Genomic DNA, 227,562 nt, shown 5'->3' on the forward strand with positions numbered 1-227,562 from the left:
TGCCGCCTGGGCGACCCACTCGTCGCGGCTGACACGGCCACGGAAGCCGGTGAGGTTCTGATCGACCCAGGCCACCTGCCCGGCATCCCAGGCGGCGATCTGGTCGAAGTGGAAATAGCCCATGCCGTTCAGCATGGCGGCAAGCTTGGGGCCGACGCCGCGGATGCGGGTCAGGTCGTCGCCCTTGCCGTCGCGGGGGGCCGCAAGCCCCTCGGGGCGGCGCTCGGCGGCGGCGGTGCCGGGGGCCTCGGCGTCGCGGGCGGCGGCGACACGGGCGCCGGGGACCGGATCCTGTGCCGCCGGGGCGGGCTCCACCGGCGTTGCGGCGGAGGTGTCGGCAAGGCCGGCATCGGCCGTGTCGACCGGGGCCACGGGGGAATGGGGCGGCATCTTGTCGACCAGCTCGTCGCGCGCCGGGGCGGGTGCCGGGGCGGGTTGCGGAGCAGGTGCCACTGGCGGCCTGTGGGCGGCGGTCTGGCCGGCCTCGAGCGTGGCCGAGGGATCGGCGGGGATGTCGGCGCCCGCCCGTGCCGCATCGGCTACAGGATCGGTCGTGGCCCCTGTTGTCGTCCCCAAGGTGCCTTTGCCAGTGCCGCGACACAGGCCCCAGGCCAGAAGGACCCCCAGAAGCACCGTCAGCACGACCCCCAGCGCCAGCGCGCCCAGAAGCGAGAAACCGGCCAGGAGCCACAGGATCACAAAGGACAGCACCCCGGCGGCGGCCGAGATCTGCCAGCACAGGGCCGTACAGTTCTTGTCGTTCGTTTTCATGGACATGGCGGTTTTCCCTCAGGTTCGGTTGGCGATATGGCTCAGCTCGTTCCCTCGTCCTCGTTCTTGTTGGCGCCAAGGCTGCTGTTCAGTTCCCGGGCCTGGGTGATCCAGTCGTCGCGGCTGACGCGGCCGCGGAAACCTTTCAGGTTGGCATCCATCCAGGCGATCTCTTCGTCGCTCCAGCCGGCGATCTGATCGTAATGGTAACAGCCCATGCCGTGAAGCATCGCCTCGAGCTTGGGGCCGATGCCGCTGATCCGGCGCAGGTCGTCGGGGCCGGTGCCCCGCGGCGCCTCAAGCCCGGCGGGCCGGCGGCCGAGCGCCGGGTCGGCCGCGCCCTCGGCCTCGGCTGCCCGGGCGGGGCCACCCTCGGCAGGGCGGGCGATCGACTGTTCGCGGGCCTGTTCCCTAGAGGGTCCAGCATCGCGCGCCTTGGCGGCGGAAGTGCCGGCGGGGGTCCCGGTGCCCGGCAGCCCGCCCTTCTGAAGCAGGTCATCGCGCACGGCGGGCGGGGCCTGGTCGGCCTGGGCCGCGTCGCGCCAAGGCGTGGTCAGCGGCACCTCGGTCCCGTCGATCCGCTTGAGCGTGTCGCCGATGTCGACCGCAAGCTGCACCGAGGCGTTGTATTTCGTGTGCCCGCTTTCGAAATCCGGCAGGCTGGTCAGGCCCGACAGCGGCTCGGCCGCGAAGCGCCCGTTCTGGGGCCCCGGCACCGGCACGGAGCCCGCATCCATCTCGTCGATCATCTCGAGCAGGCGGGCGGGCGTCAGGTCCTCGTAATAGTCCTTGCCGATCTGGGCCATGGGCGCGTTGGAACAGGCGCCCAGGCACTCGACCTCCTCCCAGGAGAACTTGCCGTCGGGGCTGAGATCATGGGGGCGCTCGGCGATGCGCTCCTTGCAGATGGCCATCAGGTCCTCGGAGCCGCAGAGCATGCAGGAGGTGGTGCCGCAGATCTGGAAATGGGCGACCGAGCCGACGGGCTGCAACTGGAACATGAAGTAGAAGGTCGCGACCTCGAGGGCGCGGATATAGGCCATGTCGAGCAAGGCCGCGACATGTTCGATCGCCGGGCGGCTCAGCCAGCCCTCCTGCTCCTGGGCGCGCCACAGCAGCGGGATGATGGCGCTGGCCTGGCGACCCTCGGGGTATTTGGTGATCTGCGCCTCGGCCCAGGCCTGATTGGCCGGGGTGAAGGCGAAGCTTTCGGGTTGGACAGGGTGCAGGCGGCGGAGCATGTCAGCGGATCTCCTGACGTGTGGAACGGCATGCCGGGGCGCGGCGCGGGCCCGGCGCGGGGGAGCCTCCGGCGGGGATATTTGCGGCGACAATGAAGGGGGGGCGCGGCATCATCGGTCGATCTCTCCGAAGACGACATCCATGGTGCCGATGATGGCGGCGACGTCGGCCAGCTGGTGCCCCTTGGAGATGTAGTCCATCGCCTGCAGGTGCAAAAAGCCCGGCGCGCGCAGCTTGGCGCGGTAGGGCTTGTTCGTGCCGTCGGCCACCAGATAGACGCCGAATTCGCCCTTGGGGGCTTCGACGGCGGCATAAACCTCGCCGGCGGGGACGTGGAAACCTTCGGTGTAAAGCTTGAAGTGATGGATCAGGCTTTCCATCGAGGTCTTCATCTCGGCGCGCGGCGGCGGGGTCAGCTTGCCGCGGGCCAGAACGTCACCGGGGGTGACGCGCAGTTTCTCGATGGCCTGTTTGATGATCTTCAGGCTTTCGCGCATCTCCTGCATCCGCACGAGGTAGCGGTCGTAGCAGTCGCCGGCGGTGCCGACGGGGATCTGGAAATCGAACTCGTCATAGCATTCGTAGGGCTGGGCGCGGCGCAGGTCCCAGGCCAGGCCCGAGCCGCGCACCATAACGCCCGAGAACCCCCAGTCGAGGATGTCCTGTTCGTTGACGACGCCGATGTCGACGTTGCGCTGCTTGAAGATGCGGTTGTCGGTCAGCAGACCGTCGATGTCGGCCAGCACCGCGGGAAACTCGTCAGCCCATGTATCAATATCGTCGATCAGCTCGGGCGGCAGGTCCTGATGCACGCCGCCGGGGCGGAAATAGGCCGCGTGGAGGCGTGCGCCCGAGGCCCTTTCGTAGAAGACCATCAGCTTCTCGCGTTCCTCGAAGCCCCAGAGCGGCGGCGTCAGCGCGCCCACGTCCATTGCCTGTGTGGTGACGTTCAGCAGGTGGTTCAGGATGCGCCCGATTTCCGAATAGAGCACCCGGATCAGCGAGGCGCGGCGGGGCACCTCGATGCCGCAAAGCGCCTCGATCGCCAGACACCAGGCGTGTTCCTGGTTCATCGGCGCCACGTAGTCCAGGCGATCGAAATAGGGCAGGTTCTGCAGGTAGGTGCGGCTTTCCATCAGCTTTTCGGTGCCACGGTGCAGCAGACCGATATGGGGATCGCACCGCTCGACAATCTCGCCGTCAAGCTCCAGCACCAGACGCAGCACCCCGTGGGCCGCCGGATGCTGGGGGCCGAAGTTGATATTGAAGTTGCGGATCTTCTGCTCGCCCGTCAGGGCGTCGTCGAACTGGCCGTCCATCTCAGACCTCCACATGGCCCGTCTTCCAGCCTGCGGGCAGGTGCCCCAGGACGGAACGGACATATTCATATTGCGGCGCCAGATGCGCCTGAAGCGCCTGTCGCAGGGATGCGGGCAGCGTGACGGGCGGGCTGGCCCAGACGCGCTGTGAGAACTTGCCGGGATGGGGATCGAGCCCAAGGAAACGGCAGATGCGGTCGACGGTCGCCTGGGTGAAAAGCTCTTCGTAAAAACCTACGAACAGGGCCTTTTCCGGGATAGCGGCCCGCGCGCGACCAAGGATGCCGGCGTAATCCGACCGCTCGTCGAGCTCGGGCCTGTCGCCTTCCAGCCAGTCGCGGGCAAGCCGGGTCGCGGCGGCATCGCGGGCGGCCTCGTCGCCGCCCTGCCAGCCGGCCATCATGCGGATGTTGGACCAGGCCCGTTCCACCGGGTCGCGCAGCAGCAACACGAAGCGCGCAAGCGGGCCCATCGCGGCCATCATGCGCAGACGGGCCTCGGACAGAAGACCATAGGCCGGGGTCATGTCGCCGATCAGCCGGGTGCCGGGTGCGGCCCCCTGGGACAGGAAGGCGCGGTAGGCGTCGAGGTCGAGGGCGGGCTCTTCCATCACCTGGCGCCAGGCGGTCAGGTCGGCGATGCGGCGGCGCAGGTAATCGGGGTTGCCGCTCCCCTCTTCAAGCCGGTCGCGGGCGGCAGCGATCTGCTTGCTCAGCTCGCGCAGCTGGAACGCACGGGTGCCCATGTCCTCGGCATCGAAGAAATGCAGCTCCTTGGGGCTGCGCAGGTGGCATTGGGGATGCCCCTCGAGATAGCGGAACAACCAGCTGGTGCCGGCCTTGTTGGCCCCCAGGCCGAAGAGAAGCGCAGGGCCCTCCACGATCAGCCCTTGGCCGCGGGTTTCGCCGGGGCGGCACCCGAGACATGGCCGTCGGCGGCGACCTTGTCGTCGCCGGGCAGGATGTAGTCGGCGCCTTCCCAAGGCGACATGAAGTCGAACTGGCGGTATTCCTGAACCAGGTTCACCGGCTCGTAGACCACGCGCTTCAGCGCCTCGTCGTAACGCACTTCGCTGTAGCCGGTGGTCGGGAAATCCTTGCGCAGCGGATGGCCGCGGAAGCCGTAATCGGTGAGGATCCGGCGCAGATCGGGATGGCCCGAGAAAAGGATGCCGAACATGTCGAACACCTCGCGCTCGAACCAGTTGGCCGAGGGGTGCACGGGAATGATCGAGGACAGCACCTCGTCCTCGCGGATGCTGACGCGGACGCGCAGGCGCTGGTTCCGGTACATCGACAGGAAATGGTAGACCACGTCGAAACGCTTCTCGCGGTCGGGATAGTCGACGGCGGTGATGTCCACGAGGGTCGAGAAGCGGCTGGTCGCGTCGCTCAGCAGAAACTCGGTGAAGGTCAGGATCGAGGCGGGCGCCACCTCGATCGTCAGCTCACCGCGCAGAAGCTCGGTGCGCAGCACCGCGTCCTCCTCGCGGCCCGAGATGTGGGCGGCCAGATCCGACAGCTGCTCGGTCCGCTCGCGCAGGCGCTCGGCCATGCGGGCGCGGTTGCGGGCGGCGTCGGCTTCGGCCGGGCTGGCCGCTTGGGTCGAGGCGGGTGTGTCGGACATGGCGGGGCCCCTCAGCGAACGATTGTGCCGGTGCGGCGGATCTTCCGCTGCAACTGGAGAATGCCGTAGAGCAGCGCCTCGGCGGTGGGCGGGCATCCGGGAACGTAAAGGTCGACGGGCACGATCCGGTCGCAACCGCGCACCACCGAATAGCTGTAGTGGTAATAGCCCCCGCCATTGGCGCAGGAGCCCATCGAGATCACGTAGCGCGGCTCGGGCATCTGGTCGTAGACCTTGCGCAGGGCGGGCGCCATCTTGTTGGTCAGCGTGCCGGCGACGATCATCAGGTCGGACTGGCGCGGGCTGGCGCGCGGGGCGGTGCCGAACCGCTCCATATCATAGCGGGGCATGGCGGTGTGCATCATCTCGACGGCGCAGCAGGCCAGACCGAAGGTCATCCAGTGCAGGCTGCCGGTGCGGGCCCAGTTGATGACATCCTCGGTCGAGGTGACCAGGAAGCCCTTGTCCTGAAGGTCGCGGTTGAGGGCGGCGGTCGTGACCTCGCGGTCGGGACCGGCGGTGTTCAGCGCGGTGCTCACTCCCATTCCAGGGCCCCCTTCTTCCATTCGTAGGCGAAACCGATGGTCAGCACGGCCAGGAACACCATCATCGACCAGAACCCGAGCAGGCCCACGTCCTTGAACGCAACCGCCCAGGGAAAGAGGAACGCCACCTCGAGGTCGAAGATGATGAAGAGGATCGAGACCAGGTAGAACCTGACATCGAACTTCATGCGCGCATCATCGAAGGCATTGAAGCCGCATTCGTAGGCCGAGACCTTTTCGGGGTCGGGGTTGCGGACAGCGACGATCGTGGCGGCAAGAATCAGGACGACGCCCAATCCGATCGCCACACCGAGAAAGACGACAATCGGCAGGTACTCTCGCAGGAGTTCATCCATACCAGGCTCCTTGAATTGGGCGGGCCGTAGTCCAGCTTCTTGGCCGGCAGATGTATCCCGTGGAACACAAAGGGTCAACCAAGCCAAGCATGATTAACTCCCCTCCCTAAAAATCGTTGCGAACTCTCCCTGTTCGCCACGCATTTACAGCAGCCGTTTCTCTTGCTGGCAAGAAATTCAACAGCTTGCGCGACCTCAGGTCGCGGTGCCGAAACATGTGACTGGTATGCCAGTAGTCCAGAATCAGCTGGATTTCCAGCCCGGAGAACGCTTCTCGAAGAAGGCGGCGATGCCCTCGGGGGCCTCGGCGCCGCGCCACTGCTCGATCAGGGCCTCGACGCTGGCCGCGATGACGGCGTCGTCGATGGTCGGTCCCATGCTGCGGGCCAGCCGCTTGGCGGCCGCCACGGCCCCGGGCGCGGTGGCCAGATAGGGCGTGACCTCGGCCTCGACGGCGGCGTCCAGGGCCTCGGCCGGCATGCTTGCGGCCAGAAGGTCAAGGCGCACCGCCTCGGCGGCGTCGAAGCGGCGGGCGGACATGAAGACCCGGCGCGCGCGCCCCTCGCCCATGCGGGCCAGGACATAGGGGCCGATGGTTGCGGGAATCAGTCCCAGGCGAGTCTCGGTAAAGGCGAACCTGGCGTGATCGGCGCCCAGCGCCACGTCGCAGACCGCCATCAGCCCCAGCCCGCCGCCGAAGGCTTGCCCGTGGATGCGCCCGATCAGGGGCTTGCGCATCTCGTTCAGTGCGCGCAGCATTTCGGCCAGGCGCCGGGCCTCGGTCGCGCGGGTCTCGGGCGCTGCGGTCAATTGTGCGCGCATCCAGCCCAGATCGGCCCCGGCGCAGAAGCTGCCCCCTGCCCCGGTCAGAACGACGACCCGGGTCGCGGGATCGCGGCCAAGCCGGGCGGCCGCCTCGGTCAGCTCGGCGATCATCTCGGCTGAAAGGGCGTTGTGGGTCTCGGGCCGGTCGAGGGTCAGCGTCGACACGCCCCGCGCGTCGGTCTCAAGCGAGAGGGTCGAGAACATGGGCGATTTCCTTTGTCTTGTCGGGCGCGGGTGGATGAGGTGTTCAGCGGGCAGCGGGCGCGCGCATGGCCTGGGCCATCTGGGCCGCGCGGGCCAGCACCCCCTCGTCCAGCCCGGTCTCGTAGCCGCGCCGGCGCAGGTGGGCGTTGGCATCCTCGGTCGCGACGTTGCCGGCGGCTCCGGGGGCGAAGGGGCATCCCCCCAACCCGCCGCAGGCCGCATCGAAGACCCGGAGGCCTGCGTCGAGGGCCGCATCGATATTCTCGAGCGCGAGGCCCGATGTGGCGTGGAAATGACCTGCCAGCCGGTCGGCCGGCGCCTCCTCCAGCACCAGCTTCAGCATCTGCGCCACGCGCTCGGGCGTGCCCTGCCCCAGTGTGTCGCCCAGCGAAATCTCGTAGCAGCCCATGCGCATCAGGCGCGCCACGACCCGGGCCACGTCGCCCGGGTCGGTCTCGCCATCATAGGGACAGTCGGTCACGCAGGAGACATAGCCCCGCACCGGCAGGTCGGCCTCCTGGGCGGCGCGGGCGACGGGGGCCAGACGGGCCAGGCTTTCATCGACCGAGCAGTTGATGTTGGCGCGGCTGAACCCCTCTGCCGCCGAGGCGAAGACCGCGATCTCGTCGGCGCGGGCAGCCAGCGCCCGTTCAAGCCCCTGCATGTTGGGCACCAGCGCGGCATAGCTGACGCCCGGCGCGCGTTGGATCCCGGCCAGCACCTCGGCGCCATCGGCCATCTGCGGCACCCACTTGGGGCTGACGAAGCTGGCCACCTCGATCCGCGAAAAGCCCGCGCCGCTCAGCAGGTCGATCAGCGCCAGCTTCTCGGCGGTGGGGATGGGACGGGGTTCGTTCTGCAACCCGTCGCGGGGGCCGACCTCGAAGATCTCGGCGCGGGGGGCGGTGGCCTGGTCGTCGCTCATCCGGCGCGCCCCGTGGCGGCACCCGCCGATTCCGCGTCATCGGGGCGGTTCTCGGGCCAGGGCTCGTAGAACTCCTGCTCGTAAAGCCGGGCGTCATCGGGCGGCAGCGAGGCCTGGAAGCTGGGCCGGTCGGTGATCCGCTCGTACCACTTGCAAAGCTCGGGGTAGGGTTCGATGCGGGCGAAGTGACGGCCCATGTAGACCGCCTGCCCGACGCTGATGTCGGCGGCCGAAAAGCCGCTGGTCAGCAGGTAGTCGCGGTTCTCGACCGGGGTCGACAGCCGCCCCTCGATCGCGTCGAAGCATTTCTCAAGCCGCCGCGCCTCGATCTTCATGATCGTCGGAGAGCGCATCCAATCCTCGTAAAGCACCACGTGCTGCTGGGTCAGGGCGGCCGTGTGCTGGCTGATGGTTTCGGCGAAGTGTAGCCAGGTCAGCCAATCGGCGCGGTCGGGATCGTCGGGGCGCCGCCACAGGCGGTCGGGGGAATGGTTCTCGGCCAGGAATTCGGTGATGGCACCGGATTCCCAGATCACCTCGCCGTTGATCTCCAGCGTCGGCACCCGCCCCGAGGGGTTCAGCGACAGGTATTGGGGCGCGCGCAGGGTGCGGTCGAAGGGATAGGTCTTGAGTTCGTATTCAAGGCCCAGTTCGTTCAGCATCCAGAGGGTGCGCATCGAACGGGTCTCGTGACAATGGTGCAATCGGATCATCTCAGCCTCTGCCGACAAGCTGCGGGGTCATGCGCGACCGCCAGCCGGAAGCGGTTGCGCGATGTTTGTGCAAGACATAGCGGAGCCGGGCCGCCATGCAACCGCGGCGTGCGCCGGGCCCCGTGCTCAGGCGGCATCATCGGCCTCGTCGTCATCGGCCAGCACGATCAGCGATGCACCGGCCTCGACCTGGTCGCCCTCGGCGGCCAGGATCTCGGCGATGCGGCAGTCGCGGGGCGCTGTCAGCGTATGCTCCATCTTCATCGCCTCCAGCACGGCCAGCGGCGCGCCCTCGGCGACCCGGTCGCCGGTGGCAACGCGGATCGCGCGGATCAGCCCGGGCATCGGCGCCTCGATCATGTTGCCGGCAGCGGCCCCTGCCCCGGCACGGTCCAGCGGATCAACCACATCGAGGATCCAGCTGCCGCGCCCGGTCACCGTCAGCCGCTGACCGTGGCGCATCACCTGTCGGTCAAGGCGGCGCCCGTCCAGCCACCACTGGCCGCCACGCGTTTCCAGCAGGAGGTCCTTCGCCTCCCCGGCCTCGGCAGGATCGACCCACGCCAGGCGCACCCGCGCGCGGGTGCCTGTCCCGGCCTGCCCCCCTGCGCCCTGCGGGCCCGGAAGGGCGACGCGGGCCTCGACCTCCCGCCCACCGGCGGGGCCGCCGCCACCGACCACCATCCGAACGGTCCATTCCAGCGGCTGCCAAAGGGCAAAGCCCGCGTCTTCCGCCGCCCCGTCCAGGCCCAGCGCGGCCAGCGCGGCCAGGGCCAGCTCCTCCGGCCCCGGCGCCTCGGGTCCTTTCAGCTTGGCCAGGTTACGCTCGATCAGGCCTGTGTCGACGTCGCCGGCAGCGAAATCGGGTTGGCGCACCAACGCAGCCAGGAAATCCAGGTTCGTCGTCAGCCCCGCGATCCGGGTCACGTCCAGCGCCCGGCCCATCCGCTGCAACGCCTGCGATCGGGTGGGGGCATGCACGATCAGCTTGGCGATCATGGGGTCGTAATAGGGGCTGATGCGGTCGCCGGTCACCACACCGCTGTCGGCGCGGACATCCCCAGGGAATTCCAGCAGGTCCAGCCGCCCCACCGCCGGCAGGAAGCCCGCGGGCACGTCCTCGGCGTAAAGTCGCGCCTCGACCGCGTGGCCCTTGAGGCCCAGGTCCTGTTGCGTGGCGGGCAGCGCCTCGCCCCGCGCCACGCGGATCTGCCATTCGACCAGATCGACGCCGGTGACGGCCTCGGTCACCGGATGCTCGACCTGTAGCCGGGTGTTCATCTCCATGAACCAGAAGCGGTCGGGGCGCAGCCCGTCCGAGCCGTCGACGATGAACTCGACCGTGCCGGCCCCGCTGTAGCCGATGGCCTCGGCGGCGCGGACGGCGGCCTGGCCCATCGCCTCGCGCATCTGGGGGGTCATGCCGGGGGCCGGAGCCTCTTCGATGACCTTCTGGTGGCGGCGCTGAAGCGAGCAGTCGCGTTCGAAAAGTTGCACCGCGTCCTTGCCGTCGCCAAAGACCTGAATTTCGATGTGGCGCGGGGCGGTCACGAATTTCTCGACTAGGACATCGGCATTGCCGAAGGCGCCCTTCGCCTCGTTGCGGGCCGAGGCGAGGGCGGCGGCGAAATCGCCCGCGTGTTCCACCAGCCGCATGCCCTTGCCGCCGCCGCCCGCGACGGCCTTGATCAGCACCGGGTAGCCTATTTCCTCGGCGGCGCGGGACAGGCGCGCGTCGTCCTGATCGGCGCCGTGGTAGCCCGGCACCACCGGCACGCCCGCCTTCTCCATCAGCGCCTTTGCGGCATCCTTCAGTCCCATCGCGCGGATCGCCCTGGCCGAGGGGCCGATGAAGGTCAGGCCGGCTTCCTCCACAGCCTCGACGAAATCCGGGTTCTCGGACAGGAAGCCATAGCCGGGATGGATAGCCCCCGCGCCCGCATCCCGCGCGGCCTGAATGATGGCGTCGCCCCGCAGGTAGCTTTCGGCGGGGGTGGCCCCGCCCAGAGACACCGCTTGGTCGGCCTGAAGCACGTGTTGCGCGCCTGCGTCCACGTCGGAATGCACGGCGACCGTGCCCAGCCCCATGCGCCGCGCGGTGCGGATCACCCGGCAGGCGATCTCGCCCCGGTTCGCGATCAGTATCTTGTCAAACATCCTCGTCCCTTCTCCAGCCGCCGGACAGAAGCCCGGCCGCCTGCTGCGCCATGTCCGCGATGATCTGTGCCGCGGGCCTTATGTCGTGGATCAGCCCCGTCGCCTCGCCGACGACGGCGGGCGCGATCGTGGCGTCGCCCGTGGAGGCGGCGCTGGTGTAGCGGTCGGCCTCGGCCGGACCGGCGGCACGCTGGCCTTGCGGGTCCCGCGCCCAGCGCTCGGTATAGGCGTTGCGCAGGGTGCGGATGTCGTAGCGATCTGGCCAGTCCAACCCCCGCGCGATATCGGGCACCGAGGAGCGCAGCGTGTCATCCCCGCCTGCCGCCAGCGCCGCGCGGTGCAGACCCTCGGGCACCAGCGCCTCGGCACTGGCCCAAAGGCGCGAGCCCACAAGCACCCCGTCCGCCCCCAGCATCAGCGCCGCCGCAAGACCGCGCCCGTCGGCGATGCCCCCCGCCGCCAGCAACAGGGTCTGGGGGTGCTCGCGGGCCAGCATGTCGGCAACCTCGGGGACAAGGGTCATGGTGGCGCGGGTCTCGCCGTGGCCACCGGCCTCGGCCCCCTGCGCCACGATGATATCCGCGCCGCTGTCCGCCGCATGACGCGCATCGCGCAGGGTCTGGACCTGCGCGATCAGCGGCACGCCCGCCGCCAGCACCAAGGGGGCGTAAGGTGCGGGATCCCCAAAGGACAGCATCAGCGCGGCGGGCTTGTGGGCCAAGGCCTGTTCCAGCAGCTCGGCGCGTCCCTCCAACCGCCAGGTGATGAAGCCGATGCCGGTGGTCTCGTTCCCGGCCGCCGCGCGCTCGGCCTCGATCCAGCCTGCGTCCCCATAGCCGCCACCGATCAGGCCCAGCCCCCCGGCCCGGGTCACCGCCGCCGCAAGCGCACCGCCCGCCGCAACCGCCATCGGCGCCGACAGGATCGGGTGGGTCAGCCCCAGACGCCGGGTCAGGCGGGTGGTGATGCCGGTGTCAGCCATGTTCTGCGCACTCTCCCTTATCTCTGATCAACTGCCCTCGGGCACGATCGCTTTCCTTGCCCGTCGGCGGCCCCTGCCCCGCAATCCTACATCCGGAAGACGCCGAAACGCGTCTCGGGGATGGGGGCGTTCAGGGCCGCCCGCAGGCTAAGCGCCAGCACACGGCGAGAGTGGCGCGGGTCGATGATGCCATCGTCCCACAGCCGGGCCGAGGCATAAAGCGGGTGGGACTGACGCTCGAACATCTCGATGGTGGGCTGTTTGAAGGCGGTCTCTTCCTCGGGGGTCCAGCTGCCGCCCCCACGTTCGATGGCGTCGCGGCGCACCGTGGCCAGCACCCCCGCCGCCTGTTCGCCGCCCATCACGCCGATGCGGCTGTTGGGCCAGCTCCACAGGAAGCGCGGCTGGTAGGCCCGGCCGGACATGCCGTAATTGCCCGCCCCGAACGAGCCGCCGACGATCATCGTCACCTTCGGCACCTCGGTCGAGGCGACGGCGGTCACCATCTTGGCCCCGTGGCGGGCGATGCCCTCGTTCTCGTACTTCCGACCCACCATGAAGCCGGTGATGTTTTGCAGGAAAACCAGCGGGATGCGCCGTTGCGAGCAGAGTTCGATGAAATGGGCGCCCTTCTGGGCGGCCTCGGAGAATAGCACGCCGTTGTTGGCGATCAGGCCCACCGGCATCCCCTCGACATGGGCAAAGCCGGTCACGAGGGTTTCGCCGAAGCGGGCCTTGAACTCGTCAAAGCGCGAGCCGTCGACCAGCCGGGCGATCACCTCGCGAATGTCATATGGCGTGCGCAGGTCGGCGGGGACCACGCCCAGAATCTCGTCGGGGTCATAGGCGGGCGGCTCGGGCGGCTGCACGGGCATGCCGGGCTGCGGACCAAGGTTGAGGTTGGCGACGGCCTGACGGGCCAGCGCAAGGGCGTGGGCGTCATCCTCGGCCAGATAATCGGCAACGCCCGACAGGCGCGTATGCACATCGCCGCCACCCAGATCCTCGGCCGAGACGACCTCGCCTGTGGCCGCCCGAACCAGAGGCGGGCCGGCCAGGAAGATCGTGCCCTGATCGCGCACGATGATCGAGACATCGGACATCGCCGGCACATAAGCCCCGCCGGCGGTGCAGGACCCCATCACCACGGCGATCTGGGGAATGCCCGCGCCGCTCATCCGTGCCTGATTGTAGAAGATGCGCCCGAAATGGTCGCGGTCGGGAAAGACCTCGTCCTGGTTGGGCAGGTTGGCGCCGCCCGAATCCACCAGATAGACGCAGGGCAGTCGGCATTCGGCGGCGATCTCCTGTGCGCGCAGGTGTTTCTTGACGCTCATCGGATAATAGGTGCCGCCCTTCACGGTGGCGTCGTTGCACACCACCATCACGTCGCGCCCGTGGACCCGGCCCACGCCCGCGATGATGCCCGCGCCGGGGGCCGCGCCGTCATACATGCCGTGGGCGGCGGTGGCGCCCACCTCAAGGAAGGGGCTGCCGGGGTCCAGAAGCCCCGCCACCCGGTCCCTTGGCAGCATCTTGCCGCGCGACAGGTGCCGCTCGCGGGCCTTGTCCCCGCCGCCCGCTGCGGCGGCGCGGGCGGCTTCGGCCGCGGTCTCGAGCAGCGTCAGATGCGCCTTGCGATTGGCGACGAAGCTGTCGTCGCCGGGGCGGATGCGGGACTTGAGGACGCTCATGCGCGGCGACCCTTGGGGGGCGTGGTCGGGGCAGCGGTCATGGGGTGGCGTCTCCTTCGGCAAGGGGCGGTTCGGTGGGCGCATCGGTGGGCGCATCGGTCGAAACGCCCTCGTGATTGGGCAGCATCCGCCGGGCCATCAGCCAGCGCTGGCGATAGGCATAGCGGGCGGCGCGGCTGACATCGGTCTGAAAGCTCGCGTTGACGGTGGCGGCGACGATGCCGCCCAGCACGGGCACCACCTGTGCAGCCTTGCGCTGAAGCAGGCTGACGCCAAGCTGACGGGCGACACGTTCAACCACCGTCTCGACCAGCCAGTCGCTGCCCCGCCCCACCGCCGCGCGGACAAGCGGGTTAGAGAGCTGCCGGGCGAGCCGGTTCACCCGGTCCAGCGAGTCGGCCCGCGCCTCGAGGCCCCGCACGGCGGCCAGCTCAAGGATCATCAGGCGGAAGGCACGCTCGTCGTCGGTATCCTCGCCAAAGCCGTAAGCCGCACCGGTGGCCCGCACGTTTCGCGCGGCCAGCGACAGGGTGGCGGGAATGTCCAGCGTCAGGCCCAAGCCCCCCATGAGGCCCGCCGCCCCGCCCGTGGCCGCGTTGCCCCCCGCCGACCATGCCTGCACCCGAAGGGCGGCGGCCTCGCAGGCGTCGATGTCGTCGGTGTCGTGGTCCGGCGGGCCCGAGGGCATGGTCAGCCCCGCCGCCGTGTCGGTGCCCTGCAAGGCGCTGCGCAGGACCGAGACGGGGATGCGCCCGCGCAGCGCCTCGGCAACCGGGGCGGTCAGTCGGTCCAGCCCGCGCCCCACCTTGGTGGGACGGCGGCCGACGAAATCGCGTTGTGCGGCGATGGCGCGGCTGACGGCGCGGGCAAGTGCGGCGTCGCGGGCGTCGGGCTGCGGGCCGGTGGCGGGATCGCCCTGTGCCACCTCCGGGCCTGTGGCTGGCCCGTGGTCGCTGCCCGATCCGAAGGATGCGTCCGCCGGCCCCGTGGTGCCATGGGTGCCGCCGGGCTTTGTGGTGTCAGGGTCGGTCATGCGCGATACTCGGGGTTTTCGAAATCGAACCGCGCGCCCGCGTCCCAGGCGTTGCGGTCGTTGCCCTCGTTGGGAATGCCGCTCTGCGCCTTCAGCATCCGGGCAAGGTGGATCATGTTCCACGTCATGATGGTGGTGTTGCGCTGGGTGAACTCGTTGTCGAAACCGACCCGGTCGCTGTCGTCCTTGGCGCCCTCTTTCTTGTCGCCATACGAGGGGCCCGGCCCCGCCTCGCCGATCCAGCCGCAATCGGCCTGGGGCGCGATGGTCAGCCCAAGGTGGTTGAGGGCAAATCCCGTGGACATGGCCACATGCTTGATGCCGTCCTCGTTGCCGGTGACGACCGTGCCGCCAACCTTGCCGTAATAGATCGATTGACCCTGATCGTTCAGCTCGCCCGACATCGCGTAAAGCCGTTCGATCAGCTTGCGGCAGATCGAGCTTTCCTCGCCCAGCCAGATGGGGGTGCCAATCACCAGAATGTCGGCGGCCAGCACGCGTTTCCAAAGCTGCGGCCATTCATCCGTGTCGTAGCCGTGTTCGGTCATGTCGGGCTGGATACCGGGGGGCACGTCGTGGGAGGCAAGATGCAGGTGATCCACGCTGACGTTGTTCTGCTCCATGATATGGGCCACGGCGTTCAGCAGCAGCTTGGTGTGGCTTTCTTCGGGCTCGCGCTTGAGGGTGCAGTTGACCAGAAGGGCCTTGAGGGCGGGGGCGTCGGATGTCGGCATGTCTATCTCCATCTGCGGGCGTGCCCCTTGGGGGCTGCCGTTTCGGGCGGGATCGTGGCCGGTGATCGGGATGCGGGGGCATGGCGCGGATGCGCGCGAGCCCCCGTCGCCCCGCGTCAGTCAGCGGCCATCAACTCTCGCCCAATCAACATCCGCCGTATCTCGGATGTTCCCGCGCCGATCTCCATCAGCTTGGCGTCGCGGAAAAGCCGCGCGACCGGGCTGTCGGCCAGAAAGCCCGCCCCGCCCAGCGCCTGCACCGCCTGATGCGCCTGTTTCATCGCCTCTTCCGAGGAGTAGAGCACGCAGGCCGCCGCGTCCTGCCGCGTGACTTCGCCCCGGTCGCAGGCGCGCGCCACCTCGTAGACATAGGCCCGCGCGGTATTCATCGCCGTATACATGTCGGCGATCTTGCCCTGCATCAGCTGGAACTCTCCGATCGGGCGACCGAACTGCTGGCGTTCGCGCAGGTAGGGCATCACCTCGTCCAGACAGGCGGCCATGATGCCGGTGCCGATGCCCGCCAGCACGACACGTTCGTAATCCAGCCCCGACATCAGGACCCGCACGCCCTTGCCCTCGTCGCCCAGAACATTCTCGAACGGGACCTCGACGTCGTCGAAGATCAGCTCGGCCGTGTTCGAGCCGCGCATCCCCAGCTTGTCGAAATGCGGGCTGGTGGTGAAACCCTTCATGGATTTCTCGATCAGGAAGGCGGTGATGCCACGGCTGCCGGCCTGAGGATCCGTCTTGGCATAGACCACCAGCGTGTCGGCGTCGGGGCCGTTGGTGATCCAGTATTTGTTGCCGGTCAGGCGGTAGTGATCGTTGCGCTTTTCGGCCCGCAGGCGCATCGAGACCACGTCCGAACCGGCGCTGGCCTCGGACATGGCCAGCGCGCCGACATGCTGCCCCGAGACCAGACCCGGCAGGTATTTTTCCTTCTGCGCCTGAGTGCCGTTCAGCCGGATCTGATTGACGCACAGGTTGGAATGGGCGCCGTAGGACAGGCTGACCGAGGCCGAGGCGCGGGCGATTTCCTCCACCGCGACGGTGTGGGCCAGATAGGACATGCCGGCGCCGCCGAACTCTTCGGGGACGGTGATGCCCAGAAGGCCAAGCTCACCCATCTCGGACCACAGCTCGGACGGGAATTCGTTGCTTGCGTCGATCTGGCCGGCCATCGGCTTGATCCGTTCCTGCGCCCAGCGGTGCACCATCTCGCGCAGCGCGTTGACGTCTTCGCCAAGATCGAACCTCATCGATGCGGTGAACATGGGCGGGATCCTTCGGGCTGGAGTGGGTCGCGGGTGGTCGGGAACAGTTATTGAACGTGCGTTCAATTAATAGCGGCGGGGGCGAGCCGGGTCAAGCGGCGTGACGCGCCACCTCGCTGGCGATGATGCGGGCGATCAGCGTGCAGTCGTCGGAACTGAAGGTAAGCGGCAGGCGGAAATCCAGCAGGGCCGAGAGCACCTTGTCGGTGCGCGGAAGCTCCTGTGCCGGGGCATAGCGCCAGCTGTCGTGGCGCGAGGTATAGCCCTGTGGCTCGGCCGCACCGAACCATTTCAGCACCACGCCCCGCACCGCGCAGGCCGCAACCAGTCGCGCGATCCGTTCTCCGTCCCAGCCCGGCAGCAGAAACTGGAAGGATGAGCCGACAAAGCCCTCGCGCCCGTCCCGGAGGATCAGCGACAGGCCCTCGACCCCGGCAAGCCCCTCCTCGACCGCGCGGTAGAGGGTGGCCCATTCGGCCCGGCGACGGGGCAGGTCGGCGATCTGCGGGCGCAGGATCGCGGCGCGCAGGTTGTCCATCCGGCCCGACATGTTGGGGGTCTCGAACCGGATCCGCTGATAGGCGGCGGCAGCAGGACCGGCCGGGTGCCGATCATGGAACATGTAACTGCCCGAGAGCATCACCGCCCGCGCCATGACCTCGGGATCGTCGCCCACCAGGAAGCCGCCCTCGCCCGAGTTGATGTGCTTGTAGGTCTGGGCCGAGTAGCACCCCAATGCCCCGAACCGCCCCGAGGGCGCGCCGTTCCAGTCGGCGCCCATCGTGTGGGCGCAATCCTCCACCACGGTGACGCGGGCCTTGTCGCAGATGTCCATCAGCCGCTCCATCTCGCAGATGTGGCCGCGCATGTGCGACAGCAGCAGGACGCGGGCGCCGCTGGCGGCGATCCGGTCGCGCAGGTGGTCCATGTCTATGGTCAGCCCCGCCGTCGTCTCGACAAAGACCGGCACGGCCCCCACCGCCGCCACCGCCCCGGGCACGGGCGCCAGGGTGAAGCCGTTGGTCAGGACAGGCTGGCCAGGCGCCACGCCCAGCGCCCGAAGCGCGCAAGCCAGCGCGTAGCCGCCCGAGGCCACGGCCAGGCAGAAGCGCGCGCCGGTGGCGGCGGCGAACTCCTGCTCCAGCAAGGCGGTCTCGCCGGCCTCGTCCTCCAAGGTGTTGTAGCGGTGCAGCCGGCCGTGGCGCATGACCCGCACGGCGGCCTCGATCCCGGCCTCGGGGATCGGCTCCTGCTGGGTGAAGCTGCCCGTGAAGACCGAGCTGTCGTCGCTGATCCTATCGTCCATGGGCGCCCCCCGCGATTTGCGGTGAGCCTAGCGAAGGGCGCGGGACCTGCATAGCGTCAAGGCAGCAATTGCCCCCGCGCCGGGCAAGGGCGCGGCCTGGTCAGCCCCGGGCGTCCAGCAGCCTGTCCACCACCTCGTGCAGCGTGTCGTAATGATCGAACAGCCCGTCGGGCCCATGCTCCTCGACCCCGCGGCCGGTGGGGCCGAAGGTGGTCAGGATCACCGGCACCCCGGCGGCGCGGCCGGTCAGCGCATCGGTGATCGTGTCGCCCACCAGCACCGCGCACCCCGGGTCGCCCCCCAGCCGCGCGATCGTCTCGATCAGCGGGGCGGGATCGGGCTTGCGCACCTTTAGGGTGTCGGCCCCCACCATGGCCCCGAAATGGCCCCGCAGACCAAGGCGTGCCAGGAGCGTTTCGGCCAGGGCGGCGGGCTTGTTGGTGCAGACGCCCAGCAGGTGGCCCGTCTCGGCCAGCCGCTCCAGCGCCGGCACGACGCCGGGATAGATCACCGTGTGGGTGTCGATATTGGCACCATAGAATTCCAGCAGGGCGGGATAACCTTCCTCGATACCGGCCTCAAGGTCCGCCCCTTCCAGGCCCAGACGTTCAAGCCCCAGCCGCAGCATCGCCTTGCCGCCGCGAAAGGCGGTCGCTTGGTCGCCATCGGCACAAAGCTGCACGTCGTGCCCCCCGACGCGGAAGCAGTGATTTGCGGCTGCGATCAGATCGCCACTGGTATCGGCGAGAGTTCCGTCTAGATCGAAGATGACCGTCCGCATAAGCGCGCTCCTGCAAGGTTTGGGCCATGAGCAAGGCCGGGTTTGATCCGTCTCCGCCGCCGGGAGTCGCCGCCGGAGGCGGCCGGGGCGACAGGCCGGCGGGATGTAACCTGAGTCTTATTTCGTGAGTGCCGCTCCCCTTGCGGCCCACGCGCAAGCGGATAAAACGAGAGGCGAAAAATTGAAAGACAGCAATTGATGAATGACGCACTGATCATCCTGGCCGCCGGCCAGGGGAGCCGCATGAATTCCGAACTGCCAAAGGTTCTGCACCAGGTGGCCGGGGCGCCCCTGCTTGTCCACGCGATGGAAAGCGGTGCCGTGTTGGAACCGTCGCGCACCGTGATCGTCGCGGGCCACGGCGCCGAGGCGGTCGAGGCCGCCGCCCGCGACCACGACCCCGATGTGACGGTCGTCCGCCAGGAAGAGCAGCTGGGCACCGCCCACGCCGTCGATCAGGCCCGCGCGGCCCTGTCGGATTTCGACGGCGACGCCTATGTGCTTTACGGCGACACCCCCTTCATCCGCCCCGAGACCCTGTCGCGCATGGCCGAAGCCCGCGCCGCTGGCAGCGCGGTCGTCGTGCTGGGCTTTCGCGCGGGCGATCCGGGCCGCTACGGCCGGCTGGTGATGAATGGCGACAAGCTGGAGCGCATCGTCGAGTTCAAGGACGCCACCGACGAAGAGCGCCGCATCGACCTGTGCAACAGCGGCGTGGTCTGCGCCGATGCCGCCACCCTGTTCGAGCTGATCTCGGAGGTGGGCAACGACAACGGTTCGGGCGAATACTACCTGACCGACATCGTCGCCGTCGCCCGCAAGCGGGGCCTCGGCACCACGGTCGTCACCTGCGACGAGACCGAGACCATGGGCGTCAACACCCGCGCCGACCTGGCCGCCGCCGAACGCGCCTTCCAGGACCGCGCCCGCGCCGCCCTGCAGGAGGATGGCGTGACCCTGACCGCCCCCGAAACCGTGCACCTGTCGCGCGACACCCATGTCGGCCGCGACGCGGTGATCGAACCCAACGTGGTCTTCGGCCCTGGGGTGACGGTTGAGTCCGGCGCCACGATCCGCGCCTTCTCGCATCTTGAAGGGTGCCACGTGGGCGCTGGCGCCATCGTCGGCCCCTATGCCCGCCTGCGCCCCGGCGCCGAGCTGGGCAATGACGTGCGCATCGGCAATTTCGTCGAGGTCAAGAACGCCACCTTCGGCGAGGGAGCCAAGGCCAACCACCTGGCCTATGTCGGCGACAGCACCGTCGGCGACGGCGCCAACATCGGCGCCGGCACGATCACCTGCAACTACGACGGCGTGATGAAGCACCATACTCATATCGGCGCGGGGGCCTTCATCGGCTCGAACACGGCGCTGGTGGCGCCGGTGCGCGTGGGCGACGGGGCGATGACGGGCTCGGGCTCCGTCGTGACCACGGATGTGCCGGACGGGGCACTGGCGCTCGGACGCGCCAAGCAGGTCAACAAGCCCGGCCTCGCCCTGCGGATCATGCAGAACCTTCGTGCCATCAAGGCGCGCAAATCCTCCAGCGGAGAATAATCAAGATGTGCGGTATCGTCGGAGTCCTGGGCAGCCATGAGGTCGCCCCGATCATAGTCGAGGCGCTGAAACGGCTGGAATACCGGGGCTATGACAGCGCCGGCATCGCAACGGTGGATCGCGGCACCCTTGATCGCCGCCGCGCGGTCGGCAAGCTGGTCAACCTGTCGGACCTGCTGGTCCACGAACCCCTGGCCGGCAAGTCGGGCATCGGCCACACCCGCTGGGCCACCCATGGCGCGGCCACCATCGGCAACGCCCACCCCCACCGGGCTGGGCGGGTGGCGGTGGTTCACAACGGCATCATCGAGAATTTCCGCGAATTGCGCGCCGAACTGGCCGAGGCCGGTATCGGCTACGAGACCGACACCGACACCGAGACCGTCGCCCTGCTGACCGAGCTTCACCTGGACCAGGGCCTGACGGCGGAGGAGGCCGCGGCCCGCACCATCGCCAAGCTGGAAGGGGCCTATGCACTGTGCTTCCTCTTTGACGGCGAAGAGGACCTGATGGTCGCCGCGCGCAAGGGCTCGCCCCTGGCGATCGGCCACGGCGACGGCGAGATGTACGTGGGCTCGGACGCGATCGCGCTGGCGCCGCTCACCGATCGCATCACCTATCTTGAAGAAGGCGACTGGGCCGTCGTCACCCGCGACGGGGTCACCGTGCGGGACGCGCGCGGCGCCCTGGCCAACCGGCCCGAGAAGCGCATCCGCCTCGACAACGTCCAGGTCGACAAGAGTGGTCACCGCCACTTCATGTCCAAGGAAATCGCCGAGCAGCCGACCGTGCTGGGCGATCTGATCAGCCGCTACCTGGACGGGGCCGAGGCCGAGGCGCTGGCCGCCACGCCCGACTTCGCCAAGGTCGACCGGCTGGTGCTGGTGGCCTGCGGCACCGCCTTCTACGCCTGTCACGTGGCGAAATACTGGATCGAGAAGCTGGCCCGCATTCCCGTCGAGATCGACGTCGCAAGCGAGTTCCGCTACCGCGAGCCGCCGATTACCGCCGGCACCGTCGCGCTTTTCGTCAGCCAATCGGGCGAGACCGCCGATACCCTCGCCGCCCTGCGCTATTGCCAGGGCAAGGCCGATCACATCCTGGCGGTGGTCAACGTCGCCGAAAGCTCGATCGCACGCGAGGCCGACAGCGCCCTGCAAATCCACGCCGGGGTGGAGGTGGGGGTTGCCTCCACCAAGGCCTTCACCAACCAGCTGGGCGTGCTGGCCCTGCTGGCGCTGAAGGCCGCCGCCGACCGGGGCGCCACCCCCCCCGAGGAGCTGGAGCGCCTGCGCGGGACGCTGCGCCAGATGCCTGGTATCCTGAGCCAGGCCCTGGTCCGGGACGAGGCCATCGCTGCCATCGCCAGCCAGCTCGCCGAGGCCACCGACGTCTTGTTCCTGGGGCGCGGGCCGATGTATCCCCTGGCCCTGGAAGGCGCGCTGAAACTCAAGGAAATCAGCTACATCCACGCCGAAGGCTACGCATCTGGCGAGTTGAAGCACGGGCCCATCGCCTTGGTCGACGACAAGACCCCGGTGGTCGTGCTGGCGCCGCGCGACGCGCTTTTCGACAAGACCGTCTCGAACATGCAGGAGGTGATGGCGCGCCACGGCAAGGTGGTCCTGATCACCGACCGCAAAGGGGCCGAGACCGCCTCGGACGGGACCTGGCACACGCTGGTGATGCCCGAGGTGGACCCGCTGTTCGCACCGATCAGCTACGCGGTGGCGGCCCAGCTGCTGGCCTATCACACGGCGGTGGCCAAGGGCACCGACGTGGACCAGCCGCGCAACCTGGCCAAGTCGGTCACCGTCGAATAGGCGCGGTCCTGCGCCCCACCCCGCTGGTGGGCCCGGCGGGGGCGGTGCGACGTGGATATTTGCACGACAATGAAGGCGGGGGCCGGGCCTAGGGGATGTCGCGGTCGCGCAGGGCGCGGCGCATGACCTTGCCGGTGGCGGTGGTGGGCAGGCTGTCGATCCATTCCACCGCCCGCGGCGCCACATGGGGCGAGACCCGGCTGCGCACCATCTCGACCAGGGCCTCTTCCAGACCCTCCCGGCTGGCGCCGGGGCGCAGAACGGCGAAGAGCTTGACGATCTCGGTCCGCCGGGCATCGGGCACCCCCACGGCCGCGGCCGCGATGACATCGGGGTGGGTGAGGACGCAATTCTCGATCTCGGTCGGGCCGATGCGGTAGCCCGCCGAAGTGATGACATCGTCGTCGCGCCCCTCGAAGGTAAAAAGCCCCGTCTCGTCGCAGCGGCCCAGATCGCCCGTGCGCATCCACTCGCCGTCGAATTTTGCCGCCGTCTCGTCGGGTTTGCCCCAGTATTGCAGGAACATCACCGGGTCGGGGGCACGCACCGCGATCTCGCCCAGTTCTCCGGGTGGCAGGGGCTGGCCCGCGGCGTCGATGATCGCGACATCGTGGCCGGGGACGGCGCGGCCCATCGTCCCCTCGGGCACCGGCTCCAGCTGACGGCAGGTGCCGATCACAAGGTTGCACTCGGTCTGGCCGTAGATCTCGTTGATCTCGACCCCCAGCCGCGAGCTTCCCCAGTCCAGAAGATCGGCGCCCAGGCTTTCGCCGCCCGAGGCGATCGAACGCAGGCGCAGCCCCCCGGGCACAGGCTCGTGCCGCATCAGGCGCAGGGCGGTGGGGGGCAGGAAGCTGTTGCGCACCCCGTGGCGGGCCATGAGGCCCAGGGCCGCGCCGGGATCGAACTTGCGCATCCGGCAGGAAACCAGCGGCACCCCGTGCAGCAGGCAGGGCATGGCAAGATCCATCAGCCCGCCGATCCAGGCCCAGTCGGCCGGGGTCCAGCCCCGGTCGCCCGGCTGCGGGAAAAACCCGTGCGACAGCTCGTTCAGGGGCATGTGACCCAGCAGGAAGCGGTGGGCGTGCAACACCCCCTTGGGCGAGCCGGTGGTGCCGGAGGTGTAGATCAGCACCGCCGGATCGTCCGCGGCAGTGTCGAGCATCGCGAAGCGGTCCGAGGCGGCGCCGAGATCGGCCCAGAAGTCGCGCACGCCCGCAGGTTGCGGTCCGGGATCGGTGCAGAAGACCACGCCCGCCCCGTTGGGCGCCCCCTGCCCCGGCAGTTTGTCCAGATTGTCCCGGTCGGTCACCACGACGCGGGCGCCGCTGTCCTTCAGCCGGTAGGCCAGCGCATCGGGGCCGAACAGCGTGAAGAGCGGCAGCGATACCGCCCCCAGTTTGAAGATCGCCATATGGGCGATCAGCACCTCGGGCCCCTGGCTCAGCATCAGGCCGACCCGGTCGCCACGGGCCACCCCGGCCGCGCGGAGGGCGTTGGCGAAGCGGTTCGAGGCGCGGGAGATCTCTTGCCGGCTCCATTCGCGCGAAGTGCCGTCGGGAGCGACATGGATCAGCATCGTCGCGCCCGGCTCGGCGCGCGCGTGCCGCTCGAGGCAAAGCTCGGCGATGTTCATCCGCGCCGGGATGTGCCAGCGGAAATCGCGCCGCATCGCCGCCCAACCGCCCGTCTCGGGGCGGCGGAGAGTGGTCCCGGCAGGCGCGCCCGTCATTCTAGCGGGCCAATCTAGCGGGTGTAGACGACAAGCTCGGGAAGCCCGGTCAGGGGCACCCCGAGAAGGCGCATCGCGGCCAGCGACAGCTGGCTGCCGCTGCCGCGCGCGCCGCCACTGGGGCGCAGCTCGACCTCGGCCGTCTTACCGGTGTCGGCATCCTCGACCCGGCCCTTGCGGGTGGAGGTGACCAGCGGCGTCTTCAACCAGAACCCGGTTTCGGCCGGATCGCCCAGCGAGGCGATGGTCCGCCCCAGCTTGTCGGAGACCGGCGCGCTGGGGGTGGCCGCGGCGGCCCGCTCCTTGCCGGTGGTGGTGTCGAGGGCCTCGGCGCTCTTGCCGGGGCCGGTGCCGATCGAAACGCCCGACCCGGCGGGCGTGGTGGTTGCCGCCACCTTGGCATCCGACACGGGGGCGGCGGGGACCGGTTCAACAGGTGTCTCGGTGCGCGTGAAGGGGTTGCCCGAGCAGGCAGCCAGGGCAAGGATCAGAACGGGCGGGGCGATACGGCGCAAGATGACTGACATGACCCGAACGTAGCTTCGCACCCGCCCGGCTTCAACGGCGCAATGCGCCCAGAATGCAGCTTGCAGACAAACCCCGCCGACCTTAGGTTGAGCGCATGTCAGCACCTCTCATCGATCCCTTCCAGCGGGCCATCACCTACCTGCGCGTCTCGGTCACCGACCGATGCGATTTCCGCTGTGTCTACTGCATGTCCGAGAACATGACCTTTCTGCCCAAGAAAGAGCTTCTGACCCTCGAAGAGCTGGATCGCATGTGTTCGACCTTCGTGCGGATGGGCGTGCGCAAGCTGCGGATCACCGGCGGGGAGCCGCTTGTCCGCAAGGGCATCATGACCTTTTTCCAGTCGATGACCCGGCATCTCGACTCGGGCGCGCTGGACGAGCTGACGCTGACCACCAACGGCTCCCAGCTCGAGAAATATGCAACCGACCTCTACGCGGCCGGCGTGCGCCGGGTGAACATCTCGCTCGACACGCTCGACGAGGCCCGCTTCGCCGAGGTCACGCGCTGGGGCCGCCTGCCCCAGGTGCTGCGCGGCATCGACGCGGCGCAGGCCGCCGGCCTTCGAGTGAAAATCAACACCGTCGCCCTCAAGGGCTTCAACGAGGATGAGCTCTTCACCCTCACCGAATGGTGCGCCAGCCGCGACATGGACCTGACCTTCATCGAGGTCATGCCCATGGGCGACATCGGCAACGAAAGCCGCATCGGCCAGTACTGGTCGCTCCAGGACCTGCGCGACCAGCTGCGGCAGCGCTACACCCTCACCGACCTGCCCGAGCGCAGCGGCGGCCCCGCCCGCTACGTCCGGCTCGAGGAAAGCGGCCAGAAGCTGGGTTTCATCACGCCGCTGACCCACAATTTCTGCGAAAGCTGCAACCGCGTGCGCCTGACCTGCACCGGCGAGCTTTACATGTGCCTCGGCCAGGAAGACATGCGCGACCTGCGCTCGCCCCTGCGCATGAGCGAAAGCGACCAGCCCCTCGAAGAGGCCATTCGCCGCGCCATCGCCGGCAAGCCCAAGGGCCACGATTTCGACTATTCGCGCCAGCAGGAAGGCGGAAAGATGTCCCGCCACATGAGCCACACCGGCGGCTGACCCGGCTCCACGCCGCCCCTCCCGGGTCCCGGCGCGCGCCTTCCATCATTGTCGTGAAAATATCCCCGCCGGAGGCTGCCCCGCCTATTCCGCCAGCGCCCCGATCAGCCTGTCGATGAACCGCTCGCCGGCCTCGAACTGCTCCACGCTCAGATATTCGTTGGGCTGATGCGCCTGGGCGATGTCGCCCGGCCCGCAGACCACCGCCGAATAGCCGCGCTCCTGGAACTGGCCGGCCTCCGTACCATAGCTGACCACATGGGTCGCGTTGTCGCCCGACAGGCGCCGGGCCAGGGTCTCGGCGGCCCCACCTTCCTCCGGGCGAAGGGGCGGGATGGAGAAGCTGGGCGTCACATCGATCCCCGCCTCCGGACGGCGGGCGCGCATCTGCTGCTCCAGCCGCGCGACCTCGGCGCGGAACCGCGCCTCCCAGCTGTCGGGGCTCTCGCCCGGAACACAGCGGAAATCCACCGGGAAGACGCAATCCTTGGCGGTGATGTTATGGGCGGTGCCGCCGCTGATCGTGCCCACGTGCACGGTGGTGTAGGGCGGTTCGAAAATCGCGGCCAGGGGGCCGGGCGTCGCGGCCCTGTTGGCGGCGTTCACCCCGTTGCACCACTCGATCAGCCGGGCGCCCTCCATGATGGCGTTGACGCCCTGGTCCAGGATCGAGCTGTGGACTTCGAAGCCGCGCAGGTGGGTGCGAAAGCCGCAGGATCCCTTGTGACCGGTCACCACCTTCATCATCGACGGCTCGCCGATGATGGAGGCGGCGGCGGGCGGCAGCTCGGCGCGCATCCGGTCGATCATGGCAGGCGCCCCGACACAGCCCACCTCCTCGTCATGGCTCAGCGCGATCTGCAGCGGCCGCTTCAGCCCTGCGGCCAGCGCCTTGGGCACGGCGGCCAGCGCCAGCGCGTCGAACCCCTTCATGTCGCAGGTGCCCCGCCCGTAAAGCCGCCCGTCCCGCTCGGTCACCACGAAGGGATCGCTGTCCCAGGCCTGGCCCTCGACCGGGACCACGTCCGTGTGCCCCGACAGGATGACCCCGCCCGCCACGTCCGGGCCGACCTGGGCAAAAAGGCTGGCCTTGGTGCCGTCCTCGTTCATCACGCGGGTAGAGGCGACGCCGAAGCCGGCCAGATATTCCTCCACCCAGGCGATCAGCTCGAGGTTGCTGTCGCGGCTGACGGTCGGAAAGGAGACAAGCCGGTCCAGGATCCGGCGTGCGCTGAGTGGCTGGGACATGGGAACCCGTTGTCGGAATGGGGGCGCGGCCCGGCAGGGGCCGGGAGGCCTTCGCGCAGATCGTGGGCGGATGCGCGGCCAGCGTCAAGCCGATAGGCGGGGCGCGCCCGCAAGGCGCGCCGGCGCCGGGTGATTCCCCCGTTCGGGCGCCTGTCTGCGGGGGCCCAGGGCCCGCATCCGGCCAAAAGTCGGGCAGCGGGCGAAAAAGAATGCCCGTTCCGCCGAAGGCCCGCGGGGCGAAACGATCCTTTCGCCCGGACCCCGCCCGTGGGCCGTGCTTTTGGCGCGCGCGAGCAGGCGGACCGATGTTCCGCGCCCCACCCGGCCCCGATCGGGGCCGAGGCTTGCCGCCCCGCCCCCCGCGCCCCTAGATCCGCATCAACCACCCGCTTCGCCACCCCAGCCCAGCCCCCCTGCCCAGCCGCGCCCGGCCCCTTGACCCGAAGGGCGCCGCCGCAGGCCCCGGACCCGGGCGGCACAGGAAAGGACATGCCATGTTCGAACAGCTCGGATTCGAGACCCTCACCCCCCAGCAGGCAACCGTCTGGCTGGGCCTTCTGCTTGGCCTCGTCTTCGGGGTCGCGGCCCAGCGGACATGCTTCTGCTTCCGGCGCGGCGTCGCCGGCGATCCGGGCGAACGGCGCCCCGCGCTCGGCGTCTGGCTGACCGCGCTCGGGGTGGCGATCCTGGGCACGCAGGCCGCCGTCGCCGCCGGGATCCTCAGCTTTGACGAGCACCGGTTCCTCGCGACCGACGTGCCTGTTCTGGCCATCGCCATCGGCGGGCTTCTTTTCGGGGCGGGCATGGTGCTGACCCGGGGCTGCGTCAGCCGGCTGACGGTGCTTGGCGGCTCGGGCAACCTGCGGGCGCTGACGGTGCTGCTGATCTTTGCCGTCGTGGCCCACGCCACCATCAAGGGCGTGCTGACGCCCCTGCGCACCACCCTGGGCGCCCAGACGGTCGACCTGGGCGACGCGGTCTCGCTGGCCGCCCTGCCGGGTGGCGCGATGGTCTGGGCCGTGCTGCTGGCCGCCGGTCTGATCGGCTTTGGCCTTTTCTCGGGCAACCGCCCGGGCACGCTGGCTCTGGCGGCGCTGATCGGTCTGCTGGTGCCCGCAGGCTGGGTCGGCACGGGCTTTGTCCTGCTGGATGATTTCGACCCGGTCGCGCTGGAAAGCCTCAGCTTCACCGCGCCCGCCGCCGACACGATCTTCTTCCTGCTCGCCTCGACCGCGATTCCGGCGGGCTTTGGCGCGGGCCTATTTGCCGGGGTTCTCCTGGGCTCGTTGGGGGCGGCGCTGGTCAGCCGCGAATTCGCCTGGGCGTCCTTCGAAAGCCCGCGCCAGACCGGCCGCTACGCCGCCGGTGCCGCGCTGATGGGCGTGGGCGGGGTGCTGGCCGGGGGCTGCACAGTCGGTGCGGGTCTTTCCGGGGTCCCCACCCTGTCGCTGGCCGCGATCCTGGCCCTGGGCACCATCGCCATCGGCGCCGTGGTGACCCGCCGGCTGCTGGCCACGGGCGCAACCGGGATCATTCCGCACGGCGTCCCCGCCGAGTGAGGATGAGGACAGGCGGCAAGTTCCCCATGCAAGGGCTCGCCCCCAAGCGCGGCCGCCTGTCCATGTGACGCCAACGCCCCGCCGGATGACCGGCGGGGCGTTGCGTTTCGGACCGAGGGCCGAGGGCCGAGGACTGAGGATCGGGACAGCAGCCCGGGCCGTGCCTATTCCATATGCTTGCGGATCCGGTGGACCATGGCCCAGACCGCCAGGATGATCAGGGGCGTGATCAGAGCAGTCAGCGTCAGCTTGTCCAGCCCCACGCCCTTGGCCAACGGCGCCAGCATATAGGAAGCCAGGCTGACCGCGTAGTAGCTGATGGCCACCACCGACAGACCTTCGACCGTCTTCTGCAGGCGCAGTTGCAGCGCCGCGCGCTGATCCATGCTTTTCATCAATTCCTGGTTCTGGGCCGAGCGGGCGACATCGACCCGCGTCCGCAGAAGCTCGCCCGCGCGCATCGCCCTGTCGGCCATGGCCTGAAGCCGCCGCTCGGTCGAGGAGACGGTGCGCATGGCCGGCTCGAACCGGCGGGTCATGAACTCGCGGAAGGTCTGGCGGCCCTTGTACCGCTCTTCGCGCATGACCTCGATCCGCTGATGCACCAGCGCCTGGTAGGCCCCCGTCGCCCCGAAACGGAAGGAGCTGCGGGCGGTCAGGTTCTCAAGCTCGGCCGAGATGTCGAGAAGCTGACGCAGGATCGCCTCGGCCGGATCTTCATCGGCGCTCATGGCCCCCATCAGCGCGGTGAGCCGGCTGTCCAGCTCTCCCAGCACGGGCGAAAGCTCCTGCGCGCGGGCGAAGCCCAGCATCGACATGGTCTTGTAGGTCTCGATTTCGGACAGGCGCTGGACGATGCGGCCGATCCGGCGCGAGCCTGTGCCCGGCCGCACGAAGACGGCAAAGCGCATGTGCCCGGCGGCATCGATGCGGAAGTCCGCCGCGATGATGGCGGTGTTGTCGACCACCGATGAAATTGCCAGGCTCTCGGGCACGAACCACGCGGCGACGTCATTGCCGATCTCGTCGGCATCGCGCAGCTCCTCCACCCGGATCATGGCGGAGGTAATGCGCGCGCCCGGCGCCTCGGCCAGCCAGTCGTCGGGGAAGACCTCGAAGCTGGCCGGATCGAACGGCCGATCCCAGATGCCGTCGGTGAAGACCGTGTAGGTCACGAATTCCGTGTGGCTTTCCCATTTCAGCCGGTGGCGCCCCAACTCGCCGAAGTAATGGGTGGCACCCGGCTGCGGGTGCGAGGCGCCATAGCGGTCCAGCAGCGCCAGCAGATGCGCCCGGTCGGCGTCGCGGTCGCGGCGGGCGGCCTCCTCGGGGCGCTTGATGGCAAGCACGACGGCATGACACGGGGCTTCCAACGCCGGGAAAGGCCGGGCGTGAAGTTCGTTCGCAAGGGCGTAACGCCTTGGATGATCCTGAAATTCGCTCATGCCCCAATGCTTAGCGGGCCGTTCGGGCCTGTCCATGGGAAAAGGGCCGTGAAGGGCACAGACGGAATGCCGCAGCCCGCCTGCCCAGGAAAGCGGCGCCCTGGCCACAAGACCGGCGCCCGGCGTATCGCGGCAGGTTAAGGGGCAGTCCGGGTGGGCGGGCGGCAGGGCGCAGACTTGGCCGGCACCCCGCCGCCCCGAAACGCGAACGCCCCGCCGGTTGGGCGGGGCGTTGCAGAAGTCGGTCGGATCGGAAGATCAGTCGATCTTGCTCAGCAGGCTGTCGACGCTGGCCTTGGCATCGCCGTAGAACATGCGCGTGTTCTCTTTGTAGAACAGCGGGTTCTCGATGCCCGAATAGCCGGTGCCCTGCCCGCGCTTGGAAACGAAGACCTGCTTGGCCTTCCACACTTCGAGAACCGGCATGCCGGCGATCGGCGAATTGGGATCCTCTTGCGCGGCGGGGTTCACGATGTCGTTCGAGCCGATGACGATGGCGACGTCCGTATCGGGGAAGTCGTCGTTGATCTCGTCCATCTCCAGCACGATGTCGTAGGGAACCTTGGCTTCGGCCAGCAGCACGTTCATGTGGCCCGGCAGACGACCCGCGACCGGGTGGATCGCGAAGCGCACGGTCTTGCCGGCTGCGCGCAGCTTGCGGGTCAGTTCACTGACCGCCTGCTGTGCCTGTGCCACCGCCATGCCGTAGCCGGGGATGATGACGACGCTGTCGGCATCGTTCAGGGCCGTGGCGACGCCGTCGGCGTCGATCGCGACCTGCTCGCCCTCGACCTCCATCGCGGGGCCCGAGGTGCCGCCGAAGCCGCCCAGGATCACGCTGATGAACGAACGGTTCATCGCCTTGCACATGATGTAGGACAGGATGGCACCCGACGAGCCGACCAGAGCGCCGACCACGATCAGCAGGTCGTTGCCAAGGCTGAAGCCGATGGCAGCCGCGGCCCAGCCCGAGTAGCTGTTCAGCATCGAGACCACGACGGGCATGTCGGCGCCGCCGATGCCCATGATCAGGTGGTAGCCGATGAAGAGCGCGGCCAGGGTCATCAGCGCCAGCGGCAGCAGACCGCCGGTGTTGAAGTACCAGACCAGGCAGAGCAGCGAGATCAGCGCCGCGGTGGCGTTCAGGAGGTGCCCCCCAGGCAGCTTGGTCGCGGCCGAGCCGACCTTGCCCGCCAGCTTGCCATAGGCAATGACCGAGCCGGTGAAGGTCACAGCGCCGATGAAGATGCCAAGGAACAGCTCGACCCGCAGGATCGAGATCTCGATCCCGTCCTTATGGGCCAGCAGCCCGGCAAACCCTTCAAGCTCGGCGCGCGCACCGGGGTCCATGCCCAGAACGCGGGCCAGTTCGATATGGGCGATGTAGCCGACGAAGACCGCCGCCAGACCGACCAGCGAGTGCATCGCCGCGACCAGCTGGGGCATTTCCGTCATCTGCACCCGCTTGGCGACGACAAAGCCGATGGCCCCGCCCGCAATGATCAGCAGCACGGACAGCACCCAAAGGCCCTGGCCCGGTCCGATCAGCGTGGCGAAGACCGCCAGCGCCATGCCGGCGATGCCGTACCACACGGCCCGCTTCGCGCTTTCCTGCCCGGACAGGCCGCCCAGCGAAAGGATGAAGAGAACCGCCGCGACCACATAGGCCGCCGTCGTAAATCCGAATTCCATGTGTCCCGTCTCCTTACGATTTCTGGAACATGGCGAGCATGCGCCGTGTCACGAGGAAGCCGCCGAAGATGTTGATCCCGGCCATGAAGACCGACAGGGCGGCCAGCACGATCACCAGGAACGAGCCGGATCCGATCTGCATCAGAGCGCCAAGGATGATGATCGACGAAATGGCGTTGGTGACAGCCATCAGCGGAGTGTGCAGCGAATGGCTGACGTTCCAGATGACCTGGAAGCCGACAAACACCGCAAGGACGAAGACGACGAAATGCTGCATGAAGCTGGCCGGGGCAACGAGGCCCACGCCCAGCAGCAGCGCCGCGCCGACCACCAGCAGGGTGACCTGCTGCTTGGTCTGCGCCTTGAACTCGGCGGTCTCCTTGGCGCGCTTCTCCTCGGGGGTAAGCTCTTTGGGCTGCTCCTTGCGGGGAGCGGCGGCAATGGCTTTGACCTTCGGGGGCGGCGGCGGGAACGTGATCTCTCCGGCATGGGTGACGGTGGCGCCACGGATGACGTCGTCTTCCATGTTGTGGTTGACCTTGCCGTCCTTGTCGGGCGTCAGGTCGGACAGCATGTGCCGGATGTTGGTCGAATAAAGCGTCGAGGACTGGGCGGCCATGCGGCTGGGGAAGTCGGTGTAGCCGACGATGGTGACGCCGTTGTCGGTGACGATCTTCTCGTCGGGGACGGTCAGCTCGCAGTTGCCGCCACGCTCGGCGGCAAGGTCCACGATGACCGAGCCGGGCTTCATCATCTCGACCATGTCCTTGGTCCACAGCACCGGCGCGGGCCGGCCCGGGATCAAGGCGGTGGAGATGACGATGTCCACGTCGGGCGCAAGCTCGCGGAACTTCTCAAGCTGCTTTTCGCGGAACTCGGGGCTGGACGGGGCGGCATAGCCGCCGGTCGCGGCGCCGTCCTGGGCGTTGCTGTCCTCGAAGTCCAGATAGACGAACTCGGCGCCCATCGACTCGATCTGTTCGGCAACCTCGGGGCGCACGTCGAATGCATAGGTGATGGCACCCAGCGAGGTGGCGGTGCCGATGGCGGCAAGGCCGGCGACGCCGGCGCCGATGATCAGCACCTTGGCCGGGGGCACCTTGCCCGCGGCGGTCACCTGACCGGTGAAGAAACGGCCGAAGTTGTTGCCGGCCTCGATCACGGCGCGGTAGCCGGCGATGTTGGCCATCGAGCTCAGCGCGTCCATCTTCTGGGCGCGGCTGATGCGCGGGACCATGTCCATGGCGATCGCGTTGGCGTTTTTCGAGCGCACCAGCTCGAGCAGTTCCTCGTTCTGGCCGGGCCAGAAGAAGCTGATGAGGGTCTGACCGTCGGTCAGGCGCTTGGCTTCCGTATCGTTGGGCGGGCGCACCTTGACGATGATGTCCGCAGCCTTCCAGAGCGCCGCGGCGGTCTTGATAACCTCTACCCCGGCGGCCTCGTAGGCCGCATCCGTAAAGCCGGCCTTCTCGCCCGCTCCGCTTTCGACCGCGCAGTCATAGCCCAGCTTCTGAAGCTGCCTTGCGCTGTCGGGAGTCATCGCAACCCGCGCTTCCCCCTCCGTAACTTCTTTTGGTGCACCGATTTTCACGCTGTGCCTCCCCGTTTCCGACCGATCGCCTCAAATCCGTGTGATTCAGGCTCGGAGTGTCATATCACCGGCCAATTGGATCGTGCAATGCGGGGAGATTGCCGCACCCCGCAGTTTCGCGACATATTCTGTCGCGGGCGTTTGCGAATGGCCCGATCATCGCCGCTTATCGTGGGCATCATCCCGGCCGAGCAATCGGCCATGAAAAGGGGCCGCCGCGTCCACCGCGACGGCCCCTGCCCTTATCCCCGACAGGTGCCGGGAATGTCCCCTCGCCCAGGCCCCAGGGGGCGGCGCGGGTGGATGGATCACTCCCACTCCATCTGTTCGAAGACGCGGCCGGCGTTCTTGGTTGCCAGCTCCTCGAAGGTATCGAGGCTCTTGTAGGCTTCCTGGTCGATGTAATAGGCGCCCGACAGATCGCCGCCGTTGTCGATGTGCTCGCCCACCTTCTCGCGCAGGTAAACAAGATAGTCGCGGGTGTAGCGGCGCACCTGGTCCATGTTGGTCGGATGACCGTGGCCGGGAATGACGTAAAGCGCGCCCAGCTCCTCGAACTCGGTCTCCCAGGTCTCGATCCAGTCCTTCACGATCGTATCGGGAAAGATCGGCAGCATGCGCTCGTGGAAGGCCATGTCGCCTGCGATGACCAGCTTCTGCTCGGGCAGCCAGACCTGGGTGTCACCGGGGCTGTGGGCGTGGCCGAGGTAGAGCACCTCGATGGTCATGTCGCCCATCTCGATGACCTTCTTGTCCTCGAAGGTCTCGTCGGGGCCGACGACCCGGGTGTTCTCGGCCCGCTCCTTGGCATAGCGCTGAAGCGCCTGGAGGGAGAAGTCGCCGCGCTCCTCGATCTCGTGGGCGGTATCGACATGGGCCAGGATCGGCACGCCCTGATCGGCCCAGTAGCTGTTGCCCAGGAAGGCGTGGCCCTGGCCGTTCTCGTCGATCACCAGCTTGACTGGCTGGTCGGTGATCTTGACGATCTCGTCGTGCAGCGCCTCGGCCAGCTTCCACGAGGCGCCGCCGTTGACGACCACCACGCCGTCGCCGGTCACGATGAAACTGAGGTTGTTGTTGTGCCCGGCGTTCTCGTAGTTGCCCGGCGCGGTCTGGCCGATGGAGGTCCAGACATTGGGGATGACCTCGACCGGGGCGGAATAAAGCAGGCTGTCGGGATACTGGTCCGGGATCGACTGGTTGGCCATGACGCCGGTCGCGGCGCCGCCAAGCATCAGTGTGCCGCTGAATACTGCGGCCTTCAAATTGCGGAAATTCATGCTGTCCTCCTCCTGAACGTGGCAATATTCGCATGTTTGAATGTTTTGTCCAGCAGCTGGGTTTCCCCACAGGAAAGTCGCGGCACCGGTCCCCGCCCCTGCGCCCCCCGCGCCCCAATCTGGCTTGGGGCGGGCACCTCTCCGCCGCGCCGCGCGGAGGAGCGCCCAAAGCCGCCCGCGAGGGGGCGGAAGAACGCGCAACCCGGTTGCGCCCGCGCCCTGCCCGGGCCAGTCTGGCGCGGCATACGGCGCGCGACCGCGGGGGGCGCGGCCACAATCCGATGGGGGCAGGAACATGGCTGACGCATTGCAGGGGCGCCACGCGCTGGTGACCGGGGGCGGCACGGGGATCGGGTTGGCCATCGCGCGGGCGCTGGCCGATCACGGCGCGCAGGTCACGATCACCGGCCGCCGGGCCGAGCCGCTGGAACAGGCCGCCGCCCAGCACCCGGGCCTGCACCCGGCAGCGATGGACGTCACCGACGAGGACGGCCTGCGCGCGGGGATCGAGGCCGCGGTCGAGGCGCGTGGCCCGGTGCAGGTCTGCGTCGCCAACGCCGGCATCGCCGAGGGCCGCAGCTTTACCCGAAATGACCTGGAGTTCTGGAACCGGATCATGGAGACCAATGTGACCGGCGCCTTCCTGACGGTGCGCGAATGCCTGCGCTCGATGGACGGGACGGACTGGGGCCGGGTCATCGCGGTGTCGTCCATCGCGGGCCTGCGCGGGCTGAAGGGCGGCTCGGCCTACACGGCTTCGAAACACGCGGTCATCGGCATGATCCGCGCGCTCAGCGAAGAGCGGATGGGCGGCCCGATCACCTTCAACGCCCTCTGCCCCGGCTATGTGGACACGCCCATCGTCACCCGCAACACCAGCTCCATCGCCGAGCGCGCCGGCATCTCGCAGGAAGCCGCTTTGAAGGTGATGACCGACGCCAACCGCCACGGCCGACTGCTGGAGCCCGAGGAGGTCGCCGCCGCCGCCCTGTGGCTGTGCCTGCCCGGTTCGCAATCCGTCAACGGGCAGACGATCGAGATCGCGGGCGGCCAGGTCTGATCGGCATGCGGGTGCAGGAAACCGACGACGGGGTCGACATCATGGACGGCCCGGCAGAGCACACGGCACGCGGGCACCGGCGCGCCCTTACCAAGGGGCCGGCGCTGGCGATCCGGACGTTCCTGGGGGTGCGACCGCCGGCGGGGCCTTCCCTGTCTGGCGAAGATGCGATGACGCGCGCTCCCCGCGCCGTCCGATTGCGCGGCTTTCGCGCGGGCGACGCCCCTGCCCTGCATGCCATCTTTCACCGCGCCGTGCGCGACGGCACCCGCAGCCTCTATTCCCCGGCCGAGCGCCGGGCCTGGTCGCCCGCGCCCGCGCCGCCCCCCTGGTGGGCCGGGCGGTTTCGCGGACAGATCACCGTCGTCGCCCTTCACGACGGCGCGCCTTGCGGGTTCATGACCCTTGGTCGCGACGGGCATCTGGACTTTGCCTATGTGCTGCCGGCCTTTCATGGCACCGGCATCGCCGCCCGCTTGCATGACGAGATCCTGCGCCGCGCCCGCCGCCTTGGCCTGCGCCGGCTGGAGACAGAGGCCAGCCTGATCGGCCGGCGCTTCTTTCTCAAGCATGGCTGGAGCGAGGGGGCGCGGATCGTCCACCGCTTCGGCGACGAGACCTTGTCGGCCATGCGGATGTCGCGCGAGGTCTGAGCGGCCCCGCCCCTGACGGGGGCGGCCCGGACTCAGGCGCTTTTCAGGACAGGATGCGGACGGCGCGCCCCGGCCCAGTCGCGGGCGGCGGCGCCAAAGGCGGTGAAAAGCGGCCGCGACACCGGATCGGCGGCGGCGTTATGCTCGGGGTGCCACTGGACCGACAGGGTGAAGCCGGGGGCGTCGCGGACATACAGTGCTTCGGGCGTGCCGTCGTCGGCGGTGCCGTCGATGACGATGCGCGGCCCGGCCGTCTGAATGCCCTGCCCGTGCAGCGTGTTGGTCTGGACCTCCTCGGCGCACATTAGGCGGGCGAAGGGACCGCCGGCGGTGAATGTGACCGGGTGGCGCCGGCTGAACCGTTCGTCCAGCGACCCCTCGGTCGGCATCCGGTGGTTCTTGCGTCCCGGAAGCTCGCGGATCTCGGGGTGGAGAGAGCCGCCCATCGCCACGTTCACCTCCTGGAACCCGCGGCAGATGCCGAGAAAGGGCTGCCCCCGCTCGACGCAGGCGCGGATCAGGGGCAAGGTGATGCCATCGCGGGCCCGGTCGAACGTGCCATGGGCCTCGGTCGCCTCCTCGCCGTATTCCTCGGGATGCACATTGGGCCGCCCGCCGGTGAAGAGAAAGCCGTCGCAGGCCTCCATGAGCTCGTCCACGGTCATGTAAAGCGGGTCGGCGGGAATGATCAGCGGCATGCATTCGGCCACCCGCGCGATCGCTTCCGAGTTCATCGTGCTGGTGCCGTGACCGGGATAGGTATCCGCGATCATGTAGGTATTTCCGATGATGCCGACGACGGGCCTGCGCATGGGGACATTTCCTCGCTGTGATGCGGCGAAGATACCGGGTTTGGCGGGGCGGGTCGAGAGGGGGGCGGGCCGAGAGGAGGCCGGCAGGTGCCGCCCCGCCCATGCGATGGGGGGCGCCCCCGTTGGCCGGGCGCGCCCCCCTTTCGCGGATCAGATCTCGGCCGTCAGGCCCGCCGCCTCGATGCCGGCGGTCGCGGCCTTGGCATCGTTGCCCGAGGTGTCGCCGGTGACGCCCACGGCGCCGACGATGGCCCCCTTGCGGTCGCGCACCAGCACGCCGCCGGGCACCGGCACCAACTGGCCGCCGTAAAGTCCGTTCATGGCGTTCATGAAATAGCCCTGCTCCTCGGCCCGCTTCATCTGGGCGGTGCCGGCCATGCCCAGCATGATCGCGCCATGGGCCTTGCCGTGGGCGATGGCAAAGCGGCCGGGTGCGGCACCGTCCTCGCGTTCGAACGCCTTCACGTGGCCGCCGGAATCCAGCACCACGATGGACAGCGGCTTCAGCTCGTCGGCGCGGCCGGCCTCAAGCGCCTTGCGGATGATGGTGCGCGCCTTGCGCAGGGTGATCTCGGTCATGGAAAACTCGTGTCCTTTTGGGGTGCAACCCGGGGGGGCTGCGGAATGGGGGCGCGTGCCGACGGTCGGGGCCGGCACGCGATTAAGGTCAGGCGGCGCTGGACTGCGGGGTCAGCTGTGCCTTGAGCTGCAGGCGGCGCGCATGCAGCACCGGCTCGGTATAACCCGAGGGTTGCTCGCGGCCACGGAAAACCAGATCACAGGCGGCCTGGAAGGCGATGCCGTCGAAGCCGGGCGCCATGGGCCGGTAGTAGGGATCATCGGCGTTCTGACGATCCACCACGGCCGCCATCTTCTTCATGGCTTCCATCACTTGGGCCTCGCTGACGACGCCGTGGTGCAGCCAGTTGGCCAGCGCCTGGCTGGAGATGCGGCAGGTGGCGCGGTCTTCCATCAGGCCGACATCGCTGATGTCCGGCACCTTGGAGCATCCGACGCCCTGATCGATCCAGCGCACCACATAGCCAAGGATGCCCTGGGCGTTGTTCTCGATCTCGGCGGTGATCTCCTCGTCGCTCCAGTCGCGGCTCTCGGCCAGCGGGATTTCCAGCAGGTCCTCGAGCGTGCCGCGCCGGCCCTCGGCCGCGATCTCGTCCTGGCGGGCGAAAACATCGACCCGGTGGTAATGGGTCGCGTGCAGGATGGCGGCGGTGGGCGACGGCACCCATGCGGTGTTGGCGCCGGCCTGCGGGTGGCCGATCTTGGCTTCCAGCATCTCGGCCATGCGGTCGGGCATGGCCCACATGCCCTTGCCGATCTGCGCCTTGCCCTGAAGGCCGCACTCAAGCCCGATGTCGACGTTGCGGTCTTCGTACGAGGCGATCCAGTCGGTCGCCTTCATCTCGCCCTTGCGGATCATCGGGCCCGCTTCCATCGAGGTGTGGATCTCGTCGCCGGTGCGGTCCAGAAAGCCGGTGTTGATGAAGGCGACCCGCGCGCGGGCGGCGGCGATGCAGGATTTCAGCGTGGCGGATGTGCGCCGCTCCTCATCCATGATGCCCAGCTTGACGGTGTTGCGGGGCAAGCCCAGCGCCTCTTCGACCCGGGTGAAGATCTCGTCGGTAAAGGCGGTTTCCTCGGGGCCGTGCAGCTTGGGCTTGACCACATAGACCGAGCCTTCGGTCGAATTGCCGCCCGAGGATTTCAGATCGTGCATCGCGATCAGCGTGGTGCACAGCGCGTCCAGCAGCCCCTCGAAGATCTCGTTGCCCTGGGCGTCCAGCACGGCGGGGGTGGTCATCAGGTGCCCCACGTTGCGGATCAGCATCAGCGAACGCCCCTTGAGGGTCAGGGTGCCGCCGTCGGGGGCGGTGAACTCCAGGTCCTTGGCCAGAACACGCTCGAATTTCTTGCCGTTCTTCTCGACCGTCTCGGACAGGTCGCCCTGCATCAGGCCCAGCCAATTGCCATAAGCCTGCGCCTTGTCGGCACCATCGACAGCGGCGACCGAATCCTCGCAATCCATGATCGTGGTGATTGCCGATTCCAGGCGCATGTCGCAGACACCGGCCGGATCGTCCTGGCCCACGGGATTGTCGGGGTTGATGTCCAGGATCACGTGCAGGTGGTTGTTGCGCAGCACGATCGAGGTGGGGTTGTCGCGCCCGCCCTTGTAGCCGACGAAGGCCGAGGGCACGGCCAGCGGCACCGCGCGCCCGTCCAGCGTCGCCTGCAGGCCTGCGTCGGTGATCGTGTAGGCGCTGGCATCGGCGTGGCTGCCGGCCTCGAGCGGCAGCACATCGTCAAGGAAGGCCTTGGCCCATTCGATGACCTTGGCACCGCGGGCCCGGTCATAGCCGGGCGCCGAAGGCGCCTCGCCCAGCGCGTCGGTGCCGTAAAGCGCGTCATAAAGCGAGCCGAAGCGCGCGTTGGCGGCATTCAGCGCGTAGCGGGCATTGGTGATCGGCACCACAAGCTGCGGGCCGGGGATGGTGGCAATCTCGGGATCGGTGCCCTCGGTGGTGATGGTGCAATCGGCAGGCTCGGGCACGAGGTATCCGATCTCGGTCAGGAACGCGCGGTAGGCCTCGGCGTCGTGAGGCTGGCCCTGGCGCTCCAGGTGCCAGGCGTCGATCCGGCGCTGCAACTCCTCGCGGGTCTCCAGCAGAGCGCGGTTCCGCGGGCCGAGGTCTGCCACCATGCCGGCGAGCGCCGCCCAGAACGCATCGGAATCCACCCCTGTTCCGGGCAGGGCCCGATCCTCGATCAACCCGGCGAGTTCCGAGTTCACTTGCAATCCGGCGCGCTCAACACGATCGGGCATGGCATTCCTCCAAGAGTATCATTATTACCGAACTAAGCCGGCGTTAGCATCATTGTTGCCGGCTCGTCCAGCATGCGGTCGCATACGCCATTATAAAATGAATCCCGGATGATCAATCGCTTTGGTCAAACTTTTTGACCGCATCCGACATTTCGTTTCGGCAACCCCGCGCCCGATCTCAATAAAATCAGGGACCTCTCGGTCTCCCCCGCCCGCCACCCAACGGGCCGCCGCTGTATGCCAGGCGAAAATCGGCGCGGATGCGGCACTGCGGCGCCGCACGTGCGGAAACGATGCCGCAGACGCAAAAGCCCCGCCGCGAAAGATTCGCGACGGGGCGGGATTCGGTCGTGGCCCCATGGCGGGCCGGCCGATTACTCGGTGGTGGTGGCGGGCGGCTGGGTCGCCGGGGTGCCGGCGGCGGGGGCCTCGTCGGTCGTGGCGGGGGCCGCGCGCTTGTTCATCGCGGGGTCGGTGTCCGAGGGGACCGATTGCTCGGTCGGGGCCGGGCTGCCATCGACGGCGACGCCGTCACCGGGCTCGTTGCCGGCATAGACGACCCAGACCACCAGGCCGATCAGCAGCACCGTGCTCCACAGCAGGGCGAAACCCATGCCGAAAAGCGGGCCGCGATGTTCCTTTTCCTGGCGTTTGATGTTGGTATCGGGGGCAGACATGATGGACCTCGTTACATGGTGATCGCTGGGGGCGCCGGGCCGCTGTTGCACCGGCGTGCTCAGCCTCATAACGTCCGCCCAACCACGAATGTTCCCCCCGGACAGGAGAGCCGCAGATGACCGCCGAGACCACCGACACCGCCCCCCAGACCGTGTACCTGGCGGATTACACGCCCTTCGGCTTCATCCCCGAGAAGGTCGAGCTTCGGTTCATCCTGGATCCCCACGCGACACGGGTGCTGTCGCGGATCGAGTTTCGTCCCAACCCCCAGGCAAGCGACCGGCGCTTCTTTCTGCATGGCGAGGGGCTGAAGCTGATCGCGGCCAGCATCGACGGCGCGCCGGTAACGCCCGAGCTGACCGATCACGGCCTATGCTGCGAGGTGCCCGAAGGTCCCTTCGTCTGGGCCGCCGAGGTCGAGATCGACCCCGCCGCCAACACCGCGCTCGAGGGTCTTTACATGTCCAACGGCATGTATTGCACCCAGTGCGAGGCCGAGGGCTTTCGCAAGATCACCTACTATCCCGACCGGCCCGACGTGATGTCGGTCTTCACCGTCCACGTCGAGGGGCCCTACCCCGTGCTGCTGTCGAACGGCAACCCGGTGGACAGCGCCGAGGGCCACGCCACCTGGCACGACCCGTGGCCCAAGCCTTCCTACCTTTTCGCGCTGGTGGCGGGGGATCTGGTCGCGCGCTCGGCCAGCTTCACCACCATGTCGGGGCGCCACGTCGCGCTGAACGTCTGGGTCCGCCCGGGCGACGAGGGAAAGTGCGACTTTGCCCTCGAAGCGCTGCAAGCCTCGATGAAATGGGACGAGGAGGTCTATGGCCGGGAATACGACCTCGAAGTCTTCAACATCGTTGCGGTCGATGATTTCAACATGGGCGCGATGGAAAACAAGGGGCTGAACATCTTCAACGCCTCAGCGGTCCTGGCCAGCCCCGAAACCAGCACCGACGCCAATTACGAACGGATCGAGGCGATCATCGCCCACGAGTATTTCCACAACTGGACCGGCAACCGCATCACCTGCCGCGACTGGTTCCAGCTGTGCCTGAAAGAGGGTCTGACCGTTTTCCGCGACCAGCAGTTCACCGGCGACATGCGCTCGGCCCCGGTTGCCCGGATCGAGAACGTGATCGCCCTGCGCGGCCGGCAGTTCCGCGAGGACAACGGCCCCCTCGCCCACCCGCCCCGCCCCGAGAGCTTTGTCGAGATCAACAATTTCTACACCGCCACCGTCTATGAAAAGGGCGCCGAGATCATCGGCATGCTGCGCCGGCTGGTGGGCGAGAATGGTTACCGCAAGGCGCTCGACCTCTACTTCGCGCGCCACGACGGCGACGCGGCCACGATCGAGGATTGGCTGAAGGTGTTCGAGGATGCGACCGGGCGGGAACTGGCGCAGTTCAAGCGTTGGTACACCGACGCCGGCACCCCGCGCCTGAAGGTCACAGAGGAGTGGGATGGCGACGCGGGCCGGCTGACCCTGCATCTCGAACAGACCACCCCGCCCACGCCGGGCCAGGACCAGAAGCCGCCCCGCGTCATCCCGGTCGATGTGGGCCTGCTGAACCCCAACGGCGACGAGGTGGTGCCGACCACCACGCTTGAGATGACGGAGGCGCGGCAAAGTTTCAGCTTCGACGGGCTGGCCAGCCGGCCGGTCGCCTCGGTGCTGCGCGACTTTTCGGCGCCCGTGATCCTGGAACGACAGAGCGACAGCGCCGAACGCGCCTTCCTGCTGGCCCATGACACCGACCCGTTCAACCGTTGGGAGGCCGGGCGCACCCTGGCCCGCGACGTGTTGCTGGGCCTCGTGCTGCGCGACGAGGCGCCGTCGGGCGACTTCATTGACGCGCTGGCGCGGGTCGCGGGCGATGACGGGCTGGACCCGGCCTTCCGGGCGCTGGCCCTGCGCCTGCCCGGCCAGGACGAGATGGCACAGGCCCTTTCGGACGCCGGCGTCACCCCCGACCCCACCCGCATCTGGGAGGCGACCGAGCAGCTTTCGGACACCATCGCCCAGCGCATGCGCCCCCTGTGGGAACGCCTGCACACCGAAATGGAGGTGACCGGCCCCTACGTGCCCGACGCCGAGGGGGCGGGCCGCCGCGCGCTGCGCAACACCGCGCTGATGGCGCTAAGCCGGTGCGACGGCGGGGCGGCCGCGCGGGCCCAGTTCGCCGCTGCCGGCAACATGACCGAACAACTGGGCGCCCTGTCGTCGCTGCTGGCAACCCAGACGGCCAAGGGTGAGGTCGACGCCTTCTTCGAACAGTGGAAGCACGACCGCCTGGTCATGGACAAGTGGTTCGGCCTCCAGGTCATGCAGGCGCGCCCCGAAAAGGCGGCCGAGGTGGCAGAGGCCCTGACCGCGCACCCGCTCTTCGATCTGCGCAACCCCAACCGCTTCCGTTCCGTCTTCGGGGCGCTGGCGGGGAACGCCGCAGGGTTCCACCACCCGTCGGGCAAGGGCTATGGGCTGATGGCCGATTGGCTGATCCGGCTGGACAAGCTGAACCCGCAGACGACGGCGCGCATGTGCTCGGCCTTCGAGACGTGGCGCCGCTACGACGCCGACCGCCAGCAGATGATGACCGACGCCCTGCGCCGCATCAACGCCCAGCCCGGCCTCAGCCCCGACACCACCGAGATGACGGCGCGCCTGCTGCCCTGAGCCGGTCCGGCCTCGCACCAGCCGGCCGGAGGCCCCTTTCCGGGGGCTCTCGGCCAAAAGACGCCTTTCGGTTGAACGTGACCGGCGTGTTTACGCCTTGATGAACCCGCGGATCAATCGGAGGGAACGGTGTTGCCTGCCCACCGGTTTCCTTTCTGTCTGAAAAAGAAAGGAGTGTGTGATGACAGACATAGCCAAATCCACGATCCTCGTCATGGCGACCCATGGTTTCGAGCAATCCGAACTGGAAAGCGCGCGCGATCAGTTGCTCCGGGCCGGCGCCTCCGTTTACGTCGCCTCGCCCGACGGGCAGCCAATACGTGGCTGGCACAACGGAAACTGGGGGGAGGATGTTTCTGCCGACCTCAGGATCTCGGACGCGCAGGCCGCGCGTTTCGACGCCCTCGTGCTGCCCGGCGGGCAGTTGAATTCCGACAGCCTGCGGCTGGACGATGAGGCCATCGCCCTGATCCGCGACTTCGTCTCGATGGGCCGGACGGTGGCCGCGATCTGCCACGCGCCCTGGCTGCTGATCGACGCTGCTGCGGTCGAGGGGCGCACCATCACCTCCTGGCCGTCCCTGCGCCGGGATCTGGAGAACGCGGGCGCCAAGGTGGTCGAGGCACAGGTCGCCACCGACAACGGTATCGTCACCAGCCGCAAGCCCGAAGACATAGATGCCTTCGTCGCCAAGATCATCGAAGAGATCGAAACAGGCCCCCACCACCGCGACGCGGCCTGACCATCTGCCGGCCCGGCTGCTCGGGATCGGACCCAAAACCCCAAGCCCCCCGATGCTGCCATACGGAGGGGGGCCCACGCCGGGGGCCAGGACAGTTTCCTCAGATCATCCCTGACAATAAGGCTGCTGGCGCGTCCAGGCGGCCATCTCTGCGCGCATGCGTGCCTTGCGGAATGGTGTCCAGTCGGCGGCGATGCCACGGTTGTTGGCCGCGATCGCGTTGTCGCGCAGGACCGTGCGCGCCATGATCCGCACGCCGCAGCTGAGGTTGGCCGCGCCATCAAGCAAGGCGCTGCCCGATTTTGCCCGGCAGCCATAGCCACGCGCCGTCGCCGGCGAGATCTGCAAAAGCCCGAACCACTTGTTGCCCCCGCCCACGGCCTCGGGGCGCCAGGTGCTTTCGTGCTTGGCCAGCGCCGACAGCAGCCCGGCCCAGAAAAGCTCGCGCTCCTGCTCGCTGGCGTTGTGGTAGTTGGGGCAGTATTGCGCCACGTCGCGGGGGGCCGAGCTGACAAGCGGCTGGCCGTGGGCGCGCAGCGAATTGATGGCGGTGCGGGTCCAGACCGGACCTTCGGGGCGGAAGTCCCAGCGCATCACCGCCTCGGGGGCGGGCCGGGCGGCGGGGCGCTCGGACGTGATGGAGGCATCCCCCCGGGCCCCCAGCGTGACGCCCGTCTGGGCACAGGCGCCCAGCAACGTGGCGGCGGCAAGCATGGCGAAGGCGGTGGTTCTGGCAGCGATCTTCATGGGTCGTACCCGCTGGTTGTGAATTTGCGGCGCATCTTGCGCCTCGATCATGCGGGCTGGCAACACGGGGCCATCGGCATCGGCGGGAATCCGTCACCTCTTGCCCCGTCCCGCCCCCTGGCCTAGAAGGCAGGCCGGATGGCAGTTGGAGACGAAGATGCTGGATCTTTCCTATGAATCGCCCGCCCCGAAGGTAATCGCCGGGGCCAAGCACGACTGGGAACTGGTGATCGGGCTTGAGGTGCACGCGCAGATCGCCTCGAAGGCCAAGCTGTTTTCCGGCGCCTCGACCCAATTCGGCGCCGAGCCGAATTCGAACGTGGCCTTCGTCGACGCGGCCATGCCCGGCATGCTGCCCGTCATCAACGAATTCTGCGTCGAGCAGGCGGTGCGCACCGGGCTGGGCCTGAAGGCCCAGATCAACCTGCGCTCGGCCTTCGACCGCAAGAACTACTTTTACCCCGACCTGCCGCAGGGCTACCAGATCAGCCAGCTTTACCACCCCATCGTCGGCGAGGGCGAGGTGCTGGTGAACATGGCCCCCGGCATCGCCCGCCGGGTCCGGATCGAGCGGATCCACATGGAGCAGGACGCCGGCAAGTCGATCCACGACATGGATCCCACCATGTCCTTTGTCGACCTCAACCGCACCGGCGTCGCCCTGATGGAGATCGTCAGCCGCCCCGACATCCGCGGCCCCGAAGAGGCCGCCGCTTATGTCGTCAAGCTGCGCCAGATCCTGCGCTATCTGGGCACCTGCGACGGCAACATGCAGAACGGCAACCTGCGCGCCGACGTCAACGTCAGCGTCTGCCGCCCCGGTGATTACGAGAAATACCAGGAAACCCAGGATTTCAGCCATCTGGGCACCCGCTGCGAGATCAAGAACATGAACTCCATGCGGTTCATCCAGCAGGCCATCGACTATGAGGCCCGGCGCCAGATCGCCATTCTGGAGGATGGCGGCAGCGTGGTGCAGGAAACCCGCCTTTACGATCCCGACAAGGGCGAGACGCGGTCGATGCGTTCCAAGGAAGAGGCGCATGATTACCGCTACTTCCCCTGCCCCGACCTTCTGCCGCTGGAGATCGAACAGGGTTGGGTCGACGACATTCAGGCCAACTTGCCTGAGCTGCCGGATGAAAAGCGCGCGCGTTTCGTCACCGAATACGGCGTCACCGAATATGACGCCGACGTGCTGACCGCCGACGTGGAAAGCGGGCATTATTTCGACGAGGTCGCCAAGGGCCGCGACGGCAAGCTGGCCGCCAACTGGGTCATCAACGAGCTTTTCGGCCGGCTGAAGAAGGAAGACCACGGCATCGCCGACAGCCCCGTTTCGGCGGCACAGCTGGGTGGCATTCTGGACCTGATCGCCAAGGGCGACATCTCGGGCAAGATCGCCAAGGACCTGTTCGAGATCGTCTACACCGAGGGCGGCGATCCGGCGCAGATCGTCGAGGATCGCGGCATGCGTCAGGTCACCGACACCGGCGCCATCGAAGCGGCTGTCGACAAGATTATCGCCGAGAACCCCGCCCAGGTCGAAAAGGCCAAGCAGAACCCCAAGCTGGCGGGCTGGTTTGTGGGTCAGGTGATGAAAGCCACGGGTGGCAAGGCCAACCCCAAGGCCGTCAACGAGATTGTGGCCGCCAAGCTGGCGGGCTGATCCTCAACGGACAGGCGAGTGCAGGCGTTGTCGCGCCCGCCCCGCCTGAGCTATCCCTTCCGGTTGCACGACCGATACCGCGCCGCCCCCAGAGGCTGGTTCGCGAATTTTCACGTGTGCGTGTTGACTCCTTCCCGAATCCTCCCAGTTAGAACCCTCAGGTGAGAAGAACGGAGAGACCGGATGCCCCGATACGAGTTCACGGCCATCGCCGCGCCCCGCAAGGGCAAGAGCGGCAAGGGGGTCAAGGGCCGCGAGGCCAAGTTCGCCCATGCTCTGGGCGAGGTCCTCAACGAGATGGGCGCCGACGGCTGGGATTATGTCCGTACCGACATGCTCCCCTGCGACGAGCGCTCGGGTCTGCTTGGTTCGACCACGACCGACATGCACATGATGATCTTCCGCCGCGAACTGCCCGAGCAGGGCCGCCGCGGCGCGGGCCAGGTCCGCGCCGACAGTCGGATGCCGGCGCCCGGACGCGATCAGGCGGCGCGTGGCGCCACCGGCTCCGACGACGGCGACGAAGACGAGGCACCGATGGACGACGCCGCCGCAGCCGGCAGCGCCCCCCGCGCCCAGGCGCCGCGCACCTCCTCGGTCGAGGCGCGTCCCGAAAGCCGCGACAAGGCCGAGCCCGGTCGCGCCCCCCGGGTTCAGGGCGAGGATCGCGGCAGCGGCGGGCGTGGCTGAGGCCGCGCGCGAGGCGACCGAACCGGGCCCGCCCGCGCGGGCCCCTATTCCTCCAGCGTCAGGGACAGGGCATGGATGCGCCCCATCAGGTCCTTGCCCAGCGCCTCGTGCACGGCGCGATGGCGGGCGATGCGCGACATTCCCCCAAATTGCGCGGCGTGGATCTCGACGTGGAAATGGCTTTCGCCCCCCTCGCGAAAGCCTGCGTGGCCCCGGTGGGCCTCGCTCTGATCCTCGATCTCGAGGTGCCGCGGGGACAGCCCCGCCTCAAGCCTGTTTCGGATTTCTTCGGTCACGGTCATTTTTAACTCCGGCCCCTTCATCTTGCTGTCAAAAGCCTTAAACTCGCGGACCCGAGTCGGAAAGGTGAGCTTCATGACTAAAAACGATCCATTCGGATTCGACCTGTCCGTTTCTTCCGACAAGAAGAAACGAACGCGGGGACGGCGCGGCATGTCCGGCGCCTTCGAGACATCGCGGAGACAGTGCGAACACGCCGGATGCGAGGAGGCCGGGCAGTACAGGGCTCCGAAATCCCCCGATACGCTGGACGACTACTTCTGGTTCTGCAAGGACCACGTCCGCGAGTACAACCTGAAATGGAACTTCTTCAACGGCGCCACCGAAGAGGAATACATGGACCAGGTCGACAAGGACCGGGTCTGGGAGCGCGAGACCAAGCCTTTCGGCAAGACCTCGGACGAACAGCGGGCCTGGGCCCGGCTGGGGGTCGACGACCCCCACCAGGTGCTGGGCGAGAATGCGACCCGCAACCCCGGCAAATCGGTCACCGGCACCCGCCGCCTGCCCGCCACCGAGCGTCGCGCGATCGAGATCCTCGAGGCGCGCGACCACTGGACCAAGGCCGAGGTGCGCAAGCAGTACAAGTCACTGATCAAGGTTCTGCACCCCGACATGAACGGCGGCGACCGTTCCGACGAAGAGCGTCTCCAGGAAGTCGTCTGGGCCTGGGACCAGATCAAGGTCAGCCGCAACTTCCGCGAGTGACCCCGCGCCCTGCCCGATTTTCGGGCAAAGTGCCCCGGCAACGCCCAGGTTGCCCCTGCGTAAGGCCAAGCGCCCTTTACCTGAAGCGGTCCAGCCACTAGGATCGCTTCCGGTTATCCACCATCCGATCGATCATTCGGAACGCCACCCCGGGCGCCATGCGCAGATGCTGCCAAGCCCCGGGGCAACTTCGAGTTTGCAAAGGACGGTTCGATGCTTGCTGACAAACACCCGCAGGAGGCGGAGCGTCTCGCGAAATTGCGTGCCCTGGGCATCCTCGACACCGAGGAAGAGGCCGATTTCGACGATATCGTGGCCCTGGCCGCAGAGATTTGCCAGGTTCCCATCGCCCTCATCAGCTTTGTCGATCGCGACCGCCAGTGGTTCAAGGCCAAGGTCGGGCTGGAGGCCCGGGAAACCGGGCTGGAGAAATCGGTCTGCTCCCACGCCCTGCTGCACCAGGGTGTTTTCGAGATCAACGACACGACCCTGGATGCCCGCACCGCCGACAACCCGCTGGTCGACGATCCCGACGTGCGGATGCGCTTTTACGCCGGCGCCCCCCTGCTGGGCGAAGGCGACCTGCCGCTGGGCACCCTGTGCGTGCTGGACAAGGAACCCCGCACCCTGACCGAGACCCAGCGCAACGCGCTGTCGATCCTGTCGCGCCGTGTCATCAAGGAACTGGACCTGCGCGCCGCCCTGATCGAGACCCGCCGCCTGTCCAGCGCCTACGAGGAAAAGGCCAAGCGCCTCGAACATGCGCTGGAAATGAGCGAGACGCTGAAGCTCGAGATCGACCACCGGGTCAAGAACTCGCTCCAGCAGGTCAGCGCCTTCCTGTCGCTCCAGGCCAGCCGGACAGAGGACGAGAACGTGCGCGACGCCCTCAACGAGGCGCGTGGTCGGGTCAACGCCATCGCATCGGTGCACTCCGAGCTGGGCCGCGCCCGGGCCACCAACACCGTTGACCTTGCCCATTACGTGCCCAGCCTGGTGCGCGAGCTTGAGATTGCCGCCCCCTCGAACATCAATATCGCCGTCGACGCCCCCTCCTACGTGGTGAACACGCAATTCGCCTCGTCGCTGGGGATCATCATCAACGAGTTCATCGCCAACTCGCTCAAGCACGCCTTTGTCGGCGACCGCCTGGGCCGGGTCGACGTGACCTTGTCCATCGAAGAACCCGACACCCTGCGCGTATGCCTCGCCGACAACGGCGTCGGACGCGCCCAGGCGTCGCCCGACAGCAGCGGCGCCGGGCTGGGAAGCCGGATCATCGACGCGATCTCGCGGCAGATCGGCGCATCGGTGGAAACCGGGGACGAGGCGCCGGGCACCTCGCTGACGCTGGTCATTCCGCGCGGCAGGCCCAGCGCGGTCCAGGCCGAACCCCTCGCGGCCCGCTCCGCCGTCGGCTGACCCGACCGGGGGGCCTACCCCATTGGCCGGGACCGGGCCGCGTCGAAGCACATGGCCACCCTCGCCCCTCGACGGGCGGTCCTATGCGGATCAATCCGGGACCCCGCGCAAAGCTTGCTGCGATCCTCCACCTCCGCCCTCGAAAGTGGGCCGCGAGGGTGCAATTGGGCCTTTCCCTTGCCCTTGGGCAAGATATGTTGCATCCCAACGCTGCTGGCGCGCCTGCAGGCGGGCGCCGGCCGGGATAGAGGAAACGCATTATGGCAGATGGCGCTATGGAATTGTCGGCGAAACCCACCGAGGAACTGTCGGTTCGCGAGGTTTTTGGCATCGATACGGACATGAAGGTGAAGGGGTTCGCGGATCGCACCGATCGCGTCCCGGAACTGGATTCGACCTACAAGTTCGATCCCGACACGACCCTGGCGATCCTGGCCGGCTTCAGCCACAACCGTCGCGTGATGATCCAGGGCTACCACGGCACGGGCAAGTCCACCCATATCGAACAGGTCGCCTCGCGGCTGAACTGGCCCTGCGTGCGCGTCAACCTCGACAGCCACATCAGCCGGATCGACCTGATCGGCAAGGATGCGATCAAACTCAAGGACGGCAAGCAGGTCACCGAGTTCCAGGAAGGCATCCTTCCGTGGGCGCTGCGCACCCCCACTGCCATCGTTTTCGATGAATACGACGCCGGCCGCGCCGACGTGATGTTCGTCATCCAGCGGGTTCTGGAAGTGGACGGCAAGCTGACGTTGCTGGACCAGAACAAGGTGATCACGCCCCACCCCTATTTCCGCATCTTCGCGACCGCGAACACCGTGGGCCTGGGCGACACCACCGGCCTTTACCACGGCACCCAGCAGATCAACCAGGGTCAGATGGACCGCTGGTCGCTGGTCGCCACCCTGAACTACCTGAGCCATGACGCGGAAACCGCGATCGTGCTGGCCAAGAACCCCCATTACAACACCGCCGCCGGGCGCCGCACCATCGGTCAGATGGTGACCGTGGCCGACCTGACGCGCACCGCCTTCATGAACGGCGACCTGTCGACCGTCATGTCGCCGCGCACGGTGCTGGCATGGGCCCAGAACGCCGAGATCTTCCGCGACGTGGGCTATGCCTTCCGGGTCTCGTTCCTGAACAAGTGCGACGAGCTGGAGCGCCAGACCGTGGCCGAGTTCTATCAGCGCTGCTTTGACGAGGAACTGCCCGAAAGCGCCGCCTCGATGAGCCTGGGCTGAAACCGGGCTGATCGCCGGGCGCGGCCAGCGTCGCGCCCTCTTTCCCCGCCACCCCGCCGCCCCCGGGCGCAGGAGGCCCGACCATGAAGCAGTCTGACAACCCGGCCGATCCGTTCAAGAAGGCCCTTGCCGAGGCCACCAAGGTCATGGCGGACGACCCCGACCTCACGGTCTCCTACTCGGTCGACCCGCCCAGCCTGGTTAACGACACGGTCCGCCTGCCCCAGGTCAGCCGCCGCATGAGCCGCGACGAGGTCATGCTGGCGCGCGGCACCGCCGACGCCTACGCCCTGCGCCACAAGTTCCACGACGAGGCCACCCACAACCGCTACGTGCCCCGGGGCACGATGGCGCGCGACATCTACGAGGCGATGGAGACCGCCCGCTGCGAGGCGATGGGTGCCCGCGTCATGCCCGGCACCGCCGGCAACATCGACGCCAAGGTCGCCGACGAGGCCGCGCGCAAGGGTTATGCCCAGATCACCCAAGCCTCCGACGCGCCGCTGGCGGTTGCGGCGGGCTATCTGGTGCGCCACCTGGCCACCGGCCGCCCCCTGCCCCCCGGCGCCCAGAACGTGATGGAGTTGTGGCGCGGCTTCATCGAGGAACAGGCCGCCCCCACCCTCGAGAACCTAGACGAGGCGCTGAGCGATCAGCGCGCCTTCGCCCGCTTTGCCCGCCAGGTCATCGATGACCTTGGCTACGGCGACCAGCTGGGCGAGGATCCCGACGCCGCCGACGACGACCAGGAAGACGAGGGCCAGTCCGAGGAGGACGAGGACGACGCCGAGAGCAGCGGCCAGGAGAACCAGGAAGACGACGAACAGGACGCCGACGCCGCCCCCGAGCAAAGCCAGGATCAGCAGCAGGACGCCGCCCAAGCACAGCTGTCGATGGACGACAGTGACCCCAGCGACGACGCCGAGGCCGCCGAACTTCCCGACGGCGAGGCCCCGATGGAGCCGCCCGCCCCCGCCCCGCCCAGCGAGGCGGATCCCCATTACCAGGTGTTCCACGCCGAGTTCGACGAGGAGATCCGCGCCGAGGATCTGGCCGAGCCCGCCGAGCTGGAGCGCCTGCGCGCCTATCTCGACCAGCAGCTCGAGCCGCTGAAAGGTTCGGTCTCGCGGCTGGCCAACAAGCTTCAGCGCCGGCTTCAGGCCCAGCAGAACCGCAGCTGGGAGTTCGATCTTGAGGAAGGCACGCTGGATGCGGGCCGTCTGGCGCGCGTGGTGGCCAACCCGACCACGCCCCTGTCGTTCAAGACCGAGCGCGACACCGAGTTCCGCGACACGGTGGTGACGCTGCTGCTGGACAACTCAGGCTCGATGCGGGGACGGCCGATCTCGATCGCGGCGATCTGCGCCGACGTGCTGGCCCGGACGCTGGAACGCTGTCAGGTCAAGGTCGAGATCCTGGGCTTTACCACCCGCGCCTGGAAAGGCGGCCAGAGCCGCGAGAAATGGCTGGCCGAGGGCCGCCCGCAGCAGCCCGGCCGCCTGAACGACCTGCGCCACATCATCTACAAACGCGCCGACGCCCCCTGGCGCCGCGCCCGCCCCAACCTGGGCTTGATGATGAAGGAAGGTCTGCTGAAGGAAAACGTCGACGGCGAGGCGCTGGAATGGGCGCACCGCCGCATGGTCGGTCGCCCCGAGGCGCGCAAGATCCTGATGGTGATCTCGGACGGGGCGCCGGTGGATGACAGCACCCTCTCGGTCAACCCCGCAAACTATCTGGAAAAGCACCTGCGCGACGTGATCGCGATGGTCGAAAAGCGCAAGGCGGTCGAACTGATCGCCATCGGTATCGGTCACGACGTGACCCGCTATTACGGCAAGGCGGTCACGATCACCGATGTCGAACAGCTTGCCGGCGCGATGACCGAGCAGCTGGCCTCGCTTTTTGATCGCGACCCGCGCGGCAAGGCCCGGCTTAAGGGCATCCGCAACGCCTGACCGGTCGCGCCGCGCCCCCGGCGGGCGCGGCGCCGTCCCACTTTCCCCACCCGCTCCAATTCCAGACAGGAGAGTCCGCGTGTTCCAGCAGTTCGAGGTCACTTCGACACCCGCCAACGGTCCGGCCCGGCTGGCCCGGCTTCAGGCGACGCTGGCCGACCAGGGGCTGGACGGCTTCCTTGTGCCCAAGGCCGACGCCCACCAGGGCGAATACGTCGCCCCCCGGGACGAGCGGCTGGCGTGGTTGACGGGCTTCACCGGCTCCGCGGGGTTCGCCATCGTGCTGCGCGACCGCGCGGGCGTCTTTGTAGACGGGCGCTACCGGCTTCAGGTCCGCGCTCAGGTGGCCCTGTCGCATTTCACCCCAGTCGACTGGCCCGAGGTGCAGCCCGCCGCCTGGCTGCGCGAAGCACTGCCCGAGGGCGGCACCATCGGTTTCGATCCCTGGCTCCACACGATGGGCGAGATCGCGCGGCTGAGGCAGGGGCTGGAAGGATCGGGCATCCTGCTGCGGGCGCTGGACGCCAACCCGATTGACGGTATGTGGGAGGATCAGCCCGCGCCCCCCGCCGCCGCCGCCCGCGCCCACCCCATCGAACTGGCGGGCCTGTCGCACGAGGAAAAGCGCGCCGATTGCGCCCGCGCCCTTTCGGACGGAGGCGCCCGCGCCGCCGTTCTGACCCAGCCCGACAGCATCGCCTGGCTGCTGAACATTCGCGGCGGTGACATCCCCCGCGTGCCGGTGATGCATGGCTTTGCCATCCTGCACCAGGATGGCGCGGTCGACCTCTTCGCGGCGCCGGCCAAGCTGGTGGGGCTGGAAGAGCATCTTGGCAAGCAGGTCCGCATTGCCCCGCCCGAGGATTTCGCGCCCGCCCTCAAGGCGCTTGAGGGGCCGGTCCGCCTTGATCCGGCCACCGCCCCCGTTGCCGTCGGAACCCTGCTTGAGGCCGCCGGCATCACCGTGGTCGAGGGGGCAGACCCCTGCGCCCTGCCCAAGGCGCGCAAGAACGCGGTCGAGCTTGAGGGCGCCCGCGCCGCCCACCAGCGCGACGGCGTCGCCATGGTCCGTTTCCTGGCCTGGCTGGACCGCAACACCCGCGAGGAGGCCGCCGCCCCGCTGACAGAGATCGACGTGATCCAACGGCTGGAGGGGTTTCGCGCCGAAAGCGGAGAACTGCGCGACATCTCGTTCGAGACCATCGCCGGCACCGGCCCCAACGGCGCCATCGTGCATTACCGGGTGACGACCGACAGCAACCGCCCCCTGGAACGCGACAACCTGCTTCTGGTCGACTCGGGCGGGCAATATGCCGACGGCACCACCGACATCACCCGCACCGTCGCCATCGGCCAGCCCTCGGGCGAACATCGGCGCCTTTTCACGCTGGTCCTCAAGGGGATGATAAACCTGTCGCGCGCGCGCTGGCCCGAGGGGCTGGCGGGGCGCGACCTCGATGCGCTGGCCCGCATCGCGCTGTGGCGCGCGGGCATGGATTACGGGCATGGCACCGGCCATGGCGTCGGCTCCTACCTGTCGGTGCACGAGGGGCCGCAGCGCCTGGCGCGCACCGGCGAGGTGGCCCTGGTCCCGGGCATGATCCTGTCGAACGAGCCGGGCTATTACCGCGAGGGGGCCTTCGGCATCCGTATCGAGAACCTGGTCGTGGTGCGTGCGGCGGGCCCTGTGCCCGGCGGCGACGCCCGGGCAATGCTGGAATTCGAGACGCTGACCCTGGCGCCGATCGACCGTGCCCTGGTCGATCCCGACCTGCTGGACACCGAGGAACGCGCCTGGCTTGACGCCTATCACGCCGAGGTGGCGCGCGTTCTGCTGCCCCGGCTGGACGAAAGCGACGCCGCCTGGCTGCGTGCCGCCACCGCGCCGATCTGACGCGGAAATGATCCTTTGACGCGGCCCGCTTAGTCGCTAGTCTGCGCCCTCTGGCTGAGAATTGAGGGAGCATCTGGCGCATGGAAAACGTGAGCGTTCACAAGGCATCCGGCAAATGGGTGGTTCGCGCCGGCGGCGCCGTGATCGGGGAAAGCAAGAATGCGCTGGAACTGGTCGAGGGCGACTATCCCCCCGTCATTTACTTCCCGCGCGAGGATATCGCGATGGCCTTCCTCGACCCGTCGGATACGCGCACGACCTGCCCCCGCAAGGGCGAGGCGAAGTATTTCTCGATCCAGACCAAAAGCGCGCTGATCAAGGACGCGGCCTGGTCCTACGAGGAGCCGCTGGACCAAGTGTCCCCGATCAAGGGGCATCTGGCCTTCTACAAGAGTGACAAGATCGCGGTCGAACAACTGTGACCGCGCGCGGCTGAAGCCTAGCCGTGCTCCTCGGCGGCGGTGGCCGCGAGGGCGCGGTTGTAGGCCTTCAGCGCATCGACCTGGAAAAGCGCGCCCCAAAGCTCGGGCGGGCTGTCCTCGCCCCCCAGGGTCACGACGGGGATGAACGTCAGGTTTGCCCTTTCGAACATCGGCATCGCTGCTTCCAGGGTCGAGTTGGCGTCGACATAGACCCCCTCCTCGACCAGGTCCCAGCAATCCTCCTCGGCGGCCGAACCGGCACCGCCCACGGGCCGCATCACCTTCGCGACGCTGAACATGGAGAGCAGATAGGCCTGGGGTCCGGCGGCCAGGTGAACATTGCGCCGCTCAAGCTGGGTCAGGAAGAAGGACCGGTCCACCGCCCGGCTTGCCAGCGCCGTCGAGGTCGAGACCGCCACCATCACCGCCAGACCCGTCTGCCAGTCGCCCGTCAGCTCGAACACGATCAGCGTGGTCGAGATGGGCGCGCCCAGAACCGCCGCCGCGACCGCCCCCATCCCCGCCAGCGCATAAAGCGTCTCGGATCCTGAAACGGCCGGGAAGATCCCCGTTGCCACCTGCCCGAAGGCCAACCCCGTCAGCGCCCCCAGCATCAGCGAGGGCGAGAAGATGCCGCCGCCCATCCGTCCGCCCATGGTGATCGCGACCGCAGCCACCTTGAGGACGGCGAAAACCACGGCCTCCTGAAACAGGAACCGGCCCGTCAGCGCCGCCGAGGTCGTTTCGTATCCGACGCCGATGATCCGGGGAAAGCCGATCGCCATCAGGCCCAGCAAGGCGCCCGCCACCGCCGGGCGGATCCAGTTGGGAAGGCCCGTCACCTCCTGGATCCGGTCGCCCGTCGCATCGGCCCAGAAGATCGAGCGCATGAGCACGACCGCCAGCAAGCCGCAGACCAGCCCGAGGATCAGGAAGGCCGGAAGCTCGACGTAGAATTCCAGCGCCGTGGCGGTCGACAGGGTGAATTCAGTCACGTCGCCGAAGGCCAGGCGGTTGACCACCGTGCCCGCGACCGAGGCGATGACAATGGGGGCGAAGGCATGCACGGCAAAGTGGCGCAGCACCACTTCCAGCGCGAAAAGCGCCCCCGCGATCGGCGCGTTGAACGAGGCCGAGACCGCGGCCGCCACCGCGCACCCCATCAGGTCGCGCCCGGTGATCCCGTCGGCGCGGATGCGGTCCGACACCCAGGACGAGATGACGCCGGCGATATGCACCACCGGCCCCTCGCGCCCCGTGGAGCCGCCCGAGGAGAGGGTCAGCAGCGACGCCAGCGCCGAGGCGATCCCCGCCTTGCCCCGCAGCCGGCCGTCGTACATGGCCGCCCCTTCGATCACGTCGGCCACGCCCTGCACCCGCCCGGTGTTCGAGAAAAAGCGCATCATCAGCCCGACGGTCAGCCCGCCCAGGATCGGCACGATCAGCACCAGCCACCAGGGCAAGGTGCCGGCGGCGGCGGCCCGTTCGACATCCTGGACCCGGTAGAACAAGCTTTGCAGGAACGAGATGCCGTGCCGGAACCCCACGGCGACGGCCCCGCCGACGATGCCGATCAGCAGCGCGATGAACCAGAACTGCATGCGGCCCGGCCCGTGACACCGCATCAGCGTCCAGCCGTCGCGCAGGTTCTGCGCCACATCCTCGATTGCGGTAAGAAGGGCATTGCGACCGAAATCTGCCAAGCGCCGGCCCTCCGTCCTGCCGGAGGAAAATTCCCGAACCCGGGCGCCCCGGTCCGCCCTGGCCGACTGTGACCCGCCCGGGCGCGTGGCCGCGCCCCGGGTCGCAGTCGAAGCTTTAGAACATGGGCGCCCGGGCCGAAAGAGGCACGGCGCACAAGGAGTTCAGATCGCAGGATAAATGTCACGCAAACCGGGGCCGCGCGCCAAGGGCCTGCCAGCGATGGTCCGGTGAGGGTTAATGGCGCCGGTTCAGGCCCGCAAGAGGGCGCGCGCCGCGTCGCGGGCCGCCTCGGTCACGGTGTCGCCGGCCAGCATCCGCGCGATCTCGTCGACCCGCGTTTCGGGGGCCAGCGGCACGACGGTCGAGGTCGTGACCTCGTCCGCGACGGTCTTTTCGACCCGCCAATGATGCGCCCCCAGCGCCGCCACCTGGGGCGAATGGGTGACAACCAGCACCTGCGCGTCCTGCGACAGCGCCGCCAGGCGGCGGCCCACCGCGTCGGCGGTGGCCCCGCCGACCCCGCGGTCGATCTCGTCGAAGATCATCGTCAGGCCAGAGACACCCGTGGTCAGGCAGACCTTCAGCGCCAAGAGAAAACGGCTGAGTTCCCCGCCCGAGGCGATGCGGTTCAGCGGCCCGGCGGGGGCGCCCGGGTTTGTCGCGACCGAGAATGTCACCAGATCGCGCCCCTCGGGACCGGGCTCATCCTCGGTAATCTCGGTGGCGAAAAGCGCGCGCTCCATCTTCAGCGGCGCCAACTCGGCGGCCATGGCGGCGTCCAGCGTCGCGGCAGCGCTGCGCCGGGCCTTTCCCAGGGTCGCGGCGGCGGCGTCGTAGGCCTGGCGCGCCTCGTCCAGCGCGGCGCGCAGTCGCTCCAGGTCCGCGCCGCCCGCATCGAGGGCGGCCAGGCGCTGGCGCAGGGTTTCGGCGAAATCGCCAAGCTGATCGGGGGTCACGTCATGCTTGCGGGCCAGGCCGCGCAGGGCGAAAAGGCGTTCCTCCACCCGCTCAAGCTCCTGATCGTCGAACGAAAGATCACGCAGGGCGTCCTTGACCCCCTGCTGCGCCTCGCCCAGCTCTGCCAGAAGTCGGCCAAGCGCCTCGATCGGTGCGTCGAGGGTCATGGCGGGATCCCCCGCCCCCTCTGCCCCATCATCAGCCGAGGCGTCGGGGCCGCCATCGGCGCCCTTGTCGGCGCTGGCCGCCGCGCGGGATTGGGCCCCCTCCAGCCAGCGCAGCGCGTCCAGAACCACCGTCTCGACCCCGTCCGAACCCAGCGCATGGTGGGCACGCACGACATCCTCGCGGATGCGGCCGGCGGCCTGCATCCGGCGGCGGGCGGTGTCGAGCTCGGCATCCTCGCCCGGCTGCGGGTCCAGCTTGTCCAGCTCCTCGACCGCGTGGCGCAGGTAATCCTCTTCCTGGCGCAGGGCGGCGATGGCCTTCTCGGCAGCCTCCAGCGCCTCGCGCGCGCTGGCCAGGCCGCGCCACGCCTTGCGGGTGGCGCCGACCATCTCTTCAAGATCGCCGAACTGGTCCAGCAGGCGGCGGTGCCCGCGCGGGTTCAGCAGGCCACGGTCGTCATGCTGACCATGAAGCTCGACCAGCGTTTCCGACAGGCGGCGCAGGACCTCGCCGCTGGTGCGGCGGTCGTTGACCCAGGCGGTCTTGCGCCCGTCGCGCCCGTTGACCCGGCGCAGGATCAACTCGGGCTCCTCGTCGGGCAGGCCCGCCTCAGCCAGGATTTCCCGGGCGGCATGGCCCGGCGGCAGGTCAAAGACTGCCACCACCTCGCCCTGCTGGGCACCCTGACGGACCAGCTCGGCCCTGCCCCGCCAGCCCAGCACGAAGCCCAGGCAATCCAGCAGGATCGACTTGCCGGCGCCGGTCTCGCCGGTCAGCACGTTCAGCCCTGGCTGAAACGCAAGTTCCAGCCGGTCGATGATAAGCATGTCGTGGATGTCGAGGCTGCGCAGCATCGATCGGGTTTCCGTCCCTTTGCCTAAGGCAGGATCAGAGCCATTCGCCCCGGACCACCTGCCGGTAGATCGCGGACAGCCAGTTGTCACCGATGGACTGGGGCTTCAGTCCCCGCCCGGTCAGCAGGCGATAGCTATCCTCGTACCATTCGGTGGACTTGAAGTTGTGGCCCAGGATGGCGCCGGCGGTCTGCGCCTCGGCATCCAGCCCCAGCGACAGGTAGGCCTCGACCAGGCGGTGCAGCGCCTCGGCGGTCTGGGTCGTTGTCTGGAACTCCTCGACCACCACGCGGAAGCGGTTGATGGCGGCGGCGTAGTGGCCACGCTTGAGGTAGTAGCGACCGATCTCCATCTCCTTGGCGGCGAGATGGTCGAAGGCCAGGTCGAATTTCAGGATGGCCGAGCGGGCATATTCGCTGTCGGGATAACGCTCGATCACCGTGCGCAGGGCCTGGAGGGCCTGGAAGGTCAGCCCCTGGTCGCGCCCGACCTCGTCGATCTGGTCATAATAGCTGAGCGCCAGGAGGTACTGGGCATAGGCCGCGTCCTCGTCGGCGGGATAGAACTCGATATAGCGCTGCGCCGAGGCGCGGCTGTTCTCGTAGTCCTTGTCCTGATGATAGGCGAAGGCCTGCATGATGATCGCGCGCTTGGCCAGCTCGGAATAGGGATACAGCCGCTCGACCTCGGCGAAGGTGGTGGCCGCGCGGTCGGGCTCGGACGAGGAAAGCTGGAACTCTGCCTTCTCGAACAGGGCTTCGGGCGTCAGCGCCTCATCGCTCGCCTCGGGGGCCGTGGCAAAGAGATCGCCCAGACCCAGGCCGCCGCTGTCGCCACAGCCGGCAAGCGCCAGGACCGAGACAAGAGTGACAGCCGAAGAAACCCGCCTGACCAGAGCCATATGCTGCAAACCTCACCCACGATTGCGCCGAACCCATTGGCCCGCTTTGCTGAGAATTTCCTAACACAGAAAAACGGGGGGCAAAACGCCTTTGGGGCGGTTTATGCCGTGGCCCGATCGGTTAGGCAACAGCCGCCAGATCGGCCGGGCGGATGTTGCAGCCCGGCAGGCGGTCGGCCGCCTCGGCATCGCATTCAACCAGCTCCCACGCACCGCGATCGGCCATGAGCGCCCGCAGCAGCGCGTTGGTCAGCGAATGACCAGCCCGGTCGCCTTCATAAAGGCCCAGGATCGGCGCGCCGGCCAGCATCAGGTCGCCCAGGGCATCCAGCATCTTGTGGCGCACGGCCTCGTCGGCATGGCGCAGGCCGCCGGGCGAAAGGACCTTCTCGCCGTCGACGACAACGGCATTGGAATAGGTGCCACCCAGGGCAAGCCCCTGCTCCTGCATGGCCTCGACATCGGCCTGGCGGCAGAAGGTGCGGCTGTCAGCCAGTTCGCGCAGGAAGGCGCCGTTGGACATTTTCAGGGTCTTGGACTGCTGGCCGATGGCCGCGTCGGGGAAGGAAATGTCGAAACGGATGGTCAGCGTGTCGGCGGGCGACAGGCGGGCGCATGCGCCACCGCGCGCAACCTCGACGGGGCGCAGGATGCGGATCGCGCGAATGGGGGCTTCAAGCGTGGTCAGCCCGGCCTTGAGAATGGCGGCGGCGAAGGGACGCGCGCTGCCGTCCAGGATCGGAACCTCGGGGCCGTCAACCTCGACCAGGGCGTTGTGCACGCCACAGCCCGCCAGGGCGGCCATCACATGTTCGACCGTCGAGACGCTGGCGCCGGCGGCATTGACCAGACGAGTGCAAAGCGGCGACTGCTCGGCCAGGTGCCACAGGGCCGGGATGGTCGCGGCGTCGGACGCGTCCGTGTCGGACGCACCGGCGATCAGGTCACGGCGCAGGAAGGTAATGCCCGCATCGGCCGCGGCCGGGCGGATGACCAGACGGACAGGCTTGCCGGAATGCAGGCCTGTACCGACAAAGGCGATGCTGGTCTTGAGCGTGGTTTGCACGAAAGGTCCCCCGGGGCGCGACGAAAGCGGACACGCGGGTCCGCCCTGAGGCTAATAAGGCCATCGGAGGGGGCAATCTCAACTCAATCTTTGCAACGGTTTGTAACATCATCGGCGGATTTGGGCAGGATTTCTGACCCGTCCGCCCAACCCGTTGAAATCAGGCTGGAAAAAGGGCGCACCCTGCAAGGCGCGCCCTTTGGATTGTCAACCGGCGAACGCGGTTGCGAGGTCAGTTCGCCTGTCGACGGAGGAAAGCCGGGATCTCGATCTTCTCTTGCTCGTCATCCATCTCCGCATGCCGCTGGGCGGGCTGCTGCGCGTGCTGGGGGCGCAGACGCTCGGGCTCGTGCCGGGGTTCTTCCTCGGCGCTGCCGGTCATCCGGTTGATGAGGTTGTTGATGCCGAAGCGCGGACGCTCCCCATGCTCGGGGCGTGCTTCCTGGCGACCCAGTGCCTCGACCCGGGCCCGTTCCTCGTTGGGCTTGGGCATGCGGCTGACGGCGGCCTTCAGGCGGGCCATCGCCTCGGGCGAGGGCTGACCGGCGGCGCGGGCGCGCGGCGCCACGAACTCGGCGGCGTCCTCGAAATGCTGGACCGGCTCGGGCTGTGCCTCGGGCTCGTCACGGTAGACGGGTTCGGGCAGGTCGTCGTCGGCAAAGCTCTGGTGGTCCGAGAAGAAGTCGTCGGCGGGCGCGGCCTCCTCCTGGTCCTGGAAGAGCGAGGGCTCTTCCATGTGCTCGGGCTCGGCGCGGGCCACGGCCGCGGCGGCAGCGCCACCCGAGGACATGGCAACTGGGGCCGGGGTCTGGACCGGAGCGGCGGCGGCGGGCGCAGGCTCGGCCTGCAGCGGCTTGGCCAGGCTGCGGCGCGGGACCGGAACCTCGAGGTGCATGTCGGACGCGTCGATGCCGGTGGCGACGACCGAGACGCGCATCTTGCCTTCCATCTCGGTGTCGAGGGTCGAGCCGACGATGATGTTGGCGTCGGGATCCACCTCTTCGCGGATGCGGTTGGCGGCTTCGTCCAGCTCGAACAGGGTCAGGTCGTGGCCGCCGGTGATGTTGATCAGAACACCCTTGGCGCCGCGCAGGCTGATCTCGTCCAGCAACGGGTTGGCGATGGCCTTTTCGGCGGCCTGGACGGCGCGATCTTCGCCATCGGCCTCGCCGGTGCCCATCATGGCCTTGCCCATCTCGTCCATGACGGCGCGGACGTCGGCGAAGTCGAGGTTGATGAGGCCCGGACGGACCATCAGGTCGGTCACGCCCTTGACGCCCTGGTAGAGCACGTCGTCGGCCAGGCTGAACGCCTCGGTGAAGGTGGTCTTTTCATTGGCGAGGCGGAACAGGTTCTGGTTCGGAATGATGATCAGCGTGTCCACGACCTTCTGCAGGGCCTCGACGCCCTCCTCGGCCTGGCGCATCCGCTTGCCACCCTCGAACTGGAAGGGCTTGGTCACGACGCCGACGGTCAGAACGCCCAGCTCACGGGCGGCCTGCGCGATGATCGGCGCGGCGCCGGTGCCGGTGCCCCCGCCCATGCCGGCGGTGATGAAACACATGTGCGCACCGGCCAGGTGATCGACGATCTCCTCGATGCTCTCCTCGGCGGCGGCGGCGCCGACTGCCGGACGGGCGCCTGCACCCAGACCTTCGGTGACCTTGACGCCCATCTGCACGCGGCTCGTCGCCTGCGCCTGCTGCAGTGCCTGGGCATCGGTGTTGGCGACAACGAATTCGACGCCGTCCAGCTGCTTCTCGATCATGTTGTTGACCGCGTTGCCGCCGGCACCCCCGACCCCGAATACGGTGATGCGTGGCTTCAGTTCGTTCTGGTCGGGCATCATCAAATTCAATGTCATTGTCAGTCCGCCTGTATTTTTGATCCGCGTGTCATTGCACGCCTTTTCCCTCACTTAATGCGCGATCCTACCGGGAAAGCGCAGACTCGTCACGGAAAAAACGACGAATCGCCACAAAATATGGCCTTAAACCCATGTCCTTCCGGCGGTATTTTGCCGGCGGACCCAAATCTGGTGTCTACCAGTTGTCCTTGAACCATTTCATCGCTCTCCTGATCGACCTGGCCGGGTATCCCTCGGCCGGAATGTCGAAATCCCACCACTCGTCCTGGGGACGCGTGGCGAAGAGGCACAGCCCCACAGCCGAGGCGAATGCAGGCCCTGTCGCAGCCTGTGGCAGGCCCTGGACGCGCAGCGGGCGACCCAGGCGCACCTGCTGGCCCAGGATGCGGCTGGCAAGCCCCTCGAGGCCCGGGATCTGACTGCCGCCGCCGGTCAGGACGATCTGCTGGCTGGGCAGGTGCTCGAACCCCGCGGCGTCCAGGCGCTCGCGCACCTCTTCCAGGATCTCCTCGATCCGGGGGCGCATGATGCCGATGACCTCGGCGCGGCTGACGGCGCGGCGGTCGTGATCCCAATCGCCGGTATCGCCGCCGATCTCGATCATGTCGCGGTCGTCCATGCCGGTGGCCATGGCGCCACCATGCACGGTCTTGATCCGCTCGGCCGCGGCCATCGAGACCTGAAGCCCCTTGGAGATGTCGGTGGTCACGTGCTCGCCGCCCATGCGCACGGCGTCGGCGTAGATCATGTGTTTCTTGAGGAAGACCGAGATGCCGGTCGCCCCGCCCCCCAGATCGATGCAGGCGCCGCCCAGCTCCTGCTCGTCCTCGACCATGGCCGCGATGCCGCTGGAATAGGCCGACGAGGCGATGCCGGCCAGTTCCAGATCGCAGCGTTTGACGCAGTGGATCAGGTTCTGGATGGCCGAGCGGTCGACGGTCAGCATGTGCATGTCCACCGCGAGGCGGTGACCGATCATGCCGCGCGGGTCCGACAGGCCCGCCCGGTGATCGAGGGCGAAGTTCACGGGCTGCGCGTGCAGCACCTCGCGCCCCTCGCCGTAGTCGGGCACGTCACAGACCGACATGACCCGCCCGATGTCGGGCTCGGTCACGGTGGTGTCCTGAAGCTCGATCGCGCCCGAAAGGCCGTAGGAGCGCGGCTCTGCCCCCGAGAAACAGGCGATGACGTGATCGACCCGCACGTTGGCCATCTTCTGGGCGCCCTGCACGGCGGTGCGGATGGCGCGCTCGGTCTCCTGCATGGCGTCGATCTCGCCGAAGCGCACCCCGCGCGAGCGGGTGGTGGCGGCGCCGATGACCCGGAAGCTCGATTGCCCGGCCATGGAGCTGACGCCATCGTCGGCGCGGAAACGCTCGGGGCCGTCAAACCGCAGGATCAGGCAGGCCACCTTCCAGGTGCCCACGTCCAGAATGGCCACGACACCACGCTGCATTGCCGCCTGGCGCATGTTCCGCATCGCACGTTGAGAGCGATAAAGGTCGGTCATCCGCGGTTTTCTCCCAGTTCGATATTCTTCATCCGCCGCATTTCCTCGACGGCGTGTTCTGTCAGCCGGATCGTTGGCCGCTTGCCGTGGCGCATGTCGACGGCCACGATGTCCCGGCTGAGAAGTTCGCGCGCCTGGTGCAGGGCCAGGACCCGCTCCAGCGCCAGTTCGGGCTGTGTCTCGGGCAGCAGGATGCGCTGATCCCCGGTCAGAACCAGGTCCCAGCGCCGTTCGCCCATGCGCACCAGCCCGCGCACACGCTCACCCAGCACCGAAGCGCTTTCCAGCAGACGCAGCGCCTCGGCGACGGCGCGGTCGGCGCCCTCGCCGCTGATGATGGGCAGGTCGGTGGAAAAGCGATGGGTGGTGATCGGGGCGACCCGGTGGCCGGCGACATCCAGAAGCTCGACCGCGTCGCGGCTGCGCCAGACGACGACGGGCACCCGTTCGGTCACGGCGATGTCGAGGATGCCGCCCGAGCGCACCCGAAGCTGCGCGTCCAGAACGGCGTCCAGGCCCAGCACGGTCTGGCGCATCTCCTCGAGATCGAGGTCGAAGGAGCTGACGGGGAAATCGAGGGGAAGGATTTCGCGGATGTCCTGGGCCACCTCGTCCGAGGCACCATCGAGGGTCAGCAGGTTGACCATGAACTCGGGCCGCTCTTCGACCGAGCGGCGGATGTCGGTGACCTTCTGGGTCAGCATATCGACCCGGGCCTCGTCGCTGACGAAGATCGCCGCCGCCCCCACCACCAGGAAGGCCGGAACGCCCGTGCGCAGCAGCGAGCGGAACATCGGTGTCAGCCAGAGACGTTGCAGCCGGTAGGCCACGCGCGACGGGGCGGGGTCGCGCTTGATGGCCGATTTGCGATCCAGGATCAGCGGTTGCACGAAGCGTCCTCCACCATCCAGCGAACCAGTTCGGGAAACGAAATGCCAAGGTGCGCGGCCTGCTCGGGCACGAGCGAGGTGGGCGTCATCCCCGGCTGGGTGTTGGTTTCCAGAAGGAACAGCCCCGCCAGCCCCCGTTCGGGGTCCCAGCGGAAATCGGTGCGGCTGACGCCCCGGCAGCCCAGGCATTCATGGGCGCGCAGGGCATAATCCAGGCAGGCCTGGGTGATCTCGGGCGGCAGATCGGCAGGCACCTCATGGCGCGAGCCGCCGGCGACGTATTTGGCGTCGTAATCGTACCAGCCGTCGGTCAGGATCTCGGTCACGGCAAGGGCGCGGTCGCCCATCACCGTGGTCGTCAGCTCCCGCCCCGGCACGAAGGTTTCGACCATCAGCCGCTCGGGCATCTCGGCGTTGAGGCGGGGCGGTGCGTCGCTTTCCTCCATGATCAGGAAAACACCGACCGAAGAGCCCTCGGCGACGGGTTTGACCACGTAGGGCGGCGGCAGCACGTGGCCGGCCTCGATCTCGTCCCGCCCGGCGATGCGGCTTTGGGCAACTGGCAGGCCGGCGGCCTCGTAGGCCTCCTTGGCCTTGATCTTGTCCATGGCCAGGGCCGAGGAAAGCACGCCCGAATGGGTATAGGGGATGCGCAGCCATTCCAGCACGCCCTGCACGCAGCCGTCTTCGCCCCAACGGCCATGCAGCGCGTTGAAAACGACGTCGGGCTTGGCGGCGCGCAACTGCTCCACCAGGTCGGGACCGGCGTCGATTACCTCGACCCGGTATCCGGCCTCTTTCAGAGCCTTGGCGCACTCGCGTCCCGACGAAAGCGACACGTCGCGTTCGGCCGAGGAGCCGCCCATCACTACCGCCACTGTGGGGCTTGTCCTGCTCGACATAACCCGCCTTCTATGCGTTCTGGGCCTTTGAAACGGCCCTTCTATTGATTTTTTCCCGGGTGCCTGTCCCGGAGGGGTCACTGCTGACCGGGGCTTCTATTGCCCCGGTTTCGGGTCGGTGGGTTCTCCCACTCTCATGATTTCCCACTGTAGCGTGAGGCCCGAGTTTTGGAAAACCTTTTTTCGCACCTCCTCGCCCAGACCCTCCAGGTCCGCCGCGGTGGCGTCGCCCGTGTTGACCAGAAAATTGGGATGCATTTCAGACATCTGCGCCCCGCCCAGCCGCGCACCGCGCATACCGGCGTCATCGATCACCTTCCACGCCTTCAGCTCGTGGCTGTCGTCGGCGCGCCCCGTGGAGCTGAAACCAGCGGGATTGCGGAAGGTCGAGCCTGCGGTGCGGTCCTTGGTGGGTTGTGTCGCGTCGCGCTTGGCCAGCTGGTCGGTCATCCGCTGCTCCAAAACCTCAGGCTCACCGGAGGGGCCTTCGAAGGTGGCGTCGACCAGTACCCAGCCCTCGGGCAGTTCGGTCTGACGGTAGGCGAAATTCAGCTCATCGGCGGTCAGCGTGACCAGCTCGCCCGCCCGGGTCACGGCCCGGGCCGAGACGAAGACATCCGCCACGTAAGATCCGTAGCAGCCCGCGTTCATCCGCACCGCCCCGCCGATGGCACCGGGAATGGTGCGCAGAAAGGTCAGGTCGACGCCGGCGGCGGCAGCCTTGCGCGCCACGTGGGCGTCCAGGGCGGCGACACCCGCGGTGACGCGGCTCCCCTCGATCTCGATCCCGTTGAAGCCGCGCCCCATGCGGATCACCACGGCCCGCAACCCGCCGTCGCGCACAATCAGGTTGGAGCCCACGCCCATGGGAAACACCTGAACATTCTCGGGCAGGTCCCGCAGGAACGCACGCAGATCGTCGAGGTCGGCGGGCTGGAAGAACCAGTCGGCCGGCCCCCCGACCCGCAGCCAGGTCAAGTCGGCCAGGGGGCGGTCGGCGGTCAGGTTGCCGCGCACCTCGGGCATGGCGGGGGCGGTTGTCCCCTTCGTCGCCGCCTTGCCGGCCCCGCTCATCGGGCCAGCCCCGCGCGGCGCAGGGCATAGCGCAGCGGCCAGCGCAGGATCGAGGCCGCGGCCAGCGTCAGGATCAGAACACCCCAGGGTCCGTTCTGCACCCACATCAGCACCAGCAGCGGCGCGCCCGTGGCCATCAGCACGTAGGCCAGCGGCCAGTGGTTGCGCCGGGAAGGCATCATCGCCAGCACGTTGGCGGCGATCGCCCAAAGACAGGCAAGCACGATCGAGAGCATCACGAAGGGTCCTTTCGCATCTTGGTCCGGCCCGGGGCCGGGGAGGTCGGATGGCCGCCGGCCGGAACGGTCCTAGCAGCCAATTCCGGCGGAAGCGAGACAGGGCGGCCCCGCGCCCGCCGCCAGAAATAGCGTATCGGGTTGCGATACATGGAAGCGACGGCAAAGCCGAAAGCAAGTCCCGCCACCCATCCCAGCCCCGAGACCAGGGCGGCAAGCAGCACCGGCGCGGTCAGTAGAAGGGCGATGCCGGGAAGGTACTGTCGGCGCATCGGCAGCATCGCCACTGCCGCCGAGGCCAGCACCCAAAGGCTTGCGAAGGTGATCAGCCAGGGCGTCACGGGGACGGGTGCGCGGCGTTATCCGCCGCCCCCCGCTGATCCCCGCGCCGCGCCCGGTCGGCCAAGCTCAGGCCGCCTTTTCCAGGCGCTGGGGCAGGCCGTTGGCCCAGGCGCTGATGGTGCCCGCACCAAGGCAGACGACCATGTCACCCGGACGGGCCTGTTCACGCACCAGGCGTTCCAGGTCATCCTCGCTCAGCAACGCACGAGCGTGGCGGTGACCGTGGCGGATCAGCCCGGCGACCAGATCGTCGCGCCCTGCCCCCTCGATCGGATCCTCGCCGGCGGCAAAGACCTCGGCGATGGCGACCACGTCGGCATCATGGAAACAGCTGCAGAAATCCTCGAACAGGGAATGCAGGCGCGAGTAGCGGTGCGGCTGGTGGACGGCAATGACGCGCCCCTCGCAAGCCTGACGGGCGGCCTTCAGCACGGCCGCGATCTCAACCGGGTGGTGGCCGTAATCGTCGATGATGGCAACGCCGTCGACCTCGCCCACGCGGGTGAAGCGGCGGTTGACGCCCTTGAACCCGGCAAGAGCTGCGCGGATCTCGTCGGCGGTCATGCCCAGATGGCGCGAGACGGCAACGGCGGCCAGCGCGTTCGAGACGTTGTGGTCGCCGGGCATCGGCAGGGTGCAGCCCTCGATCACCTCGTCCTCATATTGCAGGGCGATGTCGAAATGCGCGACGCCCGCCTCGTAGGTCAGGTTGACCGCGCGCACGTCGGCCTGGGCGTTGAAGCCGAAGGTCCGCACCCGGCGGTCGGTGATGCGGCCCACAAGGCTGCGCACCTCGGGGTGGTCGGTGCAGCAGACAGCCAGACCGTAGAACGGGATGTTCGAGACGAAATCGGTGAAGCCCTGACGCAGGCGGTCGAAATCGCCCCAATGCTCCATATGCTCGGGGTCGATGTTGGTGACGATGGCGATGGTGGCGGGCAGCCGGTTGAAGGTGCCATCGCTTTCATCGGCCTCGACCACCATCCATTCGCCCTGCCCCATCCGCGCGTTCGAGCCATAGGCATGGATGATGCCGCCGTTGATGACCGTGGGGTCGACCCCGCCCGCGTCCAGCAGCGTGGCGACCATCGTCGTGGTGGTGGTCTTGCCATGGGTGCCGGCGACAGCGATGTTGGATTTCAGGCGCATCAGCTCGGCCAGCATCTCGGCGCGGCGAACGACGGGCAGGCCCTGGGCGCGGGCCTCGTCCAGCTCGGGGTTGCCGGGTTTGATCGCCGACGAGATCACGACCACGGCCGCGTTCTGAAGGTTCTCGGCTTTCTGGCCTTCGAAGATGACGGCTCCCAGGCCTTCCAGCCGCTCGGTGATCTTGCTGCCCTTCAGGTCAGAGCCCTGGACCGAATAGCCGTGGTTCAACAGCACCTCGGCGATGCCGGACATGCCGATCCCGCCTATGCCCACGAAATGGATCGGTCCCAGTTGCGTGGGCAGCTTGGTGGCAGCGTTCATTCGTTCTTCCCTTTGTTGGACAGGGTCTCGACCATCTCGACCAGACGCTCTGTGGCGTCGGGCCGGCCCAGTTTGGATGCCTCTTGCGACATCTTCAACGCGGCTGTGGGATCGGAGAGTATGGCCGTGACATGTCCGGCCAACGCGGGCGGAGTGGTTTCGGTTTCCGACAAAACGACGGCGGCGCCGGATTCTCCCAGCGCGCGGGCGTTGGCGCTTTGCTCGTCGCGGATGGCGGCGGCCAGCGGGATCAGGATCGAGGGACGCCCGATGACAGAGATATCGGCGACCGAGCTGGCCCCCGCGCGCGAGATGATGAGCTGTGCCTCGGTGAAGCGGCGCGGCACGTCGTCGAAGAAGGGCGCCACCTCGGCATCGATCCCCAACTCGCGGTAACGCCCGGCAACGCGGTCCATGTCCTCGGCCCGGGCCTGGTGGGCGACGCGCAGGTTGGCGCGCAGGGCCTCGGGCACCTGGCCCAAGGCGTCGGGCACCACGTCCGACAGGATGCGCGCGCCCTGGCTGCCGCCGATCACCACCACGCTCAGCGGGTAGTCGCCCGGCGGGATATAGGCCGCGCCGGCGCGTTCCAGCACCGCCGCCCGAACCGGGTTGCCGGTATAGACCCCCTCGACCCCGTCGGGCAGGGTCGTGGGCCATGTGCCGCAGGCGATGGCGTCGACCTTGCGGGCGAAGACCTGATTGACCCGGCCCAGAACGCCGTTCTGTTCATGGAACATGCGCGGCAGGCGCATCAGCCATGCGGCCGCCATCGCCGGAAACGCCGGGTAGCCGCCAAAACCCACCACCACCGAGGGCCGGTCGCGGCGCATCGCGGCCATGGCCGACATCACACCCGCGCCCAGGCGCAGCGGCACGCCCGCCTTGGCCAGGATGCCGCCCCGCGCGAAGGTCGCGGCGGGCACCTGTTCGATCTGGACGGCCTGCGGAAATCCGCCGGTATAGCGCGCGCCGCGCGCATCGGTGGAGAGTTTGACCCGCCACCCCCTCTCGAGAAGGGCTTCGGCCAGGGCCTGGGCGGGGAACATGTGGCCGCCGGTTCCCCCGGCGGCGATGACGATAAGCTTCTGTTCGGCGGGCATATTACCTTCCACGGGTCAGCAGGATGTCCCCAAGCTCGCCCTGCGGGCGGCTGCGGGTCAAAGCCAGCAGCATACCGACCGCCAACCCGCCTGCAATCAACGAGGAGCCGCCGTAGCTGACGAAGGGCAGCGTCATGCCCTTGGCGGGCAGGATACGCACCGCCACCCCGAGATTGATGAAGGCCTGAAGCCCGAAAAGTGTCGCCAGCCCCGTGCCCGCCAGCCGCGTGAAGGGATCACGCTCGCGCATCAGGCGCACCAGCGAACGGACCGTAATGACCAGGTAGAGAAAGACGATGAAGAGCACCATGATGAGGCCGTATTCCTCGGCCGCGACCGCGATGATGAAATCGGTGTGCGCATCGGGCAGCGACCATTTCACAGACCCCTCGCCGACGCCGACCCCGAAGAAGCCCCCCTCCTGAATGGCGTTGGTGGCGTAACCGATCTGGGTGCGCGGATCGACATCGGGCGACAGGAAGCCATCGATGCGGCGGGCGAAATGCTCGGACCCGTTATAGGCGAAAGTGCCGGCCAGCGCGACGAGCCCGGCCAGACCCGACAGCAGCACGATCGAGGCGCCGCCGACGAAATACATGACACCCCAGGCCGCGAGAATCAGGCTGGCCTGGCCGAAGTCGGGCTGCAGCGCCAGGAACGAGACGACGATGATCGCCACGGCAAAGCTGAAGGTTCGCCCCGGAGGACCGTTGATTTCCTGCCCTGCGGCGATCAGCCACGCGGTCAGGATAACGAAGCCCGGCTTGAGGAATTCCGACGGCTGAACCGAGGCGAAGCCCAGCGAATACCACCGCGTCGCGCCCTTGCCGAAGTCGGTCCCGAAGAAGGGCAGAAGCGCCAGCGCCGCGAAGGCCGCGAGAAAGCCGATCACGCCCACCCGGCGCACCATGGCCGGCGGCATCATGGAGGCCAGCAGGATCGCCACCATCGCCAGGCCGCTGAAAAACGCCTGTCGGGTCACGTAATGAAAGGGATCAAGGCCGTTTCGCGACGCCAGCGGCGGCGAGGAGGCCAAGCCAAGCAGCAAGCCCGCGCCCATCAGGACCAGGATGCACGTCAGCGACCAGCGGTCGATCGTGCGCCACCAACGGGGGATAACGGGTTCGCCGGACTGCACGGGAACCGTGCCGAAAGCCATCTCTGTCATAATTTATCGCCTGCACTGCCACTGTTGCCCGTTTGCCCGGGTCTGGAAAAAACTGTAGCGTATTTTTGCCTCAGCCGCCAGCGAAACAGCCCGCGCGCCCCAAGAAAGATTGCATCCTCCGACTGGACAGGGAAACGGCGGCGGCACATCATCCGACGATGATTTTTCAGCCTCGGCATCCCCTTGCGCGCCTTTCCGGCGCGCTGTTCGCGACGGGCGGACTCCTGGCCTGGGCCTGCCTTGCGCAAGCCCAGCAGCGGATGTCCGAGGTCCCCCGCCCCGAAGAGGGCGTCTTCGCGAACAGCCCGGCCTTTCCCTATACCGGCCCCTACACCGGGCTGCACATGGTCTATGACCTGCCGCCGGGCACGGTTTTGATGGGCAGCGGCGTGCGCCACCCGGCCGAGGCGGCGCGCGAGGCCCGCGTGCCGGGGATCGACCAATCGCCGGTCGGCGACACCGCCCAGGTGCGCGGCGACGCGGGCGACGCGGCCCGGACCCAGCCGCCGGTGCCGCTTCAGCTTGGGGTGCTGGCGCCGCGCGGGGCCGAGGCGACGCTGAGCCGCTGGCACCAGACGGCGATCTACCTGGAACGGCGCCTCGGCCGCCCCGTTGAGCTGACGGCGCTGTCGCTGGACGGTCTGCGCTCCGCGCTCGAGGCCGAGCGGCTGGATCTGGTTCTGACCAACCCCGGTCATTTCGTCGACCTCGAAGGGCCCTATCGCCTGGCCCCCATGGCCACCCTGGCCACCGACCGCCCCGGGCGTCCGGCCACCGGCAACCGCTTCGGTTCGGTCATCTTCACCCGCGCGACCGACGATGCCCCCCGCTCCCTGAGCGATCTGAAGGGGCGCACGATGGCCGCGGTCTCGCCCTCGGCCTTCGGGGGCTATCTGATCGCCTATCATACCCTGCGGCGCAACGGGATCGACCCCGAGCGCGACCTCGAGAACATCGTCTACATGGGCTTTCCCCAAAGCGGGATCGTGCACGCGGTGATCGACGGCGAGGTCGACGCGGGAACCGTGCGCACCGGCATCATCGAGGACATGGTCGCCAGCGGCCAGATCGCCGGCGACGAGATCCGCCTGCTCAACGCCCTGCGCATCCCGGGTTTCGATCCCATGGTCTCGACCATGCTTTTCCCCGAATGGGGGATCGGCGCGGCCCCCCGCCTCGACCCCGAGACGCGCAAGCGGGTGACCGTCGCCCTGCTGGAGTTGCCGCTGCATCACCGCGCCGCGGTGGCCGGCAATTACGGCGGATGGCACACGCCGATGCCCGACAGCCTGGTGCGCGAGGTGCTGGCCGAACGCCACCAACCCGCCCCCGCCCGGCCCTGGCGGATCCCGGCGCTGGTGAGCTTGCTGGCATTCCTGCTGGTGCTTGCGGGCGTGGCGGCGGTCCTGCTGCGCCACCGCTTGGCCCGGTCCGCCGGCGCGTCCCTGGATCACCACGCCACCGCCCCCCGGGCCGCCCCCTTCCCGGCCGAACACGCCTCGCCCCCCGAGGCGGACCCCGAACCGCCGGCCGAGGCGATCCCCGCCCCACAGCTCACCCGGCGCGAGGCTCAGGTGCTTGCCATGGTGCGCCAGGGCCTGACCACCAAGCAGATCGCAAGGCGCCTCGGGATCAGCCCCAAAACCGTGGAATTCCATCGTGGACATCTGATCCGGAAGTACGATGTGCGCAATTCGGTCGAATTGGCGGCAAAAGCGGCAGACGCGTAACTTATTACTTTACATACGTTAATTACGATAAACCTAGGGTATACACTGGCACTCCCAAGGCTTTGCCCCGGCTGGCGAGTTCCGACAGCGGCTGGCTAGGGTGATCCCGAGGCGGCCCCGACCGGGACCGCACGACATCTGAAACGGGAGGAACGAAGATGTTCAGCAAAATCAAGATGGCAATCGCCGCACTCGCAGTCGCCCTGGTCTCGATCGGCGGCGCAACCAGCGCCGATGCCGCCCCGAGCGAGCGTTACGGCAAGCAGAAGGTCGTCTACCACATCAACTACAATGGTGGTGAAGAGGACAAGAAGTGGCGCGGTGCCATGCGCAACATCCAGAACCACATCAACGCCGTCGGCGCCGAGAACATGGAGATCAAGGTCGTCCTGCACGGCAATGGCGTCAACATGCTCAAGTCCGCCAAGCAGAACCAGTCGCTGCAGATGGACATCACCAACCTGAAGGCCCAGTCGGTCGCCTTCAACGTCTGCAACAACACCCTCGTCGGCCGCAAGATCAGCTACGAGAACGACCTCTTCGAAGTGTTCGAGGATGACATCGTTCCCTCCGGCGTGGCCGAGCTGTCGCACCTTCAGCAGCAGGGCTTCACCTACATCAAGCCCTGATCGGATCAGGCAGGTCAGAGCAGTGACACGGGCGCCCCACCGGGGCGCCCATTTTCGTTTCGGAGAGTGTGTGACGCCCGGTCCGCACAGAGGGGGCAGCGCCCCTTGCCCCACAAGACGTTCCGCATCTGCGACAGGCCACACCCGAGGGTGTGGCCTGCCTGCATCGATTGCGAGGGACCGGGGGCAGTTGAGCCAGGGTGACGGCCTCCGGACCCAGCCGAGGGTCAGGCCGGATCGACCGGCCTCACTTCAGCCCGGTGACGGTCAGCTTGCCCTTGACCCGGTCGGCGACGAACTCGATCTTCTGGCCTTCGGAGAGCCGGGCGAAAATGGTGGCGTCGGGGACCTCGAACACCATCGTCATCGCCGGCATGTCGAGGGTCACGAGTTCTTCGTGGATGATCGTCACCTTCGACTTGGCCTTGTCCAGTTTCTTCACCGTGCCCTTGGTAAAGACCGCGGCCGGGACCGCCGCAGCGGCTTGAGCTTGAGCTTGGGCTTGGGCTGGCGCGGGCGCGCTGACGGTGATCGGTCCGCGCATCCCGGCCTCGGCATGGCCGGGGATCAGGCAGGCGAACTCGAAGGTTCCGGCGGTCTCGAAGGTCCAGACGATTTCGCCTTCGGCGCCGGGTTCGAGCCTCAGCGCGTGGGGGTCTTCGTGCTCCATCTCGGGGAACCGGGCCATCAGCGCGCCGTGCTCGGCGTTCTTTGCGGGGGTGTCGAGCACGATCTCGTGGGGCATCTCGCCCGCGTTGCGCACCTTCAGGCGCAGTGTCTCGCCCTGGGCGATTTCCAGCGCGGCCGGCTCATAGGCCATGCCGCCATCGGTTTCGATCATCGTGATCTCGACCTCTCGGGTGACCTGCTGGGCGGTGCCGGGGCGGCCCATGGCGTGGCCCTCGGCGTGGCCGTGATCGCCGGAGCCGGCGGCGAAAGCCGCGCCGGCGGTTATTACGAGGGCCATGGCCATCATCAGGTATTTCATGTCGCGTTCCTTTTTCTGCTGTTCAATGCCCGTGGCCGCTGCCGTGACCGGCCGTCGCGGGGGGCGAGGTAATCGTAGTGGTGGCCGAAGCCTGCCGGGCGGGATCGGGAAGCTCCCCGGTCCATTCCCATGCCTCGGTTCCGGGAGGGTTCTCGTACCAGCCCGGATCCGAGTAATCGTCTGCGGCGATGCCGGGGCGGACCTTCACGACCGAGAACATGCCGCCCATCTCGATCGGGCCGTGGGGGCCCCAGCCGGTCATCATCGGCACCGTGTTCTCGGGCAGTTCCATCGACATCTCGCCCATGTCGGCCATGCCGGCGGTGCCCATGGGCATGTACTCGGGCTGGTGCCGGCGAATGATCTCTGCCACCCGGCGCTTGTCGGCGCCGATGAAGGTCGGCACGTCGTGGCCCATGGCATTCATCGTGTGGTGCGACTTGTGGCAGTGGATCGCCCAGTCGCCGGGGTGTACGGCGTCGAACTCGTATGCCCGCATGGCGCCGACCGGGATGTCGATGGACACCTCGGGCCAGCGGGCGCTTTTCGGCACCCAGCCGCCATCGGTGCAGGTTACCTCGAAATCATAGCCGTGCATATGGATCGGGTGGTTGGTCATGGTCAGGTTGCCCACCCGCACGCGCACCCGGTCCCCCTGGTTCACCACCAGCGGGTCGAGATCCGGGAACATGCGGCTGTTCCAGCACCAGAGGTTGAAATCCGCCATGGTCATGACCCGGGGCATGAAGGTGCCGGGCACGATGTCGAATGCGTTCAGCAGGAAGGCGAAGTCCCGGTCCACCGGCATGAAGGACGGATCCTTCGGGTGCACGATGAACAGCCCCATCATCCCCATCGCCATCTGCACCATCTCGTCGGCGTGGGGGTGGTACATGAAGGTGCCGGACTTGGTCAGGTCGAACTCGTAGACATAGGTCCTGCCCGGCGGGATCGCCTTGTGGCTCAGCCCGCCGACCCCGTCCATGCCCGAGGGCAGGATCAGCCCGTGCCAATGCACGCTGGTGTGTTCCGGCAGGCGGTTGGTGACGAAAATGCGCACCCGCTCGCCTTCCACGGCCTCGATCGTCGGGCCGGTGGACTGGCCGTTGTAGCCCCACAGACGGGCAATCATGCCGTCTGCAATCTCGCGTTCGACGGGTTCGGCCACGAGGTGGAATTCCTTGACGTTGCCATTCATCCGGAAGGGCAAGGACCAGCCGTTCAGCGTGACCACGGGGTTGTAGTCGCGCCCTGTCGCCGGGCGCGGCGGCACCTGTGTCGAGGCGTCCTGGGCAAAGGCCGCCTCGGGCAGGCCGGTGGTGGAGGTGCGCGCCAGGGCCGAGCTTGCCACCAACGTGGCGCCGCCGGTCAGGAGGTTTCTTCTTTTGATCATGTTGCTTTCCTCAATGTCCGGCGCCGCCGGCCTGTGCCTGGACGGGGGCGGCCGCACCGCCCCCGGTGCCGGATCCGGCCGACCCGCCACCGTGTATCGCCGCCCCCAGCGCGGTATCGGCACGCCAGAAGGCGGCCCGCGCTTGGGCCTCGGCCTGGCTCGACCCCAGCCGCGCGCGGGTATCGGCGATCAACTCGAAGGTGTTGGTGATCATGCCGTTGTAGCTGAGAAGGGATTCCCGCTCGATCTGGCGCCGAAGCGGCAGGACCGCGCTGCGGTAATGGCGCGCGATCTCGTGCGAACCGACCCAGGCGTCGTGGGCGGCGCGGGCCTCGGAGCGGACCGCGACGGCCTGCCCCGCCAGCTGGTGTGCCGCGCGCAGGTAGGTCAGTTCGCCCTTGCGCCGGCGCGCTTCACCGCTGTCGAAGATGGGGATCGGAAAGTCGATCTCCACCCGGCCGGTGGCCGCGGTTCTGGTCGCGCCATCCTCACGCTCGCGCTCGATCTCCACCCCGGTCACCAGGTCCAGGTCGCTGAGCACGCGCGTCGCCTCCGTCAGGTCGAACTCCCGCGCCACCGCCTCAAGCTCCAGCCGGGCGACGGCCAGGTCGACCCTGCGCGTGAGCGCCTCGGCCTCGATCTTCGCGCGGGGCCGGATGGCCGGCAGCGCCGGCAGGCGGTCGGGGACGTAGTAGTCCAGATCGGCCCCCCAAAGCCCCATCACCCGCGTCAGCGCCTCCTTGGCCTGCCTTGCGGCAAGCCGCGCCTCGGCGCGCTGTCCGGCAAGCTCGGACTCGAAGGCAAACTCGCGGGTCTGGTCGGCGGCGTTCAGGAACCCGGTTCGGCCCAGTTCGGCGGCCAGTTCCGCCGCGGCCTCGGCGGTGCTCTGCGCCTCGCCGATCAGCTGGGCCTGCTCGAAGGCCGCGACCGCGTTGATCCAGGCCAGCCGGGTTTCGTGCGCCACGGCCAGGGTCGCCTCGGCCGCGACCAGCTGGGCCTGGCGAAACCGGGTCTCGGCGATGGCAGTCCTGCGTTTCTGGGTCCTCAGGGCCAGGAGGTTGGTGGCGACCGCCGCCTCGATGGCGCGAACCAGCAACGCCTCGGCCCCCAACCCGGTCAGCCCGACGGACAGCGTCGGGTTGGGCCGCATCGTGGTCTGCCAGACCTCGGCAGAGCTGAGGCCGATCTCGGCATAGGCTGCCTGGAGCCCGCGGTTGTTCAGCAAGGCCACCTGGACCGCCGTGTCGGGCCCGATGGTCTTGCCCCGCACGAGGGTCGAGACGCGGGCCGCGTTCTTTTGCACGTCGGCCGTGGACTGGGCCCAGGCGGGCTGGCTGCCGGTGACGGCGCTGGTGCGACTGGCGACCGTGGCGAAACCCGCCTGCCTGTCGGACAGGAAGCTGCGCTGCTCGGTCGAGGCGCAGGCCGAAAGGACCAGCGCACAGGCCGTCGTGGCGAGGGTCGCGCGCTTCATGGCTGCCTCCCCGTCCGGGATTGCCGGTCGTTCAGCTCCCGCCAGGACTGGGGCGTGGATGCACGGCGGGGCGTGTAATCCACCAGACGCGCGGTCGATGCGGTTGGGGCAAGCTGGACGGGCTGAGCGGCCTGCAGCATGGGCGCGGGATCGGGCAGCGTGGCCACCGGCGCGCAACCGGCAACCACCAGCGGCAGGGCCGCAAGGGAAAGAAGTTTCAATCGGATCTCCTGAACCGAACAGTCGTCAAGAAGCGAAAGCCGACATCAGGCCGGACATCCCGCGCGAGCGAAGTCGATTCAGGCGTTGGGGGGGCGGTGCAGCTCGCCCGCGAAGGGCGGGAACGCGTCCCGGCCGGCGGCGGCGCCGAACCAGGCGGGGTGCGCGAATGTCAGGCGGCGCGCGGTGCCGAACTGGCCGCCGTGCTGCCAAGCCGACGCCCCGATGCACCCATCGTGGTCGCCGCCGACCGCCGCAGGCAGATGGTCCGTGGTTTCATGACCGGAGGGTGCGACGTCAAGAGTGGCCAATAAGGCCGGATGAACATGGTCACCATGACCCGCGACCTTGCACACGTAATCCCCCCGCGCGCTTGCAGGCACGACCCCGGCCAGCACCAAACCCAAGGTCAGGGTCAGGAGCAGCGCAGGAAGAGACCGAACTGAAGCAACAAGGGTCAGCATGGCGCCACTAGGAGGAGCGGCGCGAGATTCGGCAAGATGGATTCTGCATGGCCGAAGTGCCCTGAGCACGATTGTGCCTGAGCCGTATCCCGCCGGCCATCAGCCAGCGGGTCGGGGCCAGTCAGCGCCAGCGCCCATCAGAAGACACCCGAAGACAGCGGCCGCGCAAGGACGTGCGCCAGCCCCTGCCCCGGTGGCTTCAGCCTTGCGGGGCGTCGGGATCGATCAGGGAGCGCACGCGGGCGGTGAAATCCGCGCCGCGCATCTCGAAATCCTTGTACTGGTCGAAGCTGGCGGCGGCGGGGGCCAGCAAGACGGTGTCGCCCGGCTCGGCCTCGGCGCCGGCACGGGCGACGGCGACGTCCATCGTCTCGCAGATCTCATGGGGAACGTCGGCACCCAGTTCCAGCGCGAAGTCCCGCGCGCTGTGACCGATCAGATAGGCCTTGGCGACGCTGCCCACGTGGGGCAGCAGCGGGCCAAGCCCGCCTTCCTTGCCCAGACCGCCGGCAATCCAGCGGATACGGCCGAAGGCCTGGAGCGACTTGGCGGCGCTGTCGGCGTTGGTGGCCTTGGAGTCGTTGACGTAGACCACGCCGTCCTTCTCGCCAATCCGCTGGGAGCGGTGGGGCAGCCCGGCGAAGCTGTGGAAAGCGGCCTCGATCCGGCGCGGGTTGAGGCCCAGCGACCGGGCGACGGCATAGGCCGCGCAGGCGTTCTGGTGGTTGTGCTCGCCCGGCAGGCCCGGCACCGCGCGCAGGTCGATCGAGGCGACCTGCCGGCCCTTGCGCCATTCGCTCAGGAACCCCTTGCGGGCGACCACCTGCCAGCCGGCACCCGACGGCTTGCGCTGGGTCGAGATGCGGATGACCCGGTCGTCGCCCGGGGTCTCGGCCAGGACGTTGGCCAGGAACCGGCCTTCGTTCTCGTCGACGCCGATCACGGCGCGGTCGGGCCCGCCCTCGGTGAAAAGCCGCCGCTTGGCCGCGAAATAACCGCCCAGCCCGCCGTGGCGGTCCAGGTGGTCGGGGCTGAGGTTGGTGAAGACCGCGATGTCGGGGGTGAGGGCCCGTGCCAGGTCGGTCTGGTAGCTGGAAAGCTCCAGCACGACCACATCGCCATTGGCGGCGGGATCCAGGTCCAGCACGCCGCGGCCGATGTTGCCCGCAAGCTGGGTCGCGCGGCCCTCGGCCTCCAGCACGTGGTGGATCAGCGCCGATGTGGTGGATTTGCCGTTCGAGCCGGTGACCGCCACGACCTTCGGAATCTGGTCCATGCTGTCCCAGTCCGGCGTCGCGAAGGAGCGGAAGAAAAGGCCGATGTCGTTGTCCACCGGCACCCCCGCCTCCCAGGCGGCGGCGATGACGGGGTTGGGGCGGGGATAAAGGTGGGGGATCCCCGGCGAGACGACCAGCAACGCAATCTCGTCCCAGGCGTCGGGGCGCGCGGGATCCAGCAGGGCAAAGCCCTCTCCCTCGGCCCGGGCGCGGCCCTCGGGGCTGTCGTCCCAGCACAGCGGCGTCGCGCCGCCGGCCACCAGCGCCCGCGCGGTGGCCAGGCCCGAACGGCCCAGCCCCAGAACCGCGACGCGGCAATCCTTGTAGCCCCTGACAGGAATCATCCCCGTGCCCCTTTAGCCAGATCGGCCGGCCGGGAAGCCCCCGGTCCGGCCCGCGTGGTTTCAGCGCGCGATCAGCGCAGTTTCAGCGTCGCCAGGCCGATCAGCGCCAGGATCAGCGAGATGATCCAGAAGCGGATCACGATCTGCGGCTCGGCCCAGCCCTTCTTTTCGAAATGGTGGTGGATCGGGGCCATCAGGAACACGCGCTTGCCGGTCCGCTTGAAGTAGAGGACCTGGATGATGACCGACAGGGCCTCGACCACGAAAAGGCCGCCGACGATGGCCAGAACGATCTCGTGCTTGGTGGCCACGGCGATGGCGCCCAGGGCGCCGCCCAGGGCAAGGCTGCCGGTGTCGCCCATGAAGACGGCGGCCGGCGGCGCGTTATACCAAAGAAAGCCCAGCCCGCCCCCGATCAGTGCCGAGCAGAAGATCAGGATCTCGCCCGTCCCCGGCACGTAATGCACGTCCAGATACTCGGAAAAGTCGACCCGGCCGACGGCATATGCGATGACGCCCAGCGCGGCCGAGGCGATCATCACCGGCATGATCGCCAGCCCGTCCAGCCCGTCCGTGAGGTTGACCGCGTTGGCCGAGCCCACGATGACGAACATCGCAAACGGCAGGAAGAACCACGACAGGTTCAGCAGCGCGTCCTTGAAGACCGGCACGGCCAGTTGGTTCGTCAGCTCTGCCGGGTGCACCAGCGAGGCAAGATAGGCCGCGATCCCCGCGATCACGAAGCCGATCGCCAGGCGCACACGGCCCGGCACGCCGGCGGCATGGCTTTGGGTGATCTTCTGGTAGTCGTCGACAAAACCCACCGCGCCGAAGGACATGGTGACGAACAGCACGATCCAGACATAGGGGGTGTCCCAGCGCGCCCAGAGGACCGTCGCCACCACGATGGCGCCCAGGATCAGCACGCCGCCCATGGTGGGGGTGCCCGCCTTGGTCAGCAGGTGACTTTCCGGCCCGTCCTCGCGGATGGGCTGGCCATTGCGCTGGCGGCGTTTCAGCAGGTTGATCAGGGGCCTGCCGAACAGGAAGCCGAAGACCAGCGCGGTGAAGAACGCCCCGCCTGCCCGGAATGTGATGTACCGGAACAGGTTGAAAAGGTCGCCCCCGTCCGAGAGCTCCGTCAACCAGTAAAGCATGAGTGTGTTTATCCTTCGGTTTCCGAGGGCAGCGCTTGGCCCAATTTGCGGATAGCGTCAACGACGAGTGAAACGCGCGATCCTTTCGATCCCTTGACCAGGACGACGTCGCCGGCATCGATCAGCCCGCGCGCACGCTCGGCCATTTCCTCGGCGGTCTCGCACCATTCGCCACGTAGCTCGCCGGGAAGATCCTGCCACAGCTCCCGCATCCGGGGGCCGACGCAATGCACGCGGTCCAGCCGGGCCATGGCCGGGTGGCGGGCGACGGCGCGGTGCAGCTCGACCTCCTGCGGGCCCAGTTCCAGCATGTCGCCCAGGATGGCCAGGCGCCGCCCTGCCCGCACGCGGCCCAGCCCATCCTGAGGCGCCGAGGCCGCCAGCACGTCCAGCGCGGCACCCAGAGAGGCCGGGTTGGCGTTGAAGGCGTCGTCGATCAGGTCCAGCGTCTGCGCGCTTTCCACCCGGTCCAGCACCAGCCGTTCGCGGGTTCCACGCCCGGCCGGCGGCTGCCAGCGGCCCAGATCGCCCGAAGCGATGCCCGGATCGGCGCCGACGGAGGTGGCGGCGGCCATCACGCCCAGGGCGTTCATCGCAAAATGTCGCCCCGGAGAGTTGACCTTGTAAAGAAGCTCCCCCTCGGGGGTCAGGGCCCGGCAGACCGTGTGATCGGGGGCGGTGACCAGATCGATCAGGCGATACTGGGCGCCGTCGGCCTGGCCGAAGGCGATGACCGGACCGGCCGCGGGACGGGCTTCGGCGGCACGGGCCAGGATCGGCGTCTCGTCGAGGTCGGCGTTGACGACGGCAACGCCGCCCGGCTCCAGCCCCTCGAAGATTGCCGCCTTCTCGCGGGCGATCTCGGCCACGGAGGCGAACGCCTCGAGATGGGCGGCGGCCACGGTGGTGATCAGCGCCACGTGGGGGCGCGCCATGATCGACAGGGGCGCAATCTCGCCTGGGTGGTTCATGCCGATCTCGATCACGGCGAAATCGGCGTCCTGCGGCAGCCGCGCCAGGGTCAGCGGCACGCCCCAGTGATTGTTGAAGCTTTTCTCGGCGGCATGGACCTGCCCTTGCCCGCCCAGCACGGCGCGCAGCATCTCCTTGGCCGAGGTTTTGCCGACCGAGCCGGTGACGCCGATGACCTGGGCGCGGGCCCGGGCACGGCCCGCGCGGCCCAGCGCCTCAAGCGCGGGAAGCACATCATCGACGACCAGCAGGGGCGCGCTTTCGTCCAGCCCCTCGGGAATGCGCGAGACCAGGGCCGCCGCAGCCCCGGCGGCCAGCGCGTCGGCCACGAAATCATGCCCGTCGCGCACATCCTTGAGAGCCACGAACAGATCCCCCGGCGCCAGCGCGCGCGTGTCGATCGAGACGCCGCCCGCCTGCCAGTCGGTCGTGGCGCGCCCGCCAGTGGCGGCGGCCGCGTCGGCAGCGGTCCAGAGGGGGATGCTCATGCGCTGGCTCCATCAAGTGCGGCGACGGCGACGCTGGCCTGCTCGGCATCGTCGAAGGGAAAGACATCGTCGCCGACGATCTGGCCGGTTTCATGGCCCTTGCCCGCGATCAGCAGCGCGTCGCCCGGCTGAAGGGCATCGACACCGCGCAGGATCGCTTCGGCCCGGTCGCCGACCTCGGTGATCTCGGCGCTTGAGCCTGCACCCTCCGCCCCCTCGCGCACCATGGCGCGGATGCTTGCGGGTTCTTCGCTGCGGGGATTGTCGTCGGTGATGAAGACCACGTCGGCATTGGCCGCGGCGGCCGCGCCCATCAGGGGTCGCTTGCCCCGGTCCCGGTCGCCACCGGCGCCAAAGACCACGATCAGCCGGCCCATGACATGCGGGCGCAGGGCCTTCAGCGCGGTTTCCAGCGCGTCGGGCGTGTGGGCGTAGTCGACGAAGACCGAGGCGCCATTCTCGCGGGTCGCGGCCAGTTGCATCCGGCCGCGCACGGTCACCAGTTCCGGCAGCGCACGGAACACGTCTGTGGCCTCTTCCCCGGCGGCAATGACCAGCCCGGCGGCGGCCAGCACGTTCTCGGCCTGGAAGCCGCCGATCAGTTCAAGGCGCACGCGCTGCGCGTCGCCCTGCCAGCTGAACAGCACCTCCTGGCCGGTCGCGTCGAAACGCTGTCCCGTCAGGCGCAGGTGGGCCGCCTGGTCACGCCCCGTGGTGATAAGCTCGAGGCCTCTGCCCTCGGCCTCGGCGGCCATCTCGCGGCCGCGCTGGGCATCGAGGTTGATGACGCCGGTGGCACCCTCGAGGAGCACCCGGTTGAACAGGCCCGCCTTGGCGGCGAAATACTCATCGAACCCGGCGTGGTAATCCAGGTGGTCCTGGCTGAAGTTGGTGAACGCCCCGGCCTTCAGGACGACCCCGTCGAGGCGGCGCTGCTCCAACCCGTGGGAAGATGCCTCCATCGCCGCGTGGGTGATACCGGCCCCGGCCATCTCGGCCAGCAGACGGTGCAGGGTGACGGGCTCGGGCGTGGTGTGGGCGGTGGAGGCGGTGAACGCCCCCTCGACCCCGGTGGTGCCCAGGTTGGCCGCCTGGTGCCCCAGCGCGATCCAGATCTGGCGCACGAAGCTTGCGACCGATGTCTTGCCGTTGGTGCCGGTGACGGCGACCATGGTTTCGGGCTGGGCGCCGAACCACAGGGCCGCGGCATAGGCCAGCGCCTGGCGCGGATCCTGGGCCACGATCACCACCGCCTCCGATTCCGCCAGCACCTCGGCGGCGATCTTCGCCCCCTCGGCATCGGTCAGAACCGCGGCCGCGCCCATGCGCAGCGCGTAGGTGATGAAATCGGCGCCATGTCGCTGACTGCCCGGCATCGCGACGAAAAGGTGACCCGGCTTGACCTCGCGGCTGTCCACCGAAACGCCCGTCACGGTCACGTCACGCCCGTTCCGGGCGGCCAGACCCAGCTCCGAAAGCCTTTTTCCGCTGTGCTCGACCGCCATTTTCCCCGCTCGCGTCAGTTGCTGCTGACGCGTGTTACCTCAAAGGCCTTGTCGGGTTCAATCTCGGGTCGCAATCCCAACAGCGGAGCTGCCCGGCGGATGATCTCGGCGGCCACGGGAACGGCTGTCCAGCCGGCGGTGCGGCGGGGCTTGGTGCCCGATGTCTCGGTCGGCTCGTCCAGGGTCACGATCAGCACGTACTTGGGATCATGGCTGGGGAAGGCCGAGGCGAAGGTAGCGATCACCCGGTCCTTGTAATAGCCGCCGCGCGGCTTGGGCTTGTCGGCGGTGCCGGTCTTGCCCCCGACGGCGTAGCCCTCGACATCGCCCTGGCTGGCGGTGCCGCGGCTGACCACCTGGCGCAGGATGCCGCCCATCGCGGCCGAGGTTTTCTGCGACACGACCCGGTCGCCCTTCTGCGGCGCATCCCGGCGCAGCAGGGTCGGCTTCACCCGGGTGCCGCCGTTCAGGATGCTGGCATAGGCCGCCGCCAGGTGCACCGGACTGGTCGAGATGCCGTGGCCATAGCTGATCGTCATGGTCGAGATTTCGGACCAGCGCTCTGGCGTCAGGGGGCGGCCGCTGGGCGCCTCCGACAATTCGATCGGCGTGGCCTCCAGCAGGCCGAGGCTGGCCAGGAAGGGTTTCTGCCGCGCGCCGGTGATCTGCATGGCGATCCGTGCCGTCCCGATGTTCGAGGACTTGACGATGATGTCGGTGACCGAAAGCTCGGGGCCGTAATCGTGGAAATCCCGGATCCGGTAGCGGCCCCACGTCAGCGGCCCCTTGGTGGCGTAAAGCGTGTCCGGGTTGGCAAGGCCAAGGTCCAGCGCCTGGGCGGCGGCAAAGACCTTGAATGTCGAACCCAGCTCATAGACCCCCTGCACCGCGCGGTTGAAAAGCGGGCTGTCCGAGGGATCGCCCTGAAGCGCCGGTTGTGGGCGGTCGTTGGGGTCGAAATCGGGCAGGCTGGTCAGGCTGATGACCTCGCCCGTGCGCACATCCATCAGGACCGCCGTAGCACCCTTGGCGTTCATGATCTTCATGCCGCCGTAAAGCACCTGACGGACGGCCGATTGCACGGTCAGGTCGATGGACAGTTTCAGCGGATCGGGACGGGCCGGGTCGCGCAGACGCTCGTCAAAGGCGCGTTCGATGCCGGCGGTGCCGATCACCTCGGCGGAATGGACGCCCTCGCGGCCGAAGCTGGTCCCGCCCAGCACGTGAGCCGCCAGCCGCCCGTTGGGATAAAGCCGCATCTCGCGCGGGCCGAACAGCAGGCCGGGATCACCGATGTCATGCACCGCCTGCTTCTGCTCGGGCGAGAGTTTCTTCTTGATCCACATGAACTTGATCGAAGAGTTGAACCGCCGCAGCAGGTCCTCTTCCTTCAGGTCCGGGAAGATCGCCGCAAGCTCGCTGGCCGAACGTTCCTTGTCGGTCATCAGGTGCGGCTGGGCGTAAAGCGAGTAGGTCAGAAGGTTGGTCGCCAGCACCCGGCCATTGCGGTCGGTGATATCGGCGCGCTGCGCCGCGATGGGCGAGGTCGAGACCGCCGCGCGCGGTTCGGTGGGTTCGGTCGCCGCCAGCTTGAAGTTCTGCATGCCCACGACAGAGAAGGCGACCGTGAAGACGACCGCCATCACCACCAGCCGGCCCTCGGCCTGGTGGCGCTGCTTGTCGCGCATGGCCTCGTGGCGCCGGGCGATGTTCTCGCGCTCGATCAGGTCGGGGTTCTCGCCGGAGGCGCGGGCGTTGAGAATACGCGCCAGCGGGCGCAGCGGGATGCGGGTCATCGCGCGGCCTCGCCGCCCAGGGTGCCACGCACCGCGACCGCGTCGCTGACGTTCAGCCCGGCCATGGCGGGGGCGTCGTCGCCCTCGTCCTCATCGGCGGGCAGAAGGTTGGCGGGCGCCTCGTCGGCGAAGACCACCAGTTGCAGGTCGCCAAAATGGTCGGGCGACAGGGGGATCAGGTTCAGCCGCTCCCAGTTCAGCTCGGCCAGCTCGCGCAGGCGCTCGGGCCGGTTGAGATAGGCCCACTCGGCCCGCTGCACCGCCAGCGCCTCGCGCAGGTCGCCGATCTGCGACTGAAGCGCCGCGACATCCCGCAGGCTTTGCTGGGTGCGGTAGTTTTCGCGGTAGGCCCAGAAGGCCAGGCCCATGACGGCGATCGCGCTCAGCGCGTAGAAAAGGCCCCTCATTGTCCGCTCCTCTCGCTGTCCTTGTCGTCCAGTCGGGCGATGCCGGGCACGCCCAGGTTGCCCCGATCGGGGGCGCGCGCGGGCGCCTCTGTGCGCCGGCCCATCCGAAGCCGGGCCGAGCGGGCGCGCGGGTTGTCGGCAAGCTCGTCCTCGTCGGGGGCCACGGCGCGGCGGGTCAGGTTCTCGAACGTTGCCACCTGCTCGGGCGCCTCGGGGGCATAGCGGTTGGCCCGCCCCGCCTTGCCGGTGCCAGCCTGAAAGAAACGTTTGACGATGCGGTCCTCGATCGAATGGAAGGTGACGATGGCCAGCACGCCGCCGGGGCGCAGGGCGCGCTCGGCCGCTTCCATGCCACGCACCAGGGCGCCCAGCTCGTCGTTGACGGCGATGCGGATGGCCTGGAAGCTGCGGGTCGCCGGGTGGCTCTGGCCGGGCTTCGGGCGCGGCAGCACCGACTGAATCACCTCAGCCAGCTCTCCCGTCGTCGTGAAGGGGCGCTTGGCGACGATGGCGCGGGCGATGCGGCGCGAGGCCCGCTCCTCCCCATAGCCGTAAAGAATATCCGCCAGCTCGGATTCCTCGGCCGTGTTCACCAGGTCGGCGGCGGTGGGGCCGGACTGGCTCATGCGCATGTCGAGGGGGCCCGAGCGGCTGAAGGAAAAGCCCCGGTCGGCCATGTCGAGCTGCATCGACGAGACCCCCAGGTCCAGCACGATGCCGTCCAGGTCCTGGGCATACTCATCGAGGTTGGCGAAATTGCCGTGGCGGAAGACCAGGCGACTGTCCTCGCCACCCTCCTCGGTGGCCCCGTATTCCCCGGCCCAGGCGCGCGCCATCTCGAAGACCATGGGGTCCTGATCGACAGCAATCACACGTTCGGCGCCGGCATCCAGCAAACCACGGGCATAGCCGCCCGCACCAAAGGTGCCGTCCAGCCAAGTGCCGCTTACGGGGGCCGCGATACCAAGGATCGGCCGCAGCAGAACAGGGATGTGAGGGGCCTTGCGAGGGGTATCCGAAGCCGGGCCGGCCATCATTCGGACCCCGTGTCGCCCGCAGATGCGTCGGGACCAGGTGTTTCCGGGGCCGCCTCGGGGCTGGCGCCGTCAAGCAGCGTCAGCGGATCGAAATCATCGGGCAGGTCGTCCAGCCATTCCTCGGTCTTGCGGGCGTCTTCCTCGTAGGCGGCGGGGTTCCAGATCTGGAACGTGTCGCCAGTCGCCACGAAGAAGGCCTCGTCGTCGATGCCGATCTTCTCGCGAAGCTTCTGGGGAAGGACCAGGCGGCCGGTGTCGTCAACCTGGGTCTGGTGGGACTGGCCGCTGAACAGCCGCTCCAGCATGCGCCGGTTCTTCGAGCCGCGCGGCAGGCGGGCGATCATGTCGTCGACCTCGTCCATGGCGGCCATGGTATAGCATTCAAGGTAATTGCGGCGATGGTCGCCGTAGACGATCACGACATTGGGATTCTCGCCGTCAGAGTCGGTGTCGCCCTGCACCAGGACACGACGAAACGAGGCCGGTATGGATACCCGCCCCTTCTTGTCGACCTTGTGCTGGCTTTCGCCTCTGAACCTGCGTGCCACTTTGCGCGGCCCTTTTTGTTACCTCGTCCCGTTCGCCTGTCCGCCTGCCCGCCCGCCGCATTCGGGGGCCGGAAGCGGAAACGGCGGCTCATGCTGCTGCCAGTGCATGATCCGCCGTCCCTCATCCCGTCTCCGGGGTTGTCCAGCTGCGCGCGCCACCTGGGGGGATGTCTGCTCGCCCGCGCGCCGGATCTCTTGGTTCGATGAAATCGGGTGCCTGTATGAAACCTGACTTGGTGCCTCTGGGGTTCTTGTGATGCCCCTTAATAGCCCGTCCTCATCGTGTATTCAGTGATACTGTGGGATCCCATGCCAATCAACCCCTTTTCATGGGAATTTACCCTACCGCTTGCGGGAATTGATGCTCAAAAACATCATCTGGTGCCGGGTTAGCGCGACACAAAACCGCCGGTGGTGTATGGTTAAGCACTTACCCACTAGATGTAGGAAGACTTGGCGGGCCACGTTTTCCCATAAAAATCCGCCCCCGTCCCATCCCCCACCAGAACATATCCGGAACCTGCATGCGGGCGCCCACCGCTGGGCCCTGACATGGTCCCCTCCAGGGCCGCGGGATCGCGATTCCGACCGTGATTTCCCATGGAAAGGATTCGCCGCCCCTTCCCCATCGCGGCCTGAGGCCTTTTCACCCCATGCTTCCCCGCAGCCCACGCGCGCGCACGCGGGAACAGACGAGCCCCCCGCAAATGGGTCAGCCCTTGTTATGCAATTGCTGCATAGCGGCATTGATCATGGGCGGGATTGCGGCGGCGCAGCAAATGCCTATTTTCAATCTCAACAGACGGCGAGGCAACAGACGGTCCCAAGCGACCCGCCCCGCCGCCGAGCAGAAGGAGCCTGAACATGGCATATGTCGAACCCATCCGCGCCGCAGCCGGCCACCCCGAAGGGACCCTGCTTGAGCGCCTCGTCGCCGCATACAACCGCCGCGCCGTCTACACCCGCACCGTGCGCGAGCTGAACCAGCTGTCGGCCCGCGAGCTGGCCGATCTGGGCATCCACCGCAGCGCGATCCGCGGCCTGGCCCGCGAAGCCGCCTACGGCAACTGATCAAGGAATTCCGCCTACGCCCTCCTCCCTGGGCACGGCGGATACGGCGACGGCCTCTTCTCCTCCCTGAACGAGGCCGTCGCCCAAAGTAACAAGTGATCCGCCAAAGCCCTCCTCCCTGGGTCCGGCGGTTACGGCGACGGTATCCCGCTCCTCCCTGCAGGATGCCGTCGCCCTAAAGTTCGATGGTTTCCGCAACGCCCTCCTCCCTGGGCCGCGCGGATGTGGCGATGACATCTTCCTCCTCCCTGGATGTGGTCGCCGACACTACGGATCCCAGGATCCACGCGAACACAGAAGCCGGGCACCTCCCTGCCTGGCCTGTGCCCGAGAACGGCGCCCCTCCTCCCTGGGGCAGCTGTGATCAAGGCGGCGGCCCGTGACCTCCCTCACCGGTCGCCGCGCGAATTCGGACCCTCGGGTCCACATGGATACGGGACCCGGGCGGCGCCGCCGCCCGCCTTCCGTGACCGGCTCGACCTTGCTGCTCCTCCCTTGGCAGGGTCGTGATCTGCGGCGACGCGCTTCTCCTCCCTTGGCGCGTCGCCGCCAAAGATCCCTCTTCAAGCTTGATTTGCACGCCATCCCGCGCTGTTCGGGATGACGCCGCGCGCGCCCTTGCGCAAAAGCCGGAAAACCCGCGCGGATGACGCGGGGAAAACCGCCTCCGCGGGTGGCAATCCGGCCTTCCGGACCTAGGTAAAGCCCTCGACACCCAAGGGTGCGGGCGCCGCATCATGCCCTCCGCCCGCCCCATAGAAAATGCGCCGGCCCGGCCGGCGACGGAAAGGATACGACATGAAGATCCTGATGGTTCTGACCTCCCACGACACGCTTGGCGACACCGGTGAGAAAACCGGCTTCTGGCTCGAGGAATTCGCCGCCCCCTACTATGTGCTGCGCGACGCCGGCGCCGAGATCACCCTGGCCTCGCCCAAGGGCGGCCAGCCCCCGGTCGACCCCAAGTCCGACGCCGAGGAATCGCAGACCGACGCGACCCGCCGCTTCAAGGAAGATGAAGAGGGCAAGAAGGCCCTGGCCGACACCGTTCCCCTGTCGCAGATCAACGCCGATGAATATGACGCGGTCTTCTTCCCCGGCGGCCACGGCCCGATGTGGGACCTGGCCGAATCCGACGAAAGCCGCCGTCTGATCGAAAGCTTCGCCCATTCGGATCGCCCCGTCGGCGCGGTCTGCCACGCCCCGGCGGTGTTCCGCCACGTCACGGGCAAGGACGGCGAGCCGCTGGTCAAGGGCCGCCGCGTCACCGGCTTCACCAACACCGAGGAAGAGGCTGTCGGCCTCACCGACGTGGTCCCCTTCCTGCTGGAGGACATGCTTCAGGAGAAGGGCGGCAAATACGAGAAGGGTGCCGACTGGGGCTCCTTCGTGGTTGTGGACGGCAAGCTGGTCACCGGCCAGAATCCCGCCTCCTCGGAAGAGGCCGCGAAAGAGCTGCTGAACCTGCTGAAGTAAGCGCCGAAGCTCTGGCATACCGGGCCGCCGTCCCCCATCGGGGCGGCGGCCCTTTGCATTCGGGCACCCGGCTTTCGGGGCGAGACCCTAGAAGGGCACGTCGCCCGCCTCGGCCGCCGCGACCACGAAACGGGCCACGACCTTCTTGGTGCCGGCCTTGTCGAAGGCGATCTCCAGCTTGTCGCCCTCAATCCCCGCCACGGCTCCATAGCCGAACTTCTGGTGGAAGACCCGGTCGCCCTCGGAAAAGGCGCTCACCGCCTCGAGGTCGATTACCACGTTGCGGCTTTCGCGCGGCTGGGACATGCCCCGCTCGCTCGCCCGGCTCTGCATCCGCCGCCAGCCCGGAGAGTTGTAGACATCCGCGCGGCTGGCCTTCTCGTGCAGGTCCGATCCGATGCCGACGCTGGCCGGCGAGGCGCTGGTCGCCATGCCCGCCGCCCCGTAGCCCCCGCCGTAAAGCCCCGGCGGGGTCAGCACCTCGACATGGGCCTCGGGCAGCTCGTCGATGAAGCGCGACGGCAGCGCCGATTGCCACTGGCCAAAGACCCGCCGGTTGGCGGCAAAGGAAATGGTGCAAAGCTGCTCGGCCCGTGTGATGCCCACGTAGGCCAGCCGCCGCTCCTCCTCCAGACCCTTCAGGCCGCTTTCATCCATCGACCGCTGAGAGGGGAACAGGCCATCCTCCCAGCCCGGCAGGAACACCACCGGGAACTCAAGGCCCTTGGCGGCATGCAGGGTCATGATGCTGACCTTCTCCTCGCCGGCGTCGGTCTCGTTGTCCATCACCAGGCTGACATGCTCCAGAAATCCTTGAAGATTGTCGAAGTTTTCCAGCGCCTTGACCAGTTCCTTGAGGTTGTCAAGCCGGCCCGGCGCCTCGGGCGTCTTGTCGTTCTGCCACATCTCGGTGTAGCCCGATTCCTCCAGGATCGTCTCGGCGATCTCGATATGGCTCTGCCGCCCGTCCAGGATCGCCCCGTGCCAGCGGCCGATCCCCTCGACCAGGCGCTGCAACTCTCCCGCCCCCTTGCCGCCCAGCCCCTTGGCCTGCAGCAGGATCCGCGCGCCCTCTACCAGGCTGACCCCGTTGGAGCGGGCCGCCTGCTGGATCTTCTGCTGGGCCTTGTCACCCAGCCCGCGCTTGGGGGTGTTGACGATCCGCTCGAAGGCCAGGTCATCCTCGGGGCTGGTGGCCACGCGGAAATAGGCCATGGCATCGCGGATCTCCATCCGCTCGTAGAATCGCGGCCCCCCGATCACCCGGTAAGGTAGCCCGATGGTCAGGAACCGGTCCTCGAAGGCGCGCATCTGGTGGCTGGCGCGGACCAGGATCGCCATGGCGTCCAGCGACACCGGCTCCATCCCGCGGCTGCCCCGCTGCAGCGATTCGACCTCCTCGCCGATCCAGCGGGCCTCCTCCTCGCCATCCCAATGACCGATCAGGCGCAGCTTCTCGCCCTCGGTCTCGGCGGTCCACAGGGTCTTGCCCAACCGCCCCTTGTTGGCCGCGATGACGCCCGAGGCGGCGGCCAGGATATGCGGCGTGCTGCGGTAGTTCTGTTCCAGCCGGACCACCGTGGCGCCCGGGAAGTCCTTCTCGAACCGCAGGATGTTGCCAACCTCGGCCCCGCGCCAGCCATAGATCGACTGGTCGTCGTCGCCGACACAGCAGATGTTGCGATGCCCCTGCGCCAGCAGGCGCAGCCATAGGTATTGGGCGACATTGGTGTCCTGATACTCGTCCACCAGGATGTATTTGAAGCGGCGGCGATACTGCTCCAGCACATCCTCGTGGGTCTGGAAGATCGTGACGACATGCAGCAGCAGGTCGCCGAAATCCACCGCGTTCAGGGTCCGAAGCCGCTCCTGGTAGGCGGCGTAAAGGGGCACCCCCTGCCCGTTGTAGGCGGTGCCCTCCGAAGCAGGCACGTTCGCCGGCGTCCAGGCGCGGTTCTTCCAGCCGTCGATGATATGCGCCAGCTGTCGGGCGGGCCAACGCTTCTCGTCGATCTGTGCCGCCGCGATCAGCTGCTTGAGCAGGCGGATCTGGTCATCGGTGTCCAGAATGGTGAAGCTGGATTTCAGCCCCACCAGCTCCGCGTGGCGGCGCAGCAGCTTGACGCAGATCGCGTGGAACGTGCCCAGCCATGGCACCCCCTCGACGGCCTGGCCCAAAAGCCGGCCGACGCGCGTCTTCATCTCGCGCGCGGCCTTGTTGGTGAAGGTCACGGCCAGGATCTCATTCGGCCACGCCCGGCCCGAATTCAGAAGATGCGCGATGCGCGTGGTCAGGGCCTTGGTCTTGCCCGTGCCCGCCCCCGCCAGCATCAGCACGGGCCCGTCCAAAGCCTCGACCGCCGCGCGCTGCGCGGGGTTCAGATCGTCCAGGTAGGGCGCCGGCCGCGCCGCCATTGCCCGCGCCGAGAGGCTGGCCGCCGCAGCGCCGTCGAACGCGTCGATATCGTCAAAATCGCTCATGGGCACATGATAGGGGCTCGGCGCGGAAGTTTAAAGTTTGTTCTTCTATTGTTCGTCTGCCCCGCCCCGGCCCGCTCACCCCCCGGCCGCTTCGGCCGCGCCCGGTTCAACCAGGGGCGGTGCCGCCCCCTTCATTGTCGCCCAAATATCCCCGCCGGAGGCGGACAAGCCCACTTGCCAAGGCGCGAACCGGCTGCAAAAAACGCGCATGGACCTGGATCTCGATTATCCCGCGATCTCCGATCTGCGGCGGCGTGCGAAACGGCGGATCCCGCATTTCGCATGGGAATATCTTGACAGCGCGACCGGCGAGGAAACCACCAAGTCCCGCAACGAGGAGGATCTCGACCGGGTCCTGCTCACCCCCGCGATCCTGCGCGGCGAGGTGGCGCCCGACCTGCGCACGACGCTCTTGGGCCGCGACTATCCGCTGCCCTTCGGGGTGGCGCCGGTGGGCATGTCGGGGATGATCTGGCCCGGGGCCGAGATGATCCTGGCCGCCCTGGCCCGCGATCTGGGCATTCCCTACGGGCTTTCCACCGTCGCCTGCCACCTGCCCGACACGGTCAAACCCCATATCGGCGACCAGGGCTGGTTCCAGCTTTACCCGACCCGCGATACCGATGTGCGCCGCGACATCCTGCGCCGGGCGCGCGAGTGCGGCTTCCACACCCTTGTCGTGACGGCCGACATTCCCGCCCCTGCCCGGCGCGAGCGTCAGCGCCGCGCCCATCTCAACCAGCCGATGAAGATCTCGCCGTCGATCCTGGCCCAGGTCGCGATGCGCCCTGCCTGGGCGCTGGGCACCCTGCGCCACGGCCGGCCCCGCCTGCGCCTGATGGAGGATTACGCCCGCTTCCTGGCCGAGCGGCCCGAGGGTTCGCTCGATTCGACCAAGCACATGGGCTACCTGCTCCGCACCGCTCCTGACTGGGACTACCTCGCCGAGACGCTCGGCGAATGGGACGGGCCGGTCATCGTCAAGGGCGTGATGGAGCCCGCCGACGCCCTGCGCCTGCGCGACATGGGTGTGGCGGCGGCCTGGGTCTCGAACCACTCGGGGCGGCAGTTCGACGCGTCGCCCTCCTCGGTCTCGGTGCTGCCGGCAGTGCGGGCGGCGGTGGGCCCCGACTACCCGCTGATCTTCGATTCGGGCATCCGCTCGGGCCTCGATATCGTGCGCGCCATCGCGCTTGGGGCCGATTTCGTCATGCTGGGCCGGGCCTTCCATTACGGACTCGGGGCCTTCGGGGCCAAGGGCGCGGCCCACGCCGCCCATATCCTGACCGAGGACATCATCTCGACCCTCGGCCAGATCGGCGTCGCCCGCCCGGTCGAGGCCCGCGACCGCCTGGCGCATGTCGGCGCCTTCCCCCCGATGGCCGCGCCCGTCGCGGGCGCCACCCGGGGCCCCGTCCCCCGTCCGGCGCCGAAGACAGCTTGATCCCGGCGGCGCTGTCCGCCTAGGTTAGCCGCACTGCAGCAAGACGCCCCCGGGCCCCATGCGCCCGGAGACGCATCCGACACGCATCACCTCACGATCCGGCGCCGCCGCCGGAGCAGAAAGGGCAAGGACCATATGGCCGAATTCTCCAAGATCCTCATCGCGAACCGGGGCGAGATTGCCATCCGCGTGATGCGCGCCGCCAACGAACTGGGCAAACGCACCGTCGCCGTCTACGCCGAAGAAGACAAGCTGTCGCTGCACCGCTTCAAGGCCGACGAGGCTTACCGGATCGGCGAGGGCATGGGCCCCGTCTCGGCCTATCTGTCGATCGAGGAGATCATCCGCGTCGCCCGCATGTCCGGCGCCGACGCCATCCACCCCGGCTATGGCCTTCTGTCGGAAAACCCCGAGCTGGTCGACGCCTGCGACGCCGCCGGCATCCGCTTCATCGGCCCGCGCGCCGAGACCATGCGCAAGCTGGGCGACAAGGCCAGCGCCCGCCGCGTCGCCATCGAGGCCGGCGTGCCGGTCATCCCCGCCACCGAGGTGCTGGGCGACGACATGGACAAGATCCGCGCCGAGGCCGCCGAAGTGGGCTATCCGCTGATGCTGAAAGCCAGCTGGGGCGGCGGCGGGCGCGGCATGCGCCCGATCGCCTCCGAGGACGAGTTGGAAGAAAAGGTCCGCGAAGGCCGCCGCGAGGCCGAGGCCGCCTTCGGCAACGGCGAGGGCTATCTGGAGAAGATGATCCTGCGTGCCCGCCATGTCGAGGTGCAGATCCTCGGCGACAGTCAGGGCAACATCTACCATCTGTGGGAACGCGACTGCTCGGTCCAGCGGCGCAACCAGAAGGTCGTGGAACGCGCCCCCGCCCCCTATCTGTCGGACACGCAGCGCGAACACCTGTGCAATCTTGGCAAGAAGATCTGCGAGCATGTGAATTACGAATGCGCGGGCACGGTCGAGTTCCTGATGGATATGGACTCGGGCGAGTTCTACTTCATCGAGGTGAACCCCCGCGTTCAGGTCGAGCATACCGTCACCGAAGAGGTGACCGGCATCGACATCGTCCGCGCCCAGATCCTGATCGCCGAAGGCAAGAGTCTGGTCGAGGCCACCGGCACCGCCACCCAGTATGACGTGACCCTTGACGGCCACGCCCTGCAATGCCGGATCACCACCGAGGATCCGCAGAACAATTTCATACCCGATTACGGCCGCATCACCGCCTATCGCGGTGCAACCGGCATGGGCATCCGCCTTGACGGCGGCACCGCCTATTCGGGCGCGGTCATCACCCGCTACTACGACAGCCTGCTGGAAAAGGTCACCGCCTGGGCCCCCACCCCCGAGGCCGCGATCGCCCGCATGGACCGGGCCCTGCGCGAATTTCGCATCCGGGGCGTGTCGACCAACATCGCCTTCGTCGAGAACCTGCTCAAGCACCCGACCTTCCTGAACAACGAATACCACACGAAATTCATCGACCAGACGCCCGAGCTTTTCAACTTTGCCAAGCGGCGCGACCGGGCGACCAAGATCCTGACCTATATCGCCGACGTCACCGTCAACGGCCACCCCGAGACCAAGGGCCGCGCCCGCCCCGCCGAGGTCCGCGCCCCCCGCGCGCCCCTGCCCGCGACCGGCCCCGCCTCACCCGCAGGCGGCGCGCTGCCCGAAGGCACCCGCACCCTGCTGGAGCGTGAGGGCCCGCAGGCCGTGGCCGACTGGATGCTGGCCCAGAAGCAACTTTTGGTCACCGACACCACCATGCGCGACAGCCACCAGTCGCTGCTGGCGACCCGCATGCGCTCGGTCGACATGATCCGCGTGGCGCCCGCCTATGCCGCCAACCTGCCGCAGCTTTTCAGCGTGGAATGCTGGGGCGGGGCCACCTTCGACGTGGCCTACCGTTTCCTGCAGGAATGCCCGTGGCAGCGCCTGCGCGACCTGCGCGCGGCCATGCCGAACCTGATGACACAGATGCTTCTGCGCGGCTCGAACGGGGTGGGCTACACCAACTATCCCGACAATGTGGTGCAATCCTTCGTGCATCAGGCCGCCGAGACGGGGATCGATCTGTTCCGCGTCTTCGATCCGCTGAACTGGGTCGAGAACATGCGCGTGTCGATGGACGCGGTGCTGGACTCGAACAAGGTGCTCGAGGCCGCGATCTGCTACACCGGCGACGTGCTGGACCCCGAGCGGGCGAAATACGACCTGAAGTATTATGTCGAGATGGGCCGCGAGCTGAAGGCCGCTGGCACCCACATCCTGTGTATCAAGGACATGGGCGGCCTGCTGAAGCCCGCCGCCGCCAGCCTGCTGGTCAAGGCCCTCAAGGAAGAAACCGGCCTGCCGATCCACGTTCACACCCATGACACCGCAGGCTTCGCGGGTGCCACCCTGCTGGCCGCAGCCGAGGCGGGTGCCGACGCGGTCGATTGCGCGATGGACCCGCTGTCGGGCAACACCAGTCAGGCACCCTTGGGCACATTGGTCGAATCCCTGCGCCATTCCGACCGCGCCACCGGGCTCGACATGGCGGCGGTGCGCAGCATCAACAATTATTGGGAAAACGTCCGCGCCCAATATGCCGCCTTCGAGTCGGGCGTTCAGGCCCCCTCGTCCGAGGTCTACCTGCACGAGATGCCCGGCGGTCAGGTCACCAACCTCAAGGCTCAGGCCCGCAGCATGGGCCTTGAAGACCGCTGGCACGAGGTGGCGCACACCTATGCCGAGGTGAACCAGATGTTCGGCGATGTCATCAAGGTCACGCCCATCGCCAAGACCGTGGGCGACATGGCCCTGATGATGGTCAGCCAGGGGCTGAGCTGTGCCGACGTGCTGAACCCCGAAACCGAGGTCAGCTTCCCCGAAAGCGTTGTCACCCTGATGAAGGGCTATGTCGGCAAGCCTCACGGCGGCTTCCCCGAGGCGATCCAGAAAAAGGTGCTGAAGGGCGAGAAGCCGATCACCGTGCGCCCCGGCTCGCTGCTGGAGCCTGCGGATCTTGAGGCCGAGCGCCGCGCGCTCGAGGAAAAGCTGGAGATCGAGATCGATGACGAGGATCTCAACGGCTACCTGATGTATCCCAAGGTCTTTCTGGATTACGTCGCCCGGCACGAGGATTACGGCCCCGTCCGCGCCCTGCCCACCCATACGTTCTTCTACGGCATGGAGCCGGGCGAGGAGATCACCGCCGAGATCGACCCCGGCAAGACCCTCGAGGTCCGTCTTCAGGCCGTGGGCGAGACCCGCGACGATGGCCATGTCCGGGTCTTCTTCGAGCTGAACGGCCAACCCCGCGTCATCAACATCGCCGACCGGGCGGTGCAGGCCGCGACCGCAAGCCGTCCGCGTGCCGAGACCGGCAATCCCGATCACGTCGGCGCCCCCATGCCCGGCACGGTCGCCACCGTCGCGGCCCAGGCGGGACGCAAGGTGCAAAAGGGCGACCTGCTGCTGACGATCGAGGCGATGAAGATGGAAACCGGCATCCACGCCGAGCGGGACGCCACCGTCAAGGCGGTCCATGTGACGCCGGGCACCCAGATCGACGCCAAGGACCTGCTGGTCGAGCTGGAGTAACTATCCGCCCTCGGCCCGTGGGCCGATCGGGCCTCCCGGCGTCACCGGGACCTCACGGGGCACGCCCGGCGGCGCGCGGTTCAGGCCACGCGCCGCCCGCCCCGGTTCATCCGGCGTGAAGTGAACGGGAACACAATGCGCATCCGGTGGTTGATCCGCAAATTCCCAAGGACCTGTCCATGCTTGAACTTTTGAACGACCCGGCCGTCTGGGCCTCCTTCTTCACGCTGACCATCCTCGAGATCGTGCTCGGCGTGGACAACGTCATCTTCATTTCCATCGCCGCCGAAAGGCTACCCGAAGAACAGCGCGCCCGCGCCCGCATCGTCGGGCTTGCCGGGGCGCTGATCCTGCGCATCCTGCTGCTGTTCTCGATCGCCTGGATCGTGTCGCTGAAGGAGCCCTTCATGTCCGTGATGGGGTTCGACCTGGGCTGGCGGGACCTCATCCTGATCGCGGGCGGCCTGTTCCTGATCTGGAAGGCCGCGACCGAGATCTTCGACGAGGTCGAGGGCGAGGAAGAGGTCAAGCGCAAGGTCACCAGCACCTTCATGGCCGTCATTGCGCAGATCATGATCCTGGACCTGGTTTTCTCGCTGGACAGCGTCATCACAGCCGTCGGCATCGCCGATCATATCGAGGTGATGGTCGCCGCCGTGATCGTGGCGATCCTGGTGATGATGGCCGCGGCCGAGCCGATCTCGAGCTTCGTGTCCTCCCACCCGTCGACCAAGATGCTGGCCCTGGCCTTCCTGGTCATGGTGGGCATGGCACTGGTGGCCGATGGCATGGGCTTCCACATCGAGCGGGGCTTCATCTACGCCGCCATGGTCTTTGCCGGCGGGGTCGAGGGGCTGAACCTGCTGCGTCAACGCCGCCGCCGCAAGCAAAAGGCCCGCGCCGCCACCGGCGCCTGAGCCGCGGCACAAAGCAACCTTGGCACAATCGAAGGGGGGCGCCGCTGGCGCCCCCCTTTTTCGTGGTCGCCCGCTAGCTGTTCAACAGCTTCTTGCGGGCGGCATATTCATCGCCGTCGATCTCGCCCCGCGCCAGGCGCAGGTCCAGTTCCGTCAGCGCGCCCGTGGGCGGACGGTGGCCGCCGGCGGGTGTTTCGGTCTGGCGCACAAGCCAGATCACCCCGGCCACCACCAGACCCAGCACGATCAGCCAGATCACGGGGCCGAAGATCATTCCGACCCCGTAGCCGTCCCCCCATCGCATGTGGCCATACTCGCCGGCATCGGCCAGGGCCGGACCGGCAGCGAACAGTATCGGTATCGCAAGACGCAGCATGATTTCCTCCATCGCTCGTCGGGTAACGCCTTGGTTCTACCGCCCTGCGACGCCCCGTTCATTGACCTGCCTCAACTCCGGGGTTGGGCGGCATGCATGCCGGAAGACGCCGTTGAAGGGGCTTGGCGGGCCACATCACGGGGCGCGCGGATTTTTTCCGCCGGGCCGTGATTTTTCGCTTGCGAAGCCGGGGCCTGATTATTATTCACCCCCTACCCAAGGAAGCGGGCGTAGCTCAGGGGTAGAGCATAACCTTGCCAAGGTTAGGGTCGGGCGTTCGAATCGCCTCGCCCGCTCCAATTGGGTCTGCCGGATGGCAGTTTGCAAATGGTCGCCTCGGGCGGCCATTTTGCGTTTCTGCCCCTCCCCCATGTCGCTCTGCCCCTTGCGAGAGGGCTAACGCGCATTGCCCCTTGCAGCCTTCCTCGCCTTGGGGTAGCACCCGCTTACCCACGGACGCGGGCGTAGCTCAGGGGTAGAGCACAACCTTGCCAAGGTTGGGGTCGAGAGTTCGAATCTCTTCGCCCGCTCCAATTTTTCCTATCATCGATTGCATGCGCGCCGGGCCAAGCCCGCCGCCGCCTGCATGCCCCCGGGCAGTGCCGTGCCCCCTTCCTCCCCTTCCCGTTGCGCACGAAAAAGGGCCGCGCCATGCGGCGCGACCCTTTGGTGAACTGCGGCTTTGGCGAAAGATCAGTCGCCGCCGTTGTTCTTGCCTTCCGAGTTACCCGGATCGTCGTCCTGGCCATCACCATCGATGTCTTCCGAGCCGTTGCCGGCCCCGGCGTTCACGTTGGATTTGGATTTCGACTTGGATTTGGACTTGGATTTCGACTTCGACTTGCCGTCGTCGTCATCCCGGTCATCACCGTCATCCATGTCCATATCGCTGCCCGACGAGGAGGCGCTGGCGCTGCTGGAACCCGAGGCGCTGCCCGAGGTGCTGCTCGAAGCTTTTGCGCTGTCCGAGCTGCTGGTGCTGCCCGAGGTCGAGCCGCTGGCAGAGCCGGAAACCGACCCGGAGGTCGATGCCGATACGCCCGTGGTACCGGCCTGAGTGCCAGCCTGGGTCGTGGTCCCGCCCGTGGCGGTCGTCGTGCCCGTCGCGGTCGTCGTGCCGGTCGCGGTCGTCTGGCCGCTGACGGTGGCGGCGGCCTGGCCATTGGCGTTCACGGCCAGCGGACGCTCGGTCCCGTCGCTGATGCGGCCGGTGTAGAAATAGGCGACCTTGCCGCGACCCAGCTTGGGGTTCACGTCAACGATGACGCGCTTGCGCTCGTTGTCGGGCATCAGTTGAACCTGGACGACGCGGCCAAGCTCCAGACCGTCGGCGGTCCGCACCTCCTGGCCCAGCAGCGGGCTGGACACGTCGAGCGAGGCGGCCTCGGCCTCGCCGGGGATCTCCATCGGCTGGTTGGACGCGACGACACGGCTGGCACTGGTGAAGACGACCGTGCTGTCGACATCGGGGAGTTCCAGCACCGTGGCCGAGGCCATGGGCGCCACGGCAAAGGTAGCGGCCGTGGCCATGAGCGAGGCGAAAGCGGCCGTTCTGAGGGACTTGCGGTTCATTGCACTTCTCCAATCGTTACAGTTTGCTAGCGTTCGACCAAGCGCCCCTTGCGGTGTGGGCCGCTGCGCGCCGGTCGGATCCACGGACAGATGGTCCGAGGGGGCTGTCTTTCCGATGACAGGGACGCGCCATATTCATCGGCGTCGCCCCACAGAATGTGCATCGGTTCATTGCCGGGATAACGCCCTGATATCACTTCGGGTTTCCCTAAATATATCGGGAACGAAAGGCGCCCCTGCGCATTGTCTTCCCCTTGGTCAACCTGAACCCACCCGATTTCCGACCCAAAGCCGCCACAACGCGGGTAGAGGAGCGCGGGCAACGCCCGGTGGCCCCCTGCCGCGGCGCCCTTGGCAAGCCTACGCCCACCGCCCTATAAGCGGCCCACATCACCGAAAGGACGACTGATGCGGACCGCCAAGATCACCCGCAAGACCGCCGAGACGGACATCACCGTCGAGATCGACCTCGACGGCTCGGGCCGTTACGACAACCAGACCGGCGTCGGATTCTTCGATCACATGCTGGACCAGCTGGCGCGGCATTCGCTGATCGACATGACGATCCGCGCGACGGGCGATCTGCACATCGACGATCACCACACGGTCGAGGATACCGGCATCGCCCTGGGTCAGGCCCTGGGCAAGGCGCTGGGCGACAAGCGCGGCATCCGCCGCTACGGCGCCTGCCTGTTGCCTATGGACGACGCGCTGGTGCGCTGTGCGCTGGACCTGTCGGGCCGGCCCTTCCTGGTGTGGAACGTCGCCCTGCCCACCGCCCAGATCGGCCGCTTCGATACCGAGCTGGTGCGCGAGTTCTTCCAGGCGCTGGCGACCCACGGCGGCATCACCCTGCATGTCGACGCGCTGCACGGGATCAACAGCCACCACATTGCCGAGGCCGCGTTCAAATCCGTCGCCCGCGCCCTGCGCGAGGCGGTCGAAACCGACCCGCGCAAGGCCGACGAGATCCCTTCGACCAAGGGGGCCCTCTGACGTGCTGACGGCGCTTATCGACTACGACAGCGGCAACCTGCACTCGGCCGAGAAGGCGTTCCAACGGATGGCGCGCGAAGTGGATGCCGGCGATGTCGTCGTTACCTCGGACCCCGAGGTGGTGCGCCGCGCCGACCGCATCGTGCTGCCGGGAGACGGAGCCTTCCCGGCCTGTCGCCGCGCCCTGCTGGATGTGCCGGGCCTGTTCGAGGCGGTCGAGGAGGCCGCGATCACCCGCGCCCGCCCCTTCTTGGGGATCTGCGTCGGCATGCAGATGCTGGCCACCACCGGCCATGAATACAGCCAGACCCCCGGCTTCGACTGGATCGGGGGCGAGGTGGTGCCGATCCGGCCGGCGGACCCGTCGCTGAAGGTGCCGCACATGGGCTGGAATGACCTGGTGATCGACAATCCGCACCCGGTGCTGGAGGGCATTGGCGCGGGGGCGCATGCCTATTTCGTGCACAGCTATCACATGGCGGTGGCAGATCCGGGCGCGCATCGCATCGCCCACGTGGATTATGCCGGTGACATCACCGCCATCATCGGCCGCGACAACCTGCTGGGGATGCAGTTCCACCCCGAGAAAAGCCAGGCCGACGGGCTGCGGATGATCGCCAATTTCCTGCGCTGGGCCCCCTGACAGGAGGGCCGTCCGCGCCCCCGCGCCGGGGGCGCGTCTTGCAAGGCAAAGGCAGGGGGCGGGTGTTGCCCGCCCCGCGCCCCTTACTTGACCTTCTGCCAGCTCTGCGAGCGGCAGATCGGCCCGATGCAGCCCGACACTTTCAGCCGGCTGCCGTCGACACTCATCTTCGAGCGGTAGGTCTTGTCCCGGTCGGGGGCCCAGATCTTGCCGCCCGAGAAGGAGCCGTCGGAATTCTCGGACATGTCCCAGACGATGGGCTTGCCCGCATGCTCGTAATCACCTCGCGGCTTGTTGTTCTTGTCGAAGGCCGACTTGATCGTGCCGCAGGCCTTGGCGGGGGCCTTGGCACAGGGGCCCATCACCACGTGCAGAAAGCCGCCGGTGTCGCCGCGCTCGGTCTGGTAGATGCCCGACGGAGGGGCCGCCTGTGTCGTGGTTGCAAACATCACGGCAAGGGCGCCGAGGCTCAGAACTTTACGCATTGTTATCATCCTCCCTGACGATATAGCTGACAGTCTGCTCGGCGAGCGGCCCCGCGGGCAAGACTGACGTGGGGTCGCTCTGCGCGCGGGCGCGCAGGACCCGGCCGCGTGACGCAGCGTCTGGCCATTTGTCGCCCTGCGTGGCACAGAGCGGCACGGAAAACGAAAGGCCTGCCCCCATGATCCTCTACCCCGCCATCGACCTCAAGGACGGCCAGTGCGTGCGTCTTTTCAAGGGTGAAATGGACGAAGCGACCGTCTTCAGCGACAACCCCGCCGCCCAGGCCCGTGCCTTCGTCGACGCGGGATGCGAATGGCTGCACCTGGTGGACCTGAACGGCGCGTTCGAGGGGCGGCCCGTCAATGCCGAGGCCGTCGAGGCGATTCTGGCCGCGGTCGACGTGCCGGCGCAGCTGGGCGGTGGCATCCGCGACATGGCGACGATCGACGCCTGGCTGGAAAAGGGCATTCGCCGGGTGATTCTGGGCACCGTCGCCGTCGAGAACCCCGAGCTGGTCCGCGAGGCCGCGCGCAAACATCCGGGCCGGATTGCCGTGGGCATCGACGCGCGCCACGGCAAGGTCGCGACCCGCGGCTGGGCCGAGGAGACCGAGATCGACGCCACCGACCTAGCCCGCCAGTTCGAGGACGCGGGCGTTGCCGCGATCATCTATACCGACATCAATCGCGATGGCGCCATGCAGGGCCCCAACGTGGCCGAGACGGCGGCGCTGGCCAATGCGGTCTCGATCCCGGTGATCGCCTCGGGCGGGGTGTCGTCCCTGGCCGACCTGAAGGCGCTGCGCGACAGCGGCGCGCCGCTGGACGGCGCGATCTCGGGTCGGGCGCTTTACGACGGGGCGCTGGACCTGGCCGAGGCGCTGCGCGTCCTCGCCTGACCCCTTGTCTGCAGTCGAAAACGGAGGGGCCGGGCGGCGGTGACCGCCTGCCCTGCCCCGTCTTTTGCGGCGACCTTGGCGGCCGGCGTTATTCGACCGCCTTCTCGGTCAGCTTCTCCAGCGCCTCTTCCATCTTCTTCACGTATTCCGCGTCGTCGTCGATCTTGAGGTCGTCGAACATCTCGTCGACTTCCTCATAAACGACCTTGGTCTCGTCCGAGACCGGATCGCGGTAGACCAGCACCCGCAGCGGCAGCACCAGACCGGCCAGCGGATCTGCGTTCATGGCGGGGGTGCCCAGCTTGGGGTTGCCGAAGATCAGAAGCTGCGCCTCGTGCATGCCAAGGCCAACCTCCTCGGCGCCCTTGGTGTGATCGACGCGGGCGAAGACGGTCGCGCCGGCCTCGTTTACGGCCTTTTCCAGCGCGTCCATCACCTGCGCCACGGGCTTGTCGGTGCTGCGCGTCTCGTAATCGCCCCCGGTCAGGCCGGCGGCAGCAGGCCCGGCGGTGGCGGTCAGGCCGGCGGCAAGGGCAAGCGCCGCGGCGGCAAGCGTGCGGGTCATCGGGCGGGTGATCGGGCGGGTGATCGGGAAGGGCATGTCATTCTCCTGCTGTGGGGCCCGGCGGCATGCCGGTGCCTTGGTCAACGTGGCCGCACCCGGCCCGTTCCCCCGGCATTTGGTCTGGTCACCGCCCCACCCGGGCCGTAAAAGGCCGCGAGGGGGCCCCGCGCCGCCCCCAGCGCCCCGACACGGATAGGAGCCCGCATGCTCAAGACCCGGATCATTCCCTGCCTCGACGTCAAGGACGGGCGTGTCGTCAAGGGCGTCAACTTCGTCGACCTGGTGGACGCGGGCGACCCCGTGGAGGCCGCGCGCGCCTATGATGCCGCCGGCGCCGACGAGCTTTGCTTTCTGGACATCAACGCCACCCACGAGAACCGGGGCACGATGTACGATCTGGCCACCCGCACCGCCGAGCAGTGCTTCATGCCGCTGACCATCGGCGGCGGCGTGCGCACCCCCGAGGATGTGCGCGCCCTGCTGCTGGCAGGGGCCGACAAGGTCAGTTTCAACTCGGCAGCCGTGGCCGACCCCGACGTGGTCGCCCGCTCGGCCGACCGCTTCGGCAGCCAGTGCATCGTGGTCGCCATCGACGCCCGCACCGTCAGCCCCGGCAAGTGGGAGATCTTCACCCACGGCGGCCGGCGCGGCACCGGCATCGACGCGGTCGAGTTTGCCTGCACGGTCGTGGCCAAGGGCGCGGGCGAAATCCTTCTGACCTCGATGGACCGGGACGGCACGCGCGCGGGCTTCAACCTGCCGCTGACCCGCGCCGTGTCGGACGCAGTCAGCGTGCCGGTGATCGCCTCGGGCGGGGTCGGCAATCTGGACCACCTTGTCGAAGGGGTGACCGAGGGCGGCGCCTCTGCGGTGCTGGCGGCCTCGATCTTCCATTTCGGGGATCACACGATCGCCGAGGCCAAGGCGCACATGGCCCGGGCCGGTATTCCCGTCCGCCAGACCGTGCCTGCCGAAGGGGCCGCCCCCCGCGCCCCCGCAGACGAGGCCGCAAGGAGCATCCGATGACCGATCAGCCCACCGATCCCCTTGATCCCCTTGTCCGGCTTGCGCCGCTGGCCGAGCTTGCCCGCACCGTCGCCGCCCGCAAGGGTGCCGACCCCGACACGAGCTGGACCGCCAAGCTGCTGTCGCAGGGACCCGACAAATGCGCTGAGAAATTCGGCGAGGAGGCGGTCGAGGCCGTGGTGGCCGCCGTGCGCGGAGACCGCGCCCACCTGACCGCCGAGGCCGCTGACGTGATCTTCCATCTGCTGGTGATGTGTGCCGCCCGCGATGTCGATCTTGCCGATATCGCCGACGAGCTGGCCCGCCGCGCCGGCACGTCCGGCATCGCCGAAAAGGCCGCCCGCCCCCGGGGCTGATGCGCCCGAAGGGAAGCCGCCCGCGCCTCAGCGGTTCGCGTAAAGGCGCGGATACTCGATCTTGGGACAGCGATTCTCGACCACGGTCATGCCCGCGTCATGGGCGCGGCGCGCCGCACCGGGGTGGATGACGCCGAGTTGCGCCCACAGGACCGCCGGTCGCGGCACCATCGCCAGCGCCTCCTCGACCAGACCGGGCAACGCCTCCGACTGGCGGAAGACATCGATCACATCCACAGCCTCGTCTATGGCGGCCAGATCGGCACGCACCGTCTCGCCAAAGAGGGTTTGCCCGGCAAGGCCCGGATTGACCGGGATCACCCGGTAACCCTTGTCGACCAGGAATTGCGACACGTAATGGCTGGGCCGCGCCGGATTGGCCGAGGCGCCGACACAGGCGAAGACGCGCGCCTCGTCGAAGATCCGGCGCAGGGTGGCGTCATCGGGTGCGGGAACGGGTGCGGGGTTGGGATCGGTCATGTTCATGGCCCGAAATCTAGCCCGCCTTCGGGGCTGCGCAAGCCGTATCGCAAACGGGCACGGAAGAACGGATCGGGGAAAAGAAAAATGCGCCCGGACCATGAGCCGGGCGCAAGTTATGGAACGAGGGACAGTACAGTTGGGCGCGAGGTTCCGATCGCACCCATGCATTCAAGATGGGGACGGGTTGTCGCAGGTGCAAAGCCCTTCATCAAATCGTGAAGTGCCGGGGATCGGGCGGTTCAGCCCCTGCGGCTGGCGTAAAGGGCCACCGCCGCCGCGTTCGATACGTTGAGCGAGCCGAAGCTGCCCGCCGCATCGATCCGTACCAGCTGGTCGCAGGTCTCCTTGGTCCGCTCGCGCAGACCCGGGCCCTCGGCCCCCAGCACCAGCGCGACGGGCCGGTCGGCCTGCCCCTCAAGCGCGGTCTCGATGGTCTGGTCGGCCTCGCCATCCAGACCCAGCAGCAGGTAGCCCATCTCGCGCAGGCTCACCATCGCGTCCGCCAGGTTGCGCACCCGCAGGTAAGGCATCCGCTCCAGCGCGCCCGAGGCGGTCTTGGCCAGCGCCCCGGTCTCGGGGGCCGAGTGGCGGGCGGGGGCGACGACGCCCAGCGCGCCCAGCACCTCGGCCGAGCGCAGGATCGCGCCGACGTTGTGCGGATCGGTCACGCGGTCGAGGCAGATCAGGCGCGGCGCGCCCTGCGGCCCGTCGGCGCGGGTGGCCACGGCATCCAGCCCGCCCCAATCCAGCGGCTTGACCTCAAGCGCGGCGCCCTGGTGCACCGACTCGCGGTCGATGGGGGCGTTGAACTTGCGCGGGTCGACCATCTCGGGCTCGATCCCCGAGGCGGCGATCGCATCGGCCAGCTTGTCGGCGGCGTTCTTGGTCACGATCAGGCGCAGGCGCTGGCGGGCGGGATTCATCAACGCGTCGCGCACCGCGTGCAGGCCGAACAGCCACACGGTCTCGGCGGCGCTGGCCTTGCGCGCACGCTCCTTGTCGACGACCCAGGTGGGTTTCTTTCCTGATCTCGCGGTCATGTTGCGTCCCCTGCGACGGTGGCTGCGGCGGTTGGGCTGCTGTGCCACGCCGCGCCCGGTGCCGCAAGGGCGCAGCTTTGGCCCGCCCCCGGCCCACCCGCCGCCGGAGGGCGGGAAAAACCCGCCGAAGGGGCCGGTTTTTCGGTTGACGGTCGCCGGGTGCAACGGTATTTCCGCCGTGCTGACCGGGGCTTCCCGGTCTGCGGGCGACGGGCTGCAAGGTGCGGCAGCGGACTGTAACTCCGCCGGGGAGACCCACGCCTGGTTCGATTCCAGGGTCGCCCACCATCCCCCCCTCTTATCAGCAAATTACGCGACGTTTTGCTCTGACGCGCCAATATAGTGCGACATCAGACACGCAAAGCGCATCCAACCTAAGCCCCCAGCCGGCAGGGCATTTTTGACTTCCGCAGGCCGAAACCGAGGGGAATGTCACCAAGCCGAAGCCGCCACTCGTCGCGGATCGCCACGCGCGGCAACTTGGAGGCACAGCAAGGAAGGTCTACAAGAGGACTTGTCAAACCGTTCAGAGGAGAGAACGAACATGATAAGAAATTTTGTTCTGAGCGCGTCCCTGGTCCTGTGTAGTTCAGCGGTATGGGCCGGGAGCTATGCTGACGCCTCCGATGCGCCCGACACGGCCATGCCGGCGCATGAAGTGGATATTGAGGCAGCCAAGAAGATCTTCCAGAAGTCGTGCCGCGGATGCCATGGCAACAAGGCTCAGGGTGCTGCGAGCTACCCCAAGATCAACGATCTGGAACCCGAGTATATGGCCGACAAGCTTGAGCGCTACCGGGCAGGCGAGAAGTTTGGGCCAAATTCCATTCTGATGATCCAGCAGGCCAAAAAGCTGTCCGACGAGGATATCGCCAACCTTTCGGTCTACGTCGCCACCGCGTTCGACAAATAGCGCACTGCGGGCAGCGATCGGGGTTCGGCGGCGCCCCATGCGAAACCCGTTGACCGAAACAGGTCCCGAGACTTACCGTGGAGACCTTGTTCACGGGACGACAAAGCGGCCCAGGATTATCCTCACCCAAGACGAGATATCGGGCGGTTTCGCGATCGATCTCGGGGCAAATTATTGGGAGGAAAATCATGAACTGGAACAAGTCTCATTCAAGACTGCCGCTGGTCGGGTGCCTGCTTGCCGGAACTGCCATCCTGTCATCTCCGGTGCTCGCGCAGAGCGGTATGAACACCACAAGCCTGCAACATGAGGTCGTCCTGGACGATCTAGAGAACCCGTGGGACATGGCGTTCCTCGATGACGGCACCATGCTGTTCACCGAGAAATGCAAAGGACTGTCGATCCGCATGCCCGACGGTGCGATCAATGCGCTCTACGGCGTTGGCGAAACGGAAGGCTACGGGTCAAACGGTGCCGATCTGTTCTGCGAAGGACAGGCCGGCATGATGGGCGTCGCCTTCGATCCGGAGTTTGCCAACAACCGCCGCATCTATGTCTACTCGACATCCAACATGTCGGATCCGCATACAAACCGGCTCATGCGGTTCACCTTGGCCGAGGATTTCACCTCGGTCGCCGACCGCACGGACATCGTGGACGACGTGCCCTACAAGATGGCGGCATCCGACCACCCGTTCGGCGGCCCGGGCGCGCATAACGGTGGCCGTGTCCGGTTTGGTCCGGACGGTGCGTTGTACCTCACAACGGGCGATAACCATAATGGTGAGGTGCCTCAAAGCCCGACGATGATGGGCTCCAAGGTCATACGCATCGATACCGACGGAAACGCGCATCCTGAGAACGCGCCGCCGGAAGGCTTCGACAAGCGGACCTATACGTACGGGCACCGCAACGTTCAGGGTATCGCGTTTCATCCGAAGACCGGTGCGGCGATCACCGCCGAGCACGGGCCATGGCATTCGGACGAGATCACCATCCTTCGGAATGGCGGCAACGCCGGATGGGATCCGCGGCCGAACATGGCCGGGCGCGGCGACTGCCCGGACAACTACTGCGGCTACAGCCCCAACCAGGAAGAGGGCATGAACCGCTACGAGCGGGCGGCCTACATGCCGATGACTGACTTCGACACCTATCCCGACGCCATGCCGCCCATCTGGAACAACAATGGCTGGTCACAAGGGACCTCCTCGGCCGCCTTTCTTGAAGGCGAGCAATGGGGCGACTGGAACGGTGCGATGGTCGTGGGCATCATGGGCATTGGCTTCGGCGGCACGCCGATCGGTCAGAGGATCGACGTCATCCAGTTCAACGACGAGAACACCGATGTCGAGGACGTGACAGAGATGACCTTGCCGATGGAGCCGGGCCGCTTTCGCTCGGTGGTGATGGGGCCCGATGGCAGCCTCTACACCGCGATCGACGAGGGCACGATCTACAAGCTGACCCCGGGCAGCTGATACAAAAAACGGGCCGCGCGACACCTTCGCGCGGCTCACTCTCCGAAGATCAGCCCTTCGGGAAGTTCGAAGCGCTGATCGTCGACCCGGACATAGTATATCTCCTCGGAAAGCTGCCACTCGACGTCGGTGCCGACACCGGACATGGTTGAATTACCGCGCATGAATTTCCGGTCCGAGAAGATCAGCAATCTCGAAAAGCCGTTTGCAAAAGTCACCTTGGCCACTGCCGCATCGGCGAAGCGGGCTACCGCTGCGTTGCAGGTGCCGCGGGCTTCTCCGACTTCCTGTGCACAGGCAACCGTCCCATATGCGTCGAAGGTGCCCGACCTCGCACGCAAGCTCGCCGCCTTGGTGTCGGCGGCACTGATGCTCGGCACCATGATCGCGGCGACGAGGATGAGTGGTAGGGTCGGGCGCACCAGCATGCTCCTTTGGACAGGCATGCACTATCCACGAAACCCGGCCTGCTGGCAAAATCTGATGGGGCTCTCTTCAGCAGCCAGGTCCACTGAGGGAAGTTCGGACGTTCGGGTTTGACACAGCGAACTATAACTTTCCGCCCATCGCACGTGCTGCCAAAGCCAGTCATGCCGAATGGTGCCCGGTCCGGGGTCGCCCACCCGGGACCCTTGGGGCACGCTCGACTGAACGTGCCCCTCTGACCGGTCTCAGCCGGCAGCGGCCAGAAGGCTCGCGTTGCCGCCGGCGGCGGTGGTGTCGACGCAGACGTGACGTTCGACCAGGCAGCCGGGGATGATGTCGGCCTGGCTCATCAGCGGCACGATTGCCCCTTCACGTTGCGCCAGTGCCTCGCGCAGGCTGCGCAAACGGTCCTCGTCACCCCAGCAGGCCACGCCGTCCAAGTGACGCAAACCGATCAGCGCCTCGGCGTCCAGCTCTCCATCGACCGCGTCGGCGCCCCGGGCGCCGGGGGCAACCATCACCGGGTGACAGCCCGCCTCGCGGGCCTGCACGGCCTGGGCGCGGGCCGAGTCCGCATCGGGGCCAAGGCACAGGATCACCCCCCGTCCCAGCCGCGTCAGGCGGTTGGATTCGCCCGTCGGCCCCGGCAGGTCGGTCACCGACAGCACCCCGCGCGGCGTGTGGCGCAGGCCCTCCAGAAGGCGCTGCACCGCTGAGGGATCGGCGGCGCCCGCCCCTCGGGGCGCGGGTGCCACCCGCCCCTCGGCACGGGTGAACCGCGGCAGGTAGTGGGGTCCGCCCGCCTTTGGACCGGTTCCCGACAGCCCCTCGCCCCCGAAGGGCTGGGAGCCGACGATCGCCCCGATCTGGTTGCGATTCACGTAGACATTGCCCGCCGCGATGCGCTTGGCCACGGTCTGCACCCGGTCGTCGATCCGGCTGTGGATGCCGAAGGTCAGGCCATAGCCGGTGGCGTTGATCTCCTCGACCACGCGGTCGAGGTCGGCGGCCTCGAAGCTTGCCACATGCAGGATCGGGCCGAAGACCTCGCGCTCCAGCGCGGCGATGCCCGGCAGGCGAATAAGCGTGGGGGCCACGAAATGCCCATCCTCGGGGATCCGGCCCTGCCACAGCACCTGCCCCGGGGCCTGGGCCTGGGCGACATGGGCGTCGATGTCCTGGCGCGCGGCGGCGTCGATGACGGGGCCCACGTCGGTCGCCGGCTCCCAGGGATCGCCCAGGCGCAGCTCGGCCATGGCGCCGGTCAGCATCTTCAGGAACCCCTCTTCCACGTCCTTCTGGACATAGAGCATCCGCAGCGCCGAGCACCGCTGCCCGGCCGACTGGAAGGCCGAGATGACGATGTCGCGCACCGCTTGCTGCGGCAGGGCCGTGCTATCGACGATCATTGCGTTCAGCCCGCCGGTCTCGGCGATCAGGGGGGCTTCGGGGGCCATGGTGCCGGCCATCGCCCGGTGGATGGTGCGGGCGGTCGCGGTGGAGCCGGTGAAGCACACGCCCCCCACGGCCGGAGACCCGGTCAAGGCGGCGCCGACCTCTCCCCCCGGTCCGGGAAGAAATTGCAGCGCGGCGCGCGGCACCCCAGCCCGGTGCAGCAAGCCCACCGCCAGGTGCGCGATCAGGGGCGTTGCCTCGGCCGGTTTGGCGAGGACGGCGTTGCCCGCGGCCAGCGCCGCCGCGATCTGCCCGGTGAAGATGGCCAGCGGAAAGTTCCAGGGCGAGATGCAGGTGAAGACACCCCGCGCCGGGGCCTCCAGATCCTCGATCCGGGCCGCGTAATAGCGCAGGAAATCCACCGCCTCGCGCAGCTCGGCAATGCCGTCGGCAAGGGTCTTGCCGGCCTCGCGGGTCAGCAGGGCAAGGATCTCCCCGGTCGATTGTTCAAATAGGTCGGCGGCATGGGTCAGGATCGCGGCCCGCTCCGCCCCATCGGCCCGCCAGGGGGCGGCCGCGGCAAGGGCCGCGCGGGTCTGGTCCGGGCTTGCCAGGCGGGTGCGCCCCACCTCCTCATCCGGGGCGGCGGGGTTCTTGAGGCGCTGTTCCTCGCCGGTGGCGCCGCCGGCCTCATCGGCCAGCAGGGGACCGCCGTGCCAGCGATGGGGCGCGGCGAAAGGTGCGCGCATTGCCTCCAGCCGCTCGAGCTCGGCGGGGCTGTGCAGGTCCCAGCCGGCGGAGTTGGTCCGCTCGGGCCGGAAAAGGTCGCGCGGCAGGCGCAAGGCCGTGATTGGCGCAACGTCCTCCAGCCGGTCGAAGGGATCGGCGGCGATCTCGGCGGCGGGCACCTCGGCGTTGACGATCTGGTTCACGAAGGAGCTGTTGGCGCCATTCTCCAGCAACCGCCGGACCAGATAGGCCAGAAGGTCCCGATGGGCCCCCACCGGCGCATAGATCCGGCAGTTGGTGCCGTGGCGGCGCATCACCAGGTCGTGCAGCGCCTCGCCCATGCCGTGCAGGCGCTGGAATTCGTAACTCGCGGGATCGGCCCCCGTCTCAAGGATCATGGCGACCGAATGGGCGTTATGGGTGGCGAATTGCGGGTAGATCCGGTCGGTCATCCTCAGCAGCTTTCGCGCGCACAGGATGTAGGAGACGTCGGTCGCGGGCTTGGTGGTGAAGACCGGAAAGCCCGCCGTGCCCTCGACCTGGGCGCGCTTGATCTCGCTATCCCAATAGGCGCCCTTGACCAGCCGCACCATGATGCGCCGGTCCAGCTTCTGCGCCAGCGCGTGCAGCCAGTCGATGACGGCGGGCGCGCGCTGCCCGTAGGCCTGCACCACCACGCCGAACCCGTCCCAGCCGGCCAGGCGCGGATCGGCCAGCACGGCCTCGATCACGTCCAGCGACAGCTCCAGCCTGTCGGCCTCCTCGGCGTCGATGTTCAGGCCCATCCCGCCCTCGCGTGCCATCAGCGCGAGCTCCAGCAGACGGGGGGCCAGCTCGGCCATCACCCGGTCCTTCTGGGTATGCTCGTAGCGCGGGTGCAGGGCCGAAAGCTTGACCGAGATGCCCGGCCGGCTGCGGATGTCGCCGCCCGCGTCCGGCAGGGAGGACAGATAACGGATCGCCCCGGCATAGGCCCGATGGTAGCTGCTTGCGTCCTCGGCGGTAATCGCGGCCTCGCCCAGCATGTCATACGAATGGGTATAGCCCTGGCTGCGGCGGCGTGCGCCCCGCGCGACCGCTTCCTCGATTGTCTGGCCCAGGACGAACTGGCGCCCCATTTCCTTCATCGCCCGCTGGACGGCGACGCGGATCACGGGCTCTCCCAATCGGCGCACGGCCCCGCGCAGGACCGAGGCCACGCCGGTCCCGTCACGCAGCACCTTGCCCGTCAGCATCAGCGCCCAGGTCGAGGCGTTGACCAGCGAGGAGCTGGAGCGCCCCAGATGTGCGCCCCATTCCGAGGGCGCGATCTTGTCCTCGATCAGGGCATCCAGCGTCTCGGCGTCGGGCACGCGCAGAAGCGCCTCGGCCAGGCACATCAGGGCGATCCCCTCATCGGTGGAAAGGCCGTATTCGGCCAAAAACACCTCCATCAGCCCCGGGGCGGCGTCGGCGCGGATCTCCTCGACCAGGGTTTGCGCACGGTCGCGGACCCGGGCGCGCAGGGCCGCGTCGGGACGGTCGCGGGACAGCAATCGCTCAATCGCCGCCTCCTGTGGTTCAAGATGCAGGCGCCGGAGGGTGCGCCGCAGCTCGGCCAGCGAGGGCGGCGTCGCCACGGGCGCCGGGGTCGACGGGCCCGCGCCCTGTGGCGCGGCGGCAGCCACGGGGGGCGAGGCTTCGGGGGTCTCTGCGGGGTGAGGTGCGATCATGGCCTGAACTCCGATCCGGTTACCCTTGGCAATATAGGTAGGATTCTGGTGGCAGACGGTCCAATCTTGCCCTTATCATAGCCCAATCGGACCTGATTTTCAGATCACAAAGGTGAAACGTCCCATGAAATCGTCTGAAACAGACCAATTGGACCGCTTTGACCATCGCATCATCGAAGAGCTGCGCCGCGACGGACGCCTGTCCTATTCCGAGCTTGCGCGCCGGGTGGGTCTGTCCAAGACCCCTTGCCAGCTACGTGTGCGCAAGCTGACCGAGGCGGGCTATATTCTTGGCTTCCGGGCTATCGTCGACCCGGCGCGCCTGGGCCTTGATCACATCGCCTTTCTCGAGGTCCGCCTGTCGGACACGACCGAGCCCGCGCTGCAGGCCTTCAACGAGGCCGTGCGCGCCGCACCGCAGATCGAACAATGTCACATGATCGCAGGCAGTTACGACTACCTGCTGAAGATCCGAACCCGGGATATCGCGGGCTATCGGCGGTTTCTGTCGGACGTGGCCTCGAACCTGCCGCACCTGGCCAACACTTCGACCCATGTGTCGATGGAGGCGGTCAAGGACGAGACAAGCCGCCCCTGACCCCCCCTGTCGCCAAGCGAAGGTTCACCCCTGGCGGCCGCGAGCCAGGAATTCGCCCATCCTCTCCAGCGCGCGGGTGATGTTCTCGCGGCTGTTGGCGTAGCTGAGGCGAATATACCCCTCGCCCAGGGTGCCGAAATCGGGGCCGCCGATGGTGGCGACACCCGCCTCCTCCAACAGGGCCGATGCCAGCGGCTTGGCCTGCCAGCCGGTGCCGGTGATGTTGGGAAAGGCATAGAAGGCGCCCTTGGGCCGGATGCAGCTGACCCCCTCGATGGCGTTCAGCCCCGCGACGACCAGCTCCCGCCTTGCGTCGAACTCGGCCAGCATCTCCGCCACCGCGACCTGTGGGCCGCGCAAAGCCTCGAGTGCTGCGAACTGGGCCGGGGCGTTGACGCAGGACCAGCAGTTCACGGCCAGCTTGCGGGCATAACCGATCAGTGCCTCGGGCCAGACCGAATAGCCCAACCGCCAGCCGGTCATGGCATAGGTCTTGGACCAGCCGTTCAACAGGATCAGCCGGTCGCGGATCGAGGGATAGGACAGCAGGCTGACGTGTTCCTCGCCGTCGTAGAGCATCTGGTCATAGATCTCGTCCGACAGGATCGCGACGCCGGGGTGCGCGTCCAGCCCCGCGACGAGGCGGTCGATCTCGGCCCGCGGGGTGACACCGCCGCAGGGGTTGGCCGGCGAGTTGACGATCAGGAGCCGCGTGCGCGGCGTGATCAGCGACAGCATCTCCTCGGCCGAGACGGCAAAGCCGTTCTCTTCGCGGATGGGGACGGGGATCGGGGTGGCGCCCGTGAACTCGATCATCGAGCGATAGATGGGAAAGCCCGGGTCGGGATAGAGGATCTCGGCCCCCGGCTCGCCGAACATGAGGATGGCCGCGAACATCGTCACCTTGCCGCCTGGCACGATCATCACGTGGCCCGGATCGACCGCGACGCCGTGGCGGCGGTCAAGATCCTCGGCCACCGCTTCGCGCAACGGGGCGATGCCGGTGGCGGGGGTATAGCCGTGTTCGCCGTCGCGCAGGGCCTTGACCGCCGCCTCGACGATATGGCCCGGGGTGGCAAAATCGGGCTGCCCGATCCCGAGGTTGATGACATCGCACCCCTGCGCCGACAGCTCGCCCGCGCGGGCCAGCACGGCAAAGGCGTTCTCCTCGCCGATACGGTCGAAACCTGCGATCGTTTTCAGCTTTGTGTTCGGCTGCGTTTTCAGCATCTTGACGGGCTTCCCTTCCTGCACGGCCTAAGATGGCGCACAGCATTCGCGCGCCCTTTGACGCGCGATCCTAGCGGCGGCAGGCTCAGGGCAAAAGGACCGATTGGCGATCGAACTCGGCCGTCTCCTCGCTGTTGTCGTCATAGACCACGCGCAGGCTGATCTGCTGGACCGAACCCAGGGGCTGCTGGAAATAGGGCACGCGCCCCTCGGCCTTGATGGCGTTGGGCTGGGCGCTGTCGGGATAGCAAGGCTCCATCTCCCAGCGGGTGTCGGGGGGCGCGCCGTTGAGGCCGTAGAAAACCGCGTGCAGGCCGCAGCGCCAGGATTCCAGGTGGGTCAGGTAGACCAGGTCCTGGCCGTTGAACTCCCGCACGGCGACCCAGTTGGCGCGGGTGGCCGACAGGATCGGCCTGACCTCCAGCGCGGTCAGGAAACGGCCGGTGGCGACCTGTTCCTCGGGCGGGGGCAAGGGGGTGCCCGTCGCGGGGGATGGAGCCTCGGCGGTCTCGGTGGCCTGGGCCCCACCGGGCGCCAGGGCGACCCCCGGGGCCTGCTGGACCAGGCCGAACCCGGTCATCGACAGCAATGCGAAGGCGATCAGTTCAAGCATCGGCACTCTCCCGGCATGGCGGCGGCGGGTGCCCCGCCCCGCGTCTTGGGGTTACGCTCTGAATTCGATGGCCTGGGCGCTTTGTGACCGGCGCCTTGTGCCCTATAGTCGGCAAAAATCCCATTCGAGGCAAGTTCCGGGCATGACCGACGAAAATCCCCGCCCCTTCAACGTGCTGGCCGTGGTGCAGGCGGGACGGCTGGAATACGAGGCTGCGCTGTTCGCGGTATCGTTCCGCGCCGCCAACCCCGATTTCGCCGGCCGCCTGATCCTGGCCGAGCCGCAGCCCGGCCCGCTTTGGGGCGACGAGGATCCCCGCATCCAGGACCCGGCCGTCCGCACCCTGTTGGAGGACCATGGCGCCGAGATCCGCCCGTTCCACAGCCGGCATTTCGGCGCGGCCTATCCAAACGGCAACAAGATCGAGGCGCTATCGACCCTGCCCGCCGGAGAACCCTTCGTTTTCTTCGACACCGACACGCTGCATCTCGACAGCCTGTCGCGAGTGCCCTTCGATTTCGACCGGCCGAGCGCCTCGATGAAGCGCGAGAACACCTGGCCCACGCAAGAGCTTTACGGCCCCGGATACAACCAGGTCTGGGGCGCGCTTTACGAACAGTTCGGGCTGGATTTCGAAAGCTCCCTCGACCCGGCCCAGCCGGACGAGCATTGGGAGCGGTACCTCTATTTCAACGCGGGCTGGTTCTTTCACGCGGATCCCGCGGCCTTCGGCGCGCGCTTCGTGGAATATGCCACCGCCATCCGCGACACACCGCCGCCCGAGCTGGTTTGCCAGCCCCTCTATCCCTGGCTTGACCAGATTGCCCTGCCGCTGGTCATCCATTCCTTCGGGGGCGGGCGCGCGACCCTGCCCGACGGGCATCTGGATGGCGACACGACCTGCCACTGGCGGGTGCTGCCACTGGCCTACGCCCGCGAGGCCGACGCCGTGATCGACACGCTCGAGGCGGTGACAGCCCCGAACAGGGTCAAGAAGGTGCTGAAGAACTATGAGCCGTTCAAGCGGATGATCTTCCAGGGCAAGGGCCGCAAGGTGCGCGAGATGTTCGACCGCGATGCCCTGCCCCGCAAGGAACAGCAGATCCGCAACCGCATCAAGAAGGCGCGCCTCTGGGTGCGCTGAGGCGCGCGCCGATCACTCCAGCTCGTAGACGATGGAGACCCCGGCCTCGACGCTCAGCTCACCCTCGGCGATGGGCACGGCCCGGGCCGAGCGCGCCATTTCCGCCGCCATCATCGGGCGCGGGCCGCCCTGGTCGGCGGCCTCGTTGATCGACACGAGTGAGCCAAGGTCCATCCCCGTCGCCTCTGCGTAAAGCTCGGCCTTGCGGCGGGCGTCAGCCACGGCGCGGCGGCGGGCCTCGTCGCGCGTCTCCTCGGGGGACTGCAACCCGAAGCTGAGGCCCTGGAATTCGTTGGCGCCGGCACTGACCACAGCGTCTAGGATCAGGCCCAGCCGGGAAAGGTCGCGCACCCGGACCGAGACCGTGTTGCGGGCCTGGAAGCCGGTGATTTCGGGCGGGGCCTCGGGGCCGCCGTTGCGCCGGTTGGTCCAGAGCGGGTTGAGCGACAGGTTCAGTGTCTGCACGTCCCGCCCCTCGATCCCCGCGTCGGCAAGCACGCGCAGCGTCTCTTCCATGTGCTGGCTGTTGAGGTCCAGAACCTCCTTGGCGACCTTGCCCTCGGCGGTCACGCCAAGGGTGATGACGGCCATGTCGGGGGCCACCTCGACCACGCCGCGCCCCTCGACGGTCAGCCGCGCCCGCTCCAGCGCCGAGGCGGGGGATGACAGGCCCAGGGCAACCAAGGAAAATCCTGTCAAAATAAGGGATAGGACGGTCGAATGCATGGCGGGTTCCTTTCTGGTATCGGGCCGGATCCGGGGGCGGTGACCGCGCCTTTGACGGGGCCACTGACGGGGCCGGATCCATGGTCTGCCCCGGCGGCAGCGTCGGGCCTGCCGGCACGAATGGCAAGGTTCCGCTGGCGGGCCCCTCTCACCCTCGGCGGTTTCCTGCTATAACGATGCGCGACACTGCTGTCCGGTAAGGCCATTGACAGATTCTATGCTAGGTCAGATGCCATGAAACCCAATTTTGCGCTCGATCTATCCCATGACGGAATCGGCCTCCTGCACAGGGGCCGAAAGGGCTGGCTGCGTGTCGGCGAGGTGTCGTTGGACGATCCGATGATGCGCGGAACCCTGGCCATGATGCGCCGCACGGCCGCCGAGCTGGCCACAGGCGGCATGACCACCAAGCTGGTGCTGCCCGCCTCGCAGATCCTGTACCTGACCGTCGACGCCCCCGGCCCCTCGGACGAGGAGCGCGAGGCGCAGGTCCGCGCCGCGCTGGACGGGCGCACCCCCTACGATGTGTCCGAGCTGGTCTTCGACCATTCGCCGACCGCCGGTGACAAGGGCCGCCGCCTGGTGGCCGTGGTCGCCCGCGAGACCCTGGACGAGGCCGAGGCCTTCGCGGTCGAGCATCGGTTCAACCCCGTCAGCTTCGTCGCCCGCCCCGACGGGGACGAATTCGCCGGAGAGCCGTTCTTCGGCATGACCGCCCATGCCCGGACCCTGCTGAACGGGGACACGGTCGAGCGCGACGCAGAGCCCGTGCGCATCAAGGGATCGGTCCCGCAGGGCGGCGATGCAGAGGTTGAGACTTCCGGCGCCGAGAAGGCGACCGCCGAAGACAATCAGGGCCGGGCCGCAGGGGATGCCGGCGCGAAGACAGACCCGGCGGCCGCACCTGCCGATGGGCAGAGCGAAGAGATGTCCGGCCCCGCGCCGGCCTTTTCCACCCGCCGCGCCGACCGCGAGGCGCGTCCCGCCGGCGGGACGGTGACCATCGAACGCGCCAGCCGTTTCAGCATGGGCGCGATCCCTCCGGCCAGCGCCGCGATGTCCGGTGCCGCCGACGCATCCACCGATCCCGCCGCCGTGGAACTCTCCGAGACTGGCGATGGTAAGCCGGGCGCGCGCCGCGCCCCGGTCGTGGCCCCCCTGCCCGACCTGCCCGGCGACGGACAGGCCACCGGCCAGCCCACATCGCAACCCACTGGCCGTCGGGGCGCACAGCCTGCCCTGCCCGGCGATGTCGCCGCGCGCAGCATGGCGGGCCGCGACGCGCCGCCCGTTGGTGGGGCCGTGGGTGGGGCCGACCGCCACGCGGAACATCGCGCCGGTTTCTCCTTTCCCGCCGAAGGGGGGCCGGTCGACGGTGCCCCCGCCGGGCACCCGCGCGGCATGTCGCGCCGCACCGGCATCCTGCTGACGCTGCTGCTGCTCGTGGCCCTGGCCCTAGCCGCCATCGCCACGACCCTCATCAAGCGCAACGAACTGGCCTCGGTCTTCACCAGCGCCGATTTCGAGCTGGCCGACGCGACCTTCCTGCCGCCCTTGGGCTATGACGAGCCGCCGCTGACCGCCTTCCGGCCGACGCCGCGCCCCGAGCAACCCGCGCGCCTGGCCCAGGATGCGCCCGCGGACGACCTGATCGGCCCCCGCGCCCCGGCGCCGGTGGTGACGGCGGTGATGACCTCGACCGGTCCCATCGCGCGGCCCGAGACGATGATGCCCGAGGTGCCGGCGATTGACGGCCCCGCCGGCGCGGTTCAGGACCTGGTGGCCGAGGCCGACACGATCCGCCTTTCCCTGCCGCCGCTGCCGCCCCTTGTCTCCGATGCGGCACCGGCCCCCTCCGGGCAGGCGAGCACCACAGCGCCTGCGGCCCTTGCCGCCGCGCCGCAACGCCTTGCGCCCCAGGCCGCCGATCCGCTGGCGCCACTGGCCGATGAAAGCGTCGGCCGCGCGGCATTCTCGGCACCCGACCTGGCCGAGATCCAACCACAGGACGCCGCCGCTGCGGGCGAGCTGCTGGCGCTTGTCACGCCTGAGACCTCCATCAGGCCCGACCGCCGCCCGACCTCGGACCCCGGCGCCCGGACCTCCCCCGAGACCACCCCCGACGAGGTGCGCGAGGAGCGTCCCGCCCTCGCCGACGATGCGGCCCCCCTCCTTCCCGACGGGCCCGACCCCGCCCTGCATTACGCCGCCACCGGCATCTGGACCGGCGCGCCCGAGATGATCGTCGTGCCCCCCTCGCAAGGGCTGGATGCGCTTTACATCGCCTCGATCGACCCGGCGGTGACCCAGCAGGACGCCATTGCCCTGCCGCCCGCCCTTGCCGGCGATGACCTGCGCCTGCCCAACCAGGCGGTGCCCGCCGACGCCTCCGCCCGGTTCGAGCTGGATGCGCGCGGGCTGGTGACGCCTGCCCCCTCTGGCACGCTCAGCCCCGACGGGGTCACCGTCTATGCCGGCCGTCCCGACCCGATGCCGGCAGAGCGCCCGCGCCGGGAGGCCGCCGCCCAGGATGCGACCGACGACGACAAGGCCGAGGCCACGGCCAACGCGCCAGCCGTCGCCGCCGTCCGCCCCACCGCGCGGCCCGACGACCTGTCGGACCGGACCGAGCGTCAGCAGCTTGCCGGCCTGACCCGCAAGGAGCTTTCGCAGGTCCGCCCCAAGCTGCGGCCCGAGGAGGCAGCCCTGACCGCCCCCGGCGCCAACACGAAGGCCGAAATCGAGAAGGCCGTCGCGGACGCCAACCGGGAGGTCGTGCCCGACACCAGCGCCGAGCCGGTCGTCAACGCCTCGAAACTGGCGGTCCGAAGCTCGGAGAAGCCCAAGCTGCGGCCGGCGAATTTCGCCTCCGTCATGCGCAAGGCGCGGGCGACGCGGATGAAAAGCGTGGCCTCGCCCGATCCCAAGGCCGACCCGCGCCTGCCCGAGAAGACCTCCGTCTCGCGCGCCGCGACCGAGCGGAATGCCGTCAACCTCTCGAAGATCAGCCTGATCGGTGTCTACGGCACCTCGTCCAGCCGCCGCGCGCTGGTCCGCCTGCCCTCGGGCAAGTTCAAGAAGGTCGAGGTTGGCGACCGCATGGACGGCGGCCGGGTCATCGCCATCGGCGACGAGTCGCTGCGCTATACCAAGAGCGGGCGCAGCGTCGTGCTGGCGATGCCCCGAAGCTGAGGGCCGGCGCCGTCCCTCCCCGAAGGATGGCGCCCTCGCCCGGTGAGAACACCGACCGCCGTGAGCGAATTCACCGGCAATTCCATTTAAAAGGTTGAGTTCCCGGCAAGTCGCCGCAACTTTGACAGGTGGGCGCCCGTTCGGGGGGTCCTGAACATGCGCCCGCCGGCCCCTGCCGCGCGGTGCCGGAACCGGTCTCGGGGGGACGATGGAAGGCTTTCTGCTTCAGGCGACGATCTATCTTGGGGCCGCCGTGATCTCGGTGCCCATCGCCGCCCGGCTGGGGCTGGGCTCGGTGCTGGGCTACCTGCTGGCGGGGATCGTCATCGGCCCCGCCCTGGGGCTGGTCGGATCCGAGGCCGAGGGCCTGCGCCACTTCGCCGAATTCGGCGTCGTGATGATGCTGTTCCTGATCGGTCTGGAGCTGGAGCCGCGGGCGCTGTGGGACATGCGCCATCGGCTGCTTGGCCTGGGCGGGCTTCAGGTGACGCTGACCATGGCCGCGGTCACATCGGGCGCCCTGCTGCTGGGCCAGCCCCTGGGCGGGGCCACGGCCATCGGCATGATCTTTGCCCTGTCCTCGACCGCGATCGTGCTGCAGACCCTGTCCGAAAAGAACCTGATGCAGACACCCGGGGGGCGCTCTTCCTTTTCCGTGCTGCTGACCCAGGACATCGCCGTCATCCCGATGCTGGTCCTGCTGCCCCTGCTGGCAACAGGCGGCGGATCGTCCAGCGGCGGCGGTGGCGGTGGCCACGGGGCCGAGCCTGCGGGCCTTCCGCCCCAGGTCGGCGAGGTGATCGGCGAGCCGGGCACCGGCAATGCCCGCGCGGACGCGGCCATGAAACTGGTCGAGGAGCTGCCTGGCTGGGGTGCCGCCCTGCTGACCATGGGGGTGATCCTGGGGATCATCCTGGTCGGCACGTTCCTGACGCGCCCGGTCTTTCGCTACATCCACGCCGCCCACCTGCGCGAGTTGAACACCGCGCTGGCGCTGCTGATGGTCACCGCCATCGGCTTCTCCATGAGCCTGGTCGGCCTGTCGCCCGCCCTCGGCACCTTCCTCACCGGCGTCGTCCTGGCCAACACCGAGTTCCGCCACGAGCTTCAGGCCGATATCGAACCCTTCAAGGGGCTGCTCCTGGGGCTTTTCTTCATCACCGTGGGGGCCGGCGTCAGCTTCGAGCTGCTGCGCGAGCAGCCGGTGCTGATCCTCAGCCTGACGCTGGCGCTGGTGGCGGTGAAGGGCACGATCCTCTACGGGCTGGGGCGCGTCTTCAAGTTGCGCGGGCGCAACCTTTGGCTGTTCACGCTGGGGCTGGCGCAGGCCGGCGAATTCGGCTTCGTGCTGGTTTCCTTCTCGCAGCAGCAGCAGGTGCTGGAGCGGTCGCTTGGGGAGCTTCTGCTGCTGGTCGTCGCGGTCAGCATGCTGCTGACGCCGCTTCTCTTTATCGTCTACGACCGCATCTCGAAACGTTCGCGCGACGCGGCGGGCGACGGCGGCCCCGAGGCCTACGACACCGTTGACGCCAAGGGGTCGATCATCATCGCGGGCGTCGGGCGCTTCGGCCAGATCGTCAACCGGATGGTGCGCGCGGCGGGGTTCGAGACGACCGTCCTCGACCACGACCTCAAGACCATCCAGCTTATGCGCAAGTTCGGCTTCAAAGGGTTTTTCGGGGATCCCACCCGGCCCGAACTGCTTCATGCCGCAGGGCTGGAGGAGGCGCGGGTGCTGGTGGTTGCGCTGGACGATCCGGCCTCCGCCGTGCGCCTGGTGAAACTGGCCCGCAAGGAGCGTCCGGACCTGCATATCGTGGCCCGCGCCCGCCACCGGGTCCACGCGTTCGAGCTTTACGCCGCAGGGGCCGACGACATCGTGCGCGAGCTGTTCGACAGCTCGCTCAGGGCCGCGCGCTATGTGCTGGAGAATTCGGGCCTGACGGAATACGAGGCCGCGGCCCATCAGCGTGCCTTCTACCACCATGACCGCGCCGCCCTTGCCGAGCTGGCGCAGCTTTGGGTCCCGGGCCGCCCCGTCGCCGAGAACGAGGCCTATATCGCCCGCTCCAAGCAGCTCAACAAGGAGATGGAGGCCGACCTGGTCGCCGCCCTCGACGATCACGGCCGCGCCGAGGAGCGCGACGAAGATGCCGCGATCGCGGGCCCGCTGGCCGGTGCCTCGGCAGATGGGCCCGACACCGATGGCCGGCACCGGCGCCAGGCATCACGACCCGACACCGAGGGGCATGAGCCCGGCCCCGACCCGGCCGAGATGTCGGCCGATGTCGACGCGGCCCGCCAGGCCGAGGTCTATGCCGAGTCCGAAAACGAGGGCGCGGCGGAAGAAGATACCCCCGCCGACAAGCGCAGCGCCGACAAGGCCCCCGAGTAAGGGGCCCGGCGCCGCGACAAGGCGGCATCAGGCGGTGGCGACGCCCGCCTCGGCAAAGGTCGCCATGCCCGAGTGGCAGGCGACCGCCCCCTTCAGCACGCCCAACGCCAGCGCCCCGCCCGAAGCCTCGCCCAGCCGCATGTCGAGCGACAGCAGCGCGGGCTTGCCCAGCGCGTCCAGCATGCGCCCGTGCGCCCCTTCGGCCGAGCGGTGGCCGCCGACGCAATGGTCCAGCGCCTGGGTCGACAGCGCGTTCAGCACGGCGGCGGCGGCACAGCAGATGAAACCGTCCAGGATCACCGGCACCGAATGATGCCGGGCGGCGGCGATGGCGCCCGCCATGGCCGCGATCTCGCGCCCGCCCAGCGCGGCCAGCAGGTGCAGCGGACGATCCTCGCCCCCCTCCACGTCCGCGTGGCGCTGACAGCCCCGGGCCACCACGTCGGTCTTCAGACGCAGCGCCGCGTCGTCCAGGCCAGTGCCGCGGCCGGTCCAGTCCGCGGCCTCGCCCCCAAGCAGCGCAAGCGCAAGCGCTGCCGCCGAGGTGGTGTTGCCGATCCCCATCTCGCCGGTGACCAGCACGTCGGCCTCCGGGTCGACCGCGTTCCAGCCAGCGGTCAGGGCCTCCAGCGTCTCGGCCGCGCTCATGGCGGGGGCGGTGGTGAAATCGGCCGTCGGCCGATCCAGCGACAGCGGATGCACGTCAAGCCGCGCGCCGAACGTGCGGGCAAGCTGGTTGATCGCCGCCCCCCCGGCCGCGAAATTCGCCACCATCTGCGCGGTCACCTCGGACGGGAAGGCCGAGACCCCCTGCGCCACGACACCGTGGTTGCCGGCAAAGACCACGATCTGCGGGGCCTCGATCCGGGGGCGGTCCGTGCCCCGCCAAGAGGCGTACCAGATCGCCAGGTCCTCAAGCCGCCCCAGCGAACCGGCGGGTTTGGTCAATTGCGCGTTGCGATCGCACGCGAGGTCGGCAATTCCGGTATCGGCGCTGCGCCCGGCCCGGACGGCCGCGGCAAAATCCCCGAGGGTGGCGAAAACAGGGCTGCTCATTCTTGGTGCATCCTTTAGACTTTGACAGATCGAGCGGCCACCTTCGCCGACCACCCCGCAACGGGATGCGCCAGAAAGACCGTCATGTCCACAGATCAACCCGCCATCGAAGCCGCCTTCACGGACCTGAGGGGGGCGCTGATGCTGCTGACCCGCCTGCCCGTGCCGCTGGATGACGCGGCTTTCGCGGCCACCGGCCCCCAGGGCGAAAGCACCCGGGGACAAGGCCGCCTGGTCTGGGCCTTTCCGCTGGTGGGCGCGATCGTGGCGCTTCTGGCGTTGCTGCCCGCCGGTCTTGCTGCCTGGTGGGGATTGGCGCCGGGGGGCGTTGCCCTGCTGGTGCTGGCGGGGGGCGTCTTGCTGACCGGCGCCATGCACGAGGACGGGCTGGCGGACCTGGCCGACGGGTTCTGGGGCGGTTGGACCCGCGAGCGGCGGCTGGAGATCATGAAGGACAGCCGGGTCGGCACCTACGGGGTGCTGGCGCTGATCCTGTCGCTGTTGGCCCGCTGGTGGGCGCTGAGCACCATTTTCGCAGGCGGGGCCTTCTGGGCACCGGTGCTGGCGGCCGCGGTGCTGTCGCGGGCCGCCATGGGCGTGACGATGGCCAGCCTGGACCACGCAAGGGCCGACGGTCTGGGCCAGAGCTTTGGCCGCACGCCGGCCCTTCCGGCAGCCGGCGGCCTGGGCCTGGCCGTGGTACTGGCGCTGGTCGTCATCGGCTGGGCCGCGCTGCCGGCACTGATTTTCGGGGCGGCGGCGGCACTGGCGCTGGCGCTGCTGGCCCAGGCCAAGATCGGCGGCCAGACGGGCGATGTCCTTGGCGCCCAGCAGCAGGTGACCGAGATTGCGGTGCTGATGGTGCTGGCCTCGATCCTCTGAGGCGCACGCTGGGCCCGGTCACAAAGATCGTCTGACATGAAAAAAGCCCCGGCGCGGGCGCCGGGGCTTGAATGCTTGATCGCACTGGGGCGGTCGGGGACGCCTGGGGTCAGGCAGCGACCGCGCGCGAGACGAGAACGTCGCCCACCCGCTTTTGTGCTTCGTCCTCGTTGCCGCCACTGACGGCCGCGATCTCGCGGGTCAGGCGCTCCAGCGCGGCTTCGTAAAGCTGGCGCTCGGAATAGCTCTGCTCGCGCTGGTCGTCGGTGCGGTGCAGGTCGCGGACAACCTCGGCGATCGAGATGAGATCGCCCGAGTTGATCTTTTGCTCATATTCCTGGGCGCGGCGGGACCACATCGCGCGCTTGACCTTGGCCTTGCCCTTGAGGGTATCCATGGCCTTCGACACGACGTCGGGCGAGGAAAGCGAGCGCATGCCCACCTCGGTCGCCTTGTTGGTGGGGACGCGCAGGGTCATCTTGTCCTTCTCGAAGGAGATGACGAACAGCTCGAGCGTCAGTCCGGCGACTTCCTGCTCCTCGATGGAGATGATCTGGCCAACACCATGGGCGGGATACACGACATGGTCGTTGGGGCGGAACTCGGACTTCTTGGACTTGCTCATGCGGCGGCGATCCTTTTGTCAGCTTCTCAGTCGGCGAAACCGACAGGTCGGACCACAACAGCAGTCCGGCACAATCGGCAGGAGTTTCGCTCAACAAATTACCGGAGCGGCGACCCAGCTAAGATCGCCACCGGCGATGGCAGCGCGGCCCCGAAAACAGGGCCGCTGAGAACATATATAGCAGAAAAGGCACCCGATTTAAAGTGCCGCGACGCCGAGATTCCTGAAAGACCCGCCTTTACGGCAGGTTACGGCGGCAGCTTTCTGCCGAAAATCAAACGGATCGCGCAGATGCAGCGATTCGCGACTCAGCCGCCCTCGCCCGGCTTCTCCGAGAAGTATTTCTCAAGCTTGCCCTCTTCGCCATCGTGTTTCTCGGCGTCGGGAAGCGGGTCTTTCTTGGTGATGATGACCGGCCACATCTCGGAATACTTGCGGTTGAACTCGACCCACTTGTCGGTGTCGGGCTCGGTGTCGGGGCGGATCGCATCGGCGGGGCATTCGGGTTCGCAGACACCGCAGTCGATGCATTCATCCGGATGGATGACCAGCATGTTCTCGCCTTCGTAGAAACAGTCCACGGGGCAAACCTCGACACAGTCGGTGAATTTGCAGGCGATGCAGTTGTCATTGACGATATAGGTCATGGGTTCTTCCGGATGCTTGCCGTTACCCGCTACCTAGACCCAGCCGAAGCGTCATTCAAGGAGCTTGCGGCGCGAAAGATCAAGCACCCTGCGATCGCGCTTGGAAGGCCGCCCCTTTCCCTCGAAGCGCGGCGTGGGCGGAACATCTGACCGGGCGGCGCCGGCGCCCTGGTCCGGCGTATCCGCGGCGCCCGGCCCCGGGTCCTCTGCACCCGCCGGTTGGGGTGACAGATCGTCGTAGAGAAGGGCCGCCTCGGTCGCCGGTCCGCGCCGCTGGGACAGGCCCAGAACGCGGATCACGCGGACCTTCTGGCCTTGGGAAAATGTCAGTGTGTCGTCGATACCGACGCCGGTCGCGGGCTTGGTGACCCGGGCGCTGTTGACCCGGACCCGCCCCGCCGCCACCGCCTGCGAGGCCAGGGTGCGCGTCTTGAAGAACCGCGCGTGCCACAGCCACTTGTCGAGACGGATCGTGGGGCGCGACCCGCTCATGGGCGGGGGGCCCGGCGCGTGCCTGTTTCCCCGGGCGTTCCCCTTCCCGAGCGGGGTGCAGCGACCACGATGGCCGGGACGACCGGGGCGGCAGGCCCCGGCCGGGGGGTGGCGCGCGGCGCCGGGCCCCTTCCCCTACTTATCGCGCAGCCCCATGAGCGCGGCGGCGAAGGGATTGTCCGGATCGATCCGGTCCTTCTTCTGCGGCCGCGACTCGTAGCTTTTGGGCGAGCGGTCGCGGGGCGGCGCATTGCGGTCCTGGCGGTTGCCGGGCTTGCCCCGGGGTTTGCCACCCGGCTTGCCGGCACCCTTGGCACCGGGCTTGCCGCCGGCGCGCTTCTCGCCACGGGCATTGTCACGGCCTTCGCCGCCACGATGCTGCGGCTTGCGCCGGGGCGCCCAGCGGAAGGTGTAGAACACTTCCGTCGCGTCGGCTGCGGCCTCGCCAGAAGCATCGGTCGCGGCATCGGCGGCCTCGGCCTTCTCGGGGAGCTTGCCCTCGGTGATGACGGCCGCGATCCCGGCGGCATCGGTGGTGGCATCGGCGCCCGCCTGGGGCGTCACGGGGGGATCTTCGGCCGGCGGTGCGGGCGGCGCCTCGGGCGGATCCTGAACCGGTGTCTCGGCGGGCGGTGCGGGCGGGGTTTCGTCCGGCGACTGGCCGGGCGCCTCTGCGGGCGGCGCGGGCGGCGTCTCGGTCGGGGCGTCGCCCGGAACCTCGACCGGCGTCTCGCCGGGCGTTTCGCCGGAGGCCGCATCGGCTGCCTCGGCGGGCGCTTCGGCAGCCGCCGGCTTGACCTTGGCGCGCTCACCACGCTCGGCGGCATAGCCCAGCCCCTGCATCAGGGCCGCGAACTGTTCCAGCGTCATGCCGGTGATCGACAGCATGTCGGGGTTGGCCTCGAACCCGGCGCGGGTGTCCTTGGTACGGATCATGTCTGCAAGACGCTCCAGCATGTCGATGCGGATCGCCCGGTCCCCCGCCAGGCGATAGCCGGACATCGTGCAGGTCTCGCCGTCCATGCCGGGGGTGGCCGGGATGGTCACGAGGCCCGGGGGCGGGCTTTCGGGGAAGGTGTCCAGCCCCTTCTGAAGCGACCACAGCACCAGCCGCAGCCGCGTCGGCGCGGGCTTCAGCAGCGCCGGCATGAAGATCGTGAACTGGCCGAACCGCACGCCGTGGCGGCGCAGTTGGCCGCGCGCGGCCTGATCCAGTTCCTTGACCTCCGAGACCACCGTGTCGCGGGGCAGCACGCCGAAATGCTCGACCATGCGGAAGGCAAAGCCGCGCACGACGCCGGTCAGTTCCTCGTCGCGGGACATGGCCAGCAGCGGCTCGAACAGGGTCGCGATCTTGCGGTCGATGAAATGCTGCAGGCGGCGCTGCACCTTCTGGGCGACCTCGGGGCCGGCCTCGGTGTCGACGAAGGCCTCGGCGGTCGGGCGCAGGGCCTCGGGACCGGCGACCAGCTTGCCGACGGCATGCTCGCCCCACATCAGCCCGCCTTGTTCGGTATAATCGAACTCGGTATCCGGGGCGTTGTAGAACCTGTCTGCGCGCAGGTGGAACTCGGGCGCAAGCGCCGCCACCGAAGCCGCGCGGAGCGTCTTGGCCTCGTCAGGCGTCGCGCTTTTGTCCTGCCGGAAGCGGAACCCCTCAAGACGGCCGACGAATTCGCCCTCGACCATCACTTCACCCTTGTCGTTCACCTCGGCCACAAGGCCCTCCTTCTGCTTCAAGCGGCGCATCAGTACCGAGGTGCGCCGGTCGACGAATCTTTGTGTCAGCCGCACATGCAGAGCATCCGACAACCGATCTTCTACAGCGCGGGTGGCGTCGCGCCAATGGTCGATATCCTCAAGCCATCCCTTGCGCTGCGCGACGTAGGTCCACGTGCGGATGAAGGCCATGCGCCGCGACAGGGCGTCGATATCGCCGTCGGCGCGGTCGATCCGCTGGACCTGACGGGCGAACCAGTCGGTGGGAACGTGGCCGCCGTCGTGCAGGAACAGGAACAGCTTTTCCAGCATCGCGGCGTGCTCGCCTTGGGAAATGCCCCTGAAATCAGGGATCCGGCAGACATCCCACAGCAGGCGGACATCGGGCGCGCCGCGCAGCCGGTCGCGCACCGCCGGCAACTCGCCCAGCGCCCTGAGCGCCAGCAGGTCGTCGGAATCGCGCACCCGGGTCAGCCAGGGGTTCTCGGTCCGCGTCTCCAGCGCGCCGATCAGCGCGCCCAGCGAGCCGAAGCGCAGCGTGCTGTTGCGCCACTGCAATTTGCGCTCGGGCGAGAAGCGGTGATTCTCGATCGCGTCGACCAGTTCCTCGTGCAGGGGCGCGGCCTCACCGGTGACGCCGAAGGTCCCGGGTTGCAGGTGGCGCCCCGCCCGGCCCGCGATCTGCGCCAGCTCGTTGGGCTGCAACGGGCGCATGCGGTTGCCGTCGAACTTGGTGGTCGAGGAAAACGCCACGTGCCGGATGTCCAGATTGAGCCCCATGCCGATGGCGTCGGTGGCGACCAGATAATCCACGTCGCCGTTCTGATACATCTCGACCTGCGCGTTGCGCGTGCGCGGGCTGAGCGCGCCCATCACCACCGCCGCCCCGCCCTTCTGGCGGCGCAGAAGCTCGGCAATGGCATAGACGTTCTCGACCGAAAACCCGACGATGGCGCTGCGCGGGATCATGCGGCTGATCTTGCGCGGGCCAGTATAGGTAAGCTGCGAGAACCGCTCGCGGCGCAGGAATTGCACACCCGGGACCAGGTCCGCGATGGCGCCGCGCATAGTGTCGGCGCCCAAGAAAACGGTTTCCTTCAACCCGCGGGCATGAAGAAGGCGGTCGGTGAAGACGTGGCCGCGTTCGTGGTCGGCGGCCAGCTGCACCTCGTCCACGGCGACGAAATCGGCGCCGATCTCCTGGGGCATGGCCTCGACCGTGCAGACCCAGTAGCGGGTGCGCTCGGGGACGATCCGCTCCTCGCCGGTGACAAGGGCCACGACCGAGGGGCCGCGCACCGCGACAAGGCGGTCGTAGACCTCGCGCGCAAGCAGCCGCAGCGGCAGTCCGATGACCCCCGTCCGGTGTGCCAGCATCCGCTCGATGGCATAATGTGTCTTTCCGGTATTGGTCGGTCCGAGGACCGCCGTGATCCGGGCATCTTCGCGCATGTCGGGCCTTTGTGGTCGGGAATGTCAGATATCGGTGCCGTCGGCCAGAATGGCAAGTCGTGCGACCGCATCCTGGAGATCCTGCCGATTGGGGTTGAGGCGGACGGCCTCGCGGTAGGCGATCAGCGCGTCGCTGTTGTACTCCATCTCCTCGAGGATCATGCCCAGCCCCGACAGCGCCCCGAAGTGGCGCGGGTTGAGGGCCAGCGTGCGCTGGATGTCGGCGATCGACAGCCCGTAGCGGCGGATCGAGAAGAAGGCGGTGGCGCGCATGTTCCACCCCTCGGCAAAGCCAGGGGCGTGGTCGGTCAGGGCCGTCAGGTGGTTGATCGCCTCATCCGTGCGGCCCGCGTCCAATGCGTCGCGCCCGCGCTGAAGCAGAAGATCCATCGCCGCCGATCCCGATTTGGACCATTCCAGCATGATCTCGCGCTCGATCATGCGCCAATCTTCCTGGCCCGGGTCCTGTAGCTGGGCCAGCAGATCGTCGATGCGGGCGCTGTCCGGAACCTCGGTTGGGGTCAGAACGGGGGCCTGGGCTTTGGGGGCATTGTCGGGGATGGCCGGAAGCCGCTCCTGCGCCCGGGCGGGCAGGCCGAATGCCGCCAGAACAATTCCTGACGCAAAGACTGCCGTCACGACAGCACTGGCAAATCGAGTCACAAAGCACATAACTAAAGAATAACGCGGAACGCGGCGAAGGCGACAGCTTTCACGGCCGACCGACGCGAGCAACGACACAGAAATCGACACAGAACCGGAGGAAGAGATGAGCGACATCGTGGACAAGGCCGTGGCAGCCCTGAACGAACGGATGCAGGACGGATTCGACGGCAGCGCCAAGTTCGAAATCGAGGACGAAGGCGAGATCCTCGTCGACGGTTCGGGTGCGCGCCGCGCCACCCCCGAGGACGAGGCCGAGTGCACCCTGACCGCCACCGCCGAGACCTTCGAATCGATCCTGTCGGGCGAGATGAACCCGACCGCCGCCTTCATGTCGGGCAAACTGTCGGTCGATGGGGACATGGGCGTCGCCATGCGCCTCGGCTCGGCGATGGGCTGAGGGCGTCTTGCCCCGCCAGCCCTCCAGTCCCGCGGCAGCCGCCCCGACCACGGGTCTGCTGGAGGCCGCGCCGCTTTTTACCGACGTGGCCCGCGCCCCCGAGGGGGGGGCGGCCCATTGGCTGACGGCCGAGGACGGGCTGCGCCTGCGGATCGGCCATTGGCCGGCGGCGCCTTCGTCCCGGGAGGGGGCCGGCACGGTCCTGATCTTCCCGGGTCGCACCGAATATATCGAGAAATACGGCCCGGCCGTTGCCGAACTGACGGCGCGCGGCCTGGCCTGCGCGGTGATCGACTGGCGCGGACAGGGCCTGTCGGACCGGCTCTGCGCCGATCCGCTGGCCGGACATGTCACCGATTTCGCCGAGTATCAGCGCGACGTGCGCGCCATGCTTCTCGCCGCGCGCGAGCTGTCCCTGCCCCGGCCCTGGCACCTGATGGCCCATTCCATGGGGGGCTGTATCGGCCTGCGCGCCATGATCGAGGGGATGAGCGTCCGCTCGGCCGTCTTCTCGGCGCCCATGTGGGGCATTCAGCTTGATCCCTACGTGCGCCCCGTGGCCTGGGGGCTGGGCTGGCTGAACACCGGCCTCGGGCGCGCCGACCGGGTGGCTGTGCGCACCAAGACCGAGAAATACGTGATCGACACCGCGTTCGAGAACAACCTGCTGACCTCGGACCTGCAGATGTATGCCTTCATGCGCCACCAGCTTGAGGAACACCCCGAACTGGCGCTGGGCGGACCAAGCTTTGGCTGGGGTTATGCTGCCTTGCGCGAATGCCGGCGCCTGCGCCTGCTTCCCGCCCCCGACGTGCCCGCCCTGACCTTCCTTGGCAGCAACGAGCGGCTGGTCGACATGGGCGCGATCCGCAGTCGCATGGCCGACTGGCCCGGCGGCGAACTGGTCGAGATGCCCGGAGCCGAGCACGAGATCATCATGGAAGCGCCGGACCGCCGGCAACTGTTCTTCGACCGCGCGACAGCCCACTTCGCCCTGTACGGCTAAGTCCGCCCGCCGCCCCTTCCCACCCCTTCCCGCCCCTCGCCCCTGCCGGGCCGCGCCCTATCTTGCGGGGAATGACACGCGAACCGGTCCTGACCTTCACAGAACGCGGCATCTACTGCCCGGCGGGCGATTTCTACATCGACCCGTGGCGCCCCGTCGACCGGGCGCTCATCACCCATGGCCACGCGGACCACGCCCGCGACGGCATGGGCCGATATCTGGCGACCCATGCGGCGGGCCCGGTCATGCGCCACCGGCTGGGCGACATCGCCCTTGAAACCGTGGCCTATGGCGAGGTGCGGCGCATCGGCGATGCCTCGGTCTCGTTCCACCCGGCGGGGCATGTTCCCGGCTCGGCACAGATCCGGGTCGAGGTGGGGGGCGAGGTCTGGGTCGCCTCGGGCGACTACAAGACCACGCCGGACGGGCTGTCCGAAGCGTTCGAGCCGGTCCGCTGCCACGCCTTCATCACCGAAAGCACTTTCGGCCTGCCGGTCTTCAAGTGGAAACCCCAGGACGAGGTCGTGGCCGAGATCAACGAGTGGTGGCGCACCAACCGCGAAGCCGGGCGTACCAGCTTCATCGGCGCCTATTCCCTCGGCAAGGCCCAGCGGGTTCTGGCCAGCCTCGATGCCTCCATCGGGCCGATCCTGACCCATGGCGCGGTCGAGAACACCAATGCCGTGATGCGCGCCCAGGGGATCACACTTCCCGACACGGTGCGGGTGACGCCCGATCTCGACGCCAAGGCCCACGCCGGGGCGATGGTGATCGCGCCGCCCTCGGCGCTGGGCAGCAACTGGTCGCGGCGCTTCGGGGCGGCCTCCACAGGCTTCGCCAGCGGCTGGATGGCCCTGCGCGGGATCCGTCGCCGCCGTTCGGGTGACCGGGGGTTCGTGATGTCCGATCACGCCGACTGGGACGAGTTGAACCGCGCCATCGCCGAAACCGGGGCCGAGCGGATCTTCGTCACCCACGGCTATACCGCGATCTTCGCCCGCTGGCTGAACGAGCAGGGCTACGACGCGGCCGTTGTCGAGACCGAATATGAGGGCGAGAGCCTGGACGCGGAGGCCGAGGCGGAACCGAGCGAGGCCAATGTCAGTGCCGAGGACGAGGGCAAGGTTGATCCCAACGAAGCTGTGGCCACCAAGCCCGCCTCGAAATCCAAAAGCCCGAAGAAAAACAAGAACACATCCGGGGACGCGGGCGAATGAAGCGCTTTGCCCGCCTCTTCACCCGCCTCGACCAGACCACCAAGACCACCGCCAAGGTCGATGCGCTGGCCGACTATTTCGGCGCGGCCCCCGAGGCCGACCGGCTGTGGACCATCGCCCTGCTGTCGGGGCGTCGCCCCCGGCGGGGCGTCACCACGACCCTGCTGCGCCGCTGGGCCGCCGAGCGCGCGGGCCTGCCCCTGTGGCTTTTCGAGGAAAGCTACCCGATCGTCGGCGACCTGGCCGAGACGATCGCGCTGATCCTTCCCGACGCCCAGTCGGAAAGCGACGAAAGCCTCGCCTACTGGATCGGCTACACCAAGGAATTGGGCCCCCTGCCCGAGGAGGAGAAACGCGTCCGCGTCCTGGCCGCTTGGGACCGGCTGGGAACGACCGAGCGCTTCGTCTTCAACAAGCTCATCACCGGCGGCTTCCGCATGGGCGTCAGCCAGAAACTGATGACCCGTGCCCTGGCCCGCGCCACCGGCATCGACGAGGCCGAGCTGAGCCACCGGCTGATGGGCGACTGGTCCCCCGACAGCACCAGTTTCGAGGCGCTGATCCTGACCCACGATCCCAGCGCGGACCTGTCCAAGCCCTACCCCTTCTACCTGGCCTACCAGCTTGACGATGGCCCCGAGGGCCTTTCCGACCCCGCCGACTGGTCCGCCGAGCACAAGTGGGACGGCATCCGGGGACAGCTTATCCTGCGTGGCGGCCGCCATTTCCTGTGGTCCCGGGGTGAGGAGCTGATGACCGACCGCTTCCCCGAGCTGGCGGCGGCGGGGGATTTCGTCCCCGATGGAACGGTCCTTGACGGCGAGGTGCTGGCCTGGGCCGACGAGGCGCCGATGTCCTTCAACGCTCTGCAAAAACGCATCGGTCGCAAGACCGTGCCTAAGAAGCTTCTGACCGAGGCGCCGGTGGTCCTGAGGGCCTATGACCTGCTTGAGCACGAGGGGCGCGACATCCGCGACCGCCCCTTCGCCGAGCGGCGCGCGCTGTTGCAGGGCATGCTTTCCGCCTGCCCGCCCGAGGCCAACCTGCGCCTGTCGCCCCTGCTGGAATTCGACGACTGGGACCGCCTGGCCGCCCTGCGCGAGACCTCGCGCCAGCTGGGGGCCGAGGGTGTCATGCTCAAACGTCTCGACAGCCCCTACCTGTCCGGGCGCAAGAAGGGCGATTGGTGGAAATGGAAGGTCGATCCGCTGACCGTGGATGCGGTGCTGATCTATGCCCAGCAAGGATCGGGGCGCCGCGCCAACCTCTTCACCGATTTCACCTTCGCCGCCTGGGATGGCGAGGATCTGGTTCCCTTTACCAAGGCCTATTCCGGCCTGACCGATGCCGAGTTCCGCCAGATCACCGCCTGGGTGCGGCGCAACACGCTTCAACGCTTCGGCCCCGTGCGGCAGGTCAAACCCCAGCATGTCTTCGAGATCGCCTTCGAGGGGATTCAGGAAAGCCCCCGCCACAAGTCCGGCATCGCCCTGCGCTTTCCGCGCATGGCGCGGTGGCGCCACGACAAGCCGCTCGCCGAGGCCAACACAATGGACGACCTGCGCGCCCTGCTGGCCGCCTACGGATAAGGAAAGAACAATGCGAAACATCCTGCTTCTGGCGATTGGTGCCGGCCTGCTGACCCTCTCGGTCCTGTCCTTCCTGCCCCGGTTCGAAACCGACCTCTGGGCGATCCGCATGCTAGGCTTTGCCCGGATGCAACTGGCCGCCGGGCTGGTCCTGCTGCTGGTCTTGCTGCTGCTGGCGGCGGCCATCGGGCGCGGCCGGGACGACGGCCCGCGCCACCCGGCCTGGCGTGCCACCGGGATCGGCGTGGCCCTTCTGGCCCTGGCGGCCCTGGTCGATCACGGGCTGCGCCTGTGGCATTACACGCCGCTGGCCGCCCCCACCGCCCCGGGAATCGCCGAATGCGCGCCCCAGAACCGCCTGCGCGTGCTCGTTGCCAATGTCCGCCGCTCCAACCGGGATGCCGAGGAGGTGCTGGCGCTGGTCCGGGACGAACAGCCGGACATCTTCCTCGCGCTCGAGACCAACGACTGGTGGAACAGCGCCCTCTCCCCGCTGAACGACGCCTTCACCAGCCATGTGGTCGAGGTCCCGGCCGAGGCGACCTATTACGGCATGCACCTTTTCGCGACCCATCCGCTTGAGCAGACCGAGGTCCGCTTTCCCTTCGGCGCCAGCACGCCCCTGATCTACACCGAGCTGATGCACCCGGCGGGGCGGCTGCGCTTTTTCGGCATCCACCCGCGCCCCCCCGCCCCGGGCCAGCCCACCCTGCTGCGCGACGCGACCCTCCTGCAGGCCGCGATCGAGGCCGGCGAGCAGGCCGATCGCGGCCCGGCCATCTTGGCGGGGGATTTCAACGCAACCCCGTGGGAGCCCAGCTCGCAGCGGGCGCTGCGGCTTGGCGGGCTGCTGGACCCCCGGATCGGGCGCGGACCGATGGTCAGCTTCGACGCGAAAAGCATGTGGATGAAATGGCCACTGGACCAGGTGCTGTTCCAGCCCGGCCTTGCCCTGCACGACTTCTCGGTGCTGGACCCCATCAACTCGGACCACTACCCCGTGCGCGCCGATCTCTGCATCGGCGCCGAGCCCGAGAAGGCCGAGCAGCGCCCGCCCGCCATGCGCCCCTCGGACATGGCAGAGGCCCGCGCCACCCTCGCCGCCGCCCGCCAGACCCCGATCGAGGAGATGGTCTCACCCCCCGGTGAATCGAAGGAAGAGGCCCGCGAGGCGACCCGCCCCGAATGAGCCGGGCCGCCGCATCGGACCCGGCGCGCGACACGCCCGGCGCGCCTGGCACTTGCACCCACCGCCCCCCGCACCCTATGTCGGGGACAGTCAATGAAAGAGGTATCCATGCGCATCCCCCGCCCCGTCCACGACGTCACCGCCCCTTCCGGGGGCAAGGACCTGGGATCGCTTCCCGAATGGAACCTGGCCGACCTCTACACCGCCCCCGACGCGGCCGAGCTCAAGCGCGACATGGACTGGCTCGAAGAGGCCTGCGCCAGCTTCGCCACCGATTACGAGGGCAAGCTTGCCGGGCTCGACGCCGGGCAGATGCTGGAATGCATCCTGCGCTACGAGCGGATCGACAGCGTGACCGGCCGGATCATGTCCTACGCCGGGCTGCGCTACTACCAGAACACCTCGGACGCCGAGCGCGCCAAGTTCATGTCCGACTGCCAGGACCGGATCACCGCCTTCACCACGCCGCTGGTCTTCTTCTCGCTGGAATTCAACAAGCTTGAGGATGCCCATCTCGAGCGGATGCTCGACGAAAACGCGGATCTCGCCCGCTACCGCCCCGTCTTCGACCGGATGCGCGCGATGAAGCCCTATCAGCTGTCCGACGAACTGGAGAAGTTCCTCCACGATCAGTCCACCGTCGGCGCCGCTGCCTGGAACCGGCTGTTCGATGAACACATGGCGCGACTGGAATTCGACGTCGATGGCGAGACGCTCGGCCTCGAAGCCACGCTGAACCTGCTGTCGGACCACGACCGCGACCGGCGCGAGGCCGGCGCCCGCGCGCTTGCCCGCGTCTTCACGGATGACATCAGCGTCTTTGCCCGCATCCACAACACGCTGGTCAAGGAAAAGGAGATCGAGGATCGCTGGCGCGGCCTCGAGACCCCGCAGATGGGCCGCCACCTGTCGAACCACGTCGAGCCCGAGGTGGTCGAGGCCCTGCGCAACGCCGTCGTCGCCGCCTATCCCAAGCTGTCGCACCGCTACTATGCACTGAAGGCCAAATGGCTGGGCCTCGACAAGCTGCAGGTCTGGGATCGCAATGCCCCCCTGCCGACCGAGGATCGCAAGACCATCAACTGGGACACCGCCCGCGACACCGTCCTGTCGGCCTATGGCGAGTTTGATCCCCGCATGGCCGATCTGGCCAAACCCTTCTTCGAGGATGGCTGGATCGACGCCGGCGTCAAACCCGGCAAGGCCCCCGGCGCCTTCGCCCACCCCACGGTGACGGACGTGCACCCCTATGTGATGCTGAACTATCTCGGCAAACAGCGTGACGTGATGACCTTGGCGCATGAGTTGGGCCACGGCGTGCATCAGGTGCTGGCCGCCGATCAGGGCGAGCTGCTGGCCTCGACCCCCCTGACCCTTGCCGAAACCGCCAGCGTGTTCGGCGAGATGCTGACCTTCCGCCGCCTGCTGGACCGCGCCGCCACCAAGGCCGAGCGCAAGACCCTGCTGGCCGGCAAGGTCGAGGACATGATCAACACGGTCGTGCGCCAGATCGCCTTTTACGATTTCGAATGCAAACTCCACGCCGCCCGCCGCAACGGCGAGCTGACGCCCGATGACATCAACGCCCTGTGGATGTCCGTGCAGGCCGAAAGCCTGGGGCCGGTCTTCGAGTACATGGACGGCTACGAGACCTTCTGGTCCTACGTCCCCCACTTCGTCCACACTCCGTTCTACGTCTACGCCTACGCCTTCGGCGACGGGCTGGTGAACGCGCTCTACGCCGTCTACGAATCCGACGCCGAGGGGTTCCAGGACAAGTATTTCGAGATGCTGAAGGCCGGCGGCTCGAAGCACCACAAGGCCCTGCTGGAGCCCTTCGGACTGGACGCCTCGGACCCGGCCTTCTGGGACAAGGGCCTGCAGATGATCTCGGGCATGATCGACGAGCTGGAAGCGATGGAAGACTGACCTCGCCGAAAGGCGCGGCCCGATGACTTCATTGTCGTGACAATATCCCCGCCGGAGGCTCCGACCCGCAACGTGGGCGCCTCCGGCGGGGATATTTTTTGCGACAATGAAACGTGGCGACTGTCAGGGGCGGCCGGCGAGTTCCAGCATCCGGTCAAGGTCGAGATGCGCCTCGCAATGGGCCGCGAGTGCATCGAGGGTTTCCTCGACCCGGGCGGCGTGACCCGCCTCGCCGGGAACGGCTGCGTGGTCGCGCAGCCATTGGGCGCGGAAGGCGTCGCCGGCGAAGATGCCGTGCAGGTAGGTGCCACAGACCTTCCCGTCGGGGGAGGAGGCCCCCTCGTCGCGGCCGGCGATGCGGGCGAAAGGGCGGGCGCGGTCGGGGCCGTCGGTGCGGCCCATGTGGATCTCGTATCCCTCCAGCGGAAGGTCGTGGGCGGCGCTGCGGCCAGTGACCTCGCAAAGGCGCTTCTCGGCGCTCATCACCGTGGTCACGTCCAGCAGGCCCAGCCCCTCCGTGGCGCCGGGCGTCCCTTCTACCCCCTCGGGGTCCTCTACCCGGCGGCCCAGCATCTGGTAGCCGCCGCAAAGGCCCAGCACCCGCCCGCCCCGCCGCCAATGGGCGCGCAGGTCGATGTCCCAGCCCTGGTCGCGCAGGAACGCCAGATCCCCTCGCGTGCTTTTGCTGCCGGGCAGGATCACCAGATCCAGATCGCCGGGAATGGGCTGGCCCGCGCGGATCATCCGCAGCTCGACATCCGGCTCGGAGCCCAGCGGGTCCAGATCGTCGAAATTGGCGATGCGCGAGAAGGCCAGACAGCCGATCTTCAGCGCGGCACCGGGGTTGGCCGGGCCCTGCGCCAGATCCAGCGCATCCTCGGCGGGCAGCAGATGGGCCTTGTCGAACCAGGGCAACACGCCCAGGCCAGGCCAGCCGCTGCGCGCCTCGATCAGCCGGTAGCCCGCGTCGAACAGCGCCGGATCTCCCCGGAACTTGTTGATGGCAAAGCCCCGGATCATCGCCGCGTCCTCGGCCTCCAGCACCGCTTGGGTGCCAAGGATCTGCGCGATCACCCCGCCCCGGTCAATGTCGCCCACCAGAACCACCGGCACCCCGGCAGCACGGGCAAAGCCCATGTTGGCGATGTCGCCGTCGCGCAGGTTGACCTCGGCCGGGGATCCGGCGCCTTCGACCAGCACCAGATCGGCGCCGGCCGCCAGCCGGTGGAAACTGTCCAGAACGGGGGCCATCAGCCGGGGCTTCAGTGCCGCATAATCGCCCGCCCGCACGCTGGTCAGGCGCTTGCCCTGCACCACCACCTGCGCGCCGGTCTCGGTCTCGGGCTTCAGCAGCACCGGGTTCATGTCGGTATGCGGGGCGCGGCCGGCGGCCAGCGCCTGCAGGGCCTGAGCCCGACCGATCTCGCCGCCATCCTCGGTGACGGCGGCGTTGTTGGACATGTTCTGGGGCTTGAAGGGGGCGACCGAGAGGCCACGGCGCACATACGCCCGCGCCAGCCCCGCCACCAGCATCGACTTGCCGACGTTCGAGCCGGCCCCCTGGATCATCAGCGCCCGCGTCATGGGGTCAGCCGCGCCCCCGGGTGACCTGCCCGTGCCGGGGCTGCATCAGAACTCGACCCCTGCCTGGGCCTTCACACCCGAGCGGAAGGGGTGTTTGACCAGCTCCATCTCGGTGACCAGATCGGCGATCTCGATCAGCTCGTCGCGGGCGTTACGACCGGTCAGCACCACATGGGTCATCGGCGGCTTGTTGGCCAGCAGCCAGTCGCGCACCTCGGCCACGTCCAGATAGTCGTAGCGCAGGGCGATGTTGATCTCGTCCAGCAGGACCATGCGGCGGCTGTCGTCTAGGATCAGCTCTTTCGCCTTGGCCCATGCGGCCTGTGCCATCTCGATATCGCGCGACCGGTCCTGGGTTTCCCAGGTGAAGCCTTCGCCCATCGTGTGAAACTCGCACAGCTCGCCGAAATTCTGCTCGATCAGGTCCCGCTCGCCGGTGTTCATGCCGCCCTTGATGAACTGCACCACGGCGCAGGGCATCTTGTGGGCGATGCAGCGGAAGATCATCCCGAAGGCCGACGAGGATTTGCCCTTGCCCTTGCCCGTATGGATGATGATCAGGCCCTTTTCCTCGGTCTTGGTGGCCATGATCTTGTCGCGGGCGGCCTTCTTCTTGGCCATCTTGGTGTTGTGGCGATCGAAATCCTCGGTCATCGCGGGCTCCTTTCGGTTGGGTGGCGGGCGGCGGATTGCAGGCGGGCAAGACGCCCGCGCGCGGCGTTCGAGCGCGGCTGCCACATGCCCCTCTCGATCGCCTCGGCCAGTCGGTCGGCGATCTCGGCCAAGGCCGGGGCGTTGTGTTCGGCGATGAACGCGCGGGTGTCATCGTCTTCCAGATAGGCGTCATAGACCAGATCGAAATGATGCGAGGCGACCGCATGGGTGGTGGCGGCAAAGGCGAAAAGGTAATCCACCGTTGCCGCGATCTCGAACGCGCCCTTGTAGCCGTGGCGCTTAACCCCCTCGATCCACTTGGGGTTGGCCGCGCGGGAGCGCATGACGCGGGCGATCTCTTCGTCGAGGGTGCGGATCACGGGGCGTTCGGGGCGCGAATGGTCGTTGTGATAGACGCGCGGCGCACGGCCCGACAGGGTCTCGACGGCGGCCGCCATCCCCCCTTCGAACTGGTAATAATCGTCGCTGTCCAGCAGGTCATGTTCGCGGTTGTCCTGGTTCTGGACCACGGCTTCCACGCGTTCCAGCCGGCGTTCCAGCACCGGGCGGGCGGGCGTGCCCTCGGCCCCCTCGCCGTAAGCATAGCCGCCCCATTCAAGGTAGGCATCGGCCAGATCGCCCCGGTCGGCCCAGAGCCGTTCGTCGATCATGGCCTGAAGTCCCGCGCCGTAGGCTCCGGGCTTCGAGCCGAAGACCCGGAAGGCGGCGCGATCCTCGCCCAGCTCGGGCGCCTCGGCCCGGAAGCGGGCGGCGGCGGGGTTCTGGGCCTGAGTTTCCTCAAGCCGCATGACCGCGCGGGCGGCCGAGGCGACTAGGTCGATCTGTGCCGGGAAGGCATCGCGGAAAAACCCCGAGACGCGCAGGGTCACGTCGACGCGGGGCCGACCCAGCACGCTTTCGGGCAGGATCTCGAAGCCGGTCACGCGGCCGGAATTGGCGTCCCATGTGGGGCGGACGCCCATCAGGGCCAAGGCTTGCGCGATGTCGTCGCCGCCAGTGCGCATGTTGGCCGTGCCCCATGCGGTCAGCGCCATCGTGCGGGGCCAGTCGCCGTTGTCCTGCAAATGCCGCTCCAGCAGCAGGTTTGCGGATTTCCAGCCCAGCGTCCAGGCGGCGCGGGTCGGCAGCGCCCGGCTGTCCACCGAGAAGAAGTTGCGCCCCGTGGGCAGCACATCAAGCCGCCCCCGCGTGGGCGCCCCCGAGGGGCCGGGCGGCAGGAAACGCCCCTCAAGCACGGTCAGCAGGCCCGCCATCTCGGCCGGGCCCGAGCCTTCGACCGCCGGGCGCACCCGTGCCGCGATCTGGTCCATCACCGCCCGGCTGGCGGGACCGGGGGCGGGTTCGCTGCCCTCGACCAAAGCATGGGCCAACAGCTCCAGCCGCTCGACCGTGTCGCCGTGGCTGCGCCAGCCGTCGTCGGTGAGCCTGGCCAGAAGGTCGGGGCGCGGCCCCTCCCACGGGGCGGACATGTCGCAATCCAGCGGGTCGAAGCCCAGCCCCAGATCATCCGCCAGCGCCCGGTGAAGCGAGGCGTCGCCGCCCGCGCCCTCGCCCCGCGCCACCCGCACCAGCGCCACGATCAGATCGCGGGCCAGCCGCCCCTCGGGGGCGGTGCCGAAGATGTGCAGCCCGTCGCGGATCTGCGCCTCTTTCAGATCGCAGAGCCAGGCGTCGATCTTGGCCAGCCGCGCGTCCGAGTCGTCCTCGCGGTCGACCCCGGCGTCGCGGTCCATGCCGGTGGCCTGCATCAGCGACAGGATCTCATCGCGCAGATGGGCGATGCGGCGCGGATCGACACCGGCGGCCTGATAGTATTCGTCGACCAGCACCTCGAGATCGCGCAGCGGGCCGTAGGTTTCGGCGCGGGTCAGGGGCGGCGTCAGGTGATCGACGATCACCGCCTGCGCCCGCCGCTTGGCCTGTGTGCCTTCGCCGGGATCGTTGACGATGAAGGGATAGGCGTGGGGCATGGGGCCCAGCGCCACTTCGGGGAAACAGGTCTCGGACAGGGCGACGGCCTTTCCGGGAAGCCATTCCAGATTGCCGTGTTTGCCCATGTGAACAATTGCTTGCGCCTCAAAGGTGAAACGCAGCCAGAAATAGAACGCCAGATAATGGTGCGGCGGCACCAGATCGGGCGAGTGATAGCTGTCCTTGGGATCGACGTTGTAGCCACGCGCGGGCTGGATGCCGACGACCACGTTGCCGAAGCTAAGGACCGACAGGCGGAAGCGGCCGCAATCGACCTCTCCGGGCTCGAAGAACGGATCGGATTCGGGGGGGCCCCAACGGTCCTCGATCCGTGTGCGGACCTCCAGCGGCAGGCGGCCATAGGCGATCTGATAGTCGGCAAAGCCGAAGGTCTCGCCCCCCGTCTTCTGCTGCCGGTCGGTCAGCCAGTTGGTCGGCCCGGCCATCAGCGCGGCCATCAGCGCATCGCTGTCTGCGGGCGCATCCGTCACCCGGTAGCCTGCCTGCGCCATCGCGCCCAGCACGCCCACGGTGGCGGCGGGCGTGTCCAGCCCCACCCCGTTGGCCAGCCGCCCGTCCCGGTTGGGATAGTTGGCAAGCACCAGCGCCACCCGGCGCTTTGGCTCGGGCGTGCGGGCCAGCGTCACCCAGTTGGCGGCCAGATCGGCGACAAAGCCGATGCGGTCGTTGCGGGCGCGGTAGGCCGCGATCGAACATTGGGTGGCCTCGTCGAAATAGGCCTCTCCCTTGAAGCTGACGGCGCGGGTGATAATGCGCCCGTCAACCTCCGGCAGCGAGACGTTCATCGCGATGTCCCGCGCGCCCAGCCCTTGTTCACCGTCCTCCCACCCGTCTTCCGAGGCGGCGGACAGGATCACCTGAAACACCGGCACGCCGGGGGCATCCAGAACGGTCGCGACGTGCCCTTCCTGCCAACCGGCCGGATCGGGGGACGAGATCGCGAAGCTGGTGGCGTTCAGCACCACGTCGGGCGGGGTATCAGCGAAAATGGCTTCCAGCGTGGCCCGCGACAGCGGGTCTTTGAGTGAGGCCGCGAAGACCGGCAGCGGGTTCAGCCCCCGGCGCAGCAGCGCCTTGATCGTCTGATTGATCGGCTGAAGCCCGGCCCCCTGCAACAGCGCACGGTAGAAGGTCAGCGCCACGACGGGCGCGCCGGGGGTCCAGTCGCGCCTGAGCGTATCAAGGTCGGTCACCCCGGCGCCGGGCCAGTAATAGCCCGCCCGCAGAAGCGGGGTCGCACCGGCCGGGGCCGGGTGACTGGCGGGGTCCTTCATGTGGCGGGCATGGCGCAGCAGGTTGGCGGCGTTCTGGGGCCCGCCCTCGACGCAATAGGCCCAAAGGCTTTCCCAGTCGGCGCGGCTGACCGAGGACAGGGCGAACAGCTCTTCGTCCGGCTTGTCGTCGCCGGGAAGGGCCGCAAAGGCGACCCCGGCCTCGCGCAGCCGGGCCGAGAACTGCTCGGCCGCGTAACGCCAGTAGGCCGCGCCGCCCAGAAAACGCACGATCACCAGACCCGAACGGGTGGCGGTGTCGTCCAGGTATTTGTCCACGGTGAAGGGATGCGTGAACCACGCCAGATTGCACAGGCGCAGCTCGGGGGCCTCCGCGTCAAGCGACTGGCGGGCTTCGGACAGGGCCGCAAGCTCGGTGTCGGCGGCCGACAGGAACAGAACCTCGGCCGGGGTTTGGCCCGGATCGACCGGCTCGGACCCGTCCGAGGCCTGACCGGCGGTGGCGGCAAGCATGTGCATCAGGCGGTCCCGTCCCGTTCGCAGGCGTCGCCGGTTTGCGACAACGCCTTTTGCATGAAGACCGAGCGCGGATCGTCGTCATAATCGCCGAAGGGCGGGCATTCGACATAGCCCAGCCGCCGGTAGAGGCGCCGCGCGGCATGCAACAGATCGCCCGTCTCCAGGCACAGACGGTCCAGGCCGCGGGCGCGCGCCTCGGCCTCGACCCGGTCCAGCAGGGCCGCCCCCACGCCCCGGCCGCGGGCGGCCTCGGCGGTGAAGAGCGCCTTGACCTCGCCATAGGGGGCGTTGCACCCATCGTCACAGGGCAGAAGCGCGCAGCAGCCGATCACCTCGCCCCCCTTTGCCGGCACATCCGGAGTGCCCGCCGTGGGCGCCCCGATCTCGCGCGCCGCGAACATCAGCACCCCCTTGGCGCGCTGCTGATCCTCGTCGAGGTAATGGTTCGACTCGGGCGCGAACAGCCGGTCCATCAGCGCCACCGACGCCTGGCGCAGGGCACGAACGCCCGGGTCGTCCAGATCGGCGCGATCTATGGCGAACCCCGGTCTCACGGGCGCAGGGCGGCCTCGATCGCCGCGCGGTCCAGACCGCTCTGGCCGATCACGACAAGGCGGCTGGCGCGGGCCTCGTCGCCGGTGAAGGGGCGGTCGAAATAGCTGTCGATGCGGGGCCCGACGGCCTGAAGGACCATGCGCATCGGCTTGCCCTCGATCGCGGCGAAGCCCTTGACGCGCAGCAGGTCGTGATCGGCGATCGCCGCCGAGACCCGGTCGCGGAGGGCAGCGGCATCGGCCTGCTCGGGCAGCTCGACGACAAAACTTTCGAACTCGTCATGACCGTGATGATCGTGGTGGTGATCGTCATCGTGATGATCGTCGTCATGGTCGTCATGGTCGTCGTGATGGTGATCGTCGTCATGGTGGTGGTGGTGCACCTCGCGCCGCGCCTCGAGGTCATTCTCGGCGCCCACGCCCAGCCCCAGCAGGACCGCCGGGTCCACCTGGCCCATGCGGGCGCCCAGCACAGTCACACCGCCGCGCACGCCCGCGCGCAGGCTTGCGGCCAGGGCCTCGGCCTCGGCGGGCTCCATCAGGTCGTTCTTCGAGACGACGACCATGTCGGCGCAGGCCAGTTGATCCTCGAACAGTTCCGAAAGCGGCGTCTCGTGGTCCAGCCCGTCATCGGCGGCGCGCTGGCGGTCCACCGCGTCGGTGTCGGCGGCGAAGCGTCCGGCGGCGACCGCCGGCCCGTCGACCAAGGTCACGACCCCGTCCACGGTCACGCGGGTGCGGATGTCGGGCCAGTTGAAGGCGCGGACCAGAGGCTGCGGCAGGGCCAGCCCCGAGGTCTCGATGACGATATGGTCGGGGGCCTGATCCCGGTCGATCAGCTTTTGCATGGCCGGGATGAAATCCTCGGCCACGGTGCAGCAGATGCAGCCATTCGACAGCTCGACCACATCGTCGTCGGCACAGCCCTCGATGCCGCAGCCCTTGAGGATCTCGCCGTCGACGCCCAGATCGCCGAACTCATTGATGACCAGCGCGATGCGGCGCCCGCCCGCGTTCTCGATCAGGTGGCGGATCAGGGTCGTCTTGCCGGCGCCAAGAAAGCCCGTGATGACGGTGACTGGAATCTTCTGGGCCATTGGATGCTCCGCTTGCTGGGCCGGCCGGCCCAGCCTGCAGGGCTGGCGGGGACCGGTCGCGATGATGTCGTAGCTGGGATGGGTATGCCAGCCCGGGGGCGCACGCAACATCGCAATTCCCGCCGCCGGGGCGCGCCGCTCAGACGTCGCTGTCGGCCAACAGCCCGCCCTCGCGGTCGAAACCGATGACGCGTGGGGCCACCGGCGCGTCCCCCAGGGCCGCACGCGCCGTGTCCCGGGCCCGGGCGACGATCTCGCCGGCCAGCCGGTCGGCCCCTGCCGGGTCGGCGGCGCGGGCAATCTCGAACGCCTCCAGAACGGTGTTGGCCCGGGCAATCCGCCCGCCATCCAGGCCCAGCCCGGCGGCCCATTCACCCAGCTGCGCGAAATCCACCTGGCTGCGGGCCGAATGCAGGTCCAGCGCCCCCTGCGCCAGCTTGGTCAGCTTGCCCATCCCGCCCGCGATCGTCAGCTGCGCGACCGGGTGGCGCGCCAGGTATTTCAGCAGCCCGCCCGCGAAATCACCCATGTCCAGCATGGCGTGATCCGGCAGGCCCAGCATCTCCTGCGCCGCGCGTTCCGAGGTTGCCCCGGTGGAGCCCGCGACATGGCTGAGCCCGCCGGCCCGCGCCACGTCCACCCCCCGGTGGATCGAGGCGATCCAGGCCGCGCAGGAGAAGGGCCGCACGATCCCCGTGGTTCCCAGGATCGAAATCCCCCCCTCGATCCCCAGCCGGGGGTTCCAGGTCTGCAGCGCCAGTTCGGCGCCACCGGGCACCGAGATGGTGACATCGAAATCCGCCGCGACCGCGTGGTCGCGGGCAATCCCTTCCAGCGTCTCGGTCATCATCCGGCGCGGCACCGGGTTGATCGCAGGCTCGCCCACCGGGACGGGAAGGCCCGGGCGGGTGACGATACCCACCCCCTCGCCCGCGTGGAACCGCACCCCCTGCCCGGCCGCGCCACGGCTCACCCGGGCGCGGATCAGCGCGCCGTGGGTCACGTCGGGATCGTCGCCGGCGTCCTTGCGCACGGTGGCGGTGGCAGCACCCGGCTCGGCCAGGCGGTCGTGAAGGGGGAAGGCAGGCTCCTGCCCGCGGGGAAGACGGATGCGGACGGGATCGGGCCAGGCCCCGCCCAGCAGCGCCTCGGTCGCCGCCGCCGCCGCCGCGGTGGCGCAGGCGCCCGTGGTGAAACCGGTGCGCAGGGGTCCTGGGGGTTTGCGGGCCATGGCACCGATATAACGGCCCCTTTGCCGCCACGGGTAGCCCCAAAAGCGCGCATTGAGCATTTCACCCCCCGGCAGCGGGGGGTATAGGATGGACCGACAAGTGACAGGCCGCCCACCACGGGGACACGCGCGATGCAACAGCCCTTCGATTTCACCGGCATGGACGTGCCCGAGTTTCCCGCCGGCATGGTCTGGCTGGTGGGTGCCGGTCCGGGTGACCCGGGGCTGATGACCCTGCAAGGCCTGTCGGCCCTGCGCCGCGCCGATGCCATCGTCTACGACGCGCTGGTGGATGAACGCATTCTCGCCTGGCGCCACCCCGACGCGAACCTGGAATATGCCGGCAAGCGGGGCGGCAAACCCTCGGCCAAGCAGCGCGACATCTCTCTGCGCCTGATCGAGCTTGCCCGCGCCGGGCGCCGGGTGGTGCGGCTGAAGGGGGGCGATCCGTTCGTCTTCGGACGCGGCGGCGAGGAGGCCCAGGCGCTGGTCCGCGCGGGGGTCGCCTTTCGCGTGACACCGGGGATCAGCGCCGGCATCGGCGGGCTGGGCTATGCCGGCATTCCCGTCACCCACCGGGACGTCAACCAGGCCGTGACCTTCGTGACCGGCCACGACCAAAGCGGCGATGCCCCATCGGCCATCGACTGGCAGGCGCTGGCCAAGGGCTCTCCGGTGCTGGTGATCTACATGGCGATCAAGCACCTGCCGCAGATCTCGGGCGCAATCCTGGCGGCGGGGCGCGACGGCGCGACACCGGTGGCGGTGGTCCAGAACGCAACCCGCCCCGACATGCGCGTGCTCGAGACGACCCTGGCCGAGGTGGTCGCGGACGTGGAGCGGCACGGCATGGGCTCCCCCGCCATCATCTGCGTCGGCGAGGTGGTGCGCATGCGCCAGGTGATCGACTGGGCCGGCCAGCTTGAGGGCGAAAAGCCACGGGCGCTGGATCCGCTGGGAAGCGCCCCGCCCGCCGCCGACGCGTCATGAGCGTGCCCCGCCCGCGCGGATTGCTGCTGAGCGCGCCCGCCTCGGGCAGCGGCAAGACCGTGCTGAGTCTCGCACTTTTGCGGGCGCTCGGTCGCGACGGCACAGGGGTCCGCGCGGCCAAGAGCGGCCCGGACTACATCGATCCGGCCTTCCACGCGGCGGCCTGCGGCACTCCTTCCGTCAACCTCGACGCCTGGGCCATGCCGGTGGAAGAGCTGCGCCAGCGGGCCACGGGCCAGGGCGGCGATCTGCTGCTGGTCGAGGGGGCGATGGGGGTGCTTGATGCCGGGCGCTGCGGCGAGGGCTCGGCGGCGGATCTGGCGACGGCACTGGGCATCCCGGTGGTGCTGATCCTCGACATCGCGAAACAGGCACAATCGGCGGCGCTGGCCGCGGCCGGTCTGCGGGCGCTGGCGCCCGATCTGCCGCTCGCGGGGGTGATCCTGAACCGCGCAGGCTCGGACGGGCACGTGGCAATGGCGCGACAGGGACTCGCCAAGGCGGGCATCCCGGTGCTGGGTGCGGTCCGCCGCAACCCCGCCCTTGCCCTGCCGGAACGCCACCTGGGCCTGGTCCAAGCCGGCGAGACCCACGCGCTGGAGGCCTTCATCGAAGCCGCCGCCGACATCGTGGCCGAGGGGGTCGACCTTGCCGCCCTGCGCGACGCGGCGCTTCCGCTGACGCCACCCGCCGGCGCGGCACGATCCTTTGCCCCGCCCGGTCAGCGGGTCGCCGTCGCCCGCGACACCGCCTTTGCCTTTGCCTACCCGCATCTGCTGTCGGACTGGCAGGCCGAGGGGGCCGAGATCCTGCCCTTCTCCCCCCTGGCCGACGAGGGGCCCGATCCCCGCGCCGACGCGGTCTTCCTGCCCGGCGGCTACCCCGAGCTGCACGCCGGGCACCTGTCGGCGGCGCGCGGTTTCCGCGCCGGGATGGCCCGCGCGGCGGCGATGGGCGCGCGGGTCTACGGAGAGTGTGGCGGCTACATGGTGCTGGGCGAGACGTTGGAGGACGCGGCGGGCGTGCTGCACCCGATGCTGGGGCTGCTGCCGCTGGGCACCAGCTTTGCCCGGCGCCGTCTGACCCTGGGCTACCGCAACCTCACGCCCATGTCGTCCGATGGCGCCTGGCCCGGTCCCGGCCCCCTGAAGGGGCACGAGTTTCACTATGCCACCATCACCCACGAGGGCGAGGCCGAGCGGCTTTTCGCAGCCTCTGACGCCACCGGCGCCCCTCTGCCCGAGATGGGGATGCGGCGGGACAACGTGGCCGGATCCTTCGCCCACCTGATCGCCACCGCCGGCTAGCCCCCTGCTTCATTGTCGCGGAAATATCCCCGCCGGAGGCGTCTCCTCAGCCGCGTTTCTTGCGGGCCCCCTCGGCGCGGGGGCGCAGGACATGGGGCATCGCCGCATCATATAGGGCGCTGTCGGGGAACTCGGCGGCTTCAAACACCCGGCCGACGAAGACCAGCGCCGTGCGCGTCAGCTTGGCGGCGCGGGCCTTTTCGCGGATGTCCGACAGGGTGCCGCGCAGAAACGCCTGATCGGGCCAGCCGACGCGGTAGGCCACCACCACCGGGCAGTCGGCACCATAGTGGGGCGTCAGTTCCCGCTCCACATGCAGCAGGTTGCGGATCGACAGGTGGATCGCCAGCGTCGCCCGGGAACGGCCAAGGGTCGCCAGATCCTCGCCCTCGGGCATGCCCGAGGATTTCATCGCCGTCCGCGTCAGGATCACCGTCTGCGCCAGTTCGGGCACGGTCAGTTCCTGCCCCAGCGCGGCAGCGGCGGCGGCGAAGGCGGGCACGCCGGGGATGATCTCGAACGGGATCTCCAGCGCGCGCAGACGGCGGATCTGCTCGGCGATGGCACCGTAAAGGGACGGATCGCCCGAATGCACCCGCGCCACGTCGTGGCCCTTGGCGTGGGCGTCCGCGATCTCGTCGATGATCTGGTCAAGGTGCAGGGGGGCCGTGTCGATCACCCGCGCCCCTTCGGGCGCACCGGCGACGATGGCCTCGGGCACCAGCGACCCGGCGAACAGGCACACCGGGCACTGCCCGATCAGGCGCTGGCCCTTGACGGTGATAAGGTCCGGATCGCCCGGCCCCGCCCCGATGAAATAAACCGTCATGACAGGTCCCCGTCGATCTTGCGCGCATAGCCGCGCGGCGTGAAAATCCAGTTGCCTTCCGCCCCGGCACCGCCGTCGCCCGACCGCGCCACCCGGCTGGTCGAGGCCCCGATCAGCACGATGGTCAGCATGTCGACCTCGTCCGTATCAAGGCTGCCAAGGTCGCGCAGGCGCAGCGTCTCGTCGGGCCGGCCAAGGTTCGAGGCCAGCAGCACCGGCGTCGTCGCGGGCCGGTGCTTCAGCAGGATCTGGCGGGCCTCTTCCAGCAGGGTGCGGCGGCGGCGCGAGACGGGGTTGTAGAAGGCGATGACGAAATCACCCTCGGCCGCGGCAGTGACCCGGCGGGTGATGGCATCGCGATAGGTTAGCAGGTCCGACAGCGAGATGGCGCAGAAATCATGCCCCAGAAGCGCCCCCGCGCGGGCCGAGGCCGCCTGCAACGCCGAGATCCCCGGCGCATGGGTGATCGCGACCCGCTTGGCGGGGGCGGTCACGCCGCCCTCATCCTCGGGGCGGGCGACCAGTTCCATCACCAGCGCACCCATCGCATAGATCCCCGCATCGCCCGAGCAAATCAGCGCCACGCGCCGCCCCTCGCCCGCGCGTTCCAGCGCGTAGCGGCAGCGGGCCTCCTCCTCGCCCAGGTCGAATTCGCGGTGCTGCTTGGTGCGGGCCCAGGGCCCCAGCAGATCAAGGTAGAGGCCATAGCCCACCAGCTCGTCGGCCTCGGCGATCAGGCGCGACGCCTCGGGCGTGCGCCAATCGGCCTTGCCGGGACCAATGCCCACGACCGCCAGATGGCCGCGCGGGGTGCCGGGGGCGGCCCCCTCTGCGGCCCCGCCCTCGTCCGACCCCGGCAGGGCCAGCGCACAGGTCGCATTGGCCGACTTGACCTTTTCGACCGTCAGCCGCCCCTCGGGGCCCGCCGCCAGCAGCGCCGCCGCCTCGGCCACACCGTGGCAGCCGATCTCGTCGAAAACCACGTCCGAGGGGTTGGCAAGGCGCGGCGTCTGCGCCTCCAGCTCGGCCACAGGGTGGAAACGGGCGGGCACGTTCAGGAAACGGGCCACGGCGTGGATCGCGGCCTCGTCTGATTTCAGATCGACGGAATGGACCGCCGCGATGTCGCCGGGGGCGTAGCCATTCTCGGCAAGCGTCGCCATGACCAGCGCCTGCATCTCGTCCACCGGGCAGCCCCGCGCGGCGCCAAGCCCCAGCATCAGCCGGCGGCGGCGCCAGATCAGCGGCTCGCAGCCCTCGACCGACAGGACCACGGGCGCATCCGCATCGGCGGCGTCCGAGCCTGTCAGCCTGTCGCCCAACTGCTCGGCCAGCGGCGCCAACCAATCCGCCCTGCCCGACTGCCGGGCCGGCGCGCCGCCCAGCAGGGCCGCCATCGCGGGTTTGGCGTCCGAAGGGTTTTCCAGCATCCAGCCGGCGGGCGGCTCGTCCAGGGCCACGCCAAGGCGGGCGTCGCCGGTGGTGGTGATGGCGGCACCCGCCCCCTCGATCATCGCGGCGATCCGCCGGGCCAGCGCGTTGGCTCCCCGGTGCCCGCCCAGCAGGGGGACGACGGCGCTGCCATCCTCGGACAGGGCCAGAACCGGCGGCTCTGCCCGCTTGTCGGACAGCAGCGGCGCCAGACAGCGGATCAGGATCCCGCTCGAGGCGATGCCGACGATGGCGTGACCGGCCAGAAAGAGCGCCCGCAAATGGGTCGCCACGTCGTCGAAGTCCCGCCCGCGCAGGTCGACCCGCGCCCCCAGTTCACCCGCCAACCTTTCGGCAAGCGGCAGGGCCGAGGGCAGTATCGCCACGAGAACGGTCTCAGACATGGGCATCCTTTCCGGGGATGAGGATCATGGAAAAATAGGGCGCGGTATCGGGCGCGTCGGCCAGCGCCGAGACGGTCTGATGCGGCAGCGAAGCATGGCTGACGAAACGCGCGCGATCGGTGAGGCCCAGCGCCTCGACCACCCGGCGGGCCTTGGCGAAATGCCGCCCCAGCTTCATGATCGCGGCGGCATCGGCCTTTTGCAGACGGTCGGTCAGCGCCTCTTCGGACAGGGTCGCGGGCAGGACGGTCAGCGTCTCTTCACGGGCGCAAAGCGGGCGCTGCGCCGCCGCCGAAACCGCGCCGAGCGAGCTGACGCCGGGCACGATCCGGACGGGGAAGCGCCCCTCGAGCCGACCGAAGAGATACATGAACGAGCCGTAGAAGAACGGATCCCCCTCGCACAGGACCACCACGTCGCGCCCGGCCGAAAGCTCCTGGCCGATCCGCTCGGCGGCCTTGTCATAGACCTCTTGCGCGGGGAAGCGGGCGGCGGTCATCGGCACCACGATGGGAATTTCCAACGCGCCTTCGGGGATGAACCCGGCCACGATGGCGCGGGCGAAGCTTTCGCCGCTGTCGGGGGCCGGATAGGCGATGACTTCAGCATCCCTGATCAGACGCCATGCCTTCAGGGTCAGCAGTTCGGGGTCGCCGGGGCCGGTGCCCACGCCGTAAAGCGTGCCGGGGACCGTGCCGCCGCCATCAGCGAGCTCTGAGGGGGTCATTTCATCAGGCTCCATTGGGTGACGGGCATGGCCGGGCGCCAGCCGTGCAGGCGGCCGATGGCCTCGGCCCGCTGGACCGCGACGCGGATAAGGCTGCCGCCGTGGCGCTGGTGCAGCTGGGTCAGGATGGCCTCGGATTCCAGCGTGACCGCATTGGCGACCAGCCGACCGTGGCGCGGCAGGGCGGCCAGTGCGATCTCGGCGGTGGCGACGCTGAGCCCGCCGCCGATGAAGACCGCGTCGGGGGTGGGCAGCCCTGCCAGCCCCTCGGGGGCCGAGACGTCCGACAGGCGCAGCCGGGGGGTGCCGAGGATCTGCGCGTTGCTGGCGGCCATTGCACGGCGGTCGGCGTCGGGCTCCAGCCCGGTGGCTTCCATGTCCCGATCAGCCCGCAGCCATTCGATCGCGACCGAGCCGCAGCCACAGCCGATGTCCCACAGCCGCTGGCCGCGCCGGGGGGCCAGCGCCGCCAGCGTCAGCACCCGCAGCTCGCGCTTGGTCATCTTGCCGTCGTGGTGGAAGGCGTCGTCGGGCAGGCCCCAGCGGGGCAACGGGCGGGCGTCTTCCTGGGCCACCACCTCGATGGCCAGAACGTGGAAATCGGGGCTGTCGCCGGACCAGTCGCGGGCCAGCCCGTCGCGGCGGGACTCGTCCGGGCCGCCCAGCGCGCCCAGCACCGTCATGCGGCTGTCGCCATAGCCGTTGTCGCGCAGGTGCGCGGCGATGGTGGCCGGGGTCGAGCCATCCTGGGTCAGCAGCAAAAGCCGTGCACCGGGAAAGAAATGGGGGATCGCCTGTTGCGAGGGCCGGCCGTGGACGGTGATCGCATCCAGATCGGCCAGGCTCCAGCGCATGCGGGCGGCGGCCCATTGGAACGCCGAGAGGCAGGGGTGATAGACCAGCTCGTCGGCATCAAAGGCCTTGGCAAAGAACGCCCCGGCCGAGAACCACAGCGGGTCGCCCGTGACCAGCACGCAGGTCAGGGTGCCGCGCAGGGCGCCGATTTCGTCCACCATCGCGCGGAAGGGGCTGGGCCAGTGCATGCGACGGGCGGTCAGATGGGGGGCCAGCCCGTGGTGCCGGTCGCCGCCCACCACCACCTCGGCGGCTTCCAGAATGGCCTGGGTGGCGGGGGCAAGCCCGTCCCAGCCGTCTTCGCCGATGCCGATCACATGCAGCCAGGGCGTCATGTTCCGTCCCCCCTCAGATCAAGGCTGATGGCATTGAAGGCGCCTGCCGCCATCGCCGAGCCGCCCCGCCGCCCCAGCAGCGTCGCGTAGGGCAGGTTCAGCGCCGGGGCCATGTCGTGCAACGCCTGCTTGGATTCCGCCGCCCCCACGAAACCCACCGGAAAGGCCAGCAGGACGGCGGGCCGGGGCCAGCCCTGTTGCAGGCCCTCGAGCAGGTGGAACAGAGCCGTGGGCGCGTTGCCGATCACCACCACGGCACCTTCCAGCCGGTCGCGCCACAGCTCCACCGCCGCGGCCGAGCGTGTGGTGCCCAGATCCCGCGCCAGCGCAGGCGTGCGCCCATCGTTCAGGGTGACAAGCGTTTCGCAATCCGGCGGCAGGGCGCGCCCGATGATGCCGCGGGCCACCATCTCGGCGTCGCAAAGGATCGGCGCACCCGCAGCCAGCGCGGCGCGGCCCGCATCAAGGCAATCGTCGCTGGCGCGCAGATCGCTGGCCACATCGACCATGCCACAGGCGTGGATCAGGCGGATCGCCAGCGGGTGCAGGGCGTCGGGCAGATGCGAAAGATCGGCCTCGTCGCGGATGATGCGGAAGCTTTCGGCGTAGATCCGGTCGGGGCGGCGTTCATAGTCCACCTTGCGTCAGTCCCGCGGTTTGAGATGGCGGCGCACGCTTTCCGGCCCCAGCGGGTGATCCGCATGCGGGTACTCGGGGTGGGCGTGATCATGCCCGTGGTGATGGTCGTGGTGGTGGCCATGATGATGGTCGTGATGGTGATGGTGGTCATGGCCGTGGTCATGCCCGTGACCATGCCCGTGATCCATGTCCAGCCGGCACGCGCCCGTGCAGAAATCATCGCAAAGCGCGCAATCGGCCACGTTCGAGCCGGGGGCCGTGGCGCCCTGCCCCTCGACATGGTGATGGTGGCTTTCCTGGGGGCTGCCCACCTCGGCCTCGAACCCCAGCACCTGCGTGCGATATTTGCACAGGCCGCAGTTCATGGCCGTGTCGCCGGTCAGGATCTCGGTCACGCGCTCGGCGAAGGTCGCCAGCACCTGCGGATGATCGTTGAGATACCCCGCCTTGACGAATTCGGTGCCAGGGTTGGCGGCAGCCACCATGTCAGTGAAGCCGTAAATCCGGTCGATCAGGATGCCGGTGAACAGGAAGTAGGGAAAGACGATGACCCGCTTGTAGCCCAGCTTGACGACGGCCTCGAGGCAGGGCTCCACCAGCGGGAAGGTGACGCCGGAATAGCCGACCTCGCACCAGCCAAAGCCCATCCCCTCCCACAGCATGCGGGCGACCTTGGAGACATTGGCATTGGCGTCGGGGTCCGAGGCCCCGCGCCCGATCACCACCAGGCAGGTTTCGTGCCGCGATACGGGGCCGTTTTCGGCGTCAGCGCTGGCGATGGCCTGCTCGATCCGTTCGCTGGCGGCACGGATCATGCGCGGATCCACCCCCAGTTCGCGCCCGTAGTCGACGCGGATGCCGTGGGTGCGGGCGTATTCGTTCAGCACCGAGGGGATGTCGTTCTTGGCGTGCATGGCAGCAAACAGCATCCCCGGCACCGCCAGAATCCGGTCGCAGCCCTTTTCGCGCAGATTGTCCAGGCCGGCGCGGATCACCGGGTTGGCGAATTCCAAATAGCCGTAGTCCACCTCCCATTCGGGCGGCAGAAGCGCGGGCAGACGCTGGGCCAGAACCGAGAACTCGCGCACGGCATCCTCGCTGCGCGAGCCGTGGCCGCACAGCATGACGCCGATCTTCTCGCCCCCGGCGGTAGCGCCGCCGCCATTGCTTTCGGAAATTGCCTTGCCGCTCATCCGCGTCGTCCCCTTGCAAGCCAGGCGCAGCGGATCGGAGGGGTCGCACCCCCGTTCCGACGATGACGCGCAAGCCCCCTGGATGGGTCGGCCCCGCCGTCTTCCGTTCCGCCTGATCGGCCTCGTCCCCGCCCGGTTAGCAGCCCGGCAAGGACTGCGCAACCGCCGCCCGCGGCGTTCCGGCGGCCCAATGCGTCATCACCCGGCGGCCCGCAAAGGGCGCGCTTGGCGGTTTCCCCCGTCCTTCCGCCGGGTTAAGACTGCCGCGACAGGCCGCCGCAGCCGGCGGCGGGGAACGGCCGGGGATGGCGTGTTGATGCGGCGGATAGAAGACGCCCGAAAGGGCCGGGGCAGGCGATGAACGAAATAGTGCAAGGGCTGCTCGAGGCGGGGCGGATGATCGTCACCCTCGACCGCGACCTGATCGAGATCACCCTGCGCAGCCTGCAGGTGACGCTGACGGCGGTGGTCATCGCCTCGGCCATCGGCTTGCCGATGGGGGCATGGCTGGCAATCAACCGCTTCCGTTTCCGCCGCGAGACGATCGCGCTGCTGAACGCGCTGATGGGGCTGCCGCCGGTGGTGGTGGGCCTGATCGTCTACCTGATGCTCAGCCGCTCGGGCCCGTTCGGGGTGTTCGGCCTTCTCTTCACGCCCACGGCGATGGTGATCGCGCAGGTCATCATCGTGACGCCGCTGGTGGCCTCGATCGCGCATCAGGCGATCCGCGATCTCTGGGCCGAGTATCACGACCTTCTCATCTCGCTCAACACGACCCGGGGACAGCGGATCCTGGCGCTGATCTGGGACGGGCGGCGGGCGCTTCTGACGGCCTCGCTTGCCGGGTTCGGCCGCGCCATCGGCGAGGTGGGGGCTATCATGATCGTCGGCGGCAACATCGACCACGCGACGCGGGTCCTGACCACCGCCATCGCGCTGGAGACGGGCAAGGGCAACTTCGCCCTGGCGCTTGGCCTGGGCTTTGTCCTGATCGGGCTGGCAATCGCGCTGAACATCGCCATCCACGCCCTGTCGCGCACCGAGAGGGACAGCCAATGGTAAGCTCGATCCTGCCGCTCGAGGTCGCGGGCGCCTGCGTGCGAAAGCGCGGGGCGCACCTAGTGGGGCCGGTGGACCTGACGCTCACCGGCAAGGGGATCTCGATCCTGATGGGGCCGAACGGGTCGGGCAAGACCACGCTCTTGCGGCTTTTGCACGGGCTGGAGCGGCCGGCCACCGGCAGCCTGCGCTGGTCCGCCCCCGCCACCGAGGCGCGGCAGCGGCAGGCCTACGTCTTCCAGACCCCGATCATGATGCGCCGCTCGGTGCTGGATTCCATCGCCTACCCGATGACCCTGCACGGCGAAAGGCGCGCCCGCGCCCGCGAGATGGCCCGCGACTGGGCAGAGCGGGTGGGCATCGGCCACGCGATCGACCGGCATGCGACCGTGCTGTCGGGCGGCGAGAAGCAGAAGCTGGCCCTGGCCCGCGCCCTCATCCGGCAGCCCGACGTGCTGTTTCTGGACGAGCCCTGTGCGAACCTGGACGGCCGCGCCACCCGCGAGATCGAGGCGATCCTGACCCGCGCCCGCGACGAAGGGGTGCGCATCGTCATGGCGACCCACGATATGGGCCAGGCGCGGCGTCTCGCCGACGAGGTCCTGTTCCTCCTCAAGGGCCGGTTGCACAGCTCCGGGCCGGCCGATACGTTCTTCTCGCACCCGCGAACACCAGAGGCGAAAGCCTTTCTGAACGGAGACATCCTCGAATGATCACTTCGCGAATTTCTGCCACTGTTTCAGCCATTTGCGTCAGTGCTGCGCTTGCAGCACCGGCAATGGCCGAAGAGATGAAAATGGCGGTCACGACATCGTTCCACAACTCGGGGCTGAGTGAGGTCCTGCTGCCTGCAATCAAGACGGATCTCGATATCGACCTGCAACTTCTGGTCGTCGGCACCGGCCAAGCGCTGAAGCTGGGCGAATCCGGGGATGTGGACGCCATCCTCGTCCATTCCCGCTCTGCCGAGGAGGCCTTTGTCGATGCCGGCCACGGCACCGAACGCACCGAGATCATGTACAACGACTTCGTCCTGATCGGGCCCGAGCAGGACCCCGTCGGCGTCGCCCTGTCCAAGGACGCCGCCGAGGCGATGTCGCGCATGGCCCTTGGGGAGCACAGCTTCGTCAGCCGCGGCGACGACAGCGGCACCCACAAGAAGGAACTGGCGCTCTGGGCCAGCGCCGAGGAGAACCCCGAAAAGTTCGGGTCCTGGTACCGCGCCGTGGGCGCGGGCATGGGATCGGCGCTGAACACGGCCGCCGGCATGGACGCCTACATCATGTCCGACCGGGCGAGCTGGCTGAACTTTGGCAACAAGGGCGATCTGAAACTGCTGTTCTCGGGCGATCCGGTGCTGTTCAACCAATACGCCTACATCCCCGTGAACCCGCAGAAGCACCCCCACGTGAAGGCCGAGCTTGCGACCCGTCTGAAGGACTGGCTTGTCAGTGATCGCGCGCGGGAGCTGATCGACGGCTACAAGCTGAACGGCGAGCAGCTTTTCACCTTCAACGCGGTCGACCCCAACGCCGAACCCGCCCCCGAGCAGGGCGAGGCGGCCGAGGAAGAGGTCGAGGCCCAGGACCCCGACACCACCGAGGTTTCGCCCGAGCAGACCCAGCCGCTGGAGCCCGAGACCGAGGTCGAGGCGTCCAAGCCCGCAAAGTAAGCACGCGGCGCGCCCGAATGGGCGCAGCACCGCAAACGACGAAGGGGCGCCGCGGCGCCCCTTTTTTTGTCCGGTTGAAATCCACCCTGCCCCGCTGCATCGGCCCGGGGCCGGGCGTCAGTCCTGCTTGTCTGTCCCGGGGGCGTGGCTGTGGCCGTGGTCATGCCCGTGATCGTGCCCATGGTCGTGCCCATGCCCATGATCGTGCCCATGATCATGACCGTGCGCATGGTCGTGACCGTCTTCTTCCAACTCGCCGTGGATGGCGAATTGTTCAAGATCGGCCTCCTGTGCCTCGATGGCCCGGAAGGCCTCGCGCACGCCGGCGTCGGTCAACTCCCGCGAAACGCAAAGCAGGGTGTTCGGGTCCTGATCCTCGCAAAGCTCGACCATCAGGGCCATCTCGTCCCGTGCCACGCCATAGGCGGCCTCGATCCCCGGGGCGCCGTAGACGTCGACGAAATGCTGCGCCAGGTTGTGGGTCAGCGCCTCGTATTCGGGCTTTTCGATCGTGGTGACGGCGACGAAGGTCACCCGGCCGAAGGTCTCGATGCCCAGCCAGCCGTTGGAGAACGCCTGCTTGGCCTTGCCGCTCAGGTCGGCCTGGGACCAGTTGGAGAATTCGAACCCTCCCGAGATGCACCACTCCCCGGTGCGGGCGGGGCTGTGAAAGACCAGGGAATCGCTTTCGTCGAAATGGATGGCACGGGCCAGTTTCATCGGCAGGGGGTTCCTTCAAGAAGATCGGTGAGCGGCAGCAGCCGCGTGGTCTGTGCGGTGGCGTCGCCGGCGTCGGCGTCGGCTTCTGCATCGGCCCCGGTATCGGATTGGGGGCGCAGAAGCATCCCGAAATCCTCGTCCACGCCGATGAAGGTGCCTTGGACCCGCTCGCCGCCCGGCAGGGTGAAGTCCACCGCCTCGCCCAGCTTCACGACAAGGCCTTCCCACTCGGCGTGCAGGGGTTTCACGCCCTCGTCGTCCCAGCGGTTGATCCACAGCAGGCTGTGGCGCGCCCAGGCTTCCAGCAGAAGGGGCGGCAGCACCTCGGAACAGCCCTCATCGTAAAGCGAGGTCTGGTCGGGCGTCAGGCCCGGCGTCTCGGGGTCCTGGGGGATCAGCTGTAAAGTGAAACCCACGACCAGCCAGCCCGGCGGCTCCGTTGCGTCCCCCTCCGAGGCGGCGACGCGGAAGCGGCCGCATCGGGCGCCGTTGACCAGGATATCCCCATCCCAGGAAAGCAGCACGGCGACCTCGGGCGGGGCCAGCACGCCCAGAGCGTTCTGAAGGCCGATGCCCAGGGTCGGCAGCATCACCATCGCCTTGCCCAGCGGCACCTCGGGCGCCAGCACCAGCGCCGCCGACAGGGTGTCGGCGGTGATGGCGTGGGTGATCAGCCCCGCGTCGCAGCCTTCCTGCGCGCGGGCGCAGGCCAGGGCGAAAGGATCCTCGCCCCGGGCGGCTTCCAGCCCCTCCATCAGGGGCGGGAAGGACGGGGCGATCTGGTCTTCGTCCGCCGTCATCCGTTCCCCTCTTCGATCATCCGGCGGGCGACGGCGCGGAAGGCCTCGGCTTGGGGCGAGTTGGGCTTTGACACCACGATCGGGGCGCCCCCGTCGGCCGCCATGCGGATATCGAGGTGCAGCGGGATCTCGGCCAGCAGCGGCACGCCGATCTTCTCGGCCTCGGCCGCGACACCGCCATGGCCGAACAGATGCTCCTCGTGGCCGCAGTTCGAGCAGATGTGCGTCGACATGTTCTCGATCATGCCGATGACTTTCACGTTCATCTTCTTGAACATGTCCAGACCTTTGCGGGCATCCAGCAGGGCCACGTCCTGGGGTGTCGAGACGACGATCGCGCCAGTGATCTCGGCCTTCTGGCTGAGGGTCATCTGCACGTCGCCGGTGCCGGGCGGCAGATCCACGATCAGCACGTCAAGCGCGCCCCACTGGACCTGGTTCATCATCTGCTGCAGGGCGCCCATCAGCATCGGTCCACGCCAGACGACGGCCTCGTCCTCGCGGGTCATAAGGCCGATGGACATCATGGTGACGCCGTGGTTGCGCAGGGGCAGGATGGTCTTGCCGTCTGGGCTGGCAGGCCGGCCCGAAACGCCCAGCATCCGGGGCTGTGAAGGGCCGTAGACATCGGCGTCGAGCAGGCCCACACGGCGGCCTTCGGCGGCCAGGGCCACGGCCAGGTTGGCGGCGACGGTGGACTTGCCTACCCCGCCCTTGCCCGATGCGACGGCGATGATCCGGTCGACCCCGGCGATCTTCTGGGGGCCCTTGGGCGCGGCGGGCTTGCCCCCGCCCTTGAGGTCGGGCGGCGGCGCGGCGGCGGCATGGGCCGTCATCACCGCCGAGACGTTGCTGACACCGGCCAGGCCGCGGACCGTCTCCTCGGCCTCGGCGCGCACGGGCTCCATCATCTTGGCGCGGGCGGGGTCGATCTCGAGCACGAAGCGCACGGTCCCCTCCTCGACGTTGAGCGCACGGATCAGGCCCGCGCTCACCACGTCCTTGCCGGTGTTGGGATCGGTCACGCCCTTCAGCGCTTCGAGGACGTCATCGCGGCTGAGGCTCATTCGGTGCGCCCCGCGATCTCGCCTTCGACCACGTGGACAAGGTCCAGGTCATCGACCGTCAGCACGACCTTGGCCGAGAAGCTGCGGCCCTTGGTGGTGTCGAGGCCCGCGTCGCGCATGGCCTCCTCGATGGCCTGCTGCGAAGTCACGCCGACCTGCTTGAGGAACTTGCGCATCGTCATGTTGAATTCGTCGCTCATGCTGCACCTTTCGTTTTGGATTGACGGCCGAAACCCTCGGCCCCTAGGCTGACGGCAGGGCACTCAGGGGAGGCCGACTGCCGATGCGATCCGGTTGGAAGCTTGTGTTGACCTTCACGGTCCTTTTGTCCAGCGCTCTTGCCGCCGGCGCACAGGATCGCCAGGTCGTTGTCGCGGCCGATCCGGCCCTTGAAAGCAGCGGGTTGATGGCCCACCTGGCCCCCCGCTTCCTGCTCAAGACCCGCATAAGGGTGTTGAGCGTTCCGTTCGAGAATGCCGCCGGCGCCGGCGGCGCGGACGTCCTGCTTGCCCCTGTCGAGGCCCTGCCCGATGCCGCCCCCGCCCTGCGCGACGAGGCGCGGACCTACGCGGTGCGATCGACCCACGAGAATGCCGACGCGGCCGCGGCCACCTATGCCGCGCGCTTCGTCGACTGGCTGACCTCCGAGATCGGCGGCAACACCGTCGCGGCCTTCGCGCCTGGTGGCACGCAGATCTATTTCCCGGCCACTGGCCCCGCCGCCGATGCAAGCGGGCCCGCGCCCACGGGTGACGCGGTCCTGGGCGAGAAACTGTCGCTGACCTTCTGCGGGCGCTGCCATGTGGTCGGGCCGCAGAACCGGATGAAGGGCCTGGGATCGACCCCGTCCTTCGGCGTGATGCGCACCTTTGCCGACTGGGAAGTGCGGTTCAGCACGTTCTACCTGCTCAACCCGCACCCGTCCTTCACCCAGATCGCCGACGTGACCGAGCCCTTCGACGAGGGCCGGCCGCCACCGATCATCCCCCTCGAGATGACGATGGAGCATCTCGAGGCGATCATGGCCTATGTGACCGGCATCGATCCGGCCGATCTGGGCGCCCCCATCCGGCATCAGTGATCCTTGCGATCCGAGTAATAGTCGTCGGTTGTGCGCGGGCGCGGCCGCTCGGCGCCTGCGAAGGGGTTGTTTTGCGAATGATACTGGGCGTTCACCCGGCAATCATCGCACATCTGGATCATCTTGGCGGCCTCGCTGGTGGCGAACATCGAATGCTTGCCGGCCAACTTCTCGGTGATCCGCTCGATGGTGGAGCGCACGCCGAAGGTCTTGCCGCAGGAGATGCAGTCGAAGGGCTCCTCCTCGTGCAGGACCTGCTGACGATAGACCTCGTCGGAGAGGTTGAAGCGCGGCTCCAGCGTGATCGCATCCTCGGGGCAGATCGCGGCGCAGAGGCCGCATTGCAGGCAGGCATCCTCCTGGAAGCGAAGCTGTGGCGTGTCGGGGTTGTCGCCCAATGCCCCGGCGGGGCACAGGCCCGCGCAGGAGAGGCAGAGCGTACAGGCCTCGGTATCGACCAGGACCGCGCCGTAGGGCGCGCCCTCGGGCAGCGAGAACACCGCCTCGGAGCCGGGGTGAAGCGCCTTGGCCGCAAGCCGCGTCACCTGGCGGCGGCTGCCGAGCGACAGCGCGGCCTCCCCGACGCCCACCAGCGGGGACATCCCCTCGGCGGGGGCCAGGGCCTCGGTCAGCATCGTCGGGTCCGAAATGTCCAAGAGCCGGACGCGGACGGCGCTTTCCTCTTCGCCCCCTGCCCCGGCCAGCGCGTTGGCCAGCGCGGCCTCGCGTTCCAGCGCGTCGCGCTCGCTGTTGGGCGAAAGCAGCAGGTCGATGCCCGTAAAGCCGGCGGCCAGCGCCACCATCGCCTCGGCATGTCCGAAGCCCGAGATCGTCTCGAGGCCCAGGGGGATCACGTCGGCGGGCAGACCTTCGGCGAAGCGCGCGTTCAGGGCGATCATTTCGGCGCCGAACTCGGCGTCGTGGACCAGCAGGCGCGGTGCCTGCCCCCCGGCGCGGGCATAGGCGGCGGCCAGGGTCTCGATCCGGCGGAACAGGAAGGATACGGGCGGCGCGTCATAGGTGATCGCCCCCGAGGGGCAAAGCGCCGAGCAGGCGCCACAGCCGGCACAGACCATCGGGTCGATGGCGACATGGTCCCCGGCGGGCGAGATCGCCCCGGTCGGACAGATGTCGAGACAGTTGTGACAGCCCACGCGACCCGCGCGCGAATGGGCGCAGAGCGACTCTTCCAGCCGCACGTAAAGGGGCTTTTCGAATGTGCCGACCATCTGCGCGGCCTCGAAGACGGCACCCTCGACCGCGCCGCGATCGCCCGGGTCGACCCGCAGGTAGCCGTCGCGCTTGGCGGGCGCAGGAAAGAGCGAGGTGGCACCGCTGAGGTCCAGGATCAGATCACAGCGGGTTTCGGCCCCGTCCATGGGCGGGGTCAGGGTGAAGGCCCCGCGTCCGCCGGGCTCCAGCTGTTGCAGCGCGTCGATGGCCAGGGTGAAGTTGCCCAGCGTGCCCTGGGCCTTGCGCAACCGCCCGGCCACGATCTCGAAGCGCCGGTCGATGGGCAGATCCGCCGCCATGTCCGTGGCGTGGGTGGTCTGCCCGGTCAGCAGGACCGTTACCGCCAGCGTCTCGCACAGGCGTTCGGCGGCCGGCAGCGCCACTTCGGGCGCGCCCAGGATCAGGCAGATCCCCTCGGACTGGACGTCGAGGGCGCGAGCATCGGGCGGGGTGAGACGGGCCTCGGCGACGAGGGCCGCCTGTTTCGGGCCGGCCTCCTCGGCGTGGCTGGACCAGCCGGCGCGGTCGCGGATGTCGACGAACTGCGGCAGTTCGGCCCCGATCTCGGCGGCAAGCTCCTCGAAGCGGGCGCGCTCCTGCTGGCAGGCGATGGTGACCTCGCCATCCAGCATCGCCTGTGCCGCCAGGTCGGCCTGGCGGGTGCAAAGGGCGGTATGGACGCGCGAACAGGCGATCTCTGCCCCTGCCTCGATCTTGGCCGGGTCCACCTTCTGACTTCCCAGGCAGTCGCACAGAATTAGCGTATTGGTCACATCGATCCCCATAAATCGTTTCATTGCCGCGTCGTCATGCGGCAAGATGGCCCCTAGCTAGGCACGATTCCCGCGCCTCGAACAAGGCGATACTCCGCCGCGTTGGGGGCCTCACGGACCCTCGCGGAAAGCTGATCGCCGCCCTCTTTCGATAGTGAAAAGAGGGAAATATACATCGGTACACCAGCCGGCCGTTACAACGCCACGGGATGCCCTGCACCCCGCCCTAATGATGCATACCGAGGGAATTGGCCAGAAATTTTGACCATTTGCACAGTTTGCACTTGGCGAAACGCTCAGCCTGCTGCATTATTTACAACCAAGGGGATAGCGACATGGCACATCGAAAGATGGCGCCCGTCGCAAGGAGATCATTAACCGTATGCCGCCGAATGCCACCTCGTTGCCTCTTGGCATCGTGATTCGAAAATCACCGGGCGTCACCCGCTGGGCGGCCTGGAACTGGAAGGCCGTTGCGGTTCTTCCGGGCGCCGGCCCCGAGTCGTGGAAGGAACTGCGCCGCGACGGCGAGACGGTGGAATATCACGCGGGCACCATCCGGCTGGAACTTCATCGCACCGATACAGAGGCTTACCTGACGACCCTCGCGGGGCGCACGCCCTCGGTCTGCGTCGTCATGCGCCCGACCGAAAAGCCCACGCCGCCCGCCAACCTCGAGGTTGTGTTCGTGACCGCGTCGGCCTTCGAGGCCCAGGATTACTGTGACAACGCCGAGGACATCGTCGAGCTGGTTCCAATGCCCGCCGGTCTTGTCGCTTTCGTTCAGGAATTCTGCGACACTCACCACGAAGAGGAGGTCTTCGTGAAACGTCGCCGCGACCGCATCCGCACCGACCGGCAGGAAAATGGCAAGGGCGACAGCCGCATCCGCCAGGTCTCGGACGTGTATCGCGCACCGCGCCGCGCCGCCAACGCCCCCACCGGGGCCGACACGGGGACGGACGGATGAGTGCGCGCGGAAACTTCTGGTCCCGCCGCAAGGCGGCCGTGCGTGCCGAGGAACAGGCCGCCGCCCGCGCCGAGCAGGAGCTGCGCGAAGCCCGCGAGCTGGCCGAACTGGAAAGCACTCAGGCCGAGAAAACCGACGAGGAATTGCTGGAAGAGCTGGGCCTCCCCGATCCCGACACGCTGGGCAAGGGCGCCGATTTCGCCGCCTTCATGGCCCGCTCCGTGCCCGACCGCCTGCGCCGCCGCGCGCTGCGCCGGCTTTGGCTGTCCGATCCCGTGCTGGCCAACCTCGACGATCTGGTGGATTACGCCGACGATTACACCGACGCGGCGACCTGCGTTGAGAACCTTCAGACCGCCTATCAGGTCGGCCGCGGCATGACCCGCCACGTGGAGGCGATGGAAGCCAAGGCCCGCGCCCTCGCCGACGCGCTTGAAAACCCGCAGGATGGCGACGAAGGCACAAAGGTCGCCGACGCCGCGTCTGCCGAGGGTTCGGAAAGCTCCAGCTCGCTCCGCCTGCCCGAGGCCGGGTCGCGCACCGCGGCCCATGGCTCGGCCGAGAATGCCCGCGCCCGGGGCCTCGCCCCCGAAACCGAGATGGAAGACGCGGCCCAGGAGATGGCCGAGGGCGACAGCCCCGAGGACATCGACGACGAGACCGCAGATGCGATGGCCGAGCTTCGGCCGCGCGACGCCTACACCCATGACGACGAAGGGATGAGCCCCGCCCCCCGGCGGCACATGCGCTTTTCCTTCGCCGAAACCGCGTCCCCCGCGGATGCCCATAGTTCGAAAGGCAGGTTCTGATGGCCGAAACCGCCCAGGAGATGATCGCGGAAGAGGATCGGCTGCGCGCTGATCTTTACGATTTTCTCGGTGTGCTGCTGGCAACGCCGCCGGACAAGGTGCTGTTGCAGAAGACCCGCGCCCTGTCGGGTGACGACAGCGAACTGGGCCAGGCGGTGCAATCGCTGGCGCGGCTGGCGGGGGCGACCTCTCCTTCCGTCGCCGAAGCCGAGTTCAACGCGCTCTTCATCGGCCTCGGCCGGGGGGAGCTGCTGCCCTATGCCAGCTACTACCTGACCGGCTTCCTGAACGAAAAGCCCCTCGCCGCCCTGCGCGGTGACATGGGGCGGCTGTCGATCATCCGCGCGCCCAACGTCTTCGAGCCCGAGGACAATATCGCCAGCCTCTTCGAGATGATGGCCGGTCTGATCACCGGCCGCTTCGGCGCCCCGGCCCCGGTCAGCGTGCAGAAGGATTTCTTCAACCGCCACCTCGGCCCCTGGGCCGGACATTTCTTCACCGATCTCGAGGGGGCCAAGAACTCGGTCTTCTATGCGCCCGTGGGCGCCGCCGGCCGGGCCTTCATCGAGATCGAGAAAGACGCCTTTCGCATGACCGCGGACTGATCCGCGACCACCGGGCCACGGCCCAAAGACAGGAGAATCCAGATGAGCAAAAGAACAGACGGCGAGAAAGCTAATCGCCGAAACTTTCTCAAGCTTGCTTCGGTTTCCGCCCCCGCCGCCGCGGCCGCCGTGCTGACCGGCACCCAGGCCGAGGCCGCGGATGCGCTCGACGACGGCAAGCGCGAGGGGATGCAGGATACGGCGCATACCCGCGCCTACTACGACAGCGCCCGTTTCTGACGGCCGTTCGGACCATTGGTTTCGGGCGTTGATGATGCCCGCGGCCGCCTTCATCGAAAACCCGGCAACCCGGACTTGGACCGGGAAGCTTATCGGAGGTAACAATGCTCAGGAAAAAGACCAGCGGGGTCGCCCGGCGCCCTCAGCGGACATCGCTCCTGTCCAATATTTCGGAAAAGGCCCTTGATCGCCGCGCATTCCTGCGCGGATCCGGTCTGGCCATCGGCGGTCTGGCCGCCATCGGCGCCACCGGCGGCACCGTCACCCGCGCCTCGGCCCAGCAGGCCGTGCAGGGTGCGGTCCAGACGGTGAAGTCGGTCTGCACCCACTGCTCGGTCGGCTGTACGGTCGTGGCCGAGGTCAACAACGGCGTGTGGGTCGGCCAGGAACCCGGCTGGGACAGCCCCTTCAACCTCGGTTCGCACTGCGCCAAGGGCGCATCGGTGCGTGAACATGCCCATGGCGAGCGTCGCCTGAAGTATCCGATGAAGAAGGAAGGCGGTCAGTGGAAGCGCATCAGCTGGGAGACGGCGATCAACGAGATCGGCGACGGCATGATGAAGATCCGCGAAGAGTCGGGGCCGGATTCGGTCTACTGGCTGGGATCGGCCAAGCACAGCAATGAACAGGCCTACCTGTTCCGCAAGTTCGCCGCCTACTGGGGCACGAACAACGTGGACCACCAGGCCCGCATCTGCCACTCGACCACCGTGGCGGGCGTTGCGAACACATGGGGCTACGGCGCCATGACCAACAGCTACAACGACATCCACAACTCCAAGGCGATCTTCGTGATCGGCGGCAACCCTGCCGAGGCGCACCCCGTCTCGCTGCTGCACCTTCTCAAGGCCAAGGAGCAGAACAACGCGCCGCTGATCGTCTGCGATCCGCGCTTCACTCGCACCGCCGCCCACGCTGACGAATACGTCCGCTTCCGGCCCGGTTCGGACGTGGCGCTGGTCTGGGGCATCCTGTGGCACATCTTCGAGAACAGCTGGGAAGACAAGGACTTCATCCGCACCCGCGTCTGGGGCATGGACGAGATCCGCGCCGAAGTTGCCCGCTGGACCCCCGAAGAGGTCGAGCGCGTCACCGGCACCCCCGGCAGCCAGCTGCGCCGCGTCGCCATGACCCTGGCCAACAACCGTCCCGGCACCGTGATCTGGTGCATGGGCGGCACCCAGCACACCAACGGCAACAACAACACCCGCGCCTACTGCATCCTGCAGCTTGCCCTTGGCAACATGGGCACCTCGGGTGGTGGCACCAACATCTTCCGCGGCCATGACAACGTTCAGGGCGCGACCGATCTTGGCGTTCTTGCCGATACCCTGCCCGGCTACTACGGCCTGGCGCCCGGCTCCTGGGCCCACTGGGCCCGCGTCTGGGAAGAGGATCTGGACTGGCTCAAGGATCGCTTCGCCGTCATGGAAGGCGCCGATGCCGACGGCAAGGACCGGATGATGATGAACTTCACCGGGATTCCGGTGAGCCGCTGGATCGACGGCGTGCTTGAGGATCGCGAGAACCTCGATCAGCCCGACAACACCCGCGCCATGGTTCTCTGGGGTCACGCCCCCAACTCGCAGACCCGTCAGAAAGAGATGAAGACGGCGATGGAGAAGCTGGACATGCTGGTCGTGGTGGACCCCTATCCCACCGTCTCGGCCGTGCTGCATGACCGCACCGACGGCGTCTACCTGCTGCCGGCCGCGACCCAGTTCGAGACCCGCGGCTCGGTCACGGCTTCGAACCGGTCGCTCCAGTGGCGCGATCAGGTCGTGGCACCGCTGTTCGAAAGCAAGCCCGACCACACCATCCTGCACATGTTCGCCGAGAAGTTCGGCTTTGCAGACCGCATGTTCCGCAACATCGCGGTCGAGGATGGCGAGCCCAACGTCGAGGACACCACCCGCGAGTTCAACCGCGGCATGTGGACGATCGGCTACACCGGCCAGTCTCCGGAACGCATGAAGCTGCACATGGAGAACCAGCACACCTTCGACCGCACCACGCTGCGCGCGGTTGGCGGCCCGGCCGATGGCGACTACTACGGCATGCCCTGGCCCTGCTGGGGAACGCCCGAGATGAAGCATCCCGGGACGGCGAACCTCTATGACCTGTCTCTGCCGGTGGCAGAGGGCGGCCTGACCTTCCGCGCGCGCTTCGGCGTCGAGCGGGACGGGCAGAACCTTCTGGCCGAGGGCGTCTACTCGGCGGGCTCGGAAATCCAGGATGGTTATCCCGAGTTCACCATGGCCATGCTGCAGGAACTGGGTTGGGACAAGGACCTGTCCGGCTACGAGCGCCGGGCGATCGAGTATGTCGCGGGCTTCCGCGACCAGCGTCCCGTCGCCGGCGAGGAAGAGGTCGGCGAGACCTCGCAGCAGGGTGAGATCCCGTCCGACTACAACGAGAAGGTCGGCGGCGTGAACTGGAAGACCGACCTTTCGGGCGGTATCCAGCGTGTCGCGATCGCCCATGGCTGCGCCCCCTTCGGCAACGCCAAGGCCCGCGCCGTGGTCTGGACCTTCCCGGATCCGGTCCCGCTTCACCGCGAGCCGCTCTACTCCAACCGCCGTGACCTGGTGGCCGACTACCCGACCTACGACGACAAGAAGTTCTGGCGGGTGCCGACCATGTACAAGTCGATCCAGGAGAAGGACTTCTCCGAGGATTATCCGATCATCCTCACCTCCGGCCGTCTGGTCGAATACGAGGGTGGCGGCGACGAGACCCGGTCCAACCCCTGGCTGGCCGAGCTTCAGCAGGACATGTTCGTCGAGATCAATCCCCGCGATGCCAACAACCTGGGCGTTCGCGACGGATCGCAGGTCTGGGTCGAAGGTCCTGAGGGCGGCAAGGTCAAGGTCATGGCAATGGTGACCGAGCGGGTTCATTCCGGCGTCGCCTTCATGCCCTTCCACTTCGGTGGCCACATGGAGGGCGTAGACCTGCGGGACAAGTATCCCGACGGTGCAGACCCCTACGTGCTGGGTGAATCGACCAACACGGCACAGACCTACGGCTATGACTCGGTGACCCAGATGCAGGAGACAAAAGCCACTCTCTGCAAGATCTGGGCAGCATAAGGAGAAATGAGAAATGGGAAGAGCTAAGTTTCTCTGTGACGCTGAACGCTGCATCGAGTGCAACGCATGTGTCACGGCGTGCAAGAACGAGCACGAGGTGCCCTGGGGCATCAACCGTCGCCGTGTGGTGACGATCCAGGACGGCAAGCCGGGCGAACGCTCGATCTCGGTGGCCTGCATGCATTGTTCGGACGCGCCTTGCATGGCCGTCTGCCCGGTGGATTGCTTCTACCAGGACGAGGAGGGCATCGTGCTGCACTCCAAGGATCTGTGCATCGGCTGCGGCTACTGCTTCTACGCGTGCCCCTTCGGCGCGCCGCAGTATCCCCAGGCCGGCAACTTCGGCAGCCGTGGCAAGATGGACAAGTGCACCTTCTGCGCCGGCGGCCCCGAGGCCGACGGCTCCACTGCCGAGTTCCAGAAATACGGCCGCAACCGGATCGCCGAGGGCAAGCTGCCCATCTGCGCCGAGATGTGCTCGACCAAGGCGCTGCTTGCCGGTGACGGCGACGTCGTCTCGGCGATCTACCGCGAGCGGGTCGTGGCCCGGGGCTTCGGCTCGGGCGCCTGGGGCTGGGGAACCGCCTATGGCCAGAAGGGCGGCTAAGCAGCCCTTCGCAAGAAAACGGGGCCGGGCATGTTCCGGCCCCCACCCATGACGGGGCGGGCATTCGCCCGCCCCGCGTCACATCCGACCCGCTGTCTTCCAAGGAACACATGATGCCGATGCTCCGCGCCCTGCTCACCCTCTTGACGGTCATCGTCCTGACCTCCACCGCGCCGGCCCCCGGCGTGGCCCAGGTCGTCCAGGACGGATACGTCATCGACAACCGCGAGAAGACGGGCGGTGCCCAGACCCTCGAGGACATCATCGCCCGCCAGAAGGGCGTGAAGATCGACGACAGTTTCCGCCGTAACGCCACCGGCGGCGGCGACACCGGCCTGCCCGAAACCGCACCCCTGGGCACGCTGGGCGGCGCCTCGGACCCCGAACTCTGGCGCGCCCTGCGCTACAACTCGGCCGATGTCATCGCCTCGTCCCGCACACCCGGCGCCACTGTCCTGGTGCAGGAGGGCGGCATGTGGTGGCTGGACTTCCGCGCCGGCCCGCTGCGCACCTACGGCGGCTGGCTGCTGCTGGGCACGCTGGGCCTGCTGGCGCTGTTCCTGCTGCTGCGCGGGCGCATCCGCATCGAAGGGCCGATCACCGGCGTCACCCTGCCCCGCTTCAACGGGTTCGAGCGATTCACCCACTGGATGACCGCCGTCAGCTTCGTGCTGCTGGGCATCTCGGGGCTGATCACGCTCTTTGGCCGCGTTGGCCTGATCCCCTATGTGGGCAAGGAAAACTACGCCGTTCTGGCCCAGGCTTCCAAATGGGTCCACAACAACGTCAGCTGGGCCTTCATGCTGGGGATCATCCTGATCTTCGTTCTGTGGGTCGTGGAGAATATCCCCAACCGGCATGACGTGAAGTGGCTGATGATGGGCGGCGGCATCTTCTCGAAGGGCAAGCACCCGCCCGCCAAGAAGTTCAACGCCGGTCAGAAGATGATCTTCTGGGCGGTGATCCTGCTGGGCGTCTCGGTCTCGGCCTCGGGGCTGTCGCTGCTGTTCCCGTTCGAGGTGCCGATGTTCGCGGCCACCTTCGCCTGGGTCAACGATCTGGGCCTGCCCCACTACCTGGGCATGGCGGACCTGCCCGGAACCCTTGCCCCGCACGAGGAGATGCAGTTCTCGCAGCTCTGGCACTCGATCGTGGCCTTCGTCTTCATGGCCGTGATCCTGGCGCACATCTACCTGGGAACCATCGGCATGGAAGGCGCGTTCGACGCCATGGGATCCGGTCGTGTGGAAAAGCAATGGGCCAAGGAACACCACTCCATCTGGTACGAGGAACTGACCGGCGAGGACGCACATGCGCCGGACCATCCTCCGCACGCCCCCACGCCTGCCGAGTGACATGAACGGTCGGCCCCGCATCCCGGCGCCGCTGGGCCGCCCCCACCAGGGGGCGCGCGCCGGCGGCTTGGGCCTTGCCACCCTCTGCGCCGGGCTGGTGCTGGGGGCGGGCATGGCGGGGGCGGCCGAATTCTTCACCCTCAAGGGCCACGGCGGCCCCGTGAAGGGCCTGGCCGAGGCCACCGACGGATCGGCCATCCTGACCGCCAGCTTCGACTATTCCGTGGGCCTGTGGCACGACGGCCAGCCCCGGTGGCTGGAAAAGCACCGCGCCGCCGTCAACGCCGTGGAATTCGCGGGCCCCGGCCGCGCGATCAGCGGCGGCGACGATTTCGATGTTATCCTGTGGGACCTGGACGCGCCGGCGGACGACGATCCGGGCAAGGTGCTGGGCCGTCACGCGGGCAAGGTCATCGCGCTGGACGTCAGCGCCGACGCCACCATGGCCGCCTCGGCCAGCTGGGACGGCACCGTGGGCCTCTGGCCCCTGCCCGCCCCCGGCGAGACCGCGTCAGGCGCCACCCGGGCGGGCCGCCTGTTGAAGGGCCACGACGCGGGCGTCAACGATGTCCTTTTTTCCGCTGACGGCAGTCGCCTCTACTCGGCCTCGGCCGACGGCACGATCCTGGTCTGGGACGTGGCCGCGGGGGAGCCCCTGCGCCAGCTGGTGCGCCACGGGTTCGGCGTCAATACAATGGTGTTGAACGAGGCCGAAGGCTGGCTTGCCTATGGCGCCGTCGACGGGGTGACCCGGATCGTCGATGCCACCACTGGCGACGAGATCGCCGATTTCACGCTTGAACGCCGCCCGATCCTGGCCATGGCGGGCGACCCCGGGTTTACGACTCTGGCCGTCGGCGACGGCGAGGGGTTCATCATGCTGATCGACACCGCCAGCTGGACGATCACCCGCGATTTCCGCGCCACGCTGAAAGGGCCGGTCTGGGCGCTGGCCTTCTCGGCCGACGGCAGCAGCATTCACGCGGGCGGCCTGGACGACGCGGCCTATTCCTGGCCGGTCGGCGCGCTGGACGAGCCCACCCAGATGGTCCGCGACGCGCGCAGCTTCCTGCGCCCCCCCGAAGAGATGAGCAACGGCGAGCGCCAGTTCCAGCGGAAATGCTCGATCTGCCACAGCCTGACCCCGGGCAGCGCCCGCCGTGCGGGCCCGTCGCTGGCGGGTCTGTTCGGGCGCCGCGCCGGAAGCGTCGCCGACTACAGCTATTCGCCCATCCTGACCGGATCGGACATCGTCTGGAACGACGACACAATCGACCGGCTCTTCGACATCGGGCCCGACCACTACATCCCCGGCAGCAAGATGCCGATGCAGCGCATCACCGGCGCCGGGGACCGGGCCGACCTAATCGCCTTTCTCCGTCACGCCACCGGGGCGGGAAGCATCAGCCAATTCAAGCAAGAGGACACCAAATGAAATCCTTCCTTCTGGCCCTGGTCGCCATCACCGCGATCGCCTGGGGCGCCAACGAGGCGCTGGAGCACGCCGGCTTCTCGACCCGCGAACTGACGACCGGCGCCGCCGTCCGCAACGGCTGAGCGATCCGGGGCGGGCGCCGGCGGCGCGCCCGCATCACTATTTCGCCCCCTGTTGGGCCTCATGGCCCGGCACGGGGGCATCTCGCCGCCTTCCCCCTCAACACAGCAGGCTCCAATGCGATCCGGCGAGGCCGAAAAGCCCCCCGCGGACGTTTCGCGGAATTTGTGCCAGATCAATGAATGGCCCTCCGCCGCGCGGCATCCTGTCTTCATCAAGCATCCGACTGATGGAGATTCGATATGTCCTACCGCACGATCGTCACCCTGCTGAATGACCCCGAGGCCCCCACAGGCGCCCTCGAAGCCGCGATTGCCCTGGCCAGTGCCCAGGACGCCCACCTGGACGTGATCTGCCTTGGCATCGACCGCACGGACCCCGGCCTTTACTACGCGGGCTCCGAGGCCATCGCCATCGGCACCGCCCAGCGCGAGGCCCGCGCCAACGCCGCCCAGCTTGAAGAGCGGGTGACCGAGCGCCTGGCCCATGAGTCCCTGCCTTGGGAGGTCCAGATCGTCACCGTTCACGAGAACGGTCTTTACACTTCGCTGACCGACCGGATGCGCTATGCCGACATGGCGGTCATGCCCACCCCCTACACCCCGCAAAGCCGGGGCGAAGAGGCCACCGCGGTCGAGGCCGCCCTCTTCGGTGCCGATATCCCCATCGTCATCGTCCCCGAGGGTCTCGAAATGCCTCCGCGGTTCAGCCGGGTGATGGTGGGTTGGGACGAAAGCGACCAGGCGCTTGCCGCCGTGCGCGCGGCCCTGCCCATCGTCACCTCGGCTGACGAGGTCGAGATCACCGTCATCGACCCGCCCCGCCGCGATGCCGATAGCCCCGACCCCGGCGGGCGCCTGGCACGGTTCATCGACCGTCACGGCGGCAACCCCGAGATCGCCGTGCTGGCCCGGTCCGAGCCCAACACCGCCAACATGCTCAACACGCGTGCCATCCAGGGCGGCTATGACCTGCTGGTGATCGGCGCCTACGGCCACTCCCGCCTGCGGGAGGCTTTCCTGGGCGGTGTAACCCGGGACATGCTGCGCGACGCCAAGGTGCCGGTCCTGCTGGCCCGCTGAGCACACGCGCACACGAACAGGTCCGTTCCCGGACAGTCGGGATGCCATCAGCTCTCGGGAACGGATCTGACAGGGCCAGACGCGAAGCGCGGCAAGATCGCGCGTCGCAGGGATCCTGTCACCAGGCCTCGCCAGCAATGGCGGGGCCTGGTCGTATCAGAGGCCGATGCGATCCAGCGGCAGCAACTCGTGCCCGGCTGCCAGAAGCGCCTGACGGACCAGCCGCGCCGTCTCGACCGCGCCCGGCCCGTCGCCATGCACGCAGATACTGTGGAACGGGGTCGCGATGACCTCGCCCTCGCGGGTCACAAGGCCGCCGGCCTCGACCATGGAGAGCACGTGGTCGCGGGCAGCCTCGGGGCTGTGCAGCACCGCGCCCGGCTGCGAACGCGGGCTGAGCTGGCCGTCGCTCTCGTAGCTGCGGTCGGCAAAAACCTCGAGCGCCACGCGCAGCCCCGCCGCGGCCCCGGCCTGGGCAAGCGCGCTTTCGGCCGGTGCCAGCAGGATCAGCGAGGGGTCCAGCCGCGCCACCGCCCGCGCCAGCACGTCGGCCATCGCCCGGTCGGCGCAGGCCATGTTGTTCATCGCACCGTGCGGCTTGACGTGGCGGATCGGCCAGCCCGCCGCCTGCCCCATCGCCGCCAGCGCCCCGACCTGGTAATGCACCAGCGCCTCAAGCTCCTCCTCGGGCAGGTGCATGGGGCGGCGGCCGAAACCGTTCAGGTCGGCAAACCCCGGGTGCGCCCCGATAGAGACGCCGGCGTCGCGCGCGGCCCCCACCGCGCGCCGCATCACCATAGGATCGCCCGCGTGCAGGCCGCAGGCCAGGTTGGCACTGTCGATGATCCCCAGCAAAGCCTCGTCGCTGCCCATCACCCAGGGACCGAAGCTTTCGCCCATGTCGGCGTTGAGGTTCAGCTGCATGCTCTTACCCTTCCTGCGGGGATGGCGTTTCCAGGTGGCCGGGGAAATGGTCGGTCCGGCTGACATCAATGATGCCGCTGATCAGGTTGGCCTCGTAAAGGGTGCGCAGGTCAAGCCGCCCCTCCGGCAGGGCCGGGCCGACGGCCACGGTCTGCGCCGCGATCCGGGCCAGGCTTTCGCGGTGGGTGCGGGCGATAGCCTCGGCCTCGTCCCGGGTGACGGCGGCAAAGCGTAGGCGGTCCCCCGGCACCATCCGCCCCAGCCGGGACAGATCGGCGCTGATCACCGTCGCGATCTTGGCATAGCCGCCGGTGGTCTGGGCGTCCGACAGCAGCACGATGGGCTGTCCGTTGCCCGGCACCTGGATCGCCCCCGGCGCTATGCCGTCCGAGATGATATCGGCGCCGCATTCGGGGCGATGTTCCAGCGCGGGCCCCTCCAGGCGCATGCCCATCCGGTCGGTCATCGGCGTGACCGTGTAATCGGCGCCCTGCAGGCAGGCATGGGCGGCCTGGGTGAAGTGGGCGTCCTGGGGGCCGGGCACGACCCGGATCGGGCCGCTTGCCGGAGCGGGCGGCGCGGCGAAGGTCAGATCCTCGGCCCCGGCGGCCGGACCCGGGCTGCCGACCCTCAGCCGATCGCCCTTGCGCAGGACCCGCCCCTCCAGGCCGCCGAAGCCCGCTTTGAGGAAGGTCGAGCGGCTTTCCAGCACGCGCGGCACCTCGATCCCGCCGGCGATACCAAGCAGCGCCGTTCCCCCGCCCAGGGGCGGATCAAGCCGCAGCACCTCACCCTCGGCGAGGGTGGTGGCGGTCCAGGGGCGCAGCAGGCGCAGAACCTCCTCGTCACTCTCGCGCGTGACACGGCCCTGGAGGTTGCCGCCGGTCGCGACCCGCACCTTGCCGCCGCGCACCCGCAGCGCCGGGGCCACCAGAGCCAACTCCAGCGCCTCGGTCCCCTCGGGGTTGCCCAGCAGCGCGTTCAACAGAAAGAGGCTGTCACGGTCCAGCACGCCGCCACGGGGCACGCCCTGGGCGCGCCCGCCGCGAAAGCCGGTATCCTGGACCATGGTGCGTGGTCCGGGGCTGAGGATCTCGATCTCAGGCATGGGGCTGTCCATCCGTGCGAAATTCATCCGGGTCGAGTTCGCCCGCCCGGGCGCGTTCTGCCAACGCATCGAAAGCGGCCCGATCGACGGGTCGCAGGTGCACAAGGTCGCCACTGGCCAGCAGCGCCGGGCGCGCCCACGCGATGTCGAATAGAGGCACCGGGCAGCGGCCCAGTATGTGCCAGCCGCCGGGGCTTTCCCAAGGGTAGATCACGCATTGGCGGTTGGCGATGGCGACGGAGCCGGCGGGCACGCGGGCACGCGGCTCGGTCCGGCGCGGCAGACCCAGCTCGGGCGCGAGGTCGCCCATGAACGGCAGCCCCGGCAGGAACCCGAGGGCGTGGACGGAAAGAGGCGCGGCGGTCATGCCGTCGATCAACGCCTCGCGGCTGATGCCGAGGGTCGCGGGAAGCTCGGCCAGGTCGGGGGCGACCTCTTCGTCGAAAAGGCAGGGCAGCGACCAGGCACGGCCCGCCCCACCCTCGCCCGCATCCGTGTCCTTCAGAAGCGGGTGCACGAGGCCGAGCAGCGCCTCCTGCCCCGTCAGCAGCGGATCGTAGTAGAGGGTGACCGACCGGAAGGCGCCCGCCACTTCCTCAAGGCCCGGCAGCTGGCCGGAGGTGCGGGCGTGGTCCAGCGCCTCGCAGGCCCGGGCCACCAGCGCCGAGGCGGCCGCGCCCGGACCGGGCGCCAGTTCCAATGTCAAAGCGGTGTCGCCCAGGGGGCGGATCGAGAGGATATCCACGGCAGCTTTCCCGACAAGGTTCCCCCCATCGCATAGCCTCTGGTCATCCGGATTGCCAGCGCCCGGGGCCGCGTGGATCGGCCCCGTGTCTGGAGGGGAATTGTGGAACAGAAGACGGGCCGGCCCGGTCCGGCGCTACGAAGACCCAGGCGTCGGCCTAGTGCAGACGGCCGCCGCTATCCTCGCCCTCATCAGGCTCAGGCAGATCCTCGTTCTCCTCGCGCTGGGAGGGCACGGCGTAGGAGCCGTTGAACCAGCGCGCGAGGTCCAGATCCGCGCAGCGGCGGGAGCAGAAGGGGCGATACTTGGGATCGGTCTCGGCGTGACAGATCGGGCAGCTCATCCGACAATCTCCATCGGGACGGGACAACGCTCGCGCTTGCGCTGCAATTCAAAATGGCCCAGCGGGGTCCAGCCGACAAGGGCCGTCTCGACCGGGTCGGCGCGGAAGGCGGCGCGCAGGCATTGTTCGATCTGGCGGCGGTCCTTCTTGGGGGACGGCGCGAAATCGATCGTGATCTGACCCGAAAGACCCCGCAGGCGCAGCGCCTTCGGCAAGGCTCGGGCCGCGGCCATGTTGGCCTTCAGCGCCGCCGCCGGAGAGGTGTCGCCGCCGGTGTTTACGTCGACGGCGATCAGCGCGCGGGTCGGCTCGACATAGATCGAGGCGCCGCCGGACAGGCGCAGGTGATCGGCGCCGTCGATGGCCAGCGCGTCCAGCACGCCGTGCAGCTCGAACCCGCCCTCCTGCTCGACCACCTGATCGGGAAGCGGGTCGGCCCAGTCGCGCCAGGCCAGGTGATGGGCGTCGGGCGCATCCAGCAGCAACTCGGCCTCGGGGCCTTCGGCATCGCCGGAGACGGCCAGCGCCAGGCGCACGGTCTCGTCGATGTCGAGGGCGATCTCCTCCTCGGTGGCGTGGGCGGCGGCACTGCGCAGAATGAGGCCCAGCCGCGCGGTCAGCGCGCCCTCGCCAGCCTCGGCATCCGTATCGGCCTGCTCACCGGGGCCAAGATCCTCCTCGACGGCGGCGACCACCTCATGGGCAATAAGCAGCAACCGGTCGCGCAGTTCCTCGTCACGGATGGAACGGGCGACGTTGATGCCGGGCTTGCCGGGGGTGACGATGACATTGCGGCTTTTGAAGATGGGCAGCGGCGCGACCGGCGCGGCCTTGCCCGGCTCGGCATAGCCGGTGACCTGCACCAGAAGGGCATCCCCCGGGCGCAGACCCTTGGTCTGGCGCAGGAAAGCGGTGCCGCCGGGGATGCGGACGATCATGCTGCCCTGTCCCTTCAGGGGACGGTCGAGGATGCCGCGAAACACCGCGCCGGGCGCGGGCGGGGCGTCGGCGGGCGGATCGATCAGGAAATCCTCAAGCCGACCGTCGACCATCAGGGCGGCAGCGGCGCGCCCTTCCAGGCGGTCCAGGATGACGACGCGTCCCTTCATGGGGCCTCCGGCTGGGTTTGGGGTCGGGGAAGGTAGCCGGCGGCGCGCAAAAGCCCCGCGGTCTCGGCCAGCGGCAGACCGACGACACCGGTAAACGAGCCGCTGATCCACGGGATCAGCGCACCCGCCGGGCCCTGGATGCCATAGGCACCGGCCTTGCCCTGCCAGTCGCCGGTGGCGAGGTAGGCATTCAGTTCTTCGTCGGAAAGGCGTTTCATGCGGACGGTGGTAACGACATCGGCCTGCCACATCCGCGTGCCCCACCTCAGGGCGACCGCGGTGATGACCTTGTGCCGGCGCCCCGAGAGGGCCAGCAGAAACTCTGCCGCCTCGCCGGCCGTGGCAGGTTTGCCCAGGATCCGGCGGCCGAGGGCCACGGTGGTGTCGGCGCAAAGCATCAGCTCGTCGTCGGCAAGGGTGCCGGCGGCGGCCTTCTCGGCGGCCATGCGCGCGCAATAGGGGCGCGGCAGCTCGGCGCGGTGGGGCGTCTCGTCGATGTCGGGCGGGCGGACGGCATCGGGTGTGATGCCGATCTGCGCCAACAATTCAAGCCGGCGCGGACTGCCCGAGCCGAGAACCAGTTTCACGGCGCTTACTTGAAACGGTAGTTGATACGACCCTTGGTCAGGTCATAGGGGGTCATCTCGACCTGCACCTTGTCGCCGGCAAGAACACGGATACGGTTCTTGCGCATCTTTCCTGCCGTGTGCGCGATGATCTCATGGCCGTTCTCAAGCTCGACCCGGAATGTCGCGTTCGGCAGGAGTTCCTTCACGACGCCGGGAAATTCGAGCAGTTCTTCCTTGGCCATGGTCACTCCTGTTTTGCATCCCAAAGTCGGGACGTGCACTAAATGCGCTCAATGAGCGATCTTTTCAAGGCTGGATCGTCGGAATGCCAATTTTGTTTGCGTTCCGGCAAAGGGGCGCCGTCGGCGGCCCCAAAGGACCGGCCCCGCCCTGCCCCCATGACCCGCGTGACCCGCGTCACTGCCCCGGGCGGTCCTTGGCGCCCGCGCCGGGCCGGGCCGAAGGCTTGGCGGCTCCTGCCGGTCCCGCCGCGCGGTCCGGGGGGCCGAAGCGGGTCAGGATACGTTCGCGGATCTGGTCGCGTGTCTGGCGATAGGCGTCCAGCTTCTCGTCGCGCCGGGTGCCCAGGCCCGTGGGGTCCAGCACCGGCCAGTATTCCACCTCCAGGTGGCAATAGCGCGTCATCTCCAGCGCCAGGCGCTGGCTGGCCGGGGAGAGCGCGACGATCAGCTCGAATCCCGACAGGTCATCGCCCCACTGCTGCATCTCGTCGAAACTGCGCGAGCGGTGACGCTCCAGCTCGACCCCGATCTCACGACAGACCGCGACCGAGAAGCCGTCGACCTCCATCTCGCTGTGCACGCCGGCGGACTGGACGTAGGATTCGCGGCCGAAGAATTCCTTCATCATCCCCTCCGCCATCGGCGAGCGCACCGCGTTCTGGTCGCAGCAGAAGAGAACCGATGAGGGAAGCCGCGCCATCCTATCCGCCGAAATGAAGGACGCAAATCAGGGTGAACAGCCGGCGCGAGGTGTCCGTGTCGACCTCGGCCTTGCCTTCCAGCCGCTCCTGGAGGATGCGCGCGCCCTCGTTGTGGATGCCGCGGCGGGCCATGTCGATGGTCTCGATCTGGTTGGTCGGCAGCTTCTTGACCGCATCGAAATAGCTTTGGCAGATCTGGAAATAATCCTTCACGACCTGGCGGAAGGGCCCCAGCGACAGGTGAAACTCGGCCGCCTTGCTCTCGTCTTCGGTTTGCAGGTCGAAGACCAGACGGCGGTCGCGGATCGCAAGATTCAGCCGGTATGGACCGGGCGGGGCCTCGCGCCCCTCGCGACCGGGCAGGCTGAAGCGGTTGGCCTCCAGCAGATCGAAGATGGCGACGCGCCGCTCCTGCTCGATCTCGGGGGTGGGGGCCGGCAGGTTGCTGTCGTCGATCTCGACATGGATCAGGCGATCGGTCATTGCCCCGCCCCGTTCAGCCGATCAAGCCGCAGGCGCACCGACAGGCCGTGCGCCTCAAGGCTTTCCGAGCGCGCCAGCGTTTCGGCCGCCGGGCCGATCGCGCCCAGGGCTTCCGGCGACATCCGCGCCAGGGTGGTGCGCTTCATGAAGTCCAGCACCGACAGCCCCGACGAGAAGCGCGACGAGCGCGCGGTCGGCAGCACGTGGTTCGGGCCGCCGATGTAGTCGCCGATCGCCTCGGGCGTCCAGGCGCCGATGAAGATCGCGCCGGCATGGGTGATCCGGGCCGCCAGCGCATCGGCGTCGGCGACGCAAAGCTCCAGGTGTTCGGGCGCGATGCGGTCCGAAAGCTCGGCCGCCTGGGCCAGGTCGCGCACGGTGATGACCGCGCCGTAATCGCGCCAGCTTGGGCCGGCGATGGCGCGCCGCTCCAGCGTCTCGAGCCGCGCCTCCACGGCGCGGGCGACGGCTTGGCCGAAAGCTTCGTCATCGGTGATCAGGATCGACTGGGCCGATTCGTCATGCTCGGCCTGGCTGAGCAGATCGGCGGCGATCCAATCGGGGTCGTTGTCTCGGTCGGCGATGACCAGGATCTCGGAGGGGCCGGCGATCATGTCGATGCCCACCTTGCCGAAGACCCGGCGCTTGGCGGCGGCCACGAAGGCGTTGCCGGGGCCGGTGATCTTGTCGACGGGCCGCACGGTGGCCGTGCCATAGGCCAGCGCCGCGATCGCCTGTGCGCCGCCGATGCGATAGACCTCGTGCACGCCGGCCAGACGCGCCGCCAGAAGCACCAGCGGGTTCACCGCCCCGTCCGGCGTCGGCACCGTCACCACCAGACGCCCGACGCCCGCGACCTGGGCCGGGATCGCGTTCATAAGGACCGAGGACGGATAGGAAGCCAGCCCCCCCGGCACGTAGAGCCCCGCCGCCGAAACCGGCGACCAGCGCCAGCCCAGCGTCGCCCCCGCCTCGTCGGTCCAGCTTTCGTCGCGCGGAAGCTGGCGGTCGTGATAGGCGCGGATGCGCGCCGCGGCCAGCTCCAGCGCCGCGCGCTCGGCCGCGGGCACCTGGGCGCAATATGCGTCGATCTCGTCATCGGTGAAGGCCAGGGTATCGGGCGTCAGCTGAAGGCGGTCGAACTTGGCCGTCAGCTCGACCAGGGCCTCGTCGCCGCGCTGGCGCACGTCGGCGATGATCGCCGCGACCGTGTCGTCCACGTCCGGCGCATCCTCACGCTTGGAGCCGAGAAGAGCCTGGAAACGAGCCTCGAACCCCGGTTCGCGTGCATCGAGAAATTGGGGCATGAACTTATTCCGGGTGGCTTGGGGCGCGGCCGGAGGGGGCCGCATAGGGGCGCGTCACGTCGCGCAGCAGGACGGACAGGCATTCGACATCCAGCGCCAGCGCGCCGTCGCCGGCCAGGGTCAGGACGACGCGGCCCGCGCCATCCTCGCCCGGCTCGAACTCGACCGAGAGAACCGAAAGGATGACATCGCGGTCATGCGGGTCGACACCCTGGCTCGAAACCTTCAGCACGTCGCTGAAATGCAAAACGCTCTGGACCCGCTCGGCGGTGCGGCGGCGGCCGGCGCCCGGCCCCGCCTCCCAGCGGAACCGGTTGACGAGCAGTGCAAATTCGCGCCGCGACGCCCGCCAGGCGATTTCCGAGGCGGGAAAGACCGCGTCCTGAACCAGGGTCGAGATGACCTTCAGATCCTCGGCATCCTCGGCGCCCAGTCGCAGGGGCGCCTCGTCGGCGTCCTCGAAACGTGCGTCCTCGCTCATGATTCCCGGATCCGTTCCACCTGTGCTCCGCATGCGGCCAGCTTCTCTTCCAGCTTCTCATATCCGCGATCCAGGTGGTAGACCCGGCGAACCACGGTCTCGCCCTCGGCGGCAAGACCCGCCAGGATCAGCGAGACGCTGGCCCGCAGGTCGGTCGCCATCACCGGCGCACCGCGCAAGCGCTCGACCCCGTGGACGACGGCGGTGCCGCCGTGCACCTCGATATGGGCGCCCATACGTTGCAGTTCGGGGGCGTGCATGAAGCGGTTCTCGAAGATCTTCTCTTCCAGGCGGCTGGTGCCCTCGGCGGTGCAAAGAAGCGCCATCATCTGGGCCTGAAGATCGGTGGGGAATCCGGGGAAAGGCTCGGTCGTCACGTCGACCGCCTGCACCCGGTCGCCCCGGCGGCGCACTTTCAGCCCCTCGTCGGTCTCGGTCACGTCGATGCCGGCGGCGTCCAGCTTCTCGACGAAGGCCTCGACCAGGTCGAGGCGACCGCCCAGAAGCTCGACCTCGCCGCCGGTGAAGGCGGGGGCCAGCATGTAGGTGCCCAGCTCGATCCGGTCGGTGACGACGGGATGGGTCGCGCCCGACAGACGGTCAACGCCCTGCACGGTGATGGTTGAGGTGCCGTCGCCTTCGATCTGCGCGCCCATGCGGCGCAGGCAGTCGGCCAGATCGACGATCTCGGGCTCGCGGGCAGCGTTGTTGATGACGGTGGTGCCCTTGGCCAAGGTCGCCGCCATCAGCACGTTCTCGGTCGCGCCGACGGAGACCAGCGGGAAGTCGACCGTGCCGCCCTTCAACCCGCCCGGGGCCTTGGCATGGACGTAGCCGTCGCGCAGCTCCAGCTCGGCGCCCAGCGCCTCGAGCCCCTTGAGGTGCAGATCGACGGGGCGCGCGCCGATGGCACAGCCGCCCGGCAGCGAGACCACGGCCTGGCCGTCGCGGGCCAGCATCGGGCCCAGCACCAGGATCGAGGCGCGCATCTTGCGCACGATGTCATAGTCGGCGGTGTGGCTGGTCATGTCGTGGGAGGACAGCGCCAGGACCTTGCCGCCCTGAAGCGCGGTCACCTCGGTGCCCAGCGACTGGAGCAGCTGGGTCATGGTCTTGATGTCGCTGAGACGCGGAGCGTTGGTCAGGGTCAGGGGCTCTTCGCTGAGCAGCGTCGCCGGCATCAGCGTGAGACAGGCGTTCTTGGCGCCGGCAATGGGAATGCGGCCGCGAAGCTCGGCCCCGCCTTTGATCAGAATTGCGTCCATGGGGTATTCAGTCCTGCTTGTTGCCGCTCTCGCCATCGGCGCCGCTGCGCGCCTTCGCCTGTGCCTTGCGACGTTTCAGATTGGCCTTGAGGGCAGCCTTGAGACGCTCCTCGCGCGTCTGGGCCACCCTTTTCGGGCCTGATTTGTCCGGTTTCCGCTCCATCGGCACTGTCTATAACAGCCGCCCTCAGCCGTCCAGCCAAGGGCGGGCCCCAGATAGCCCCCGCAACGGGTCACCCCGGCTCAATCCCGCCATGCCCCGGGGGTTCCGAAATCACCGCCGCAAAAGGCCCGTTGGCACCCTTAGTGGCACGGGCGCCACGCTTGCGCCGGGCGGGGGCGGTTTTCCAAGGGCATCGGCCCTGCCCGGCCGGCGGATCGCAGCGGAAATCGAAAACTTGCCAGAAGCCCCTTGCACCGAATTTGGGAATTGTCTAATCAGCCGCCACATCACGACGCCGAGACGTTCCGGGCCAACCCGGATCCTTGGCCGAGCGATCGGATGCTGTGGTAGCTCAGTGGTAGAGCACACCCTTGGTAAGGGTGAGGTCGAGAGTTCAATCCTCTCTCACAGCACCATCCCCCACTTTTCCAATGATCCGCCGGCCCCTCGGCCCGACAGCCGTCGTCCTAGAGGATGCCCTCGGCCAGTTCCGGCGCTGGCGAAAGCTCCCCCCGCTCGATGCGGCGGATGATGCGGTGCACCTTCTCGTGGGGGGCGCAGTCGATTCCCATCTCCTGTCCCCGCCGGGCGACGAGGCCGTTGATCGCGTCGGTTTCCGTCCGACGCCCCTTGCGGATGTCCTGCGCCATCGAGGGGCGCTGATCGGCGCTGCGCCCGCCGGCAATGCGCGCCATGGCGGCGCGGATCTCGGCGGCGGCGCCGGTGTCGCCATCCTCGGCCGCGACCAGTGCGTCGAAGGAATAGGCCGTGTCGACAAGGCCATAGTCCAGCGCCCGCCCCACCCGCACGGTCTGGGCGCCCAGGCGCATCCCCAGTTCGATCGTGACCGGGGTCGTGTCCCGCTCCAGCCCGGTCATTCCGGTCATGCCCGACAGGCCGTTGCGCATGGAATTGACCACCAGCTTGGACCATTTGATACCCGGCAGATCCTGCATCACGTCCACATCCTCGGCATGGGCCAGGGCCCGGGCGATGCCGTCGCAGGCGCCGATGCGCGCGGGATCCATGGCACCCACGTTGACATGGCCGCGCGGCGACATGCGCTTGATCCGCCCGGGCGCGATCATGTCACAAGCCAGCGCGGCGATGGCACAGCCGAAAGTGGCCGAGGGGCCCGCGATCTGGGCGATCTCGGGTTCGTTGAACGAGTTCTGCAGGGATACGATCGCCCCGTCCCGGGCCATGTAGGGCAGGATCATCTCGGTCGCCCAGCGGGTGTCGTAGGATTTGACCGCGATGAAGGCGATATCGACGGGATGCTCGCGGATCAGCTCCTGCACCTGGCTGAGGTGTCGGATGTCGGGATGGACGACGGCGCGGGCATCGCTGTCCAGCTCTTCCAGGCTCAACCCGTCGCGGCGCACGGTCTCGACGTGCTCGGGCCAGGCGTCGAACATCACGACATCCATGCCGGCCTGTGCCATCTGCCCCCCGAAATAGCCGCCCATGGCGCCGGCCCCGATGATCGCGATCCGCTTGTCCAAATCCGTCCCTCCCGTGGCCCGTGCCGGGCCAGTTCCACGCCCCCTCCCCGGGGCGCATGGTGCTGATTTGAAGCCCAAAACCGGCGGCGAAGCCATCCCTTTCGGGCGATCGTTCCGCATTTGCCCGCCCCGCGCACCACCCCCGGCGGAGCAGTCCGGCCACCATGCAAGCATGGGCTGTGACGCCCAGCCTCCCCAGGCGCGACCTACCCGTCGATGGTCCGCGCGGCTTTGCGGGCTAGGTCATCGGGCATCCCCGTCAAAGCCCCCGCCGGGGCCCTGGTGAAAGGCGCGCGCATGTCCGACCTATCGACCTGGTTCACGTCTTGGGACCGTCTGGAAAGCATCGCGGTCTCGTCGGTGGCGCTTTACGTGCTGATCGTGGTGCTGGTCCGGGTGATGGGCAAGCGGGTGACGGGCCAGATGAACAGTTTCGACTGGATCATCACCGTCGCCGTGGGCAGCCTGCTGGCCAGCGGCATCTTGCAGAACAGCGTCTCGGTCAGCGATGCGGCCTTGGCGATCGGGATCCTGGCGGCCTGTCAGTGGCTGATGACCAAGGCCTCGGTCCGCAGCCAGCGGTTCGAGAAACTGGTCAAACCCGCCCCGCGCCTGCTGGTTCACAAGGGCGCCTATCTGGACGCCCAGATGGAGCATGAGCGCGTGACCCGCGCCGAGGTGGACGCGGCCCTGCGCGAACAGGGCCATGCCTCCATCGACGAGGTGAACTGGGTCGTTCTGGAAACCGACGGCACCATGAGCGTCGTTCCCCGCATGGCCGTGCCGCTGGATCAGGCCGGGCTGATGCGGCAGGTGGCCGGGCACGAAAAGCTGGACGAGACACCGCCGCAGGCCGCGCCGCGCGGCTAGGGGCGCAGATGCTCCAGCGGCAATGCGGTGCTGTATGATACCTGGTTGAGGGCGAAACTGGATTTGATGCTGGCGACGCCGGGGATCCGGGTCAGATGCTCCTTCAGGAACTGCTCGTAATGCTGAAGGTCGGGCACCACGACGCGCAGCAGGTAATCTGCCTCGCCCGTCATCAGGTAGCATTCGACCACCTCCGGCCGGTCGCGGACATCATCCTCGAATTCCTGAAGGCGTTCCTTGACCTGCTTTTCCAGCGTGACGCTGACAAAGACGTTCACCATCAGCCCGATGCCCGCCGCGTCCAGCAAGGTGACACGGCTGCGGATGATCCCCGCCTCCTCCAGCAGTCTTACCCGTCGCAGGCAGGGAGAGGGCGACAGGCCCACCCGCTCGGCCAGTTCCAGATTGGATATGTCGGCCCGCTGCTGAAGGATCTTGAGGATTCGCAGGTCTGTCGCGTCCAATCGCAAAGTTGGCATGAATTACCCTGAATTGACCACTTTGAAGCAAGTTATTCCACAACCCCGTCGGCACGCCAGTCAATTCGCAACCCTGCGCCGGGGGATCCGTGGCACACTCTGCCCAAAGCCGCCTTTTCCGATATGGACGCCCGATGACCCGCACGCCCCCGACCTCCCCTGCCCCCCTCGACACGATGGCGCAGCTTGAGCGCAAGATCCTCTGGCTCTCGGCCTGGATGATCCACAATGCCAACCACCTGCGCGCCAAGAGCGACGATCTGAAGGTCGGCGGGCACCAGGCCTCCTGCGCGTCGATCACCACGATCATGACCGCGCTTTACATGGATATCCTGCGGCCCCAGGACCGGGTGGCGGTCAAGCCCCACGCCAGCCCTGTCTTTCACGCGATCCAATACCTTCTGGGCCAGCAGAGCCTTGAGGCCCTGAAGGATTTCCGGGCCTTCGGGGGGGCGCAATCCTACCCGTCGCGCACCAAGGACGCGGACGACGTCGATTTCTCGACCGGCTCCGTTGGGCTAGGGGTTGCGATGACGGCCTTTGCCAGCCTGACCCAGGACTATCTGAAGGGGCACGGCTGGCTGAACCGCCCCGAGGGGCGGATGGTGGCCCTGGCAGGTGATGCCGAATTCGACGAGGGCAACATCTTCGAGGCGCTTCAGGAAGGGTATCGCCACGATCTGCGCAATACCTGGTGGGTGATCGACTACAACCGCCAGAGCCTGGACGCCGTCGTGCACGAGCAGATGCACGGCCGCTATGCCGAGGTGTTCCGCTCTTTCGGATGGGACGTGAAGACGATCAAATACGGCCGCCTGCTGGAAGAGGCGTTCGAGCGGCCCGGCGGCGGCGCCCTGCGCGAGTGGATCGATACCTGCGCCAACCCGCTCTACTCGGCCCTGACCTATCGCGGCGCGCCCGCCTGGCGCGACCGGCTGGAGGCCGACTTGGGCAACAACCTCGCAGGTGCGATCCTGGCGGACCTGGACGACGCGGGGATCGAGCGGCTGATGACCAACCTGGGCGGGCACGACCTGTCGGCCCTGCGCAGCACCTTCCGCGACACCACCAGTGACCGCCCCACGGCCTTCATCGCCTATACGATCAAGGGGTTCGGCACCCCGCTTGCCGGTCACAAGGACAACCACGGCGGGTTGATGACGCCCGAGCAGATGGACCGTTTCCGTCAGGACATGGGCGTCCGCGAGGGCCATGAATGGGATCCGTTCGAGGGGGTCGACGCCGACGCCCTGCGCGCCCACCTCGATGCCGTTCCTTTCGCCGCCGAGGGGCGTCGGCGCTACCGGGCCGCGACCCTGCCGGTGCCCGAAGCACTCGCCCAACCGGTCCGGGGCCGCAGCTCGACCCAGCTGGCGTTCGGCAAGATCCTCGACGACATCGGGCGCGACCGCGAGGGCGCGCTGGCCTCGCGCATCGTCACCACATCGCCCGACGTGACGGTTTCGACCGGGCTGGGCCCCTGGGTGAACCGGCGCGGGCGCTTCTCGGTCGATGCGCAGGCCGACGTCTTTCGAGACGAGAAGGTGCCCAGCATGCAGAAATGGGCGGCAGGCACCTCTGGGCAGCATCTGGAACTGGGGATCGCCGAGAACAACTTCTTCACCATGCTGGCCGCACTTGGCCTATCGCATTCGGTCTTCGGAGAGCGGCTGCTGCCGGTGGGCACGCTTTACGACCCCTTCGTGGCCCGCGGCCTCGATGCGTTGAACTATGCCTGCTACCAGGATGCGCGGTTCATGGTGGTCGGCACGCCATCGGGGATCAGCCTGGCGCCCGAAGGCGGCGCGCACCAGTCCATCAACTCGCCCCTGATCGGCATGGCCCAGGACGGGCTGGCCAGTTTCGAACCCGCCTTCGCCGATGAGCTTGAGGCGATCATGCGCTGGTCCTTCGACTACCTGCAACGCGACGCCGATGCCCTGCCCGAAAAGCCCGACGCATGGGACCGCGATGCCAAGGGCGGATCGGTCTACCTGCGGCTTTCGACCCGCACCCTGGAACAGCCCGCCCGCAGCTTCACCCCCGAGGAGGAGCGCGCGGTGATCGACGGCGGCTACTGGATGCGCCCCCCCGGCCCCAACTGTGAACTTGTCGTCGCCTACAGCGGCGCCGTCGCCGAGGAGGCGATGACCGCCGTGGGGCTGCTGTCCGAAAGCCTGCGCGACATCGGTCTGCTGGCCGTCACCTCGCCCGACCGCCTCAGCGCCGGCTGGCACGCCGCCGCCCGGGCGCGCGAGGACGGTCAGCTTCATGTCACCAGCCATGTAGAGCGGCTGTTGCAGGCCGTGCCGCGCCACGCCGGGATCATCACCGTCTGCGACGCCTATCCGGCGACGCTGGAGTGGCTGGGCTCGGTCAACGGCAACCGCACCCGCGCCCTGGGCGTCGAAAGTTTTGGCCAGTCCGGCAGTGTCGAGGATCTTTACGCAGCCTACGGCATCGACGCACAGGCGATCATGCGCGCCGCGCGGATCAGCGTGGGCCTGGTGCCCCGGGCGATCCGGGGCTGACAGGCCCACGCGGGGCCGGGTGGCGCGAGGTCGAAGGCCCCGCGCCCAAGCCCGGCCCGAGGGCCGTGGCTCAGCCCTTCTTCGGGGCGCCGGTGGTGCGCAGGTAAGGCAGCACCCGCTCGTATTCTCCGAACCGCTCGGTCGCCTCGTCGTCAGAGACGGCGGCGGTGATGATCACGTCCTCGCCGGATTTCCAGTTGGCGGGGGTCGCGACCTTGTGCTCGGCCGTCAGCTGGATGGAATCGAGGGCGCGCAGGATCTCGTCGAAATTGCGCCCGGTGGTCATCGGATAGGTCAGCGACAGCTTGATCTTCTTGTCGGGCCCGATGATGAACACCGACCGCACGGTGGCGTTGTCGGCGGCGCTGCGCCCCTCGGACGAGCCGCCGGTATCGGCCGGCAGCATGCCGTAAAGCTTGGCCACCTTCAGATCCGTGTCACCGATCATCGGATAGCCGACCGCGTTGCCCGACACCGTCTGGATGTCGGATTTCCACTTGTGGTGATCCTCGACCGGGTCGACCGAGATGCCGATGATCTTGGTGTTGCGCTTGGCGAACTCGTCGGCCATCCCGGCCATCACGCCCAGTTCGGTCGTGCAGACCGGCGTAAAATCCTTGGGATGCGAGAACATCACCGCGTAGCCGTCGCCGATCCAGTCGTGAAAGTGGATCTCGCCCTCGGTGGTCTGGGCCGTGAAGTCGGGGGCCGTGTCGTTGATGCGTATGGACATGGTGTCCTCCTGAAATGGGTGCGACACCATTGATAAAGGCATGCCCGCGCGGCAAGGCAATGGCCCGCGCGCAGTCGGCGGCAACTGGCCCATGGCGCCGACCTGCCTTTTATCCCCCGCACGAAGGTGGGCGCGGCTCAGCCCGCGGGCTGGAAACTGTCCTTCTGCTCCTCGCGCAGGATGTTCTTCTGGACCTTGCCCATCGTGTTGCGCGGCAACTCTGCCTGCACCACGTAGCGGCGCGGCTGCTTGAACCCGGCCAGGCGCGCCCCAAGATCGGCGCGGATCGCGTCGAGGTCGGGACCGCCCGCCCCGTCGGGGACCAGAACGGCGACGACGCTTTCGCCGAAATCGGGGTGCGGAACGCCGATCACGGCGCTTTCGCGAACGCCCGGCTGCTCATCGAGGATCAACTCGATTTCCTTGGGGTAGATGTTGTAGCCCCCGGAGATGATGAGGTCCTTGTTGCGCCCGACGATGGTCAGATAGCCGTCGTCGTCGAAGCGGCCCAGGTCGCCTGTGATGAAGAACCCGTCGGCGCGCAGCTCCTCGGCGGTCTTTTCGGGCATCTGCCAATACCCCTTGAAGACATTGGGACCGCGAAGCTCGATCTGGCCGATCTCTCCCTTGGGCAGGGTCTTGCCCGTGTCCGGATCGGTGATCTTGATCTCGACCCCCGGCAGGGCAAAGCCGACGGTGCCGGCGCGCCGCTCGGCGTCGTAGGGGTTTGAGCTGTTCATCGAGGTCTCGGTCATCCCATAGCGTTCCAGGATCCGGTGGCCGGTCCGCTCTTCGAAGCGGACATGGGTCTCGGCCAACAGCGGCGCGCTGCCCGAGATGAAGACGCGCACGTGTCCGACCAGCGCGCGGGTGAACCGCTCGTCGTCCAGCAGGCGGGTGTAGAAGGTCGGCACCCCCATCATCGTCGTCGCCCGGGGCAGCTGCTCGATCACCGTGTCCTGATCGAACTTCGGCAGGAAGATCATCGCGCCCCCCGCCAGAAGCGAAACGTTGGTCGCCACGAAAAGCCCGTGACTGTGGAAGATCGGCAGCGCGTGGAGCAGCACGTCGCGGTCGGTGAACCGCCAGCACGAGACCAGGGCGATGGCGTTCGACAACAGGTTCTCCTGGGTCAGCATCGCCCCTTTCGAGCGCCCCGTCGTGCCCGAGGTGTAAAGCAGTGCGGCCAGATCATCGCGCCCACGCGCGACAGTGGTGAAGTTTTCGGGGGCGGCCGCCGCCATATCGGCCAGCGATCCGCCGCCCACGGCGTCCAGCGTCGCAAGGCGGATCCCGGCCCCCTCGGCGATCGGCGCCAGCGCCTCCGCATCACCGGGATCGCAGACGAAAAGCCCCGCCCCACTGTTGGCGATGAAATACTCAAGCTCGCTGGCGGTATAGGCCGTGTTGAGCGGCAGGAAGACCGCCCCCGCCCGCACGCAGGCGCCATAGAGGGCAAGCGCCTGGGGCGACTTGGCCACCTGAACCGCCACCCGGTCGCCCGGCGCGATCCCCTGCTGAACCAGCGCGTTGGCATAGCGCGCCACCTGGCCCAGGAACCCTGCGTGGGTGATCGTCTGCCCGTCGGGCAGGTGCAGGAAGGGCGTGTCCTTGCCCTCGTGACGGCCGAACAGCGTGTCGTAAAGCGGATTGCTCATGGGTCTTGCGGGTCCTTTGAACGGGGTATGGCCGCGCCCGGGGCACATGGCCGGGGCGCGGCCGGATGCTCAGCTCTGACTGGCCAGGCGCCGGCGGCGGGCGCGATACTGGGCGATCACCGGCAGCGACATCGACAGCAGGGTCAGGGCCAGGAAGGTCACGACGATCGGCCGCTCCAGAAAGCCAAGCCAGGAATGATCGAAGATGATCAGCGACTGCTTCAGCGTGCCCTCGACCAGCTCGCCCAGGATCAGCCCCATGATGACCGGCGCCGCCGAGAAGCCGAAACGCTGCATCACGAAGCCAAGAACAGCGGCCGAAATCATGATCCAGACGTCCAGCAGCGCCTGCTCCAGCGCATAGGCCCCGATGCAGGCCAGCACGAAGACCGCGGGCCACAAATAGGTGGTGGGGATCAGGGTAATGCGGGCGAAGAACTTGGCCCCGACGAAGCCGAAGGCGGCAAAGGCGAAATTGGCGATCAGCATGGCCAGGAAGATCGAGTAGAGAAGCGTCGGCTGCTCGGTGAAGAGATGCGGGCCGGGACGCAGCCCGTGCACCATCAGCGCTCCCAGGATGATCGCGGTGGTGGCACTGCCGGGAATGCCCAGCGCCAGCGTCGGCACCATGGCAGCGCCGGTGGCGGCGTTGTTGGCAGCCTCCGGGCCCGCGATACCGCGCAGGTCGCCCTTGCCGAACTCGCTCTTGTCCTTGGCAAAGCGCTTGGCCTCGGCATAGCCCATCATCGCGGCGACGGTGCCCCCCTCGGCCGGCAGCAGCCCGATGAACGAGCCGATGCCGCAGGACCGCGCGATGGTGCCCAGACAGAAGCGGATGTCCTGCCTGGTCGGCAGCTTGACCGCGTTGATCGGCACCGCGACCTTCTTGAGGTTCAGCTTGCCCGACTGCTTGATGAATTCGGCCCCGGCAAAGAGGCCGATCATCACGGGGATGAAGCCGATCCCTTCCGAAAGCTCCCAGTTGCCGAAGGTGAAGCGCTCGATCCCGGTGGTGAAATCCATCCCCACGGTGGCGACCAGCACGCCCAGTGCGCCGCCGATCAGGTTCTTCAGCGCGCTTTCCCCCGAGATGGTGGCCAGCATCGACAGGCCGAAGACGGCAAGGGCGAAATACTCGGGCGGACCGAAGCTGTAGGCCACCCGGCTGAGCAGCGGCGCCGCCACGATCAGAACGATGATCGAGAAGATGCCGCCGATCACGCTAGAGACGGCGGCCATGCCCAGCGCCTTGCCGGCATAGCCCTTCTGCGCCAGCGGGTAGCCGTCGAAGGCCGTGGCGGCGGCGGGCGGCGCGCCCGGCGCGTTGACAAGGATCGCGGTGATCGAGCCGCCGAACGTGCCCGCACAGTAGAGCGCGGACAGCAGCGCGATGGCGGCGATCGGGTCCATGGTCAGGGTGAAGGGCAACAGCAGCGCCGTCGCCATGGTCGAGGAAAGCCCCGGCATCGCGCCCACCAGCACCCCGCCCAGGGTGCCGAAGATCACCACGCCCACGAGATAGGGATCACCGAACCCGGCCAGTGCTGCAAGAAAGGAATCCATGCTTCAAAAAGCTCCTGTTGGTGCTGGCTTCGCCCGGCCCGGCCGGCTGCGAAGAAAGGTCCTTTGAATTGCGACGCGCACGGCGCCGGGCCGATCCGCCTGCGGGCGGGCCCGGGCCGGACGCCTCAGATCATCTTGTCGATCAGCCCCTCGACGACGCCCGGCGGGAAATGCACCTTCAGCAGGACGTCGAACAGCAGGTAGACCGCCACCGGAAAGCCCAGCGCATAGAGAACCAGCGTGGCCGTGAACCGCTCTCCCCAGGTCAGGGGCATGACGATGCAGAACAGGAACATCGCCGCCAGCGGGCCCAGGGCCTCGAAGGCCATGACGAAGGCCACCATCAGCGCCCCCGTCACCAGCATGATGATCTTTGGCGCGCGGCGGGCGGGCTCGGGCTGTCCCAGCCCAAGCGCCATCATCAGCACCGTCAGCGCGGCGATCACCGCAAGGACCATGCGCGGAAACGTGGCCGGCTGGACGTTCTGGGCCAGGGCCGCGGGGGCCTTCTGGATGTCCAGCGACACCCAGTAGGCCACGGCGCAGAACAGCAGGATCACGAATCCCACCGCCATGTCGCGCGGCAGGCGGCCCGCCTCCACGGGCCGCCCGGTCTCGGATCCGACCTGCATCAGATCAGGCCGAGTTCCTTGAGCGCGGTCTCGCTCTCGACGTAGATCCGCTCGATATGGGCGTTCCACTTGTCCTGACCCACGACCGAGGATTTCGGCATGCCGCCGCTTTCCAGGTAGGCCTGGTAGACCGAATGCTCCATCGACTTGACCAGACCGTCGGACAGGATCTGCATACGGTCCTCAGGGACACCCGAAAGGCAGGCAAAGCCGCGCACGGTCGAGGCATAGGCGTCGACCCCCTGCTCGGCCGCCGTCGGCACGTCGGGAATACCCGAGATGCGCTCCTCGGACAGGGCCACGACGGGGATCAGGTCGCCCGCCTCGAACTGGCTCTCGCCTTCGGCGTAGTTCAGGATTGCCGCGTCCACGTTGCCGCCGACCAGCGCCGTGACGATGTCGCCGCCGCCCTGGAAGGGCACGATGGCGTAGGGAATGCCGCCGGCCTTCTTGCAGAAATTGTGGATGCCCACATGGTCAGCGCCGCCCGCGAAGGTGGTGCCCCACTTCAGGCCGCCGTCCTTCTCGGAGGAAGCCTTGATCACGTCCTCGAGGGTCTTGATCTCGCTGTTGGCGGGCACGGCGATCACGGTGGGATCGTCGGTGGCGCGGGCCAGACCGGCCAGATCCTCGATCTTCAGGGGCACCTTCTTCTGGATGATCTGGAAGATGTGGCTCTGAGTGATCGTCATGAAGGTGTAGCCGTCGCGCGGACGCGAATCGACATACATCAGCGCCGCGGCACCCGAGCCGCCGCGCTTGGACACCACGACCATGTCCTGGTCGAAGACGCGGCGCGCGCGCAGCATCATCATGCGGGTGGTGATGTCGGTGCCGCCCCCCGGACCCGCGTGGGTCACGACGTTCAGCGTATCGTTGGGAAAGGCGTCCTGCGCGAAAGCAGGCCCGGCAAGGGGCCCAAGGGCTGCCATGCCGCCCAGCGCGGCCGAGCGCCCGAGAAAGGCGCGACGGTTCGGTACAAGGATATCAGTCATTTTTCCTCCCCTAAATGACCTGGCCCCTTTCGGTGCCGTTGCTTATGGCGCGTCGGCATCTCCCCTGCCGACGCTGCCCCCGGCCGGTGCGGCCAGGGGATCGTTGCGCGCCCCGTCCACCGGCGAGCCGGCGGCGGTGACGTTGGTGTCCAGGGCCCTGTCGTCCGCCAGGGTGCGCACAAAGCGCTCCAGCCCGGCCTCGATATGGCAAAGGGCGGCCAGACGTGCGGCTGCCGCATCGCCCTGGCGCACGGCCTCGACGATGGCCTCGTGTTCGCTGATCGACCGGGCGATGTTCATCGCGACCGACAGGCCGCGACGGCGAAACAGGTGCATTTCCTTGACCAGGCCGTCGTAGACGCCCTTGGCCTTGGGGTTCTGGGCCCCGCGAAGCAGCATGTCGTGAAAGGCGATGTTCAGTTCGTAATAGGCCGGGCGGTCGTCACCGGCGAAGGCCGCGCGCATGTCCGTCAGGTTCCGGTCCAGCGCCGACATCAGCTCCTCGTCGGGGGTCCGGGCCATGTGGCGCGCGGTTGCGGCGCAGGCCATCGCGAAGATCGCCCCGCGCAGGTCATAAAGGTTGCGGATCTCCTCGACCGTCAGGCGACGCACGAAGGCGCCCCGGTTGGCGATCGTCACGATCAGGCCTGAATCGATCAGCGAACGGATCGCCTCGCGGACGGTGCCACGGCTGACGTGCATGGAGTTCGCCAAAGCCAGCTCGTTGAGCTTCTCGCCCGACTGGATCTCGCCCGCGAGGATACGCCGCTCGATCTCCGAGCGGACCTCCCCCGCCAGGGTTTCGCGGCGTGCGCCGATGGGATGCGTAAGCTGGTTCATGCCCTACACCTCGCCGTCTCGAATGCATTTTGTCAACAATTAACATTTGGATTGTCAACATTTCCAAATGCCCTTATGGCTCAAGGGGTCTGGAGAACGGGGAGGAACCGGATGTCCCACGAAAACACCGCGAGAGATGCGGGCGCGGCACGGCTGCCCCTGCCCAGCACCGCGCTACAGCACATCCGCGTCCTGGACCTGACCCGCGTCCGCTCGGGCCCGACCTGCGTGCGCCAGCTTGCCGACTGGGGCGCGGACGTCATCAAGATCGAGGCGCCGGTCGACGGCGCCCAGCTTGGCGGCCCCCGCCAAGGATCCGATTTCCAGAACCTGCACCGCAACAAGCGCAGCCTGACCCTCAACCTCAAGACCGACGCCGGGCGCGATGCTTTCCGCCGGCTGGCCGACACCGCCGACGTGGTGGTCGAGAATTTCCGCCCCGACGTGAAGACCCGCCTCGGCATCGACTACGACACGCTGGCGGCCAGCAATCCGGGGCTGGTCTATGCCTCGATCTCGGGCTTCGGCCAGGACGGCCCCTACGCGGGACGCCCGGGCTTCGACCAGATCGCGCAGGGCATGGGCGGGCTGATGTCCATCACCGGCAAACCCGGCGAAGGACCGATGCGCGTCGGGATCCCGATCGCCGACCTCTGCGCCGGGCTGATGGCCGCGCAGGCGATCATGATCGCCCTGCTGGAGCGTCACCACTCGGGCAAGGGGCAATGGGTGCAGACATCGCTTTTGCAGGCGCAGGTCTTCATGCTGGACTTCCAGGGCGCGCGCTACCTGATGGATGGCGAGGTGCCCGGCCAGGCCGGCAATAATCACCCCACCTCGATCCCGACCGGGGTCTTCCGCACCCAGGATGGCCACATGAACCTGGCCGTCGCCGGACAGGAGATCTGGAAGCGGTTCGCGATCGCCCTTGGCCGGGAGGACTGGACGACGGACCCCCGTTTCGAAACCGCCCCCGCCCGGTCGGAAAACCGCGATGCCCTGACCGAGGAGATCGAGGCCGTCACCACCACCCAGACCACCGCCCACTGGGTCGAGGCGATGAACCGGGCCGGCGTGCCCGCAGGCGAGATCAACGACATCGGCCAGGTCTTCCGCGACCCGCAGGTGCAGCACCTGGGCATCGCCCAGCCCGTCACCAGCCAGGAGCGCGGCGAGACCCACCTGATCGGCCAGCCCATCAAGATGAGCCGCACGCCAAGCCACATCGCCGCCCCGCCCCCCTTGGCCGGTCAGCACAATGCCGAAATCCTGTCCGAGGTCGGTTTCTCGGAACAGCAGATCGAGGCGATGAAACGCGATGGCGCCATCTAGGCGCCCAAGGAACGAAAGGCCCCAACATGGCAGACAGCACCCTCACCGCCGGCTCCACTTCCGGCCCCGTGGCCTCGCCCACGACCGACAAGATCCTGACCCAGCGCGATGGCGAAATCGCGAGGATCGTCTTCAACCAGCCCGAGAAGCGCAACGCCGTCTCGCTTGAGATGTGGCAGGCGGTCGAGGCCGCCCTGACCGAATTCCGCGACGACCCTGAGGTGCGCATCCTCGTCCTGTCCGGTGCGGGCGGCAAGGCCTTCGTTTCGGGCGCCGACATCTCGAAATTCGAGAGCGAACGCGCCAGCAAGGAGGCCGTGGCCACCTACAACGCCACCACCAAGCGGGTCTATGACATGGTCGAGGCCTTCCCCAAGCCGACCATCGCCCAGATCGACGGCTTCTGCGTCGGCGGCGGCGTGGCGCTGTCGCTCTGCTGCGACATGCGGATCTGCGGCAAGGGCAGCCAGTTCGCCGTGCCCGCCGCCAAGCTGGGCCTGGGCTATGCCTTTCCGGGCCTCAAGCGCCTGGTTGACGTGGTGGGCCCCTCCTTCGCCAAGGAGATCTTCTATACCGCCCGCCGCTTCGACGCCGAGGAATGCCGCACCATGGGGCTGGTCAACCGTGTCGTCCCCGACGACCAGGTCGCCGAGACCGTCACCGAGACCGCGCGCATGATCGCCGCCAACGCCCCGCTGACGGTGGAATCGGTGAAGTTCATCGTGGGCGAGGTGCTCAAGGACGCCGACAAGCGCGACCTCGCGGCCTGCGACGCCAAGGTCGCGGACTGCTTTGCCAGCCGTGACTATGTCGAGGGCCGCCGCGCCTTCATGGAAAAGCGCAAGCCCGTCTTCGAGGGGGCGTGATGTCCGGCGGACAGGGCGGATCCGCCGAAGGCGGCGCGCAGCGGCGGGTCGATCCCGCCGCGGCGCGCGCCCGTTTCGACGCGGCGCTGGACGGCCACCACCAGGATTTCGAAACCTTCTTCCTGGCGCGGCTGATCGGGCTGGAATTCGACTACCTCCCCACCGGGGCCAGCGACCCCGAGAAGGAGGCCTGCCGCCTGACCTTCCCGGTCGGGGAGATGCTGATGAACCCCCAGGGAAGCCTGCACGGCGGCATCATCGCCACGGCCATGGACATCTCGATGGGACACCTGCTGCGCAAGGTCCAGGGCGCCGCCGGCGCGACGATCGAGATGAAGGTCCAGTACCTGCGCCCGGTCGGCCCCGGCCAGGCCGTCTGCGAAGGCCGCTTCATCCGCCGCGGCCGCGCCCTTTCCTTCATGGAAAGCCGGATGTTCAACGACGAGGGCAAGCTGGCCGCCCACGCCACGGCGACCTGGAAGATGCCCGGCTGAGGGCCGCGCTTTCACTGGCAAATGAAATCCGGGGTGGCCAATTCCCAACGCCATCCTAACAGACCTCGCCGGGCTGAATTCCCGGCTCATCCCTTCAGCTGTACGGGGCCCCCAAAGCGTTCTCACACAGGGCGGTCACGTGGCTGGCGATATGAAAAGTTTGGATGAGGTCGAAGGTCGCGCCCGGTCCGGAACGAACGGCGCCGGACTATCCCTTCTCGGGACGCATCCACTCTTCGCCATTTTTTGATGAAGCTATCTAATCCCAAGCTTTGGGATAATGGCGGAGACGAAGGGATTCGAACCCTCGAGACGGTTTCCCGCCTACTCCCTTAGCAGGGGAGCGCCTTCGACCACTCGGCCACGTCTCCGCGGACGGGTATAGCCGGGCAAGCCACGGAGTTACAAGGCGAAACAGGCGGTTCGGGGCAAAAACCCGAGGGGAAGTACAAACCTTTGAAATAGGGGGGAAAAGGTTCCTGCGCCGGGCATTGCGGCGCAGGTGGCAGGGTCCTTGCGGGCCAAACGGATGCTCCAGGCCAAGGCGCGAACGGTCGTCAGGGGGCCGGGAATCCGGCGGCCGGGCAAGCGGCGCCCAGCCCTATGCCACACCGCGAGGGGCTGGCGGAAGACCGCCACCCTCCCCCTCTTCCGGCGGTGACGTAGGGGCACTGCCCTTGAGGAGGGGGCCGCAGGAACATATCATGAACTTTATGAAACAGGATCTCCGCCAGAAACTCGCCATCCTCAGTGACGCCGCCAAATACGACGCCTCCTGCGCGTCCAGCGGATCGGTGCGCCGGGACTCGAGCGACGGCAAGGGACTCGGCTCGAACGAGGGGACCGGCATCTGCCATGCCTATGCGCCAGACGGGCGCTGCATCAGCCTGCTGAAGATCCTGATGACCAATTTCTGCATCTACGACTGCGCCTATTGCGTGAACCGGGTCTCGTCCAACGTCGAGCGGGCGCGCTTCTCGGTCGAGGAGGTGGTGACGCTGACCCTCGAGTTCTACCGGCGCAACTACATCGAGGGGCTGTTCCTCAGCTCGGGCATCATCCGCTCGCCCGATGCCACCATGGCCGACATGGTCCGCATTGCCCGCACCCTGCGGCACGAGCATGGTTTTCGCGGATACATCCACCTCAAGACCATCCCCGACGCCGCGCCCGAGCTGATCGAGGAGGCCGGCCTGCTGGCCGACCGCCTGTCGATCAATGTCGAGCTTCCGACCGACGACAGCGTTCGCGCCTACGCGCCCGAGAAGGACCCCGCGCAGATCCGCCGCGCCATGGCGGGGGTGCGGGTAAAACAGCTTGAACGCTCGGAGAAATCGCACACCGGCCGCCTGCCCGCCCGTTTCGCCCCGGCGGGCCAGTCGACCCAGATGATCGTCGGGGCCGACGGCGCAAGTGACAGCGCCATCCTGGGCAATGCCACCCGGCTCTATTCCAGCTACAGGCTCAAGCGGGTCTATTATTCGGCCTTCTCTCCCATCCCAGACAGTTCCAGCGCGCTGCCCCTGATCAGCCCGCCGCTTCAGCGAGAGCACCGGCTCTACCAGGCCGACTGGCTCTTGCGTTTCTACGGCTTCGGGGTCGAGGAGATCACCGGCGTCAGCCGCGACGGCAACCTTGATCTGGAGATCGACCCGAAACTGGCCTGGGCGCTGGCGCATCGGGAGCTGTTCCCGGTCGATGTGAACCTGGCCGAACGGGAGATGTTGCTGCGCGTGCCCGGGTTCGGCACCAAGACCGTGGGCCGCATCCTCGCGACCCGGGCGCACCGGTGGCTGCGCTACGACGATCTGCGGCGGATGGGGGCGCAGATGAAAAAGGCACGGGCCTTCGTGACCCTGACCGACTGGACCCCCGGCGCGCTGACCGACAGCGCGGGGCTGCGGGCGCGGTTCGCGCCACCGCCCGAACAGCTCAGCCTGTTCTGAGGGCAGCCATGCGATCGGTCATCCTGCCCGTGATGGGCACCAATGCCGCGTGGCGTAACGCGGCCCGCGACCTGGCGGCGCGGGGCGTGCCGCCCGAAGACGTGTTGTGGCAATTCGGCGAGGGGGGCAGTGACCTGTTCGCGGCCGGTCAAGCCGCACCACCCGGGCCGGATGCCCCTGGGGCCCCTGCCCTTCGCGTTCCCCGCGCCTTCGTGGCGTTGGCGGGGGAAGTCACGTGCCACTCGGACCCCGAACGCTTTGCCCTGCTTTACGCGATGCTCTGGCGGCTGCAGAAGCGCCCGGGCCTGCTGTCGGACCGGGGCGACGCCCAGGTGGACCGGCTGGAGGCGATGGCCAAGTCCGTCCGCCGCGACATGCACAAGATGAAGGCATTCGTGCGGTTTCGCGACATCGGCGGTGCCGACGGGCAGGAGCCCGGCGCGCGGCGCGCCTTCGCCGCCTGGTTCGAGCCCGAGCACAACATCGTGGAGGCGACCGCCCCCTTCTTTGCCAAGCGTTTCGGTGACATGGACTGGACCATCCTGACGCCGAAGGAGTGCGCCCGGTTCGATCGCGAGGGTCTGCACTTCTCGCCCGGGGCCGCGCGCCCGCCCCTGCCCGAGGACGCAACCGAGGAGCTGTGGACCACCTATTTCCGCAACATCTTCAACCCCGCCCGCCTGAAGGTGAAGGCGATGCAATCCGAGATGCCGCGAAAATACTGGAAGAACATGCCCGAGACGGCCGCCATCCCCGAGATGATCGCGGGCGCCGAGGCGCGGGTGCGCGGGATGCAGGCCGCCGCCCCCAGCCTGCCGCCCTTGCGGGCCGAACGGATTCTGGAGCGCAACCGCACGGCCCCGGGGGCGCAGGCGGATGCGGCCGACAGGGACGGGCCGCTTCAGACCCGCCCCGTCACCTGGCCCGCACTCGACAAGGGGTTGGCGGGCTGTCGTCGCTGCCCGCTCCATGCCGACGCGACCCAGGTCGTGCCCGGACGCGGCCCCCGCGACGCCGCGCTGATGATCGTGGGCGAGCAGCCGGGCGACCATGAGGATCTGACAGGCCAGCCCTTCGTTGGTCCGGCCGGGCAGCTTCTGGACCGCGCCGCGCGCGAGGCCGGGCTGGACCGAAACGCGGCCTTCATCACCAACGCGGTCAAGCATTTCAAGTTTGCCCCGCGCGGCAAGCGGCGCATCCATCAGCGCCCTGACAACACCGAGGTGATGGCCTGCAAATGGTGGCTGGATGTCGAGCGAGAGCTGCTGCGCCCTCGCCTGATCCTGGCCCTGGGCGCCACCGCGGCGCGGGCGCTGACCGGCAATGGCGACGCCATACTTGCCCGCCGCGGCCGGGTCGAGCGGACGGCAGACGGCACGCCGGTGCTGCTGACCGTTCACCCCTCCTACCTTTTGCGGCGCAGCGATGCCGCCACGATCGAGGCCGACATGGCCGCCTTCGTGGATGACCTGCGCCATGCCGCCCGGCTGCTGGCCGCGTGACGTTCCGACGCGCCCTGCGTATGAAGCTGAAAAATCCTTGATGCGTTCCGGCGCGGCCCGGGGCGGATCCAGAATCGCGCCCCCGCCCAGCCAGGTTTCGCAGGGTAAATTCAGGCAGTTACGCGAAATCCCTTTCGGTTCCCCGCGAATTCACAGATTGGCGGCACGTTGCCGATCTGCCGCAATCTGGGGTTGAGAGGGGTGTTTCCTTAAGGTTTCGATGCAAAAAACGCGAAAGGCCCCCGCATACTCAGGGCAGCAATACCACAGGCAATAACAAGAAAAGGATACAGGCATGAAAACCGGTTCTCTTGCTCTTTTGTTGGCCATGGGCCTTGCGGCTTCGGCCATATCGCCTTCGCGGCTTGCGGCGGCCCCCGCTCAGGCGGGCGTCGACGGACAGGGCTTTGCCCAGACATGCACCCATTACGGTAAACGCGCCAATGGCGACGAGGTGGAGCCTTTCTATATCTCGGCGCTTGCAGACAGTTGCGAGGTGGCGCTGGCGCAGCTCGCCGCCGGTCCGGCCCGCGACAACCGCGCCCCAATGGCACAGACCCGCGCCCGGGTCTTCCTGGAGCGGCTGACCCTGCTGCGCCAGACGGTCACAGCGATCAACATCAACCGCTTCCTTCACGTGCGCACGGCGACCCAGCCCACCGTGGCCTTCAAGCCGGTCACGAAAACCGGGGAATACCTGATTGCCCGGCGCCTTGGCGCCTTCGCCGCGCACCGCGCCTTCGAGGCGCAGGCCGACTTCAAGGTCTCGGCGCGGAAGTAAGCGGGATCACGGGCGCGGCCGCCCTTATCGGCGCCGCGACCGGCCCGGCGCAGGCGAGCGCTGTTCAGGCGTTGAAAGCGGTCAGGCGTTGAAAAGGAAGTGCAGCACATCGCCATCCTTGACGATGTAGCTCTTGCCCTCGACCCGCAGCTTGCCGGCGTCCTTGGCCCCCTGCTCGCCGTTGTTGGCGATATAATCGTCGTAGGCGATGGTCTCGGCCCGGATGAAACCGCGCTCGAAATCGCCGTGGATGACACCGGCGGCCTTCGGCGCGGTGGAACCCGCGGGCACGGTCCAGGCCCGTGCTTCCTTGGGTCCGACAGTGAAATAGGTCTGCAGGTCCAGCAACTCGTAGCCCGCCCGGATCAGACGGTCGAGGCCCGCCTCCTCCAGCCCCAGCTCCTCCAGGAACTCGCGCGCCTCCTCGGGGTCGAGCTGGCTGATCTCTTCCTCGATCGCGGCCGAGATCACGACATGGGCCGCGCCCTGCGCCTCGGCCATCTCGGCGACGCGGCGGGTCTGGTCATTGCCGGTGGCGGCGCTGGCCTCGTCGACGTTGCAGACATAGAGGACGGGCTTGGAGGTCAGAAGCTGAAGCATCGCCCAGGCCTTCTCGTCCTCGGCGTCGATCTCGACGGTGCGGGCGGGGCGCCCCTCTTCCAGGGCGGCCAGCGCCCGGCGCAGCAGGCGGTCCTGCTGGGCGGCATCCTTGTCGTTGCCCTTCAACTTGCGCTGCAGGTTCTGAAGCCGCTTCTCGATCGATTCCATGTCCGCCAGCATCAGCTCGGTCTCGATGGTCTCGGCATCCTCGACCGGGTCGACGCGCCCGTCGACATGGGTGATGTCGTCATTCTCGAAACAGCGCAGCACATGGGCGATGGCGTCGCACTCGCGGATGTTGGCCAGGAACTGGTTGCCCAGCCCCTCGCCCTTGGAGGCACCCTTCACCAGGCCGGCGATATCGACGAAGGTCATGCGGGTCGGGATGATCTGCTTGGAACTGGCGATCGCGGCCAGCTTGTCGAGCCGCGCGTCGGGCACGGCCACCTCGCCCACATTGGGCTCGATCGTGCAGAAGGGAAAGTTCGCCGCCTGGGCGGCAGCCGTGCGCGTCAGCGCATTGAACAGCGTGGATTTGCCCACATTCGGAAGCCCGACGATCCCGGTCTTGAAACCCATTTCCGCACCCTTTCGTGACGATCGCCGCCGCTTCTAGTGGCAGCCCCCTTCCGGCGCAAGCCAAGCCTTGGTGCGGCGCCCTGCAAGGGGTATGCTGATCCCCTGAAGATCGGGAGGATTTTCCATGCCATTCACCCCATACCTGCATTTCGACGGCACCTGCGCCGAAGCCATGAAATTCTACGAAGATGTCTTCGACGGGCGCGATCTGTTCATGATGCGCTTTGACGAGATGCCCGAGGACGCCGGAGGCGACATGCCGCGCTCGGACCGGATCATGCACGCCACGCTGAAGACCGACGACGGCATCCTCTACGCCTCGGATTTCCCCCAAGGGGGCGAGCCGCAGAAGGCCGTCAGCGTGAGCGTCCCGATCAAGGAGGTGGAGCGCGCGCGCGCCATCTTTGACCGTCTGACCAGCAACGGCGGCGAGGCTGCGATGCCCTTCGGAAAGACGTTCTTCTCGTCGGGCTTCGGCGTCGTGCGCGACCGCTTCGGCACCCATTGGTTCATCATGGTCGACGAGCCCGAAGGCCCGATGCCCGACGCCTGAGGCACCCCGTCACCCCCCGCCAACCGCTGTGCCCCATTGATTTCCGCGCGCGTTTTCTGCACTACCACACGACCGCAGACCAGAGGACGCCGCATGACCCGCATCGACGCCAAATTCGCCGAACTCCGCAAGGCGGGCCGCAAGGCCTTCGTCACCTATGTCATGGCCGGCGACCCCGATTACGAGCGGTCGCTCGAGGTGGTGCGCGGCCTGCCCGGCGCCGGCGTCGACATCATCGAACTGGGCCTGCCCTTCACCGATCCCATGGCCGACGGCGGCACCATCCAGCTGGCCGGTCAGCGCGCCCTCGAGGCGGGACAGACCCTGGCCCGCACCCTCGAGCTGGCCCACGCCTTCCGCGAGCAGGACGACACCACGCCCATCGTGCTGATGGGCTATTACAACCCGATCTATTCCCGCGGGGTCGAGCGGTTCCTGGCCGAGGCCAAGGAGGCCGGGATCGACGGGCTGATCGTCGTCGACCTGCCCCCCGAGGAGGATGACGAGCTTTGCATTCCGGCCCAGAAAGCGGGGTTGAACTTCATCCGCCTGGCCACCCCCACCACCGACGACAAGCGCCTGCCCAAGGTGCTGACCAACACCAGCGGTTTCGTCTACTACGTATCGATCACCGGCATCACCGGATCCGCCGCCGCCGAGGCGGGCGATGTCGGCCCCGAAGTCGCCCGCATCAAGGCCGCGACCGACCTTCCGGTGATCGTGGGCTTCGGCATCCGCACCCCCGAGGCGGCGGAGCGTATCGCCTCGGTCGCCGACGGCGCGGTCGTCGGCTCGGCCATCGTGGACCGTATCGGCAAGGGCGAGCCGACCGAGAAGGTCCTGGAATTCGTGGCAGGCCTGGCCGAGGGCGCCCACCGGGGCTGATCCCGCGCGCCGGGGCCCCACAGGCATCTGTCCCGCAAGGGGATCCGCCCCGTATACCGGCCTTGCCCCTGCATCCGCGGCCCGGGTGGCGCTTGCCTCGGACCGGGGCGATTGGTAATCCCACCTTACCAAACCCTGCGCAAAGGCCCGGCCCATGCCCGTCATCACCAATATCGAAGACCTCCGGCAGATCTATCAGCGGCGGGTGCCGCGGATGTTCTACGACTACACCCAGTCCGGCAGCTGGACCGAACAGACCTTCCGCGACAACACCAGCGACTTCGACAAGATCCGGCTGCGCCAGCGGGTGGCGGTCAACATGGAGAACCGCAACCTCTCCTCGACCATGATCGGACAGCCCGTCACCATGCCCGTGGCCCTGGCGCCGGTGGGGCTGACGGGGATGCAGCACGCCGACGGCGAAATCAAGGCCGCCCGCGCGGCCGAAAAATTCGGCGTGCCCTTCACCCTGACCACCATGTCGATCTGCTCGATCGAGGACGTGGCCGAACACACTTCCAAGCCTTTCTGGTTCCAGCTCTACGTCATGCGCGACACCGATTTCGTCAGCCGCATGATCCAGCGCGCCAAGGATGCCGGCTGCTCGGCGCTGGTGCTGACCCTGGACCTGCAGATCCTGGGCCAGCGGCACAAGGACCTCAAGAACGGCCTCTCGGCCCCGCCCAAACTGACCCCCTCCAGCATCGCGGACATGATGACCAAATGGAACTGGGGCATGGGCATGCTGGGAACCAAGCGGCGGTTCTTCGGCAATATCGTCGGCCACGCCAAGGGGGTCGAGGATGCCTCCTCGCTCTCGGCCTGGACGGCCGAGCAGTTCGACCCCGCGCTCGACTGGGACAAGGTCGCGCGGATCAAGGAGGAATGGGGTGGCAAGCTGATCCTCAAGGGCATCCTCGACGCCGATGACGCCCGCATGGCCGCCAAGGTCGGCGCCGACGCGATCGTGGTCTCGAACCACGGCGGCCGCCAGCTTGACGGCGCGATCAGCTCGATCCGCGCCCTGCCCGGAATCGTCGATGCCGTCGGCGACCAGGTCGAGATCCATCTCGACAGCGGCATCCGCTCGGGCCAGGACGTGCTGAAGGCACTGGCAATGGGCGCCAAGGGCACTTTCATCGGGCGCAGCTACATCTACGGGCTGGGCGCAATGGGCGAGGCCGGCGTCACCCGCGCGCTCGAGATCATCCGCACAGAGCTCGACACCACCATGGCCCTCTGCGGCCGCCGGGACGTGCGCGAACTGGACCGGGACATCCTGCTCGTGCCGCGCGATTTCGCCGGCGACTGGCAGGCCTGATCGACAGGCGTCTCTCGCGACGCCTTTGGCATGGGGCGCGCGCTCTTTCACTGTCGGGAAAATATCCCCGCCGGAGGCTCCAGGCCCCGGCGGCGGATGCCTCCGGCGGGGATACTTGGGCGACAATGAAGGGAGCAGCCGGCGCGCACGGAAGGCCCGTGGCGCGCCGGGGCGGATTGGACCTTTCCAAAAGCCGCGTTCTCTTCTATACGCGCGGCTTCACGCGGGCATACACCCTTGGAGGATGCCCGATAACCAAGGAGACAGACCCATGGCAGGAGAGATTCCTGATCTCACAGCTACGGTACGGACGGGGACAGGCAAGGGGGCCGCTCGTCAAGCTCGCCGCGAAGGCAACGTACCCGGTATCGTTTACGGCGGTGGCGCAGACCCCGTCGCGATCAACATTCCCTACAACGCGCTCTTCAAGCGCCTGAAGGCCGGTCGCTTCCTCTCGACCCTCTTCAACATGAAGCTTGAAGGCCACGACGACGTTCGCGTCATCTGCCGTGGCGTTCAGCGCGACACGGTCAAGGACCTGCCGACGCATGTCGACTTCATGCGCCTGCGCCGCACCTCGCGGATCGCCCTGTTCATCCCCGTCGAGATCGAGGGCGAGGAGGTGTCGCCCGGCATCAAGAAGGGTGGCGTTCTGACCATGGTCCGTCCCGAGGTCGAGCTGGTGTGCACCGCCGGCGAGATTCCCGAGAAGATCGTGGCCTCGATCGCGGACATGCAGATCGGCGACACGCTGACCATCTCGTCGATCACCCTGCCCGACGGTACGCGGCCGACCATCGACCGCGATTTCGTCATCGCCAACATCCAGGCGCCCAGCGGCCTGGCTTCGCAGAACGATGACGAAGAGGAAGAGGTGGATGCGGACGAGGTTCCCGCCACCGAGCAATCCGAGGAGTGACGAATCGGATTTGCCGCGCGGCAAACCGCATTTCGGGAAACGGGGCCTTCTGGCCCCGTTTTTTTTGCGAGCGGGGCACCTTAAAAATAAAGCAAAAACGCGTTTGCGTTTTTGCATGACCTAACGTTAACCCGCGCGTCAATTGACGGAGCAACTACCGGCTGGTAGATATTGGGGTGTAACGAGTGTGATGTGTAAAGGGGCGCCGCCACGCGGACCCCGAAGCGGGTACTACCTATCTTGAACGCCCTTCGGGGCGTTCTTTTTTTTGCCCGGACGGTTTTTTGCGCGCGGCAAATAATTGCGGTTATGACGTACCGTCACAGGGGGCGGATGATTGACCCCACAACCATTCTCGCGCTATCCGAAAGTAGTAACGAGTGTGATGTGTAACCGAGGGCCCGATTTCCGGATCAGTCCCTCAACAGCGGGTACTGCCTACTTTGAACGCCCCCTTCCCGGGGCGTTCTTTTTTTGCGCCGGCGGGCCTTTGCGAAGCGGTCCCCTCCTCTGGCAATCCGGACCCGATCCGGAGCATACTCACCCCAGGCCCACGTGGGGTCGCCGCGAGCAAGGGAGAACATCGGTGCGTCTATTCGTAGGTCTCGGAAATCCCGGCGCCAAGTATGCCGCCAACCGCCACAACATCGGCTGGATGGCGGTGGAGCGCATCGCGGAGGATCACGGCTTCGCCCCCTGGCGCGCAAAGTTTCAGGGCGAGATGACCGAGGGGCGGCTGGGCGCGGAGAAGGTCGTCCTGCTCAAGCCGGGCACGTTCATGAACCTCTCGGGCCAGTCGGTCGGGGAGGCGATGCGCTTTTTCAAGCTGAGCCCCGAGGACATCGTTGTCTTCCACGACGAGATCGACCTCGCCCCCGGCAAGCTGCGCTGCAAGACGGGCGGCGGGCATGCGGGCCACAATGGGCTGCGCTCGCTCCATCAGCACGTGGGGCCCGATTATCATCGCGTCCGGATGGGCGTCGGTCACCCCGGCCACAAGGACCGGGTGCCGGGATACGTGCTGTCGGATTTCGCCAAGGCCGAAGCCGGTTGGCTGGACGACATGCTGCGCGGCGTGAGCGACGGCGCTCCGGCCCTGGCCGAGGGGGATACGGGTGCCTTCACGAACGCCGTAGCACGCCGCCTGGCGCCGCCGCGTCCCTCGACAGGGACCAAGGGCCCTGCTGCCGCCAAACAGGCTCCCAAGACCACGGGCGACGCAGCTGCCGCCCCCGGGGCGCGCCCGGTCAAAGCCGCCCCCCCTGCCCCCGACAAGGAGGACGCGGCGCCTGCCCCGCGCTCTGCGCTGCAACGGCTGGCCGACAAGTTCCGCTGAGCGGAGAAGGAGAGTTCCGATGGAGAAGACCACCCCCGTGAACGTGCTGGGCGGGCCGCTCGCGCCCTGCTCCCATCAGCCCCGGACCGGGTTCTTCCGGGACGGCCATTGCAACACCTGCGCCGAGGATACCGGCAGCCACACGGTCTGCGCGGTGATGACGGACGAGTTCCTGGCCTATTCGAAATATGTCGGCAACGATCTGACCACCCCTCGGCCCGAGTTCGGGTTCGCCGGCCTGCGGGAAGGGGACCGCTGGTGCCTTTGCGCCGCGCGCTTCCGCCAGGCGGCGGAGGAAGGGCTGGGCCCGCGCGTGGATCTGGAGGCCACCCATGCCCGTGCCCTGGACCTGGTGCCGCTGTCGCTGCTGAAATCCCATGCCGAGGCGCCGGAAGAGCCGTAGGCGCGCGCGGCTCCGGGTTGGCTGACGGGGGGGCAGGGACAGGCCCCAAGGTCCCCGACGGCGCTAGCCTCGGCAAGGGCCGCCCCGGGATTTGGCGGCAGGATCAGGAGGCGGAAGCCGCCTCTGTCCGGGAGGGGGTTTCGTCGGGGGCGTTCGAAAGGCTCGCGTCGCTCACCATCTCGTCCAGGAAATGGCTCATCAGCGCGACCCGTCCGCCCAGGCCCGACTTGCGGAAAACGGCGTTGGACTGGGATTTCACCGTGCCCTCGCTCTTGCCGGTCAGGCCGGCAATCTCGCCGTTGGAATAGCCCTTGATCGCGAACAGCGCGACCTCGCGCTCGGCCGGGGTAAGATCCCAGCGGCGGAACTCGGCCTCCAGCAGCTCGTGGAAGGCGCCGCGGGCCAGCATCAGGCCCTGCTCCATGGCCTGGGACCGGCGGACTACCCGGCGCAGCAGGAAGACGTTGATGACGATGCTCAGCACCAGCCCGGCGCCGGCGGCGATCTGCACCAGCTCGAACAGGGTGTAGCTGGACGGGGTGCTGCGCAGGCCCGTCAGGTCCATCACGAAAAAGCCGATGAAGAAGGCGGCACAGGCGAATTGCACCGCCATCACCAGAAGGATCATCGCCGTCGAGGAGGGCATGCCGCCCCTGTTCGTCATCCGTCCCGCGCCCCTGTTGTCGTCCTGTAACCGGGCGACCTTATCCCAGGCGCGATCCGGATCGAAAGGGCGGATCCGCAGGGATCCGCCCGAAAGTCTTGCATTGGGTGCGAATGCGATCAATTGCCGATCCCGAGGCCGCCGCCCAGGCCGCCGCCGACATCGCCGCCAGCGCTGCCGCCGCCGCCCGACGACCCGCCCGACGACGACCCGCCGACGGAGCCACCGACCGAAGCGTCGACCGAGGCATCAACCGACACGCCGACCGAGCCGTTATCGACACCCGAGGTGTTGCCCGAGGCGTTCCCGGCCGAGTTGCCGGCGCGGGCGCCGCTGGAGGTCGCGCCCTGAATGGCCGAGCCCAGCGACAGGCCGAAGGCGCCGCCCTGGCTTGCGTTGCCACGGGCCTGCTTGGCGGCGGTGCCGGTAGCGCCGGCCTCGGCCTTGGCGCTGCCTTCCTTGGGCATGATGATGTCACGCAGGATTTCACCGGTGCGCTGGTGGATCACCACCTCGCGGACGTGGCCCGAGGTCTCGGCGCGGACCAGGTTGCGGCCCAGCAGGGTGCGGCGGCGCTCGGTGATGACGTAGCCGCGGCTGCGAAGCTCGGCCTCGACCAGGGCGGCACCGCGTGCCTGAACGCTTTGGTAGGCGTCGATGCGCTGTGTCGCCTGACCCGAGGCCGAGGCGCCGCCTTCGACTGCGGGGGCGGCCATGAGGCCGGTGCCGCTGACCAGAGCGATGGCGGTGGCGACGGTGACGGGCTTGAGTTTCGCGGTGGGGTTCATGTGCTCGTATTCCTTTTAGACGTTGTCCCGGGGGTTAAGTGCGCCCCGCGTCGAAGGGGGGATATGGGTGGGGGGATCGACGCAGGGCGCTGGGAACGAGATCACCAACACCACACGATTCGCCCCGCCGCTATCCAACCCGAGGGGGGAAACCGCCCCCATGAACCGCAGGTTTAGTGGCATAAACCAAAGGAAAGGGGCGCATGAACCCCAGTTCATGCGCCCCAGTGCATTGATTTTACTGTGACTTTTGCCGAAAGGTCAGTCCGACGGGCCCATATTCACGTCCAGCGCCTTCGCCACGGTGAAGATATCCTTGTCGCCCCGACCGCAGAGATTCATGCAGATCAGGTGATCGGCGGGCAGCTCGGGCGCGATTTTCATCACGTGGGCCAGGGCGTGGCTGGGTTCGAGCGCGGGAATGATTCCCTCCAACTCGCAGCAAAGCTGGAATGCCTTGAGTGCTTCGACATCGGTGATGGCCACGTATTCCGCCCGCTTGGTGTCGTGCAGCCAGGAGTGCTCGGGCCCGATCCCGGGGTAGTCGAGACCCGCCGAAATCGAATAGCCCTCGAGGATCTGACCGTCGTCATCCTGAAGCAGGTAGGTGCGGTTGCCATGCAGAACGCCCGGACGCCCGCCGGTCAGCGAGGCACAATGCTCCATCTTGGCGTTGACGCCCTTGCCGCCGGCCTCGACCCCGATGATCCGCACATCCTTGTCGTCAAGGAACGGGTAGAACAGACCCATCGCGTTCGAACCCCCGCCGATCGCCGCGATCAGCGTGTCGGGCAGACGGCCCTCGGCGGCCATCATCTGCTCGCGCGCTTCCTTGCCGATGATGGCCTGAAAATCGCGGACCATCGCCGGATAGGGGTGCGGGCCTGCGACGGTGCCGATGCAGTAGAACGTGTCACGCACGTTGGTCACCCAGTCGCGCAGCGCGTCGTTCATCGCGTCCTTCAGCGTGCCGCGGCCCGAGGTGACGGGCACGACCTCGGCCCCCAGCAGCTTCATGCGGAAGACGTTGGGCGCCTGACGCTCGACATCATGGGCACCCATGTAGACCACGCATTTCAGACCGAACTTGGCGCAGACGGTCGCGGTGGCGACGCCGTGCTGCCCGGCTCCGGTCTCGGCGATGATCCGGGTCTTGCCCATGCGCCGCGCCAGAATGATCTGGCCCAGCACGTTGTTGATCTTGTGGGCGCCAGTGTGGTTCAGCTCGTCGCGCTTGAGGTAGATCTTGGCGCCGCCCAGATGCTTGGTCAGACGCTCGGCATAGTAAAGCGGGCTGGGACGGCCGACATAGTTCGTCCACAGGTCGTTCATCTCGTCCCAGAAGCTCTGGTCCGTCTTGGCATGCTCATACTGCTCTTCCAACTCAAGGATCAGCGGCATGAGCGTTTCGGACACGAAGCGGCCGCCGAAATCGCCGAACCGGCCTTTCTCGTCGGGGCCGTTCATGAACGAGTTGATGATATCTTCAGGCATGGCTCTCTCCTCGAGCTGCGGCGGCAAACGCGGCCATCTTGGCAGCATCCTTTTGACCGGGGGCGGATTCGACCCCCGATGATACATCTATCTGGCGTGCCCCGGTCCGCGCGATCGCCTCTGCGACATTGGCGACATCAAGTCCACCGGCCAGCATCCAGGGCCCGCGCCAATCGCGGCCCTCGATCAGGCGCCAGTCGAATTTCAGGCCGTTGCCCCCGGGCAGGACCGCGTCGCGGGGCGGACGGGCATCAATCAGAAGCTGGTCGGCCACGCCCTCGTAACGTTCGATCGCCTCAAGGTCCGCGGCATCGGCGACGCCGATTGCCTTCATCACCGGCAAGCCGTGCCGCGCGCGCAGCTCGGCCACGCGCTCGGGCGTCTCGTGCCCGTGCAGCTGGATCATGTCCAGCGGCACCTGCTGCACGATGCGATCAAGGGTGGCGTCGTCGGGATCGACCGTCAGCGCCACCTTGGCGATGCCGGCGGGGACGGCCAGCGCAAGGGCACGGGCCTCGTCCACGCTGACGGCGCGGGGCGAGCGGTCAAAGAAGACAAAGCCGACATAGGTCGCGCCGGCGGCAACGGCGACGGCGATATCGGCCTCGGTCCTCAGTCCACAGAATTTGATGCGGGGGTCAGCGCTTGTCATGCAGGGGCTTTACCCCTTGCGCGCCCCATTCTCAAGCAGCGCCAGCACTTCGTCCTGGTGGGCACCTGTGCTTTGGCGCAGACGCTCGTTCTCGCGCTCAAGCTTTTCGGCGCGGCGGCGACGGCTGGAAGCGGCGGCGCGATATTTGTATTCGCGCGCCCATTCCCAGAAAAAGCCGATGAAAAGCCCGACCAGCACGAAGCCCAGGATCACGATGAACAGGGGCAGGTTGATCGAAGCGTTGAAGCCCAGAAGATCGGCCATCTCCTCGGGCAGGAGGCGCAGCGCAACCATCCCCCGGTTGGCCAGCGCCACCATGAGCAGCACGATCCCGATGAGGGCCAGAAACGCAAATTTGATATAGTGCATGGGTAAGTCAGTCCGCCTTGCCGTTCAGACGATCCCGCAGCAGCTTGCCGGTCTTGAAGAACGGAACATATTTCTCTTCGACCTCAACGCTCTCGCCGGTGCGCGGGTTCCGCCCGATCCGGGCATCGCGCTTTTTCACCGAGAACGCCCCGAAACCGCGCAGCTCGACCCGGTCGCCCGAGGCCATGGCGTTGATGATCTCTTCGAAGAGGGTGTTCACGATACGCTCAACATCGCGTTGATATAGATGCGGGTTCTCATCAGCGATGATTTGGATGAGTTCTGAACGGATCATGTCGTCCCCCGGTATTGTTATGCGCAGGCAATAGGGCCCCGCGGTCCCATTTCGCAGAACTATAGGAAAGATCTGAGCAATTAGGAATTATAAAGGCGATGAGCCATCGGTTTTCCAAGCGTTTTCTCTGCTGCGGGCAAGGATTTGCCAGAGGACACGCCGGAAATCGCAGACTTGTCGGCTTCCTGCCGCCGGGCTGCCATCGCGCCGGATGACCGCCACAATCGATTCGTGAACGAAAAAGGGCGGCCCCGGAAACCAGAGCCGCCCCAATCAGCGTCGCAACCTGAGTTACGCTATCAGTTGTCGTCGCCCTTCAGAGCAGCGCCCAGGATGTCGCCCAGCGACGCACCGGCGTCCGAGGAGCCATACTGTTCAACCGCCTCTTTCTCTTCGGCGATCTCGCGTGCCTTGATCGACAGGCCCAGACGGCGCGACTTGGGATCGACGTTGGTGACGCGAACGTCGACCTTGTCGCCCACGCCGAAACGCTCGGGGCGCTGCTCGGCACGGTCACGGCTGAGGTCCGAGCGGCGGATGAAGGACTTGGCGCCCTCATACTCGACCTCGATGCCGCCGTCTTCGATGGCGGTGACTTCAACGGTGATGATCGAGCCGCGCTTGACGCCCTCGACAGCACCCGAGAAGCTGTTGTCCAGTGCCTTGACCGACAGCGAGATACGCTCTTTCTCGACGTCCACTTCGGTAACGATGGCCTTGACCATGTCGCCCTTGCGGTAGTCGCCGATCACGTCCTCGCCACGACCTTCCCAAGTCAGGTCCGACAGGTGAACCATGCCGTCGATGTCGTTCTCGAGGCCGATGAACAGACCGAATTCGGTGATGTTCTTGACCTCGCCCTCGACCTCGGTGCCCACGGGGTGGGTTTCGGCGAAGACTTCCCACGGGTTGCGCATGGTCTGCTTGAGACCCAGCGAAACGCGACGCTTGGCGGTGTCGATCTCCAGCACCATGACTTCGACTTCCTGAGAGGTCGAGACGATCTTGCCGGGATGGACGTTCTTCTTGGTCCAGGACATCTCGCTGACGTGAACCAGACCCTCGACGCCGGGCTCCAGCTCGACGAACGCACCGTAGTCGGTGATGTTGGTCACGCGGCCGGTGTGGACCGAGTTCAGCGGGTACTTGCCTTCGACGGCGTTCCACGGATCGTCCTGAAGCTGCTTCATGCCCAGGCTGATACGGTGGGTTTCCTTGTTGATCTTGATGACCTGAACCTTGACGGTTTCGCCGATCGCCAGGATCTCGTTGGGGTGGTTCACACGGCGCCAAGCCATGTCGGTGACGTGCAGCAGACCGTCAACACCGCCCAGGTCGACGAATGCGCCGTACTCGGTGATGTTCTTGACCACGCCGTCAACGGCGTCGCCCTCGGTCAGCTTGCCGATGACCTCGGCGCGCTGCTCGGCACGGGATTCTTCCAGGATGGCGCGGCGCGACACGACGATGTTGCCACGGCGACGGTCCATTTTCAGGATCTGGAAGGGCTGCTTCATACCCATCAGCGGGCCGGCGTCGCGCACGGGGCGGACATCGACTTGGCTGCCGGGCAGGAACGCAACAGCGCCGCCCAGATCGACGGTGAAGCCACCCTTGACGCGGCCGAAGATCGCGCCTTCGACGCGGGCGTCGTCGGCATAGGCCTTCTCGAGCTTGTCCCAGGCTTCCTCGCGGCGGGCCTTGTCACGGCTGATCGAGGCTTCGCCACGGGCGTTCTCGACGCGGTCCAGATAGACCTCGACTTCGTCGCCCACGGAAATCTCGGGGGCCTCGCCGGGGTTTGCGAATTCCTTGAGATCGACGCGGCCTTCCATCTTGTAGCCTACGTCGATGATGGCCTGGCCCGCCTCGATAGCGATGACCTTGCCCTTGACAACCGAACCCTCGTCCGGAGTGTCCATTTCGAAGCTTTCGTTCAGGAGGGCTTCGAATTCCTCCATGGATGCTTTAGCGCACATATACGTATCGGTCCTTTTTCAATCGATATTCCGGCCGCGCGGTTGTCTCCGCGGGTCTTGGGTTTCCATTGGTCGAAAGGGCACAATGACGAAGGGCCGGTGAAAACCGACCCTGCCCCTGTGCCCGTGCGCGGCTGTTTCCGCCGCTTCGACAGGGGCGCGTATACCCCTGTCGGGCGAAGGGATCAAGGGCTTAGCGCCCCGGCACGACGCGGGGCGGCGTGCGGTGATGGCTGGCGCGTGCCGCAGGGGAAGGCCCGATGCCGCGCCCGGGACGGCGCGGCTGCCCGGCTCAGTCCGTGCCGGGGGTGCCACGGCGCCCGAGGGCGGCATCGACCTCGGCCACGGCGCGGGCGACGGCGGCCTCGATGTCCAGCTCGCTGGTGTCGATGGCGACGGCGTCGCGGGCCGGGCGCAGGGGGGCATCGGCGCGCTCGCGGTCGCGCATGTCGCGGGCCTCGACATCCGCCAGGACCTGCTCGTAGGCCCCCTCGTAGCCGCCGGCGCACAGCTCGTCGAAGCGGCGGCGGGCGCGAATGTCGGCCCGGGCGGTCACGAACAGCTTCACCTCGGCGCGCGGGCAGATCACCGTGCCGATGTCGCGCCCGTCCAGCACGGCGCCGCCCTCACGCCGGGCGAAATCACGCTGAAAGGCGACAAGCGCCGCGCGCACCGCCGGCAGGGCCGCGATGCGGCTGGCGGCCTGTGCCACCTCGGGGCTGCGCAGACCGTCGGCCTCAAGGTCGGCGGGGCGCAGGGCGCGGGCGGCGGCGACGGGATCCTCGCCCGCCATCACCCGGCGGCCGGTGGCGCGGTAAAGCAGGCCGGTATCCAAGTGGGCCAGGCCGAACCGCTCGGCCACGGCCCGCGAGATCGTGCCCTTGCCCGCCGCCGCGGGCCCGTCGATGGCAACCGTGAAACGCATGGGCCTATTCCTTTCGGCCAAGGACGCGGCGGGCGCCCGGCATTGCCGGCTGGGCGTGGGCGATCGGACCGGGTGCCGCGATCATGCGCCCTGCCCCCCGGCGTCGGCGCCACCCCGGCGCAGGTCGGCGCCCAGGTCGCGCATCAGCGTCTCGAAGATCGGGAAGCTGGTGACCACGGGGCCAGCGTCATCGACCGCAACGGGCTGGCGCGCGGCCATGCCGAGGCAGAGGAACGACATGGCGATCCGGTGATCCAGGCGGGTGGCGGCCGTGGCCCCGCCGGGCACGCCGCCCGGGCCCATGCCATGCACCACCATGCGCGCGGGCCCCTCTTCGATGCGCACGCCGCAGGCCTCGAGGCCACGAGCCATGGCGTCGATACGGTCGCATTCCTTGACGCGCAGCTCCTCGACCCCGTCCATCACGGTCTCGCCCTCGGCAAAGGACGCGACCACCGACAGGATCGGGTATTCGTCGATCATCGAGGCGGCGCGGGCGGGCGGCACCGCGATGCCCTTCATGTCGGGCGAGTAGCGGGCGCGCAGGTCGGCCACCGGCTCCCCCCCCTCTTCGCGCATGTTCTCGAAGGTGAGATCCGCGCCCATCTCCTGCAGGGTCGTGAAGAGGCCCGCGCGGGTCGGGTTGAGGCCGATATTGGGCACCAGCACGTCCGAGCCCTCGGTTATGAGAGCGGCGCAGACGGGGAAAGCCGCCGAGGAGGGATCGCGCGGCACGGCGATATCCTGGGCCCGCAACTCGGGCCGACCGCGCAGTGTGATGACATGCTCGCTCCCCTGCCCGTCCTCGGCCGGCCGCTCGACGGTCTCGATCTCGGCGCCGAAGCCGGCCAGCATCCGCTCGGTGTGGTCGCGGGTGGGCACGCGTTCGATCACGACCGTCTCGCCGGGGGCGTTGAGCCCGGCCAGCAGAACGGCTGATTTCACCTGGGCCGAGGCCACGGGAAGGCGATAGGTGACGGGCACAGGCTCGGCCGCGCCGACCAGCGTCATCGGCAGCCGCCCGCCCTCGCGGCCATAGGCCCGCGCCCCGAACAGCGCCAGCGGATCGGTGACCCGCCCCATGGGACGCTTGTTGAGCGAGGCATCGCCCGTGAAACTCGCGGTCACCGGCGTGGTGGCCATGGCCCCCATCACCAGCCGCACCCCGGTGCCCGAGTTGCCGCAGTCGATGACCTGCGAAGGCTCGGCAAAGCCGCCGACGCCAACCCCGTGCACCGACCAGCTGCCGCCGCCGTGGTTCTCGACCTGGGCGCCGAAAGCCGCCATGGCTGCCGCCGTGTCGAGCACGTCCTGCCCCTCGAGAAGGCCGGTGATGCGCGTCTCTCCGACCGAGAGCGCGCCGAGGATCAGGGACCGGTGCGAGATCGACTTGTCGCCGGGCACGTCGGCCTGACCCCTGAGCGGGCCCGCGCGGCGCGCGTGCATTGGAACTGGCTGACCATGTGCCGACATCGAAGGCCCCTCTTTGCGATCCTGAATGGGATGCTTAGCCAATGGTCCGGGCGGGGTCCACCGTCAAAGACCGCGCGGGGCACAGCGGCCCCCGCCCGGTGCCCGGGGCGGCACAGGGCCGGACAGGTGCGGATGCCTCCGGCGGGGATATTTTCGCGACAATGAAAGGCGGGCGCGCCTCAGGTCCGGCGGAAGGTCAGGTAATGGGGCGTGCGCCCTTCGCGCAGGGCCTTCTGCTCGTAGCGGGTGGGGATCCAGTCGGCCCAGGGCTGACGCCAATCCTCGGGGCCTTCGGCCAGCCATTCGAAGCCGGCGCGGGGCACTTCGAGCAGAGTCTGGCGGACGTAATCCTCGATGTCGGTGGCGACCCGCAGGATCGCGCCCCGGGGCATCAGCCGGGCGAGCGGTTCGAGATGCTCGGGCGTGACGAAGCGGCGGCGGTGGTGGCGCGCCTTGGGCCAGGGGTCGGGGTAGAGCAGGAAGGCGCGCTGGACGGATCCCTCGGGGAGCACGTCGAAGAGGTCGCGCGCATCGCCAGGGTGGATCGCAAGGTTCTCGACCCCGGCGCGACGGATCTTGCCCAGCAGCATGGCGACGCCGTTGACGTAGGGCTCGGCGCCGATGATGCCGACATCGGGGTTGGAGGCGGCCTGGTGGACGAGATGCTCGCCACCTCCGAAGCCGATTTCGAGCCAGAGGGGGCGGTCGCCGAAGAGGGCCTTGAGATCGAGGGGCCGGCGGTCGGGGTTGACGTCCCAGTCGACAGCGCCGGGGGAGAGTTTCGCCAGATCCTCGTCCAGATAGGTCTTCTGGCTGTCGCGCAGGCCCTTGCCCTTGCGCCGGCCGTAGAAGTTGCGCCACGGCGCGCCCGAGGGTGAGGTCCGGTCGGTCATGTCAATTCTGCCCTGTCATCTGCGAACCGGGCCTTTAGCATGGCCGGGGCGGGCGCCGTCAAGGGCGGCCGGCGGCGCGGGGCAGCATTGCGAAAGAAGAAGGCGGGCGGCCCTGTCCCGGACCGCCCGCCTTCCTGATCTTTTGCCGGCCTGGGGCCGGGGTCGTGGCTCGGGTCCCGTCAGACGGCGGCTTTCAGCGCCTCGGCCAGGTCGCGGCGTTCCCAGGAGAAGCCGCCATCCGCCTCGGGGGCGCGGCCGAAATGGCCGTAGGCCGCGGTGCGCTGATAGATGGGACGGTTGAGGCCCAGATGCTCGCGAATGCCACGGGGGGTGAGGTCCATGACCTCGTTCACCGCCTTCTCGATCCGGGATTCGTCAACCTCGCCCGTGCCGTGGGTGTCGGCGTAGATCGACAGGGGCCGGGCGACGCCGATGGCATAGGAAAGCTGGATGGTGCAGCGGCGGGCAAGCCCGGCCGAAACCACATTCTTGGCCAGGTAGCGCGCGGCATAGGCGGCCGAGCGGTCGACCTTGGTGGGATCCTTGCCCGAGAAGGCGCCGCCGCCGTGGGGCGCGGCACCGCCGTAAGTGTCGACGATGATCTTGCGCCCGGTCAGGCCCGCGTCGCCATCGGGGCCGCCGATGACGAACTTGCCGGTGGGGTTGACCCACCACTCGGTCTCGTCGCTCAGCCAGCCCTCGGGCAGAACTTCGGTGATGTAGGGCTCGACAATGGCGCGGACATCGGCAGAGCTGAGGTCCGGGTCCATGTGCTGGGTCGAAAGCACCAGTGAGGTTACGCCGACGGGGCGGCCGTTCTCGTAGCGCACGGTCAGCTGGGACTTGGCATCGGGGCCCAGGGCGGGCTCGGCGCCGCTTTTGCGCACCTCGGCCAGACGCCGCAGGATGGCGTGGCTGTAGTGGATCGGGGCGGGCATCAGCTCTTCGGTCTCGTCGATGGCATAGCCGAACATCAGGCCCTGGTCGCCGGCGCCCTCTTCCTTGTCATTGGAGGAATCGACGCCTTGGGCGATATGGGCCGACTGTTCGTGCAGCAGGTTGTCGACGGTCAGGGTCTTCCAGTGGAAGGCGTCCTGCTCGTAGCCGATGTCGCGCACGCAGTCGCGGGCGATCTGCTCGATCCGGCCAAGGTATTCCTTGAGCTTGCTCTTGTCCGACAGGCCCACCTCGCCGCCGATGACCACGCGGTTGGTGGTGGCGAAGGTCTCGCAGGCGACGCGCGCTTCGGGTTCCTGGTCGAGGAAGGCGTCAAGGACGGCGTCGGAAATGCGGTCGCAGACCTTGTCCGGGTGGCCCTCGGAAACGGATTCCGAAGTGAAGATATAGTTCTGTCGGGACATTGAAAAAGTGCTCCATTGGGTTTCACCGCCACGTCAGGAAGCCGTTGTGGCGGAACAGATGCCGGAATATGGGGCTAGAGGCTCCGCGTCAACGTGAAAGGCGACGCCAGAGCAGCAGCCCTCCAAGCAGCAGATAGGCCGGCACCATCGGCCAGTCGCCGCTTTTGCCATAGGTCGTCTCGTCCGGGGCGGCAGGCGGCAGGCGCTGATCGAGGAATCCCTGCGCGCCCAGCGGCAGAGAGGCCAGCACCCGGCCGCGCGCGTCGATCACCGCGCTGACGCCGGTATTGGCGACGCGCACCATCGGCAGGCGCCGCTCGATCGCGCGGATCCGGGCCTGGGCCAGGTGCTGATAGGGGCCGGTGAAGCGGCCGAACCAGCCATCGTTCGTGACCTGGAGGATCCAGTCGGGGCGCGGCCCGCCGGTGCGCAGATCGTCGGGAAAGACGGCCTCGTAACAGATGAGCGGCAGGGCGCGGCCCAGCTTGCCCAGACGCAGGCTGGTCGGGCCGGGACCGGGGCTGAACCCCTGCTCGGCCACCTGCGCCAGGCCCCGGATGCCCAGGCGCGACAGCCAGCTGCCGAAGGGCACGTATTCCCCGAAGGGGACCAGATGCTGCTTGTCGTAGCGGGCGCCCAGCTCGCCCGAAGGCGAGAGGACGCCCAGCGAGTTGTAGAACCGGCCCGCCTCGCGCCGCTGGTAGCCAAGGGCAACGGGCACGCCGCCGGCGGCGTCGACGATGGTGCGGCGCAGTTGCTCGGACCCTTCCAGGTCGTAGGCGATCGCGGTCTCGGGCCAGATCACCAGGTCGGGACGGGGGGCGCGCGGATCCTGGGGCGCGGCGGCGCTGAGTTCGATCAGCCGGTCGAAGAAGACGGGGATCCACTCGGGGTCCCATTTGCGGCGCTGGGTGGCGTTGGGCTGGACCAGGCGCACGATCGGGCTGTTGGCGGTGAGGGTGGTCCCGGTCACGGGTTCGGCCCCGACCCACATGCCCGCGCCGACCAGCGCCGGCAGCAGCAGAAGCGTCGGCCCCAGGGCCGCGCGCGAGCTGGCGCGCGCCGCGGTCACGGGGGCCGCCAGCGCCAGCAGCGTCGCCAGCGTCAGCCCGTGGGGACCGATCAGCGAGACCAGCTGCATCGGCGCCGTGTCCAGCCAGATGTAGGAAATGGCATTCCAGGGAAAGCCCGTCATCGCATAGGCGCGGAAAAGCTCGACCGCGCCCAGGCAGACCGCAAGCCCCACCGGCCCCGCCTTCAGCCAGGCGGCCGCCCGGAAGGCCACCGCCCAGATCAGGCCAAGCCCCAGCGCCAGGAGGATCAGGGCAAAGGGGGCCATCCAGCCGTGGCGGGCGATGTCGACCAGGAAAGGCTCGACGATCCAGGTCAGCGACAGGCCGAAATAGGACGCACCGAAGGTCAGACCGTCGCGCAGGGGACGGCGGGCGGAGAAGATCGCGAAGATGCCGACCAGTCCCAGCAGCGCCAGAGGCCAGAGCCCGAAAGGTGCCTGGCCGGCGGCCAGTGCCGCACCACAGAGCACCAGGAAGATCGGACGGCGCCAGCGGGTCCAGCCCCGGCGCGCCCTCGGGGGCGCGGTGTCGACCCGCGTGGCGCTGTTGCTCGCATCGCGGCGGGGAGGACGGCCCGGGTCGGGGATGATCGTCCATTCCGACCCGTCCGAGGGGTCGGTGGGGTCAGTGGGGTCGGAGTCTTCCAACGGCTCGAGCCGCTCATCGGGTGCGAAAGGGGGTGGGTCGCCCGCCTCGGGCGCCACCTCGGGGGTAACGGTGTCGGTGGGAGGCGCGTCGATTGACGCCCCCTGCCCTTCGGCTCCGGGCGCGGCCTCGGAAATATCGGGCGCGCCCGGGTTAGCTCCCCGGGTGCCGCTGCTGCTGGGCCCCTGGCCGTCGCTCACGCCGCGCCGTCTTCCAACGCGCCGGGAAGCCGGACGCGCAGCCGTTTCAGGCGGCGGGGATCGGCATCGACGACCTCGAACTCGGCGCCAGTGGGATGGGGAACCATCTCGCCGCGCACGGGAACCCGGCCGGTCATCATGAAGACCAGCCCGCCCAGCGTGTCGACATCCTCGTCGGCCTCGGGGCTGCCCAGCTTGACGCCGATCTCGGCCTCGAACTCGTCGAGCGGTGCGCGGGCATCGACGACGTAGCCGCCCTGCTTGTCGCGGCGCCAGAGCGGCCCCTCGGTCAGGTCGTGCTCATCCTCGATCTCGCCGATCACGGTCTCGATCAGATCCTCGATCGTGACCAGCCCGTCGACCCCGCCGTATTCGTCGATGACAAGGGCCATGTGGATCCGCTCGGACTGCATCTTTTGAAGCAGCACACCCGTGCCCATCGAGGGCGGCGCGTAGAGCAGCGGCCGCAGCATGGCCTTGAGCGAGAATTTGGTGCCATTGGCGCTGAACCCGTGGCGCAGGGCCAGGTCCTTGAGGTGAACAAAGCCCATCGGCGTGTCCAGCGTGCCCTTGTAGACCGGCAGGCGGGTGAAGCCGCTTTCGCGGAACACGTCGACCAGTTCTTCCTTCTTGATGGTGTTGGGGACCGCCACGATCTCGACCTTGGGAATGGCCACATCCTCGACCCGCATCCGGCGCAGGTTCAGTATGCCCATGCTGTCGGTGGCATGCGGGTCCGCGTTTTCCTTCTCGCGGTCGCCCTCGGCCCCGTCATCGCCCGTGTCCGAGCCGGAAATCGTTGATACGAAACGCTGCCAGAGGCCACGCTGTTCGGTATCGCTGTCGTCATCCTGCGCGCTCAGCGCTGCGCTAGAAGAGCCGTCGGTCTGGTCGCCCATCTCATCCTTGTCCAAATTTCACCGGCCTCTCAGGCCGTCTGGCCTGAATATGGATCAGGCACACCCAGGGAAACAAGTATTTCCCGCTCGAGACGTTCCATCACTGCGGCATCTTCGTCCGTCTCGTGGTCATAGCCCAGCAGGTGCAACGTCGCATGCGCCAGCAGGTGCAGCAGGTGGTTTTCCAGCGGTTTGCCCTGTTCCTCGGCCTCGCGCAGGCAGGTGTCATAGGCGATGGCGATGTCACCTAACGCGCCGTCGAACATCGGTTCGGGGGGCGGCGGAATGGCGCCGGGGCTTTCGGGGGCCAGATCCTCGGCCGGCCAGCTCAGCACGTTGGTGGGTGCGGGCTTGCCCCGAAACTCCTCGTTCAGAACGGCGATGCGCGCGTCATCACAGCCCAGCAGGCTGATCTCGAATTCCTCGGGATCCAGGTCGAGATGCGTCAGCACGGCGCCGGCGGCGCGGGCGGCCAGATCCTCAAGCCCCAGTGCGCACCAGCGGTCGTCCTCGATCAGGGCGTCAACCGGCGTCGGTGTCGGTAGCATCATAAGCTTCGATGATCCGGGCCACGAGCGGGTGGCGAACCACGTCCTTGGCGCTGAAATAGTTGAAGGCGATGCGGTCGATGCCGCCCAGCCGCCGCTCGGCGTCGGCAAGGCCCGACTGGACGCCACGCGGCAGGTCGACCTGGGTGCGGTCGCCGGTGATGACCATCCGCGAACCCTCGCCAAGGCGGGTCAGGAACATCTTCATCTGCATCGACGTGGCGTTCTGCGCCTCGTCCAGCACCACGAAGGCGTTGGACAGGGTGCGGCCGCGCATGAAGGCCAGCGGCGCGATCTCGACCCGCTTCTCCTCGATCATCTTGGCCAGCTGCTTGCCGGGCAGGAAATCGTTCAGCGCGTCGTAGAGCGGCTGCATGTAGGGATCGACCTTGTCCTTCATGTCGCCGGGCAGGTAGCCCAGCTTCTCGCCGGCCTCCACAGCCGGGCGCGACAGGATGATCCGGTCGACATGGCCGCCGATGAACATGTTCACCGCCGCGGCCACCGCGATATAGGTCTTGCCGGTGCCGGCGGGGCCGATGCCGAAGACAAGCTCGTTGTCGAAAAGCGCACGGGCATAGGCCTTCTGTGCCGCCGTGCGCGGTTCGACCGACTTCTTGCGCGTCTTGATCTCGATCTCGCCGCCCTTGAACATCTCAAGCTGATCGCCGTCGCGGGACTGGCTGTCGCTTTCGGCGCCCATGCGGATCATGGCGTCGATCACGCCCACATCCACCGCCTTGCCGCTTTCCAGCCGCTGGTAGAGGCCGCGAAGCACCTCGAGCGCCTTGGCGCGCGCGGCGGGTTCGCCGGCGACCTCAAGTTGGTTGCCCCGGCGCACGACCTGCACGCCGAGCGCGGTTTCAAGATGCGCGAGATGACTGTCGAATTCGCCGCAAAGCTCGATCAGAAGGCGATTGTCCGGGAACTCGAGCCGAGGCGTGTCGGCCTGATCCTGAGGGGGTTCGGGGGTCAGGGTGTCGATTCCCAATGCCTGCTCCGTGCGGTTGGCGTGTCAGGCAATGGTGCCCTGCTTCGCGCCCCGCCGCAAGCCGTCCTATGCGCCGCGGGGCAGTTCCTTGCCAATGGGCGGCGCCGCCCTTCCCCGGCCCTGCCCCGCCCGCACCTTCCGGAACGCAAGAACCCCGCCGGTTGCCCGGCGGGGTCCTCAAGATGCGCGGCCTGTCGGTCGCGATCAGATCTGGTCGGCGACCGGGCTGCCCGACTTGAACTTGCCGATGGCGGTGTTGGCCGGCGCGGCGCCCGAGCAGACGGGCTTGCCGTACTTGTCCAGCCGCTGCGACAGGTAGCCCTCGAACCCGTCGTCGATGATCCAGTGGTCGCAGCCATGGGGATCGATCCAGATCCCGGCCTGCAGCTGGCTGAGGTCCTTGGAGTCCACGAAGCGGTCGACGGTCTTGTTCTGCTTCGAGACGCAGCCGGCGAGGCTGGCGGCGACAAGGACGAGCACGGTGCCTTTAACGATACGCATTTGTCTCATCCTCTCAGCGAATGCACATGATTTCGACGCGGCGGTTCTGGGCGCGCCCCTGCACCGTCGCGTTGGTTGCCTTGGGCATCCGCTCGCCGAAGCTGCGGATATCTGCAATGCGGGCGCCGACCGACTGGCCGACGGCAGCAGCGGCGCGGGCCCGGTTCAGGCCCAGGCGCATGTTGTAGGCGTCGCTGGCCCGGCTGTCGGTGTGGCCGACCACCACGTAGGCGCTGGCCTTGGCGGACCGGAAGAAACTCGCCAGCTTGGAACGACCCGCCGCATTGAGCCGGTAGCTGTCGGTGGCGAAATGCTGGTCGGTGTTCAGCACCATGCAGGCGTTGCCCCGGTTGCAGACCGGAATGCCGTCGCGGGTGACGTTGGGGGTCATGTACCCCTCGGCCCCGTCGTCCATCACCCAGTGCTGGCAACCGTCGGGATCGACCCAGATTGTCGGCTTGTAGCGCTCGCCGTCGACGACCTTGGCGCGGCCGTTCGCGGTCGCGACGGTGCGGTGGGTATGACGGCCGATGGACGCATCCTCGTGGGCCGTTGCGGCCGAGGCGGGCAGCAGGACCGCAATCGTCGCCGCGGCCAGCACCCCCCCCGTGGATGCGCCGATGGCGGAAAACATCTTATTCAGCACAGCGAAAATTCCTTTGCCAAACCATTGGGAAAGACCACCCAACCCTCCCCCCGGAGGTCGCGGCCCATTGCGGAAAAGTTTAGCGGTTTTCGTGCCAAAGTGAAGGTATTTCTGCCTTGTATAGTTGCTGATCGGGAAACATCACCGCCCGTTCGCGCCCATTGTCCGCACCCCGGCCAAGTTTTTGCCACATTCCTGATTTTTCAGGAATTTCAGATCAGTTCACCGGCCAGCGAATTGCTGGTGCTTTCCACGATTCTGACGCGCCGCACCTGGCCGATCAGGTCCTGCGGACCGGGCACGTGGACGGCGTGGAGGTAATCGGACTTGCCGACGATCTGGCCGGGCATCCGGCCGGGTTTCTCGAACAGGACGCCGACCTCGCGGCCGACCATCGCCTGCTGGACCGCCTTCTGCTGGCGCTCAAGCAGGGCCTGGAGGCGGCGCAGACGCTCGGTTGCGACCGCGTCGTCGACATGGCCGGCACGCTCGGCGGCGGGGGTGCCGGGACGGGGCGAGTATTTGAACGAATAGGCCTGCCCGTAGTTGACCGCCTCGATCAGGGCGAGGGTCTGCTCGAAATCCTCGTCGGTCTCGCCGGGGAAGCCGACGATGAAGTCGCCCGACAGCATGATGTCGGGCCGGCGCGCGCGGATGCGGGCGATCAGGTCCAGGTATTGCCGGGCGGTATGCTTGCGGTTCATCGCCTTCAGGATCCGGTCCGATCCGGACTGAACCGGCAGGTGCAGATAGGGCATCAGCTTGTCGCAATCGGCATGGGCCTGGATCAGATCATCGGCCATGTCGTTGGGATGGGACGTGGTATAGCGGATCCGTTCCAGCCCCTCGATCGCGGCCAGGCCGCGGGCCAGGTCGGCCAGCGACCAGGGGCCTTCCCCCTCGGGGGCGGCGCCGTGGTAGGCATTGACGTTCTGGCCCAGCAGCGTCACCTCGCGCACCCCGCGCGAAACCAGATCGCGGGCCTCCGACAGGATGCGGGCGGCGGGGCGCGAAACCTCGGCACCCCGGGTGTAGGGCACGACGCAGAAGGCGCAGAACTTGTCGCACCCCTCCTGCACCGTCAGAAAGGCCGAGGGGCCGCGCGCGGCCCGGGGCCGTTTCTGCAGCGTCTCGAATTTGTCTTCCTCGGGGAAATCGGTGTCGAGGGCCTTGTGCCCCTCGGCGACACGGGCCTCCATCTGTGGCAGGCGATGGTAGCTTTGGGGGCCGACAACCAGATCGACCAGCGGCTGCCGGCGCATGATCTCCTCGCCCTCGGCCTGGGCGACGCAGCCGGTGACACCGATCTTCAGGTCAGGCCGCTCGGCCTTCAGGGGCTTGAGGCGGCCCAGTTCGGAATAGACCTTCTCGGCGGCCTTCTCGCGGATGTGGCAGGTGTTGAGAAGGATCATGTCCGCGTCATCGGCCCGGTCGGTGGCGACATAGCCCGCCCCGCCCAGCGCCTCGGCCATGCGCTCGCTGTCGTATACGTTCATCTGGCACCCGTAGGTCTTGATGAAAAGCTTCTTGGCCTCGCCCATGATCCGGCTCCCGTGGTAATCAGATCGGGGGCATACACCAAAGCGGGGCGACACCGCAACGTGGGCGCGCCGGGCGGGGCGCCTCACAGGCACGCCCGGGCACAGCGCAGCCACGAGGCTTGAAATGCGCCCGCGCCTGGCCCATTCAGGAACAAGCTGAACATCGGGACCCCGCATGCCGCACCGCGATCTGAACGCCTTCCTGTCCTCGCCGCGCCTCGAGCGGGAAAAAGGGCCGCTGTGCATGATCTTCGTCGAGGATCTGGTCGAGGTGGACAGCACCATCCGCCACCACCTGGACCTGGGCTTTCAGCGCCCCCTGGTCTTCGCCCCGCCGGAACTGAAGCTGCCCCGCCACCTCGAGGAGGAGGTCGAGCGCATCGGCTACAATTTCGCGCTGGAGACCCCGTTCCAGGTCATCAACCGGATCATCGCCGATGCGCCGGGGATCTGGATGTATTACTGCTACAACTCGGAATACCTGTTTTTTCCC

General features: G+C 68.0%; 202 protein-coding genes, 5 tRNA genes, 3 pseudogenes and 1 riboswitch (2 of these 211 only partly in view). Of the genes and pseudogenes, 76 read left to right on the top strand and 134 right to left on the bottom strand.

Going from position 1 to position 227,562, the window contains the following annotated elements; genetic code table 11:
• The 18 genes from CLV77_RS10335 to CLV77_RS10420 all read right to left on the bottom strand — a co-directional run.
• Positions 1-777, bottom strand: the 5' portion of a protein-coding gene (locus CLV77_RS10335; protein WP_076980628.1) for an NADH-quinone oxidoreductase subunit E. It extends 30 nt beyond the left edge of the window; the window shows 777 of its 807 coding nt (coding positions 1-777); the start codon lies at positions 775-777; the stop codon falls past the left edge of the window.
• Positions 778-812: 35 nt separating this feature from the next.
• On the bottom strand, positions 813-2,012 hold the full coding sequence (locus CLV77_RS10340; protein WP_076980627.1) for an NADH-quinone oxidoreductase subunit E: 1,200 nt from the start codon (positions 2,010-2,012) through the stop codon (positions 813-815).
• 111 nt (positions 2,013-2,123) lie between these two features.
• Entirely contained in the window at positions 2,124-3,332 is a 1,209-nt protein-coding gene (locus CLV77_RS10345; RefSeq protein WP_076980626.1) for an NADH-quinone oxidoreductase subunit D, read from the bottom strand.
• A 1-nt stretch (position 3,333) separates the two neighbouring features.
• Positions 3,334-4,212, bottom strand: coding sequence for a sulfotransferase family protein (locus CLV77_RS10350; RefSeq protein ID WP_076980625.1), 879 nt, complete (start codon positions 4,210-4,212; stop codon positions 3,334-3,336).
• A 2-nt stretch (positions 4,213-4,214) separates the two neighbouring features.
• Positions 4,215-4,886 carry an NADH-quinone oxidoreductase subunit C gene (locus CLV77_RS10355; protein WP_076981193.1) on the bottom strand — a complete coding sequence of 224 codons (672 nt, stop codon included), beginning with the start codon at positions 4,884-4,886 and terminating at the stop codon, positions 4,215-4,217.
• 83 nt (positions 4,887-4,969) lie between these two features.
• Positions 4,970-5,503 carry a NuoB/complex I 20 kDa subunit family protein gene (locus CLV77_RS10360; protein ID WP_076980624.1) on the bottom strand — a complete coding sequence of 178 codons (534 nt, stop codon included), beginning with the start codon at positions 5,501-5,503 and terminating at the stop codon, positions 4,970-4,972.
• Positions 5,494-5,859, bottom strand: coding sequence for an NADH-quinone oxidoreductase subunit A (locus tag CLV77_RS10365; RefSeq protein WP_076980623.1), 366 nt, complete (start codon positions 5,857-5,859; stop codon positions 5,494-5,496). The genes CLV77_RS10360 and CLV77_RS10365 overlap by 10 nt, the downstream gene beginning before the upstream one ends.
• 243 nt (positions 5,860-6,102) lie before the next feature.
• Positions 6,103-6,888, bottom strand: coding sequence for a crotonase/enoyl-CoA hydratase family protein (locus CLV77_RS10370; RefSeq protein WP_076980622.1), 786 nt, complete (start codon positions 6,886-6,888; stop codon positions 6,103-6,105).
• Between the two features lie 43 nt (positions 6,889-6,931).
• Positions 6,932-7,813: a hydroxymethylglutaryl-CoA lyase gene (locus tag CLV77_RS10375; protein ID WP_076980621.1), complete on the bottom strand. Its 882-nt coding sequence runs from the start codon at positions 7,811-7,813 to the stop codon at positions 6,932-6,934.
• Complete coding sequence (locus CLV77_RS10380; protein ID WP_076980620.1) at positions 7,810-8,526, bottom strand: glutathione S-transferase family protein; 717 nt, start codon at positions 8,524-8,526, stop codon at positions 7,810-7,812. Before CLV77_RS10380 ends, CLV77_RS10375 begins: the two co-directional genes overlap by 4 nt.
• Before the next feature lie 126 nt (positions 8,527-8,652).
• On the bottom strand, positions 8,653-10,683 hold the full coding sequence (locus CLV77_RS10385) for an acetyl/propionyl/methylcrotonyl-CoA carboxylase subunit alpha (protein ID WP_076980619.1): 2,031 nt from the start codon (positions 10,681-10,683) through the stop codon (positions 8,653-8,655).
• Positions 10,676-11,665: an NAD(P)H-dependent flavin oxidoreductase gene (locus tag CLV77_RS10390; protein ID WP_076980618.1), complete on the bottom strand. Its 990-nt coding sequence runs from the start codon at positions 11,663-11,665 to the stop codon at positions 10,676-10,678. The genes CLV77_RS10385 and CLV77_RS10390 overlap by 8 nt, the downstream gene beginning before the upstream one ends.
• A gap of 86 nt (positions 11,666-11,751) precedes the next feature.
• Positions 11,752-13,359, bottom strand: a complete 1,608-nt coding sequence (locus CLV77_RS10395) for a carboxyl transferase domain-containing protein (protein ID WP_076980617.1) — start codon at positions 13,357-13,359, stop codon at positions 11,752-11,754.
• A gap of 37 nt (positions 13,360-13,396) precedes the next feature.
• Positions 13,397-14,392, bottom strand: a complete 996-nt coding sequence (locus CLV77_RS10400; protein ID WP_076980616.1) for an EcsC family protein — start codon at positions 14,390-14,392, stop codon at positions 13,397-13,399.
• Positions 14,389-15,126, bottom strand: coding sequence for a flavodoxin family protein (locus CLV77_RS10405; RefSeq protein ID WP_076981192.1), 738 nt, complete (start codon positions 15,124-15,126; stop codon positions 14,389-14,391). Before CLV77_RS10405 ends, CLV77_RS10400 begins: the two co-directional genes overlap by 4 nt.
• A gap of 116 nt (positions 15,127-15,242) precedes the next feature.
• Positions 15,243-16,403 carry an isovaleryl-CoA dehydrogenase gene (locus CLV77_RS10410; protein ID WP_076980615.1) on the bottom strand — a complete coding sequence of 387 codons (1,161 nt, stop codon included), beginning with the start codon at positions 16,401-16,403 and terminating at the stop codon, positions 15,243-15,245.
• 91 nt (positions 16,404-16,494) lie between these two features.
• Positions 16,495-17,709 (bottom strand): DegT/DnrJ/EryC1/StrS family aminotransferase, encoded by a 1,215-nt coding sequence (locus tag CLV77_RS10415; protein WP_076980614.1) that lies wholly within the window; start codon positions 17,707-17,709, stop codon positions 16,495-16,497.
• A 100-nt stretch (positions 17,710-17,809) separates the two neighbouring features.
• Positions 17,810-18,490 carry an HAD-IA family hydrolase gene (locus CLV77_RS10420; protein WP_076980613.1) on the bottom strand — a complete coding sequence of 227 codons (681 nt, stop codon included), beginning with the start codon at positions 18,488-18,490 and terminating at the stop codon, positions 17,810-17,812.
• Between the two features lie 198 nt (positions 18,491-18,688).
• On the opposite strand from CLV77_RS10420, the gene glmU reads away from it, so the two are divergent.
• Complete coding sequence (glmU, locus tag CLV77_RS10425; RefSeq protein ID WP_076980612.1) at positions 18,689-20,047, top strand: bifunctional UDP-N-acetylglucosamine diphosphorylase/glucosamine-1-phosphate N-acetyltransferase GlmU; 1,359 nt, start codon at positions 18,689-18,691, stop codon at positions 20,045-20,047.
• 5 nt (positions 20,048-20,052) lie between these two features.
• Entirely contained in the window at positions 20,053-21,870 is a 1,818-nt protein-coding gene (gene glmS / locus CLV77_RS10430) for a glutamine--fructose-6-phosphate transaminase (isomerizing) (RefSeq protein ID WP_076980611.1), read from the top strand.
• A gap of 88 nt (positions 21,871-21,958) precedes the next feature.
• On the opposite strand, the gene CLV77_RS10435 is transcribed toward glmS, so the two are convergent.
• A complete protein-coding gene (locus CLV77_RS10435) occupies positions 21,959-23,602 on the bottom strand; it encodes an AMP-binding protein (protein ID WP_083707841.1) in 1,644 nt (547 codons plus the stop codon).
• A 14-nt stretch (positions 23,603-23,616) separates the two neighbouring features.
• Positions 23,617-24,129, bottom strand: coding sequence for a hypothetical protein (locus tag CLV77_RS10440; RefSeq protein WP_076980609.1), 513 nt, complete (start codon positions 24,127-24,129; stop codon positions 23,617-23,619).
• A 95-nt stretch (positions 24,130-24,224) separates the two neighbouring features.
• On the opposite strand from CLV77_RS10440, the gene moaA reads away from it, so the two are divergent.
• The gene (gene moaA, locus CLV77_RS10445; protein WP_076980608.1) at positions 24,225-25,229 is read left to right on the top strand and encodes a GTP 3',8-cyclase MoaA; all 1,005 of its coding nucleotides are present in this window, start codon (positions 24,225-24,227) and stop codon (positions 25,227-25,229) included.
• An 84-nt stretch (positions 25,230-25,313) separates the two neighbouring features.
• Here the strand turns inward: moaA and argE are convergent, their stop codons facing one another.
• Entirely contained in the window at positions 25,314-26,477 is a 1,164-nt protein-coding gene (gene argE, locus CLV77_RS10450; protein WP_076980607.1) for an acetylornithine deacetylase, read from the bottom strand.
• Positions 26,478-26,971: 494 nt separating this feature from the next.
• Between argE and CLV77_RS10455 the strand changes: the two genes are divergently transcribed.
• Positions 26,972-28,036 (top strand): YeeE/YedE family protein, encoded by a 1,065-nt coding sequence (locus CLV77_RS10455; protein WP_076980606.1) that lies wholly within the window; start codon positions 26,972-26,974, stop codon positions 28,034-28,036.
• A gap of 164 nt (positions 28,037-28,200) precedes the next feature.
• Here the strand turns inward: CLV77_RS10455 and CLV77_RS10460 are convergent, their stop codons facing one another.
• From CLV77_RS10460 to CLV77_RS10475, 4 genes are all read right to left on the bottom strand, one after another.
• Positions 28,201-29,481, bottom strand: coding sequence for a DUF3422 family protein (locus CLV77_RS10460; protein ID WP_076980605.1), 1,281 nt, complete (start codon positions 29,479-29,481; stop codon positions 28,201-28,203).
• A 258-nt stretch (positions 29,482-29,739) separates the two neighbouring features.
• Positions 29,740-31,173, bottom strand: a complete 1,434-nt coding sequence (locus CLV77_RS10465; RefSeq protein WP_076980604.1) for an NAD(P)(+) transhydrogenase (Re/Si-specific) subunit beta — start codon at positions 31,171-31,173, stop codon at positions 29,740-29,742.
• Between the two features lie 13 nt (positions 31,174-31,186).
• Complete coding sequence (locus tag CLV77_RS10470) at positions 31,187-32,764, bottom strand: Re/Si-specific NAD(P)(+) transhydrogenase subunit alpha (protein WP_076980603.1); 1,578 nt, start codon at positions 32,762-32,764, stop codon at positions 31,187-31,189.
• Positions 32,765-33,072: 308 nt separating this feature from the next.
• Positions 33,073-33,999, bottom strand: a complete 927-nt coding sequence (locus CLV77_RS10475; protein ID WP_100053092.1) for an MBL fold metallo-hydrolase — start codon at positions 33,997-33,999, stop codon at positions 33,073-33,075.
• A gap of 340 nt (positions 34,000-34,339) precedes the next feature.
• Between CLV77_RS10475 and CLV77_RS10480 the strand changes: the two genes are divergently transcribed.
• Both CLV77_RS10480 and CLV77_RS10485 read left to right on the top strand, forming a co-directional pair.
• Positions 34,340-35,104, top strand: a complete 765-nt coding sequence (locus tag CLV77_RS10480; RefSeq protein WP_076980602.1) for an SDR family NAD(P)-dependent oxidoreductase — start codon at positions 34,340-34,342, stop codon at positions 35,102-35,104.
• Between the two features lie 5 nt (positions 35,105-35,109).
• Complete coding sequence (locus CLV77_RS10485; protein ID WP_083707840.1) at positions 35,110-35,757, top strand: GNAT family N-acetyltransferase; 648 nt, start codon at positions 35,110-35,112, stop codon at positions 35,755-35,757.
• Positions 35,758-35,789: 32 nt separating this feature from the next.
• Here the strand turns inward: CLV77_RS10485 and CLV77_RS10490 are convergent, their stop codons facing one another.
• From CLV77_RS10490 to CLV77_RS10505, 4 genes are all read right to left on the bottom strand, one after another.
• On the bottom strand, positions 35,790-36,569 hold the full coding sequence (locus tag CLV77_RS10490) for a gamma-glutamyl-gamma-aminobutyrate hydrolase family protein (protein WP_076980601.1): 780 nt from the start codon (positions 36,567-36,569) through the stop codon (positions 35,790-35,792).
• Between the two features lie 150 nt (positions 36,570-36,719).
• Positions 36,720-37,148 (bottom strand): GlcG/HbpS family heme-binding protein, encoded by a 429-nt coding sequence (locus tag CLV77_RS10495; protein WP_076980600.1) that lies wholly within the window; start codon positions 37,146-37,148, stop codon positions 36,720-36,722.
• Between the two features lie 88 nt (positions 37,149-37,236).
• Positions 37,237-39,411, bottom strand: a complete 2,175-nt coding sequence (locus CLV77_RS10500) for a malate synthase G (RefSeq protein ID WP_076980599.1) — start codon at positions 39,409-39,411, stop codon at positions 37,237-37,239.
• A gap of 374 nt (positions 39,412-39,785) precedes the next feature.
• Positions 39,786-40,088, bottom strand: a complete 303-nt coding sequence (locus CLV77_RS10505; RefSeq protein WP_076980598.1) for a hypothetical protein — start codon at positions 40,086-40,088, stop codon at positions 39,786-39,788.
• Positions 40,089-40,204: 116 nt separating this feature from the next.
• On the opposite strand from CLV77_RS10505, the gene pepN reads away from it, so the two are divergent.
• Entirely contained in the window at positions 40,205-42,772 is a 2,568-nt protein-coding gene (gene pepN, locus CLV77_RS10510) for an aminopeptidase N (protein WP_076980597.1), read from the top strand.
• Between the two features lie 181 nt (positions 42,773-42,953).
• The gene (locus tag CLV77_RS10515; RefSeq protein ID WP_076980596.1) at positions 42,954-43,514 is read left to right on the top strand and encodes a type 1 glutamine amidotransferase domain-containing protein; all 561 of its coding nucleotides are present in this window, start codon (positions 42,954-42,956) and stop codon (positions 43,512-43,514) included.
• Positions 43,515-43,619: 105 nt separating this feature from the next.
• Here the strand turns inward: CLV77_RS10515 and CLV77_RS10520 are convergent, their stop codons facing one another.
• Positions 43,620-44,261: a lytic transglycosylase domain-containing protein gene (locus tag CLV77_RS10520; protein ID WP_261340776.1), complete on the bottom strand. Its 642-nt coding sequence runs from the start codon at positions 44,259-44,261 to the stop codon at positions 43,620-43,622.
• 157 nt (positions 44,262-44,418) lie between these two features.
• On the opposite strand from CLV77_RS10520, the gene gatB reads away from it, so the two are divergent.
• Together gatB and CLV77_RS16365 are read left to right on the top strand one after the other, a co-directional pair.
• A complete protein-coding gene (gatB, locus tag CLV77_RS10525) occupies positions 44,419-45,930 on the top strand; it encodes an Asp-tRNA(Asn)/Glu-tRNA(Gln) amidotransferase subunit GatB (protein ID WP_076981188.1) in 1,512 nt (503 codons plus the stop codon).
• 183 nt (positions 45,931-46,113) lie between these two features.
• Positions 46,114-46,620: a hypothetical protein gene (locus CLV77_RS16365; RefSeq protein ID WP_076980595.1), complete on the top strand. Its 507-nt coding sequence runs from the start codon at positions 46,114-46,116 to the stop codon at positions 46,618-46,620.
• A 44-nt stretch (positions 46,621-46,664) separates the two neighbouring features.
• Here CLV77_RS16365 and CLV77_RS10535 read toward each other — a convergent pair whose 3' ends face one another.
• On the bottom strand, positions 46,665-46,922 hold the full coding sequence (locus CLV77_RS10535; RefSeq protein WP_076981187.1) for a BolA family protein: 258 nt from the start codon (positions 46,920-46,922) through the stop codon (positions 46,665-46,667).
• A 73-nt stretch (positions 46,923-46,995) separates the two neighbouring features.
• Here CLV77_RS10535 and CLV77_RS10540 point away from each other — a divergent pair, with 73 nt between their 5' ends.
• From CLV77_RS10540 to CLV77_RS10565, 6 genes are all read left to right on the top strand, one after another.
• On the top strand, positions 46,996-47,628 hold the full coding sequence (locus CLV77_RS10540) for a J domain-containing protein (RefSeq protein WP_076980594.1): 633 nt from the start codon (positions 46,996-46,998) through the stop codon (positions 47,626-47,628).
• Between the two features lie 213 nt (positions 47,629-47,841).
• Positions 47,842-49,050 carry a histidine kinase dimerization/phosphoacceptor domain -containing protein gene (locus CLV77_RS10545; RefSeq protein WP_076980593.1) on the top strand — a complete coding sequence of 403 codons (1,209 nt, stop codon included), beginning with the start codon at positions 47,842-47,844 and terminating at the stop codon, positions 49,048-49,050.
• Between the two features lie 260 nt (positions 49,051-49,310).
• Positions 49,311-50,297 (top strand): cobaltochelatase subunit CobS, encoded by a 987-nt coding sequence (gene cobS, locus CLV77_RS10550; protein WP_076980592.1) that lies wholly within the window; start codon positions 49,311-49,313, stop codon positions 50,295-50,297.
• Between the two features lie 83 nt (positions 50,298-50,380).
• On the top strand, positions 50,381-52,255 hold the full coding sequence (cobT, locus tag CLV77_RS10555; RefSeq protein ID WP_076980591.1) for a cobaltochelatase subunit CobT: 1,875 nt from the start codon (positions 50,381-50,383) through the stop codon (positions 52,253-52,255).
• 79 nt (positions 52,256-52,334) lie between these two features.
• The gene (locus CLV77_RS10560; RefSeq protein ID WP_076980590.1) at positions 52,335-54,149 is read left to right on the top strand and encodes an aminopeptidase P family protein; all 1,815 of its coding nucleotides are present in this window, start codon (positions 52,335-52,337) and stop codon (positions 54,147-54,149) included.
• A gap of 80 nt (positions 54,150-54,229) precedes the next feature.
• Positions 54,230-54,571, top strand: coding sequence for a DUF427 domain-containing protein (locus CLV77_RS10565; RefSeq protein ID WP_076980589.1), 342 nt, complete (start codon positions 54,230-54,232; stop codon positions 54,569-54,571).
• A gap of 17 nt (positions 54,572-54,588) precedes the next feature.
• On the opposite strand, the gene CLV77_RS10570 is transcribed toward CLV77_RS10565, so the two are convergent.
• The 14 genes from CLV77_RS10570 to CLV77_RS10635 form a co-directional block, all read right to left on the bottom strand.
• The gene (locus tag CLV77_RS10570) at positions 54,589-56,196 is read right to left on the bottom strand and encodes a chloride channel protein (RefSeq protein ID WP_083707938.1); all 1,608 of its coding nucleotides are present in this window, start codon (positions 56,194-56,196) and stop codon (positions 54,589-54,591) included.
• Between the two features lie 327 nt (positions 56,197-56,523).
• Complete coding sequence (gene recN, locus CLV77_RS10575; RefSeq protein ID WP_076980588.1) at positions 56,524-58,254, bottom strand: DNA repair protein RecN; 1,731 nt, start codon at positions 58,252-58,254, stop codon at positions 56,524-56,526.
• Between the two features lie 34 nt (positions 58,255-58,288).
• Positions 58,289-59,155 (bottom strand): outer membrane protein assembly factor BamD, encoded by an 867-nt coding sequence (locus CLV77_RS10580; protein WP_076980587.1) that lies wholly within the window; start codon positions 59,153-59,155, stop codon positions 58,289-58,291.
• 121 nt (positions 59,156-59,276) lie between these two features.
• Complete coding sequence (lpxC, locus tag CLV77_RS10585; protein WP_076980586.1) at positions 59,277-60,221, bottom strand: UDP-3-O-acyl-N-acetylglucosamine deacetylase; 945 nt, start codon at positions 60,219-60,221, stop codon at positions 59,277-59,279.
• Positions 60,222-60,453: 232 nt separating this feature from the next.
• Complete coding sequence (ftsZ, locus tag CLV77_RS10590) at positions 60,454-62,085, bottom strand: cell division protein FtsZ (protein ID WP_076980585.1); 1,632 nt, start codon at positions 62,083-62,085, stop codon at positions 60,454-60,456.
• Between the two features lie 178 nt (positions 62,086-62,263).
• Positions 62,264-63,598, bottom strand: coding sequence for a cell division protein FtsA (gene ftsA / locus CLV77_RS10595; protein WP_076980584.1), 1,335 nt, complete (start codon positions 63,596-63,598; stop codon positions 62,264-62,266).
• The gene (locus CLV77_RS10600; RefSeq protein ID WP_076980583.1) at positions 63,595-64,488 is read right to left on the bottom strand and encodes a cell division protein FtsQ/DivIB; all 894 of its coding nucleotides are present in this window, start codon (positions 64,486-64,488) and stop codon (positions 63,595-63,597) included. The genes ftsA and CLV77_RS10600 overlap by 4 nt, the downstream gene beginning before the upstream one ends.
• Entirely contained in the window at positions 64,476-65,390 is a 915-nt protein-coding gene (locus CLV77_RS10605; protein WP_197685745.1) for a D-alanine--D-alanine ligase, read from the bottom strand. Before CLV77_RS10605 ends, CLV77_RS10600 begins: the two co-directional genes overlap by 13 nt.
• A gap of 96 nt (positions 65,391-65,486) precedes the next feature.
• Positions 65,487-66,464 carry a UDP-N-acetylmuramate dehydrogenase gene (gene murB / locus CLV77_RS10610; protein WP_233128006.1) on the bottom strand — a complete coding sequence of 326 codons (978 nt, stop codon included), beginning with the start codon at positions 66,462-66,464 and terminating at the stop codon, positions 65,487-65,489.
• A complete protein-coding gene (locus CLV77_RS10615) occupies positions 66,461-66,700 on the bottom strand; it encodes a DUF2484 family protein (RefSeq protein ID WP_321174933.1) in 240 nt (79 codons plus the stop codon). Before CLV77_RS10615 ends, murB begins: the two co-directional genes overlap by 4 nt.
• On the bottom strand, positions 66,700-67,041 hold the full coding sequence (locus tag CLV77_RS16745; RefSeq protein ID WP_076980580.1) for a DUF2484 family protein: 342 nt from the start codon (positions 67,039-67,041) through the stop codon (positions 66,700-66,702). Before CLV77_RS16745 ends, CLV77_RS10615 begins: the two co-directional genes overlap by 1 nt.
• A gap of 67 nt (positions 67,042-67,108) precedes the next feature.
• Entirely contained in the window at positions 67,109-68,512 is a 1,404-nt protein-coding gene (gene murC / locus CLV77_RS10625; protein WP_076980579.1) for a UDP-N-acetylmuramate--L-alanine ligase, read from the bottom strand.
• Positions 68,509-69,615 carry an undecaprenyldiphospho-muramoylpentapeptide beta-N-acetylglucosaminyltransferase gene (gene murG / locus CLV77_RS10630; RefSeq protein WP_076980578.1) on the bottom strand — a complete coding sequence of 369 codons (1,107 nt, stop codon included), beginning with the start codon at positions 69,613-69,615 and terminating at the stop codon, positions 68,509-68,511. Before murG ends, murC begins: the two co-directional genes overlap by 4 nt.
• A gap of 1 nt (position 69,616) precedes the next feature.
• Positions 69,617-70,783 carry a peptidoglycan glycosyltransferase FtsW gene (locus CLV77_RS10635; protein WP_076980577.1) on the bottom strand — a complete coding sequence of 389 codons (1,167 nt, stop codon included), beginning with the start codon at positions 70,781-70,783 and terminating at the stop codon, positions 69,617-69,619.
• Positions 70,784-70,941: 158 nt separating this feature from the next.
• Here CLV77_RS10635 and CLV77_RS10640 point away from each other — a divergent pair, with 158 nt between their 5' ends.
• Positions 70,942-72,513, top strand: coding sequence for a PhnD/SsuA/transferrin family substrate-binding protein (locus CLV77_RS10640; RefSeq protein ID WP_076980576.1), 1,572 nt, complete (start codon positions 70,942-70,944; stop codon positions 72,511-72,513).
• A 158-nt stretch (positions 72,514-72,671) separates the two neighbouring features.
• Positions 72,672-73,142, top strand: a complete 471-nt coding sequence (locus CLV77_RS10645) for a DsrE family protein (protein WP_083707839.1) — start codon at positions 72,672-72,674, stop codon at positions 73,140-73,142.
• A gap of 247 nt (positions 73,143-73,389) precedes the next feature.
• On the opposite strand, the gene CLV77_RS10650 is transcribed toward CLV77_RS10645, so the two are convergent.
• The 13 genes from CLV77_RS10650 to mraZ all read right to left on the bottom strand — a co-directional run bounded on the left by CLV77_RS10650 (position 73,390) and on the right by mraZ (position 87,211).
• Entirely contained in the window at positions 73,390-74,130 is a 741-nt protein-coding gene (locus tag CLV77_RS10650) for a copper-binding protein (protein WP_076980575.1), read from the bottom strand.
• Positions 74,131-74,152: 22 nt separating this feature from the next.
• On the bottom strand, positions 74,153-75,523 hold the full coding sequence (locus tag CLV77_RS10655) for a multicopper oxidase family protein (RefSeq protein WP_076980574.1): 1,371 nt from the start codon (positions 75,521-75,523) through the stop codon (positions 74,153-74,155).
• A 10-nt stretch (positions 75,524-75,533) separates the two neighbouring features.
• Positions 75,534-76,997, bottom strand: coding sequence for a TolC family protein (locus CLV77_RS10660; protein WP_076980573.1), 1,464 nt, complete (start codon positions 76,995-76,997; stop codon positions 75,534-75,536).
• A complete protein-coding gene (locus CLV77_RS16370; RefSeq protein ID WP_085047426.1) occupies positions 76,994-77,218 on the bottom strand; it encodes a hypothetical protein in 225 nt (74 codons plus the stop codon). Before CLV77_RS16370 ends, CLV77_RS10660 begins: the two co-directional genes overlap by 4 nt.
• A gap of 78 nt (positions 77,219-77,296) precedes the next feature.
• Positions 77,297-77,680 (bottom strand): hypothetical protein, encoded by a 384-nt coding sequence (locus CLV77_RS10665; RefSeq protein ID WP_085047427.1) that lies wholly within the window; start codon positions 77,678-77,680, stop codon positions 77,297-77,299.
• Positions 77,681-77,879: 199 nt separating this feature from the next.
• Positions 77,880-79,301, bottom strand: a complete 1,422-nt coding sequence (gene murD / locus CLV77_RS10670; RefSeq protein ID WP_076980571.1) for a UDP-N-acetylmuramoyl-L-alanine--D-glutamate ligase — start codon at positions 79,299-79,301, stop codon at positions 77,880-77,882.
• 71 nt (positions 79,302-79,372) lie between these two features.
• On the bottom strand, positions 79,373-80,458 hold the full coding sequence (gene mraY / locus CLV77_RS10675; RefSeq protein ID WP_076980570.1) for a phospho-N-acetylmuramoyl-pentapeptide-transferase: 1,086 nt from the start codon (positions 80,456-80,458) through the stop codon (positions 79,373-79,375).
• Positions 80,459-80,466: 8 nt separating this feature from the next.
• Positions 80,467-81,918 (bottom strand): UDP-N-acetylmuramoyl-tripeptide--D-alanyl-D-alanine ligase, encoded by a 1,452-nt coding sequence (locus CLV77_RS10680; RefSeq protein ID WP_076980569.1) that lies wholly within the window; start codon positions 81,916-81,918, stop codon positions 80,467-80,469.
• On the bottom strand, positions 81,915-83,423 hold the full coding sequence (locus tag CLV77_RS10685) for a UDP-N-acetylmuramoyl-L-alanyl-D-glutamate--2,6-diaminopimelate ligase (RefSeq protein ID WP_076980568.1): 1,509 nt from the start codon (positions 83,421-83,423) through the stop codon (positions 81,915-81,917). Before CLV77_RS10685 ends, CLV77_RS10680 begins: the two co-directional genes overlap by 4 nt.
• Before the next feature lie 14 nt (positions 83,424-83,437).
• Positions 83,438-85,219, bottom strand: a complete 1,782-nt coding sequence (locus tag CLV77_RS10690; protein ID WP_076980567.1) for a peptidoglycan D,D-transpeptidase FtsI family protein — start codon at positions 85,217-85,219, stop codon at positions 83,438-83,440.
• The gene (gene ftsL, locus CLV77_RS10695; protein ID WP_076980566.1) at positions 85,216-85,626 is read right to left on the bottom strand and encodes a cell division protein FtsL; all 411 of its coding nucleotides are present in this window, start codon (positions 85,624-85,626) and stop codon (positions 85,216-85,218) included. Before ftsL ends, CLV77_RS10690 begins: the two co-directional genes overlap by 4 nt.
• On the bottom strand, positions 85,623-86,660 hold the full coding sequence (gene rsmH, locus CLV77_RS10700; RefSeq protein ID WP_076981183.1) for a 16S rRNA (cytosine(1402)-N(4))-methyltransferase RsmH: 1,038 nt from the start codon (positions 86,658-86,660) through the stop codon (positions 85,623-85,625). The genes ftsL and rsmH overlap by 4 nt, the downstream gene beginning before the upstream one ends.
• Entirely contained in the window at positions 86,660-87,211 is a 552-nt protein-coding gene (mraZ, locus tag CLV77_RS10705) for a division/cell wall cluster transcriptional repressor MraZ (RefSeq protein ID WP_076980565.1), read from the bottom strand. Before mraZ ends, rsmH begins: the two co-directional genes overlap by 1 nt.
• Before the next feature lie 864 nt (positions 87,212-88,075).
• On the opposite strand from mraZ, the gene CLV77_RS10710 reads away from it, so the two are divergent.
• Together CLV77_RS10710 and CLV77_RS10715 are read left to right on the top strand one after the other, a co-directional pair.
• Positions 88,076-88,282 carry a DUF1127 domain-containing protein gene (locus CLV77_RS10710; protein ID WP_076980564.1) on the top strand — a complete coding sequence of 69 codons (207 nt, stop codon included), beginning with the start codon at positions 88,076-88,078 and terminating at the stop codon, positions 88,280-88,282.
• Between the two features lie 798 nt (positions 88,283-89,080).
• The gene (locus CLV77_RS10715) at positions 89,081-89,758 is read left to right on the top strand and encodes a type 1 glutamine amidotransferase domain-containing protein (protein WP_076980563.1); all 678 of its coding nucleotides are present in this window, start codon (positions 89,081-89,083) and stop codon (positions 89,756-89,758) included.
• Positions 89,759-89,845: 87 nt separating this feature from the next.
• Here the strand turns inward: CLV77_RS10715 and CLV77_RS10720 are convergent, their stop codons facing one another.
• Positions 89,846-92,239, bottom strand: coding sequence for an ATP-dependent helicase (locus CLV77_RS10720; RefSeq protein ID WP_076981182.1), 2,394 nt, complete (start codon positions 92,237-92,239; stop codon positions 89,846-89,848).
• Between the two features lie 208 nt (positions 92,240-92,447).
• Here CLV77_RS10720 and CLV77_RS10725 point away from each other — a divergent pair, with 208 nt between their 5' ends.
• The 3 genes from CLV77_RS10725 to CLV77_RS10735 all read left to right on the top strand — a co-directional run bounded on the left by CLV77_RS10725 (position 92,448) and on the right by CLV77_RS10735 (position 98,194).
• Complete coding sequence (locus CLV77_RS10725) at positions 92,448-93,683, top strand: alpha-hydroxy acid oxidase (protein WP_076980562.1); 1,236 nt, start codon at positions 92,448-92,450, stop codon at positions 93,681-93,683.
• A gap of 135 nt (positions 93,684-93,818) precedes the next feature.
• Positions 93,819-97,277, top strand: a complete 3,459-nt coding sequence (gene pyc, locus CLV77_RS10730) for a pyruvate carboxylase (protein WP_076980561.1) — start codon at positions 93,819-93,821, stop codon at positions 97,275-97,277.
• 179 nt (positions 97,278-97,456) lie between these two features.
• Positions 97,457-98,194, top strand: a complete 738-nt coding sequence (locus tag CLV77_RS10735) for a TerC family protein (protein WP_076980560.1) — start codon at positions 97,457-97,459, stop codon at positions 98,192-98,194.
• 73 nt (positions 98,195-98,267) lie between these two features.
• Here the strand turns inward: CLV77_RS10735 and CLV77_RS10740 are convergent, their stop codons facing one another.
• The gene (locus tag CLV77_RS10740) at positions 98,268-98,570 is read right to left on the bottom strand and encodes an SHOCT domain-containing protein (protein WP_076981181.1); all 303 of its coding nucleotides are present in this window, start codon (positions 98,568-98,570) and stop codon (positions 98,268-98,270) included.
• A 224-nt stretch (positions 98,571-98,794) separates the two neighbouring features.
• Here CLV77_RS10740 and CLV77_RS10745 point away from each other — a divergent pair.
• Both CLV77_RS10745 and CLV77_RS10750 read left to right on the top strand, forming a co-directional pair.
• Positions 98,795-98,869: transfer RNA gene (locus CLV77_RS10745), tRNA-Gly, on the top strand.
• Positions 98,870-99,028: 159 nt separating this feature from the next.
• Positions 99,029-99,103 (top strand) — tRNA-Gly (locus CLV77_RS10750).
• A gap of 160 nt (positions 99,104-99,263) precedes the next feature.
• Here CLV77_RS10750 and CLV77_RS10755 read toward each other — a convergent pair.
• The gene (locus CLV77_RS10755; protein ID WP_076980559.1) at positions 99,264-100,142 is read right to left on the bottom strand and encodes a hypothetical protein; all 879 of its coding nucleotides are present in this window, start codon (positions 100,140-100,142) and stop codon (positions 99,264-99,266) included.
• 408 nt (positions 100,143-100,550) lie between these two features.
• On the opposite strand from CLV77_RS10755, the gene hisB reads away from it, so the two are divergent.
• Both hisB and hisH read left to right on the top strand, forming a co-directional pair.
• The gene (hisB, locus tag CLV77_RS10760; protein WP_076980558.1) at positions 100,551-101,138 is read left to right on the top strand and encodes an imidazoleglycerol-phosphate dehydratase HisB; all 588 of its coding nucleotides are present in this window, start codon (positions 100,551-100,553) and stop codon (positions 101,136-101,138) included.
• Between the two features lies 1 nt (position 101,139).
• Positions 101,140-101,781: an imidazole glycerol phosphate synthase subunit HisH gene (gene hisH, locus CLV77_RS10765; RefSeq protein ID WP_076980557.1), complete on the top strand. Its 642-nt coding sequence runs from the start codon at positions 101,140-101,142 to the stop codon at positions 101,779-101,781.
• An 83-nt stretch (positions 101,782-101,864) separates the two neighbouring features.
• Here hisH and CLV77_RS10770 read toward each other — a convergent pair whose 3' ends face one another.
• On the bottom strand, positions 101,865-102,266 hold the full coding sequence (locus CLV77_RS10770; RefSeq protein WP_076980556.1) for a DUF2147 domain-containing protein: 402 nt from the start codon (positions 102,264-102,266) through the stop codon (positions 101,865-101,867).
• A gap of 179 nt (positions 102,267-102,445) precedes the next feature.
• On the opposite strand from CLV77_RS10770, the gene hisA reads away from it, so the two are divergent.
• Complete coding sequence (gene hisA / locus CLV77_RS10780; RefSeq protein WP_076980554.1) at positions 102,446-103,165, top strand: 1-(5-phosphoribosyl)-5-[(5-phosphoribosylamino)methylideneamino]imidazole-4-carboxamide isomerase; 720 nt, start codon at positions 102,446-102,448, stop codon at positions 103,163-103,165.
• Between the two features lie 88 nt (positions 103,166-103,253).
• Here the strand turns inward: hisA and CLV77_RS10785 are convergent, their stop codons facing one another.
• Positions 103,254-103,730 (bottom strand): DUF302 domain-containing protein, encoded by a 477-nt coding sequence (locus CLV77_RS10785; protein WP_076981180.1) that lies wholly within the window; start codon positions 103,728-103,730, stop codon positions 103,254-103,256.
• Positions 103,731-103,934: 204 nt separating this feature from the next.
• Between CLV77_RS10785 and hisF the strand changes: the two are divergent.
• Together hisF and CLV77_RS10795 are read left to right on the top strand one after the other, a co-directional pair.
• Positions 103,935-104,687: pseudogene (hisF, locus tag CLV77_RS10790) on the top strand (imidazole glycerol phosphate synthase subunit HisF); the annotation flags it as partial.
• Positions 104,688-104,752: 65 nt separating this feature from the next.
• Complete coding sequence (locus CLV77_RS10795) at positions 104,753-105,112, top strand: phosphoribosyl-ATP diphosphatase (protein ID WP_076980553.1); 360 nt, start codon at positions 104,753-104,755, stop codon at positions 105,110-105,112.
• Positions 105,113-105,139: 27 nt separating this feature from the next.
• On the opposite strand, the gene CLV77_RS10800 is transcribed toward CLV77_RS10795, so the two are convergent.
• Entirely contained in the window at positions 105,140-105,598 is a 459-nt protein-coding gene (locus CLV77_RS10800; protein WP_083707837.1) for a CoA-binding protein, read from the bottom strand.
• A 236-nt stretch (positions 105,599-105,834) separates the two neighbouring features.
• Positions 105,835-106,635, bottom strand: a complete 801-nt coding sequence (gene rlmB / locus CLV77_RS10805; RefSeq protein ID WP_076980552.1) for a 23S rRNA (guanosine(2251)-2'-O)-methyltransferase RlmB — start codon at positions 106,633-106,635, stop codon at positions 105,835-105,837.
• A gap of 204 nt (positions 106,636-106,839) precedes the next feature.
• Between rlmB and CLV77_RS16375 the strand changes: the two genes are divergently transcribed.
• The 3 genes from CLV77_RS16375 (at position 106,840) to CLV77_RS10815 (ending at position 109,029) form a co-directional block, all read left to right on the top strand.
• Positions 106,840-106,923 (top strand) — tRNA-Tyr (locus CLV77_RS16375).
• A gap of 256 nt (positions 106,924-107,179) precedes the next feature.
• On the top strand, positions 107,180-107,548 hold the full coding sequence (locus CLV77_RS10810; protein WP_083707836.1) for a c-type cytochrome: 369 nt from the start codon (positions 107,180-107,182) through the stop codon (positions 107,546-107,548).
• A gap of 188 nt (positions 107,549-107,736) precedes the next feature.
• Entirely contained in the window at positions 107,737-109,029 is a 1,293-nt protein-coding gene (locus CLV77_RS10815) for a PQQ-dependent sugar dehydrogenase (protein WP_076980550.1), read from the top strand.
• Positions 109,030-109,064: 35 nt separating this feature from the next.
• On the opposite strand, the gene CLV77_RS10820 is transcribed toward CLV77_RS10815, so the two are convergent.
• Together CLV77_RS10820 and putA are read right to left on the bottom strand one after the other, a co-directional pair.
• Positions 109,065-109,457, bottom strand: coding sequence for a hypothetical protein (locus CLV77_RS10820; protein ID WP_076980549.1), 393 nt, complete (start codon positions 109,455-109,457; stop codon positions 109,065-109,067).
• Between the two features lie 243 nt (positions 109,458-109,700).
• A complete protein-coding gene (putA, locus tag CLV77_RS10825) occupies positions 109,701-113,291 on the bottom strand; it encodes a bifunctional proline dehydrogenase/L-glutamate gamma-semialdehyde dehydrogenase PutA (RefSeq protein ID WP_083707835.1) in 3,591 nt (1,196 codons plus the stop codon).
• Positions 113,292-113,415: 124 nt separating this feature from the next.
• On the opposite strand from putA, the gene CLV77_RS10830 reads away from it, so the two are divergent.
• Positions 113,416-113,889: an Lrp/AsnC family transcriptional regulator gene (locus CLV77_RS10830; protein WP_076980548.1), complete on the top strand. Its 474-nt coding sequence runs from the start codon at positions 113,416-113,418 to the stop codon at positions 113,887-113,889.
• Positions 113,890-113,913: 24 nt separating this feature from the next.
• Here CLV77_RS10830 and CLV77_RS10835 read toward each other — a convergent pair whose 3' ends face one another.
• Positions 113,914-115,119, bottom strand: a complete 1,206-nt coding sequence (locus CLV77_RS10835; protein ID WP_076981177.1) for a pyridoxal phosphate-dependent aminotransferase — start codon at positions 115,117-115,119, stop codon at positions 113,914-113,916.
• 85 nt (positions 115,120-115,204) lie between these two features.
• A complete protein-coding gene (locus CLV77_RS10840) occupies positions 115,205-115,732 on the bottom strand; it encodes a hypothetical protein (RefSeq protein ID WP_233128064.1) in 528 nt (175 codons plus the stop codon).
• 142 nt (positions 115,733-115,874) lie between these two features.
• On the opposite strand from CLV77_RS10840, the gene CLV77_RS10845 reads away from it, so the two are divergent.
• Entirely contained in the window at positions 115,875-116,876 is a 1,002-nt protein-coding gene (locus CLV77_RS10845; protein ID WP_076980547.1) for a hypothetical protein, read from the top strand.
• Positions 116,877-116,888: 12 nt separating this feature from the next.
• Here CLV77_RS10845 and CLV77_RS10850 read toward each other — a convergent pair whose 3' ends face one another.
• Positions 116,889-117,560, bottom strand: a complete 672-nt coding sequence (locus tag CLV77_RS10850; protein WP_233128063.1) for an SIMPL domain-containing protein — start codon at positions 117,558-117,560, stop codon at positions 116,889-116,891.
• 276 nt (positions 117,561-117,836) lie between these two features.
• Here CLV77_RS10850 and CLV77_RS10855 point away from each other — a divergent pair, with 276 nt between their 5' ends.
• Together CLV77_RS10855 and CLV77_RS10860 are read left to right on the top strand one after the other, a co-directional pair.
• On the top strand, positions 117,837-120,794 hold the full coding sequence (locus tag CLV77_RS10855; RefSeq protein ID WP_076980546.1) for a hypothetical protein: 2,958 nt from the start codon (positions 117,837-117,839) through the stop codon (positions 120,792-120,794).
• A 208-nt stretch (positions 120,795-121,002) separates the two neighbouring features.
• Complete coding sequence (locus CLV77_RS10860; protein ID WP_076980545.1) at positions 121,003-123,189, top strand: cation:proton antiporter domain-containing protein; 2,187 nt, start codon at positions 121,003-121,005, stop codon at positions 123,187-123,189.
• A 27-nt stretch (positions 123,190-123,216) separates the two neighbouring features.
• On the opposite strand, the gene cobT (CLV77_RS10865) is transcribed toward CLV77_RS10860, so the two are convergent.
• Positions 123,217-124,245 (bottom strand): nicotinate-nucleotide--dimethylbenzimidazole phosphoribosyltransferase, encoded by a 1,029-nt coding sequence (gene cobT / locus CLV77_RS10865; protein ID WP_076980544.1) that lies wholly within the window; start codon positions 124,243-124,245, stop codon positions 123,217-123,219.
• Positions 124,246-124,329: 84 nt separating this feature from the next.
• Between cobT (CLV77_RS10865) and cobS (CLV77_RS10870) the strand changes: the two genes are divergently transcribed.
• Complete coding sequence (cobS, locus tag CLV77_RS10870) at positions 124,330-125,127, top strand: adenosylcobinamide-GDP ribazoletransferase (RefSeq protein WP_076980543.1); 798 nt, start codon at positions 124,330-124,332, stop codon at positions 125,125-125,127.
• Positions 125,128-125,236: 109 nt separating this feature from the next.
• Here the strand turns inward: cobS (CLV77_RS10870) and CLV77_RS10875 are convergent, their stop codons facing one another.
• The 5 genes from CLV77_RS10875 to CLV77_RS10895 form a co-directional block, all read right to left on the bottom strand.
• Positions 125,237-125,752, bottom strand: coding sequence for a CarD family transcriptional regulator (locus tag CLV77_RS10875; RefSeq protein WP_076980542.1), 516 nt, complete (start codon positions 125,750-125,752; stop codon positions 125,237-125,239).
• Between the two features lie 308 nt (positions 125,753-126,060).
• Positions 126,061-126,399, bottom strand: coding sequence for a ferredoxin FdxA (gene fdxA / locus CLV77_RS10880; RefSeq protein ID WP_076980541.1), 339 nt, complete (start codon positions 126,397-126,399; stop codon positions 126,061-126,063).
• Between the two features lie 51 nt (positions 126,400-126,450).
• Positions 126,451-126,891, bottom strand: a complete 441-nt coding sequence (locus CLV77_RS10885) for an RNA-binding S4 domain-containing protein (protein WP_076980540.1) — start codon at positions 126,889-126,891, stop codon at positions 126,451-126,453.
• A gap of 135 nt (positions 126,892-127,026) precedes the next feature.
• The gene (locus CLV77_RS10890) at positions 127,027-130,062 is read right to left on the bottom strand and encodes a helicase-related protein (protein ID WP_076980539.1); all 3,036 of its coding nucleotides are present in this window, start codon (positions 130,060-130,062) and stop codon (positions 127,027-127,029) included.
• A 24-nt stretch (positions 130,063-130,086) separates the two neighbouring features.
• Positions 130,087-130,701, bottom strand: coding sequence for a tetratricopeptide repeat protein (locus tag CLV77_RS10895; protein ID WP_233128049.1), 615 nt, complete (start codon positions 130,699-130,701; stop codon positions 130,087-130,089).
• Positions 130,702-130,831: 130 nt separating this feature from the next.
• Here CLV77_RS10895 and CLV77_RS10900 point away from each other — a divergent pair, with 130 nt between their 5' ends.
• The 6 genes from CLV77_RS10900 (at position 130,832) to CLV77_RS10925 (ending at position 138,055) form a co-directional block, all read left to right on the top strand.
• The gene (locus CLV77_RS10900) at positions 130,832-131,125 is read left to right on the top strand and encodes an SCP2 sterol-binding domain-containing protein (RefSeq protein ID WP_076980538.1); all 294 of its coding nucleotides are present in this window, start codon (positions 130,832-130,834) and stop codon (positions 131,123-131,125) included.
• A gap of 7 nt (positions 131,126-131,132) precedes the next feature.
• Positions 131,133-132,131, top strand: a complete 999-nt coding sequence (locus CLV77_RS10905) for an alpha/beta hydrolase (protein WP_233128050.1) — start codon at positions 131,133-131,135, stop codon at positions 132,129-132,131.
• A gap of 71 nt (positions 132,132-132,202) precedes the next feature.
• A complete protein-coding gene (locus CLV77_RS10910) occupies positions 132,203-133,348 on the top strand; it encodes a ligase-associated DNA damage response exonuclease (protein WP_083707833.1) in 1,146 nt (381 codons plus the stop codon).
• Positions 133,345-134,937, top strand: coding sequence for an ATP-dependent DNA ligase (locus CLV77_RS10915; protein ID WP_076980537.1), 1,593 nt, complete (start codon positions 133,345-133,347; stop codon positions 134,935-134,937). Before CLV77_RS10910 ends, CLV77_RS10915 begins: the two co-directional genes overlap by 4 nt.
• 10 nt (positions 134,938-134,947) lie before the next feature.
• The gene (locus CLV77_RS10920; RefSeq protein WP_076980536.1) at positions 134,948-136,126 is read left to right on the top strand and encodes an endonuclease/exonuclease/phosphatase family protein; all 1,179 of its coding nucleotides are present in this window, start codon (positions 134,948-134,950) and stop codon (positions 136,124-136,126) included.
• A gap of 108 nt (positions 136,127-136,234) precedes the next feature.
• Complete coding sequence (locus tag CLV77_RS10925) at positions 136,235-138,055, top strand: M3 family oligoendopeptidase (RefSeq protein ID WP_197685788.1); 1,821 nt, start codon at positions 136,235-136,237, stop codon at positions 138,053-138,055.
• Between the two features lie 123 nt (positions 138,056-138,178).
• Here the strand turns inward: CLV77_RS10925 and CLV77_RS10930 are convergent, their stop codons facing one another.
• From CLV77_RS10930 to CLV77_RS10955, 6 genes are all read right to left on the bottom strand, one after another.
• Positions 138,179-139,639, bottom strand: coding sequence for a cobyric acid synthase (locus CLV77_RS10930; protein ID WP_076980534.1), 1,461 nt, complete (start codon positions 139,637-139,639; stop codon positions 138,179-138,181).
• Positions 139,640-139,684: 45 nt separating this feature from the next.
• Positions 139,685-140,293, bottom strand: a complete 609-nt coding sequence (gene cobO / locus CLV77_RS10935; protein ID WP_076980533.1) for a cob(I)yrinic acid a,c-diamide adenosyltransferase — start codon at positions 140,291-140,293, stop codon at positions 139,685-139,687.
• Positions 140,290-144,057 carry a cobaltochelatase subunit CobN gene (gene cobN, locus CLV77_RS10940; RefSeq protein WP_076980532.1) on the bottom strand — a complete coding sequence of 1,256 codons (3,768 nt, stop codon included), beginning with the start codon at positions 144,055-144,057 and terminating at the stop codon, positions 140,290-140,292. Before cobN ends, cobO begins: the two co-directional genes overlap by 4 nt.
• Positions 144,057-144,611 carry a GNAT family N-acetyltransferase gene (locus tag CLV77_RS10945; protein WP_233128112.1) on the bottom strand — a complete coding sequence of 185 codons (555 nt, stop codon included), beginning with the start codon at positions 144,609-144,611 and terminating at the stop codon, positions 144,057-144,059. The genes cobN and CLV77_RS10945 overlap by 1 nt, the downstream gene beginning before the upstream one ends.
• Positions 144,608-145,708: a cobalamin biosynthesis protein CobW gene (cobW, locus tag CLV77_RS10950; RefSeq protein ID WP_076980531.1), complete on the bottom strand. Its 1,101-nt coding sequence runs from the start codon at positions 145,706-145,708 to the stop codon at positions 144,608-144,610. The genes CLV77_RS10945 and cobW overlap by 4 nt, the downstream gene beginning before the upstream one ends.
• A 139-nt stretch (positions 145,709-145,847) precedes the next feature.
• Entirely contained in the window at positions 145,848-146,939 is a 1,092-nt protein-coding gene (locus CLV77_RS10955; RefSeq protein ID WP_076980530.1) for a cobalt-precorrin-5B (C(1))-methyltransferase, read from the bottom strand.
• Between the two features lie 132 nt (positions 146,940-147,071).
• Here CLV77_RS10955 and cobA point away from each other — a divergent pair, with 132 nt between their 5' ends.
• Complete coding sequence (gene cobA, locus CLV77_RS10960; protein ID WP_076980529.1) at positions 147,072-147,929, top strand: uroporphyrinogen-III C-methyltransferase; 858 nt, start codon at positions 147,072-147,074, stop codon at positions 147,927-147,929.
• The gene (locus tag CLV77_RS10965; protein ID WP_076980528.1) at positions 147,926-149,236 is read left to right on the top strand and encodes a cobyrinic acid a,c-diamide synthase CobB; all 1,311 of its coding nucleotides are present in this window, start codon (positions 147,926-147,928) and stop codon (positions 149,234-149,236) included. The genes cobA and CLV77_RS10965 overlap by 4 nt, the downstream gene beginning before the upstream one ends.
• 46 nt (positions 149,237-149,282) lie before the next feature.
• On the opposite strand, the gene cobM is transcribed toward CLV77_RS10965, so the two are convergent.
• Genes cobM through CLV77_RS10995 form a run of 6 tightly spaced genes read right to left on the bottom strand, consistent with a single transcriptional unit; the run spans position 149,283 to position 155,649 of the window.
• A complete protein-coding gene (gene cobM, locus CLV77_RS10970) occupies positions 149,283-150,065 on the bottom strand; it encodes a precorrin-4 C(11)-methyltransferase (RefSeq protein WP_076980527.1) in 783 nt (260 codons plus the stop codon).
• Positions 150,062-151,900 carry a precorrin-3B C(17)-methyltransferase gene (gene cobJ, locus CLV77_RS10975; RefSeq protein WP_236860993.1) on the bottom strand — a complete coding sequence of 613 codons (1,839 nt, stop codon included), beginning with the start codon at positions 151,898-151,900 and terminating at the stop codon, positions 150,062-150,064. The genes cobM and cobJ overlap by 4 nt, the downstream gene beginning before the upstream one ends.
• A complete protein-coding gene (gene cobI, locus CLV77_RS10980; RefSeq protein WP_076980526.1) occupies positions 151,893-152,627 on the bottom strand; it encodes a precorrin-2 C(20)-methyltransferase in 735 nt (244 codons plus the stop codon). The genes cobJ and cobI overlap by 8 nt, the downstream gene beginning before the upstream one ends.
• Positions 152,624-153,817, bottom strand: a complete 1,194-nt coding sequence (cbiE, locus tag CLV77_RS10985) for a precorrin-6y C5,15-methyltransferase (decarboxylating) subunit CbiE (protein ID WP_076980525.1) — start codon at positions 153,815-153,817, stop codon at positions 152,624-152,626. Before cbiE ends, cobI begins: the two co-directional genes overlap by 4 nt.
• Positions 153,814-154,455, bottom strand: a complete 642-nt coding sequence (locus CLV77_RS10990; RefSeq protein WP_076980524.1) for a precorrin-8X methylmutase — start codon at positions 154,453-154,455, stop codon at positions 153,814-153,816. The genes cbiE and CLV77_RS10990 overlap by 4 nt, the downstream gene beginning before the upstream one ends.
• Positions 154,456-154,461: 6 nt before the next feature.
• Positions 154,462-155,649 (bottom strand): sirohydrochlorin chelatase, encoded by a 1,188-nt coding sequence (locus CLV77_RS10995; RefSeq protein ID WP_076980523.1) that lies wholly within the window; start codon positions 155,647-155,649, stop codon positions 154,462-154,464.
• Positions 155,650-156,006: 357 nt separating this feature from the next.
• On the opposite strand from CLV77_RS10995, the gene CLV77_RS11000 reads away from it, so the two are divergent.
• From CLV77_RS11000 to CLV77_RS11010, 3 genes and pseudogenes are all read left to right on the top strand, one after another.
• Positions 156,007-156,711, top strand: a complete 705-nt coding sequence (locus tag CLV77_RS11000; RefSeq protein ID WP_076980522.1) for an ABC transporter permease — start codon at positions 156,007-156,009, stop codon at positions 156,709-156,711.
• Positions 156,705-157,421: an ABC transporter ATP-binding protein gene (locus CLV77_RS11005; protein WP_076980521.1), complete on the top strand. Its 717-nt coding sequence runs from the start codon at positions 156,705-156,707 to the stop codon at positions 157,419-157,421. The genes CLV77_RS11000 and CLV77_RS11005 overlap by 7 nt, the downstream gene beginning before the upstream one ends.
• Positions 157,422-157,486: 65 nt before the next feature.
• Positions 157,487-158,227, top strand: a pseudogene (locus CLV77_RS11010) (ABC transporter substrate-binding protein); the annotation flags it as partial.
• 381 nt (positions 158,228-158,608) lie between these two features.
• On the opposite strand, the pseudogene CLV77_RS11015 reads toward CLV77_RS11010, so the two are convergent.
• The 4 genes and pseudogenes from CLV77_RS11015 to CLV77_RS11030 form a co-directional block, all read right to left on the bottom strand.
• Positions 158,609-159,100: pseudogene (locus CLV77_RS11015) on the bottom strand (DUF6505 family protein); the annotation flags it as partial.
• Positions 159,097-159,900, bottom strand: coding sequence for a biotin/lipoate--protein ligase family protein (locus tag CLV77_RS11020; protein WP_076980520.1), 804 nt, complete (start codon positions 159,898-159,900; stop codon positions 159,097-159,099). The pseudogene CLV77_RS11015 and the gene CLV77_RS11020, both read right to left, overlap by 4 nt.
• Positions 159,897-160,967, bottom strand: coding sequence for an iron-sulfur cluster carrier protein ApbC (apbC, locus tag CLV77_RS11025; protein ID WP_076980519.1), 1,071 nt, complete (start codon positions 160,965-160,967; stop codon positions 159,897-159,899). Before apbC ends, CLV77_RS11020 begins: the two co-directional genes overlap by 4 nt.
• Positions 160,964-161,167, bottom strand: coding sequence for a DUF6494 family protein (locus CLV77_RS11030; RefSeq protein WP_076980518.1), 204 nt, complete (start codon positions 161,165-161,167; stop codon positions 160,964-160,966). The genes apbC and CLV77_RS11030 overlap by 4 nt, the downstream gene beginning before the upstream one ends.
• 107 nt (positions 161,168-161,274) lie before the next feature.
• Between CLV77_RS11030 and CLV77_RS11035 the strand changes: the two genes are divergently transcribed.
• Entirely contained in the window at positions 161,275-162,048 is a 774-nt protein-coding gene (locus CLV77_RS11035) for a hypothetical protein (RefSeq protein ID WP_083707935.1), read from the top strand.
• Here the strand turns inward: CLV77_RS11035 and CLV77_RS11040 are convergent.
• Complete coding sequence (locus CLV77_RS11040; RefSeq protein ID WP_076981170.1) at positions 162,042-164,054, bottom strand: 4Fe-4S binding protein; 2,013 nt, start codon at positions 164,052-164,054, stop codon at positions 162,042-162,044. The genes CLV77_RS11035 and CLV77_RS11040 overlap by 7 nt on opposite strands.
• Before the next feature lie 418 nt (positions 164,055-164,472).
• On the opposite strand from CLV77_RS11040, the gene CLV77_RS11045 reads away from it, so the two are divergent.
• The 10 genes from CLV77_RS11045 (at position 164,473) to CLV77_RS11085 (ending at position 174,369) form a co-directional block, all read left to right on the top strand.
• A complete protein-coding gene (locus CLV77_RS11045; RefSeq protein ID WP_335625427.1) occupies positions 164,473-165,024 on the top strand; it encodes a DUF3305 domain-containing protein in 552 nt (183 codons plus the stop codon).
• A complete protein-coding gene (locus tag CLV77_RS16910; RefSeq protein WP_076980515.1) occupies positions 165,021-165,833 on the top strand; it encodes a DUF3306 domain-containing protein in 813 nt (270 codons plus the stop codon). The genes CLV77_RS11045 and CLV77_RS16910 overlap by 4 nt, the downstream gene beginning before the upstream one ends.
• Positions 165,833-166,438, top strand: coding sequence for a TorD/DmsD family molecular chaperone (locus CLV77_RS11055; protein WP_076980514.1), 606 nt, complete (start codon positions 165,833-165,835; stop codon positions 166,436-166,438). Before CLV77_RS16910 ends, CLV77_RS11055 begins: the two co-directional genes overlap by 1 nt.
• Before the next feature lie 42 nt (positions 166,439-166,480).
• Entirely contained in the window at positions 166,481-166,678 is a 198-nt protein-coding gene (locus tag CLV77_RS11060; protein WP_076980513.1) for a twin-arginine translocation pathway signal protein, read from the top strand.
• 104 nt (positions 166,679-166,782) lie between these two features.
• The gene (locus CLV77_RS11065; protein ID WP_076980512.1) at positions 166,783-169,770 is read left to right on the top strand and encodes a formate dehydrogenase subunit alpha; all 2,988 of its coding nucleotides are present in this window, start codon (positions 166,783-166,785) and stop codon (positions 169,768-169,770) included.
• Positions 169,771-169,783: 13 nt separating this feature from the next.
• Positions 169,784-170,377 carry a formate dehydrogenase FDH3 subunit beta gene (fdh3B, locus tag CLV77_RS11070; RefSeq protein WP_076980511.1) on the top strand — a complete coding sequence of 198 codons (594 nt, stop codon included), beginning with the start codon at positions 169,784-169,786 and terminating at the stop codon, positions 170,375-170,377.
• 119 nt (positions 170,378-170,496) lie between these two features.
• Positions 170,497-171,732, top strand: a complete 1,236-nt coding sequence (locus tag CLV77_RS11075; RefSeq protein WP_076981169.1) for a formate dehydrogenase subunit gamma — start codon at positions 170,497-170,499, stop codon at positions 171,730-171,732.
• A gap of 1 nt (position 171,733) precedes the next feature.
• Entirely contained in the window at positions 171,734-173,167 is a 1,434-nt protein-coding gene (locus CLV77_RS11080; RefSeq protein ID WP_083707934.1) for a c-type cytochrome, read from the top strand.
• Positions 173,164-173,289, top strand: coding sequence for a hypothetical protein (locus CLV77_RS16865; protein ID WP_257787318.1), 126 nt, complete (start codon positions 173,164-173,166; stop codon positions 173,287-173,289). The genes CLV77_RS11080 and CLV77_RS16865 overlap by 4 nt, the downstream gene beginning before the upstream one ends.
• A 240-nt stretch (positions 173,290-173,529) precedes the next feature.
• Positions 173,530-174,369 carry a universal stress protein gene (locus CLV77_RS11085; protein WP_076980510.1) on the top strand — a complete coding sequence of 280 codons (840 nt, stop codon included), beginning with the start codon at positions 173,530-173,532 and terminating at the stop codon, positions 174,367-174,369.
• Positions 174,370-174,525: 156 nt separating this feature from the next.
• On the opposite strand, the gene CLV77_RS11090 is transcribed toward CLV77_RS11085, so the two are convergent.
• The 13 genes from CLV77_RS11090 to CLV77_RS16535 form a co-directional block, all read right to left on the bottom strand.
• On the bottom strand, positions 174,526-175,293 hold the full coding sequence (locus CLV77_RS11090) for a LamB/YcsF family protein (RefSeq protein WP_076980509.1): 768 nt from the start codon (positions 175,291-175,293) through the stop codon (positions 174,526-174,528).
• A 4-nt stretch (positions 175,294-175,297) separates the two neighbouring features.
• Positions 175,298-176,401 carry a 5-oxoprolinase subunit C family protein gene (locus CLV77_RS11095; protein WP_076981167.1) on the bottom strand — a complete coding sequence of 368 codons (1,104 nt, stop codon included), beginning with the start codon at positions 176,399-176,401 and terminating at the stop codon, positions 175,298-175,300.
• A complete protein-coding gene (locus tag CLV77_RS11100; RefSeq protein ID WP_083707831.1) occupies positions 176,394-177,146 on the bottom strand; it encodes a 5-oxoprolinase subunit B family protein in 753 nt (250 codons plus the stop codon). Before CLV77_RS11100 ends, CLV77_RS11095 begins: the two co-directional genes overlap by 8 nt.
• 157 nt (positions 177,147-177,303) lie before the next feature.
• Positions 177,304-177,489 carry a DNA gyrase inhibitor YacG gene (locus CLV77_RS11105; RefSeq protein ID WP_076980508.1) on the bottom strand — a complete coding sequence of 62 codons (186 nt, stop codon included), beginning with the start codon at positions 177,487-177,489 and terminating at the stop codon, positions 177,304-177,306.
• Positions 177,486-178,598, bottom strand: coding sequence for a ribonuclease E/G (locus CLV77_RS11110; RefSeq protein WP_076980507.1), 1,113 nt, complete (start codon positions 178,596-178,598; stop codon positions 177,486-177,488). Before CLV77_RS11110 ends, CLV77_RS11105 begins: the two co-directional genes overlap by 4 nt.
• A complete protein-coding gene (locus CLV77_RS11115) occupies positions 178,595-179,185 on the bottom strand; it encodes a Maf family protein (RefSeq protein ID WP_076980506.1) in 591 nt (196 codons plus the stop codon). Before CLV77_RS11115 ends, CLV77_RS11110 begins: the two co-directional genes overlap by 4 nt.
• Before the next feature lie 5 nt (positions 179,186-179,190).
• Positions 179,191-179,409, bottom strand: a complete 219-nt coding sequence (gene infA, locus CLV77_RS11120; RefSeq protein ID WP_007205486.1) for a translation initiation factor IF-1 — start codon at positions 179,407-179,409, stop codon at positions 179,191-179,193.
• Positions 179,410-179,584: 175 nt separating this feature from the next.
• The gene (locus CLV77_RS11125) at positions 179,585-180,109 is read right to left on the bottom strand and encodes an arsenate-mycothiol transferase ArsC (RefSeq protein WP_083707830.1); all 525 of its coding nucleotides are present in this window, start codon (positions 180,107-180,109) and stop codon (positions 179,585-179,587) included.
• Between the two features lies 1 nt (position 180,110).
• Positions 180,111-180,593 carry a UPF0262 family protein gene (locus CLV77_RS11130; protein ID WP_076980505.1) on the bottom strand — a complete coding sequence of 161 codons (483 nt, stop codon included), beginning with the start codon at positions 180,591-180,593 and terminating at the stop codon, positions 180,111-180,113.
• Positions 180,590-181,900, bottom strand: a complete 1,311-nt coding sequence (gene hisD / locus CLV77_RS11135) for a histidinol dehydrogenase (RefSeq protein ID WP_076980504.1) — start codon at positions 181,898-181,900, stop codon at positions 180,590-180,592. Before hisD ends, CLV77_RS11130 begins: the two co-directional genes overlap by 4 nt.
• Positions 181,901-181,904: 4 nt before the next feature.
• Complete coding sequence (locus CLV77_RS11140; RefSeq protein WP_076980503.1) at positions 181,905-182,381, bottom strand: DUF2948 family protein; 477 nt, start codon at positions 182,379-182,381, stop codon at positions 181,905-181,907.
• Positions 182,378-183,646 carry a UDP-N-acetylglucosamine 1-carboxyvinyltransferase gene (gene murA, locus CLV77_RS11145; protein ID WP_076980502.1) on the bottom strand — a complete coding sequence of 423 codons (1,269 nt, stop codon included), beginning with the start codon at positions 183,644-183,646 and terminating at the stop codon, positions 182,378-182,380. Before murA ends, CLV77_RS11140 begins: the two co-directional genes overlap by 4 nt.
• 7 nt (positions 183,647-183,653) lie before the next feature.
• The gene (locus tag CLV77_RS16535; protein ID WP_170043958.1) at positions 183,654-183,809 is read right to left on the bottom strand and encodes a hypothetical protein; all 156 of its coding nucleotides are present in this window, start codon (positions 183,807-183,809) and stop codon (positions 183,654-183,656) included.
• Between the two features lie 341 nt (positions 183,810-184,150).
• On the opposite strand from CLV77_RS16535, the gene CLV77_RS11150 reads away from it, so the two are divergent.
• Positions 184,151-184,225 (top strand) — tRNA-Thr (locus CLV77_RS11150).
• Between the two features lie 51 nt (positions 184,226-184,276).
• On the opposite strand, the gene CLV77_RS11155 is transcribed toward CLV77_RS11150, so the two are convergent.
• Positions 184,277-185,314: a ketopantoate reductase family protein gene (locus tag CLV77_RS11155; RefSeq protein ID WP_076980501.1), complete on the bottom strand. Its 1,038-nt coding sequence runs from the start codon at positions 185,312-185,314 to the stop codon at positions 184,277-184,279.
• 297 nt (positions 185,315-185,611) lie between these two features.
• Between CLV77_RS11155 and CLV77_RS11160 the strand changes: the two genes are divergently transcribed.
• Complete coding sequence (locus CLV77_RS11160; protein WP_076980500.1) at positions 185,612-186,184, top strand: DUF421 domain-containing protein; 573 nt, start codon at positions 185,612-185,614, stop codon at positions 186,182-186,184.
• Here the strand turns inward: CLV77_RS11160 and CLV77_RS11165 are convergent.
• Positions 186,181-186,648: an Lrp/AsnC family transcriptional regulator gene (locus CLV77_RS11165; RefSeq protein WP_425319791.1), complete on the bottom strand. Its 468-nt coding sequence runs from the start codon at positions 186,646-186,648 to the stop codon at positions 186,181-186,183. The two genes, CLV77_RS11160 and CLV77_RS11165, sit on opposite strands and share 4 nt — an antisense overlap.
• A 149-nt stretch (positions 186,649-186,797) precedes the next feature.
• Between CLV77_RS11165 and CLV77_RS11170 the strand changes: the two genes are divergently transcribed.
• Positions 186,798-189,194: a transketolase gene (locus CLV77_RS11170; RefSeq protein WP_076980498.1), complete on the top strand. Its 2,397-nt coding sequence runs from the start codon at positions 186,798-186,800 to the stop codon at positions 189,192-189,194.
• 70 nt (positions 189,195-189,264) lie between these two features.
• Here the strand turns inward: CLV77_RS11170 and CLV77_RS11175 are convergent, their stop codons facing one another.
• The 6 genes from CLV77_RS11175 to CLV77_RS11200 form a co-directional block, all read right to left on the bottom strand.
• On the bottom strand, positions 189,265-189,927 hold the full coding sequence (locus tag CLV77_RS11175; RefSeq protein ID WP_076980497.1) for a peroxiredoxin: 663 nt from the start codon (positions 189,925-189,927) through the stop codon (positions 189,265-189,267).
• A 137-nt stretch (positions 189,928-190,064) separates the two neighbouring features.
• Positions 190,065-191,585 carry a malonate--CoA ligase gene (locus tag CLV77_RS11180; protein ID WP_076980496.1) on the bottom strand — a complete coding sequence of 507 codons (1,521 nt, stop codon included), beginning with the start codon at positions 191,583-191,585 and terminating at the stop codon, positions 190,065-190,067.
• Between the two features lie 69 nt (positions 191,586-191,654).
• Complete coding sequence (locus CLV77_RS11185; protein ID WP_076980495.1) at positions 191,655-193,148, bottom strand: tripartite tricarboxylate transporter permease; 1,494 nt, start codon at positions 193,146-193,148, stop codon at positions 191,655-191,657.
• 125 nt (positions 193,149-193,273) lie between these two features.
• Complete coding sequence (locus tag CLV77_RS11190; RefSeq protein ID WP_076980494.1) at positions 193,274-193,780, bottom strand: tripartite tricarboxylate transporter TctB family protein; 507 nt, start codon at positions 193,778-193,780, stop codon at positions 193,274-193,276.
• The gene (locus CLV77_RS11195; RefSeq protein ID WP_076980493.1) at positions 193,780-194,775 is read right to left on the bottom strand and encodes a Bug family tripartite tricarboxylate transporter substrate binding protein; all 996 of its coding nucleotides are present in this window, start codon (positions 194,773-194,775) and stop codon (positions 193,780-193,782) included. The genes CLV77_RS11190 and CLV77_RS11195 overlap by 1 nt, the downstream gene beginning before the upstream one ends.
• Before the next feature lie 42 nt (positions 194,776-194,817).
• Complete coding sequence (locus CLV77_RS11200; RefSeq protein WP_076980492.1) at positions 194,818-195,615, bottom strand: GntR family transcriptional regulator; 798 nt, start codon at positions 195,613-195,615, stop codon at positions 194,818-194,820.
• Positions 195,616-195,726: 111 nt separating this feature from the next.
• Here CLV77_RS11200 and CLV77_RS11205 point away from each other — a divergent pair, with 111 nt between their 5' ends.
• The 3 genes from CLV77_RS11205 to CLV77_RS11215 are packed head-to-tail and all read left to right on the top strand — an operon-like array spanning position 195,727 to position 198,307.
• Entirely contained in the window at positions 195,727-196,947 is a 1,221-nt protein-coding gene (locus CLV77_RS11205) for a CaiB/BaiF CoA transferase family protein (RefSeq protein WP_100053081.1), read from the top strand.
• 26 nt (positions 196,948-196,973) lie between these two features.
• Positions 196,974-197,813, top strand: a complete 840-nt coding sequence (locus CLV77_RS11210) for an enoyl-CoA hydratase (protein ID WP_076980491.1) — start codon at positions 196,974-196,976, stop codon at positions 197,811-197,813.
• The gene (locus CLV77_RS11215; protein WP_076980490.1) at positions 197,813-198,307 is read left to right on the top strand and encodes a PaaI family thioesterase; all 495 of its coding nucleotides are present in this window, start codon (positions 197,813-197,815) and stop codon (positions 198,305-198,307) included. Before CLV77_RS11210 ends, CLV77_RS11215 begins: the two co-directional genes overlap by 1 nt.
• Positions 198,308-198,588: 281 nt before the next feature.
• Here the strand turns inward: CLV77_RS11215 and CLV77_RS11220 are convergent.
• Positions 198,589-198,678 (bottom strand) — tRNA-Ser (locus CLV77_RS11220).
• Positions 198,679-199,020: 342 nt separating this feature from the next.
• Between CLV77_RS11220 and CLV77_RS11225 the strand changes: the two genes are divergently transcribed.
• The 3 genes from CLV77_RS11225 to CLV77_RS11235 all read left to right on the top strand — a co-directional run bounded on the left by CLV77_RS11225 (position 199,021) and on the right by CLV77_RS11235 (position 202,536).
• A complete protein-coding gene (locus tag CLV77_RS11225) occupies positions 199,021-200,253 on the top strand; it encodes a putative DNA modification/repair radical SAM protein (RefSeq protein WP_076981164.1) in 1,233 nt (410 codons plus the stop codon).
• 8 nt (positions 200,254-200,261) lie between these two features.
• Positions 200,262-201,755 (top strand): UdgX family uracil-DNA binding protein, encoded by a 1,494-nt coding sequence (locus CLV77_RS11230; protein WP_076980489.1) that lies wholly within the window; start codon positions 200,262-200,264, stop codon positions 201,753-201,755.
• Between the two features lie 295 nt (positions 201,756-202,050).
• Positions 202,051-202,536, top strand: coding sequence for a hypothetical protein (locus CLV77_RS11235; RefSeq protein WP_076980488.1), 486 nt, complete (start codon positions 202,051-202,053; stop codon positions 202,534-202,536).
• Between the two features lie 81 nt (positions 202,537-202,617).
• Here CLV77_RS11235 and ychF read toward each other — a convergent pair whose 3' ends face one another.
• Positions 202,618-203,715, bottom strand: a complete 1,098-nt coding sequence (gene ychF / locus CLV77_RS11240; protein ID WP_076980487.1) for a redox-regulated ATPase YchF — start codon at positions 203,713-203,715, stop codon at positions 202,618-202,620.
• A gap of 124 nt (positions 203,716-203,839) precedes the next feature.
• On the opposite strand from ychF, the gene CLV77_RS11245 reads away from it, so the two are divergent.
• The 6 genes from CLV77_RS11245 (at position 203,840) to CLV77_RS11270 (ending at position 209,132) form a co-directional block, all read left to right on the top strand.
• A complete protein-coding gene (locus tag CLV77_RS11245; protein WP_076980486.1) occupies positions 203,840-204,268 on the top strand; it encodes a VOC family protein in 429 nt (142 codons plus the stop codon).
• A gap of 93 nt (positions 204,269-204,361) precedes the next feature.
• A complete protein-coding gene (gene trpA / locus CLV77_RS11250) occupies positions 204,362-205,153 on the top strand; it encodes a tryptophan synthase subunit alpha (protein WP_076980485.1) in 792 nt (263 codons plus the stop codon).
• A 154-nt stretch (positions 205,154-205,307) separates the two neighbouring features.
• Complete coding sequence (locus CLV77_RS11255; protein WP_076980484.1) at positions 205,308-206,474, top strand: alpha-hydroxy acid oxidase; 1,167 nt, start codon at positions 205,308-205,310, stop codon at positions 206,472-206,474.
• Positions 206,475-206,745: 271 nt separating this feature from the next.
• Positions 206,746-207,393 carry a 50S ribosomal protein L25/general stress protein Ctc gene (locus CLV77_RS11260; RefSeq protein WP_076980483.1) on the top strand — a complete coding sequence of 216 codons (648 nt, stop codon included), beginning with the start codon at positions 206,746-206,748 and terminating at the stop codon, positions 207,391-207,393.
• 586 nt (positions 207,394-207,979) lie between these two features.
• Positions 207,980-208,729, top strand: a complete 750-nt coding sequence (pth, locus tag CLV77_RS11265) for an aminoacyl-tRNA hydrolase (RefSeq protein WP_076980482.1) — start codon at positions 207,980-207,982, stop codon at positions 208,727-208,729.
• A 19-nt stretch (positions 208,730-208,748) separates the two neighbouring features.
• Positions 208,749-209,132 (top strand): DUF2237 family protein, encoded by a 384-nt coding sequence (locus CLV77_RS11270; RefSeq protein WP_076980481.1) that lies wholly within the window; start codon positions 208,749-208,751, stop codon positions 209,130-209,132.
• 103 nt (positions 209,133-209,235) lie between these two features.
• Here the strand turns inward: CLV77_RS11270 and CLV77_RS11275 are convergent, their stop codons facing one another.
• The 18 genes from CLV77_RS11275 to miaB form a co-directional block, all read right to left on the bottom strand.
• Positions 209,236-209,796: a helix-turn-helix transcriptional regulator gene (locus CLV77_RS11275; protein WP_083707828.1), complete on the bottom strand. Its 561-nt coding sequence runs from the start codon at positions 209,794-209,796 to the stop codon at positions 209,236-209,238.
• Between the two features lie 119 nt (positions 209,797-209,915).
• Positions 209,916-210,584 carry a hypothetical protein gene (locus CLV77_RS11280; RefSeq protein ID WP_076980480.1) on the bottom strand — a complete coding sequence of 223 codons (669 nt, stop codon included), beginning with the start codon at positions 210,582-210,584 and terminating at the stop codon, positions 209,916-209,918.
• A 261-nt stretch (positions 210,585-210,845) separates the two neighbouring features.
• Positions 210,846-212,078: a tryptophan synthase subunit beta gene (gene trpB, locus CLV77_RS11285; protein ID WP_076980479.1), complete on the bottom strand. Its 1,233-nt coding sequence runs from the start codon at positions 212,076-212,078 to the stop codon at positions 210,846-210,848.
• Positions 212,071-212,730 carry a phosphoribosylanthranilate isomerase gene (locus tag CLV77_RS11290; protein WP_076980478.1) on the bottom strand — a complete coding sequence of 220 codons (660 nt, stop codon included), beginning with the start codon at positions 212,728-212,730 and terminating at the stop codon, positions 212,071-212,073. The genes trpB and CLV77_RS11290 overlap by 8 nt, the downstream gene beginning before the upstream one ends.
• 9 nt (positions 212,731-212,739) lie before the next feature.
• The gene (locus CLV77_RS11295) at positions 212,740-213,099 is read right to left on the bottom strand and encodes a lipopolysaccharide assembly protein LapA domain-containing protein (RefSeq protein WP_076980477.1); all 360 of its coding nucleotides are present in this window, start codon (positions 213,097-213,099) and stop codon (positions 212,740-212,742) included.
• Between the two features lie 7 nt (positions 213,100-213,106).
• A complete protein-coding gene (ihfB, locus tag CLV77_RS11300; protein ID WP_076980476.1) occupies positions 213,107-213,394 on the bottom strand; it encodes an integration host factor subunit beta in 288 nt (95 codons plus the stop codon).
• A 299-nt stretch (positions 213,395-213,693) separates the two neighbouring features.
• Complete coding sequence (gene rpsA, locus CLV77_RS11305) at positions 213,694-215,373, bottom strand: 30S ribosomal protein S1 (RefSeq protein ID WP_100053082.1); 1,680 nt, start codon at positions 215,371-215,373, stop codon at positions 213,694-213,696.
• A gap of 292 nt (positions 215,374-215,665) precedes the next feature.
• The gene (locus tag CLV77_RS11310) at positions 215,666-216,298 is read right to left on the bottom strand and encodes a (d)CMP kinase (protein WP_076980474.1); all 633 of its coding nucleotides are present in this window, start codon (positions 216,296-216,298) and stop codon (positions 215,666-215,668) included.
• 81 nt (positions 216,299-216,379) lie between these two features.
• Positions 216,380-217,771, bottom strand: coding sequence for a 3-phosphoshikimate 1-carboxyvinyltransferase (gene aroA / locus CLV77_RS11315; protein WP_076980473.1), 1,392 nt, complete (start codon positions 217,769-217,771; stop codon positions 216,380-216,382).
• 179 nt (positions 217,772-217,950) lie between these two features.
• On the bottom strand, positions 217,951-218,664 hold the full coding sequence (gene trmB / locus CLV77_RS11320) for a tRNA (guanine(46)-N(7))-methyltransferase TrmB (RefSeq protein ID WP_076980472.1): 714 nt from the start codon (positions 218,662-218,664) through the stop codon (positions 217,951-217,953).
• Positions 218,665-218,843: 179 nt separating this feature from the next.
• Positions 218,844-220,025 carry a methionine adenosyltransferase gene (gene metK, locus CLV77_RS11325; protein WP_076980471.1) on the bottom strand — a complete coding sequence of 394 codons (1,182 nt, stop codon included), beginning with the start codon at positions 220,023-220,025 and terminating at the stop codon, positions 218,844-218,846.
• A gap of 8 nt (positions 220,026-220,033) precedes the next feature.
• Positions 220,034-220,081: riboswitch (SAM-SAH riboswitch) on the bottom strand.
• A 32-nt stretch (positions 220,082-220,113) separates the two neighbouring features.
• On the bottom strand, positions 220,114-221,943 hold the full coding sequence (gene lnt, locus CLV77_RS11330; RefSeq protein WP_236860991.1) for an apolipoprotein N-acyltransferase: 1,830 nt from the start codon (positions 221,941-221,943) through the stop codon (positions 220,114-220,116).
• A complete protein-coding gene (locus tag CLV77_RS11335) occupies positions 221,940-222,842 on the bottom strand; it encodes a transporter associated domain-containing protein (RefSeq protein WP_076980470.1) in 903 nt (300 codons plus the stop codon). The genes lnt and CLV77_RS11335 overlap by 4 nt, the downstream gene beginning before the upstream one ends.
• A gap of 29 nt (positions 222,843-222,871) precedes the next feature.
• Positions 222,872-223,390 (bottom strand): rRNA maturation RNase YbeY, encoded by a 519-nt coding sequence (gene ybeY / locus CLV77_RS11340; RefSeq protein WP_076981161.1) that lies wholly within the window; start codon positions 223,388-223,390, stop codon positions 222,872-222,874.
• Positions 223,365-224,381, bottom strand: coding sequence for a PhoH family protein (locus CLV77_RS11345; protein WP_076980469.1), 1,017 nt, complete (start codon positions 224,379-224,381; stop codon positions 223,365-223,367). Before CLV77_RS11345 ends, ybeY begins: the two co-directional genes overlap by 26 nt.
• 204 nt (positions 224,382-224,585) lie before the next feature.
• Complete coding sequence (locus tag CLV77_RS11350) at positions 224,586-224,882, bottom strand: hypothetical protein (RefSeq protein ID WP_076980468.1); 297 nt, start codon at positions 224,880-224,882, stop codon at positions 224,586-224,588.
• 13 nt (positions 224,883-224,895) lie between these two features.
• Entirely contained in the window at positions 224,896-225,528 is a 633-nt protein-coding gene (locus CLV77_RS11355) for an OmpA family protein (protein WP_233128028.1), read from the bottom strand.
• A gap of 212 nt (positions 225,529-225,740) precedes the next feature.
• The gene (gene miaB / locus CLV77_RS11360; protein WP_076980467.1) at positions 225,741-227,069 is read right to left on the bottom strand and encodes a tRNA (N6-isopentenyl adenosine(37)-C2)-methylthiotransferase MiaB; all 1,329 of its coding nucleotides are present in this window, start codon (positions 227,067-227,069) and stop codon (positions 225,741-225,743) included.
• 175 nt (positions 227,070-227,244) lie between these two features.
• Between miaB and CLV77_RS11365 the strand changes: the two genes are divergently transcribed.
• Positions 227,245-227,562: the beginning of a hypothetical protein gene (locus CLV77_RS11365; protein ID WP_076980466.1), read on the top strand. 549 nt of this gene lie beyond the right edge of the window; only the first 318 of its 867 coding nucleotides appear in the window; the start codon lies at positions 227,245-227,247; the stop codon falls past the right edge of the window.

The sequence above is a fragment of the Brevirhabdus pacifica genome (genome assembly GCF_002797755.1).
GTDB lineage: Bacteria > Pseudomonadota > Alphaproteobacteria > Rhodobacterales > Rhodobacteraceae > Brevirhabdus > Brevirhabdus pacifica.

Excerpts from the sequence above, each read along its gene's own strand:
- CLV77_RS10340 (WP_076980627.1), bottom strand. The coding sequence starts at position 2,012 with ATGCTCCGCCGCCTGCACCCTGTCCAACCCGAAAGCTTCGCCTTCACC.
- CLV77_RS10345 (WP_076980626.1), bottom strand. The coding sequence starts at position 3,332 with ATGGACGGCCAGTTCGACGACGCCCTGACGGGCGAGCAGAAGATCCGC.
- CLV77_RS10355 (WP_076981193.1), bottom strand. The coding sequence starts at position 4,886 with ATGGCCGAGCGCCTGCGCGAGCGGACCGAGCAGCTGTCGGATCTGGCC.
- CLV77_RS10360 (WP_076980624.1), bottom strand. The coding sequence starts at position 5,503 with ATGGGAGTGAGCACCGCGCTGAACACCGCCGGTCCCGACCGCGAGGTC.
- CLV77_RS10365 (WP_076980623.1), bottom strand. The coding sequence starts at position 5,859 with ATGGATGAACTCCTGCGAGAGTACCTGCCGATTGTCGTCTTTCTCGGT.
- CLV77_RS10370 (WP_076980622.1), bottom strand. The coding sequence starts at position 6,888 with ATGTTCTCGACCCTCTCGCTTGAGACCGACGCGCGGGGCGTGTCGACG.
- CLV77_RS10375 (WP_076980621.1), bottom strand. The coding sequence starts at position 7,813 with ATGAGCGACGACCAGGCCACCGCCCCCCGCGCCGAGATCTTCGAGGTC.
- CLV77_RS10380 (WP_076980620.1), bottom strand. The coding sequence starts at position 8,526 with ATGATCCGATTGCACCATTGTCACGAGACCCGTTCGATGCGCACCCTC.
- CLV77_RS10385 (WP_076980619.1), bottom strand. The coding sequence starts at position 10,683 with ATGTTTGACAAGATACTGATCGCGAACCGGGGCGAGATCGCCTGCCGG.
- CLV77_RS10390 (WP_076980618.1), bottom strand. The coding sequence starts at position 11,665 with ATGGCTGACACCGGCATCACCACCCGCCTGACCCGGCGTCTGGGGCTG.
- CLV77_RS10395 (WP_076980617.1), bottom strand. The coding sequence starts at position 13,359 with ATGAGCGTCCTCAAGTCCCGCATCCGCCCCGGCGACGACAGCTTCGTC.
- CLV77_RS10400 (WP_076980616.1), bottom strand. The coding sequence starts at position 14,392 with ATGACCGACCCTGACACCACAAAGCCCGGCGGCACCCATGGCACCACG.
- CLV77_RS10405 (WP_076981192.1), bottom strand. The coding sequence starts at position 15,126 with ATGCCGACATCCGACGCCCCCGCCCTCAAGGCCCTTCTGGTCAACTGC.
- CLV77_RS10410 (WP_076980615.1), bottom strand. The coding sequence starts at position 16,403 with ATGTTCACCGCATCGATGAGGTTCGATCTTGGCGAAGACGTCAACGCG.
- CLV77_RS10415 (WP_076980614.1), bottom strand. The coding sequence starts at position 17,709 with ATGGACGATAGGATCAGCGACGACAGCTCGGTCTTCACGGGCAGCTTC.
- CLV77_RS10420 (WP_076980613.1), bottom strand. The coding sequence starts at position 18,490 with ATGCGGACGGTCATCTTCGATCTAGACGGAACTCTCGCCGATACCAGT.
- glmU (WP_076980612.1), top strand. The coding sequence starts at position 18,689 with ATGAATGACGCACTGATCATCCTGGCCGCCGGCCAGGGGAGCCGCATG.
- glmS (WP_076980611.1), top strand. The coding sequence starts at position 20,053 with ATGTGCGGTATCGTCGGAGTCCTGGGCAGCCATGAGGTCGCCCCGATC.
- CLV77_RS10435 (WP_083707841.1), bottom strand. The coding sequence starts at position 23,602 with ATGACGGGCGCGCCTGCCGGGACCACTCTCCGCCGCCCCGAGACGGGC.
- CLV77_RS10440 (WP_076980609.1), bottom strand. The coding sequence starts at position 24,129 with ATGTCAGTCATCTTGCGCCGTATCGCCCCGCCCGTTCTGATCCTTGCC.
- moaA (WP_076980608.1), top strand. The coding sequence starts at position 24,225 with ATGTCAGCACCTCTCATCGATCCCTTCCAGCGGGCCATCACCTACCTG.
- argE (WP_076980607.1), bottom strand. The coding sequence starts at position 26,477 with ATGTCCCAGCCACTCAGCGCACGCCGGATCCTGGACCGGCTTGTCTCC.
- CLV77_RS10455 (WP_076980606.1), top strand. The coding sequence starts at position 26,972 with ATGTTCGAACAGCTCGGATTCGAGACCCTCACCCCCCAGCAGGCAACC.
- CLV77_RS10460 (WP_076980605.1), bottom strand. The coding sequence starts at position 29,481 with ATGAGCGAATTTCAGGATCATCCAAGGCGTTACGCCCTTGCGAACGAA.
- CLV77_RS10465 (WP_076980604.1), bottom strand. The coding sequence starts at position 31,173 with ATGGAATTCGGATTTACGACGGCGGCCTATGTGGTCGCGGCGGTTCTC.
- CLV77_RS10475 (WP_100053092.1), bottom strand. The coding sequence starts at position 33,999 with ATGCTTGGCGGCGCCGCGACCGGCGTCATGGCCAACCAGTCGATCCCG.
- CLV77_RS10480 (WP_076980602.1), top strand. The coding sequence starts at position 34,340 with ATGGCTGACGCATTGCAGGGGCGCCACGCGCTGGTGACCGGGGGCGGC.
- CLV77_RS10485 (WP_083707840.1), top strand. The coding sequence starts at position 35,110 with ATGCGGGTGCAGGAAACCGACGACGGGGTCGACATCATGGACGGCCCG.
- CLV77_RS10490 (WP_076980601.1), bottom strand. The coding sequence starts at position 36,569 with ATGCGCAGGCCCGTCGTCGGCATCATCGGAAATACCTACATGATCGCG.
- CLV77_RS10495 (WP_076980600.1), bottom strand. The coding sequence starts at position 37,148 with ATGACCGAGATCACCCTGCGCAAGGCGCGCACCATCATCCGCAAGGCG.
- CLV77_RS10500 (WP_076980599.1), bottom strand. The coding sequence starts at position 39,411 with ATGCCCGATCGTGTTGAGCGCGCCGGATTGCAAGTGAACTCGGAACTC.
- CLV77_RS10505 (WP_076980598.1), bottom strand. The coding sequence starts at position 40,088 with ATGTCTGCCCCCGATACCAACATCAAACGCCAGGAAAAGGAACATCGC.
- pepN (WP_076980597.1), top strand. The coding sequence starts at position 40,205 with ATGACCGCCGAGACCACCGACACCGCCCCCCAGACCGTGTACCTGGCG.
- CLV77_RS10515 (WP_076980596.1), top strand. The coding sequence starts at position 42,954 with ATGACAGACATAGCCAAATCCACGATCCTCGTCATGGCGACCCATGGT.
- CLV77_RS10520 (WP_261340776.1), bottom strand. The coding sequence starts at position 44,261 with ATGAAGATCGCTGCCAGAACCACCGCCTTCGCCATGCTTGCCGCCGCC.
- gatB (WP_076981188.1), top strand. The coding sequence starts at position 44,419 with ATGCTGGATCTTTCCTATGAATCGCCCGCCCCGAAGGTAATCGCCGGG.
- CLV77_RS16365 (WP_076980595.1), top strand. The coding sequence starts at position 46,114 with ATGCCCCGATACGAGTTCACGGCCATCGCCGCGCCCCGCAAGGGCAAG.
- CLV77_RS10535 (WP_076981187.1), bottom strand. The coding sequence starts at position 46,922 with ATGACCGTGACCGAAGAAATCCGAAACAGGCTTGAGGCGGGGCTGTCC.
- CLV77_RS10540 (WP_076980594.1), top strand. The coding sequence starts at position 46,996 with ATGACTAAAAACGATCCATTCGGATTCGACCTGTCCGTTTCTTCCGAC.
- CLV77_RS10545 (WP_076980593.1), top strand. The coding sequence starts at position 47,842 with ATGCTTGCTGACAAACACCCGCAGGAGGCGGAGCGTCTCGCGAAATTG.
- cobS (WP_076980592.1), top strand. The coding sequence starts at position 49,311 with ATGGCAGATGGCGCTATGGAATTGTCGGCGAAACCCACCGAGGAACTG.
- cobT (WP_076980591.1), top strand. The coding sequence starts at position 50,381 with ATGAAGCAGTCTGACAACCCGGCCGATCCGTTCAAGAAGGCCCTTGCC.
- CLV77_RS10565 (WP_076980589.1), top strand. The coding sequence starts at position 54,230 with ATGGAAAACGTGAGCGTTCACAAGGCATCCGGCAAATGGGTGGTTCGC.
- CLV77_RS10570 (WP_083707938.1), bottom strand. The coding sequence starts at position 56,196 with ATGCGGTGTCACGGGCCGGGCCGCATGCAGTTCTGGTTCATCGCGCTG.
- recN (WP_076980588.1), bottom strand. The coding sequence starts at position 58,254 with ATGCTGCGCAGCCTCGACATCCACGACATGCTTATCATCGACCGGCTG.
- CLV77_RS10580 (WP_076980587.1), bottom strand. The coding sequence starts at position 59,155 with ATGGCTCTGGTCAGGCGGGTTTCTTCGGCTGTCACTCTTGTCTCGGTC.
- ftsZ (WP_076980585.1), bottom strand. The coding sequence starts at position 62,085 with ATGACATTGAATTTGATGATGCCCGACCAGAACGAACTGAAGCCACGC.
- ftsA (WP_076980584.1), bottom strand. The coding sequence starts at position 63,598 with ATGACCGACCTTTATCGCTCTCAACGTGCGATGCGGAACATGCGCCAG.
- CLV77_RS10605 (WP_197685745.1), bottom strand. The coding sequence starts at position 65,390 with ATGTCGAGCAGGACAAGCCCCACAGTGGCGGTAGTGATGGGCGGCTCC.
- murB (WP_233128006.1), bottom strand. The coding sequence starts at position 66,464 with ATGAGCGGGGCCGGCAAGGCGGCGACGAAGGGGACAACCGCCCCCGCC.
- CLV77_RS10615 (WP_321174933.1), bottom strand. The coding sequence starts at position 66,700 with ATGCTCTCGATCGTGCTTGCCTGTCTTTGGGCGATCGCCGCCAACGTG.
- murC (WP_076980579.1), bottom strand. The coding sequence starts at position 68,512 with ATGAACGCTGCCACCAAGCTGCCCACGCAACTGGGACCGATCCATTTC.
- murG (WP_076980578.1), bottom strand. The coding sequence starts at position 69,615 with ATGCCCGCCGAACAGAAGCTTATCGTCATCGCCGCCGGGGGAACCGGC.
- CLV77_RS10635 (WP_076980577.1), bottom strand. The coding sequence starts at position 70,783 with ATGACAGAGATGGCTTTCGGCACGGTTCCCGTGCAGTCCGGCGAACCC.
- CLV77_RS10640 (WP_076980576.1), top strand. The coding sequence starts at position 70,942 with ATGATTTTTCAGCCTCGGCATCCCCTTGCGCGCCTTTCCGGCGCGCTG.
- CLV77_RS10645 (WP_083707839.1), top strand. The coding sequence starts at position 72,672 with ATGTTCAGCAAAATCAAGATGGCAATCGCCGCACTCGCAGTCGCCCTG.
- CLV77_RS10650 (WP_076980575.1), bottom strand. The coding sequence starts at position 74,130 with ATGAAATACCTGATGATGGCCATGGCCCTCGTAATAACCGCCGGCGCG.
- CLV77_RS10655 (WP_076980574.1), bottom strand. The coding sequence starts at position 75,523 with ATGATCAAAAGAAGAAACCTCCTGACCGGCGGCGCCACGTTGGTGGCA.
- CLV77_RS10660 (WP_076980573.1), bottom strand. The coding sequence starts at position 76,997 with ATGAAGCGCGCGACCCTCGCCACGACGGCCTGTGCGCTGGTCCTTTCG.
- CLV77_RS10665 (WP_085047427.1), bottom strand. The coding sequence starts at position 77,680 with ATGCTGACCCTTGTTGCTTCAGTTCGGTCTCTTCCTGCGCTGCTCCTG.
- murD (WP_076980571.1), bottom strand. The coding sequence starts at position 79,301 with ATGATTCCTGTCAGGGGCTACAAGGATTGCCGCGTCGCGGTTCTGGGG.
- mraY (WP_076980570.1), bottom strand. The coding sequence starts at position 80,458 with ATGCTTTACTGGTTGACGGAGCTCTCGGACGGGGGCGACCTTTTCAAC.
- CLV77_RS10680 (WP_076980569.1), bottom strand. The coding sequence starts at position 81,918 with ATGAGCATCCCCCTCTGGACCGCTGCCGACGCGGCCGCCGCCACTGGC.
- CLV77_RS10685 (WP_076980568.1), bottom strand. The coding sequence starts at position 83,423 with ATGGCGGTCGAGCACAGCGGAAAAAGGCTTTCGGAGCTGGGTCTGGCC.
- CLV77_RS10690 (WP_076980567.1), bottom strand. The coding sequence starts at position 85,219 with ATGACCCGCATCCCGCTGCGCCCGCTGGCGCGTATTCTCAACGCCCGC.
- ftsL (WP_076980566.1), bottom strand. The coding sequence starts at position 85,626 with ATGAGGGGCCTTTTCTACGCGCTGAGCGCGATCGCCGTCATGGGCCTG.
- rsmH (WP_076981183.1), bottom strand. The coding sequence starts at position 86,660 with ATGGCCGGCCCGGCTTCGGATACCCCTCGCAAGGCCCCTCACATCCCT.
- CLV77_RS10710 (WP_076980564.1), top strand. The coding sequence starts at position 88,076 with ATGGCATATGTCGAACCCATCCGCGCCGCAGCCGGCCACCCCGAAGGG.
- CLV77_RS10715 (WP_076980563.1), top strand. The coding sequence starts at position 89,081 with ATGAAGATCCTGATGGTTCTGACCTCCCACGACACGCTTGGCGACACC.
- CLV77_RS10720 (WP_076981182.1), bottom strand. The coding sequence starts at position 92,239 with ATGAGCGATTTTGACGATATCGACGCGTTCGACGGCGCTGCGGCGGCC.
- CLV77_RS10725 (WP_076980562.1), top strand. The coding sequence starts at position 92,448 with ATGGACCTGGATCTCGATTATCCCGCGATCTCCGATCTGCGGCGGCGT.
- pyc (WP_076980561.1), top strand. The coding sequence starts at position 93,819 with ATGGCCGAATTCTCCAAGATCCTCATCGCGAACCGGGGCGAGATTGCC.
- CLV77_RS10735 (WP_076980560.1), top strand. The coding sequence starts at position 97,457 with ATGCTTGAACTTTTGAACGACCCGGCCGTCTGGGCCTCCTTCTTCACG.
- CLV77_RS10740 (WP_076981181.1), bottom strand. The coding sequence starts at position 98,570 with ATGCTGCGTCTTGCGATACCGATACTGTTCGCTGCCGGTCCGGCCCTG.
- CLV77_RS10755 (WP_076980559.1), bottom strand. The coding sequence starts at position 100,142 with ATGAACCGCAAGTCCCTCAGAACGGCCGCTTTCGCCTCGCTCATGGCC.
- hisB (WP_076980558.1), top strand. The coding sequence starts at position 100,551 with ATGCGGACCGCCAAGATCACCCGCAAGACCGCCGAGACGGACATCACC.
- CLV77_RS10770 (WP_076980556.1), bottom strand. The coding sequence starts at position 102,266 with ATGCGTAAAGTTCTGAGCCTCGGCGCCCTTGCCGTGATGTTTGCAACC.
- hisA (WP_076980554.1), top strand. The coding sequence starts at position 102,446 with ATGATCCTCTACCCCGCCATCGACCTCAAGGACGGCCAGTGCGTGCGT.
- CLV77_RS10785 (WP_076981180.1), bottom strand. The coding sequence starts at position 103,730 with ATGACCCGCACGCTTGCCGCCGCGGCGCTTGCCCTTGCCGCCGGCCTG.
- CLV77_RS10795 (WP_076980553.1), top strand. The coding sequence starts at position 104,753 with ATGACCGATCAGCCCACCGATCCCCTTGATCCCCTTGTCCGGCTTGCG.
- CLV77_RS10800 (WP_083707837.1), bottom strand. The coding sequence starts at position 105,598 with ATGAACATGACCGATCCCAACCCCGCACCCGTTCCCGCACCCGATGAC.
- rlmB (WP_076980552.1), bottom strand. The coding sequence starts at position 106,635 with ATGACCGCGAGATCAGGAAAGAAACCCACCTGGGTCGTCGACAAGGAG.
- CLV77_RS10810 (WP_083707836.1), top strand. The coding sequence starts at position 107,180 with ATGATAAGAAATTTTGTTCTGAGCGCGTCCCTGGTCCTGTGTAGTTCA.
- CLV77_RS10815 (WP_076980550.1), top strand. The coding sequence starts at position 107,737 with ATGAACTGGAACAAGTCTCATTCAAGACTGCCGCTGGTCGGGTGCCTG.
- CLV77_RS10820 (WP_076980549.1), bottom strand. The coding sequence starts at position 109,457 with ATGCTGGTGCGCCCGACCCTACCACTCATCCTCGTCGCCGCGATCATG.
- putA (WP_083707835.1), bottom strand. The coding sequence starts at position 113,291 with ATGATCGCACCTCACCCCGCAGAGACCCCCGAAGCCTCGCCCCCCGTG.
- CLV77_RS10830 (WP_076980548.1), top strand. The coding sequence starts at position 113,416 with ATGAAATCGTCTGAAACAGACCAATTGGACCGCTTTGACCATCGCATC.
- CLV77_RS10835 (WP_076981177.1), bottom strand. The coding sequence starts at position 115,119 with ATGCTGAAAACGCAGCCGAACACAAAGCTGAAAACGATCGCAGGTTTC.
- CLV77_RS10840 (WP_233128064.1), bottom strand. The coding sequence starts at position 115,732 with ATGCTTGAACTGATCGCCTTCGCATTGCTGTCGATGACCGGGTTCGGC.
- CLV77_RS10845 (WP_076980547.1), top strand. The coding sequence starts at position 115,875 with ATGACCGACGAAAATCCCCGCCCCTTCAACGTGCTGGCCGTGGTGCAG.
- CLV77_RS10855 (WP_076980546.1), top strand. The coding sequence starts at position 117,837 with ATGAAACCCAATTTTGCGCTCGATCTATCCCATGACGGAATCGGCCTC.
- CLV77_RS10860 (WP_076980545.1), top strand. The coding sequence starts at position 121,003 with ATGGAAGGCTTTCTGCTTCAGGCGACGATCTATCTTGGGGCCGCCGTG.
- cobT (WP_076980544.1), bottom strand. The coding sequence starts at position 124,245 with ATGAGCAGCCCTGTTTTCGCCACCCTCGGGGATTTTGCCGCGGCCGTC.
- cobS (WP_076980543.1), top strand. The coding sequence starts at position 124,330 with ATGTCCACAGATCAACCCGCCATCGAAGCCGCCTTCACGGACCTGAGG.
- CLV77_RS10875 (WP_076980542.1), bottom strand. The coding sequence starts at position 125,752 with ATGAGCAAGTCCAAGAAGTCCGAGTTCCGCCCCAACGACCATGTCGTG.
- fdxA (WP_076980541.1), bottom strand. The coding sequence starts at position 126,399 with ATGACCTATATCGTCAATGACAACTGCATCGCCTGCAAATTCACCGAC.
- CLV77_RS10885 (WP_076980540.1), bottom strand. The coding sequence starts at position 126,891 with ATGAGCGGGTCGCGCCCCACGATCCGTCTCGACAAGTGGCTGTGGCAC.
- CLV77_RS10890 (WP_076980539.1), bottom strand. The coding sequence starts at position 130,062 with ATGCGCGAAGATGCCCGGATCACGGCGGTCCTCGGACCGACCAATACC.
- CLV77_RS10900 (WP_076980538.1), top strand. The coding sequence starts at position 130,832 with ATGAGCGACATCGTGGACAAGGCCGTGGCAGCCCTGAACGAACGGATG.
- CLV77_RS10910 (WP_083707833.1), top strand. The coding sequence starts at position 132,203 with ATGACACGCGAACCGGTCCTGACCTTCACAGAACGCGGCATCTACTGC.
- CLV77_RS10915 (WP_076980537.1), top strand. The coding sequence starts at position 133,345 with ATGAAGCGCTTTGCCCGCCTCTTCACCCGCCTCGACCAGACCACCAAG.
- CLV77_RS10920 (WP_076980536.1), top strand. The coding sequence starts at position 134,948 with ATGCGAAACATCCTGCTTCTGGCGATTGGTGCCGGCCTGCTGACCCTC.
- CLV77_RS10925 (WP_197685788.1), top strand. The coding sequence starts at position 136,235 with ATGCGCATCCCCCGCCCCGTCCACGACGTCACCGCCCCTTCCGGGGGC.
- CLV77_RS10930 (WP_076980534.1), bottom strand. The coding sequence starts at position 139,639 with ATGACGCGGGCGCTGATGATCCAGGGGGCCGGCTCGAACGTCGGCAAG.
- cobO (WP_076980533.1), bottom strand. The coding sequence starts at position 140,293 with ATGACCGAGGATTTCGATCGCCACAACACCAAGATGGCCAAGAAGAAG.
- cobN (WP_076980532.1), bottom strand. The coding sequence starts at position 144,057 with ATGCACATGCTTGCCGCCACCGCCGGTCAGGCCTCGGACGGGTCCGAG.
- cobW (WP_076980531.1), bottom strand. The coding sequence starts at position 145,708 with ATGGCCCAGAAGATTCCAGTCACCGTCATCACGGGCTTTCTTGGCGCC.
- CLV77_RS10955 (WP_076980530.1), bottom strand. The coding sequence starts at position 146,939 with ATGGCCCGCAAACCCCCAGGACCCCTGCGCACCGGTTTCACCACGGGC.
- cobA (WP_076980529.1), top strand. The coding sequence starts at position 147,072 with ATGCAACAGCCCTTCGATTTCACCGGCATGGACGTGCCCGAGTTTCCC.
- CLV77_RS10965 (WP_076980528.1), top strand. The coding sequence starts at position 147,926 with ATGAGCGTGCCCCGCCCGCGCGGATTGCTGCTGAGCGCGCCCGCCTCG.
- cobM (WP_076980527.1), bottom strand. The coding sequence starts at position 150,065 with ATGACGGTTTATTTCATCGGGGCGGGGCCGGGCGATCCGGACCTTATC.
- cobJ (WP_236860993.1), bottom strand. The coding sequence starts at position 151,900 with ATGTCTGAGACCGTTCTCGTGGCGATACTGCCCTCGGCCCTGCCGCTT.
- cobI (WP_076980526.1), bottom strand. The coding sequence starts at position 152,627 with ATGACCCCCTCAGAGCTCGCTGATGGCGGCGGCACGGTCCCCGGCACG.
- cbiE (WP_076980525.1), bottom strand. The coding sequence starts at position 153,817 with ATGACGCCCTGGCTGCATGTGATCGGCATCGGCGAAGACGGCTGGGAC.
- CLV77_RS10995 (WP_076980523.1), bottom strand. The coding sequence starts at position 155,649 with ATGAGCGGCAAGGCAATTTCCGAAAGCAATGGCGGCGGCGCTACCGCC.
- CLV77_RS11000 (WP_076980522.1), top strand. The coding sequence starts at position 156,007 with ATGAACGAAATAGTGCAAGGGCTGCTCGAGGCGGGGCGGATGATCGTC.
- CLV77_RS11005 (WP_076980521.1), top strand. The coding sequence starts at position 156,705 with ATGGTAAGCTCGATCCTGCCGCTCGAGGTCGCGGGCGCCTGCGTGCGA.
- CLV77_RS11020 (WP_076980520.1), bottom strand. The coding sequence starts at position 159,900 with ATGACGGCGGACGAAGACCAGATCGCCCCGTCCTTCCCGCCCCTGATG.
- apbC (WP_076980519.1), bottom strand. The coding sequence starts at position 160,967 with ATGAGCCTCAGCCGCGATGACGTCCTCGAAGCGCTGAAGGGCGTGACC.
- CLV77_RS11030 (WP_076980518.1), bottom strand. The coding sequence starts at position 161,167 with ATGAGCGACGAATTCAACATGACGATGCGCAAGTTCCTCAAGCAGGTC.
- CLV77_RS16910 (WP_076980515.1), top strand. The coding sequence starts at position 165,021 with ATGAGTGCGCGCGGAAACTTCTGGTCCCGCCGCAAGGCGGCCGTGCGT.
- CLV77_RS11055 (WP_076980514.1), top strand. The coding sequence starts at position 165,833 with ATGGCCGAAACCGCCCAGGAGATGATCGCGGAAGAGGATCGGCTGCGC.
- CLV77_RS11060 (WP_076980513.1), top strand. The coding sequence starts at position 166,481 with ATGAGCAAAAGAACAGACGGCGAGAAAGCTAATCGCCGAAACTTTCTC.
- CLV77_RS11065 (WP_076980512.1), top strand. The coding sequence starts at position 166,783 with ATGCTCAGGAAAAAGACCAGCGGGGTCGCCCGGCGCCCTCAGCGGACA.
- fdh3B (WP_076980511.1), top strand. The coding sequence starts at position 169,784 with ATGGGAAGAGCTAAGTTTCTCTGTGACGCTGAACGCTGCATCGAGTGC.
- CLV77_RS11075 (WP_076981169.1), top strand. The coding sequence starts at position 170,497 with ATGCTCCGCGCCCTGCTCACCCTCTTGACGGTCATCGTCCTGACCTCC.
- CLV77_RS11080 (WP_083707934.1), top strand. The coding sequence starts at position 171,734 with ATGAACGGTCGGCCCCGCATCCCGGCGCCGCTGGGCCGCCCCCACCAG.
- CLV77_RS16865 (WP_257787318.1), top strand. The coding sequence starts at position 173,164 with ATGAAATCCTTCCTTCTGGCCCTGGTCGCCATCACCGCGATCGCCTGG.
- CLV77_RS11085 (WP_076980510.1), top strand. The coding sequence starts at position 173,530 with ATGTCCTACCGCACGATCGTCACCCTGCTGAATGACCCCGAGGCCCCC.
- CLV77_RS11090 (WP_076980509.1), bottom strand. The coding sequence starts at position 175,293 with ATGCAGCTGAACCTCAACGCCGACATGGGCGAAAGCTTCGGTCCCTGG.
- CLV77_RS11095 (WP_076981167.1), bottom strand. The coding sequence starts at position 176,401 with ATGCCTGAGATCGAGATCCTCAGCCCCGGACCACGCACCATGGTCCAG.
- CLV77_RS11105 (WP_076980508.1), bottom strand. The coding sequence starts at position 177,489 with ATGAGCTGCCCGATCTGTCACGCCGAGACCGATCCCAAGTATCGCCCC.
- CLV77_RS11110 (WP_076980507.1), bottom strand. The coding sequence starts at position 178,598 with ATGAAGGGACGCGTCGTCATCCTGGACCGCCTGGAAGGGCGCGCCGCT.
- infA (WP_007205486.1), bottom strand. The coding sequence starts at position 179,409 with ATGGCCAAGGAAGAACTGCTCGAATTTCCCGGCGTCGTGAAGGAACTC.
- CLV77_RS11125 (WP_083707830.1), bottom strand. The coding sequence starts at position 180,109 with ATGGCGCGGCTTCCCTCATCGGTTCTCTTCTGCTGCGACCAGAACGCG.
- CLV77_RS11130 (WP_076980505.1), bottom strand. The coding sequence starts at position 180,593 with ATGACCGATCGCCTGATCCATGTCGAGATCGACGACAGCAACCTGCCG.
- hisD (WP_076980504.1), bottom strand. The coding sequence starts at position 181,900 with ATGCCCCAATTTCTCGATGCACGCGAACCGGGGTTCGAGGCTCGTTTC.
- CLV77_RS11140 (WP_076980503.1), bottom strand. The coding sequence starts at position 182,381 with ATGAGCGAGGACGCACGTTTCGAGGACGCCGACGAGGCGCCCCTGCGA.
- murA (WP_076980502.1), bottom strand. The coding sequence starts at position 183,646 with ATGGACGCAATTCTGATCAAAGGCGGGGCCGAGCTTCGCGGCCGCATT.
- CLV77_RS16535 (WP_170043958.1), bottom strand. The coding sequence starts at position 183,809 with ATGGAGCGGAAACCGGACAAATCAGGCCCGAAAAGGGTGGCCCAGACG.
- CLV77_RS11160 (WP_076980500.1), top strand. The coding sequence starts at position 185,612 with ATGTCCGACCTATCGACCTGGTTCACGTCTTGGGACCGTCTGGAAAGC.
- CLV77_RS11170 (WP_076980498.1), top strand. The coding sequence starts at position 186,798 with ATGACCCGCACGCCCCCGACCTCCCCTGCCCCCCTCGACACGATGGCG.
- CLV77_RS11175 (WP_076980497.1), bottom strand. The coding sequence starts at position 189,927 with ATGTCCATACGCATCAACGACACGGCCCCCGACTTCACGGCCCAGACC.
- CLV77_RS11180 (WP_076980496.1), bottom strand. The coding sequence starts at position 191,585 with ATGAGCAATCCGCTTTACGACACGCTGTTCGGCCGTCACGAGGGCAAG.
- CLV77_RS11185 (WP_076980495.1), bottom strand. The coding sequence starts at position 193,148 with ATGGATTCCTTTCTTGCAGCACTGGCCGGGTTCGGTGATCCCTATCTC.
- CLV77_RS11190 (WP_076980494.1), bottom strand. The coding sequence starts at position 193,780 with ATGCAGGTCGGATCCGAGACCGGGCGGCCCGTGGAGGCGGGCCGCCTG.
- CLV77_RS11195 (WP_076980493.1), bottom strand. The coding sequence starts at position 194,775 with ATGACTGATATCCTTGTACCGAACCGTCGCGCCTTTCTCGGGCGCTCG.
- CLV77_RS11200 (WP_076980492.1), bottom strand. The coding sequence starts at position 195,615 with ATGAACCAGCTTACGCATCCCATCGGCGCACGCCGCGAAACCCTGGCG.
- CLV77_RS11205 (WP_100053081.1), top strand. The coding sequence starts at position 195,727 with ATGTCCCACGAAAACACCGCGAGAGATGCGGGCGCGGCACGGCTGCCC.
- CLV77_RS11210 (WP_076980491.1), top strand. The coding sequence starts at position 196,974 with ATGGCAGACAGCACCCTCACCGCCGGCTCCACTTCCGGCCCCGTGGCC.
- CLV77_RS11215 (WP_076980490.1), top strand. The coding sequence starts at position 197,813 with ATGTCCGGCGGACAGGGCGGATCCGCCGAAGGCGGCGCGCAGCGGCGG.
- CLV77_RS11225 (WP_076981164.1), top strand. The coding sequence starts at position 199,021 with ATGAAACAGGATCTCCGCCAGAAACTCGCCATCCTCAGTGACGCCGCC.
- CLV77_RS11230 (WP_076980489.1), top strand. The coding sequence starts at position 200,262 with ATGCGATCGGTCATCCTGCCCGTGATGGGCACCAATGCCGCGTGGCGT.
- CLV77_RS11235 (WP_076980488.1), top strand. The coding sequence starts at position 202,051 with ATGAAAACCGGTTCTCTTGCTCTTTTGTTGGCCATGGGCCTTGCGGCT.
- ychF (WP_076980487.1), bottom strand. The coding sequence starts at position 203,715 with ATGGGTTTCAAGACCGGGATCGTCGGGCTTCCGAATGTGGGCAAATCC.
- CLV77_RS11245 (WP_076980486.1), top strand. The coding sequence starts at position 203,840 with ATGCCATTCACCCCATACCTGCATTTCGACGGCACCTGCGCCGAAGCC.
- trpA (WP_076980485.1), top strand. The coding sequence starts at position 204,362 with ATGACCCGCATCGACGCCAAATTCGCCGAACTCCGCAAGGCGGGCCGC.
- CLV77_RS11255 (WP_076980484.1), top strand. The coding sequence starts at position 205,308 with ATGCCCGTCATCACCAATATCGAAGACCTCCGGCAGATCTATCAGCGG.
- CLV77_RS11260 (WP_076980483.1), top strand. The coding sequence starts at position 206,746 with ATGGCAGGAGAGATTCCTGATCTCACAGCTACGGTACGGACGGGGACA.
- CLV77_RS11270 (WP_076980481.1), top strand. The coding sequence starts at position 208,749 with ATGGAGAAGACCACCCCCGTGAACGTGCTGGGCGGGCCGCTCGCGCCC.
- CLV77_RS11275 (WP_083707828.1), bottom strand. The coding sequence starts at position 209,796 with ATGACGAACAGGGGCGGCATGCCCTCCTCGACGGCGATGATCCTTCTG.
- CLV77_RS11280 (WP_076980480.1), bottom strand. The coding sequence starts at position 210,584 with ATGAACCCCACCGCGAAACTCAAGCCCGTCACCGTCGCCACCGCCATC.
- trpB (WP_076980479.1), bottom strand. The coding sequence starts at position 212,078 with ATGCCTGAAGATATCATCAACTCGTTCATGAACGGCCCCGACGAGAAA.
- CLV77_RS11290 (WP_076980478.1), bottom strand. The coding sequence starts at position 212,730 with ATGACAAGCGCTGACCCCCGCATCAAATTCTGTGGACTGAGGACCGAG.
- CLV77_RS11295 (WP_076980477.1), bottom strand. The coding sequence starts at position 213,099 with ATGCACTATATCAAATTTGCGTTTCTGGCCCTCATCGGGATCGTGCTG.
- ihfB (WP_076980476.1), bottom strand. The coding sequence starts at position 213,394 with ATGATCCGTTCAGAACTCATCCAAATCATCGCTGATGAGAACCCGCAT.
- rpsA (WP_100053082.1), bottom strand. The coding sequence starts at position 215,373 with ATGTGCGCTAAAGCATCCATGGAGGAATTCGAAGCCCTCCTGAACGAA.
- CLV77_RS11310 (WP_076980474.1), bottom strand. The coding sequence starts at position 216,298 with ATGCGTTTCACGGTTGCCATCGACGGGCCCGCGGCGGCGGGCAAGGGC.
- aroA (WP_076980473.1), bottom strand. The coding sequence starts at position 217,771 with ATGTCGGCACATGGTCAGCCAGTTCCAATGCACGCGCGCCGCGCGGGC.
- trmB (WP_076980472.1), bottom strand. The coding sequence starts at position 218,664 with ATGACCGACCGGACCTCACCCTCGGGCGCGCCGTGGCGCAACTTCTAC.
- metK (WP_076980471.1), bottom strand. The coding sequence starts at position 220,025 with ATGTCCCGACAGAACTATATCTTCACTTCGGAATCCGTTTCCGAGGGC.
- CLV77_RS11335 (WP_076980470.1), bottom strand. The coding sequence starts at position 222,842 with ATGGGCGACCAGACCGACGGCTCTTCTAGCGCAGCGCTGAGCGCGCAG.
- ybeY (WP_076981161.1), bottom strand. The coding sequence starts at position 223,390 with ATGCTACCGACACCGACGCCGGTTGACGCCCTGATCGAGGACGACCGC.
- CLV77_RS11350 (WP_076980468.1), bottom strand. The coding sequence starts at position 224,882 with ATGCGTATCGTTAAAGGCACCGTGCTCGTCCTTGTCGCCGCCAGCCTC.
- miaB (WP_076980467.1), bottom strand. The coding sequence starts at position 227,069 with ATGGGCGAGGCCAAGAAGCTTTTCATCAAGACCTACGGGTGCCAGATG.